The organism is Caballeronia catudaia, assembly GCF_001544755.2.
GTDB classification, from domain to species: domain Bacteria; phylum Pseudomonadota; class Gammaproteobacteria; order Burkholderiales; family Burkholderiaceae; genus Caballeronia; species Caballeronia catudaia.
Window position 1 is genome coordinate 57,672 of record NZ_FCOF02000001.1, and the last position, 226,549, is coordinate 284,220.

At 62.7% G+C, this 226,549-nt stretch carries 214 protein-coding genes, 4 tRNA genes and 2 pseudogenes (2 of these 220 only partly in view); 108 read left to right on the forward strand and 112 right to left on the reverse strand.

Going from position 1 to position 226,549, the window contains the following annotated elements:
* From atpE to AWB75_RS00330, 19 genes are all read right to left on the reverse strand, one after another.
* Positions 1-28, reverse strand: partial view of a F0F1 ATP synthase subunit C gene (gene atpE, locus AWB75_RS00240; protein ID WP_007180033.1) — the 5' end (the start) only. It extends 242 nt beyond the left edge of the window; the window shows 28 of its 270 coding nt (coding positions 1-28); the start codon lies at positions 26-28; its stop codon lies beyond the left edge, outside the window.
* Between the two features lie 87 nt (positions 29-115).
* On the reverse strand, positions 116-967 hold the full coding sequence (gene atpB / locus AWB75_RS00245; RefSeq protein WP_061122083.1) for a F0F1 ATP synthase subunit A: 852 nt from the start codon (positions 965-967) through the stop codon (positions 116-118).
* 176 nt (positions 968-1,143) lie between these two features.
* Positions 1,144-1,689, reverse strand: a complete 546-nt coding sequence (locus AWB75_RS00250; protein WP_087086429.1) for an ATP synthase subunit I — start codon at positions 1,687-1,689, stop codon at positions 1,144-1,146.
* 211 nt (positions 1,690-1,900) lie between these two features.
* Entirely contained in the window at positions 1,901-3,037 is a 1,137-nt protein-coding gene (locus AWB75_RS00255; RefSeq protein WP_061122085.1) for an SLC13 family permease, read from the reverse strand.
* Positions 3,038-3,049: 12 nt separating this feature from the next.
* Positions 3,050-3,952, reverse strand: a complete 903-nt coding sequence (locus AWB75_RS00260; RefSeq protein WP_061122086.1) for a ParB/RepB/Spo0J family partition protein — start codon at positions 3,950-3,952, stop codon at positions 3,050-3,052.
* 45 nt (positions 3,953-3,997) lie between these two features.
* Positions 3,998-4,777: a ParA family protein gene (locus AWB75_RS00265; RefSeq protein ID WP_061122087.1), complete on the reverse strand. Its 780-nt coding sequence runs from the start codon at positions 4,775-4,777 to the stop codon at positions 3,998-4,000.
* A gap of 77 nt (positions 4,778-4,854) precedes the next feature.
* Complete coding sequence (rsmG, locus tag AWB75_RS00270; protein ID WP_061122088.1) at positions 4,855-5,520, reverse strand: 16S rRNA (guanine(527)-N(7))-methyltransferase RsmG; 666 nt, start codon at positions 5,518-5,520, stop codon at positions 4,855-4,857.
* Positions 5,517-7,484, reverse strand: coding sequence for a tRNA uridine-5-carboxymethylaminomethyl(34) synthesis enzyme MnmG (gene mnmG, locus AWB75_RS00275; RefSeq protein WP_061122089.1), 1,968 nt, complete (start codon positions 7,482-7,484; stop codon positions 5,517-5,519). The genes rsmG and mnmG overlap by 4 nt, the downstream gene beginning before the upstream one ends.
* 156 nt (positions 7,485-7,640) lie before the next feature.
* Entirely contained in the window at positions 7,641-8,408 is a 768-nt protein-coding gene (locus AWB75_RS00280) for an ABC transporter ATP-binding protein (protein ID WP_061122090.1), read from the reverse strand.
* Positions 8,408-10,180, reverse strand: a complete 1,773-nt coding sequence (locus AWB75_RS00285) for a branched-chain amino acid ABC transporter ATP-binding protein/permease (RefSeq protein WP_061122091.1) — start codon at positions 10,178-10,180, stop codon at positions 8,408-8,410. Before AWB75_RS00285 ends, AWB75_RS00280 begins: the two co-directional genes overlap by 1 nt.
* A 4-nt stretch (positions 10,181-10,184) precedes the next feature.
* Positions 10,185-11,240 (reverse strand): branched-chain amino acid ABC transporter permease, encoded by a 1,056-nt coding sequence (locus AWB75_RS00290; RefSeq protein WP_061122092.1) that lies wholly within the window; start codon positions 11,238-11,240, stop codon positions 10,185-10,187.
* 100 nt (positions 11,241-11,340) lie between these two features.
* Positions 11,341-12,513, reverse strand: coding sequence for an ABC transporter substrate-binding protein (locus AWB75_RS00295; protein ID WP_061122093.1), 1,173 nt, complete (start codon positions 12,511-12,513; stop codon positions 11,341-11,343).
* A gap of 290 nt (positions 12,514-12,803) precedes the next feature.
* Positions 12,804-13,991, reverse strand: coding sequence for an ABC transporter substrate-binding protein (locus AWB75_RS00300; protein WP_061122094.1), 1,188 nt, complete (start codon positions 13,989-13,991; stop codon positions 12,804-12,806).
* Between the two features lie 544 nt (positions 13,992-14,535).
* Entirely contained in the window at positions 14,536-15,507 is a 972-nt protein-coding gene (locus AWB75_RS00305) for a branched-chain amino acid ABC transporter permease (RefSeq protein WP_061122417.1), read from the reverse strand.
* Positions 15,507-16,391, reverse strand: a complete 885-nt coding sequence (locus tag AWB75_RS00310; protein ID WP_061122095.1) for a branched-chain amino acid ABC transporter permease — start codon at positions 16,389-16,391, stop codon at positions 15,507-15,509. The genes AWB75_RS00305 and AWB75_RS00310 overlap by 1 nt, the downstream gene beginning before the upstream one ends.
* A gap of 96 nt (positions 16,392-16,487) precedes the next feature.
* The gene (locus AWB75_RS00315; protein ID WP_061122096.1) at positions 16,488-17,708 is read right to left on the reverse strand and encodes an ABC transporter substrate-binding protein; all 1,221 of its coding nucleotides are present in this window, start codon (positions 17,706-17,708) and stop codon (positions 16,488-16,490) included.
* 83 nt (positions 17,709-17,791) lie between these two features.
* Positions 17,792-18,553, reverse strand: a complete 762-nt coding sequence (locus AWB75_RS00320; protein ID WP_061122097.1) for an ABC transporter ATP-binding protein — start codon at positions 18,551-18,553, stop codon at positions 17,792-17,794.
* Positions 18,550-19,329 (reverse strand): ABC transporter ATP-binding protein, encoded by a 780-nt coding sequence (locus AWB75_RS00325; RefSeq protein WP_061122418.1) that lies wholly within the window; start codon positions 19,327-19,329, stop codon positions 18,550-18,552. The genes AWB75_RS00320 and AWB75_RS00325 overlap by 4 nt, the downstream gene beginning before the upstream one ends.
* 355 nt (positions 19,330-19,684) lie before the next feature.
* The gene (locus AWB75_RS00330) at positions 19,685-21,361 is read right to left on the reverse strand and encodes a GMC family oxidoreductase (protein WP_061122098.1); all 1,677 of its coding nucleotides are present in this window, start codon (positions 21,359-21,361) and stop codon (positions 19,685-19,687) included.
* A 459-nt stretch (positions 21,362-21,820) separates the two neighbouring features.
* Between AWB75_RS00330 and AWB75_RS00335 the strand changes: the two genes are divergently transcribed.
* Positions 21,821-22,723, forward strand: a complete 903-nt coding sequence (locus AWB75_RS00335; RefSeq protein WP_061122099.1) for a LysR family transcriptional regulator — start codon at positions 21,821-21,823, stop codon at positions 22,721-22,723.
* 105 nt (positions 22,724-22,828) lie between these two features.
* A complete protein-coding gene (locus AWB75_RS00340) occupies positions 22,829-23,359 on the forward strand; it encodes a class IV adenylate cyclase (RefSeq protein WP_061122100.1) in 531 nt (176 codons plus the stop codon).
* On the opposite strand, the gene AWB75_RS00345 is transcribed toward AWB75_RS00340, so the two are convergent.
* Entirely contained in the window at positions 23,317-23,820 is a 504-nt protein-coding gene (locus AWB75_RS00345; RefSeq protein WP_061122101.1) for an Lrp/AsnC family transcriptional regulator, read from the reverse strand. The two genes, AWB75_RS00340 and AWB75_RS00345, sit on opposite strands and share 43 nt — an antisense overlap.
* 249 nt (positions 23,821-24,069) lie before the next feature.
* Positions 24,070-24,300 carry a DUF3717 domain-containing protein gene (locus AWB75_RS00350; RefSeq protein WP_061122102.1) on the reverse strand — a complete coding sequence of 77 codons (231 nt, stop codon included), beginning with the start codon at positions 24,298-24,300 and terminating at the stop codon, positions 24,070-24,072.
* Positions 24,301-24,483: 183 nt separating this feature from the next.
* Here AWB75_RS00350 and AWB75_RS00355 point away from each other — a divergent pair, with 183 nt between their 5' ends.
* On the forward strand, positions 24,484-25,170 hold the full coding sequence (locus tag AWB75_RS00355; RefSeq protein WP_061122103.1) for a response regulator transcription factor: 687 nt from the start codon (positions 24,484-24,486) through the stop codon (positions 25,168-25,170).
* Positions 25,171-25,250: 80 nt separating this feature from the next.
* Complete coding sequence (locus AWB75_RS00360) at positions 25,251-26,702, forward strand: sensor histidine kinase (RefSeq protein ID WP_061122419.1); 1,452 nt, start codon at positions 25,251-25,253, stop codon at positions 26,700-26,702.
* 50 nt (positions 26,703-26,752) lie between these two features.
* Here the strand turns inward: AWB75_RS00360 and AWB75_RS00365 are convergent, their stop codons facing one another.
* The 8 genes from AWB75_RS00365 to AWB75_RS00400 all read right to left on the reverse strand — a co-directional run bounded on the left by AWB75_RS00365 (position 26,753) and on the right by AWB75_RS00400 (position 36,943).
* Positions 26,753-27,217 carry an SET domain-containing protein gene (locus tag AWB75_RS00365; RefSeq protein ID WP_061122104.1) on the reverse strand — a complete coding sequence of 155 codons (465 nt, stop codon included), beginning with the start codon at positions 27,215-27,217 and terminating at the stop codon, positions 26,753-26,755.
* A 181-nt stretch (positions 27,218-27,398) separates the two neighbouring features.
* Positions 27,399-28,511, reverse strand: a complete 1,113-nt coding sequence (locus AWB75_RS00370; RefSeq protein ID WP_061122105.1) for an NADH:flavin oxidoreductase/NADH oxidase — start codon at positions 28,509-28,511, stop codon at positions 27,399-27,401.
* 90 nt (positions 28,512-28,601) lie between these two features.
* A complete protein-coding gene (locus AWB75_RS00375) occupies positions 28,602-29,342 on the reverse strand; it encodes a glutamine amidotransferase (RefSeq protein ID WP_061122420.1) in 741 nt (246 codons plus the stop codon).
* Positions 29,343-29,497: 155 nt separating this feature from the next.
* On the reverse strand, positions 29,498-30,142 hold the full coding sequence (locus AWB75_RS00380) for a MarR family winged helix-turn-helix transcriptional regulator (protein WP_061122106.1): 645 nt from the start codon (positions 30,140-30,142) through the stop codon (positions 29,498-29,500).
* Between the two features lie 726 nt (positions 30,143-30,868).
* Positions 30,869-31,981, reverse strand: a complete 1,113-nt coding sequence (locus tag AWB75_RS00385; protein WP_061122107.1) for a YbdK family carboxylate-amine ligase — start codon at positions 31,979-31,981, stop codon at positions 30,869-30,871.
* 42 nt (positions 31,982-32,023) lie between these two features.
* Entirely contained in the window at positions 32,024-33,226 is a 1,203-nt protein-coding gene (locus tag AWB75_RS00390; RefSeq protein ID WP_061122108.1) for a cation:proton antiporter, read from the reverse strand.
* A gap of 813 nt (positions 33,227-34,039) precedes the next feature.
* On the reverse strand, positions 34,040-35,866 hold the full coding sequence (gene mnmC, locus AWB75_RS00395; RefSeq protein WP_061122109.1) for a bifunctional tRNA (5-methylaminomethyl-2-thiouridine)(34)-methyltransferase MnmD/FAD-dependent 5-carboxymethylaminomethyl-2-thiouridine(34) oxidoreductase MnmC: 1,827 nt from the start codon (positions 35,864-35,866) through the stop codon (positions 34,040-34,042).
* Between the two features lie 51 nt (positions 35,867-35,917).
* The gene (locus AWB75_RS00400) at positions 35,918-36,943 is read right to left on the reverse strand and encodes a VTT domain-containing protein (RefSeq protein ID WP_061122110.1); all 1,026 of its coding nucleotides are present in this window, start codon (positions 36,941-36,943) and stop codon (positions 35,918-35,920) included.
* 294 nt (positions 36,944-37,237) lie between these two features.
* On the opposite strand from AWB75_RS00400, the gene AWB75_RS00405 reads away from it, so the two are divergent.
* On the forward strand, positions 37,238-37,516 hold the full coding sequence (locus tag AWB75_RS00405) for an HU family DNA-binding protein (protein WP_008352404.1): 279 nt from the start codon (positions 37,238-37,240) through the stop codon (positions 37,514-37,516).
* Positions 37,517-37,624: 108 nt separating this feature from the next.
* Here AWB75_RS00405 and AWB75_RS00410 read toward each other — a convergent pair whose 3' ends face one another.
* Both AWB75_RS00410 and AWB75_RS00415 read right to left on the reverse strand, forming a co-directional pair.
* On the reverse strand, positions 37,625-38,896 hold the full coding sequence (locus AWB75_RS00410) for a GTP-binding protein (RefSeq protein WP_061122111.1): 1,272 nt from the start codon (positions 38,894-38,896) through the stop codon (positions 37,625-37,627).
* A gap of 139 nt (positions 38,897-39,035) precedes the next feature.
* Positions 39,036-39,497, reverse strand: coding sequence for a lytic transglycosylase domain-containing protein (locus AWB75_RS00415; RefSeq protein ID WP_061122112.1), 462 nt, complete (start codon positions 39,495-39,497; stop codon positions 39,036-39,038).
* Between the two features lie 606 nt (positions 39,498-40,103).
* Between AWB75_RS00415 and gspD the strand changes: the two genes are divergently transcribed.
* The 12 genes from gspD to AWB75_RS00475 all read left to right on the forward strand — a co-directional run bounded on the left by gspD (position 40,104) and on the right by AWB75_RS00475 (position 51,529).
* Positions 40,104-42,491: a type II secretion system secretin GspD gene (gene gspD, locus AWB75_RS00420; protein WP_061122113.1), complete on the forward strand. Its 2,388-nt coding sequence runs from the start codon at positions 40,104-40,106 to the stop codon at positions 42,489-42,491.
* Positions 42,488-43,975, forward strand: a complete 1,488-nt coding sequence (gene gspE, locus AWB75_RS00425) for a type II secretion system ATPase GspE (RefSeq protein ID WP_061122114.1) — start codon at positions 42,488-42,490, stop codon at positions 43,973-43,975. Before gspD ends, gspE begins: the two co-directional genes overlap by 4 nt.
* 4 nt (positions 43,976-43,979) lie before the next feature.
* Complete coding sequence (gene gspF / locus AWB75_RS00430) at positions 43,980-45,197, forward strand: type II secretion system inner membrane protein GspF (protein ID WP_061122115.1); 1,218 nt, start codon at positions 43,980-43,982, stop codon at positions 45,195-45,197.
* Positions 45,197-45,610, forward strand: a complete 414-nt coding sequence (locus tag AWB75_RS00435) for a hypothetical protein (RefSeq protein WP_061122116.1) — start codon at positions 45,197-45,199, stop codon at positions 45,608-45,610. Before gspF ends, AWB75_RS00435 begins: the two co-directional genes overlap by 1 nt.
* Positions 45,611-45,750: 140 nt before the next feature.
* Complete coding sequence (gspG, locus tag AWB75_RS00440) at positions 45,751-46,197, forward strand: type II secretion system major pseudopilin GspG (protein ID WP_407642109.1); 447 nt, start codon at positions 45,751-45,753, stop codon at positions 46,195-46,197.
* Positions 46,112-46,690: a GspH/FimT family pseudopilin gene (locus AWB75_RS00445; protein WP_268807793.1), complete on the forward strand. Its 579-nt coding sequence runs from the start codon at positions 46,112-46,114 to the stop codon at positions 46,688-46,690. Before gspG ends, AWB75_RS00445 begins: the two co-directional genes overlap by 86 nt.
* On the forward strand, positions 46,687-47,079 hold the full coding sequence (gene gspI, locus AWB75_RS00450) for a type II secretion system minor pseudopilin GspI (RefSeq protein WP_061122119.1): 393 nt from the start codon (positions 46,687-46,689) through the stop codon (positions 47,077-47,079). Before AWB75_RS00445 ends, gspI begins: the two co-directional genes overlap by 4 nt.
* Complete coding sequence (locus tag AWB75_RS00455) at positions 47,057-47,740, forward strand: PulJ/GspJ family protein (RefSeq protein ID WP_087086432.1); 684 nt, start codon at positions 47,057-47,059, stop codon at positions 47,738-47,740. The genes gspI and AWB75_RS00455 overlap by 23 nt, the downstream gene beginning before the upstream one ends.
* Before the next feature lie 2 nt (positions 47,741-47,742).
* Entirely contained in the window at positions 47,743-48,870 is a 1,128-nt protein-coding gene (gspK, locus tag AWB75_RS00460) for a type II secretion system minor pseudopilin GspK (protein ID WP_061122121.1), read from the forward strand.
* A gap of 36 nt (positions 48,871-48,906) precedes the next feature.
* Entirely contained in the window at positions 48,907-50,253 is a 1,347-nt protein-coding gene (gene gspL, locus AWB75_RS00465; RefSeq protein WP_061122122.1) for a type II secretion system protein GspL, read from the forward strand.
* Complete coding sequence (gene gspM, locus AWB75_RS00470) at positions 50,250-50,753, forward strand: type II secretion system protein GspM (RefSeq protein WP_061122421.1); 504 nt, start codon at positions 50,250-50,252, stop codon at positions 50,751-50,753. Before gspL ends, gspM begins: the two co-directional genes overlap by 4 nt.
* Positions 50,750-51,529 carry a type II secretion system protein N gene (locus AWB75_RS00475; protein WP_061122123.1) on the forward strand — a complete coding sequence of 260 codons (780 nt, stop codon included), beginning with the start codon at positions 50,750-50,752 and terminating at the stop codon, positions 51,527-51,529. Before gspM ends, AWB75_RS00475 begins: the two co-directional genes overlap by 4 nt.
* Here AWB75_RS00475 and AWB75_RS00480 read toward each other — a convergent pair.
* Both AWB75_RS00480 and AWB75_RS00485 read right to left on the reverse strand, forming a co-directional pair.
* Entirely contained in the window at positions 51,526-53,055 is a 1,530-nt protein-coding gene (locus AWB75_RS00480) for an efflux transporter outer membrane subunit (protein ID WP_061122124.1), read from the reverse strand. The genes AWB75_RS00475 and AWB75_RS00480 overlap by 4 nt on opposite strands.
* A 175-nt stretch (positions 53,056-53,230) precedes the next feature.
* Positions 53,231-53,503 carry a hypothetical protein gene (locus AWB75_RS00485; RefSeq protein ID WP_061122125.1) on the reverse strand — a complete coding sequence of 91 codons (273 nt, stop codon included), beginning with the start codon at positions 53,501-53,503 and terminating at the stop codon, positions 53,231-53,233.
* A gap of 209 nt (positions 53,504-53,712) precedes the next feature.
* On the opposite strand from AWB75_RS00485, the gene AWB75_RS00490 reads away from it, so the two are divergent.
* Complete coding sequence (locus AWB75_RS00490; RefSeq protein WP_061122126.1) at positions 53,713-54,210, forward strand: MarR family winged helix-turn-helix transcriptional regulator; 498 nt, start codon at positions 53,713-53,715, stop codon at positions 54,208-54,210.
* 109 nt (positions 54,211-54,319) lie between these two features.
* Positions 54,320-55,888, forward strand: coding sequence for a DHA2 family efflux MFS transporter permease subunit (locus tag AWB75_RS00495; protein ID WP_061122127.1), 1,569 nt, complete (start codon positions 54,320-54,322; stop codon positions 55,886-55,888).
* 7 nt (positions 55,889-55,895) lie between these two features.
* On the opposite strand, the gene AWB75_RS00500 is transcribed toward AWB75_RS00495, so the two are convergent.
* The 12 genes from AWB75_RS00500 to AWB75_RS00555 all read right to left on the reverse strand — a co-directional run bounded on the left by AWB75_RS00500 (position 55,896) and on the right by AWB75_RS00555 (position 68,950).
* Positions 55,896-56,432 carry a hypothetical protein gene (locus tag AWB75_RS00500; RefSeq protein ID WP_061122128.1) on the reverse strand — a complete coding sequence of 179 codons (537 nt, stop codon included), beginning with the start codon at positions 56,430-56,432 and terminating at the stop codon, positions 55,896-55,898.
* Between the two features lie 134 nt (positions 56,433-56,566).
* A complete protein-coding gene (gene gshA / locus AWB75_RS00505) occupies positions 56,567-58,186 on the reverse strand; it encodes a glutamate--cysteine ligase (protein WP_061122129.1) in 1,620 nt (539 codons plus the stop codon).
* Positions 58,187-58,403: 217 nt separating this feature from the next.
* Positions 58,404-59,486 (reverse strand): bifunctional DNA-binding transcriptional regulator/O6-methylguanine-DNA methyltransferase Ada, encoded by a 1,083-nt coding sequence (gene ada, locus AWB75_RS00510; protein WP_061122130.1) that lies wholly within the window; start codon positions 59,484-59,486, stop codon positions 58,404-58,406.
* Positions 59,487-59,835: 349 nt separating this feature from the next.
* Positions 59,836-61,176 (reverse strand): ATP-dependent protease ATPase subunit HslU, encoded by a 1,341-nt coding sequence (gene hslU, locus AWB75_RS00515; RefSeq protein WP_061122131.1) that lies wholly within the window; start codon positions 61,174-61,176, stop codon positions 59,836-59,838.
* A gap of 12 nt (positions 61,177-61,188) precedes the next feature.
* Positions 61,189-61,725, reverse strand: a complete 537-nt coding sequence (gene hslV / locus AWB75_RS00520) for an ATP-dependent protease subunit HslV (RefSeq protein ID WP_061122422.1) — start codon at positions 61,723-61,725, stop codon at positions 61,189-61,191.
* A 366-nt stretch (positions 61,726-62,091) separates the two neighbouring features.
* Positions 62,092-62,508: an RNA polymerase-binding protein DksA gene (gene dksA, locus AWB75_RS00525; protein ID WP_061122132.1), complete on the reverse strand. Its 417-nt coding sequence runs from the start codon at positions 62,506-62,508 to the stop codon at positions 62,092-62,094.
* A gap of 563 nt (positions 62,509-63,071) precedes the next feature.
* The gene (locus AWB75_RS00530) at positions 63,072-64,127 is read right to left on the reverse strand and encodes a CobW family GTP-binding protein (protein WP_061122133.1); all 1,056 of its coding nucleotides are present in this window, start codon (positions 64,125-64,127) and stop codon (positions 63,072-63,074) included.
* 108 nt (positions 64,128-64,235) lie between these two features.
* On the reverse strand, positions 64,236-65,435 hold the full coding sequence (locus AWB75_RS00535; RefSeq protein WP_061122134.1) for a class I SAM-dependent rRNA methyltransferase: 1,200 nt from the start codon (positions 65,433-65,435) through the stop codon (positions 64,236-64,238).
* A gap of 43 nt (positions 65,436-65,478) precedes the next feature.
* Positions 65,479-66,393, reverse strand: coding sequence for a tyrosine recombinase XerC (xerC, locus tag AWB75_RS00540; RefSeq protein WP_061122135.1), 915 nt, complete (start codon positions 66,391-66,393; stop codon positions 65,479-65,481).
* A 2-nt stretch (positions 66,394-66,395) separates the two neighbouring features.
* Entirely contained in the window at positions 66,396-67,115 is a 720-nt protein-coding gene (locus AWB75_RS00545; protein ID WP_061122136.1) for a DUF484 family protein, read from the reverse strand.
* A 16-nt stretch (positions 67,116-67,131) separates the two neighbouring features.
* Complete coding sequence (dapF, locus tag AWB75_RS00550) at positions 67,132-68,004, reverse strand: diaminopimelate epimerase (RefSeq protein WP_061122137.1); 873 nt, start codon at positions 68,002-68,004, stop codon at positions 67,132-67,134.
* 61 nt (positions 68,005-68,065) lie between these two features.
* Positions 68,066-68,950, reverse strand: a complete 885-nt coding sequence (locus tag AWB75_RS00555; protein WP_061122138.1) for a lipid A biosynthesis lauroyl acyltransferase — start codon at positions 68,948-68,950, stop codon at positions 68,066-68,068.
* A 243-nt stretch (positions 68,951-69,193) separates the two neighbouring features.
* Between AWB75_RS00555 and metK the strand changes: the two genes are divergently transcribed.
* Positions 69,194-70,381, forward strand: a complete 1,188-nt coding sequence (gene metK / locus AWB75_RS00560; RefSeq protein WP_061122139.1) for a methionine adenosyltransferase — start codon at positions 69,194-69,196, stop codon at positions 70,379-70,381.
* Between the two features lie 115 nt (positions 70,382-70,496).
* Here metK and AWB75_RS00565 read toward each other — a convergent pair whose 3' ends face one another.
* Positions 70,497-70,847 (reverse strand): hypothetical protein, encoded by a 351-nt coding sequence (locus AWB75_RS00565; RefSeq protein ID WP_200822911.1) that lies wholly within the window; start codon positions 70,845-70,847, stop codon positions 70,497-70,499.
* A gap of 311 nt (positions 70,848-71,158) precedes the next feature.
* Between AWB75_RS00565 and AWB75_RS00570 the strand changes: the two genes are divergently transcribed.
* Complete coding sequence (locus tag AWB75_RS00570) at positions 71,159-71,935, forward strand: phytanoyl-CoA dioxygenase family protein (protein ID WP_061122141.1); 777 nt, start codon at positions 71,159-71,161, stop codon at positions 71,933-71,935.
* Between the two features lie 4 nt (positions 71,936-71,939).
* Here the strand turns inward: AWB75_RS00570 and AWB75_RS00575 are convergent, their stop codons facing one another.
* A complete protein-coding gene (locus AWB75_RS00575) occupies positions 71,940-72,143 on the reverse strand; it encodes a DUF3185 family protein (RefSeq protein WP_061122142.1) in 204 nt (67 codons plus the stop codon).
* A gap of 58 nt (positions 72,144-72,201) precedes the next feature.
* A complete protein-coding gene (locus AWB75_RS00580) occupies positions 72,202-72,999 on the reverse strand; it encodes a mechanosensitive ion channel family protein (RefSeq protein WP_061122143.1) in 798 nt (265 codons plus the stop codon).
* A 221-nt stretch (positions 73,000-73,220) separates the two neighbouring features.
* Here AWB75_RS00580 and mgrA point away from each other — a divergent pair, with 221 nt between their 5' ends.
* The 13 genes from mgrA (at position 73,221) to AWB75_RS00645 (ending at position 87,941) form a co-directional block, all read left to right on the forward strand.
* Entirely contained in the window at positions 73,221-74,264 is a 1,044-nt protein-coding gene (mgrA, locus tag AWB75_RS00585; RefSeq protein WP_061122144.1) for an L-glyceraldehyde 3-phosphate reductase, read from the forward strand.
* A gap of 460 nt (positions 74,265-74,724) precedes the next feature.
* Positions 74,725-75,495, forward strand: coding sequence for a ferredoxin--NADP reductase (locus tag AWB75_RS00590; protein ID WP_061122145.1), 771 nt, complete (start codon positions 74,725-74,727; stop codon positions 75,493-75,495).
* Between the two features lie 344 nt (positions 75,496-75,839).
* Positions 75,840-76,715 carry a sensor histidine kinase gene (locus AWB75_RS00595; RefSeq protein ID WP_061122146.1) on the forward strand — a complete coding sequence of 292 codons (876 nt, stop codon included), beginning with the start codon at positions 75,840-75,842 and terminating at the stop codon, positions 76,713-76,715.
* A gap of 11 nt (positions 76,716-76,726) precedes the next feature.
* Positions 76,727-77,380 (forward strand): response regulator transcription factor RqpR, encoded by a 654-nt coding sequence (rqpR, locus tag AWB75_RS00600; RefSeq protein WP_061122147.1) that lies wholly within the window; start codon positions 76,727-76,729, stop codon positions 77,378-77,380.
* A 157-nt stretch (positions 77,381-77,537) separates the two neighbouring features.
* Positions 77,538-78,980, forward strand: coding sequence for an amino acid permease (locus AWB75_RS00605; protein ID WP_061122148.1), 1,443 nt, complete (start codon positions 77,538-77,540; stop codon positions 78,978-78,980).
* Between the two features lie 248 nt (positions 78,981-79,228).
* Positions 79,229-79,705: a (2Fe-2S)-binding protein gene (locus AWB75_RS00610; RefSeq protein WP_061122149.1), complete on the forward strand. Its 477-nt coding sequence runs from the start codon at positions 79,229-79,231 to the stop codon at positions 79,703-79,705.
* 55 nt (positions 79,706-79,760) lie between these two features.
* Complete coding sequence (locus AWB75_RS00615) at positions 79,761-82,142, forward strand: xanthine dehydrogenase family protein molybdopterin-binding subunit (protein WP_061122150.1); 2,382 nt, start codon at positions 79,761-79,763, stop codon at positions 82,140-82,142.
* Between the two features lie 12 nt (positions 82,143-82,154).
* Entirely contained in the window at positions 82,155-82,961 is an 807-nt protein-coding gene (locus AWB75_RS00620) for an FAD binding domain-containing protein (protein ID WP_061122151.1), read from the forward strand.
* Positions 82,961-83,854 (forward strand): AAA family ATPase, encoded by an 894-nt coding sequence (locus tag AWB75_RS00625; protein WP_061122152.1) that lies wholly within the window; start codon positions 82,961-82,963, stop codon positions 83,852-83,854. The genes AWB75_RS00620 and AWB75_RS00625 overlap by 1 nt, the downstream gene beginning before the upstream one ends.
* Positions 83,851-85,035 (forward strand): vWA domain-containing protein, encoded by a 1,185-nt coding sequence (locus AWB75_RS00630; protein WP_235011917.1) that lies wholly within the window; start codon positions 83,851-83,853, stop codon positions 85,033-85,035. Before AWB75_RS00625 ends, AWB75_RS00630 begins: the two co-directional genes overlap by 4 nt.
* The gene (locus AWB75_RS00635) at positions 85,026-85,577 is read left to right on the forward strand and encodes a CoxG family protein (protein ID WP_061122154.1); all 552 of its coding nucleotides are present in this window, start codon (positions 85,026-85,028) and stop codon (positions 85,575-85,577) included. Before AWB75_RS00630 ends, AWB75_RS00635 begins: the two co-directional genes overlap by 10 nt.
* The gene (locus AWB75_RS00640) at positions 85,550-86,569 is read left to right on the forward strand and encodes an XdhC family protein (RefSeq protein ID WP_061122155.1); all 1,020 of its coding nucleotides are present in this window, start codon (positions 85,550-85,552) and stop codon (positions 86,567-86,569) included. The genes AWB75_RS00635 and AWB75_RS00640 overlap by 28 nt, the downstream gene beginning before the upstream one ends.
* 145 nt (positions 86,570-86,714) lie before the next feature.
* Complete coding sequence (locus tag AWB75_RS00645; protein WP_235011918.1) at positions 86,715-87,941, forward strand: PepSY-associated TM helix domain-containing protein; 1,227 nt, start codon at positions 86,715-86,717, stop codon at positions 87,939-87,941.
* 9 nt (positions 87,942-87,950) lie between these two features.
* Here AWB75_RS00645 and AWB75_RS00650 read toward each other — a convergent pair whose 3' ends face one another.
* From AWB75_RS00650 to AWB75_RS00660, 3 genes are all read right to left on the reverse strand, one after another.
* Positions 87,951-88,679 (reverse strand): PepSY-associated TM helix domain-containing protein, encoded by a 729-nt coding sequence (locus tag AWB75_RS00650; RefSeq protein ID WP_061122156.1) that lies wholly within the window; start codon positions 88,677-88,679, stop codon positions 87,951-87,953.
* Between the two features lie 176 nt (positions 88,680-88,855).
* Positions 88,856-89,896, reverse strand: a complete 1,041-nt coding sequence (locus AWB75_RS00655) for a serine/threonine protein kinase (protein WP_061122157.1) — start codon at positions 89,894-89,896, stop codon at positions 88,856-88,858.
* 54 nt (positions 89,897-89,950) lie between these two features.
* Positions 89,951-90,163 (reverse strand): hypothetical protein, encoded by a 213-nt coding sequence (locus tag AWB75_RS00660; protein ID WP_014192763.1) that lies wholly within the window; start codon positions 90,161-90,163, stop codon positions 89,951-89,953.
* Between the two features lie 324 nt (positions 90,164-90,487).
* Between AWB75_RS00660 and AWB75_RS00665 the strand changes: the two genes are divergently transcribed.
* A complete protein-coding gene (locus AWB75_RS00665; RefSeq protein ID WP_061122158.1) occupies positions 90,488-91,747 on the forward strand; it encodes an MFS transporter in 1,260 nt (419 codons plus the stop codon).
* Positions 91,748-91,972: 225 nt separating this feature from the next.
* Positions 91,973-92,155, forward strand: coding sequence for a hypothetical protein (locus tag AWB75_RS00670; protein ID WP_016346751.1), 183 nt, complete (start codon positions 91,973-91,975; stop codon positions 92,153-92,155).
* A gap of 40 nt (positions 92,156-92,195) precedes the next feature.
* On the opposite strand, the pseudogene AWB75_RS00675 reads toward AWB75_RS00670, so the two are convergent.
* Positions 92,196-92,918: pseudogene (locus AWB75_RS00675) on the reverse strand (dienelactone hydrolase family protein).
* Between the two features lie 522 nt (positions 92,919-93,440).
* Here AWB75_RS00675 and AWB75_RS00680 point away from each other — a divergent pair.
* Positions 93,441-94,586: a branched-chain amino acid ABC transporter substrate-binding protein gene (locus tag AWB75_RS00680; protein ID WP_061122159.1), complete on the forward strand. Its 1,146-nt coding sequence runs from the start codon at positions 93,441-93,443 to the stop codon at positions 94,584-94,586.
* Positions 94,587-94,637: 51 nt separating this feature from the next.
* On the opposite strand, the gene AWB75_RS00685 is transcribed toward AWB75_RS00680, so the two are convergent.
* Positions 94,638-95,861, reverse strand: coding sequence for an MFS transporter (locus AWB75_RS00685; protein WP_061122160.1), 1,224 nt, complete (start codon positions 95,859-95,861; stop codon positions 94,638-94,640).
* A gap of 158 nt (positions 95,862-96,019) precedes the next feature.
* On the opposite strand from AWB75_RS00685, the gene AWB75_RS00690 reads away from it, so the two are divergent.
* The 3 genes from AWB75_RS00690 (at position 96,020) to AWB75_RS00700 (ending at position 98,706) form a co-directional block, all read left to right on the forward strand.
* Entirely contained in the window at positions 96,020-96,706 is a 687-nt protein-coding gene (locus AWB75_RS00690; protein ID WP_061122161.1) for a HugZ family pyridoxamine 5'-phosphate oxidase, read from the forward strand.
* Between the two features lie 320 nt (positions 96,707-97,026).
* Entirely contained in the window at positions 97,027-97,332 is a 306-nt protein-coding gene (locus tag AWB75_RS00695) for an H-NS histone family protein (protein WP_061122162.1), read from the forward strand.
* A gap of 186 nt (positions 97,333-97,518) precedes the next feature.
* On the forward strand, positions 97,519-98,706 hold the full coding sequence (locus AWB75_RS00700; RefSeq protein ID WP_061122163.1) for a cation diffusion facilitator family transporter: 1,188 nt from the start codon (positions 97,519-97,521) through the stop codon (positions 98,704-98,706).
* Positions 98,707-98,715: 9 nt separating this feature from the next.
* Here the strand turns inward: AWB75_RS00700 and AWB75_RS00705 are convergent, their stop codons facing one another.
* The 3 genes from AWB75_RS00705 to AWB75_RS00715 all read right to left on the reverse strand — a co-directional run bounded on the left by AWB75_RS00705 (position 98,716) and on the right by AWB75_RS00715 (position 100,558).
* Entirely contained in the window at positions 98,716-99,174 is a 459-nt protein-coding gene (locus tag AWB75_RS00705) for an Lrp/AsnC family transcriptional regulator (RefSeq protein WP_008352298.1), read from the reverse strand.
* Between the two features lie 104 nt (positions 99,175-99,278).
* The gene (locus AWB75_RS00710; RefSeq protein ID WP_061122164.1) at positions 99,279-99,917 is read right to left on the reverse strand and encodes a 3'-5' exonuclease family protein; all 639 of its coding nucleotides are present in this window, start codon (positions 99,915-99,917) and stop codon (positions 99,279-99,281) included.
* Entirely contained in the window at positions 99,914-100,558 is a 645-nt protein-coding gene (locus AWB75_RS00715; RefSeq protein WP_061122165.1) for an MBL fold metallo-hydrolase, read from the reverse strand. The genes AWB75_RS00710 and AWB75_RS00715 overlap by 4 nt, the downstream gene beginning before the upstream one ends.
* 664 nt (positions 100,559-101,222) lie before the next feature.
* On the opposite strand from AWB75_RS00715, the gene AWB75_RS00720 reads away from it, so the two are divergent.
* Complete coding sequence (locus AWB75_RS00720; RefSeq protein ID WP_061122166.1) at positions 101,223-101,828, forward strand: septal ring lytic transglycosylase RlpA family protein; 606 nt, start codon at positions 101,223-101,225, stop codon at positions 101,826-101,828.
* Between the two features lie 53 nt (positions 101,829-101,881).
* Here AWB75_RS00720 and rsmI read toward each other — a convergent pair whose 3' ends face one another.
* Entirely contained in the window at positions 101,882-102,772 is an 891-nt protein-coding gene (rsmI, locus tag AWB75_RS00725) for a 16S rRNA (cytidine(1402)-2'-O)-methyltransferase (RefSeq protein WP_061122424.1), read from the reverse strand.
* Between rsmI and AWB75_RS00730 the strand changes: the two genes are divergently transcribed.
* The 8 genes from AWB75_RS00730 (at position 102,771) to AWB75_RS00765 (ending at position 108,877) form a co-directional block, all read left to right on the forward strand.
* Positions 102,771-103,217 carry a YraN family protein gene (locus tag AWB75_RS00730; protein ID WP_061122167.1) on the forward strand — a complete coding sequence of 149 codons (447 nt, stop codon included), beginning with the start codon at positions 102,771-102,773 and terminating at the stop codon, positions 103,215-103,217. The genes rsmI and AWB75_RS00730 overlap by 2 nt on opposite strands.
* 105 nt (positions 103,218-103,322) lie before the next feature.
* The gene (locus AWB75_RS00735) at positions 103,323-103,910 is read left to right on the forward strand and encodes a phosphoheptose isomerase (RefSeq protein WP_061122168.1); all 588 of its coding nucleotides are present in this window, start codon (positions 103,323-103,325) and stop codon (positions 103,908-103,910) included.
* 24 nt (positions 103,911-103,934) lie between these two features.
* Entirely contained in the window at positions 103,935-104,732 is a 798-nt protein-coding gene (locus AWB75_RS00740) for a BON domain-containing protein (RefSeq protein ID WP_061122169.1), read from the forward strand.
* On the forward strand, positions 104,729-105,073 hold the full coding sequence (locus AWB75_RS00745; protein ID WP_061122170.1) for a c-type cytochrome: 345 nt from the start codon (positions 104,729-104,731) through the stop codon (positions 105,071-105,073). Before AWB75_RS00740 ends, AWB75_RS00745 begins: the two co-directional genes overlap by 4 nt.
* 67 nt (positions 105,074-105,140) lie before the next feature.
* Positions 105,141-105,216: transfer RNA gene (locus AWB75_RS00750), tRNA-Ala, on the forward strand.
* A gap of 502 nt (positions 105,217-105,718) precedes the next feature.
* Positions 105,719-107,545 carry a GmrSD restriction endonuclease domain-containing protein gene (locus AWB75_RS00755; RefSeq protein ID WP_159462759.1) on the forward strand — a complete coding sequence of 609 codons (1,827 nt, stop codon included), beginning with the start codon at positions 105,719-105,721 and terminating at the stop codon, positions 107,543-107,545.
* Positions 107,546-107,578: 33 nt separating this feature from the next.
* Positions 107,579-108,025 (forward strand): very short patch repair endonuclease, encoded by a 447-nt coding sequence (locus tag AWB75_RS00760; protein WP_087086438.1) that lies wholly within the window; start codon positions 107,579-107,581, stop codon positions 108,023-108,025.
* 72 nt (positions 108,026-108,097) lie between these two features.
* Positions 108,098-108,877 carry a GIY-YIG nuclease family protein gene (locus AWB75_RS00765; RefSeq protein ID WP_061122172.1) on the forward strand — a complete coding sequence of 260 codons (780 nt, stop codon included), beginning with the start codon at positions 108,098-108,100 and terminating at the stop codon, positions 108,875-108,877.
* Positions 108,878-108,997: 120 nt separating this feature from the next.
* Here the strand turns inward: AWB75_RS00765 and AWB75_RS00770 are convergent, their stop codons facing one another.
* Positions 108,998-110,188 (reverse strand): DNA cytosine methyltransferase, encoded by a 1,191-nt coding sequence (locus AWB75_RS00770; protein ID WP_061122173.1) that lies wholly within the window; start codon positions 110,186-110,188, stop codon positions 108,998-109,000.
* Positions 110,189-110,765: 577 nt separating this feature from the next.
* Positions 110,766-110,963 (reverse strand): hypothetical protein, encoded by a 198-nt coding sequence (locus tag AWB75_RS00780; protein ID WP_061122175.1) that lies wholly within the window; start codon positions 110,961-110,963, stop codon positions 110,766-110,768.
* Positions 110,964-111,160: 197 nt separating this feature from the next.
* Between AWB75_RS00780 and AWB75_RS00785 the strand changes: the two genes are divergently transcribed.
* From AWB75_RS00785 to AWB75_RS00795, 4 genes are all read left to right on the forward strand, one after another.
* Positions 111,161-111,763, forward strand: a complete 603-nt coding sequence (locus AWB75_RS00785) for a recombinase family protein (protein WP_061122176.1) — start codon at positions 111,161-111,163, stop codon at positions 111,761-111,763.
* Positions 111,764-112,323: 560 nt separating this feature from the next.
* Positions 112,324-113,286, forward strand: a complete 963-nt coding sequence (locus AWB75_RS00790) for a hypothetical protein (RefSeq protein ID WP_061122177.1) — start codon at positions 112,324-112,326, stop codon at positions 113,284-113,286.
* A gap of 752 nt (positions 113,287-114,038) precedes the next feature.
* On the forward strand, positions 114,039-114,734 hold the full coding sequence (locus tag AWB75_RS36860) for a hypothetical protein (RefSeq protein WP_143746386.1): 696 nt from the start codon (positions 114,039-114,041) through the stop codon (positions 114,732-114,734).
* Between the two features lie 46 nt (positions 114,735-114,780).
* On the forward strand, positions 114,781-115,230 hold the full coding sequence (locus AWB75_RS00795) for a hypothetical protein (RefSeq protein ID WP_061122178.1): 450 nt from the start codon (positions 114,781-114,783) through the stop codon (positions 115,228-115,230).
* A 69-nt stretch (positions 115,231-115,299) separates the two neighbouring features.
* Here AWB75_RS00795 and AWB75_RS00800 read toward each other — a convergent pair whose 3' ends face one another.
* Positions 115,300-116,283 carry an integrase gene (locus AWB75_RS00800; RefSeq protein WP_159462760.1) on the reverse strand — a complete coding sequence of 328 codons (984 nt, stop codon included), beginning with the start codon at positions 116,281-116,283 and terminating at the stop codon, positions 115,300-115,302.
* Between the two features lie 86 nt (positions 116,284-116,369).
* On the opposite strand from AWB75_RS00800, the gene AWB75_RS00805 reads away from it, so the two are divergent.
* A tRNA-Ala gene (locus tag AWB75_RS00805) sits at positions 116,370-116,445 on the forward strand.
* Between the two features lie 110 nt (positions 116,446-116,555).
* Positions 116,556-116,963, forward strand: coding sequence for a VOC family protein (locus AWB75_RS00810; RefSeq protein ID WP_061122180.1), 408 nt, complete (start codon positions 116,556-116,558; stop codon positions 116,961-116,963).
* 3 nt (positions 116,964-116,966) lie between these two features.
* Here the strand turns inward: AWB75_RS00810 and AWB75_RS00815 are convergent, their stop codons facing one another.
* Positions 116,967-117,518, reverse strand: a complete 552-nt coding sequence (locus AWB75_RS00815) for a YaeQ family protein (RefSeq protein WP_061122181.1) — start codon at positions 117,516-117,518, stop codon at positions 116,967-116,969.
* 233 nt (positions 117,519-117,751) lie between these two features.
* Positions 117,752-118,096 (reverse strand): surface attachment protein Sap1, encoded by a 345-nt coding sequence (sap1, locus tag AWB75_RS00820; RefSeq protein WP_061122182.1) that lies wholly within the window; start codon positions 118,094-118,096, stop codon positions 117,752-117,754.
* A gap of 397 nt (positions 118,097-118,493) precedes the next feature.
* Between sap1 and AWB75_RS00825 the strand changes: the two genes are divergently transcribed.
* Together AWB75_RS00825 and AWB75_RS00830 are read left to right on the forward strand one after the other, a co-directional pair.
* Positions 118,494-119,120: a LysE family translocator gene (locus AWB75_RS00825; protein ID WP_061122183.1), complete on the forward strand. Its 627-nt coding sequence runs from the start codon at positions 118,494-118,496 to the stop codon at positions 119,118-119,120.
* On the forward strand, positions 119,117-119,587 hold the full coding sequence (locus AWB75_RS00830) for an SgcJ/EcaC family oxidoreductase (RefSeq protein ID WP_061122425.1): 471 nt from the start codon (positions 119,117-119,119) through the stop codon (positions 119,585-119,587). The genes AWB75_RS00825 and AWB75_RS00830 overlap by 4 nt, the downstream gene beginning before the upstream one ends.
* Position 119,588: 1 nt before the next feature.
* On the opposite strand, the gene mnmE is transcribed toward AWB75_RS00830, so the two are convergent.
* A complete protein-coding gene (mnmE, locus tag AWB75_RS00835) occupies positions 119,589-120,977 on the reverse strand; it encodes a tRNA uridine-5-carboxymethylaminomethyl(34) synthesis GTPase MnmE (protein ID WP_061122184.1) in 1,389 nt (462 codons plus the stop codon).
* 308 nt (positions 120,978-121,285) lie between these two features.
* Between mnmE and AWB75_RS00840 the strand changes: the two genes are divergently transcribed.
* Both AWB75_RS00840 and AWB75_RS00845 read left to right on the forward strand, forming a co-directional pair.
* Positions 121,286-121,702: a transcriptional regulator gene (locus AWB75_RS00840; protein WP_061122185.1), complete on the forward strand. Its 417-nt coding sequence runs from the start codon at positions 121,286-121,288 to the stop codon at positions 121,700-121,702.
* Between the two features lie 190 nt (positions 121,703-121,892).
* On the forward strand, positions 121,893-122,315 hold the full coding sequence (locus tag AWB75_RS00845) for a hypothetical protein (RefSeq protein ID WP_143746387.1): 423 nt from the start codon (positions 121,893-121,895) through the stop codon (positions 122,313-122,315).
* Between the two features lie 81 nt (positions 122,316-122,396).
* Here the strand turns inward: AWB75_RS00845 and yidC are convergent, their stop codons facing one another.
* The 4 genes from yidC to rpmH all read right to left on the reverse strand — a co-directional run bounded on the left by yidC (position 122,397) and on the right by rpmH (position 125,122).
* A complete protein-coding gene (gene yidC, locus AWB75_RS00850) occupies positions 122,397-124,067 on the reverse strand; it encodes a membrane protein insertase YidC (protein ID WP_061122187.1) in 1,671 nt (556 codons plus the stop codon).
* Between the two features lie 8 nt (positions 124,068-124,075).
* Positions 124,076-124,381: a membrane protein insertion efficiency factor YidD gene (gene yidD, locus AWB75_RS00855; protein ID WP_061122426.1), complete on the reverse strand. Its 306-nt coding sequence runs from the start codon at positions 124,379-124,381 to the stop codon at positions 124,076-124,078.
* Between the two features lie 62 nt (positions 124,382-124,443).
* Entirely contained in the window at positions 124,444-124,920 is a 477-nt protein-coding gene (gene rnpA, locus AWB75_RS00860) for a ribonuclease P protein component (protein WP_061122188.1), read from the reverse strand.
* A gap of 67 nt (positions 124,921-124,987) precedes the next feature.
* On the reverse strand, positions 124,988-125,122 hold the full coding sequence (gene rpmH, locus AWB75_RS00865; RefSeq protein WP_004198824.1) for a 50S ribosomal protein L34: 135 nt from the start codon (positions 125,120-125,122) through the stop codon (positions 124,988-124,990).
* Positions 125,123-125,528: 406 nt separating this feature from the next.
* Between rpmH and dnaA the strand changes: the two genes are divergently transcribed.
* The 4 genes from dnaA (at position 125,529) to AWB75_RS00885 (ending at position 132,083) form a co-directional block, all read left to right on the forward strand.
* Positions 125,529-127,106 carry a chromosomal replication initiator protein DnaA gene (dnaA, locus tag AWB75_RS00870; RefSeq protein WP_061122189.1) on the forward strand — a complete coding sequence of 526 codons (1,578 nt, stop codon included), beginning with the start codon at positions 125,529-125,531 and terminating at the stop codon, positions 127,104-127,106.
* Between the two features lie 278 nt (positions 127,107-127,384).
* Complete coding sequence (gene dnaN, locus AWB75_RS00875) at positions 127,385-128,488, forward strand: DNA polymerase III subunit beta (protein ID WP_061122190.1); 1,104 nt, start codon at positions 127,385-127,387, stop codon at positions 128,486-128,488.
* A 135-nt stretch (positions 128,489-128,623) separates the two neighbouring features.
* Positions 128,624-131,107, forward strand: coding sequence for a DNA topoisomerase (ATP-hydrolyzing) subunit B (gene gyrB / locus AWB75_RS00880; RefSeq protein ID WP_061122427.1), 2,484 nt, complete (start codon positions 128,624-128,626; stop codon positions 131,105-131,107).
* Positions 131,108-131,192: 85 nt separating this feature from the next.
* A complete protein-coding gene (locus tag AWB75_RS00885) occupies positions 131,193-132,083 on the forward strand; it encodes a phosphorothioated DNA-binding restriction endonuclease (protein WP_061122191.1) in 891 nt (296 codons plus the stop codon).
* Here AWB75_RS00885 and AWB75_RS00890 read toward each other — a convergent pair.
* Positions 132,080-132,940, reverse strand: coding sequence for an AraC family transcriptional regulator (locus AWB75_RS00890; protein ID WP_061122192.1), 861 nt, complete (start codon positions 132,938-132,940; stop codon positions 132,080-132,082). The genes AWB75_RS00885 and AWB75_RS00890 overlap by 4 nt on opposite strands.
* A 144-nt stretch (positions 132,941-133,084) precedes the next feature.
* Between AWB75_RS00890 and AWB75_RS00895 the strand changes: the two genes are divergently transcribed.
* Both AWB75_RS00895 and dbpA read left to right on the forward strand, forming a co-directional pair.
* A complete protein-coding gene (locus tag AWB75_RS00895; RefSeq protein WP_061122428.1) occupies positions 133,085-133,279 on the forward strand; it encodes a hypothetical protein in 195 nt (64 codons plus the stop codon).
* Between the two features lie 4 nt (positions 133,280-133,283).
* The gene (dbpA, locus tag AWB75_RS00900; protein ID WP_061122193.1) at positions 133,284-134,666 is read left to right on the forward strand and encodes an ATP-dependent RNA helicase DbpA; all 1,383 of its coding nucleotides are present in this window, start codon (positions 133,284-133,286) and stop codon (positions 134,664-134,666) included.
* Between the two features lie 3 nt (positions 134,667-134,669).
* Here dbpA and AWB75_RS00905 read toward each other — a convergent pair whose 3' ends face one another.
* Complete coding sequence (locus AWB75_RS00905) at positions 134,670-136,052, reverse strand: MFS transporter (protein WP_061122429.1); 1,383 nt, start codon at positions 136,050-136,052, stop codon at positions 134,670-134,672.
* Positions 136,053-136,248: 196 nt separating this feature from the next.
* Here AWB75_RS00905 and AWB75_RS00910 point away from each other — a divergent pair, with 196 nt between their 5' ends.
* The 7 genes from AWB75_RS00910 to AWB75_RS36865 all read left to right on the forward strand — a co-directional run bounded on the left by AWB75_RS00910 (position 136,249) and on the right by AWB75_RS36865 (position 143,209).
* Positions 136,249-136,635, forward strand: a complete 387-nt coding sequence (locus AWB75_RS00910; protein ID WP_061122430.1) for a DUF488 domain-containing protein — start codon at positions 136,249-136,251, stop codon at positions 136,633-136,635.
* A 275-nt stretch (positions 136,636-136,910) separates the two neighbouring features.
* Positions 136,911-138,275: a tyrosine-type recombinase/integrase gene (locus AWB75_RS00915; RefSeq protein ID WP_061122194.1), complete on the forward strand. Its 1,365-nt coding sequence runs from the start codon at positions 136,911-136,913 to the stop codon at positions 138,273-138,275.
* Positions 138,276-138,629: 354 nt separating this feature from the next.
* A complete protein-coding gene (locus AWB75_RS00920; protein ID WP_087086439.1) occupies positions 138,630-138,821 on the forward strand; it encodes a hypothetical protein in 192 nt (63 codons plus the stop codon).
* Positions 138,818-139,189 carry a hypothetical protein gene (locus tag AWB75_RS00925; RefSeq protein WP_061122196.1) on the forward strand — a complete coding sequence of 124 codons (372 nt, stop codon included), beginning with the start codon at positions 138,818-138,820 and terminating at the stop codon, positions 139,187-139,189. The genes AWB75_RS00920 and AWB75_RS00925 overlap by 4 nt, the downstream gene beginning before the upstream one ends.
* A 29-nt stretch (positions 139,190-139,218) precedes the next feature.
* Positions 139,219-140,286 carry a plasmid recombination protein gene (locus tag AWB75_RS00930; RefSeq protein ID WP_159462761.1) on the forward strand — a complete coding sequence of 356 codons (1,068 nt, stop codon included), beginning with the start codon at positions 139,219-139,221 and terminating at the stop codon, positions 140,284-140,286.
* A gap of 1,196 nt (positions 140,287-141,482) precedes the next feature.
* Complete coding sequence (locus tag AWB75_RS00935; protein ID WP_143746388.1) at positions 141,483-142,409, forward strand: hypothetical protein; 927 nt, start codon at positions 141,483-141,485, stop codon at positions 142,407-142,409.
* Between the two features lie 224 nt (positions 142,410-142,633).
* Positions 142,634-143,209 (forward strand): hypothetical protein, encoded by a 576-nt coding sequence (locus AWB75_RS36865; protein ID WP_143746389.1) that lies wholly within the window; start codon positions 142,634-142,636, stop codon positions 143,207-143,209.
* A 163-nt stretch (positions 143,210-143,372) separates the two neighbouring features.
* On the opposite strand, the gene AWB75_RS00945 is transcribed toward AWB75_RS36865, so the two are convergent.
* A tRNA-Lys gene (locus AWB75_RS00945) sits at positions 143,373-143,448 on the reverse strand.
* A 150-nt stretch (positions 143,449-143,598) separates the two neighbouring features.
* Here AWB75_RS00945 and AWB75_RS00950 point away from each other — a divergent pair.
* The 3 genes and pseudogenes from AWB75_RS00950 (at position 143,599) to AWB75_RS00960 (ending at position 145,317) form a co-directional block, all read left to right on the forward strand.
* Positions 143,599-144,006 (forward strand): PaaI family thioesterase, encoded by a 408-nt coding sequence (locus AWB75_RS00950; RefSeq protein ID WP_061122200.1) that lies wholly within the window; start codon positions 143,599-143,601, stop codon positions 144,004-144,006.
* Positions 144,007-144,827, forward strand: a pseudogene (locus AWB75_RS00955) (patatin-like phospholipase family protein).
* A 13-nt stretch (positions 144,828-144,840) separates the two neighbouring features.
* The gene (locus AWB75_RS00960) at positions 144,841-145,317 is read left to right on the forward strand and encodes an OsmC family protein (protein WP_061122201.1); all 477 of its coding nucleotides are present in this window, start codon (positions 144,841-144,843) and stop codon (positions 145,315-145,317) included.
* Positions 145,318-145,332: 15 nt separating this feature from the next.
* Here the strand turns inward: AWB75_RS00960 and AWB75_RS00965 are convergent, their stop codons facing one another.
* Positions 145,333-146,349, reverse strand: a complete 1,017-nt coding sequence (locus AWB75_RS00965; protein ID WP_061122202.1) for a D-2-hydroxyacid dehydrogenase family protein — start codon at positions 146,347-146,349, stop codon at positions 145,333-145,335.
* Between the two features lie 488 nt (positions 146,350-146,837).
* On the opposite strand from AWB75_RS00965, the gene AWB75_RS00970 reads away from it, so the two are divergent.
* Positions 146,838-148,709 carry a phosphoenolpyruvate carboxykinase (GTP) gene (locus AWB75_RS00970; protein WP_061122203.1) on the forward strand — a complete coding sequence of 624 codons (1,872 nt, stop codon included), beginning with the start codon at positions 146,838-146,840 and terminating at the stop codon, positions 148,707-148,709.
* A 322-nt stretch (positions 148,710-149,031) separates the two neighbouring features.
* Positions 149,032-150,117 carry a LysR family transcriptional regulator gene (locus tag AWB75_RS00975; RefSeq protein WP_061122204.1) on the forward strand — a complete coding sequence of 362 codons (1,086 nt, stop codon included), beginning with the start codon at positions 149,032-149,034 and terminating at the stop codon, positions 150,115-150,117.
* An 83-nt stretch (positions 150,118-150,200) separates the two neighbouring features.
* Here the strand turns inward: AWB75_RS00975 and AWB75_RS00980 are convergent, their stop codons facing one another.
* The 3 genes from AWB75_RS00980 to dprA form a co-directional block, all read right to left on the reverse strand.
* Positions 150,201-152,849 (reverse strand): DNA topoisomerase III, encoded by a 2,649-nt coding sequence (locus AWB75_RS00980; RefSeq protein WP_061122205.1) that lies wholly within the window; start codon positions 152,847-152,849, stop codon positions 150,201-150,203.
* 150 nt (positions 152,850-152,999) lie between these two features.
* Positions 153,000-153,377: a thioredoxin family protein gene (locus AWB75_RS00985; protein WP_061122206.1), complete on the reverse strand. Its 378-nt coding sequence runs from the start codon at positions 153,375-153,377 to the stop codon at positions 153,000-153,002.
* A gap of 75 nt (positions 153,378-153,452) precedes the next feature.
* Positions 153,453-154,658, reverse strand: coding sequence for a DNA-processing protein DprA (gene dprA, locus AWB75_RS00990; RefSeq protein ID WP_061122207.1), 1,206 nt, complete (start codon positions 154,656-154,658; stop codon positions 153,453-153,455).
* 201 nt (positions 154,659-154,859) lie between these two features.
* Between dprA and def the strand changes: the two genes are divergently transcribed.
* From def to AWB75_RS01035, 9 genes are all read left to right on the forward strand, one after another.
* Positions 154,860-155,363 carry a peptide deformylase gene (gene def / locus AWB75_RS00995; RefSeq protein ID WP_061122208.1) on the forward strand — a complete coding sequence of 168 codons (504 nt, stop codon included), beginning with the start codon at positions 154,860-154,862 and terminating at the stop codon, positions 155,361-155,363.
* Between the two features lie 3 nt (positions 155,364-155,366).
* Positions 155,367-156,338, forward strand: a complete 972-nt coding sequence (gene fmt / locus AWB75_RS01000) for a methionyl-tRNA formyltransferase (RefSeq protein WP_061122209.1) — start codon at positions 155,367-155,369, stop codon at positions 156,336-156,338.
* Positions 156,339-156,401: 63 nt separating this feature from the next.
* Positions 156,402-157,046: a LysE family translocator gene (locus AWB75_RS01005; protein ID WP_061122210.1), complete on the forward strand. Its 645-nt coding sequence runs from the start codon at positions 156,402-156,404 to the stop codon at positions 157,044-157,046.
* 141 nt (positions 157,047-157,187) lie between these two features.
* Complete coding sequence (gene htpX / locus AWB75_RS01010) at positions 157,188-158,042, forward strand: zinc metalloprotease HtpX (RefSeq protein ID WP_061122211.1); 855 nt, start codon at positions 157,188-157,190, stop codon at positions 158,040-158,042.
* A 152-nt stretch (positions 158,043-158,194) separates the two neighbouring features.
* Complete coding sequence (gene rsmB, locus AWB75_RS01015; protein WP_061122212.1) at positions 158,195-159,613, forward strand: 16S rRNA (cytosine(967)-C(5))-methyltransferase RsmB; 1,419 nt, start codon at positions 158,195-158,197, stop codon at positions 159,611-159,613.
* Positions 159,610-160,206 carry a DUF4390 domain-containing protein gene (locus tag AWB75_RS01020; protein ID WP_061122213.1) on the forward strand — a complete coding sequence of 199 codons (597 nt, stop codon included), beginning with the start codon at positions 159,610-159,612 and terminating at the stop codon, positions 160,204-160,206. Before rsmB ends, AWB75_RS01020 begins: the two co-directional genes overlap by 4 nt.
* Positions 160,207-160,228: 22 nt before the next feature.
* Positions 160,229-162,658, forward strand: coding sequence for a sensor histidine kinase (locus tag AWB75_RS01025; protein WP_061122214.1), 2,430 nt, complete (start codon positions 160,229-160,231; stop codon positions 162,656-162,658).
* Entirely contained in the window at positions 162,659-163,369 is a 711-nt protein-coding gene (gene esaR, locus AWB75_RS01030; RefSeq protein ID WP_061122215.1) for a response regulator transcription factor EsaR, read from the forward strand.
* Between the two features lie 85 nt (positions 163,370-163,454).
* Positions 163,455-163,530, forward strand: a tRNA-Phe gene (locus tag AWB75_RS01035).
* Positions 163,531-163,674: 144 nt separating this feature from the next.
* On the opposite strand, the gene AWB75_RS01040 is transcribed toward AWB75_RS01035, so the two are convergent.
* Positions 163,675-164,940 (reverse strand): glycosyl hydrolase, encoded by a 1,266-nt coding sequence (locus AWB75_RS01040; protein WP_235011920.1) that lies wholly within the window; start codon positions 164,938-164,940, stop codon positions 163,675-163,677.
* 943 nt (positions 164,941-165,883) lie between these two features.
* Here AWB75_RS01040 and queC point away from each other — a divergent pair.
* The 5 genes from queC (at position 165,884) to AWB75_RS01065 (ending at position 169,339) form a co-directional block, all read left to right on the forward strand.
* The gene (gene queC, locus AWB75_RS01045) at positions 165,884-166,618 is read left to right on the forward strand and encodes a 7-cyano-7-deazaguanine synthase QueC (protein WP_061122216.1); all 735 of its coding nucleotides are present in this window, start codon (positions 165,884-165,886) and stop codon (positions 166,616-166,618) included.
* A gap of 23 nt (positions 166,619-166,641) precedes the next feature.
* Positions 166,642-167,274, forward strand: a complete 633-nt coding sequence (gene queE / locus AWB75_RS01050) for a 7-carboxy-7-deazaguanine synthase (RefSeq protein ID WP_061122217.1) — start codon at positions 166,642-166,644, stop codon at positions 167,272-167,274.
* A 6-nt stretch (positions 167,275-167,280) separates the two neighbouring features.
* Positions 167,281-167,727, forward strand: coding sequence for a 6-carboxytetrahydropterin synthase QueD (queD, locus tag AWB75_RS01055; RefSeq protein WP_061122218.1), 447 nt, complete (start codon positions 167,281-167,283; stop codon positions 167,725-167,727).
* A 152-nt stretch (positions 167,728-167,879) separates the two neighbouring features.
* The gene (locus AWB75_RS01060) at positions 167,880-168,662 is read left to right on the forward strand and encodes an HpcH/HpaI aldolase family protein (protein WP_061122219.1); all 783 of its coding nucleotides are present in this window, start codon (positions 167,880-167,882) and stop codon (positions 168,660-168,662) included.
* Positions 168,659-169,339: a tetratricopeptide repeat protein gene (locus AWB75_RS01065; RefSeq protein WP_061122220.1), complete on the forward strand. Its 681-nt coding sequence runs from the start codon at positions 168,659-168,661 to the stop codon at positions 169,337-169,339. The genes AWB75_RS01060 and AWB75_RS01065 overlap by 4 nt, the downstream gene beginning before the upstream one ends.
* Positions 169,340-169,398: 59 nt before the next feature.
* Here the strand turns inward: AWB75_RS01065 and rodA are convergent, their stop codons facing one another.
* The 5 genes from rodA to AWB75_RS01090 all read right to left on the reverse strand — a co-directional run bounded on the left by rodA (position 169,399) and on the right by AWB75_RS01090 (position 175,823).
* Positions 169,399-170,547 carry a rod shape-determining protein RodA gene (rodA, locus tag AWB75_RS01070; protein ID WP_061122432.1) on the reverse strand — a complete coding sequence of 383 codons (1,149 nt, stop codon included), beginning with the start codon at positions 170,545-170,547 and terminating at the stop codon, positions 169,399-169,401.
* Positions 170,548-170,571: 24 nt separating this feature from the next.
* Positions 170,572-172,845, reverse strand: coding sequence for a penicillin-binding protein 2 (gene mrdA, locus AWB75_RS01075; RefSeq protein WP_061122221.1), 2,274 nt, complete (start codon positions 172,843-172,845; stop codon positions 170,572-170,574).
* A 90-nt stretch (positions 172,846-172,935) separates the two neighbouring features.
* Positions 172,936-173,448: a rod shape-determining protein MreD gene (gene mreD / locus AWB75_RS01080; protein ID WP_061122222.1), complete on the reverse strand. Its 513-nt coding sequence runs from the start codon at positions 173,446-173,448 to the stop codon at positions 172,936-172,938.
* A complete protein-coding gene (gene mreC, locus AWB75_RS01085; RefSeq protein WP_061122223.1) occupies positions 173,445-174,581 on the reverse strand; it encodes a rod shape-determining protein MreC in 1,137 nt (378 codons plus the stop codon). The genes mreD and mreC overlap by 4 nt, the downstream gene beginning before the upstream one ends.
* A gap of 198 nt (positions 174,582-174,779) precedes the next feature.
* Positions 174,780-175,823, reverse strand: a complete 1,044-nt coding sequence (locus AWB75_RS01090) for a rod shape-determining protein (RefSeq protein WP_004189550.1) — start codon at positions 175,821-175,823, stop codon at positions 174,780-174,782.
* Positions 175,824-176,199: 376 nt separating this feature from the next.
* Between AWB75_RS01090 and gatC the strand changes: the two genes are divergently transcribed.
* The 5 genes from gatC (at position 176,200) to AWB75_RS01115 (ending at position 181,262) form a co-directional block, all read left to right on the forward strand.
* Positions 176,200-176,499 (forward strand): Asp-tRNA(Asn)/Glu-tRNA(Gln) amidotransferase subunit GatC, encoded by a 300-nt coding sequence (gene gatC / locus AWB75_RS01095; RefSeq protein ID WP_061122224.1) that lies wholly within the window; start codon positions 176,200-176,202, stop codon positions 176,497-176,499.
* Positions 176,500-176,558: 59 nt separating this feature from the next.
* Positions 176,559-178,055, forward strand: coding sequence for an Asp-tRNA(Asn)/Glu-tRNA(Gln) amidotransferase subunit GatA (gene gatA / locus AWB75_RS01100; protein ID WP_061122225.1), 1,497 nt, complete (start codon positions 176,559-176,561; stop codon positions 178,053-178,055).
* Complete coding sequence (gene gatB / locus AWB75_RS01105) at positions 178,052-179,530, forward strand: Asp-tRNA(Asn)/Glu-tRNA(Gln) amidotransferase subunit GatB (protein ID WP_061122226.1); 1,479 nt, start codon at positions 178,052-178,054, stop codon at positions 179,528-179,530. Before gatA ends, gatB begins: the two co-directional genes overlap by 4 nt.
* Positions 179,531-179,614: 84 nt before the next feature.
* A complete protein-coding gene (locus tag AWB75_RS01110) occupies positions 179,615-180,454 on the forward strand; it encodes a polyphosphate kinase 2 family protein (RefSeq protein ID WP_061122227.1) in 840 nt (279 codons plus the stop codon).
* Between the two features lie 25 nt (positions 180,455-180,479).
* Entirely contained in the window at positions 180,480-181,262 is a 783-nt protein-coding gene (locus AWB75_RS01115) for an exodeoxyribonuclease III (protein WP_061122228.1), read from the forward strand.
* A gap of 1 nt (position 181,263) precedes the next feature.
* Here AWB75_RS01115 and AWB75_RS01120 read toward each other — a convergent pair whose 3' ends face one another.
* The 4 genes from AWB75_RS01120 to metX are packed head-to-tail and all read right to left on the reverse strand — an operon-like array spanning position 181,264 to position 185,264.
* Complete coding sequence (locus tag AWB75_RS01120) at positions 181,264-182,184, reverse strand: M48 family metallopeptidase (protein WP_061122229.1); 921 nt, start codon at positions 182,182-182,184, stop codon at positions 181,264-181,266.
* Positions 182,181-183,467: an AmpG family muropeptide MFS transporter gene (locus tag AWB75_RS01125; protein ID WP_061122230.1), complete on the reverse strand. Its 1,287-nt coding sequence runs from the start codon at positions 183,465-183,467 to the stop codon at positions 182,181-182,183. Before AWB75_RS01125 ends, AWB75_RS01120 begins: the two co-directional genes overlap by 4 nt.
* A 46-nt stretch (positions 183,468-183,513) precedes the next feature.
* The gene (gene metW / locus AWB75_RS01130) at positions 183,514-184,122 is read right to left on the reverse strand and encodes a methionine biosynthesis protein MetW (protein ID WP_061122231.1); all 609 of its coding nucleotides are present in this window, start codon (positions 184,120-184,122) and stop codon (positions 183,514-183,516) included.
* Entirely contained in the window at positions 184,119-185,264 is a 1,146-nt protein-coding gene (gene metX, locus AWB75_RS01135; protein ID WP_061122232.1) for a homoserine O-succinyltransferase MetX, read from the reverse strand. The genes metW and metX overlap by 4 nt, the downstream gene beginning before the upstream one ends.
* Positions 185,265-185,561: 297 nt before the next feature.
* On the opposite strand from metX, the gene AWB75_RS01140 reads away from it, so the two are divergent.
* Positions 185,562-185,843: a type II toxin-antitoxin system Phd/YefM family antitoxin gene (locus AWB75_RS01140; protein WP_061122233.1), complete on the forward strand. Its 282-nt coding sequence runs from the start codon at positions 185,562-185,564 to the stop codon at positions 185,841-185,843.
* Positions 185,840-186,160 carry a type II toxin-antitoxin system RelE/ParE family toxin gene (locus AWB75_RS01145; RefSeq protein ID WP_061122234.1) on the forward strand — a complete coding sequence of 107 codons (321 nt, stop codon included), beginning with the start codon at positions 185,840-185,842 and terminating at the stop codon, positions 186,158-186,160. Before AWB75_RS01140 ends, AWB75_RS01145 begins: the two co-directional genes overlap by 4 nt.
* 29 nt (positions 186,161-186,189) lie before the next feature.
* On the opposite strand, the gene AWB75_RS01150 is transcribed toward AWB75_RS01145, so the two are convergent.
* Both AWB75_RS01150 and argB read right to left on the reverse strand, forming a co-directional pair.
* The gene (locus AWB75_RS01150; RefSeq protein ID WP_407642106.1) at positions 186,190-186,990 is read right to left on the reverse strand and encodes a pyrimidine 5'-nucleotidase; all 801 of its coding nucleotides are present in this window, start codon (positions 186,988-186,990) and stop codon (positions 186,190-186,192) included.
* Entirely contained in the window at positions 186,987-187,886 is a 900-nt protein-coding gene (gene argB / locus AWB75_RS01155) for an acetylglutamate kinase (protein ID WP_014190130.1), read from the reverse strand. The genes AWB75_RS01150 and argB overlap by 4 nt, the downstream gene beginning before the upstream one ends.
* A 142-nt stretch (positions 187,887-188,028) precedes the next feature.
* On the opposite strand from argB, the gene AWB75_RS01160 reads away from it, so the two are divergent.
* From AWB75_RS01160 to AWB75_RS01180, 5 genes are all read left to right on the forward strand, one after another.
* The gene (locus AWB75_RS01160; protein WP_061122433.1) at positions 188,029-188,250 is read left to right on the forward strand and encodes a cysteine-rich CWC family protein; all 222 of its coding nucleotides are present in this window, start codon (positions 188,029-188,031) and stop codon (positions 188,248-188,250) included.
* Positions 188,251-188,386: 136 nt separating this feature from the next.
* Complete coding sequence (locus AWB75_RS01165) at positions 188,387-189,688, forward strand: ATP-binding protein (RefSeq protein ID WP_061122236.1); 1,302 nt, start codon at positions 188,387-188,389, stop codon at positions 189,686-189,688.
* Between the two features lie 49 nt (positions 189,689-189,737).
* Positions 189,738-190,280: a response regulator transcription factor gene (locus AWB75_RS01170; protein ID WP_061122237.1), complete on the forward strand. Its 543-nt coding sequence runs from the start codon at positions 189,738-189,740 to the stop codon at positions 190,278-190,280.
* A 523-nt stretch (positions 190,281-190,803) separates the two neighbouring features.
* On the forward strand, positions 190,804-192,357 hold the full coding sequence (locus AWB75_RS01175) for a methyl-accepting chemotaxis protein (protein ID WP_061122238.1): 1,554 nt from the start codon (positions 190,804-190,806) through the stop codon (positions 192,355-192,357).
* 153 nt (positions 192,358-192,510) lie between these two features.
* Positions 192,511-193,812: a solute carrier family 23 protein gene (locus tag AWB75_RS01180; protein WP_061122239.1), complete on the forward strand. Its 1,302-nt coding sequence runs from the start codon at positions 192,511-192,513 to the stop codon at positions 193,810-193,812.
* A gap of 711 nt (positions 193,813-194,523) precedes the next feature.
* Here the strand turns inward: AWB75_RS01180 and AWB75_RS01185 are convergent.
* Positions 194,524-196,191 (reverse strand): Na+/H+ antiporter, encoded by a 1,668-nt coding sequence (locus AWB75_RS01185; RefSeq protein ID WP_061122240.1) that lies wholly within the window; start codon positions 196,189-196,191, stop codon positions 194,524-194,526.
* 317 nt (positions 196,192-196,508) lie between these two features.
* Between AWB75_RS01185 and AWB75_RS01190 the strand changes: the two genes are divergently transcribed.
* Complete coding sequence (locus tag AWB75_RS01190) at positions 196,509-197,825, forward strand: EAL domain-containing protein (protein WP_061122434.1); 1,317 nt, start codon at positions 196,509-196,511, stop codon at positions 197,823-197,825.
* On the opposite strand, the gene AWB75_RS01195 is transcribed toward AWB75_RS01190, so the two are convergent.
* Positions 197,826-201,395, reverse strand: a complete 3,570-nt coding sequence (locus AWB75_RS01195; RefSeq protein WP_061122241.1) for an indolepyruvate ferredoxin oxidoreductase family protein — start codon at positions 201,393-201,395, stop codon at positions 197,826-197,828.
* A gap of 235 nt (positions 201,396-201,630) precedes the next feature.
* Between AWB75_RS01195 and AWB75_RS01200 the strand changes: the two genes are divergently transcribed.
* Positions 201,631-202,281: a glutathione S-transferase family protein gene (locus AWB75_RS01200; RefSeq protein ID WP_061122242.1), complete on the forward strand. Its 651-nt coding sequence runs from the start codon at positions 201,631-201,633 to the stop codon at positions 202,279-202,281.
* On the opposite strand, the gene AWB75_RS01205 is transcribed toward AWB75_RS01200, so the two are convergent.
* From AWB75_RS01205 to AWB75_RS01245, 9 genes are all read right to left on the reverse strand, one after another.
* Positions 202,278-202,523 (reverse strand): hypothetical protein, encoded by a 246-nt coding sequence (locus tag AWB75_RS01205; protein ID WP_061122435.1) that lies wholly within the window; start codon positions 202,521-202,523, stop codon positions 202,278-202,280. The two genes, AWB75_RS01200 and AWB75_RS01205, sit on opposite strands and share 4 nt — an antisense overlap.
* Before the next feature lie 30 nt (positions 202,524-202,553).
* Positions 202,554-202,775, reverse strand: coding sequence for a hypothetical protein (locus AWB75_RS01210; protein WP_061122436.1), 222 nt, complete (start codon positions 202,773-202,775; stop codon positions 202,554-202,556).
* 67 nt (positions 202,776-202,842) lie between these two features.
* Entirely contained in the window at positions 202,843-203,754 is a 912-nt protein-coding gene (locus tag AWB75_RS01215; RefSeq protein ID WP_061122243.1) for a carbohydrate kinase family protein, read from the reverse strand.
* A gap of 5 nt (positions 203,755-203,759) precedes the next feature.
* Positions 203,760-205,013: an AGE family epimerase/isomerase gene (locus AWB75_RS01220; protein ID WP_061122244.1), complete on the reverse strand. Its 1,254-nt coding sequence runs from the start codon at positions 205,011-205,013 to the stop codon at positions 203,760-203,762.
* On the reverse strand, positions 205,010-206,029 hold the full coding sequence (locus AWB75_RS01225; protein WP_061122245.1) for a LacI family DNA-binding transcriptional regulator: 1,020 nt from the start codon (positions 206,027-206,029) through the stop codon (positions 205,010-205,012). Before AWB75_RS01225 ends, AWB75_RS01220 begins: the two co-directional genes overlap by 4 nt.
* Before the next feature lie 215 nt (positions 206,030-206,244).
* On the reverse strand, positions 206,245-206,859 hold the full coding sequence (locus AWB75_RS01230; protein ID WP_061122246.1) for a class I SAM-dependent methyltransferase: 615 nt from the start codon (positions 206,857-206,859) through the stop codon (positions 206,245-206,247).
* On the reverse strand, positions 206,856-207,659 hold the full coding sequence (locus AWB75_RS01235) for a PIG-L deacetylase family protein (RefSeq protein ID WP_061122247.1): 804 nt from the start codon (positions 207,657-207,659) through the stop codon (positions 206,856-206,858). Before AWB75_RS01235 ends, AWB75_RS01230 begins: the two co-directional genes overlap by 4 nt.
* Entirely contained in the window at positions 207,647-208,684 is a 1,038-nt protein-coding gene (locus tag AWB75_RS01240; protein ID WP_061122248.1) for an acyl-CoA dehydrogenase family protein, read from the reverse strand. The genes AWB75_RS01235 and AWB75_RS01240 overlap by 13 nt, the downstream gene beginning before the upstream one ends.
* A 319-nt stretch (positions 208,685-209,003) precedes the next feature.
* Entirely contained in the window at positions 209,004-210,023 is a 1,020-nt protein-coding gene (locus AWB75_RS01245) for a bile acid:sodium symporter family protein (RefSeq protein ID WP_061122249.1), read from the reverse strand.
* Between the two features lie 489 nt (positions 210,024-210,512).
* Between AWB75_RS01245 and AWB75_RS01250 the strand changes: the two genes are divergently transcribed.
* On the forward strand, positions 210,513-210,881 hold the full coding sequence (locus AWB75_RS01250) for a hypothetical protein (RefSeq protein ID WP_061122250.1): 369 nt from the start codon (positions 210,513-210,515) through the stop codon (positions 210,879-210,881).
* A 9-nt stretch (positions 210,882-210,890) separates the two neighbouring features.
* Here the strand turns inward: AWB75_RS01250 and AWB75_RS01255 are convergent, their stop codons facing one another.
* Complete coding sequence (locus tag AWB75_RS01255) at positions 210,891-211,091, reverse strand: hypothetical protein (RefSeq protein ID WP_061122251.1); 201 nt, start codon at positions 211,089-211,091, stop codon at positions 210,891-210,893.
* 305 nt (positions 211,092-211,396) lie between these two features.
* Between AWB75_RS01255 and AWB75_RS01260 the strand changes: the two genes are divergently transcribed.
* On the forward strand, positions 211,397-212,509 hold the full coding sequence (locus AWB75_RS01260) for a porin (protein ID WP_061122252.1): 1,113 nt from the start codon (positions 211,397-211,399) through the stop codon (positions 212,507-212,509).
* A 70-nt stretch (positions 212,510-212,579) separates the two neighbouring features.
* Here AWB75_RS01260 and AWB75_RS01265 read toward each other — a convergent pair whose 3' ends face one another.
* The gene (locus AWB75_RS01265; protein WP_061122253.1) at positions 212,580-213,545 is read right to left on the reverse strand and encodes an NAD(P)H-dependent flavin oxidoreductase; all 966 of its coding nucleotides are present in this window, start codon (positions 213,543-213,545) and stop codon (positions 212,580-212,582) included.
* 264 nt (positions 213,546-213,809) lie between these two features.
* Here AWB75_RS01265 and AWB75_RS01270 point away from each other — a divergent pair, with 264 nt between their 5' ends.
* A complete protein-coding gene (locus AWB75_RS01270; protein ID WP_061122437.1) occupies positions 213,810-214,700 on the forward strand; it encodes an alpha/beta fold hydrolase in 891 nt (296 codons plus the stop codon).
* Positions 214,701-214,890: 190 nt separating this feature from the next.
* On the opposite strand, the gene AWB75_RS01275 is transcribed toward AWB75_RS01270, so the two are convergent.
* From AWB75_RS01275 to AWB75_RS01335, 13 genes are all read right to left on the reverse strand, one after another.
* On the reverse strand, positions 214,891-215,802 hold the full coding sequence (locus AWB75_RS01275) for an MBL fold metallo-hydrolase (RefSeq protein WP_061122254.1): 912 nt from the start codon (positions 215,800-215,802) through the stop codon (positions 214,891-214,893).
* Complete coding sequence (locus tag AWB75_RS01280) at positions 215,799-216,356, reverse strand: DUF1289 domain-containing protein (RefSeq protein WP_235011921.1); 558 nt, start codon at positions 216,354-216,356, stop codon at positions 215,799-215,801. Before AWB75_RS01280 ends, AWB75_RS01275 begins: the two co-directional genes overlap by 4 nt.
* Before the next feature lie 35 nt (positions 216,357-216,391).
* Complete coding sequence (locus AWB75_RS01285) at positions 216,392-216,889, reverse strand: YbaK/EbsC family protein (protein WP_087086441.1); 498 nt, start codon at positions 216,887-216,889, stop codon at positions 216,392-216,394.
* 16 nt (positions 216,890-216,905) lie between these two features.
* A complete protein-coding gene (locus tag AWB75_RS01290; RefSeq protein ID WP_061122256.1) occupies positions 216,906-217,829 on the reverse strand; it encodes a hydroxymethylglutaryl-CoA lyase in 924 nt (307 codons plus the stop codon).
* A gap of 23 nt (positions 217,830-217,852) precedes the next feature.
* Positions 217,853-218,794 (reverse strand): 2-hydroxyacid dehydrogenase, encoded by a 942-nt coding sequence (locus AWB75_RS01295; RefSeq protein WP_061122257.1) that lies wholly within the window; start codon positions 218,792-218,794, stop codon positions 217,853-217,855.
* A 12-nt stretch (positions 218,795-218,806) separates the two neighbouring features.
* Positions 218,807-219,862, reverse strand: coding sequence for a biotin synthase BioB (gene bioB / locus AWB75_RS01300; RefSeq protein WP_061122258.1), 1,056 nt, complete (start codon positions 219,860-219,862; stop codon positions 218,807-218,809).
* Positions 219,863-219,866: 4 nt separating this feature from the next.
* Positions 219,867-220,568, reverse strand: a complete 702-nt coding sequence (bioD, locus tag AWB75_RS01305; RefSeq protein ID WP_061122259.1) for a dethiobiotin synthase — start codon at positions 220,566-220,568, stop codon at positions 219,867-219,869.
* Positions 220,565-221,758, reverse strand: coding sequence for an 8-amino-7-oxononanoate synthase (gene bioF, locus AWB75_RS01310; RefSeq protein WP_061122260.1), 1,194 nt, complete (start codon positions 221,756-221,758; stop codon positions 220,565-220,567). The genes bioD and bioF overlap by 4 nt, the downstream gene beginning before the upstream one ends.
* Positions 221,755-223,062 carry an adenosylmethionine--8-amino-7-oxononanoate transaminase gene (locus AWB75_RS01315; protein WP_061122261.1) on the reverse strand — a complete coding sequence of 436 codons (1,308 nt, stop codon included), beginning with the start codon at positions 223,060-223,062 and terminating at the stop codon, positions 221,755-221,757. Before AWB75_RS01315 ends, bioF begins: the two co-directional genes overlap by 4 nt.
* A 273-nt stretch (positions 223,063-223,335) precedes the next feature.
* Positions 223,336-224,592, reverse strand: a complete 1,257-nt coding sequence (locus tag AWB75_RS01320; RefSeq protein ID WP_061122262.1) for a dienelactone hydrolase family protein — start codon at positions 224,590-224,592, stop codon at positions 223,336-223,338.
* A gap of 327 nt (positions 224,593-224,919) precedes the next feature.
* Positions 224,920-225,339, reverse strand: a complete 420-nt coding sequence (locus tag AWB75_RS01325) for a YchJ family protein (RefSeq protein ID WP_061122263.1) — start codon at positions 225,337-225,339, stop codon at positions 224,920-224,922.
* Positions 225,336-225,944 carry a glutathione S-transferase family protein gene (locus AWB75_RS01330; RefSeq protein WP_061122439.1) on the reverse strand — a complete coding sequence of 203 codons (609 nt, stop codon included), beginning with the start codon at positions 225,942-225,944 and terminating at the stop codon, positions 225,336-225,338. Before AWB75_RS01330 ends, AWB75_RS01325 begins: the two co-directional genes overlap by 4 nt.
* Before the next feature lie 20 nt (positions 225,945-225,964).
* Positions 225,965-226,549 carry the 3' portion of an SDR family oxidoreductase gene (locus AWB75_RS01335; protein ID WP_061122264.1) on the reverse strand. 93 nt of this gene lie beyond the right edge of the window, so the window shows 585 of its 678 coding nt (coding positions 94-678); the start codon falls outside the window, past its right edge; its stop codon occupies positions 225,965-225,967.

Below are 226,549 nucleotides of genomic sequence, written 5' to 3' on the forward strand. Positions count from 1 at the left end.
CTTGGATGTTGGCGATGAAAGCTTGCATGATCACTCCTTTGATTAAAGACTTTGGAACTGGATTTATAAAAACGAAAACTTGGAACTCGAACGATTCCGGAACTGCCGCGAGGCGTTAGTGCGAGTCATGCGCCTGGCCGAGGTACACCAGCGTCAGCATCATGAAAATGAACGCCTGCAGCAGCACGATCAGAATGTGGAAGATCGCCCAAACCGTGCCCGCGATGATATGGCCGATGAAACCGAGCACCGATGTGTCCGCACCGAACGTCCACATGCTGCCCAGAAGGGCGATGAGGAGGAACAGCAGTTCGCCGGCGTACATGTTGCCGAAAAGCCGCATGCCGAGCGAAACCGTCTTGGCGACGAACTCGATGATGTTCAGCGCGAGGTTCGGAATCCACAGGAGCGGATGCGCGCCGAACGGAGCGGACAGCAGTTCATGCACGAAGCCGCCGGCGCCCTTGATCTTGAAGTTGTAGTAGATCATCAGCACGAACACGCCGAGCGCGATGCCGATGGTGCCGTTCAGGTCGGCCGTCGGCACGATGCGATGATGCGGAAGCACGTTTTCGAGACCGAGCCAGCCGATGATGCGGCCAGGAAGATCCACAGGGATGAAGTCGAGCGAGTTCATCAGGGCGACCCAGACGAACACGGTCAGTGCGAGCGGAGCGATGAAGCGGCGGCTGCCGTGGATCATCGACTTCGACTGGTCTTCGACCATCTCGACCAGCATTTCGATTGCGCACTGAAAACGGCCGGGGACGCCGGACGTCGCCTTGCGTGCGGCAAGACCGAGAATGAAAATGGTGAGGACGCCACACACGATCGACCAGAACAGCGTGTCGAGATTCCAGACGTGGATATCGAAGATCGACGTCTGCGCGTGCGTGGAAAGATTCTGCAAGTGGTGCGCAATGTACTCGGACGGATCCAGAGCGTGCGTTCCTTCGCTAGCTGCCATATCGTTAAAGCCACCCAAATTGTCAAAAATCTTTCGCCGCCTGCGCGTCCGAGCCGGCGCTTCGCGCTGCAGCTCCGGACCGCGCGGCCCGCGTGCGGAACATGATCCGCACCTGTTCATTCGTGATGCTACTTACAACCCGTGCCGCAGGCACTTACCTGGGGCGTCAAGAATTGTCACCGCAGCGCCATTGCAACCCAGTAAGTCTTCAGGGCGACGATGTACGTAACGAGCAGCGGCAGCCACAACGCGCTCTTGTACCAGTACGCGACCGCCACGAACATAGCAATCGTCGCTCCCATCTTGAGCGCCTCGCCGATCATCCAGCTCATGATCGTCTCCGCGCCGCTCTTCGCCCTCAGGCGCGCGGCGAACAAAGCGCTCGGCGCCCAGCAGATTGCGCCACCCAGGAACGCGGACAGCGCAGCATCGCCCGGCGGCTTGTAGAACAGCCACCACAAGAGCGTCGCACCCAGGGACAAAACCATTTGCGCTGCCACCACCCGATACGGCGTGACACGCGATGGACGACTCACATCGGGGCCAAACAGCTTCTCTGCCTGATCCCGCGTGAGCGGAACGATATTGTTATCTTGCGCCTCGGCGTCCCACGACTCGCTCGACGAACTGCGCGGCTGATTTCCGGAGGCCTTCGCGTTACCGGTTGCGTGAGCGTCCGGCGCTCGATTTTCCTCTCGCACCGTCTTCAAACCTTCAACCAAAAGTCCGGGGAAATCACCTTGCGCTTTCGCGGCGCTTTCGAGGTGGCGTAGCTGATAAATCCGGGCGATTGTAAGCGATTGTTGTCACGGATTCAATAGTTTAGGTGTGTCAAAAGCCAAGCAGACGAACCTTAAAAAATGATCTCGAAAGCGAGACTTTTCTTGCAATTGCAAGGAGATTCTCAACTGATGGCAGAGGCTTCGCGGGACGTCAGACGAGCGCCCAACCGATAATCATCGCCACGATCCAGAACGGGATCGACACGATGTGGAACGGGATCCACATGCCCCTTTCACCCGACAGCCGCACCGCGATGAGGTTGGCCAGCGAACCGATCGCCAGGCCGAAACCGCCGACGCTCACGCCGAACGCGAGCGCGCGCCAATCTTTGGAGAACTCCGCGAGGACGATCGCCGCCGGCACGTTGCTGATCCCTTGCGAAAGCACCGCGCCGGCCACATACGCGCGCACCGGCGTGCCGATGCCGAGATGCGCGATCGCCGAGTGGATCGACGGCAACGCGGCGGCGCTGCGCAACACGATGAACATCATCACGAAGACGAGCAGCAGCAGCCAGTCGATCTTGAACACGACTTCGCGACGCCACAGCAGGAACACGAGCGCCAGCGCCGCGAGCGCGGGGCCGGCGTGATGCGCATCGGCGAGCGCGACGAATATTGCGAATGCAAGGGCGCTCACACCACACAACACGCGATCGACGCGATGTTCTTCGACATCGCCCGAAAGGTCGAGAGGCGCGGCGCGAAACATGGCGAACGTCACGAGCCCGAGGAGCGCCATCAATGCGGCGCACAGCGGCAGCAGGGCCCATACGAAGGCGGGAAACCCGACGCCGCTCGTCTGCCATAGAAAGAGGTTCTGCGGATTGCCGAGCGGCGTCAGAACCGAACCCGCGTTCACCGCGAGCGCGATCACGATGACGAGCCGCTTGATCGGCAGCGGCGCAAGCTTGTGCAACGACAGCGCCAGCGGCACGACGGCGAAGAGCGCGACATCGTTGGTGAGCACCGTCGACAGGCCCGCTGCCAGCGCGACAAGAAGGAGCGCGAGCGTGCGCTCGCCGTGGATGTGATGCACGAGCCGATGCGCGGCCCACATCAGGAATCCTGATAATTCGATCGCCTTGGTCAGGATCAGCAATCCGGCGAGCGTAAGCACCGTTTGCCAGTCGACGAGACCCGGCAGCGACATCCACGGCCGCGGATGCGCGATCTGCAGCACGATGAGCGCGACGACGAGAATCGCGAGGACCGGCTCTTTGGAGACGGCTCGCCACAGTCGCGCAAAACGCTCGGTCCGCGCGCGATTGATGTTGTATTCGGACAAGTGATGCGCGGGTCAGGCTGCGGGCGTCGGCGTTTCGATGCTGCCGCGCAGCTTCGTAAGGATGCCTTCGAGCGCGTCGAGATTGCCAAAATCGATCATCACCTTGCCGCGCCCTCTTCCGCCGAGCTTGATCTTGACATTCGCCGCGAGCAAATCCGACAGTTCTTCTTCCAGGCGGCGCGTATCGCGGCCGCCGTCGTTCGCGACACGCGCCTTGGTCGCGGGCGCTTCCTTGGTCGTCGCGGCGACGAGCCGTTCGGTTTCACGCACCGACAAACGGCGATTCACGACATGGTTGGCGAGCTGGATCTGCGTCGCCGCATCGACGGCCAGCAGCGCGCGCGCGTGGCCCATGTCGAGATCGCCGGCGAGCAGCATCGTTTGCACGGGCGTAGCAAGGTTCAAAAGACGCAGCAGGTTCGATACGGCGCTGCGCGAGCGTCCGACCGACTCGGCCGCCTGCTCATGGGTGAAGCTGAATTCGTCGAGCAGACGCTGGATGCCCTGCGCCTCTTCCAGCGGATTCAAATCCTCGCGCTGGATATTTTCGATCAGCGCCATCGCGGCGGCGGCCTGATCTGGCACGTTTTTTACGAGCACCGGCACTTCATCAAGTCCGGCGAGGCGAGCGGCGCGGAAACGTCGCTCGCCCGCGATAATCTCGTAGTGGTCGTCGCCGACTGAGCGCACGAGGATCGGCTGCATCAGACCCTGCGCGCGGATGCTCGCGGCGAGCTCCTGAAGCGCGCCTTCGTCCATGCGAGTGCGGGGTTGGTACTTACCGGCCTGCAATTTATCGAGCGACAGCACCGAAGGCAGGCCCTCGCCGCGCACGGCTTCCGTAATATCGACGCTGCCGCCGAGCAATGCATCCAGGCCACGGCCCAGACCCTTCTTCTTCATTACAGCGCTCATTTCGGTTCCTCCGTCGGCGTTCTCTGCCGCATCGAATGGGTTGGCTTAGCTGACCTCGAGCGCGCGCACACGCTCCATCATCTCAGTGCCGAATTGGATGTAAGCCTGCGCACCGCGCGACGACTTGTCGAACACGACGCCGGGCAGCCCGTAGCTCGGCGCCTCGGCAAGGCGCACGTTGCGGGGAATAACGACGTCGAACAGCTTGCTGCCGAAGTGTTCCTTCAGTTGATCCGACACTTGTTGCTGCAAGGTGATTCGCGGGTCGAACATCACTCGCAACAGGCCGATGACCTTGAGATCGCGATTCAGATTCGCGTGGACTTGCTTGATGGTGTTCACGAGATCCGAAAGGCCTTCGAGCGCGAAGTATTCGCACTGCATCGGGATGACTACGCCATGCGCCGCGCACAACGCGTTGAGCGTCAGCAGCGAGAGTGCTGGCGGACAATCGATCAGGACGAAGTCATAGTCATCGACTACCTCGGCGACTGCGGCGCGGAGAATGCGCTCGCGATTTTCCATCTCCACGAGCTCGACCTCGGCGCCCGCGAGTTCGCGATTTGCCGGGAGCACATCGTATTCGACTGCCGATGGACGCACACGTGCCTCGCGCAGCGTGACGCCATCGACGAGCACTTCGTAGACGGTGTTCTCGCACGCCGACTTGTCGATGCCGCTGCCCATCGTCGCATTGCCCTGCGGGTCCAGGTCGATCAGCAGGACGCGTTGACCTAGCCCCGCGAGGCTCGCCGCGAGATTGACCGCTGTCGTGGTCTTTCCAACGCCGCCCTTCTGATTTGCGACGCAGAAGATTTTTGCCATCGTTTAGTGTCCTCGTTATCTCGCTGTCAGAAGATCAGCGTGCCTGGAATGCCGGATGGAAACCGTGCGGCGGACCGTCAATCTGGCGCAACGGCAATCTCGACGAGATGCCGCTCGGCGTCGAGCATCGGCACCATCAGACGCTCGATGCCAAGCACCGTCGCGCCCTCCGGCAGGCGTGCGGCTTCGGCGTTGGGCTTTACGCCCTTCATCGCCAGAATCCGTCCGTCGTTCGAAACCAGATGACGCGAAAGTGTAACGAAATCGGAGAGCTCTGCGAATGCGCGCGACACGATTACATCGAATTTTTCTGGCACCTCGATGCCCGGACGCAAATTTTCGACGCGACCGGTCACAACTGCCAGATTGCCCAGACCTAGTTGCACTTTCGCCTGCGACTGGAAAGCCGTTTTCTTATGAACGATATCGTTCAACGTGACACTCAATTCCGGCAGAGCGATGGCCAAGACGATGCCAGGCAACCCGCCTCCTGAGCCCACATCCAGCGCAGTCTTCGGCTTTCGCGCCGATACTGCCGGCACGATCGCGAGCGAATCCAGAATGTGCTGAATGACCATCTGCCGAGGATCGCGTATCGCCGTCAGGTTGTAGACGCCGTTCCACTTCCCAAGCAGCGCAACATAATCGAGCAGCTTTTGCGTCTGCGAGACCGTCAGCGCAAGCCCGAGTTCGGCGACGCCCTTATCGAGCGTCGTCGTCAGGGATTGATTGCGCTCCGTCATTGAACCGCCGTGGTGGTGTTACCTGTTGCCGAATCATCGCTGGCCGAATTGCGCCCACGGCGACCCGCGCCGCGCTTCAGATGAACCATCAGCAGCGAGATCGCGGCTGGCGTAATTCCCGAAATACGCGACGCTTGCCCAATCGTTTCAGGGCGATGTTGGATCAGCTTCTGACGTGCCTCGAAGGACAAGCCGCGAACGTCGTTATAGTCAAGGCTCTCGGGCAAGCGCGTGTTTTCCTGCGCGCCATTTCGCACGATTTCGTCCGCTTGTCGGTCGATATAGCCTTGATACTTCACGCCGATCTCTATCTGTTCCGTGATCTGTTCCAACAGCACTCGATCTTCTGCGAGCGGCGCGTCGGGACCGCACGCACCCTCACGCAACGCGCAGATTCCATCGTACGAAACGCCGGGGCGCCGCAGGAGATCTGCCAGGCTATATTCGTGGTCGATGGGCTTGCCGAGCAACGCCGTCGCCTCCTCGGCGGACAGCGTCTTGGGATTCACCCAAGTCGAGCGGAGACGCTGTGTTTCACGTGAAACAGCGTCACGCTTGCGGCTGAACGCGTCCCAACGCACGTCACCAACGATGCCCAACTCACGCCCGATCTCAGTCAGACGCATATCGGCGTTGTCTTCACGCAGCGAAAGACGATACTCGGCGCGGCTCGTAAACATCCGATACGGCTCGGACACGCCACGCGTCACCAGATCGTCGACGAGCACACCCAGATAAGCCTGATCGCGACGCGGCGACCACGCGCCCTTACCTTGAACCTGCAAACCAGCGTTGATACCCGCGAGAAGGCCCTGGGCTGCTGCTTCTTCGTAACCTGTCGTCCCGTTGATCTGACCGGCAAAGAACAGACCGTTGATCGCTTTCGTTTCAAGCGACGCCTTGAGCGCGCGTGGATCGAAGTAGTCGTACTCGATCGCATAGCCAGGACGAAGGATATGAGCGTGCTCGAGACCCTGCATCGAACGGACAAGTTCGAGCTGGACATCGAACGGGAGACTCGTCGAGATGCCGTTCGGATAGAACTCGTTCGTTGTCAGGCCTTCCGGCTCAAGGAAGATCTGATGCGCGTCCTTCGACGCAAAACGATGAATCTTGTCCTCGATCGACGGGCAATAGCGCGGCCCCACCCCCTCGATCACACCCGTGTACATGGGCGAGCGATCCAGGCCCGAACGGATGATGTCGTGCGTCTGCGCGTTCGTATGCGTGACCCAGCACGGCAACTGACGCGGATGCTGCTCTACTCGCCCGAGAAATGAGAACACCGGGATCGGATCAAGGTCGCCCGGCTGTTCTTCAAGCTTCGAGAAATCGATGGTGCGGCCATCGATCCGCGGTGGCGTGCCTGTCTTGAGCCGGCCTTGAGGAAGCTTCAGTTCCTTCAGTCGCGCAGAAAGCGACACCGCGGCCGGATCGCCCGCGCGTCCGCCGACGTAGTTATTCAGCCCGACGTGAATTTTGCCGTCCAGGAAGGTACCCGCCGTAAGGACAACAGCGCGCGCCCGAAAGCGTAGACCGACCTGCGTGACAGCGCCGACGACGCGATCGCCCTCGACCATCAAATCATCGACGGCCTGCTGGAAAAGCCACAAATTCGACTGATTCTCCAGACGATGACGGATGGCCTGCTTGTAAAGCAGCCGATCTGCCTGCGCGCGCGTCGCCCGCACGGCCGGTCCTTTCGAGGAGTTCAGAATGCGGAACTGGATACCGGATTCGTCGGTAGCGGCAGCCATCGCCCCGCCGAGCGCATCGACTTCTTTGACGAGATGGCCTTTGCCGATTCCGCCGATCGACGGATTGCAGCTCATCTGCCCCAACGTCTCGATGTTGTGGGTCAAAAGTAGCGTTTTGCAGCCCATCCGCGCCGAGGCAAGCCCGGCCTCAGTGCCCGCGTGACCGCCGCCGACGACGATCACATCAAATTCTGTGGGATAAAGCATTGGGATTTCGCGTGCGAACGACACGAACCTGAAGAGAGAATAGCTTTGAATTATAACGGTTTCTTCCCTCTCTCGAATTCGGCCGATCGGCTAATGGCGAAAAAATGGCGTGTTTCACGTGAAACACGCCATCGCTGAACGCCATCCGCGCCGAATTTAAGCGCTCTTTTTCGTTAGACCAAGATAGGTTTCGATCACCTGCGGATTGTGTTGGAGCGCGTCCGCATTGCCTTCCAGAGCAAACTCGCCCGTTTCAAGCACGTAGCCGTAATCGGAAATCTGCAAAGCGGCACGCGCATTCTGCTCGATCAGCAGCGTGGCGACGCCCGTTTGGCGAAGCGCGCTGATGATGTGAAAAATCTCCTTCACGATCAGCGGTGCCAGACCTAGACTCGGTTCATCGAGCATGAGCAACTGCGGCTTCCCCATCAGCGCACGGCCGACGGCAAGCATCTGACGCTCACCGCCAGAGAGCGTGCCGGCCGCTTGCTTCCGCCGCTCTTTCAGCCGAGGGAACAACTCGAAGACGTGATCGAGTTGATCGAGAAAATTCCGTTCTCCCGCTCTCCTTCGCCGATAGGCGCCGAGCACGAGATTGTCCTCGACCGCCATCGTCGCGAACAACTCGCGCTTCTCCGGTACGAGGCACATTCCACGTGAGACGCGACGTTCAATCGCCAGCGCGGAGACATCCTCGCCGAGATAGCGCACGAGGCCCTTTGCGTGTCCCGTCTGCGGCAACGCGCCCATGATCGCGTTCAGCAGGGTCGACTTACCGGCGCCATTCGGCCCGATCACCGAAACGATTTTCCCCGCTCCGACCGTAAGCTTCCCGTCGTGCAACGCTTCGACCTTGCCGTAGCGCACCGACAAGCCTTGAACCTGCAAGATCGGGTCTCGCACCGCGTTCGATTCGTTTGCCATCATTCCACCCCGCCCAGATATGCTTCAAGAACCGCCGGATCTTTCTGGACGTCTGTTGGCAATCCTTCCGCGATCTTCGTGCCGAATTCCATCACGACGAGCCGATCCGTGAGATTCATCACGAAATCCATGTCGTGCTCGACCAGCAAAATGCTCATACCCTCCGCACGAAGCTTCCGCAGCAAATCGGCGAGCTGCACCTTTTCCTGATAGCGCAAGCCCGCGGCCGGTTCGTCGAGCAGCAGCAACGTTGGATCGCAGCACAGCGCACGCGCGATTTCGAGAATCCGCTGCTGACCAAGCGCAAGACTGCCCGCCTCGCTGTAGATGTGTTTTTCCAGACCGACGCGAGTGATCTGCTTCGCCGCCTCCGCCATCAACCGCGCTTCCTCCGGCGCATTCAGGCGGGCGATGCTCCGCCATACACCCGTAGTGCCCCGCAAATGCGCGCCGATCGCAACGTTCTCCAGCACGGTCATGCCGGGGAGCATTTTGACGTGCTGAAACGTCCGCCCGATGCCGCGCTTCACGATTTCACGTGAAGTGAGCTTCTCGATGCGCTCACCGTGAAAGCTGATCGCGCCACTGGTTGCCTGGAGGACGCCGGTCACGAGATTGAACGTCGTCGACTTACCCGCGCCGTTCGGCCCGATCAGTCCGATAATCTCGCCCGCTTTCACCTCGAAACTGACGTCGTTCACCGCGACGAGTCCGCCGAACTGCTTCCGCGCCTTATCAACAACGAGCAAGCGCTCGCCGGTCGCAGGTTTGCTGCGCTGCGGCAAAGCCTCGCCGTGATCCGATACGTGAGCACGCGGCCCACGCGGGAAAATTCGTGCGACGAACGGCCACACACCCTGCCTTGCGTATTGCAGCAAAAGCACCATCAAGACGCCGAAAACGATAATCTCAAAATTGCCGTTTGCGCCGAGCAGCTTCGGCAACAGCGTCTGGAGATAGTCCTGCAGGACCGTGAGAATCGTTGCGCCGAGAATCGCGCCCCACACATGCGAAACCCCGCCGACCACCGCCATGAACAGGAACTCGATGCCGTGATTCAGGCCGAAAGGCGTCGGATTCACCGCTCGCTGCAAGTGCGCATATAAAAAGCCCGAAACAGCCGCCAGAACCGCCGCATAGATGAAGATGACCACGCGCATCCAGGCAGTGTTCACGCCCATCGCTTCGGCCATCGTGCCACCGCCGCGTAGCGCGCGAATGGCACGCCCCGGCCGGCTGTTAAGCAGATTTTGAACAGACACCACCGCGAGCAGCACCACGACCCAGATCAGGTAGTAAATGCTGCGGCCCGATTCAAGCTCCCAGCCGAACAGATTGAGCACTGGAATGCCATTGATGCCGTCGTACTTGCCGAGCAGTTCCATGTTGCCGAACAGGTAGAAGAGCGACAGGCCCCACGCAATCGTCCCGAGCGGCAGGAAGTGTCCGGAGAGACGCATCGTGACGAGCCCAAGCAAGAGCGCGATGAACGCGGTCAAGACGACGCCCGCTATCAGCGCAAGCCACGGTGAGACGCCGTAGCGCGTCGTCAGGAAGGCCGTCGCATAAGCGCCCACGCCCACGAACGCGGCCTGTCCGAAGCTCGTCATGCCGCCGATGCCCGTCAGCAACACGAGCCCGATCGCCACGATCGAATATAGGCCGATGTAGTTCAGCAGCGTGATCCAGTACTCGGGCACGGCGACCGGCCCCGGCAGCACGGGCAACGCGAAGACGATCAGCAGGAAGATCCAGAAAGAACGGAATTTCATCGGCTTACTCCTCGTCTTCATCGGAATGCGGGCTCGCGAGACTTCGCCACAGCAAGACCGGAATGATCAGCGTGAAGACGATCACCTCCTTATAAGCGCTCGCCCAGAAGGACGAATACGATTCGAGCAGACCGACCAGCAGCGATCCCGCCGCCGCGAGCGGATAGCTCACGAGACCACCGACGATGGCGCCCACGAATCCCTTCAGACCGATCAGAAATCCCGAGTCGTAGTAGATGGTCGTGATCGGCGCCACGAGCACGCCGCACAGCGCGCCGAGGCCGGCGGCGAGCGTGAACGCGAGACGCCCCGCCTGCGTCGTGCCGATGCCAACCAGCCGCGCGCCCAGCCGGTTCACCGACGTCGCGCGCAATGCCTTCCCGGAAATGGAGCGATCGAAATAGAAGTACAGCGCGACGATCAGCACGACCGCTGTGCCGACGACCCACAGGCTCTGCCCTGAAACCGACACGTCGCCGAGATTGAAGGTGGCGTCGGAGAACGCGGTCGTACGCGAGCCTTCCGCGCCGAACATGACGAGCCCGAGGCCGACCATCGCGAAGTGCACCGCTACCGCGACGATCAGGAGCAAGAGCGTGCTCGCCTCCGCGATCGGCTCATAGGCGAGCCGATAGACGAACGGGCCCATCGGCACGACGATCAGCAGCGTGAGCGCGATCTGCGCGATCATCGGCAAAGGCTGCGTGGAAACCGCCTGCGTAATGCCCCAAACCGCCACGGGAAACAGAAGATACTTGCCTGCAAGCACCGCGAGAAAACGGCCGATCTGATGATATCGCGTGGGATGCCGCACAATGCCAGCGACTTCGGCGACGAAGCAGCCCGCGCCCATCGCGATGAGCAGATAGCAGGTCGCCGGCAACTTCTGCGTTTGCAACGCGGCCAGCGTGAGCGCGCCGTACGCGACGAACTCGCCCTGCGGAATGAAAATGACGCGTGTCACGGAGAACACGAGCACCAGAGCGAGCGCGAGCAAGGCGTAGATCGCACCCGTGGTGATCCCGTCCTGCGCGAGGATCGCCGCAATCGATAAGTCCATACTTCCTCTTCGAAGCTTCTTGTGAAACATGGTCAAACGGCGCGCCGTTGCCGGTGCGCCGTTTGTCTTGAAAATAAGCCGATAAAACGTCTTGCGCCGTTTAGTCGTTCAAAAGCTTCCACTTCCCGTCGACGATCTGCACCATCACGCGCGCGCGAGTATCGAAGCCGTTGTGATCGTTCGGCGTCGTGTTCATGATGCCGTGCGACACCGGCAGATCCTTCAGGTTTTCCAGCGCGGCGCGCAACGCCTCGCGGAACTCCGGCGTGCCCGGCTGGCCTTTCTTGAGCGCTTCGGGAATCGCGCGCTGAAGCATCTGGCCGGCGTCCCACGCGTGCCCGCCGAAGGTCGAAAGCGAACCCGCACCGAAAGCCTTCTCGTACGCGTCCTTGTACGCCGCAGACGACTTCTTCACCGGATTGCTCTCCGGCAACTGCTCGGTCACGAGCACCGGACCCGCGGGCAGAATCTCGCCCTCGCAATCCTTGCCGCACACGCGCAGGAAGTCGTTATTCGCGACGCCGTGCGTCTGATACACCTTGCCCTTGTAGCCGCGCTCCTTCAGCGCCTTTGCCGGCAGCGCGGACGGCGTGCCCGCGCCCGCGATCAGCACCGCGTCCGGGTTCGCGCCCATCGTCTTCAGCACCTGGCCGGTCACGGACGTGTCCGTGCGGTTATAGCGTTCGTTCGTGACGATCTTCAGCTTGTGCGCGCTCGCCGCCGTGTTGAAGACGTTGTACCAGCCGTCGCCGTAGGCATCCGCGAAGCCGATGAAGCCCACCGTCTTCACGCCGTGCTTCTCCATGTAGCTCGCGATGGCGTCGGCCATCAGCGCGTCGTTCTGCGGCGTCTTGAAGACCCACGCCTTCTTCGCGTCCATCGGCGAGATGATCGCGGCCGATGCGGCCATCGAGATCATCGGCGTCTTGGCGGCGGCGACCGGATCGATCATCGCGAGTGAGTTCGGCGTGACCGTCGAGCCGACGATCGCATCGACATGATCTTCGTCGATCAGCTTGCGCGTGTTCTGCACGGCGCGGCTCGTGTCCGATCCGTCATCGAGCACGATCCATTCGACCGACTTCCCGCCAATTTCCTTCGGCAACAGCGTGACGGTATTTTTCTCGGGAATCCCGAGCGATGCCGCCGGCCCCGTCGCCGAGAGCGTCACGCCGATCTTCACTTGCGCGAACGCCGCGCCCGCGCCTGCGAACATGCTGCCTGCGACGGCGAACGCGATGCCCGTCCTGATCCATGCCTTCTTCGTTTTCATTGCTTGTCTCCAAACGCGACTTGCTTGTTTTGCCAACACGCACCCGTGCGGTGCGCTGCTGCGAGCTGTTATCGATGCGAGCCCCCGAAGCCAGATCGAAAGGCCGCCCCAATCTATGTACCGCGTTACTGCGTGCCAAGGGTGGATTTCCCTGACTGTTGCGCGGCTGCATGCGAGGGTTCGCGCCCTCTTCTTTCGCCGCCGTTCTCTCACTGCACAGCACAGAAAAAAAGGCGCGTTATCTTGCGACGCGCCTTTGTTCTCCGAATCAGTTCACATGCGTTTTGCCGTCAGTTGCCCGAGAGCTTCCACTTGCCGCCGACGATCTCCACCATCACGCGCGCGCGCTGGTCGAGTCCTGCGTGATCGTTGGGGCTCATGTTGAAAATGCCGTGCGACGCGGGCAGATTCTTCGTCTCTTCGATAGCCGTGCGCAGCGCGTCGCGGAACGCCGCCGTGCCGGGCTGGCCCTTCTTCAGCGCGACGGGAATCGCGCGTTGCAGAATGAGACCCGCGTCCCACGCGTGACCGCCGAACGTCGACACCGAGCCCGCGCCATACGCGCCATACGCGCCTTCGTACGCCTTCTTGTACGTGAGCGCGGCCTGCTTCGCGGGATTGCTGTCGGGCAACTGCTCCGCGACCAGGAGCGGTCCCGCGGGCAGGAACGTGCCTTCGCAATCCTTGCCGCACACGCGCAGGAAGTCGTTATTGGCGACGCCGTGCGTCTGATAGATCTTGCCTTTGTAGCCGCGCTCCTTGAGCGTCTTCTGCGGCAGCGCCGCCGGCGTGCCCGCGCCCGCGATCAGCACCGCGTCCGCGTTCCGCGACATCATCTTGAGCACCTGGCCCGTAACCGATGCATCGTTGCGCGCGAAGCGCTCGTTCGCGACGACCTTCAGCTTCGCCAGATCAGCGGCTTTGCCGAACTCCTTGAACCAGCTCTCGCCGTAAGCATCGGAAAAGCCGATGAACGCGACCGTCTTCACACCGTGATTCGACATGTGCTGCGCGATCGCGGTCGCCATGAGGATGTCGTTCTGCGGCGTCTTGAAGACCCATGCGCGCTTGCTATCCATCGGCTCGACGATGCTCGCGGCCGCGGCCATCGAGATCATCGGCGTGTGCGTTTCGGCGGCGATGTCGATCATCGCGAGCGAATTGGGCACGACGGTCGAGCCGACGAGCGCATCGACGTGATCCTCGCTCGTCAGCTTGCGCGCGTTTTTCACGGCCTGAGTGGAATCCGTGGCGTCGTCGAGGACGATGTACTCCACCTTCTGCCCCGCGACTTCCTTCGGCAGCAGTGCGATCGTGTTTTTTTCCGGAATGCCGAGCGACGCCGCCGGACCCGTCGCCGAGACCGTCACGCCGATTTTCACGTCCGCCCAAACCTGATTGCTGAATGCCGCCGAGAAACTGACACACATACCCGCGACGGCCATTGCGACCGCCTTACCGCGTAAAGCCAACTTCATTGATTTGCGCCCCGTAAATCGTGTTTCTGCGTAATGGACTGCTTGCGAAAATGCCCGCGATTCGCGTCTGATCCGCACCCCAAGGCGAATCGCCGACCAGCGGGTCGGGAAATGCAGTTTAGCGGACTGAAGCGCCGTGCAGCAAGCGTTTTGAAGGGTTTCCGATGCGTGTCGGCATTGCTTTGTGCGTGCCTTCGCACTGCGGCGACTCGAATCCCGACACCCTCGGGAAAACCCCGCTTAAAATGCGCCGCGGGGTTATTCGTATAATCGCGACGGGCAATAAAAAAAGCGCTGTTGGACTCATCCAACAGCGCTTTTCGGTCGGGCACTTTGTGCCTCATGTCTCCTCGTTCTCCACCTCAAAAATCTGGGTGCAACAGAACTAGGACGCATGTTAAAGACTGCAACACTGTCCGGCAACCTAGCACTTACCCTAGTGGTGCATAGAAGCACCCCAACGGGGCGTATTTCTTGCAATACAGCGCGTATCTCGCATTTGCCCGCTTCGCTCGTTTTCGTTCGGATTTCGAACCAAATCGCGTCATCCTTGCAGCGGCCGAACCCGCGCGACGATTTCCCCGACGATGCCGCGACGGAACGCCAGCACGCACGCGATGAAAATGACGCCGGTCACGATCGTCACCGATTCGCCGAGCGAGTTGAACCACGAAACGCCCGTCAGCCGCGCGATGCCGCTGCCGATATCGCCGAGCCGGTCCTCCAGCGCGACGATGATCGCCGCGCCGAGCAATGGTCCGAACATCGTGCTCATGCCGCCGACGAGCGTCATCAGCACGACGAGACCGGACATCGTCCAGTAGGCGTCGCCGAGCGTTTCGAAACCGAGCACGACCGTCTTCAGCGCACCCGCGAACCCCGCGAGACCCGCGGACAACACGAACGCGAGCAGTTTGTACCGCGACGTATCGTAGCCGAGCGATGTCGCGCGCGGCTCGTTTTCCTTGATCGCGATGAGCACCTGTCCGAACGGCGAATGCACGATGCGCACGATCAGCGCGAACGCAAGCAGCGTCACGACGAGCACGACGTAGTAGAGCGTCATGTCGCTGCCCAGATCGACGACGTTGAAGAGCTTGCCGCGCGGCACGCCTTGCAGACCGTCTTCGCCGTGCGTGAAGGGCGCCTGCAGGAACACGAAGTAGACCATCTGCGCGAGCGCGAGCGTGACCATCGCGAAATAGATGCCCTGGCGGCGAATCGCGATCAGCCCGGCGACGAGCCCGAGCAGCGTCGCCGCCGCCGTGCCCGCGATCACGCCGAGCTCCGGCGTGACGGTGAGCGTCTGGATCGCGTAGCCGGTGACATAGCCTGCGGTCGAGAGGAACATCGCGTGCCCGAACGACAGCAGCCCCGTATAGCCGATCAGCAGATTGAACGCCGCCGCGAACAGCGCGAAGCACAGCACCTTCATCATGAACACGGGATACACGCCGACGAACGGCGCCACGATCAGGCCGATCAGCAACAGGCCGTAGAGCGCTTTTCTCTGCATCATTTTTCCTTGCCGAAGAGTCCTGCCGGGCGAATCATCAACACGATCGCCATGATCACGAAGACGACCGTCGCGGACGCTTCCGGATAGAACACGCGCGTGAAGCCTTCGATCACGCCGAGCAGCAGGCCCGTCAGGATCGAGCCCATGATCGAGCCCATGCCGCCGATCACGACGACCGCGAACACGGTGATGATCATCGACTGGCCCATCAGCGGCGAAACCTGGATGACAGGCGCCGCCAGCACGCCCGCGAACGCCGCCAGCGCGACGCCGAAGCCGTAGGTGAGCGTGATCATCATTGGCACGTTGACGCCGAAAGCCTCGACGAGCTTCGGGTTCTCCGTGCCCGCGCGCAGATACGCGCCGATGCGCGTCTTCTCGATCACGAACCACGTCGCGAAGCACACGGCGAGCGACGCGACGACGACCCACGCGCGATAGTTCGGCAGGAACATGAACCCGACATTCGTCGCGCCCTGAAGCAGCGACGGCACGTCATACGGCTGCCCCGACGATCCGTAGATCGAGCGGAACACGCCTTCTATCACGAGCGTGAGGCCGAAGGTGAGCAGGAGCCCGTAGAGATGATCGAGCTTGTAGAGCCAGCGCAGCATCGAGCGCTCGACGATCACGCCGAACAGCCCGACGATGACGGGCGCCGCCACGAGCATCACCCAGTATGGAACGTTGAAGTACGAGTAGCCCATCCACGCGAGCATCGCGCCCAGCATGAAGAGCGCGCCGTGCGCGAAGTTGATGACGTTGAGCAAGCCGAAGATCACCGCGAGCCCGAGGCTCAGGATCGCGTAGAACGAGCCGTTCACCAGCCCGAGAAGCAGCTGGCTCATCATTGCGGCGAGCGGGATGCCGAATATTTCCATTGAACCTGCCGTCAGAAACGGGTTGACGCGGTTGCGACGGCAAGCGGCCTTTCCGGGCCGCCCGCCATTCGAACGCGATGAATCACTACCGAACGCTTACTTCCAGAGCTTGCAGCGCGACTCCGCCTTCGTGCCGAACGCCTGGTCGCCCGGAATCGTCGCGGTGATCTTGTAGTAGTCCCACGGCTCCTTCGATTCCGACGGCTTCTTCACTTCCATCAGGTACATGTCGTGGATCATCGCGCCGTCTTCGCGGATATAGCCCTTCGCGTAGAAGTCGTCGATCTTCGTCTTGCGAAGCTGCGCCATGACCTTGTCGTTGTCCGTGGTGCCGGCCGCCTTCACCGCGTTGAGATACGTCATCACCGCCGAGTAATCCGCGGCCTGCAGGCTCGACGGCATCTTCTTCATCTTGCCGAAGTAGCGCTGCGCCCACTTGCGCGTGTTCTCGTCCTTGTTCCAGTACCAGCTGTCCGTCGCGACGAGGCCTTGCGTCGTCTCGAGCCCGAGGCTGTGGATGTCGTTGATGAAGATGAGCAGCGCGGCGATCTTCATCGACTTGGTGATGCCGAATTCCTTCGCGGCCTTGATCGAGTTGATGGTGTCGCCGCCCGCGTTCGCGAGGCCGAGCACCTGCGCCTTCGATCCCTGCGCCTGCAACAGGAACGACGAGAAGTCGGACGCCGAAAGCGGATGGCGCACTTCGCCGAGCACCTGGCCGCCGTTCGCCTTCACGACGTCAGCCGTGTTCTTTTCGAGCGCCTTGCCGAACGCGTAATCGGCCGTCAGGAAGTACCACGTCTTGCCGCCCTGCTTCGTCACCGCGGAACCGGTGCCTTTCGCGAGCGCCATCGTGTCGTAGGCGTAGTGGACCGTGTACGGCGAGCATTGCTCGTTGGTCAGGTTATCCGCGCCCGCGCCGATGTTGATGTACGGCGTCTTCTTCTCCGCCGCGACTTGCGCGGTGGACAACGCCGTGGCCGAATTCGTGCCGCCGATGATCACGTTCACGCCGTCGCGGTCGATCCATTCACGCGCGCGCGACGCCGCGATATCGGCCTTGTTCTGGTGATCCGCGTAGACGAGCTCGATGGGCTTGCCGTTCACCTTGCCGCCGAAATCCGCGATCGCCATGCGAATCGCTTCGAGTCCACCCGGCCCGTCGATGTCGGCATAAAGGCCCGACAAGTCGGTGACGAAGCCGATCTTCACGCTGTTGCCGTCGGCGGCGCTGGCGCTCGTGCTCATCACCGCCACACTCGCCGCCGCAGCCGCAAAGCAAAGAGTAGAGAGGCGCGCGAGGGTCTTCTTTTTCATTCCAGTCTCCATGAGTTTTGATTGTTGCGGTGTTACTGGTGTTGCCCTTCCCAACCTGCCGAACCTGACATGCGGCCCGATGCTTAGACGCCGAGCAATTCATGCAGCACCGGCATCTTCGCTTCGAGTTCCCCCGCGCCGAAATGCTCGACGATGTTTCCGTGCTCCATCACGTAGAAGCGGTCCGCGAGCGGCGCCGCGAAACGAAAATTCTGTTCGACCATGACGATCGTGTAGCCGCGCGATTTCAGCATCAGGATCATGCGCGCGAGTGTCTGCACGATGACCGGCGCGAGGCCTTCCGAAATTTCATCGAGCAGAAGCAGGTTCGCGCCCGTGCGCAGAATGCGCGCCACGGCCAGCATCTGTTGCTCGCCGCCCGAAAGACGCGTGCCCTGGCTGGCGCGGCGCTCTTTCAGATTCGGGAACATCGAGTAGATCTCGTCGAGCGACATCGCGTCCTTTTGCTTGCCGATGAGCGGCGGCAGCAGCAGGTTTTCCTCGCACGACAGGCTCGAGAAAATGCCGCGTTCCTCCGGGCAATAGCCGATGCCGTAATGCGCGATCTTGTGTGTGGCCAGGCCGATGGTTTCCTGTCCGGCGACACGAATCGAGCCCGTGCGACGCCCGGTCAGACCCATGATCGCGCGCAGCGTCGTCGTGCGGCCCGCGCCGTTGCGGCCCAGCAGCGTGACCACTTCGCCGCGGCTCACCTTGAGGTCCACGCCGTGCAGGATGTGGGATTCCCCGTACCACGCCTGCAGACCCGAAATTTCCAGCGCGGGCGCATTGTTCGCCCCGCCGTTCGCGTTCAGCGAGCGGCGTTCCTCCACGATCGTACTCATGCATGCGCTCCGGTGAGCGCCGCATCGGCGCTGCCCATGTAGGCTTCCATCACGAGCGGATTCTTCGACACTTCCGCGTAGCTGCCTTCGGCCAGCACTTCGCCGCGCTGAAGCACGGTGATGGTGTCGGAGATGCCCGCGATCACGTTCATGTTGTGCTCGACCATCAGGATGGTCCGCCCCGCCGACACCTTCTTGATGAGCGCCGTCACGCGATCCACGTCTTCGTGGCCCATGCCTTGCGTGGGCTCGTCGAGGAGCATGAGCTCGGGCTCCATCGACAAGGTGGTCGCGATTTCCAGTGCGCGCTTGCGGCCATAGGAAAGTTCGACCGTTTTGGTGTCGGCGAAATCGGTGAGGCCGACTTGCGTGAGCAGGTCCATCGCGCGGTCATTGAGCGTGTCGAGCGAACGTTCGCTGCGCCAGAAATGAAACGATGTGCCCAGTTGACGCTGCAAGCCGATGCGCACGTTTTGCAGCACCGTCAGATGCGGAAACACGGCGGAAATCTGGAACGAGCGAATGATGCCGCGCCGCGCGATGTGCGCCGGACGCTCGCGCGTGATGTCCGTGCCGTTGAAAACGATCTGTCCGGCAGTGGGTTCGAGAAACTTCGTGAGCAGGTTGAAGCAGGTGGTCTTGCCTGCGCCGTTCGGTCCGATCAGCGCATGGATCGAACCGCGGCGAACGCGCAGGTTCACGCCATTCACGGCCGTGAAGCCTTTGAATTCCTTGGTGAGCCCTCGCGTTTCCAGAATGGTGTCGCCGAGAATCATGTCCCCTTCCATGCGAAGTGAAGCGCTGGGCAAACCCGGTTCGCCTGCGCTTTGATTTTTTCTTTCCGCGCGCACCCGAACGTAGTCGACATTTCCGGTACTGCTTCGCTTCGACCATCGCTGTTGCATCCGCACAAAGCGTGCACGAGATAAGCCGAGCATCGCGTGTTCCGGGGCCATTGTCGCCTCATTGATGCAGCGCAATCATTGGGATTTGCACTAACTAACGAATGGCTTGGAATCGAAACGCATGCACGCAATAAGGGCATGAAAGCGCTTATATGCGGCGCGTATAAGCAATGCATGAAACGACATCTTGCGATGTCGTCCCGATGCATGATGCGTCATGCAGATGTCACGCAAGCGCGGTCGCGATGACTTCCTGCGTTTCGACGCTGCGACGGTCTTCGCGAATCATGTCGCTCGCGCGCTCGGCGATCATCAGCGTCGGCGAGTTCGTGTTGCCCGATGTGATGGTCGGCATCACCGATGCATCGACCACGCGCAAACCCCGCACGCCGATCACGCGCAAGCGGCTGTCGACGACCGCGCCCGGATCGTTGTCCGTGCCCATGCGGCACGTGCCGACCGGATGGAAGATCGTCGTGCCGACCTTGCTCGCCGCTTCGACAAGCTCTTCCTGTGTCTGAAACCGGATGCCCGGAAGAATTTCCTCGGGAGCGTATTGCTTCAATGCGGGCGCCGAAACGATGCGCCGCGTGAGACGCAACGAGTTCGCGGCGACTTCGCGGTCGCGGTCCGTCGACAGATAATTCGGCGCGATCAGCGGCGCCGCATGCGCATCCGGCGATTCGATATGCACGCTGCCGCGCGATGTCGGCCGCAGATTGCACACGGATGCCGTGAACGCGTTGAACGCATGCAGCGGCTCGCCGAAACGTTCGAGCGACAAAGGCTGCACGTGATATTCGACATCGGGCCGTTTGATAGATGCATCGTCCGGATTCGACTTCGCGAACGCGCCGAGCTGTGAGGGCGCCATCGACATCGGGCCGCTTCGCATCACCGCGTACTGCATGCCGATGAAGAGCTTGCCCCACCAATGCGCGGACAACGTGTTGAGCGTGCGCACGCCATCGACCTTGTAGGCCATGCGCAATTGCAAGTGGTCCTGCAGATTTTCGCCGACGCCACGCAAGCTCTTCACGACATCGATACCGAGCCGCTGGAGGCGCGCGCCATTGCCGATACCCGACAGTTCGAGAATCTGCGGCGAGTTCACCGCGCCCGCGCTGAGGATGACTTCGCATCGTGCGCGCGCGATGTAGTCCACATCGCCGCCGCGATACTCCACGCCAACGCAGCGCGTGCCTTCGAACACGAGCCGTTGCGTGTGGGCGCCGGTGATCGTGGTGAGGTTGGGTCGCTTCATGGCTTCGCGCAGGAAAGCTTTCGCCGCGTTCCAGCGAATGCCGCCGCGCTGGTTCACTTCGAAATAGCCGACGCCCGTGTTGTCGCCGCGATTGAAGTCATCGGTGGCGGGAATGCCGCTTTGCTGCGCGGCATGCGCGAAGGTCTCGAGAATCTTCCACTTCAGGCGCTGCTTCTCGACGCGCCATTCACCGCCCGCGCCGTGCCATTGATTGCCGCCGCCGTGATGATCCTCGCTGCGCATGAAGACAGGCAGCACCGAATCCCACGACCAGTTCGGATCGCCGCTGATATGCGCCCAGTCATCGTAGTCTTCGCGCTGGCCGCGCATGTAGATCATGCCGTTGATGGACGAGCATCCGCCTAGCACGCGGCCGCGCGGGTAGGAGAGTTTTCGGCCGTCGAGGCCCGGTTCCGCCTGCGTCTTGTAGAGCCAGTCCGTGCGCGGATTGCCTATGCAATGCAAGTAGCCGACGGGAATGTGGATCCAGTGGTAGTCGTCCTTGCCGCCTGCTTCGAGCAGCAGCACGTTTACGTTTGGGTCCTCGGTAAGGCGATTCGCCAGGACGCAGCCGGCCGTGCCAGCGCCAACGATGATGTAGTCGAATTCGCCTTCGAGCTTGCGGGCGGTTTGGTTCATTGGTTTTTGTCTCCTTTTTTCGATGCCGTCTTTTTTGCGGCTTGCTTTCGCTTTCGTGGATGGCCTGTGGTCGTGTCGGTCTATTGGCTCTGCCCCTCCCCGGGGCGGGGGTAACTTTCTTTGCTCGGGACCAGAGTAAGCGCTAAAGCGCCAACTCTGGTCGACGCAAAGAAAGTCACCAAAGAAAGCAGCTATCCCATCCAAAGTGCCTCACACCGGCCGCGGCACAGGCGATCGACCTAATGGCCCCCAGAGTAGCGAGTACCCTCATAGGTCCGATCGGGCGTGGATCGCACACGGTCTGACTCGCCAATCGTTTAACGCAACTGGTTCGGCTCCGGTTCGTTCCGCCCCTGCGCTTCGCGCGGGCGATCGGTGTTATTTCAGAGTACTTCTGTCTTTGCCTCCGAATCCAATGAGATATGTTCAAATGCGATATAAGTCGCGCTAATATCAGGCATGGACTACACCCTTCTGCGCGCCTTTCTCACCGTCGCTCGCCAAGGCAATCTCACACGTGCCGCCGCGCAACTGCATCTCACGCAGCCAGCCGTCAGTTTGCAAATCAAGAATTTGCAGGAGATGCTCGGCGTCGTGCTGTTTTCCCGCACGTCGCACGGGCTCCTGCTCACGCGCGACGGCGAAGCGCTCCTGCCGCACGCCGAACGCGCACTCGCCGCCGCCGCCGATGTCCAACGCGCCGCTGCCGCGCTGCGTCACGAAGTAAGCGGCACGCTGCGCATCGGCACGATTCTCGATCCCGAATTTCTTCGGCTCGGCGGATTTCTGCGGCAACTCGTGGAGACGCATCCGCGCATCGAAACGTCGCTGCGGCATGGCATGTCAGGTTGGGTGCTGGAGCGCGTGAAGGCTCGTGAACTCGACGTCGGTTATTACATCGGCGATCCCGTCATCGACGGCACGCGCGACGGCGATCGTTTTCACGTGGTCAAGCTCACGCCGTTCGTGTATCGCGTGCTCGCGCCAGCCGGTTGGCACAGCCGCGTGAACAAAGGAAAGCGCAACTGGGCCGCGCTCGCCAAGCTGCCGTGGATCTGGACGCCGCCCGAGTCCGCGCACAACCGCCTCCTGTCGCGCATCTTTCGCGAGGCAGGCGCGACGCCCGTGATCGTCGCGGAAGTGGATCAGGAGCCGTCGATGCTCGATCTCGTCAAATCCGGCGTCGGTCTCTCGCTCGTGCGCGATTCGATCGCGCTCGGAGAAGCGCATGCGCACGCGCTGACGATCGTCGAAGGCGTCACCGTGCCGACGCAGTTGTCCTTCGTCGCGCTCGCGGAGCGTCGCGAGGAACCGGCGATCGCGGCAGCGCTGCGGCTGATCGACGCACAATGGGCCGTCTAAGTGAAAGTCCCGAGCAGACGCGCAGGGGCATTCCAGTGCGCTTCATCAATTGTTTGCTAGGCTGATCCCTTGCTCATTCATCCAACCGGGTCAGAGGGAGTCTTCATGGCACGCAACATCGAAATCAAGGCGCGCGCGCATCAGTTCGAACAATTGCGGGAGCGGGCGGCCGCGCTCGCCCCCGACGCGCCACTGGTGTTCCGCCAGCAGGACTTCTTCTACGACGTGCCCACCGGACGCCTCAAGCTGCGCCAGTTCGACGACGGCACGCCGTCCGAGCTGATCTTCTATCAGCGCGACGACCGCGACGGCCCGAAGGTTTCGTATTACTCGCGCAGCCCGGTCACGAATCCGGAAGCAATGCACACGCTGCTCGCGCAAGCATTGACGACGCGCGGCATCGTGTCCAAGGAGCGGCACGTGTATCTCGTCGGACGCACGCGCATTCATCTGGATCGCGTCGATGGCCTCGGCGATTTCATCGAACTGGAAGTCGTGCTCGGCCAGGACGACGACGAAGCCGGCGGCGAGCAGGAAGCGCACGCGATGTTCGCGCACCTCGGTGTTGCGCAGACGGATCTCGTGCCGCTCGCTTATGTGGATTTGCTCAATCCCGAAGCGTCATCGGAAAGGTGAGAAAGCGGTAAAGGGCCGTTGCGCTTGAATGTCGTCAGCACGATGTTCGAGCGCACGCTGTCGACGCCCGGCACGCGCATCAGTTTCTTCATCACGAAGCCCGACAGCGCGTTCAGATCCGGCGCGACGATGCGCAGAAGATAATCCGCATCGCCCACGGTCGCGTGGCATTCGAGCACTTCGGGCAGGGTTTCGATCTGCTGCTGAAACTGCTCGATGACCGAATCGCCGTGATGCTTCAGCTTCAGGCTCGTGAAGGCCGTCACGCCGAGGCCGAGCTTCTCCGGGCGCAAGACCACCCGATAGCCTTCGATCACCCCCGTCGCTTCCAGCCGCTGCAGACGCCGCCCGATCTGCGACGGCGAAAGCGGCACCTGTTCGCCCAGTTGCTGATGCGTGGCACGCCCGAAACGCTGAAGTACGTCGAGCAGGGCAAGGTCGAAATGGTCGAGTTCGAGCATGAGGCGGATACGCGCAGAAGCCGTTACGAATGCGACTTTATCGCATAGCATTGGCCGTGCTCACAAACCCCACGCGCAAAAGGGGCGTTCGGCGCACACTTGACGAATGCCTTACGACAGCCAACAACGTAACGCGCGTGTTACCAACCATGACATCATCGAAAGGAGAAATCAGCGTCGTTTCACCGAAATCGACAAATATCGCAAGCTTTATAACAGGGAAAAGAAAGCTCGTGCGTCAGCTATCTTTCAGTCGCGAATGCCTTTCTTGATACGCTCGTAAGCTTCCCAGGCGGCACGCGCCTCGTCATCCAGTTGGTCGATGGGCACGCCGGACTGACGCTGTACAATCAGCAGCGCATAGGGCCTGGACAAAGCGCTCGCCTCCTTGCAGAGGCTGAGTTCGTCGCCGACAGACGGGGAACGGGCGCGCCAGTAATTGATCGCGGCTTCGAGTTCGTTGATCGGGATGACAGCCATGTCCGGGCAGAATTACATTCGGTGTACGGCAGCTTGCGGCTTTCGGAAACGGGGCGCGCACCGCCGCATGAGATGTGAGATTTGAACCGGCTCGAGCCCGCGCCGCCCCGTCGTGCATGTCACCGCGCATATGACCGGCCGCCCCGCCCGCTAGAGCTCAACCCATTGTACTTGAGCGACTCCATGCGAATCCTTCTGATCGAAGACGACCGCCCCATCGCGCGCGGCATTCAAAGCAGCCTCGAACAATCCGGCTTCACGGTCGACATGGTGCACGACGGCATTTTCGCCGAGCAGGCGCTGGCGCAGAATCGCCACGAGCTGATCATTCTCGACCTCGGCCTGCCAGGCATCGACGGCATGACGCTGCTTTCGCGCTTCCGCCAGAGCAACCGTCATACGCCGGTGATCATCCTCACCGCGCGCGACGAACTGCACGACCGCGTGCAAGGCCTCAACAGCGGCGCCGACGACTACATGCTGAAGCCCTTCGAACCGCAGGAGCTCGAAGCGCGCATTCGCGCCGTGATGCGCCGCAGCGGGCCGCATGGCGACGTGCCGCGCCCGGAAGTCTCGCTGGGCGGCTTGCGTCTGTCGGGCGTCGATCGCCGCATCTTCAACGACGAGCGTCCGCTCGAACTGTCCCCGCGCGAATTCGCCGTGCTTGAAATGCTGCTGCTGCGCCACGGCCGCGTGGTGAGCAAGGCGCAGTTGCAGGATCATCTGACGCACTTCGGCGGCGATCTGGGCGATACGGCCATCGAAGTGTATGTGCATCGCGTGCGCAAGAAGCTCGAGAACACGCGCGTCGAGATCGTGACAGTTCGTGGCTTCGGCTATCTGCTTCAGGAGATCCGGCAAGCGGCGTAACGCTTCTGCCGTAGAACGCCTTGCGATTTCCCTCCCGCCGCGCGGGCGACCAGCGTTTCGCCCGCGAAGACTGGCTCGATCTGGCACGCTCGAAGCCCGCCGAAAGGCCCACGCGGAGCCTGCGGCGCACGCTGCTGCGGCGCCTCGCCGCGCCGCTGTCCCTGCTCGCGCTGATGAGCGGCCTGATGGCGTACTGGCTTGCGTGGCAATACACGCAGCACGTCGTCGACCGCTCGCTCGCGGATCTCGCCACCGCCATCTCCAAGCAGATCCAGCTCGCGGGCGTCGATGCGCCCGTCACCGTGCCGCCGCTCGCGCAGGCGATGTTCTCCGATCCCGTCGAGCAGCTCATCTACCGCATCAGCACGGGCGACGAGGAAATCGCAGGCGAGCCCGATCTCCCGCTCACGGGCAGCAACGTGCGGCGCATCCACTATGCGTACGTCTTCGAGACGCACTTCGAAGGCGTCTCCGTGCGCGCGGCGCAAGTGCGCGTGCCGCAGCCGACCGGCAACCCGATTGTCGTGGAAGTGGCGCAGCGCGTGGGCTCGCGGTATCGGATCGCGGTGGAATTCCTGATCGCGATCATGATGCCGCTCTTGTTGTTGCTGCTCGCCGGCTGGGTGATCGTATGGCGCGTCGTGAATCAGCAGTTGAACCCGCTCACCGATCTCGCCGACGCGCTCAATCAGCAGACGCACATCTCGCTCGAACCCGTCGATGAAACCTACGTGCCGAGCGAAATCCGCCCGCTCACGAGCGCGATGAACGCCCTGCTCGTGCGCCTGCAGACCGCGCTCGATGCGCAGCGCAAGTTCATCGCGGATGCCGCGCATCAGTTGCGCACGCCGCTCACGGCAGTCAAGCTGCACGCAGAGCAGGCGCTCAGTTCGCGCGATCCCGCGAAGGCGGTCGAAGCGGTGAAGGAACTGCGCGCATCGGCGGATCGGGCGGTGCGTCTGTCGAATCAACTGCTTTCGCTCGCGCGCGCCGAGCCGGGCGAGCAAGCCGCGCGCTTCTCCGATTTCGACCTCGCCGCGCTCGCGTTCGAAACCGGCGCGGAATGGGTGCCGCGCGCACTCGCCGCGCGCGTCGATCTCGGTTTTCAGCGGCTCGACGATCCCGACAACGAACATCCGATGATCGTACGCGGCAACGTCGTGCTCACCCGCGAAGTGCTTGCGAATCTGATCGACAACGCGCTCAAGTACATCCCGCCGTTTCGCATCGAAGGCGCGCGCATCACGTTGACGGTTTCCGATTGGCACGACAGCAACGGCCGACGCTTCGGCGAAGTCGTCGTGGAAGACAACGGCCCGGGCGTGCCGCCGGATCAGCAAGGCGATCTCTTCAAGCGCTTTTTCCGCGGCGACGGACAAAACGTGGAAGGCGGCGCGGGCCTCGGGCTCGCGATCGTGCACGACATCATGGTGCTGCACGGCGGCACCGTGCACTACGAAGATGCGCCCGAAGGCGGCGCGCGCTTCATCGTGCGCATGCCGCTCAAGGAAGCGCCAGCCGGCGCGGAATGAAAAAGAGCCACGGCGTTCGACGTCGTGGCTCTTCCCATTCACTGCGCGGCTTATTTTTTCTTCTTCTCTTTCTTCACCGCCAGCATCGTGCCGCGGCATTTCTTCGCGCCGCACCGGCACTCGTATTCTTTTTTGAGCTTCTTCGTGATGCGGCCGTCGATGACGAGCCCGTAGTCGTAATTCAGCTCTTCTTCCGGCTCGATGTCGCGCAGCGCGTGAATGAACACGCGCCCTTCGACTTCCTCGGCCTCACAGTTCGGCGCGCACGAATGATTGATGTACTTCGCGCTGTTCCCTTCGATCTTGCCGTCGATCACGCGGCCGTCGTCGAGCGCGAAGTAGAACGTGTGGTTCGGTTCGTCGGGATCGTGCGGATGGCGGCGCAGCGCTTCCTTCCATGAAATGCGCTCGCCCTTGTACTCCATCACCTGCTCGCCCGCGGCGATATGCTTAACGGCAAACACGCCCTTGCCATGCACGCCTGAGCGGCGAACGGTGACCCTGCGTGAACTCATCGAACGGATCCTTAAATGACGCTTCGCTCCCGCGCGCTCGGGATGAACTTCGGGATGAAAAAAAACGCGGTGGCCTCGACGGCGCCGCGTTGGCTCGGTTGAACGCACGCGCTCAAACCACCGGTATCCTACACTCCCGGCGCGCGTATGCTCAACCGTCCGGGCGATGTCCACACTTATTTCAGCGCTGCCCGATCGTGATCTCGCCGAAGAGATTCTTCTGTTCGCGCGGCTGCGAGCGCCAGTACTGCGGCGGCGCCGTGACCGTCGCACCCAGCTCGGCGGCGGCGTGCCACGGCCAGCGCGGATCGTAGAGCATCGCGCGCGCCATCGCGACGAAATCCGCCTGGCCGCTCGCGACGATCGCTTCCGCTTCCTTCGCCTCGGTGATCAGCCCGACCGCGACCGTATTCACGCCGGTCGCTTCCTTCACGGCCTGTGCGAACGGCACCTGATAGCCCGACGACAGCGGAATTTTCTGCAACGGCGATACGCCGCCCGAAGAAACATCGACCCAGTCGACGCCGCGCTTCTTGAGTTCTGACGCGAACGCGATCGTGTCTTCGATGCCCCATCCGCCTTCGACCCAATCGGTCGCGGACACGCGCACGCCGACCGGTTTGTCGGCTGGAAACGCGGCGCGCACGGCGTCGAAGATTTCGAGCGGATAGCGCATGCGATTCTCGCGCGAGCCGCCGTATTCGTCGGTGCGCTGGTTGGCGATCGGCGAAAGAAACTGATGCAGCAGATAACCGTGCGCGCAGTGCACTTCGATGCCGTCGATGCCGAGCCGCGCCGCACGCTTCGCCGACGCGACGAACGCTTCCTTCACGCGGATGAGTCCGGCGGCATCGAGCGCGAGCGGCGGGGTTTCTTCGGGCTTGTGAGGAATGGCCGAGGGCGCGTAGGTCATCCAGCCGCCATCGGCGACGGAAATCAGTTGGCCGCCTTCCCACGGCTTGCGGCTCGACGCCTTGCGGCCGGCGTGCGAAATCTGCATCGTCACCGCGATGTTCGAATACTGACGAATGGCGGCCAGCACCGGGCGCAGCGCGGCTTCGGTGGCGTCGTCCCAGAGACCGAGATCGCCGGGCGTGATGCGTCCGTCCGGCTCGACGGCCGTCGCCTCGATGAACAGCATGCCCGCGCCGGACAACGCGAGATGGCCCAGATGGATCATGTGCCATGCCGTCGCTTCGCCGCGCTCGGCGGAGTACTGGCACATCGGCGACACGAAAATGCGGTTCGGGATCTGGAGACTGCGTAAAGTCGTGGGAGTGAACAGCGCGCTCATGGCGAAGACTCGTCGCTAGAAGAGGAGCGATCGAGAATAGCACCGCGGTTTCTTCCCTGCAGGGACACCCGCCGTCGATGCTTCATACCATCACACGTCAGCGCGCGTCTCCATCGGCTTGCCGTTGAAGCGGTCGAGCCACTCGCCGAACATCGCGCGCGCCGCGCGTTCGAGATTCGCGCCGTGGCGGGCGGTTTCCTCGCGCAGCGCGGCGACCGTCGTGCCGCTCCTCACGATATCGCCCGGATACGTGACGAGCCAGCTCTCGAAGCGCTCCACGAGCACTTCCGGATGACATTGCAGCGCGAGCACGTGCTCGCCCCAGGTGAACGCCTGATGCGAGCACGAGTCAGTGGAGGCGAGCAGCGTGGCGTCTCTGGGCAGATCGAAGGTATCACCGTGCCAATGGAAGACGGGCACGGGCGCGCCGTCGGCTTCGAGATGCCGCAGCGCGGACGCGCGTCCCGCATCGGTCAGCGTGAGCGGCGCCCAGCCGAGCTCCATCGTGCCCGACGGATACACTCGCGCGCCGAGCGCTCGCGCGATCAGTTGCGAACCGAGACAGATGCCGATGGTCGGCAAGCCCGCCGCGATGCGCTTCTCGAGCATCGAAAGCAGCGGCGCGAGATGGGGATAGTGGGCGTCCTCGTAAGCGCCGATCGGCCCGCCCAGCACGACGAGCAGAGATGGATCGAGCGGATTGGGCGCATCGATGCGGCCGCGCCCGACGTCCAGATAGCGCACGAGATGGCCGCGGTCGCCGAGCACGTGTTCGAGACAGCCCAGATCTTCGAAATAGACGTGGCGAATCGCCAGGACTTCATGTTTCATCGGCGGCATTCCGTAAGTCGACTGCGCGTGGCTCGGAACCAGATTGGAACGAGCCGCGCCTCGTGGCGAGGCGCGACGGGCACAGTCTAACCGACTCGCCGCGGCCTCACAGCGCCAGATGACGCCAAATGCGTCTTAACCGATGAACCTGCCTGTCAGGCGATCTGCGCGAAGACCTTCCAGCTCTTCTTCTGCGTGGCGACGTCGGCTTCTTCGTATACCGAACAGTCGAGACGCAGATCGGTGTCCGCCATGTCGATCTGCAGAAGCGCGCAGTGGTGCGGCGTCTTCTTCGGATTCTTGCTCGCTTCGAAATGCGAGCAGGACAGGCACATGCGGTGCGCCGGAATCTGCTCCTGCGATTCGAGCTGACGGATGGTCTTCAGCAGCGTGCGATAAAACGCCGTCTGCTCGTCTTCGCGCAGCGTGCCGACCGCCTTCGCGAGAAAGTCCGGCCATTGCAGCGCCTTCTTCGCAGCCGTGCGACCGCGGGCGGTCAGACGCACCGCGAGCGCGCGGCCGTCGTCGATCGCGCGTCGCTTCTCGACGAGACCCTTGCCCTCGAGCGTGCTCACCGCATCGCTCGTCGTGGCGGCGGTCAGCGCCGTTTCACGCGCGATCTCGCCGAGCCGCATCGGCCCCTTGCGCTGCATCAGCAGAACGAGAATTTCACCCTGGGTAGGCGTGAGCCCCGCGCCTTCCGCCCATTCCCATGCCTGGCTGCGCATCGCCGTGCTCAGCCGCAGCAGGCCGTGGGTCACCCGCCCCGTCGCCTGCTCTCCGTAAACGCCTTCACTCATAGTCTTTCGCTTGTTGTTCCGCTTATGTGTTCTGACGGCACGTTCGCGCTACCGCCCGCGAACACCTCGTTCGAAACGCCGCTCGCAGAATACTCCGAACCCCTTGCGAACTGCACTTCGTTCTCGGTCCCCACCGTCTCAAAATTCAGGCGTGCCAAGCCAATTAGCAGTGCCTGAATGGGGGACTTTGCAACCCTCTTCGTTATGCGCCTTCTTATGGCCCTGCGCGGCGCTGTTTTCCTGCCGACTATAACGCTACATCAGCAAAGTCGCCATTCTAAGCGACATAGAACAAACGTACACCTTAATTATCCACGCAGAACTGTGGATAACCCGTGGAAAAGCGTCTTCTTTGTTTGTGGACGTATTCTTGATAACACTCTCGGGCATGTCGGGCGCCCTTGCGTTGTCCAAAGGTTGACCTTCCGGCGCACACGCGGCCCGCATGTTTGTCCTCGCGCCAGCACGTTGACTCCGCACCCTTTTTCGACGTTGTCCACAGCACGGCACAAGCCTTGTTAACTACTATTACGGATGTATACGGATTTTTCGAAGTAAACCTTAGAGTGGCCGAATCGATTCCGATCAAACGTTGCAAAGAGCGGCTTTATTCCTGTCACTCGTCTGCACGTGTTTCATACGGACCAAAGATAAACGGCCGCTTCGAAGCGAATCGAAGCGGCCTTTCGTCATCATTCGCTGATCCTTGTCAGCGTAAGTGTTCCGTTACCGGCGCCACTGCAAGCATTGCTGGCGGACGGCCTCATGCAGCGATTTTTCCTTATCGACAACGCCGCGCAGCCACGTTGCATCGTTGATGCCGCGGGCGATATCGGCGACCTCCGCGAGCGCGGCTTGCGAGCCGAGCGCTTCGGCGTGCGGGGCGAGCACGTCGAGCGTCGCGAGGATGTCTTCGCCGATAGTCCGCCGCTCGCCCGTCTGCGGATGGATGCAGGTGCCTTCCAGCCCGAAGCGGCATGCCTCGAAGCGGTTGAAGGTGTACACGAGGTAATCGTCCTCGCGCGGCGTGAGCGGCTTGTCGAGCAACAGATAGCGCGACAGCGTCTGGATGTAGCAGGCGATCGCCGCGGCTCGGTCGACGGAAAGCGGCGTGTCCATCACGCGGACCTCGATCGTGCCGAAACCCGGCTTCGGACGGATATCCCAGTAGAAGTCCTTCATGCTGTTCACGACGCCCGTGTTCACCATCTTCGAGAAGTATTCCTCGAAGCCGTCCCAGGTCAGCACGAACGGCGCGCGGCCCGACAGCGGAAACGCGAACACCGAATTCAGACGCGCCGAATGGAATCCCGTGTCGACGCCCTGAATGTACGGCGACGACGCCGAAAGCGCGATGAAATGCGGGATATAGCGCGACATCGAATGCAGCAGGAAGAGCGCGCTGTTCGGATCGGGGCAACCGATATGCACGTGCTGCCCGAATACGGTGAACTGTTTCGCAAGGTATCCGTACAGTTCGGAGATGTACTGGAAGCGCGGCGCGTCGTAGATTTGCCGGTCGCTCCATTGCTGGAACGCGTGCGTGCCGCCCCCGGCGAGGCCGACGTTGAGCTGATCGGCCGCGGAAACGAGCGTGTCGCGGATCTTGCGCAGATCGGCGACGGCCTGCTCGTGCGTCGTGCAGATGCCGGTCGACAGCTCGATCATGCTTTCGGTGATTTCGGGCGTGATATTGCCCGGAATCTTTTCGTCCTTGATGAGACGCATGAGGTCCGACGCGGCGCGGGTCAGATCGTAGTCGTGCGTATTGACGACCTGGATCTCCAGCTCGACGCCGAACGTGAACGGTTCGGAGTTGATGAAAGGTTCGAGTGCCATGACGCCTCTTGAAAGATCAATGCCTGGGCTGGGCGGGCGCGCTCATTCGCGCCGTTCGCCCACCGCCGACAGGCTACGGTACACGAGGAAAGGCGACACGATCTGCAGCACGACGATCGAGCACATCACGATCGCGCGCAGCTTGGGATCGTAGTCCGGATAGAGCACGTACATGTCGTCGACGAGCACATACGCGAGCGCCGACATCGGCGTGAGCGCGACGCCGAGCGCCGCGCCCTGTTTCCAGTTCAGGCCGCTCGGCTTCGCGAAAATCAGCACGCCGACCAGCTTGCCGATGAAGCGCGCGACGATCAGCCCGAGCGCCGCCACGCCGCCCAGCGCGATATCGCGCCAGTGGAACGATGTCAGCGTGAGCGCGAAAAGAATGACGGTAAGCAGCCATCCGGCGGAGCCGAAGTGCGACGGCCAGAGCTGCGGCCGCTCGTCGGCGTTCTTCACGATGATGCCCGCGGCGAGCAGCGCGAGAATCGTCGACAGCTTGAAGAGGTGCGCGACCGCGATCGCCAGCAGCACGAGCCCGAAGAGCGCGACGAACGAATGCTCGTCGTTCGCGGGCAGGCGCCGCACGAGCAGATTGCACGCGCGCGCGAGCAGGAACGCCAGCACGAGCGAGCCGATCAGCAGATACAGCGGCTGCAGGATTGTCGCCAGCGCGTTGCCGTAGATTTCCTGATGCAGCACGCCCGCCGCGAGCTTTTCGACGACCACCGCGTACATGCTGTTGAGCGCGGTCAGCGTCAGAAGGCGCTGCGTGACCTGGCCTTCCGCGCGCAGCTCGGTTTTCAGCTGGATGACCATCGCGGGCGATGTGGCCATCGCGATGGCCGCGATCACGACCGATGGCATTGTCGGCACGTTGAGCAGCGTCAGCGCGATCAGCACGAGGCCGAACGTGAGCGTCGATTCCGCAATGCTCGACAGCACCAGATGCGGATTGCGGCGGATCCAGCGCAAGTCGAGCCGCCCGCCGAGCTCGAAGAGCAGCAGCCCGAGCGCGACATCGAGCAGTGGCCGCGACAGGCCGCCCGCGCTGGCGTCGATCACGCCGAGACCCGCGTTGCCGGCGATCAGGCCGATCACGGCAAAGCCGGTGATGCGCGGCAGCCGCCACGCGCGCCACAGCAGCTCTCCGGCGAGTCCGGCCGTGACGAGCGCAAGCCCGGCCCAGAGAATGGCGTCGGGTTCGAGCGGCCAGGCGGGCAGAAATGAAAATGCCGAATTCATCGTGTTGGCTTCTCCTTCGTTGCTGCAAGTGCGATGCGTGCACGTTCCGTTGCTAGACTCGCACCCGCGGCGCGCGCTCGCGGACGAGGCGCATCCGCCAGGGCAGGCGAGCGTGGGTTCATTCAGGTAATACCGAAATGCGAACGAACACGGCGTCACGGTCGGGCCGTGCACGAATTAGACGACGTGTCCGGCTGGCGGCGGCGCGCCTTGCACGCCCTCAATGTCGCATCGGAGATCCAGGTTCCGTGTGACACAGGAAAGGCATGCGGCGCCCGCTCGAGTGCCGGGCCGAACACAGCAAACGACGGCGCGGCTTCGTGATCAGATTCTTGGCGCGCAGCCATCGTTCCGTTGAAGCGGTCGCCGTCTGAACGGCGCGACGCAGGAAGAAGCGCGATTGTGCCATACCTCGGAACCCCTGACAGAAAGTCCAAGCTTCTGATTCTTATGAAGTAAAAGCGACAGCCTGAAGCTCGGATCTGGATGGAAAAGCTGACCGGTTGTCATTTTCGCGACGTTCGGACTTTTTGTTTACGGCCGGACGACGGCCTCGCCGTTAGATGTTTACAGGTTTACTTTATATAAACGTAGTAGTGGTTAACAAGGGGCTGCCTCTTCTGTGGATAACAACGCTTTCGTCTTTTCATTCAATCATTTGGGGAAAGCAGAAGCGGACCGTAAACATGTTGGCGCAGCGCCGTTAACGCGGAACAACTTTTCGGAGCCGAGGCTGCGCGTCGAGTTGTCCCGTTTACGTGCACAACGCATGCACACGACTTTCGCCTGCAAACAGACGGCTTATCCACAACGTCACGGGGATAACTGCACCGCGCCGATTTCGCCGTGCCGCAAAGCCCTCAGCAAAAAGCGGGCGGGGTCGACGGCTTCGGCGAGTTCGCGCTCGATGGGCCACGGCTCGCCTTCGATCTGCGACGCGATCAGCTCCGCCGCGAGCGTCGCCCAGACGAGACCTCGTGAGCCGAACGCGAACGCGCCATAGAGACCCGGCATGCGCGGAAGGTCGAGCGGCCACGCGCCGGACAGCGCGCGCGCATCTCGGCGAGCGGCGCTTTCATCGGCGAGTTGGCCGATCATCGGCATGCGGTCGCTCGTCACGCAGCGGAATGCGACGCGGCCTGCCCGGACGCCGGCCGGCGTCTTCGCGAGCGCCGGCAACATGCCCGCGACGCGTTCGATGTTTTCGCGATGCCCGGCCTCGCGGATCGCGCGATCGGGATCGTCGATATCGTAGGTCGCGCCGATGAGCGCGCCGTCCGTGCCGAGCGGCACCGCATAACCTTCGCCGATCACGGGCATGCGCAGCGCGTCGAGCGCGCCGGGTTCGAGGACGGTGAGCTGGCCGCGCACGCTGCGCGTCGGCTCGCCGTAGAGACCGGCGAGCCGCTCGGCGTCATGCGCGTTGGCGAGCACCATCACGGGCGCCTGGGCGATCTCCGCGCCGTTTGCATCGAATGCTCGCCAGTGACGGCCATCGTGCGCGACGCGCGTCACTTCGGTGTTCATGCGCGGCGTGATCTTCGCCGAGGCCTCGGCGATTTGCGCGACGCACACCGCCGCGGGCGAAATGGCGCCGCCGCGCGGAAAGAACCAGCCGCCGCGTGCGACATCGACGCCGGCGATGCGCGATGCCTGGTCGCGCGTCATCGGCTGCACGTAGTCGGACGGATACGCGAAACGCGCGATGGCGTCGGCGAGCGCGTCGGCATCTGCGGCGGTATCGGCGATCTGGAGCAGGCCCGCGTCGCTGCGCCGCAAGTCTCGATGCGCCGATTCGAGCGCTTGCCATCGGCGTAACGCGTCGAGAAAACCCGCGCGCGTGAGGCGGGCGGCGACGCTGTCGTCGCGCCAGACGATCGGATGAAACACGCCCGCCGGATTGCCCGATGCATCGCGCGCAGGCAACGCGTGACGATCGATCAGCGTGACGCGCCAGCCGCGTCCGGCGAGCCGCGAGCTCACCGCGCAGCCCGCCAGCCCGGCACCGATGACGATGGCTTCGCGCGCGTTCGCGTCGAAAGGAAGCGGCGGCTCGTGACGGCGCACGCGCCAGCGCGGCGCGAAGCGTGCGGTCACGGGCGCATGCGCATGCGTGGCGTGCGGCGCGCACTCGAAGCCCGATGCCTGCAACGCGCGCTCCAGTTGCGGCGCTTCGTGATCGGCCGCGATCGCGCAAACCGTCGCGTCAGCGCCGGCGAAGCGTGCGAGCGATTTGCACAGCTTGCGCGGATCGCTGGTCGCGGTGAGATCGAGATGGAAGGCATCGGCGCGCAGCCAGAGTTTCGACAGCAGCGTTTCGATATCGTCGCCGATCGCGAGCGTCAGCACGACACGCCCCGCATCGAACTCCAGCCGATGGAGGCCGGCCACGCGCATCGGCCACGCGCGCGCGAGTTCGGCGGCAAGCGGCGAAGCGTCGTCGGGTGAAGGCGGGGCGTCCAGTGCGCTGAGCGGTGCAAGCGCCAGGACATGCAGTCGGTCGCAACGTTCTTCGTCGTCGCGCCAGCGTTGCCAGAGCGCGAGGAAGGCGCTGAACGTCGTGTCGACGAACGTGAAGGCGCGCCTGCGCTGCCAGCGCGCGGGAAGATCGTGCGGGGCGAAAAGCTGGGATTCGGTCATGCGATAAAAGAAGAGACTGCGCGCCCGCTCGACCGGATGCGCGAAGAAAGATCAGGCTGAAGACGAATTGGCGACGCCATGCGCCGCAGCGTTCGGGCGGTCTTCGATCATCAGCGGTTCGAGCGCGTGGCCTGCCGCGCGCCACGCTTCGAGCCCGCCGAGCAGCGGCGCGACGTCGGTGAAGCCATGTGCGGCCAGTTCCTTCGCCGCGAGCGCCGCCGACACTTCGTTCGGACAATCGCAGTAGGTCACGAGCTTGCGGTCGCGCGCGATGCCGGCAAGCTGCGATGCGGCATCGTCGTGCAGCAGCAGCGCGCCGGGAATCGCGTACGGGTCCATCGCGCGGCGTTCGCGGCGGCGCACGTCGATGACGAGCGGCGGCGGCTCACCCGCGAGCAGCGCGCGCAACGTCGCGATATCGATGCGCGCCATGCGCAGCCTGCGCAACAGCGACACGCGCTGCCACCAGCGCACGGCGAGATAGAGCGCAAGCGCGATGACGGCGATCACGATCACGCCGCGCCCGAACAGATCGAGCCAGGCGAGCGCGGTATCGACGAGATCCGCGAAGACCGCACCGAACGCAACGCCGACGCCGGACCACAAGAGCGCGCCGAGCGCGTCGTAGAAGAGAAAGCTTCCGAAGCCGATGCCGGTCGCGCCCGCGACGGGAATCGCGAGCGTCGAGAGTCCGGGGATGAACTTCGATACCGCGAGGATGCGCACGCCGAAGCGCCCGAAGAAACTCGCGCTGCGGTTGACGCAGGTATCGCGCGAAATGGAGAGCTTGCACATGAAGGCGAGCACGCGGCTGCCGTAGCGGCGCCCGAGCCAGAACCAGAGCGTGTCGCCGATGAGCGCGGCGATGCTCGCCGTCACGACGATCGCAACGAGAGGCGCAATGGCAGGCGATGGAAACAGCGTCGAAAAACCGGCCGGGACGAGGCTTGCCGAGACGGTGATCGCACCCGTCAAAGCCAATGTGGGCAAGGCTGGGAGCGGCAAGCCGAGGCACTCGAGCAGAACGTTGGCAAAAACCAACGGCAGGCCGTATTCGATGATCAGCTCGCGTAGCATGGTTCGGACCCAGGTGGTCTGCGCCAAAAAAACGGCCGGGAGCCCCGGAAATTAACGGTAAATCTTTGAAACCCTTGTCCAGATTGGGTTTGCGCTGCGCTATCATACCAAGCGCCACGTGTAGAGGCGGCGTGAAGGCGATGAAGTGAGCAGCGCCGGTGACATGGCCGAAGTCACGCCGATTCGTCGGGCAGGCCCGCCAGAAGGCCGTCCCTACTCGACTGCACGGCTTGCGCACGTATAATCGGCGCGTTCGCGCTGTTCGTGTCAACCTAAACTGATAAAGGAACCTTAATGAACAAACAGGAATTGATCGACGCCGTAGCCGCTCAGACCGGCGCCAGCAAGGCTCAAACCGGCGAAACGCTGGACACGTTGCTCGAAGTGATCAAGAAGGCCGTATCGAAAGGTGACGCAGTGCAGTTGATCGGCTTCGGCAGCTTCGGCTCGGGAAAGCGCGCAGCGCGCACCGGCCGCAATCCGAAGACCGGCGAATCCATCAAGATTCCGGCCGCAAAGACGGTCAAGTTTACGGCTGGCAAGGCATTCAAGGACGCAGTGAACAAGCGGTAAGCATCTTGCCGATTGTGCGGCTACCCGTGGTAGCCAGTTGTACATGACCCGCCTTCGGCGGGTTTTTTTTCGGCTTGCCGGAATGCTTCGCGGCAAGCCGTTCGTCCATCAATGCGGATGTTCGTCGCAATCGCAATCGGGACCGTGATCGTGGTCGTCGTGGTCGTGGTCGTGGTCATGCTCTTCCACTTCCCAAGCCGGAAACGGATCGGCGAAGCGTTGCCATGCCTCGGGGCCGAGCGCCCATTCGTCGTCGGTGAGAAGGCAGGCATCGAAGCTCTCCTGCCATGCGGCCGTATCGAGATTCAGGCCGATCAGCACCAGCTCCTGCCGACGATCGCCGATGCTGTTGTCGTCCGGATCGCCGTACCATTCGGCGACGATCTCCGCTTCGAGCTCGGGGTCGTCGGTCGGCCATTCGCTGCGATCCTGCGCCGCCCACCACACGCCCGCCGGACCGTGCCGGCACGTGCCGCCCGCTTGCGACAGCGAACCGCCGACATCGCTTCTCGTCGCGAGCCAGAAGAAGCCTTTCGCGCGCAGCACGCCCGGCCATTCCCGATGCAGCAGGTTCCACAACCGTTCGGGATGAAACGGCCGGCGCGCGCGATACACGAAGTGACCGACGCCGGATGCGTCGGGCTCGTCGCTCGTTGGTTCATCGCCGTTGAGTATCGTGAGCCAGCCCGGCGCGCTCGCGGTCGCATCGAAATCGAATCGGCCGGTGTCGAGCACATCGGTTGAACGCACGTCGCCCGATTGCGCCCGAAGCTGAATCGCGCGCGGGTTGAGGCCGTGCAGAATGCGCGCGACGCCCTCGACTTCATCTGCGCCGGCGAGATCCATCTTGTTGATGACGATGACATCGCAGAACTCGATCTGCTCGACGAGCGTCTCCACGACCGTCTTGCCGTCTTCTTCGTCATGGCTCGCCTGCGCGAGTCCGCGTTCGGCCAGCGAGTCCGACGAGGCGTAGTCGCGCGCGAAGGTCGCGGCATCGATCACGGTGACGAAGGTATCGAGATGCGCGCGGCCCGCGAGCGCCGCGTCGTCGTCGTCGCCGAACGCGAGATGTTCCGCGATCGTCATCGGATCGGCGACGCCCGACGACTCGACCACGATGGCGTCGAATCGCTGCTGCTGCGCGATCCACGTGATCGCGCTTTCGAGCGCTTCCATCGACCCGTCGGCGAGCGTCACGCGCATGCAGCCGTTGGGCAGCTCCGTCGTTTCGCGATCCGCGCCGGACGCGGTTTGGCCGTTCGTCACGGCGCCGATGCGCAGACCTTCGGCGTTGGCGAGCAGGGCATCGACGAGTGTGGTCTTACCCGCGCCGGTGAACCCCGAAAGCACGGTGATTGGCAGTGGCGTGTCGTTCATTGCAAGGATGCGTGACGGGGAAAGGGCGCGCGCGAGCGCGAGCCCACGCTCGCGGTTTGCGCGGCGCGGGCGTTCGAATTAGGGATTTTGCATCAATTGCGCCGGACGCGGCGCGCGTGCGGGGCGGAACCCGCGAAGGTTAGCGCGCGGCCTGCGTGGTTTGCGTGGCTTGCAGCAACTTCCAGCGGCGCAGGATCTCGATGATCTGAGCCGAATACTTGTCGCGCAGCGCGGGTGTTTCGGAATGGTAAGCACCGACGGCCTGCCAGGAATTGCCGTACTTGTTCATCTTCTGGCGCAGATGCCACGCGGCGACGTAGACGCTCTTGCATGGCTCCATGAGCGTGCCGCTCGAGATGCCGTACTGTGCGAGCGTGCCGAGATGAATGGAGTTGATTTGCATCAGCCCGTAGTCGGTCGAGCCGTTGGCGTTCTTGTTGATGGCGTCGGGCTTGTTGTGCGATTCGTTCCAGGCGATGGCGCGGAGGATGAGCGGATTGACCTTCTGATACTTCGCCGCTTCGTCGAAGCAGTCTGCGTGTGCGGAGGCGGCCGCCAGCAGCGGCCCGCATATCGCAAGTAGTCGCACGATTTTCTTCATCTTCTTTCTACTCCATCCGCCCTATGCGGAACGTCCATGCCGCCGTTGCGGCGCCTTGGCGCCAACGCCAACAAATCAACGTCCGCGACCGAAACTTGCTCGGGGAAAACCCACCCTTTTTGCAACGCCCGGAATGCGGAACCGACCGTATCATACCGGCTGACGATTCCGGACTTAAGTTGGCGGTCAGACATAAGTCCAATGGACGGGGCTGAAGGCCGCTTGCGCGCGAGCGGCCCTGGCCGTCAATCGGTATTGTCCTAAACGTATGAATAATAAGACTTCTGGACGGGGTACAATTCGGCTCCCGCGTGCATCGGCCTGCTCTGGAAACCGCCCAGATACGGTCTATCGGCAAGTTATTCGAAAGCTTGAGAGCGCTGGAAATTTGGATCGTACGAGCAGCGGATGAGCGGTCTGATCCGGAACGAATTGGCACAATTCCGTTACATAAAGCTGTTATCGTCACATTTTTTAAAATGATCGCGCTGGATTGGGTTGCCCGTTCCACACCGCGGTTTGCGGCGCTCTCGGCTGACGAGCGGTGCAGCCTTGGCCGGCTCTTTCAAGACCGGCCCTGACATCACATCCATGAGAAGACAATCTATGGCACTGCGTCGCAGAGCGACGGCACTGCTGGCGGCGGGACTTATCGTCGCGCAAGCCGCGCATGCGCAAGTGACGCTCAATTTCGTCAACGCGGACATCGACCAGGTCGCGAAAGCGATCGGCGCCGCCACCGGCAAAACCATCATCGTCGATCCCCGCGTCAAGGGGCAGTTGAACCTCGTCTCCGAAAATCCGGTTCCCGAGGACCAGGCGCTGAAAACGCTCCAGTCCTCGCTGCGCATGCAGGGCTTCGCGCTCGTGCAGGATCACGGCGTCCTGAAGGTCGTGCCCGAAGCCGACGCCAAGCTCCAGGGCGTGCCGACTTACGTGGGCAACGCGCCGGCCGCGCGCGGCGACCAGGTGATCACGCAAGTCTTTCAGTTGCGTAACGAATCGGCGAACAATCTGCTGCCGGTCCTGCGCCCGCTGATCTCGCCGAACAACACGATCGCCGCGTATCCGGCGAACAACACGCTCGTGGTCACGGATTACGCCGACAACGTGCGCCGCATCGCGGGCATCATCGCCGGCGTCGATACGGCGGCGGGCCGCGAGGTCGACATCGTCAATCTGAAGAACGCGAACGCCATCGACGTCGCCGAGCAGATGAACAAGCTGCTCGATCCCGGCACGGTCGGCAGCACCGACGCGACGCTCAAAGTCACCGTCACGCCCGACTCGCGCACCAACTCGCTGATGTTCCGCGCCTCGAGCAGCGCGCGCCTCGCGGCGGCGAAGGCGCTGGCGAAAAAACTCGACGCGCCCACGGGACAGCCCGGCAACATGCACGTCGTGGCGCTGCGCAACGCCGATGCGACGCGCCTCGCCAAGACGCTGCGCGGCATGCTCGGCAAGGGCAGCGGCTCGGACAACACGTCGGGTTCGTCCAATCAGAGTTCGAATTTCGGCCAGAGCGGCGGCGGCCTCAGCAATTCGTCGACGTCCACCGGTCAGTCGGGGGTGCCGCCGCTGCCGGGCGGTCTCGGCGGCGGTTCGGGCACCGGCAACAATCCGATGACGGGCGGCTCGGGCAATCGCGATTCGAGTTTCTCGTCGAACAAGGACAACGAAAGCAGCAACGATCAGGGCGGCGGCATGATCCAGGCGGATGCGGCGACGAACTCGCTCATCATCACCGCCCCAGATCCGATGTACCGCAACCTGCGCTCCGTGATCGACCAGCTCGACGCGCGCCGCGCGCAGGTGTACATCGAGGCGCTGATCGTGGAGCTCTCCGCGACGAGCGGCGCGAACCTCGGCATTCAATGGCAGGGCGCGCTGCTTTCCAACGGCGGCAACAACGCGCTGTACGGCAGCTCGAGCTTCGGCTCCGGCAATACGAACATCGTCGACCTGACCTTGCAGGGCAATGCGATCGCGCAGAATCCGTCATCGTTGACTTCGACGACCGGTCTGCTCGCGCAAGGCCTGAACATTGGCCTGCTGCACCGCTTCGGCAGCCTCTTCGGGCTCGGAGGGCTGGTGCAGGCGCTTGCGACTTCGGCGGAAGCGAACATTCTTTCCACGCCGAATCTGATTACGCTCGATAACGAAGAAGCGAAGATCGTCGTCGGCCAGAACGTGCCGGTGGTGACCGGCTCGTACGCGACGCCGACCGCGAATGCCGCCACGTCCGTCACCGCGTTCAACACCTTCGATCGCCGCGACGTCGGCGTGACGCTGCACGTGAAGCCGCAGATCACCGACGGCGGTGTGCTCAAGATGCAGATCTATCAGGAAGATTCGAGCGTCGACAACGGCACGAAGAACGACCCGGGCGGCGTGACCATCAACACGCGCTCGGTGCAGTCGACCATTCTTGCCGACGATGGCGAAATCGTCGTGCTCGGCGGCTTGATGCAGGATCAGTACAACAACAACAACAGCAAGATTCCGCTGCTCGGCGACATTCCGTTCATCGGCAGCCTGTTCAGAAGCGAAAGCAAGACGCGCACGAAGACCAATCTGATGGTGTTCCTGCGTCCGGTGATCGTGCGCGATCAGGCAACGTCGACGCAGATTGCCAACACGCGCTACGACTATCTGCGCCAGCAGCAGTACGGCTCGACGACCGACAACCGTCTCATCAAGGACCAGAATGTGCCGGTGATGCCGCCGAAGCCGCTCGGTCCGAGCGAAGGCGGTGGCGCGCCGGCCCAGAATCTGCTGGACTGGAGCAACACGACGCGCGGCCCCGGCCCGAGCACGACGCTGCCGCAGAATCCTGAGGCCGGTCCGGCGCCGCAGGGCGGCAACACCTATCCGATGCCCGCGAACGGTGCGACGAACGCCATGCCGCCCAACGGCGCGACGAACGCGATGCCCGGCAACGCCGCGACGAACAGCAACGGGTATCCGGGCAACCAGCAGGGAGTCAGGCCGTGAGTGCGGTCAACGATGCAGTCGAGAGCGCGAGCAGCGCGGCGTCGCCGCTGGCGGCCCGGCTCGTGCCCTACGGTTTCGCGCGCAGCGGGCAGATTCTGCTCGCGCACCAGCACGCGGACAGCATCGAGGTATGGATCAGCGAGCGCACGACCGATGCGGCGCTCGCCGAAGTCGCGCGCAATTTCGGCGCGCTGTCGATCGTGCGCAAGCCCGCCGACGAACTCGCCGCCGCGATCAATTCGGCCTATGCGCGCAACGACGGCAGCGCGGCGCAGGTCGTCGGCGAAGTGGAAGGCGAAGTCGATCTGTCGCGTCTGATGCAGGACATTCCGGAAGTCGAGGATTTGCTCGAATCCGAGGACGACGCGCCGATCATCCGCATGATCAACGCGCTGCTGACGCAGGCGGCGCGGGAGCAGGCATCGGATATCCACATCGAGCCGTTCGAGAACGCGTCGGTCGTGCGCTTTCGTGTCGATGGCACATTGCGGGATGTCGTGCGCCCGAAGAAGGCGCTGCACGGCGCGCTGATCTCGCGTATCAAGATCATGGCGCAGCTCGATATCGCCGAGAAACGCCTGCCGCAGGACGGACGCATCACGCTGCGCGTCGGCGGCCGTCCGGTCGATGTGCGGGTGTCCACGCTGCCGACCGGCCACGGCGAGCGCGCGGTACTGCGTCTGCTCGAAAAAGACGCGCAGCGCCTGAATCTCGAAAAGCTCGGCATGGCGCGCGACACGCTCGTCAACTTCGACAAGCTGATCGGCCGCCCGCACGGCATCGTGCTCGTGACCGGGCCGACCGGCTCCGGCAAGACGACGACCTTGTACGCATCGATGTCGCGGCTCGAGACGACGACCACCAACATCATGACGGTGGAAGATCCGATCGAATACGATCTGTCGGGTATCGGGCAGACGCAGGTGAACGAGCGCATCGGCATGACTTTCGCGCGCGCGCTGCGCTCGATTCTGCGTCAGGATCCGGACATCATCATGATTGGTGAAATCCGCGATCTCGAAACGGCGCAGATCGCGGTGCAGGCGTCGCTCACCGGCCACCTCGTGCTCGCCACGTTGCACACGAACGATGCCGCCTCCGCCGTCACGCGTCTCACCGACATGGGCGTGGAGCCGTATCTGCTGGCGTCGTCGCTGCTCGGCGTGCTCGCGCAGCGGCTCGTGCGGCAACTGTGTCCGGTGTGCAAGGAAGAACGCGTGGAAGAAGACGGTGCGAAACACTGGCATCCGGTCGGTTGCGACCGATGCGGCCAGTCGGGTTATGTCGGGCGTCGCGGCGTGTACGAACTGCTGCTGATCGACGATACGATCCGCCCGCTGATCCATCGCAACGCGGCGGACGCCGAGATTCTCGAAGCGGGCCGCAAGCAGGGCATGCGTACGCTGCGCGAGGACGGCGACCGCTGGATCGCGGCGGGCGTGAGTTCGCTGGAAGAAGTGCTGCGCGTGACAGGCGGGGATTGAACGTATGCCGGCTTTCCGTTTCGAAGCGATCGACCACGCAGGCAAGACGCAAAAAGGCGTGCTCGACGCCGACAGCGCCCGCGCCGCGCGCAGCCAGTTGCGCACGCAAGGGCTGACGCCGCTCGTCGTCGAGGCGGCGGGCACGCGCACACGCGGAGAGCGCAATCAGCGGCTTTCGCTCGGGCGGCGTCTGTCGCAGCGCGAACAGGCGATCCTCACGCGCCAGCTTGCGAGCCTTTTGATCGCGGGCCTGCCCCTCGGCGAGACGCTTTCGGTGCTGACCGAGCAGTCGGAGCGCGACTACATCCGCGAGCTGATGGCCGCGATCCGCGCTGAAGTGCTCGGCGGCCACTCGTTCGCCAACGCGCTCGCGCAGCACCCGAAAGATTTCCCTGAGATTTATCGCGCGCTCGTCGCGGCGGGCGAACACACCGGCAAGCTCGGTCTCGTGCTCTCGCGTCTGGCGGATTACATCGAGCAGCGTAACGCGCTGAAGCAGAAGATCATTCTGGCGTTCACGTATCCGGGCATCGTCACGATCATCGCGTTCGGCATCGTCACGTTCCTGTTGAGCTATGTCGTGCCGCAGGTCGTCAACGTGTTCGCGAGCACGAAACAGCAGCTGCCGTTCCTCACCGTGATGATGATGGCGCTCTCCGCCTTCGTCCGGAGTTACTGGTGGGCGGTGCTGATCGGCGTCGCGCTGTTTGCCTGGATCGTGAAGGGCATTCTCGCGCGGCCCGGCCCGCGCATGTCCTTCGACCGCTGGCTGCTTACCGCGCCGCTCGTCGGCAAGCTGGTGCGCGGCTATAACACCGTGCGCTTCGCCAGCACGCTCGCCATTCTGACCGCCGCAGGCGTGCCGATCCTGCGCGCGTTGCAGGCGGCGGGCGAAACGCTGTCGAACACGGCGATGCGCAATAACGTCGACGACGCCATCGTGCGCGTGCGCGAAGGCTCCTCGCTGTCGCGCGCGCTCGGCAACACGCGCACGTTCCCGCCGGTGCTGGTTCACCTGATCCGCTCGGGCGAAGCGACCGGCGACGTCACCACGATGCTCGACCGCGCCTCCGAAGGCGAAGCGCGCGAACTCGAACGGCGCACGATGTTCCTCACGAGCCTGCTGGAGCCGCTGCTGATTCTCGCGATGGGCGGCGTCGTGCTGGTGATCGTGCTCGCGGTGATGCTGCCGATCATCGAACTGAATAATCTGGTGCAGTGATGAACGTCCTTCAAACTCGCTTGCTGACGCTGGCCGCGCTCGCGCTTTTCTGCGTGACGATCACTTACTGGGTCGTCACGCTGACCTCGCGCGAGACCGCGCCGCTGCCCGCCGCGGCCGCCACGCGCGCGCCGTCGGTCGAGCAGGCCGCGACCATTTTCGGCGGACGGCTGGAACGGCAGGCCAATTCGGATGTGCATCTGTTCGGCATTCTCGCGCTGACGGGCGGCGCGGCGGCCATCGTGAGCTACGGCGGCGAGCCGGCCAAGGCCGTGTCGCTGGGCGGCCCGCTCACGCAAGGCGTGAAGCTCTCGGAAGTGCGCGCGCGCTCGATCATCATCGATCGCAACGGCGTGAAATCCGAGGTCTTCCTGCCGCAGAATCCTCCGGGGCCGACCGTCTGGGTGCGCTGAGCGCGACGCGATGCCTCGCTTGCGCGCGCGTTGCGCGGCGAACCGGCATCGCTAGAATGAGCGGCGGTTTTTTTCGATCACCACGGGCACGAGGCCCGGAAACGTACTTTCAATTCAAGAGGTAAGCAGTCATGCAACTGATGCAACGCCGCATCGAAATCAACAAGGCACGCCGCCAGCGCGGCTTCACGCTGATCGAAATCATGGTCGTGATCGCGATTCTCGGCATTCTCGCCGCGCTGATCGTGCCGAAGATCATGAGCCGCCCGGACGAGGCGCGCCGCGTCGCCGCGAAGCAGGACATCGGCACCATCATGCAGGCGATGAAGCTGTATCGCCTCGATAACGGCCGCTATCCGACGCAGGAGCAAGGCCTGCGCGCGCTGGTCGAAAAGCCGTCGACCGAGCCGATTCCGAACAACTGGAAAGAAGGCGGTTATCTCGAGCGCCTGCCGGCCGATCCGTGGGGCGGCCAGTATCAATATCTGAATCCGGGCGTGCATGGCGAAATCGACGTGTTCAGCTACGGCGCGGATAACAAGGCGGGCGGCGAAGGCAACGACGCCGACGTCGGCTCCTGGCAGTAAGCCTTCGGTCATAGATATCGTGAACGGGCATTCGTCGGCGCGTCGTCAGGCAGGTTTCACGCTGCTCGAAATGCTCGTCGTGCTGGTGATCGCGGGCCTGCTCGTGTCGCTCGCGTCGCTGCAACTCACGCGCAACCCGCGCACCGATCTCAACGAGGAGGCGCAGCGTCTGGCGCTGCTGTTCGAATCGGCGGGCGACGAAGCGCAGGTGCGCGCGAGACCCATCGCGTGGCAGCCGCTCGACGGCGGTTTTCGCTTCGATATCCGTACCGAGGACGGCTGGCGCCCGCTGCGTGACGACTTGCTGCGCGCGCGCCGCTGGGAAGGCGGCGTGACCGGCGTGACGATCCAGTTTCTCGATTCCGACAAATCGGTGAGCCGGCTCGTGTTCGGCACCGAGGCCATCGACACGCCGATGGAAATCACGCTGTTCTCGGCCGCGGGCCGCGCGACGATCGTCAGCAGCGGCAACGGCCGCTTCCAGGTGCGATGATGCGCGCGCGCCGTTCACATCAACGCGGTTTCACGATGATCGAAGTGCTCGTCGCGCTGGCGATCATCGGCGTGGCGCTCGCGGCGTCGATCCGCGCGGTCGGCTCGCTCGCGACAGGCGAAGCGGATCTGCATCGGCGGCTGCTCGCGGGCTGGAGCGCGGACAACGAACTCGCGCAATTGCGGCTCTCGCGACAGTTTCCGCAGATCGGCTCGCGCACGTTCGACTGCTCGCAAGGCAATCTCAAGCTCATGTGCACGCAGCGCGTGAGCCAGACGCCGAACCCGATTTTCCGGCGCGTCGAGATGCTCGTCACGACGCCGGGCCGTTCGGGTTATCTGGCGCAAATGGTCACGGTGGTGGCGAATGAAACGAACCGCTCGCTCTGACCGGAACCGGAAGCATCGAACGCAGCGCGGTTTCACGCTGCTCGAAATGCTGATCGCGATCGCGATTCTCGCGGTGATCGCGGTGCTGTCGTGGCGCGGTCTCGATTCGGTGATTCGCGCGCGCAGCACGATCGAGAATTCGATGGAAGACGAGCGCATCGTCGCGCAGTTGTTCGACCAGATGCGCATTGACGCGCGCCAGGCCGCAACCGACGACGAAGCCGGCCAGCCCGCCGTGCAGATCGGCAACGGCTCGCTGCAGATCGTGCGCGGCGTGTTCGCGTCCAACACGGCGCCGCGTTTGCAGGTGGTGCGCTATCGGCTTTCGAACGGGCGGATCGTGCGCTCCGCGTCGCCGCCGCTGCAAAACGTCGGTGAAGTGCGGCGCGCGTTGTCGTCGGGCGAACCGGCGGAGGGCTGGAGCACGATTGCGCTGATGGGCGGCGTCGCCTCGCTTGCGACGCGCGTCTACATCCCGGAACAAGGCTGGACGACGAGAATGGCCGACGTCCTCTCGCAGATCAAGCAGAACGACAACAACCTGAAGGTGCCGCAACTCGGCAATGCGCCGCTGGCGCGCGCGGTGTCGGGCATTCAGGTCGCGGTCGGCGCGGGCAATCTGCAAGTGCCGCTCACGCGCGTTTTTCTGGTCGGAGAGTGACGATGCGAACGCTCAGCCGAAAGCGGAAGGAACGCGGCGTCGCGATCATCAGCGCGCTTCTGGTCGTGTCGCTTGCGGCGATTCTCGTGTCGGGCATGTTGTGGCGGCAGCAGGTGCAGATTCGCCGCATCGAGAATCAGCGGCTGCTCGCGCAGGCGCAGTGGATTTCGCGCAGCGCGCTCGACTGGACGCGTCTCATCCTGCGCTCGGAAGCCGACACCTCGCCGACGGTCACCTATCTCGGCGGCGTGTGGGGCGTGCCGATCGCGCGGACCAAGCTGTCGGATTTTCTCGGGCAGATCGGCGAAGTGCGCGCGCAGCAGGGCGCATCGACGTATCTGTCCGGCTCGATCGAAGACGCGCAGGCGAAGTTCAACCTGCGCAATCTCGTATCGACGCCGACGCCCGGCGTGCTGACCATCAACGTCGGGCAGATTCAGGCGTTCCAGCGGCTGCTCGCGATGCTCGGCGTCAACGGCTCGCTCGCGAAGACGGTGGCGCTGCAGATGCGCGCGGGCCTCGCGCGCTCCGCGACGCGCTTCCAGATGCAGACCGGCACCGGCGGCACCACGAGCGCGACCGGCGCGGCCGGACAGCAGAGCACCGAAGCGACGATCGCGGCGCTCGCGCAGGGCGGCGCGGCGGGCGGCGGAAACTTCACGGACGATCCCGGCATGAAGGACACCGACAGCAACGCGCCCGTCGCGCCGTTGCAGATGATCAGCGTCGATTCGCTGCTCGACGTGCCGGGCTTTTCGGCGGAAGCGGTCGCAAAGCTCCGGCCGTTCGTCACCGTGCTGCCGACTTCGACCGCCGTGAACATGAACACCGCGCCCGCCGAAGTGATCGCGGCCGTGGTGGCGGGCATGAATCTGTCGCAGGCGCAGGCGTTCGTCGCGCGCCGCGAGACGGTGTTTTTTCACGACATCGGCAACGTGCAACTCGCGCTGACCGGCGCGGGCGTCAAGACGGTGTCGATGGACCCGAACGACATGGACGTCACGACGCGGTATTTCGTGATCCGCGGACGCGTCGAGCACGAACGCGCGCAACTGGAGCGCACGACGCTCGTGTATCGCGATCCGACGACGCATACGACGCGCATCGTCTACACGCGCGATAGCCTGTAGAGACGTGCCGCTGTCATTGATGAGAGGAAGTGGCCTTTGAGCACACTGATCGTTTTACTGCCGCCGCGCGATCCCGCGGTGCGCTCGGAAGAGTGGCATCTGCCGGATCTGCCTTTCCTGCTGCTCGACAAGCGCGGCGAGCCGCAACGCGCCGGCCGCGCGGCGCTCGGCCTGCTGCCGCGCGCGACCTCGACGGTGCTGATCGTCGCCGCGCGCGACACGCTGCTGCTCGCCGCTTCCGTGCCGCCGTTGAAAGGGCCGCGCCTGCGTCAGGCGCTGCCGAACGTCGTCGAAGACCAGTTGATCCAGGACCCGCAGACGTGTCACATCGCCGTCGATCCGGTCGATCTCGCGGATGGCAAGCGCGTGGTCGCGGTGATCGATCGCGGCTGGTTCCGCTTCGTGCTCGGCGCGTTTTCGGGCGCGGGGCATCGCAACGTGAAGGCCGTGCCCGCGATGCGGTGCCTGCCCGTGCCGGTGTGCGCGGCGCCCGTCGAGGAAGGCGAGGAAGAAGAAAAAGCAGTGCCGCCGACGCCGTTCATCGCGGGCCTGTTCGGTCAGGTCGTGTCGACCGCGCCCGCGCTGATGGGCGGGGTGGCTGCGCCCGCGCCTGCCGCGTCGGGCGCGCCGCGCATCGAGATCGCGATTGCGCGCGGCGAACGCGCGGCGCTCGGCGAAGGCCTCGCGCTGCCCGCCGATTCGATCGAGGCGACGCTCTCCGCGCTCGCGGGCGATCGTCCCGTGACGCTGTATTCGCTCGTCGATCTGCCCGGCGATGAGCCGCGTCTTTCCGGCTCGCGCAACGCTGCGGCCGTGCTCGCGGGCGCACAGCCGATCGCCTTCGAAGCGCTCGCGCGCAACGCGGTCGCGAGCCGCTTCGATCTGTGCCAGTTCGAATTCGCCGCGCAGCCGTGGCGCCTCGACCGCGCCACGGTGCGCCGCCTGCGCGTGCCGATCGCGCTCGTGGCGGCGTCGGTCATCGTGTCGATCATCGGCATCAACGTGCAATGGCTCCAACTCGCGCGCCAGCGAGACGCCATCGGCGCGCAGATGACCGAGCTGCTGCTCAACGCGTTTCCGAAGACGACCGTCGTGCTCGATGCGCCCGATCAGATGTCGCGCAACCTCGATCGCCTGCGCGTGGCGTCGGGCCAGTTGTCGCCGTCGGATTTCCTGTCGCTCGCGGACGGGCTCGCACGCTCGCTCGGTCCCGTGCCGGTGAACGGCGTCGCGGGGCTCGACTATCGCGACCGGCATCTGGAAGTGACCTTCAAGCCCGAAACGAAGGTCGATCCCGATCTCTCGAAGCGTCTCGCGGCCAATGGCCTGAACGGTTCGATCGATAGCAACACAGGCAAATGGACGATCAGGAGCGCCCAATGAAAGCGGAAATCGGACGTTCACTGTCGGAATTCTGGGAAGTGCGCACGCCGCGCGAGAAGACGCTTTTGATGTGGGGCGGCATCGTGCTCGGCATTACGCTCGTGTATCTCGTGCTGTGGGCGCCCGCATACGAAGGCCGCGCGCGGCTGCGCCAGACCTTGCCGGCGATGCAGCGCCAGCTCGCGACGATGAACGCGCAGGCCAACGAAGCGCGCTCGCTCGAGCCCGCCGCCGAGGGCGTGATGCCGACCGGCGGCGCGCTGCGCGACGCGCTCGCAAAGTCGCTCGCCGACAACGGCATGCAGCCGACGCAGATCCAGGTGATCGGCGCGGCGGTGCAGATCCAGTTGAAGAACGCGTCGTTCCCGAACTGGACGATGTGGCTCGACGACGCGCGCAAGCAGTTCAAGGTGCAGGTGTCGGAGGCGCGCGTCACGGCGCTCAAGCAGGACGGTCAGGTGGACCTGACCGCATCGCTGCAACCGGCCGGCACGAAATGAGTTACTGGACGCGACGCATCCGGCTCGCATTGCCGGCGATCTTCGTGATGGTGATATCGGTGGCGGGGACGCTGCTCGTGATGATGCCGGCCGCGTGGATCGTGCCGCAGTTTTCGAAGGCGACCGGCGGGCACGTGAATCTCGTCGATCCTTCAGGATCGCTCTGGCGCGGCTCGGCCACGCTGATGCTCGCCGCGGGCAGCGACGGCGCAGGCGCGACGCTCTTGCCGGGGCGCATCGAGTGGACGACGTCCTTCCTGCCGCTCTTCACCGGCCGCATCCACATGACGATGCTTCAGACGGAAGCGATGCCCGATGCCGTGATCCTCGACGCCAGCACGCGCGGCGCGACGCTCACGGGCGGACAGATCGCGGTGCCCGCGACGCTGCTGGCGGGCCTGGGCGCGCCGTTCAACACACTCGATTTCGATGGCGCCGTGCGGCTCTCGTGGACCGAGTTCCGTTTGCTCAATCGCAACGCTTACGGACAAGTGGTCGTCACGCTCGACGACATGGCTTCGCGCGTTTCGCGCGTGAAGCCGCTCGGTTCGTATCGCGTCGCGTTGCAGGCGCAGGGCGCATCCGCGACGATCAATCTGTCGACGAGCAAAGGCCCGCTGATGCTTACCGGCAATGGCTCGGTTGCAGCGGGATCGACATCTTTCCAGGGCACCGCGACCGCCGCGCCCGAGCAGCGCGAAAACCTCGCGGGCCTGTTGAACCTGCTCGGCCGTCACACCGACCCGGATACGGTCGCGCTGACCTTCATGCGCTAGCGGCTGGCAGTCTGCGCCGCGCTCGCCGGGAGCGCCGGCGCGGGCGCTTCCACGCTGCCCGTCTCGCGATCCATCTGCGCGGCGTCCCAGCCGCCGCCGAGCGCCTTCACCAGTCCCACCGACGACACCATCCGCTGCCCCGCGATGTTCGCGAGCTTCTGCTGCGCGGTGAATGCCGTGGTCTGCGCGGTCAGCACGCTGAGGAAAGCGACCGTTCCCGCCTTGTACTGATTGTTGATGATCGCGAGCGCCTGCTGCGCGGATTCGACGGCCTGCTGCTGCACGACGATTTCCTTCTCCAGAATGCGCAGCGACGCGAGATTGTCCTCGACGTCCTGAAAGGCGGTGAGCACCGTTTGCCGGTACGTCGCGACGTTCTGATCGTAGGCGGCGCGCGCGGCTTCGGTGCGTGCGGCGCGCAGGCCGCCGTCGAAGATGGTCGCGGCGATGTCCGGGCCGAGCGTCCAGAAGCGCGATGGCGCGCGCAGCAGTTGCGACAGCACCGAGCTTTGGAAGCCGCCTTGCGCGGAGAGCGTGAGCGTCGGGAAATACGCGGCCATTTCGATGCCGATCTGCTCGTTCGCCGCTGCGGCCTTGCGCTCCGCCGACGCGATGTCGGGACGGCGCTCGAGAATCGCCGATGGCATCTGCACCGGCACGGTGGGCGGCGTGGCGTCGAGCGGAATCGGCGGAAGGGAGAACGTGGACGCCGGTTCACCGACGAGCACCGCGATCGCGTGCTCGAACTGCGCGCGCGCGACGCCGTTCTCGATAGCCGACGCCTGCGCCGATTGCAGTTGCGTCTGCGCCTGAATCACGTCCGAGCGCGCGACGATGCCCTGCGCATACTGATTCTGCGTGAGCTTGAGCGATTGCTGGTACGCCGCGACCGTTTCGTCGAGCAGCTTTTGCTGTGCATCGAGCGAGCGCAACTGGAAATACGATTGCGCGAGCGTGGCCTGGGCGGACAGGCGCGCGTTGGCGAGATCGGCGGCGGCGCCTTGCTGGCCCGCCTTCTGCCCGGCGACCGTACGCGAGACGCTGCCCCACAGGTCCGGCTCCCAGCTCGCGTCGAGCGCGATGCTGAACTGGTTGTTGACCGAGCCTTGCTGACCGAGGCTGGAACTGCTCGTCGACCGGTTGCCCGCGCCCGTTCCCGAACGCGATGCCGTTGCCGATCCGCCGATCGTCGGGAAATATGCCGCGCGCGCTTCACCGACTAGCGCGCGCGCCTGCCGGTACGCGGCCGCGAACTGCGCGATGCTCTGGTTCGACTGATTCAACTGCGCTTCGAGATCGTCGAGGCGCGCGTCGTTGTAGATGGTCCACCAGGCGCCGCGGTCGATCTGATCGGCCGGCTGCGCGATCTTCCAACCATCGGGCGCTTCCTTGTAGCTGGCCGGGACCGTCGTCGTGGGGCGCTGATAGTCCGGCCCGACGGCGCAACCGGCGATGAATATCGCAAGCGCGGCGGCGCTCAGGCAGCGCATGGCGGAGGGAAGGGCGAAGGCGGGGCGATACGGCATCTGCTTGTCGGAATTCCTGTCGGCGCCGATCCGTTCGATGCGACGGAAGGCGAAGCCGAGATGGTAACGGAACGCGACGCGCGCCTGTTTCGAGGCCGCGCGTCAGGTAGACGTTAGGGTAACGGGTTCGCCGTAAGGCCGGTGTTACGCGACAGGCCGTATCGGTTACGACGCGTTACGGCGCGCCGTCCGAGCATGGCGCGGAGAGCAACGGCCGCGCGGATGTCTGCTTGGGCGCTGACGCCGAGGCCGGCTTGCGCCGATACCGGTTCTCGAACCATCCCATGCCGAGCACCGCGAATGATCCGCCCGGCAGCAGGAACACGATCACATACAACGCGAGTTTCCACGAACTCAGCTTCGGTGGGACGAAGTGACGGGAAGCGTTGGCAATCGTGCTGCTGATGGGGCCGAAGCGTCGGCGGGCGGTGCGGGCGAAGCGGGTCATGGGTGGGTCCTTCGGGTGTCGCGAACGACGCGGCAGGAGATCAGAACATGGTTGCGGGCGGCGCATCGGGGCGCGTGACTCGTTGCATGAAATAATATTGACTGAGCAACTATTTTTCAAGATACTGCTGATTGCTTTTCTGCAGTTGTTGCCTTTCCGAAACGCGACGCAGTGTCGCAACCGCGCATCATCCGTTTGACCGAAGTCGCATGAACAGCGAACCGCTTTACGATCCCGCCACGATTCAGCTCGAAACGAGCCTCGGCTACTATCTCGCCAAGGCGCGCAACGTGCTCGTCATGCGAACCGATCAGGCGCTCAAGCCGCTCGATCTGACGTCGCAGCAGATCGGCGTGCTTTTGATGCTCGCGTCGGGAAGAGCGCGCACGCCGCTGGAGTTGTCGCGTGAGATGTCCTACGACAGCGGTTCCATGACCCGTATGCTCGACAGGCTCGAAAAGAAGGGCTTCGTGAGCCGTGCGCGTAGCGACGCGGACCGCCGCATCGTCGAGCTCAGCCTGACGGAGCGCGGGCGCGATGCGGCCCGCCGTCTGCCCGCGATCGGCGCCGCGATGCTCAACGAGCAACTGGACGGCTTCAGCCGCGCCGAACTGGATATGCTGATCGCGATGCTCGCGCGCATCATCGGCAACACGCCGATGGCCGATTGCGCGCCATGCGGAGTCGGCGAAGAACCATCTGATTAATCCGTAGAACCGAGTAATTCTTTGCGTCAGTTTCGCTGCCTGAGCAGAGAATGCCCCGACAAGAAAAGCTTGCGCGTGATGCACGCTTCGAGCACCGGAGAACCGAAACATGTCCGCATCCACGACGAGCGCGCCGGCCTCACCGTCGACGCCCGCGCCCGTGCCGCTCAAGGGCGGCATCCTCGCCCTGCTGACGATGGGCCTCGCGCTCGGCACCTTCATGGAGGTGCTCGACACGTCCATCGCGAACGTCGCCGTGCCGACCATCTCCGGCAGCCTCGGCGTCGCGACGAGCGAGGGCACATGGGTGATCTCGTCGTATTCGGTCGCGTCCGCGATCGCGGTGCCACTGACCGGCTGGCTCGCGCGGCGCGTCGGCGAGGTGAAGCTGTTCACGATTTCCGTGCTGCTGTTCTCGATCGCCTCCGCGTTGTGCGGGCTCGCGCACAACTTCGAATCGCTGATCGCGTTCCGCCTGCTGCAAGGTCTCGTCTCCGGCCCGATGGTCCCGCTGTCGCAGACCATTCTCATGCGCAGCTATCCGCCGGAGAAACGCGGACTCGCGCTCGGCCTCTGGGCGATGACCGTGATCGTCGCGCCGATCTTCGGCCCGGTCATGGGCGGATATATCACCGATAACTTCACCTGGCCGTGGATCTTCTACATCAACGTGCCGATCGGCGTGTTTTCGGCGGTGATCGCGTATTTTCTGCTGCGGGGCCACGAAACGAAGACGACGAAGCAGCGCATCGACGGCGTCGGTCTTGCGCTGCTCGTGATCGGCGTCGCGAGCCTGCAGATGATGCTCGACCTCGGCAAGGACCACGACTGGTTCAGCTCGAACCTCATCGTGACGCTGGCGATCGTGTCGGCGGTATCGCTTGCGTTCATGTTCGCGTGGGAGCTGACCGAGAAGGAACCGGTGATCGACCTCTCGCTCTTCCGCGACCGCAATTTCGCGATGGGCGTGCTCATTACGTCGCTCGGCTTTCTCGCGTTCTTCGGCTCGGTCGTGGTGCTGCCGTTGTGGCTGCAAACCGTGCTCGGCTACACGCCGTGGCTCGCGGGCCTCGCCACCGCGCCGGTTGGCATCCTCGCGCTGGTGCTCTCGCCGCTCATCGGGCAGAACATGCATCGGCTGAACCTGCGCGTGGTCGCGAGCTTCGCGTTCCTCACGTTCGCGTTCGTGTCGCACTGGAACTCGACTTTCACGCTCGACACGCCGTTCCACGAGATCATCTATCCGCGTCTGTTCCAGGGCATCGGCGTCGCGTGCTTCTTCGTGCCGATGACGACGATCACGCTCTCCAGCGTCTCCGACGAGCGGCTCGCGGGCGCCGCGGGGTTGTCGAATTTTCTGCGGACCCTGTCAGGCGCGATCGGCACGGCGGTCAGCACGACCTTCTGGGAAAACGGCATGATCCGCCATCACGCGCGGCTCACCGAATCGGTCACGCCGTATTCGGCCGGGACGACGGCTTACTCGGATCTGCTTTCGGGGCTCGGTTTGTCAGGACAGGCGCTGACAGCGCAGCTTGATCGCGTCGTGTCGGCGCAGGCGTACATGATGTCGACCAACGACTTCTTCCGCATCTCCTTCTATGCGTTTCTGGTGCTGGCCGTGATGGTCTGGCTGACGCGGCCGAAGAAGGGCGCGTCAGCCTCGATGGGACATTGAAGCCGCGCTACTGCGGCGTGAGCGGCGTCGCCGATTGACCCGGCTGGCTTTCCAGATTGAGCGGCGCGGGTTGATCGAGCGGGCTGACCTGCACGCCGTCCGGCGCTGGCGCGGCTTGCGGCGTCGCCGTTTTGCGAAGACCCGGACCGTTGCGCACGAACTGCTTGAAGTCCGCGCCCGCCTGCCACGGATTCGGCTCGCAGCCGAGCGGGTTGTCGCAGTGCGCCGCGAAGCCGACGGTCGCGGTGCCTTCGTTGGTCGGCGTCTTCGTGATCTGATAAGCAAGCGCGCGCTTGCCGCTCGACGGCCCCGCCGTCTGAATGATCGAATCCGTGATGGTCTGGAGCTTGTACTCCGAGTGGTTCGTCACCCACACCTGGGCGCGCGCCCACCATGCGTCGCATTCCGCCTTGCTCATGCAGGTGAGCGGCGCGGTGGCCTGCTCCATCACCGTGCTGCTGACCTGGTCCTGCGCCGCGCAGCCAGCCAGCAGTACGAGCGACGCGGCCCCCAGCGCGGCCGCGCCGAAGAACTTCTTTTCCATTGCACCCCCGATCGTCGAAAAAACTCGGCGACATTTTGACCTGTATGGCCGGGCGATGTTGCCGTGCGTTTCCCTCTGTTGCACAACCGGAAAACCTTACCGCGCGCGATGAGGGCGGCAAGGAAAAATCTGCTTCAGGCGTTCGCGGCGTTGAGCTTGAACGTCTGATACGCGGCAACGAACGCATCGAACGTTTCGGTGTCGCTGCTTTCGACCACGGTCTGCTCGACGATGGATTTTGCCGCGAGCTCGTCCATCGCGCGTTCTTCGTCGACGGAAAGCGGACGTGCGCGGAAATTTTCCGCATGGCGTGTGCTGAGCTCGAGCGCGAACTCATCGAAAGACTGATGCTTGTCGCGCATGAGTTGCAGCACGCGGGCCGACGGCGTGAGCGACGCATCCGCGATGCGCGGACGCAGCGCCGCGAGCGTGCGCGTGTGGTCGTCGTTGCCGTTGAGCGCATCGAGCGTCTTCGCGACGGGCGCGATCGCATCGAAGAGTTCTTCGGCCCATTGCCGCATCGGCACGCTCATGCCGTCGCGTTGCAGCGCGAGACCCGGCTTGCGGCCTTCCTTCGCCACCGCGCTGAAATTGCCGTTCGCCTCGATGCTCGCGTCGCGCGGCAACAGCGGGCTGTCTTCGAGCGCGCAATACAGCAGATAGGCATCGAGAAAGCGCGCGGTTTCGAGCGAGATACCCGTCGGCTCGAACGGATCGATGTCGAGGCAGCGTACTTCGATGTACTGCACGCCGCGCTCGGCCAGCGCGTGCAGCGGACGTTCGCCCGACTGCGTGATGCGCTTCGGGCGGATCGTCGAGTAGAACTCGTTTTCGATCTGCAGGACGTTGGTGTTGATCTGCACCCATTCGCCGTCGCGCTTCGTGCCGATCGCTTCGTAGGGCGCGTATGGCTGGCTCACTGCTTTGGCGAGGACATCGACATAGGCGTCGAGATTGTCGTAGCTCGGCAGCAGATCCGCCTGCGCCGGATTGTTCGTGTAGCCGAGATCGCTCATGCGCAGGCTGGTTGCGTGCGGCAGGTAGAACGTGTCGGCATCGAACGTTTCCAGATGATGCGACTTGCCTTCGACAAAGCGCTTGTTCAGCGCCGGCGATGCGCCAAACAGATACATCAGCAGCCAGCTCGTGCGGCGGAAATTGCGGACCAGCGCGAAGTAACGTTCGGACTGGAAATCTTGCGCGGACAGCGTGCTCGTCTTGTCGAGCGCCTGCCACGCGCGCCATACCGCTTCGTTCAGCGAATAGTTGTAGTGGATGCCCGCGATGCACTGCATCGTGCGGCCATAACGCAGTGCAAGCCCGCGCCGGTACACCGTCTTCAGCGTGCCGATGTTCGATGTGCCGTAATAACCCAACGGGATCTCGTCCTCGGGCGGCAGCGAATTGGGCATCGAGTTGTTCCACAGCAACTCGTCGCCCATGTGCGCGTAGGCGAAGCGATGCAGCGTGTCGAGCGATTCGAGCGTGAGCGCTACATCCGGTTCGGCGGGCGTGATGAGTTCGACGAGCGCCTCGGAGTAATCGGTCGTGATGAGCGGATGCGTGAGCGCCGATCCGAACGCGCGCGGATGCGGCGTCATCGCGAGCGTGCCTCGCGGCGTCACGCGCAAGCTTTCTTTTTCGATGCCGCGCAAGCCTTGGCGCAACGCGTCGGCGTGCGGGCCGGACGCGAGCGCGGCAAGCCTGCGCTCGAAAGCGCCGGCCTTGGGGTGAGCGGGATTCTTGTTTGACATTGAAGCGTTCTGCGAGGAGCGCGAGCGGTGTGCGCGCGGCCGTATTTTAGGGTAGCGGGCACTTTAACATTTCGGTGTCAGGCGCGCTTGAGCCCAGAATCCGCAAGGCTTTGCCGGTTTTTCGGAAGGTCTGTACGGAGCCGGTGTGAACGGCCCGCGAGGTGTTGAAAGCGCCCGCGCGTCAGGGCGACGGCGAGCGCATCGGGCCTTGCGCGATTTACGCGACCTTGTCGGATTCGCGATGCGCGCGCTCGGTTTCGAGCAAGACTTCCTTGCGCGGCGCGCCCCAGCGATAGCCTGCGATCGCGCCGTCCTTGCCGATCACGCGATGACACGGAATCGCGAGCGCCACCGGATTCGATGCACACGCATTCGCGACCGCCCGCACCGCGCGCGGCGAGCCGAGCGCTTCGGCGATCTCCGTGTAACTGCGCGTCTGACCATAAGGGATGCGCCGCAATGCGTCCCACACGCGCCGCTGAAACGCGGTCGCGCCGATGTCGAGCGGCAAGTCGACGCGCTCGCGCGTGCCTTGCAGATACGCGCGAACCTGCGCGATGAACGGCTCCATCTTCGCGGCATCGTCAACGCGCTTCGCTTGCGCAAAATCGGCGGCGAGCTGTTCGACGAGCGCGCTGGCGTCATCGCCGAAAGCGATCTTGCACACGCCCTTGTCCGTCGCCGCGACGAGCACGGCGCCGAGCGGCGTATCCGCGGTGGCGTAGCGCACCGTCAGGCCCGCGCCCTGGCGTCTGTACTCGGACGGCGTCATGCCCAGTTCGGCGGGCACGGCCTCGTACATGCGCGACGGCGAGCCGAAACCCGCGTCGTGCGTCGCGCGCGTGACGTCGCGGCCGCGTTGCAACGCGTCGCGCAACACGCCCGCGCGCTGTGCCGCCTGATACTGCCGCGGCGAAATGCCGACGATGCGCGAGAACAGTCGCTGCAGATGAAACGGGCTCACGTGCACGGCTTCGCTCAGTTGCGCGAGCGTTATGCGTTGCTGCGGATCGGCGTCGAGCACCTTGCATGCGCGCTCGACGATCGCCAGTTCGCGCGGCAGGCTCGTCGGCTGGCAGCGCTTGCACGGACGGTATCCGGCTTGTTCCGCGGCGTCGGTCGTCGGAAAGAACTCGACGTTTTCCCGACGCGGCGCCCGCGACGCGCACGACGGCCTGCAGAACACGCCGGTCGTGCGCACGGCGAAGAAGAAGGCGCCGTCGGCACGCTGGTCGCGTTCGCAGACGGCCTGCCAGCGGGTTTCATCCGAAGCAAAAACGGGGTTCGATACGGTTCTCATGACGACCTCGATGGCTCTTGGGTACGGGACCACTGTAGAGCCGTGCAGATGAGGTTACGCGCCGATTCTTGCGGTGTCATCGGTAGGTCGAATCCGAAAACTGACGCGCAGATACCACAACTCGACGCTATAGGGGTTTTTACTAAAATTTCTATTGCGTCGCATCAAGTGCCTGTGTATAGTTGGAACTGTCTCCTCCATGTCTCCTCCTGATATGGATTCAGCCCGCCCCACAAGGCGGGCTTTTTTTCGTCTGTATTTCGTCTGTATCCAAACCTGTTCCCATTGCGACGGGCGCAAAAAAACCGGGCAGCGCGGCCCGGTTTTTCTGTCTCTGAGGCCGCAGCCGTTACAGCACGTAGCGCGAAAGGTCCTCGTCCTGCGCCACCTCGCCGAGCGCGCGGTCCACATACGCCGCGTCGATCCGCACCGGCTGGCCCGCGTGATTACCCGCCGCGAACGACACTTCCTCAAGCAGCTTCTCGATCACGGTGTACAGGCGCCGCGCGCCGATGTTCTCGGTCTTCTCGTTCACCGAAAACGCGATTTCCGCCAGACGCCGGATGCCTTCCTCCGCGAAATCGAGCTCGACGTCTTCCGTCGCGAGGAGCGCCTTGTACTGCTTGACGAGGCTCGCGTCGGTCGCATTCAGGATCGCTTCGAAATCTTCGACCGACAGCGAATCCAGCTCCACGCGAATCGGGAAGCGCCCTTGCAATTCGGGAATCAGATCGCTCGGCTTCGCGAGATGGAACGCGCCGCTCGCGATGAACAGGATGTGATCGGTCTTGATCATCCCGTACTTCGTGTTGATGGTCGTGCCTTCGACGAGCGGCAGCAGGTCGCGCTGCACGCCCGCGCGCGACACCTCTGCGCCGCCGGTCTCGCTGCGCGACGCGATCTTGTCGATCTCATCGAGGAACACGATGCCGTTCTGCTCGACGTTCTGCACCGCACGGCTCTTGACCTCTTCGTCGTTGAGCATCTTGCCGGCTTCTTCGTCGGTGAGAAGCTTGAGCGCTTCCTTGACCTTCACCTTGCGGCGCGTCTTCTTGCCGCCGCCGATGTTCGCGAACATCGAGCGAATCTGCTCGGTCATGTCTTCCATGCCCGGCGGCCCCATGATGTCCATGCCGGCTTGCGGCATTTCCACGTCGAGCTCGATTTCCTTGTCGTCGAGCGCGCCTTCGCGCAGACGCTTGCGGAAAGTCTGACGCGTCGCGTTGTCGCCTTCCGCGGCGCCTTCGGAAGAAGCGCCAAAACCGACCGGCCGCGCCGTCGGCAGCAGGATATCGAGAATGCGGTCTTCGGCGCGGTCTTCAGCCTTCGTGCGCACTTTCTTCATCTCGGATTCGCGCGTCTGCTTGACGGAAATCTCGATCAGATCGCGCACGATGCTGTCGACGTCGCGGCCCACGTAGCCGACTTCCGTGAACTTGGTCGCTTCAATCTTGATGAACGGCGCATCCGCGAGCTTCGCGAGACGCCGCGCGATCTCTGTCTTGCCGACGCCCGTCGGCCCGATCATCAGAATGTTCTTCGGCGTGATTTCCTGGCGCAGCGGCTCCGCGACCTGCTGACGGCGCCAGCGGTTGCGCAGCGCGACGGCCACGGCCTTCTTCGCGCGGCCCTGGCCGATGATGTGCTTGTCCAGTTCGGAGACGATTTCGGAGGGAGTCATGGTTGTCATCGCTTGGGTCCTTTACTCGATCGTCTCGATGACGCGATTGTGGTTCGTGTAGATGCACATGTCGCCGGCGATGGTGAGCGCCTTCTCGACGATTTCGCGCGGGGAGAGATCCGTGTTCTCGATGAGCGCCTGCGCGGCGGCTTGCGCATACGCGCCGCCCGAGCCGATCGCGGCGATGCCGTGTTCGGGATCGAGCACGTCGCCGTTGCCGGTGATGACGAGCGTCGTGTCCTTGTCGGCGGTGATCAGCATGGCCTCGAGCCGGCGCAGCATACGGTCGGTGCGCCAGTCCTTCGCCAGTTCGACGGCGGCGCGCGTCAGATTGCCCTGATGTTTCTCGAGCTTCGCTTCGAAGCGGTCGAGCAGCGAGAACGCGTCGGCCGTGCCGCCCGCGAAGCCCACCAGCACCTTGCCGCCATAGATGCGGCGCACTTTCTTCGCGCCCCCTTTCATGACGATGTTGCCGAGCGTCACCTGACCATCGCCGCCCAGCGCGACTTTGCCGTCGCGGCGCACGGAGACGATGGTCGTGCCGTGAAATTGTTCCATGTGCGTTCCTTGGATAAACAGACGAAGCGTGGCGATGAACGTCCGCCGCGCAGTCGAGAATTCGGTGGAGTGCACGGCGCGGGGTTCCGCCCGCGCCTCAGGCTTCGGGCGGACGGCGCCGCGCTCGCGCCAGCCGCGATGATGCATTTGCGGGGCGCGTCCGGTTCATTTTAGGGCGACGGAAGATTTATCAAGGCATATGGCGTCGATGCGCCGCTTCCGAAACGGAAAAAACGAGGCCAAAAAGCAAAAAGCACCCGCTTGTTGGGTGCCTTTTCCTCGATGCGACTGCGTATGCGCAACTTTTCAGCGGCGGCGTCTTCCCCGTGGCGGGCGTTCCCGCAACGACGCCTGCCGGCAGCGAGATCAGTCGCCGAAGAGTTTCTGACGCAGCTCGCGGCGTTCCTGTGCTTCGAGCGAGAGCGTGGCCGTCGGACGCGCGAGCAAACGCGGAATGCCGATGGGTTCGCCGGTTTCCTCGCACCAGCCGTAATCGCCCGATTCGATGCGCGCGAGAGACTGCTGCACCTTCTTCAGGAGCTTGCGCTCGCGGTCGCGCGTGCGCAGTTCCAGTGCGTGCTCTTCCTCGATGGTCGCGCGATCCGCCGGGTCCGGCACGATCACCGTTTCCCGCAGATTTTCGGTCGTCTGGCCGGCATTCTTCAGAATGTCCGCTTGCAACTGCTCGAGCCTGTTCTTGAAGAAGGCGAGCTGTTCCTCGTTCATGTAATCCTTCTCGCTCATCTTCAGGATTTCGGCTTCGGTCAAGAGTTTCGTTGTCATCTGCTTGCTTCTTCAATGTAAGGCGATGTCTTCGCAACGCCTGCACTTGCGTTGCCCGCATGCAGCGCATCGGTATGCCTGGATTGCGCAATACGCCGATGCGGGGCCGAACTCCTCTGGAAACCGATATTGGATGATGCTCCGGAAAGACCCACGCGTATTTGCATGGTCCGAAATCTCCGGCCCCGGTGCTTTGTCTTGATTTGCCTTCCCCCGGCAAATCGAGGCATCGTCCCGACGGGACATCCCTTTACTGACATCCGCTGGCCGGCGTTTGAATGCGCGCCCGGCGGAATTGCCCTTCTCCAGTGGGGCTGTATTGTAACTGAACCGCAATTTCCGACGAAACCCACGGAAAACCCTGTCAATTCGCGCCGGAATTTCAAAAATATAACGCCTGGACGTGCAAAAAGCGATGTCGGTTGGTGGTCACGGCTACATACCCGCATCGAAAGTCCGATCGTGAAAAACGCCGCGCGCGAGCTTTTCGCGGCGGCGTTTTCTCCAGATTGCACGACCTCATTCCGCGCGAGTCGCACATTCCAAGCGAGATGCGTGCCGGATCACTTCACGAGGCAGGCGTCGAGTCCGTCGGTGATCAGATCCTTCGGCAGCTCGATGCCGATGAACACTATCTTGCTGTTCTTCTTCTCGATGGGCATCCACTTGCCGGCGAGATCGCTGCCCATCATTTGATGCACGCCCTGGAACACGACCTTGCGATCGACGCCCTTCATGAAGAGGACGCCCTTGTAGCGCAGCAGGCGCTCGCCGTAGATCTGCAGAATGCCGCCGAGAAAGTCTTCGAGGCGGTTCGGATCGAACGGCTTGTCGCTGCGGTACACGAACGACTTGATCTTGTCGTCGTGGTGCGCGTGATGGTGGTGGTGATGGCCGTGCTCGTGATCGTGGCTGTGATCGTGGCCGCACGTCGAATGATCGTGATCATGGTCGTGCGCGTGATCGTCTTCCGCGAGGAAATCCGGATCGATTTCGAGCTTCGAGTTCAGGTTGAAGCCGCGCAGATCGAAGATTTCCTTGATGTCCGCATCGCCGAAATTCACGACCTTGATCGCCGCGCGCGGGTTCATGTGCAGCAGGCGATGCTTGAGCGATTCGAGGTCATCGGCGGAGACGAGATCCGACTTCGTGACGAACAGGCGGTCCGCGAAGCCGACCTGACGCTGCACTACTTCGTGCTGATCGAGCTGCGAATTGGCGTGTTTCGCGTCGACGAGCGTAATGATCGCGTCGAGCAGGAATTCGTCGGCGACGGTGTTATCCATGAAGAACGTCTGCGCGACCGGGCCCGGATTCGCGAGGCCGGTCGTTTCGATCACGACCCGGTCGAAAGCGAGCGTGCCCGCCTTCTTGCGATTCGCGAGGTCTTCGAGCGCGCGCGCCAGATCGCCGCGGATCGTGCAGCAGATGCAGCCGTTGCTCATCTGGATGATCTGCTCGTTCGTCTCCTGCACGAGGATTTCGTTGTCGATGTTCTCTTCGCCGAACTCGTTCTCGATCACGGCGATCTTCATGCCGTGCGGCTCGTTCAGGATGCGCTTGAGCAGCGTGGTTTTGCCGCTGCCCAGAAAGCCGGTCAGGATGGTTACGGGAATCATGTGTCGCCTTTTAAGTTCGGGAACGCGCTGAATCGAACATTGGAACATATTTGCCGGGCCGACGCTTCTTGCGTCCTTCGCCGGCGGATCGCGCCTAGATTGGGCCGCTCACGTGATTTGCAACAGCAGTCCTTTCAGGTATTCGCCTTCCGGGAACGCCGTCAGCAGCGGATGATCGACGCCCGCGCCGAGGCGCTTGAGGATGCGCGCATCGACGCGCGCGTCCGACGCCGCGCCCGCGACGATCTTCTGGAACAGCTCGGAATCGATCGCGCCCGAGCACGAATACGTGAAGAGCAGGCCGCCCGGACGCAGCAGCTTGAAGCCGCTCAAGTTGATGTCCTTGTACGCGCGCGCGGCGCGATCGACGGTTTCCTTCGACGGCGCGAACTTCGGCGGATCGAGCACGATCAGGTCGAAGCGCTGGCCTTCGTCGTAGAGACGGCGCAGCGTCTTGAAGGCATCGGCGTCGAGCCACTCGGCTTTTTGCGCGTCGAAACCATTCGCCGTCACGTTCTCGCGCGCGAGCGCGAGCGCCTCGCCGGAAGAATCCACGGACACGACGCGCGTCGCGCCGCCTTTCAGGGCGGCGAGCGAAAAACCGCCCGTATAGCAGAAGCAGTTGAGCACTTCGCGGCCCTGCGCGTTCTGCGCGACGAGCACGCGGTTGTCGCGTTGATCGACATAAAAACCTGTCTTGTGCCCGTTTCGCACATCGACGTGATAGCGCACGCCGCATTCATCGACGATCAAGGTCTCGGGCGGCGCGTCGCCGGCGAGCACGCCGGTCGTCTGCTCGAGCCCTTCCTTCTGGCGGATCGACACGTCCGAGCGCTCGTAGACGTTCGGGCAGCCGGTAGCCGCAGTCAACGCCTGCACGATGGGCTCTTTCCACGCTTCGACGCCCGTCGCCATGAACTGGCAGACGAGCTGCGCGTGCGTGCCGTCATCCGCGACGTAGTAATCGACGATCAACCCCGGCAAGCCGTCCGCTTCGCCGAAGACGAGACGCGTGGCGCCCGTGTCCTTCACCATCGCCTGCCGATGCGCGACCGCGCGCTGCACGCGCCGCTTGAAGAACGCGTGATCGATGGGCTCGGCTTCATCGAACGTCCACACGCGCGCGCGAATCTGCGAGTGCGGGCTGTACGACGCGCGCGCGAGAAACCGTCCGTCCGCCGCGCGCACGACGACGGTCGCGCCCGGCGCGGGATCGCCGTCGACGCGCGCGATGGCGTTCGCGTAAATCCACGGATGGCGGCGAACGAGCGATCTGTCCTTCGCCGGCTTGAGCGTGATGGTGTTCATTGCAATCCGGAGGCGGCGCCGATGAAACGAGGCGCTCGCGGAGTTAATCGCGCTTCTTCGCGCGCGGGTGCGCCGCATCGTAGACGCGCGCGAGATGCTGAAAATCGAGCGACGTGTAAACCTGCGTGGCCGTGATGCTCGCGTGCCCGAGCAGTTCCTGCACCGCGCGCAGATCGCCGCTCGATTGCAGGACGTGCGTGGCGAACGAATGGCGCAGCACGTGCGGATGCACGTTCGACGGAATGCCCGCCTGCAGCGCGAGCCGCTTCACGCGCTCGCGCACCACGCCGGGCGCCATGCGGTTGCCGCGCACCGAGAGAAAAAGCGCGTGTTGATCGAGCTTCACGAACTCGTCGCGTACGCCGATCCATGCGCGCAACGCGTCGATCGCCTTGCGGCCGACCGGCACCTTGCGTTCGCGGTTTCCTTTGCCGCGGACGTGAACCTCGGCGCTGTCGAGATCGAGCCAGCTCACCGACGTTTCGACATGGCGAACGTCGAGGCTCACCAGTTCCGCGAGCCGCAAGCCCGACGAGTAGAAGAGTTCGAGCATCGCCTGATCGCGCAGCGCTTCGGTCGTATCGGCGCGCGGCGCGTCCATCAGTTGTTGCGCGTGATCGACGGAAAGCGCCTTCGGCAGGGTTTTGTCGCGCTTCGGCGCGCGCACCGTCGCAACGGGATTCGCGGGCATTTCGATGCGCTCGGCGAGCCATCGATAAAACGCGCGCCACGCCGAGAGGCGATGCGCGATCGAACGCGACGACAATCCCGCCGCGTGCGCGCGCACGACCGCGCCGCGGATATCGGCGGCGGTCAGCGATTCGAGCGGACGGTTCTTCGCGAGCGCGCGCAGTTCGGAAAGTTCGTGCGTGTAGCCGCGGAGAGTATGTTCGGAGAGATGCCGCTGATGCTCAAGCATCGCGAGATAGTCGGCGATAACATCCGAGGCGGCGCTCATGCTCAGTGCGGCAGCAAGCGAGAAAGCGCCGCGCTCGCCAGCGCGCCGATCTGCATGAGGAAGTCGGTCGCCATGCCTTCGTGGAAGCGGCGCGGATCGGGCGAACCCATAACGAGCAGTCCGAAGCTCGGCGCATCCGGGCCGGCCTGCGGATCGCGCAGTGCGATCAGCGAAACGGATTCGATCTTGCGGTCGATGTCGGACGGGCCGTCGCTCGGCGCGACCGTCGCCGATGCCGAATTGGCGGCGCCGAGCCACTGCGCGGCCGCGAAGCCCGTGTCGACGCCGCAGTAGGGCGTCGCGAGGCTGCTCGTGAAGAGGCGCACTTCCTCGCCGACCTGGCGCGCGAAATCCGCCTGCCGATACGCTTCGTCGATATCCCACACGCGCAGCGCGGCATGCGGCACGTCGAAAACTTCGCACAGGCCTTTGCTGATCGTCGCGGGAAGCGCGTACGGATCGCGCTGCGAAATCACGCGCACGGTCCAGCGGTTGAACTTGGTCGAGATGCTGTCGTTTTCGTGGCCGTAGCGCAGCAGTTCGGCGAGACGGCGTTCGAGCTGCTTGTTCTTGTCGCGCAGCATTTCCATCTGGCGCTCCTGCAGCGACACGGCGGCCTTGCCGTGCGGATTCGAGAGCCGGATGGTGCCGAGCAGTTCCGCATGCTCGGCGAAGAAATCGGGGTTGTCGAGCAGGTAGTCGGCGACTTCGCGTGGATTCATGATGACGTGGTTGCGTTTAAACGATGCGATCGAGCTCGATTTCGCCTTCGAAAACGGTCGCGGCTGGCCCTGCCATGAAAAGCGCGGCGGATTCGTCGCGCGCGCCGTCCCAGGTGATCGTGAGCGTGCCGCCGTGCGTGTCGACGCGCACGGGCGAATCGAGCAGACCGCGGCGGATGCCTGCCGCCACCGCCGCGCACGCGCCCGTGCCGCACGCGAGCGTTTCGCCCGCGCCGCGCTCGTAGACGCGTAGCTTGACCGTTTGACGATCGACGATCTGCATGAAGCCCGCATTGACGCGCTTTGGAAAGCGCGCGTGACGCTCGATCAGGGGGCCTTCGGTCAGGACCGGATACGCCTCGACGTCGTCGACTGTTTGCACGGCGTGCGGATTGCCCATCGATACGGCCGAGATCCAGCGTGTCTCACCGTTCACATCGAGCGGCCAGAGCGTGTCGTTGCCTTGCCGCATACCCTGGAGTGTCCGGGCATCGAAGGGCACGAGAGGCGGATCGAACACCGGCGTGCTCATGTCGACGACGACCTCGCCGTTCGCCTGCATCGTCAGCGTGATGACGCCGTTTTGCACCTGCACGCGCACGGTCGACGCGTCCGTCAGACCGCGATCGCGCACGAACTTCACGAAGCAGCGCGCGCCGTTGCCGCAGTGCTCGACTTCGCCGCCATCGCAATTGAAGATGCGGTATTTGAAGTCGACGCCGTCGATCGTCGGCTTTTCGACGAGCAGCAACTGGTCCGCGCCCACGCCGAAATGACGGTTCGCGAGCGCGCGCACCTGGCTCGCGCTCAGATCGAGCGTTTGCGTGTAGCCGTCGAGCACGACGAAATCGTTGCCCGCGCCTTGCATCTTTGTAAATTTGAGTCTCATGGCCGCTATTGTATGTGAGCCGCAGCGCGGGGTTTCACGCCGATCGCGCGTGAATTCGGCCTCAATAAAAACCCGGCTCGCCCGGCGGCCGCGTCTTGAAGCGCTTGTGAACCCAATAATATTGCTCTGGCATGCGCGGAATCTGCTCTTCGAGGAACGCATTCATGCGGCGCGCATCGGCTTCGTCGTCGCCGGTGGGGTAGTTGTCCCACGGCTTGAAAATCTTCAGCCGATAACCCTTGTAGTCCGGCAGCACCTCGCCGATGAACGGCACGACCTGCGCCTTGCCCGCTTTCGCGAGCCGGCCAACGGCCGTCAGCGTGCAAGTGGGAATGCCGAAGAACGGCACGAAGGTGGAATTGCGCATGCCGTAATCCATGTCCGCGCCGAGCATCACGGGCTTGCGGTCGCGCAGCCAGCGCAGCACGATGCGGGCGCTGTCGGCGCGGCTCGCCATGTCGGCGCCGAAGCGGGCGCGTTGCGTCTTCGCGATTTCTTCGATCTGCGGATTCGAGAACGGCTGATACAGCGAGCCGCATTGCCGATGCAGCGAGTAATTGAGGAAGATCGAGCCCGCCTCGATGCCCACGAAATGCAGCCCGAGAAATAGCGTGGGCGGCAGATCTGGATCGGTGAGGTCGACGGCGCTGTCCAGTTCGATCAGCTTTTCCAGCTTCTTCGCCGAGCCGAACCATTGCACGCTGCGCTCCACGTAGCTGCGGATCGCGTGACGAAAGTGCTTCTGCGCGATGTCTTCGCGCTTTTCGTCGCTCCATTCGGGAAAGCACAGTTTCAGATTCGTATGAACGATGCGCTTGCGGCGGCTCGGAATCTGATAGAGCAGCCAGCCGAGAGCATCGCCGAAACGGGCGGTGATGCCATAGGGAATGAGCGCCAGGAACTTGAGAAAGCCGATGGCGAGCGCCACGCCGATGCGCCCTAGCATGAGCGGCTCCAGCGTGCGGATGAACGATGCGGGACCAAGGAAGCCAAAAGGGTCGATTCTGTGAAATTCAGGGAAGCCGGTATAATAGAACCTTCGCCGAGTTAATGGACAACTTGCGGGGCGAAGCCGGAACGCAGCACACGCTGCTTTCCGGAGAAATGATCCGCTAAAGCGTCGCCGCTTCAGACTCCAGACGAAGTCGGCTACGTGAATAACAACCGTAACCAACTTGGAGTCTGAAGCGTGAAAAACGACTACCTGTTTACCTCCGAATCTGTTTCCGAAGGCCACCCGGACAAGGTCGCCGACCAAATCTCCGACGCCATCCTCGACGCCATTTTGTCGCAGGATAAATATTCGCGCGTCGCGGCGGAAACGCTCTGCAACACCGGTCTCGTCGTCCTCGCGGGCGAAATCACGACCACCGCCAACGTCGATTACATCCAGATCGCGCGCGACACCATCAAGCGCATCGGCTACGACAACACGGATTTCGGCATCGACTATCGCGGCTGCGCGGTGCTCGTCGCTTACGACAAGCAATCGCCGGACATCGCGCAAGGCGTGAACAAGGCGCATGACGACAATCTCGATCAAGGCGCCGGTGACCAGGGCCTGATGTTCGGCTACGCGTGCGACGAAACGCCCGAACTCATGCCGCTGCCGATCCACCTGTCGCACCGCCTCGTCGAGCGTCAGGCGAACCTGCGCCGCGACGGCCGTCTGCCTTGGCTGCGCCCGGATGCGAAGTCGCAAGTCACCGTGCGTTACGTCGATGGCAAGGCGCACTCGATCGACACGGTCGTGCTGTCCACGCAGCATTCGCCGGACATCGATCTGTCGCAACTGCGCGAAGCGGTCATCGAGGAAGTCATCAAGCCGACGCTGCCGAAGGATCTCATCAAGGGCGACATCAAGTTCCTGGTGAACCCGACGGGCCGTTTCGTCATCGGCGGTCCGCAGGGCGACTGCGGTCTGACAGGCCGCAAGATCATCGTCGATACGTACGGCGGCGCGGCTCCGCACGGCGGCGGCGCGTTCTCGGGCAAGGACCCGTCGAAGGTCGACCGCTCGGCGGCCTACGCTGGCCGTTATGTTGCGAAGAACATCGTCGCGGCTGGGCTCGCGTCGCGCGCGCTGATTCAGGTTTCGTACGCCATCGGCGTGGCGCGCCCGACTTCCGTGATGGTCAACACGTTCGGCACGGGCCGCGTGTCGGATGCCGAGATCACGAAGCTCGTTCTCGAGCATTTCGATCTGCGTCCGAAGGGCATCATCCAGATGCTCGATCTGCTGCGTCCGGTCTACGAGAAGACGGCGGCGTACGGCCACTTCGGCCGCGAAGAGCCGGAATTCTCGTGGGAAGCCACCGACAAGGCGCTCGTGCTGGCCGAAGCCGCGGGCACGGAACCGGTCGCGAGCGTCGCGTAAGTACGGCGGTCATCGCATAAGAAAAAACGGCAAGCCGCGGGCTTGCCGTTTTTTTTGCGCTTTTCTTGCGGCAGCGACCACCGGCAAAACCGGCGCCCGACGAGGCGAAACGCAATCAGCGCGCGGCGAAGGCGTACCAGCCGGCACTGCTCGTCGACAGGCGGCGCGGGCGGCGGCTCGTCAGCGCGGCGGCCTTGGGCTTGGGCGCGGGCGCGCGCAACTGCATCGGACGGCGCAGCAGCGCTCGCAGCGACACGCGGCGCGAAGCCGTGCGCACGCGCAGATTGAAGAAGAAACCGCGGAACCACGACCGGATGCCGTTGACCGGATGCACGTTCTTCAATTGCTCGGTGAGCGCCTGCGTGCGGGCAGAGTGATGGCGCAGCGCGCGGATCACGCCGCGCCGGGCAGGACGCGCCGCGTGCGAAGCAACGCGGGTAAGGCCGATAGCGATTCGGTGGTTCATGTCAGCGGGAGGTCGATTGCGTGGAAGCAAATTCGACAATAGTCGTCACAAAAATAGCAATCAAGGTATTCCATGCGAAGTGATTCAGCAGGTTGAACCGAACCGTCGCGGTCAATTTACAGGACGCTCATTACCGCGGTAAGTCCGCGTTTTCCCTGCGATTTAATGTAGCGGTTGCTGAGAAATAAGCGGCAAAGCGTTGCGGTGCCGGTCTTTGCGCGGCATCGGATTTACAATTCATGTATTCGCCCCAATTCCGGATATAGCGTCGTCGGCATGGGTTATTCGAGAGCCGCTGACGAGGAACTGAAATGTCAGATCAAAACACGCTTAAATCGAAAAAAGATCAAGTGCACGAACTGCGCCAAAACGGCTACGTCATCGTAAAAGGGCTGATTCCGAAAGAGCGGCGCGACGCAATGCGCGATGTGGCGCGCCAGCAGCTCGCAGCGGCCGCCGCGCCGGTGGAGTTCGAAGCCGATCTGAAATATCCCGGCGCGCCGGATTCGAAGGACGCGCCCGGCGGCCACACGGTTCGCCGTCTGCTCGACGCGTACGCACGGCATCCGCTCTTCGCCGAGTTCGCGACATCGCCGGAAGTCCGCGGCTGGATGGAGCTGTATTTCGGCGAGACGCCGTATCTGTCGCGCGCGCATCACAACTGCATGATGACGAAGCACCCGGCGTACGGCAGCCTGACCGGTTGGCATCGCGACGTGCGCTACTGGGCATTCGAGCGCGACGATCTCGTGTCGGCGTGGCTCGCGCTCGGCGACGAAACGGTGAATAACGGCGCACTGTGGTTCGTGCCGGCATCGCACAAGCTGCCGTTCACGTCGGATCGTTTCGACGAAGCCAAATTCTTCCGCTCCGATCTGCCCGAAAACGCCGCGCTGATCCGCACGGCGGTATCGCCCGAACTGGAGGCGGGCGATGTCGTGTTCTTCCATTGCAACACGCTGCATTCCGCCGGCAAGAACCTCACCGATCAGGTGAAGTTCTCGCTCGTCTTCACGTATCGCGGCGCGAGCAACGCGGCGCTGCCGGGCACGCGTTCGGCGTCGAAGCCGGAAGTGCCGCTCGTCTGAACCTTCAGCGTTTCGATGGAATCGCGAGGCCGATCAGCCCAGCGAGCGTGGCGAAGATGCCGCCCGCGATCAGCCAGATGGTCTTGTTCGTGGGCGAGCCCGTGAAGAAACGCGCGACGTCGTTGGAGAGCGAATGAAACGACTGGCCGCCGAAGTACAGCAGCACGACGCCGCCGACAAGCAGCGCAAGTGAAATCGCTCGGGTCATAACGTGGTCTCGTCGGAAATGGGGCGTCAGATTATTCGGTCCGCGCCCGCGCGTCCAGTCACGCGGCTTTTGCCTGCTCGCGCGTGTATGGCTGAATCTTGCGCAACAGATCTGCCATCACGTACTGGTGATCGCTTCTGCTGGTCCACGCGCCGAGGTTGTACTTGACGCCGGTGTCGGTGTAATCGGTCACTGCGACCCACGGCGCCGACGGCCCCTCCTGCACGATGCGCGCATCTTCGCTCATCAGCCTGCGCAATTCTCCGAGCACGTTTTCCACGCCCAGGCCATGCTGCGCCTGAAAATTGATGACGACGCGCCGGCGGTCGTTCGCGCTGTAATTGGTGATCGCGTTTGCCCAGATGAGGCTGTTCGGCACGTACATGATGATGCCGTCGGCCTTCGTGAGACGCGTCGTGAAAAGGCCGATCTCGTTGACCGTGCCCGCCGTCGTTCCGACGCCTTCGATGTAATCGCCGACGCGAAACGGCCGCAGCAGCAGCAGCATCAGACCGGCGGCGATATTCTGCAGCGTGCCTTGCAGCGCGAGGCCGATGGCCAGACCGGCAGCGCCGAGCACGGTCAGGATGCTGGCCGCGGCGATGCCGAACTTGCCGAGCGCCGCGACGATCGCGACGACGCGGATCGCCCACAGCGCGAGACTGGCGAGCACCGGCGTGAGCGTCGCGTCGACGTTCGTGCGGCCGAGCGTGCGGCGCAGCGCGTTCGCGACGGCGTTCGAAATCCACCAGCCGACCGCGAGAATCAGTAACGCCAGCAAAATGTCGATGCCGTAGGTCACGGCGATCGCGGCAAAGGAATCGTAGGCGGGGCGCAGTCTGTCGATCGGGTCCATCGGTCAAGCTCCTTCAAGCGAAATCTGCATTGGTCCGAGTTCGGGCGCGATCGTTCCCTTGCTGGCCGATCGGCCAGTGCCGAATAGCGGGACGCTGCCGCGCGCCGTGCGCGCTCAGCCCCGATTGGCTTACCATTGACGCCCTCGGCAGGCCGGGCGGCGCCTGTCGCACGTCCGATCAGCAAGTCCGATCAATTCGCAATCCGCATAGGAAACACGTCATGGCCTACGAAGCAGCGTCCGAGCGTTACACGCAGATGCAATACCGCACGTGCGGCAGGAGCGGGTTGAAGCTGCCCGCGTTGTCACTGGGTTTGTGGCACAACTTCGGCGATACGACGCCGATCTCCACGCAACGCGATATTCTGCGCACCGCGTTCGATCTCGGCATCACGCATTTCGATCTCGCGAACAACTACGGTCCGCCGTACGGCAGCGCCGAGACGAATTTCGGCCGCATCTTCAAGGACGATTTCCGCCCGTATCGCGATGAATTGCTGATCTCGTCGAAAGCCGGCTGGGACATGTGGCCCGGTCCCTACGGCCAGGGCGGCGGCTCGCGCAAGTACGTGCTCGCGAGCCTCGACCAGAGCCTGAAGCGCATGGGACTCGATTACGTCGACATCTTCTATTCGCATCGCTTCGACGCCGACACGCCGCTCGAGGAAACCGCCGGCGCGCTCGCGACCGCCGTGCATTCAGGCAAAGCGCTCTACGTGGGCATTTCGTCGTATTCGGCGACGAAGACGCGCGAAATGGCGAAGCTGCTCGCCGAGCACAAGGTGCCGCTGCTGATTCATCAACCGTCGTACAACATGCTGAACCGATGGATCGAGAGCGAACTGCTCGACACACTCGACGATATCGGCGCGGGCAGCATCGCGTTCACGCCGCTCGCGCAAGGCCTGTTGACCAACAAATACCTGAAAGGCGTGCCGCAGGACGCGCGCGTGAACAAGCCGGGCGGCGGCTCGCTCAAGCAGGAGCACCTAAGCGACGCGAACCTCGCGCACGTGCGCAAACTCGACGAGCTCGCGCAGAAGCGCGGTCAGAGCCTCGCGCAGATGGCGCTCGCGTGGGCGTTGCGCGGCGGCCGCGTGAGTTCGGTCCTGATCGGCGCGAGCCGGGCGGAGCAGGTCGCGGAGAACGTCGCCGCGCTGAAGAATCTCGATTTCACGCAGGAGGAGCTCGCGGAAATCGACCAGCACGCGCAGGAAGGCGGCATCAACCTGTGGGAAAAGCCGTCGACGGATCAGCATATCTGACGCCCGCCGTCCTTTCGCCGGCAAGGGTATTTCGGGATGAGCGGCGCATCCGTTGCTATCATGCGAATTCGGCAGCTTCTCGGCAGCGACGTGTTCGCGCCGACTCGGCTGCCGGCCTTTGCTGGCAGCCTGTAACGCAATCCTTCAGCACGCACGTTCGCCCACGAGGCTCGCGTGCGCGCGCATGCCGCCGTATCGACGTTCGGACCGCGAAAGGACTATCGGGTTAAAATAGCCGATTGCACCAGCCGGGCTGTCTCGTTTTCTACACGAGGCTCATGCGAGGCGCGATCTTCGAATCGAACGCGCGGTCATCATCAGTCGCGATCGTCCTTTCGCGCAGTGCGGCGCTCCCGGAGCGCACTTTTCGGCGCCGGCCCGGCGTGGCGTTAGCCGTGATTCGGCCGCAAGCGTCAGAGCGTCACCGCTTTTGCACAGTTAAAGCACAGTTCAAGAAGCCATGAGCAACCTTAATTCTCAAACCGTTCTGAGCGTCCACCACTGGACCGACACGCTTTTCAGTTTCACCTGCACCCGCGACTCCGCGTTCCGCTTCGAGAACGGCCAGTTCACGATGGTGGGGCTTGAAGTCGATGGCAAGCCGCTTCTGCGCGCGTACAGCCTCGCGAGCGCGAACTACGAAGAGCATCTCGAATTTCTGAGCATCAAGGTTCCGGACGGCCCGCTGACCTCGCGCCTGCAACACCTGAAGGTGGGCGATTCCGTGCTGATCGGCAAAAAGCCGACGGGCACGCTCGTCGCCGACAATCTGCTGCCCGGCAAGACGCTGTGGCTCCTGTCGACCGGCACGGGCCTGGCTCCCTTCATGTCGATCATCAAGGACCCGGACGTCTACGACCGCTACGAGAAGATCGTGCTGACGCACACCTGCCGTTTCGTCGACGAACTCGCGTACAAGGACTTCATCACCGAGCACTTGCCGGCGCATGAGCACATCGGGGAAATCGTCTCCGAAAAGCTCGTGTACTACCCGACCGTCACGCGCGAGGAATTCGCGAACCGCGGCCGCATCACCGATCTCATCGAAACGAAGAAGCTGTTCGCTGATCTCGCCGTCGAGCCGTTCTCGATCGAGAACGATCGCGTGATGCTTTGCGGCAGCCCGCACATGCTGCGCGACACGCGCGAATTGCTCGATTCGATGGGCTTCAAGGAAGGCAGCAACAACCATCCTGGTCACTATGTCGTGGAGAAGGCGTTCGTCGGCTGATCGGTTCGACGCCACGTTCGTAAAAGCCGGAGCTTCGTGCTCCGGTTTTTTTTCGCCTTGAGCGACTTAAGGAAAGCAGGCTCCTGTTACAAATCTGGCGTTGTCGGTAGGTGTTTTTCCTACGCATTGTCTGCATCGAACTTGGCAAACGACATGAAGTAATGTCCGTTCAGCCCTTGCCGGACATGGATTTAACATATTTTTGAGATATGATTCACCCACGCTGAGACGGCGTAAACGCCACCGCGCGATCCGTCTTCGATGTTACAGAGTGTAAATTCAGTTACGCCGCTCGTGAGAACGCCGAGGACGTAGCTCCAGTTGCGCTCAAAGCGAGGAGTTGAATGAATCCGTCGGCCACCATCGCGCTCGATGAGAGCACGCATCACAGCCTGAACCGCCGCGCGTCGCCGCGCGGGGTTCCGTCATCGTCGCCGGACCATGCCGGCGCGTCGTTCGTCTCACCCTATTCCGCATTGATCGACGCCAAGCTCAAAGGCGATCGTCAGATTCAGCGCCTTACCGCGCGGGTGCAGGAACTTGCCGCGCTGCTCGCCGCGACGGAAGAGCGCGCGCGCCAGTCGCTGGCGCAGGATCTCCACGACAACACTGGCGCCGCGCTCACCGTCGCCAATCTCGCGCTCGCGCGCGCCGAACACTGGCTGCCGGCGGACGCCCCCGCCGCCATAGGCGACGCGCTGCATCAGGCGCGCGCCGCACTCGCGGACGTCTGTGAGACGAGTCATCGAATCGTCGAAGGGCTGCAAACCCCCGCATTCGACGCGAACTTCGCCGCGACGCTCGCCGACTGGATCGCGAGTTTCGGCGCCCGCACGGCGATTTCCGTCGATTTTTGCTGCCCAGACGATCCGCGCCTCGAACGACTGTCGCACGACATGTCGCTCGCTCTCTTTCGCGTCATGCAGGAAGCGCTCGGCAACGTCGCGCGCCACGCGCAGGCCGCGCGCGCGAGCGTGGCCGTGTCAGTCGACGCGCAAGCCGTGACGCTCATCGTCGAGGACGACGGCGTCGGCATCAGCGCGGCGGCGCGTCGCAAGAGCGGGCGCTTCGGCCTGGCCGGCATGCGCGCGCGCTGCGAGGCGCTCGGCGGCAACTTGCGCGTCGCCGGGGCGAAACCCGTCGGAACCGCCGTGCGCGCGCGTCTGCCGTGGACGGCGGCGCGTCCCGGCCTGTTCGCGCTCAGCGTGGTCAACGCCTGAGACCGCCCGCGATGCTCAAGGTCCTGCTCGCCGACGATCACGCCATCGTGCGACGCGGCGTCGCGCAATTGCTGCTGGAACGTGGCGTGGCGTCGGCCGTGTCGGAAGCGGAAAACGGCGTGCAGGCGATCGCGCTGGCTGCGCGCCATTCGCACGACGTCGCGATGCTCGACATCTCGTTGCCGGACGTCAACGGCATTGATCTGCTGAAGCGCATCAAGCGCGAGACGCCGCGCCTGCCTGTTTTGATGTTTTCGATGTATCGCGAGGATCAATACGCCGTGCGCGCGTTGAAGGCGGGCGCGTCGGGCTATGTCTCGAAGACGGCGGACCCGGCGGTGATGATCGGCGCGATTCAGCAAGTCGCGGCGGGCCGCAAATATGTGAGCCCCGCAATGGCCGAAGCGCTCGCGACCTACGTGTCGCTCGACAGCGACCGCATGCCGCACGAAAAGCTCTCGGACCGCGAATATCAGACCCTCTGCATGCTCGCTTCGGGAAAGCGGCTGACCGACATCGCGCTGGCTTTATCTCTTTCGGTTAAAACGGTGAGCGTTTATCGCGCGCGGTTGTTGGAGAAAATGAAGCTCGCCAACAACGCCGAGCTGACGTTCTATGTGATGAGCAACCGTCTCGTCGACATGAATCCCGCCATCGCTGGCTGACATTTATCTCACGCAAGATAAATCGGGTGGTTGGTAAAAAAACATCGCAATTCTGCGTTGCAAGTCCTGATCTTAGGCACTCTCTGAGTCTCCGATAAAATGTCGGGTTTTCCCGCATCAAGGGGCGCCCGCGCGCGCCAGAAGGAGACTCATCGCAATGTCGTTGTTCCGCAAGAAAAACATCGAGCACATGCTGGCCGGCGCGCACAGCACGTCGCTCAAGAAGACGCTCGGCGCCCTCGATCTCACGTTCCTGGGTATCGGCGCCATCATCGGCACGGGCATTTTCGTGCTGACCGGAACCGGCGCCGTGCAGGCCGGCCCGGCGCTCATGATTTCGTTCATCGTCGCGGCGATCGCGTGCTGCTTCGCCGCCCTCGCCTACGCCGAATTCTCATCGACGATTCCGGTCGCCGGCTCCATCTACACCTATTCGTACGCGACGCTCGGCGAGCTCGCCGCTTGGATCATCGGCTGGGATCTGATGCTCGAATACGGGCTTGCGACCTCCGCCGTGTCGGTCGGCTGGTCGGGCTATCTGCAATCGCTGCTGGCCGGCTTCGGCATTTCGCTGCCGACCGCGCTCACCGCCGCGCCCGGCGCGCTGCCTGGCCACGTCACCTTCTTCAATCTGCCGGCCTTTCTCGTGATGATGGCGGTCACGTCGCTGCTCTCGGTCGGCGTGAAGGAATCGACGCGCGTGAACAACATCATGGTCGCGATCAAGGTGACCGTCGTGGTGCTCGTCATCGCAGTGGGCGTGTTCCACGTCAAGCCGGCCAACTGGCACCCGTTCATGCCCAATGGCTGGTCGGGCGTGTTCGGCGCGGCGGCGGTGATGTTCTTCGCGTTCATCGGTTTCGATTCGGTTTCGTCGGCGGCGGAGGAAGTGAAGAATCCGAAGCGCGATCTGCCCATCGGCATCATTTCGTCGCTCGCGGTGTGCGCGGTGCTGTACGTGGCGGTCGCGGCGGTCGTGACGGGCATCGTGCCGTCCGCGCAATTCGCGAACAATCCGCATCCGGTGTCGTTCGCGCTGCAAGTCGCGGGGCAGAACTGGGTCGCCGGCTTCATCGATCTCGGCGCAGTGCTCGGCATGCTCACCGTGATTCTCGTGATGAGCTACGGCCAGACGCGCATCATCTATGCGATGTCGCGCGACGGCCTCCTGCCCGCGCGGCTTTCGAAGGTGCATCCGCGCTTCTCGACGCCGTTCCTCACGACATGGCTCGTCGGCATCTTCTTCGGACTGATCGGCGCGCTGGTGCCGCTCAACGTGCTCGCCGAGCTGATCAACATCGGCACGCTCGCCGCGTTCTCGATGGTCTCCATCGCGGTGCTTATCCTGCGCCGCACGCATCCCGACCTGCCGCGCGCGTTCCGCTGCCCGGGCGTGCCCGTCGTGCCGATCCTGGCGGTGGCGTCATGCCTGTTCCTGATGATCAATCTCCAGCCGATGACGTGGATCGCGTTCGCGGTGTGGCTCGTTATCGGCCTCGCGATCTACTTCATGTATTCGCGCCGCAACTCGGTGCTCGGGCGCGCACCGCTCGAAGCGCCTCGGGCCGCCGCGCAGAAGCGCGAAACCGTGACGCACTGAGCGCATTCGTCCTCGCGTAATTCACGTGAAAGCGCCGCCCGAGAGGCGGCGCTTTGCTTTTCCGGCGCGTGCCGCGCGACGCTCACGGCGCGAATTTGGGACGGGCGTTCGACGGATGGCGAGGCCTTCCGATTTGTGTTTTACTCATTGTCACAAACACATAACACCCAACCCAGCTGAACGCTCACGCGGAGTCAAGGCAGGTGCATCGGCGTGAAGCTGGTTCGTCCTCACCAGGAGACAGTGAAATGGCGCTTAGCATCAGCCTGACGGTCAATGGGAAACCTGTGACCGCCACCGTCGAACCGCATCTTCTGCTTGTCCAGTTTCTCCGCGATCAACTCAGGCTCACCGGCACGCATATCGGTTGCGACACCGCGCAGTGCGGCGCGTGCACGGTTCATCTGGACGGCCGCGCGATCAAATCGTGCAACATGCTCGCCGCGCAAGCCGATGGCATGCACGTGACGACCATCGAAGGCATGGCGAAGGACGGCCAGCTTCATCCGATGCAGGCGGCCTTCAAGGAGTGTCACGGCCTGCAATGCGGCTTCTGCACGCCGGGTATGGTGATGAGCGCGAGCGCGCTGGCCGCGCAATCGTCCGATCTCACTGAAGAAGAAGTGCGCGAGCAGCTCGACGGCAATCTGTGCCGCTGCACGGGCTATCACAACATCGTCAAGGCGGTTCTCCAGGGCGCGCAGGCCATGAAAGCCGGCGCCTGATCCCAAGCCGAACTTCTTCTCAAACCGAAGTGTCGCGCCTAAACGGGAGACCGCGATGAATGCCCCTGAGCAACAGAAATTGATCGGCGCCGGCGTCAAGCGCAAGGAAGACTATCGCTTCCTGACGGGCGCGGGCCAGTACACTGACGACGTCGTCCTGCCGCAGCAAAGCTACGGCGTATTCCTGCGTTCGCCGCACGCGCACGCGAAGATCAAACGTATCGATACCGAAGCGGCCACGAAGTCGCCCGGCGTGATCGGCATCTTCACCGGCAAGGATCTCGCGGGCGAGAACGTCGGCGGCCTGCCGTGCGGCTGGCTGATCCACAGCATCGACGGCTCGCCGATGCACGAGCCGCCGCATCCCGTCATCGCGCACGACAAGGTGCTGCACGTGGGCGATCAGGTGGCGCTGGTCGTCGCGGAATCGGTGAAGGAAGCGAAAGACGCGGTCGAACTCATCGAGGTCGATTACGACGAACTGCCCGCAACGGTCGATACCGGCACCGCGTCGGACGCCGGCCGGCCGCTCGTGCACGACAGCGTGCCGAACAATGTCTGCTTCAACTGGGGTCACGGCGACAAGGCCGCGACCGACGCCGCGTTCGCGCAGGCCGCGCACGTGACGACGCTCGATATCGTCAATCAGCGCATGGTGCCGAACGCGATCGAGCCGCGCGCGGTGAATGCGAGCTTTTCGAAGCACGACGACAGCTACACGGTCTACGTGTCGAACCAGAACCCGCACGTCGAGCGCCTGCTGATGGCGGCGTTCGTGCTGTCGCTGCCGGAATCGAAACTGCGCGTGATCGCGCCGGACGTGGGCGGCGGCTTCGGCTCGAAGATTTTTCTGTATGCGGAAGATGTCGCGCTGACGTGGGCGTCGAAGAAAGTCGGGCGGCCGATCAAGTGGACGGCCGAGCGCTCCGAGGCGTTTCTCTCCGACGCGCACGGCCGCGATCACGTCACGAAAGCGGAACTCGCGCTCGACAAGGACGGCAAGTTCATCGGCATGCGCGTGCACACGACGGCGAACATGGGCGCGTATCTGTCGACGTTCGCATCGTCGATTCCGACCGTGCTCTACGCGACGCTGCTCGCGGGCCAGTACGCGACGCCCGCGATCTACGCCGAAGTGAAAGCCGTGTTCACGAATACCGTCCCCGTGGATGCGTATCGCGGCGCGGGACGGCCGGAAGCGACATACGTCGTCGAACGTCTGGTGGAAACGGCGGCGCGCGAGATGAACATCGATCCGGTCGAGTTGAGGCGGCGCAACTTCATCCGCCAGTTTCCGTACGCGACGCCGGTCGGTCTCACCTACGACACCGGCGATTACGACACGATCCTGAACCGCGCTCTGGAGTTGGCTGACGTCGCGGGTTTCAAACAGCGACGCGAAGAATCAAAGCAAAAAGGCAAGCTGCGCGGCATCGGCTACTCGTGCTACATCGAGGCGTGCGGGCTCGCGCCGTCGAACGTGGCGGGCGCGCTGGGCGCGCGTGCGGGCCTCTTCGAAGCGGGCGAAGTGCGCGTGCATCCAACCGGCTCCGTCACCGTGTTCACCGGCTCGCACAGTCACGGGCAAGGCCACGAGACGACGTTCGCGCAAGTGGTCGCGGACCGGCTGGGCGTGTCGATCGAGAACGTCGAGATCATTCACGGCGATACCGGACGCATTCCGTTCGGCATGGGCACGTACGGCTCGCGGTCGATATCGGTGGGCGGTTCCGCGATCATGAAGGCGCTCGACAAGGTCGAAGCGAAGGCGAAGAAAATCGCCGCGCATCTGCTCGAAGCGTCGGCGGAAGATATCGAGTTCACAAACGGCGTGTTTCGCGTGAAGGGCACGGACCGCACGAAGACTTTCGTCGATGTCTCACTCGCCGCATACGTGCCGCACAACTTTCCGCTCGACCAGATGGAGCCGGGCCTCAACGAAAACGCGTTCTACGATCCGGCCAACTTCACGTATCCGTCGGGCGCGTATGTGTGCGAAGTCGAAGTCGATCAGGACACGGGCGAGACGCGCATCCAGAAGTTCACGGCGGTCGATGACTTCGGCAACGTGATCAATCCGATGATCGTCGAAGGGCAAGTGCACGGCGGCCTGGGGCAGGGCATCGGCCAGGCGATGCTCGAACGCTGCGTCTACGACGACAGCACCGGCCAGTTGCTTTCCGGCTCGTTCATGGATTACGCGATGCCGCACGCGATCGACCTGCCGAGCTTCACCGTGGAGACCGCGAAGGGCACGCCCTGCACGCACAACCCGCTCGGCGTGAAGGGCTGCGGCGAAGCGGGCGCGATCGGCTCGCCGCCCGCGGTCATCAACGCGATTCTCGACGCGCTCAGCCCCCTCGGCGTGAAGGACTTGCAGATGCCCGCGACGCCACATCGCGTCTGGACCGCGATGCACAACGCCCAGCACGCCTGAGGAGACAACGCCATGTACTCATTCGATTTTCAGAAGGCCGACGAAGCAAAAGCGGCCGTCGCGGCGTTGAGCGCGAACGGCGACGCCAAATTCCTCGCCGGCGGCCAGAGCCTCTTGCCGACGATGCGCCTGCGCCTCGCGCAGCCATCGGCGCTGATCGACGTGACGCGCATCGCGTCGATGAAGGGCATCGCGCTCGATGGCGGCAAGCTCACGATCGGCGGCGCGATGTGTCATGCGGAAGTCGCGGCGAATGCCGACGTGAAGAAAGCGCTGCCGGGCCTCGCGGACCTCGCGAGCCGCATCGGCGACCGACAGGTGCGCGAGCGCGGCACGATCGGCGGCTCGCTCGCCAACGACGATCCCGCGGCGTGCTATCCCTCCGCCGTGCTCGCGCTGAACGCGACGGTCGTCACGGACCGAAGGCGCATCGCCGCGGACGATTTTTTCATCGACATGTATCAGACCGCGCTCGAACCCGATGAGCTGATCACCGCCGTCGAGTTTCCGCTCGCCGAGCGCGCGGGCTACGAGAAGTTTCGCAATCCCGCGTCGCACTTCGCGCTGGTTGGCGTGTTCGTCGCGAAGTTCAAGGACGGCGTGCGCGTCGCGGTGACGGGCGCGGCGTCGTCGGTGTTCCGTGCGGCGGAGCTGGAGGCGGCGTTGTCGAAGGACTTTTCGGTCGCATCGGCGCGCGGCGTGACGATAAAGCCCGACGAACTGAACGAGGACATGCACGCGAGCGCCGTGTATCGCGCGCATCTGATTCCGGTGCTCGCGGGCCGCGCGATCGAGCGCGCGATGTCGTTTCCGGCGTGATGCAGGGCGAGCCCGCTTCCATCGACGAGACGCTCGCGCGCTTGCGCGAGCATCAGTACTTCGCGAACCGCGAGCTCGCGACGGCGCTCTTTCTCGCGCTGAAGATGCAGCGGCCGCTCTTTCTCGAAGGCGAGCCGGGCGTCGGCAAGACCGAGCTCGCGAAGGCGGCGGCGGGCTTGTGCGGCACGACGCTCTTGCGCCTGCAATGTTACGAAGGGCTCGATACCGCGAGCGCGCTATACGAGTGGGACTATCCGCGGCAGATCATGGCGCTGCGGCTTGCGGAAGCGTCGGGGGACACGCCGTCGAACGATTCGCTGTACCGCGGCGAGTTTCTGCTGAAGCGTCCGCTGCTCCAGGCGCTGCTGCCCGATCCCGCGAATCCCGATGCGCGCCGCGTCCTGCTGATCGACGAAATCGACCGCGCCGACGAGCCGTTCGAAGCGTTCCTGCTCGAATTGCTCTCCGACTTTCAGGTGTCGATTCCGGAGTACGGCACGGTGCGCGCGAAGACGCCGCCGCTCGTCGTGATGACATCGAACCGCACGCGCGAAGTCCACGACGCGTTGAAGCGGCGTTGTCTCTATCAGTGGATCGGCTATCCGGAACGCGATGTCGAGCTGGCGATCGTCGCTGCCCGCGCGCCGGAGGCGGGAAGTGCGTTGCAGGCGAGAGCGGTCGCGTTCGTGCATCAGTTGCGCACGCTGGATCTGTTCAAGGCGCCGGGCGTCGCGGAGACGATCGACTGGTGCCGTGCGCTGGCGGCGTTGTCGGTGTCGGAGCTCGATCCGCAATCGGTGCAGGACACGCTCGGCGTGCTGCTGAAGTATCAGGACGATCTCGCGCGCATGGACGCCGACACGCTCGCGCGATGCCTTGCCGCTGCGCCATGACGATGGAACCGTTCGCCCGCAATGTCGTGCATTTCGTTCGCTTGCTGCGCGGCGCGGGGCTCGGCATGTCGCCGGCGCATGCGGTCGATGCGCTCGACGCGCTGCGTCACGTCGATCTGAACCGCCGCGACGATGTTCGCGCGACGCTCGCCTGTCTGCTCGTGCACGCCAGCGACGAGCGCGATATCTTCGACGCGGCCTTCGATCTCTTCTGGCGCGATCCCGACTGGGAAGGCAAGCTGCGCGCGCTGCTCTTGCCGAAGGTGACGAGCGGCATGCCGCCGCCAAAGCGCAACAACCGTCTCGCCGATGCGCTCGCCGCGCACGCGGCGCAATCGCAAACGCCGGCGCCCGAATCGAAGCCGGAAGAGGCTCACGCGCGCATCACGTTCAGCGCGCAGGAACGCCTGAGCCATCGCGACTTCGACACGCTCAGCGCCGACGAATGGCGCACGCTGCGGCATCAGATTCGCGCGCATCGGCTGCCGCTCGCCACCGAGCCGACGCGCAGACTGAAGGCCGCATCGCGCGGCACGCACGCCGATCTCAAAGCGAGCGCGCGCCACGCGGTGCGCTCGGGCGGCGACTGGACCGTGTGGAAGTATCGCGCGGCGGTCGAGCGCAGACCGCCGCTCGTGCTGCTGCTCGACATTTCGGGATCGATGAGCGCGTACTCGCGCGCCGTGCTCTATTTCTGCCACGCGCTGTTGCAGTCGCGCGAACGCCTGCAGGTATTCCTGTTCGGCACGCGCCTGACCAACGCGACGCGCGCGCTGCGCGAACGCGATCCCGATGTCGCGATCGCCACGCTCGGGCAAAACGTCGCCGACTGGTCGGGCGGCACGCGCATTGGAGCTGCGCTCGCGGAGTTCAATCGACGCTGGGCGCGCCGCGTGCTCGCCGGCCGGGCGACGGTGCTGCTCGTCACCGATGGCCTGGATCACGAAGCCATCGACGTGCTCGATGCCGAAATGCAGCGGCTCAGGCGCTTCGCGCATCGGCTCGTGTGGCTCAATCCGCTGCTGCGCTTCGCCGATTTCACGCCGCGCGCGCGAGGCGTGCGCGCGATCCTGCCGCACGTCGATGCGATGCTCGCGGCGCATAACCTCGACAGCCTGTCCGCCGTCGGGCCCGAACTGGCCGCGCTGTCACGGCACACTGGAGACACGAGATGGAACTGACCGAAACTCACACCTTGCCGGTGCCGCAGGCGCGCGCGTGGGAAGCGCTCAACGACACGTCGATCCTGAAGGCCTGCATTCCCGGCTGCGACAGCATCGACGCGGACGGCGAGAACGCGTACAACGTCGCGATGACGGCGGCGGTCGGCCCAGTCAAGGCGCGCTTCAAGGGAAGAATGGAGCTCACGAACATCGACGCTCCGCATACCTATACGATCGTGTTCGAAGGGCAGGGCGGCGCGGCGGGCTTCAGCAAGGGCAGCGCGACCGTGAACCTCGAACCGGGCGACGAAGCCGACACCACGACGCTCAGCTACACCGCGAACGCGCAAGTGGGCGGCAAGCTCGCGCAGATCGGCTCGCGGCTCGTCGACGGCGCAGCGCGTAAGATTGCAGGAGAATTTTTCAAGCGGTTCAGCGCGCAGTTGCATGGCGGTGAGGCCGCGCCGGAATCGCAGGACTCGTCCGCAGAAGGGGAAAACGGCGGCGAGAAAGAAGAGAAAGGAAAGAAATCATGGACAGCGTGGATCTCGAAGTCCTGAAGAACAGCGCGCGATGGCTCGACGAAGGGCATCGCGTATTGCTCGTCACGGTGGTGAAGACGTGGGGCTCGTCGCCGAGGCCGGAGGGCGCAATGCTCGCCGTGCGTGACGACGGGCATGTGGTCGGCTCGGTGTCGGGCGGCTGCATCGAGGACGATCTTATCGATCGCGTGCGGCAGCGGGGCATCGAGCAGACACAGCCCGAAGCGGTGAAATACGGCATCAGCGCGGAAGAGGCGCATCGCTTCGGCTTGCCGTGCGGCGGCACGATTCAGCTCGTGCTGGAACCGTTGACGCTTTCCAGCGGCATCGCCGATCTGTGCGCGGCGGTCGAAAGCGGCAAGCTCGTCGCGCGCACGCTCGACATGGCGACGGGCGTCGCGCGCCTCGAACCCGCGCGCGCGACCGATGGCGTGCTCTTCGACGACGATCGGCTTCTGACGATCCACGGCCCGCGCTATCGCATGCTGGTGATCGGCGCGGGGCAGTTGTCGCGCTATCTGTGCAGTATCGCGGTCGGGCTCGACTACCAGGTGACCGTCTGCGATCCGCGCGAAGAGTACACGGAAGAGTGGAACGTGCCGGGCACGACGATCGTGCGCACCATGCCCGACGACACCGTCATGGACATGAAGCTCGACGAGCGCTGTGCCGTGATCGCGCTCACGCACGACCCGAAGCTCGACGATCTCGCATTGATGGAAGCGCTGAAGACGCCTGCGTTCTATGTCGGCGCGCTCGGTTCGCGGCGCAATAACGCGGCGCGCCGCGAACGTCTGAAGGAATTCGATCTCAACGAGGCCGAGCTTGCGCGTCTGCATGGGCCGGTGGGGATTTATATCGGCAGCAGGACGCCGCCGGAAATCGCCGTGTCGATTCTGGCGGAAGTGACGGCGGCGAAGAACGGCGTGTCGCTGCCCGAACTGTTGCAGGTGGAAGGCGCGAAGGCGGCGCGCGAAATCGCAGGCAAGGGCCAGGTATGCGGCGTTTGAGCTGCGTTTGAGCGGCGTCGAAAAATTACAAAAGCCTGACTGAACGGCGTCTGTACGCGACGGGCGACTATATAATAATCGTTCTCATTTGCGCGGCCGAGGTGGCTGACGCGAAGCCCGTTACTTCTGCTCAACTCGACATCGAATGTCCGGCAAGTTTCTGACCGGCGATGGCCGGCGCGCCGCAGCACGCGCCGATGACTCGTCCGCCGCGCCACGCGCCACGCGCGATCGCAACGAACAGCGACACATGAGCCAGCGCGCGCTGCGCGCGTGGGCGATCGTGCATCGCTGGACGAGTCTCGTCTGCACGGTTTTCATGCTGCTGCTTTGTCTGACGGGCTTGCCGCTCGTGTTCGGCCACGAGCTCGACATCCTGACAGGCGATGCGATCGAAGCGCCCGCGCTGCCCGCATCGCAGGCCGATGCGCGCGCGAGCTACGAGGACGTGCTGCGCGCCGCGTTGAAGGCGCATCCTGGCCACGTGCCGCAGTACATGATCTGGGAGCCGGACGAGCCGCTTCTGCCGATCGTCGTGACCGCGGCACGCACCGATACGCCGCCCGACGACACGCTCAGCACGACTGTCGACGCCCGCACCGCGCAGCCGCTCGGCATGCCGCCGGGCAAGGGCTCGCTCAAGTTCGTGCTGCTGAAACTGCACGTCGACATGTTCGCCGGACTCTTCGGCAAGCTCTTTCCCGGCGCGATGGGAGTCGTGTTTCTCGTGGCGATCGTGTCGGGCATCGTCGTGTATCTGCCGTTCTGGCGCAAAGTCGGGCTCGGGCGTGTGCGGCTGAAAAAGAAGCGGCGCATCGTGTGGCTGGACTGGCATAACGCGATCGGCATGCTGACGCTCGCGTGGGCGCTGCTCGTCGGCGCGACGGGTTCGATCAACACGCTTGCGGATCTCATGCTCGAGGCCTGGCGCAACGATCAGCTCGCGCAGATGGTCGCGCCTTATCGCGGCCAGCCACCGGTGACGGTCCGCGCTTCCATCGACGACGCCGTGAAGACCGCGCGAGACGTCGCGCCCGGCATGATTCCGTCGTTCGTCGCGTTTCCGGGGACGCGCTTCGCGAGCCCGCATCACTATGCCGTCTGGATGCGCGGCGACGGCATTCTCACGACGCGCATCATGCGTCCCGTCCTCGTCGATGCATCGACGGGTGCACTGACGGACTCACGCGAGTTGCCGTGGTACCTGAAAGTGCTGCTCGGCTCGCAGCCGCTGCATTTCGGGGATTTCGGCGGGATGCCGCTCAAGATCTTCTGGGCGGCGTTCGATATGCTGACGATCGTCGTGCTGGGAAGCGGGCTTTATCTGTGGCTCACGCGGCATAACCCGCGGAAGGGGCGGCGCGCCGCGTGAACGGGGAGATCAGATCAACCCGCAAACGATCGCCGCGATCAACGACGCCGCCACGATCACCACGCCGGCCGTGCGGCGCTTGTTCATTTCGGTCCACAGCAGCACGCCCGTCAGCGACAGCAGGATGATGCTGCCCGCGAAGGTATCGATGAGCAGCACCCATCCCGCGCTCAGGCCCACGCCCTTGTGCAGGTTGGTCATCATCGCAAGGAAGGTGTTTTCGGTGCGTTTCACCGAGACGAAGTTGTTGCCTTCCCAGTACTCGGCCTGCACGCTGCCGCCCGGCGATGCCACCATCACCGACCATTGCTCCGGCTGCATCGTGCTCTTGTCGCCCCAGCCGACCGGATGCGCCGGCTCGCGTCGCGTCCGGCCGAGATTGCCGTCGAGCTTGAGTTCTTTCTTCAGCCAGTTGCCCATGTCGCGCGGCGTCTTGAAGCCTTCGGCGGGCAGCGGCATCTGCAATTGCGCAACCTGCGGCTCACCGGTGGAAATGCGCAGCGGCGGCGCGCGGTGATTCAGCAGAAAGCCAGTCGTGCCGAACAGCAGGCCGAGCAGCGCGCCCCACAAGCCGATCCAGCCATGCACCTTGCGCAGCCACTTCAGAAAGGTCGAACGGCGCGAGCGGTTCTTGCGGACATATTGTTCGGCATCCTCGACCAGACGGTGCGGGCGGTAGCTTGTCGAGCCGCTCGCGACGGGCGGCGGCTGCGGATTGAGGGTGTCAGGCGCGTTCACGCGTCTCTCCGAATTCGGGCGTTGGCAGGCAAAGCCGCGCCGCGATCGGCACAACGCGGATCAGACGCGGCGATCGACGATAGGCGGGCAAATGAGAATCGTTATCATTGCATGGCCCGACAGGCTTTTCAATGCTTTGCGATTGCCTGACAGTCTGTGAAGTGTCACGAAAAATTTCAGACGGCCCAGAGCGGACCTTCCTGCATCGCGCCGACTTGCTCGCGCAGTTCGAGGATCCGGTCTTCCCAGTAACGCTGCGAGTTGAACCACGGAAAAGCCGCGGGAAAGGCGGGATCGTTCCAGCGGCGCGCGAGCCACGCCGAGTAGTGAATCAGACGCAGCGTGCGCAACGCTTCGGTCAGATGCAGCTCGCGCGGATCGAATTCGCAGAAATCTTCGTAACCGGCGAGCAGATCCGCCAGCGCGCGCGATGCGTCCGCGCGTCCGGCCGGCAGCAGCAGCCATAGATCCTGTATCGCCGGACCCATGCGGCTGTCGTCGAAATCGACGAAATGCGGGCCCGCGTCCGTCCACAACACGTTGCTCGGATGACAGTCGCCGTGCAGACGCAGATGCCGCACGTCGCCGGCGCGATCGAAGCATTGCGCGACGCCATCGAGCGCCATCGACACGACGGCTTCCCACGCTTCACGCACATCGCGCGGAACGAAGCCGTGCGTCAGCAAAAACTCGCGCGGCTCATGGCCGAACGTGGCGATGTCGAGCGTCGGCCGTTCGCGATACGGCTCGATCGCGCCCACCGCGTGAATGCGCCCGATGAAGCGCCCGAGCCATTCGAGCGTGTCGCTGCGGTCGAGATCGGGCGCGCGGCCGCCGCGCCGCTCGAAGACGGAAAAGCGGAAGCCGTCGAACTCGTGCAGCGTGACGCCTTCGAAGGCTCGCGCCGGAACCGCCGGAATCTCGCGTGCGGTAAGGCTTGCAACGAACGCGTGTTCTTCGAGAATCGCCTCGTTCGACCAGCGTTTCGGACGATAAAACTTCGCGACGACCGGCGCGCCATCTTCGACGCCCACCTGATAGACACGGTTCTCGTAGCTGTTGAGCGGCAGCAGGCGGCCATCGGTGCGTGCGCCGGCGGGCATCAATACGCGGTCGACTGCGTCGAGCACGCGCTCGGGCGTGAGGCCGGAGAAGGGCGGCGCGTCGCCGTCGTCGGGCGGGGGCGCGCCGTGGGAATCGGGATGGATCGAGTTCATCCCGGCATTGTGCCGCGCTCGGGCGCAAACGGCATCAGTGTATAGAGCGGTTTCTCAATGAACGACCGTATTCGACGGACGCACGACATCGCCCGTATCGATCAGGTCTTCGAGAAAAAACGGCTCCGTATTGAGCAGTTGGGTGACGCCGGGCTCGCCCGCATACCACGCGACCATCGCCATGTCGCCGAGAATGCGCATGACGATGCCGCGCGCGCCCTGAGGCACGGCAATATGCACGGAGCGGACAATCGAACCGATTTGCATGATGAATCCCCGTTTCAGCGCCGGCTGAGAGTAAAGCGCCGGTCAAGTATTTTCACCAAGCACAGGCTTTTCACGGCTCGTGCACCAGACTGTTCGCCGCTTCGTTGTTGCGGCAAGCGCGATACGCGCCGTATTCATGAACGATTGTGCTACCACTTTAACGCAACGCGGCGCGTCGGCGCGATGCCAATCGCGGCGTTATGTTGTCGATCGCAGACGGCTGGCCGTAAATATGAGTGATCGACGCCGGGAAGCGGCTGTCGCATCAGGCAAAACCCTTAGGAACGGCGTATCGTTGAGGGCTTTTCAGCGGAGACTTCAGACGTGAACGCATCGCCGGCGCCGCAGCGCCCGAATCCCGGCAACGCAGACTGCGCTGCCGACTCCGCGCCGTATCTCGAACGCGGGTCGCGCGCCTACTGGTGTGCGTCGCTTGCGCTCCTGTTCGCCGGTTACGCGACATTCTCGCTGCTGTATTGCGTCCAGCCGCTCCTGCCCGAGTTCACGAAAGCGTTCGGCGTCAGTCCGGCGGTGAGCGCGCTGTCGGTGTCGGTGAGCACTGCGGCGCTGGCGATCGCCATTTTCATCGCGGGATTCGTGTCCGAGAGCTGGAGCCGTCATCGGCTGATGACGCTGTCGCTGCTCGCATCGTCCGTGCTGACGGTCGTTGCCGCCGTGCTGCCCGACTGGCACGCGCTGCTCATCATCCGCGCGCTCGAAGGCTTCGCGCTTGGCGGTGTGCCCGCCGTCGCGATGGCCTATCTCGCGGAGGAAGTGCATCCCGAAGGCCTCGGCCTCGCGATGGGTCTTTACGTCGGCGGCACGGCGATCGGCGGGATGGCGGGGCGCGTCATCAGCGGCATCCTTGCGGATTTGTTCGGCTGGCGCATCGCGATCGGCGGAATCGGCGTGCTCGGTCTGCTGGCTACGCTCGCCTTTCGCTCGCTGTTGCCGCCGTCGCGACGCTTCGAGCCGCGCCGCGGCGTCGGGTTCGCGCATCATCGGCGGTCGCTTGCGGGGCACCTGCGGCACGGCGGTTTGCCGTTTCTGTTCCTGATCGGCTTCGTGCTGATGGGCAGCTTCGTCACGCTCTACAACTACGTCGGCTACCGGCTGCTCGGCGCGCCGTTCCGGCTCAATCAGACGCAGATCGGGGCGATTTTTACTGTTTATCTGACGGGCGTCGTCGCGTCGCCGTGGTCGGGCAAGATGGCCGATGCGTTCGGGCGCGGCCGTGTGCTGATCGCGAGTCTCGTCTTGATGATGCTTGGCATCGCGCTGACCGTGTCGAATTCCGTGCCGGTGATCATCGCCGGCACTGCATGTCTGACGTTCGGTTTCTTCGCGGGACATTCGGTCGCGAGCGGCTGGGTCGGACGACTCGCCGCGCACGCGAAAGGTCAGGCCGCCGCGCTTTATCTGCTCGCGTATTACCTCGGATCGAGCCTGATCGGATCGTACGGCGGACACTTCTGGACCGCGTTCGGATGGACGGGCGTCGCCGGCTTGATCGGCGGGCTGCTGCTCGTCGGACTGGCGGGCGCGGCTTATCTGAACCGGCGCGAGCGCGCTGGCGTCGCGTGAAATCGAAAGCCGGTTGAAATACGAAGAAACTCAGGGTTTTCCGCGTTCGCTTAAAATGAGCGCCTGTAAGACCTTGTTTCGCAAGGCATTCGGACGCCGCATCAGTCTTCCATCGCACGAAGTCGCGCCGACGCATCTCGCCCAGCCGCCTATACTCGAATCGTCGAGGCGGTCTCTTATCGCGCGACGATCGAAAGCCAGAAGCAGGACGATGGGAGACGCACAATGACGTACTTCACGATCGGCGACTTCATTTTGATTATCCCGATGGCGCTCGCTGGCGCCCTGTTTCTCGGGGCCATTCCCTGCGCGACACATTTCAAGAACAACGCGCTGCGCGTCTTCGGGGCGCTGCTCGGCGTGCTCGCCGCCTTTCTGCTCGTCGAAGGTTTGCCTGCGCTGATATGACAAGCGCGCCGTTCAGGCACGCTCGATCACGCAGCTTCTGTTACAGATGCTCGCCGAGGAAGCTCAGCGTGCGCCCGTGTGCGAGCGCCGATGCCTTCGCGTTGTACGACGCGCGATCGCCGCAGTTGAAGCCGTGATCGGCCTGCGAATACACATAGAGTTCTGAATCCTTGCGGCCCGCGAACTTCTGGCGCACGGCGTCCACCGCGTCTGCGGGAATGTGCGCGTCGAGTTCGCCGTAATGGAACTGCATCGGCACCTTGACCTGATCGGCCTGGTCGAGCGCATTCTGAATGCCGCCGCCCTAATAAGCCACGGCGAGATCCACCGATCCCTGCGCCGCCGCGAGATAGGCGAGCCGGCCGCCGAAGCAATAGCCGATCGCCGCGACCTTGCCCGTCACTTCGGGCAGTGCGCGCAGCGCTTTCGCCGCCGCGCCGACATCCGCGACCGCGGCATTCGCATCGGTCTTTTGCAGCAGTTCCATCGCCTTTTGGCGATCGGCGCCTTCGTAGCCGAGCTCGACTCGCGGCTGCGTGCGCCAGAAGACATCCGGCGCGAGCGCAACATAGCCGTCGGCGGCGTATTGATCGGCGACGCTGCGGATGTGGCCGTTCACGCCGAAGATCTCCTGCAGGATGATGACGGCGGGCCCGGCGCCCGTCTTAGGCAGCGCGAGATAACCCTGGAAGCTGTCGCCATCGGCGGGAATGTCGATCCAGCGGGAAGTTACGGATACGGTCACGTCGAACTCCTTGTACATGAAAGATTGGGCCGGTGGAGTGTGCCAGCTTTCCCTTTCACTCGCCCCTTAAGGTCCACGCGGCGTCAGGCACGCGCTTTGACGGGCGGCGCGATTATTAGAGCAGCAGATCTAAACACGCGCTAAAAGAGCGTTAAAAAAGCAGCTTAATGATGCGGGCGGGCAGAGATTATCGGCGCGCGTTCATCGAACTTGAATGAGGCCAAACCTTCGCGTGCCGATATCGTGGAAACCCGCATGTACAGGGCCTCTTCGCACGAACGCCACCACAAACGGCGGCGCATCACAACTGGCGGTTAATCGGTAGTGACACCAGTATCTTAAAAAACTTCCCTAAATTAATTTGACAACCCTACACTTGCGCGCAGTGCGGACGGCGGCCGTCACAAACGACCAGCCGGAAGGACTTGCCAAGTGCATGACGATGCATCCGGCGTGGTCGTCCACGGGACTGAGCGATCGTGATGAAAGACGGGGCACAGGGCGATTACGTTGTTTTTGGGACCGAAACTGGAGACTTACATGAACACCAAGCTTCACAAACTGTTGCCGATCAGCGCCGCAGCCGTGCTGTTCGCTACGTTGGCAACGTCCGCAGCAGCCGACCAAACGGTCAAGATCGGTCACGTCGCTCCGCTGACCGGCGGCATTGCTCACTTGGGCAAGGACAACGAAAACGGCGCGCGGCTCGCAGTCGAAGAGATCAACGCGAAGGGCCTCACGATCGGCGGCGAGAAGATCACGCTGGCGCTGGACCCGCAAGACGATGCCGCCGACCCGCGTACCGCTACGCAAGTCGCGCAGAAGCTCGTCGACGACAAGGTCGTTGCGGTCGTCGGCCACCTGAACTCGGGCACGTCGATCCCGGCATCGAAGATCTACAGCGATGCGGGCATCGTGCAGATTTCTCCGTCGGCAACGAACCCGGCGTACACGCAGCAAGGCTTCAAGACGACGTACCGCGTCGTCGCGACCGATGCGCAGCAAGGCCCGGCGCTCGCCAACTACGCGGCGAAGAATCTGAAGGTGAAGACGGTTGCCGTCGTCGATGACTCGACCGCTTACGGCCAGGGTCTCGCAAACGAGTTCGAGAAGACCGCAAAGTCGCTCGGCCTGAAGGTGATCTCGCACGACGCGACGAACGACAAGGCTGTCGACTTCCGCGCGATTCTGACGAAGATCAAGGGCGAAAACCCCGACGCCGTGATGTACGGCGGCATGGACGCGACCGGCGGCCCGTTCGCCAAGCAAGCCAAGCAGCTCGGCCTGCGCGCGAAGGTGCTGGCGGGCGACGGCGTCTGTACGGAAAAGCTGGCTGACCTGGCCGGCGATGCAACCGACAACATCGTGTGCTCGGAAGCGGGCATGGCGCTGGAGAAGATGGAAGGCGGCCAGGCTTTCGCGGCCAAGTTCCAGAAGCGTTTCGGCCAGCCGATCCAGATCTACGCGCCGTTCACGTATGACGCGGTGTACATCATCGTCGACGCGATGAAGCGTGCGAACTCGGTCGATCAGGCCAAGATCCTCGCCGCAATGCCGAACACGGACTACAAGGGCGTGATCGGCCAGACGAGCTTCGATTCGAAGGGCGACCTGAAGCACGGCGTGATCTCGCTGTACGACTATAAGAAGGGCAAGAAGACGCTGCTCGACGTCGTGAAGATGTAATTTCCCCGTGGTTCGAAAAAGCGCGCGGCGCCGAAAGGCCCGCGCGCTTTTTTATATCTTCAGCCGCTTGAGAATGCGCGGCCCGATGACGGTGATGATCGCGCAGCACGCCGCGACGACGCACAGGCCGATCGGCAGATTGCTGATCTGCGCGACGCCGCCGATCAGCACGGGCCCGAACAGCAGACCGAAGTAGGCGAGGCCCGCGACCTGCGCGAGCCCTTCGGCCGCGGTCACGCCTTCGACGCGCGCCGCCGCCGCGAACAGCACCGGCATCATGTTCGCGAGACCTAAGCCCATCAGCGTGAAGCCCGTCATCGTGACGATGACGTTAGGCAGCACGAGCGCTATCACCATGCCGATGAACGCGAGTCCCGCGCTGCCGAAAATCAGTTGCGGCGCGCCGAAGCGCGCGCGAACCGCGTCGCCGCCGAAGCGCCCGGCCGCCATGCCGCCCGAAAATGCGGCGTAGGCCGCGCTCGACACCGACGGCGTGGCTTCGACCACATCGCGCATATAGACGGTGGCCCAGTCGTACATCGCGCCTTCCGCGATCAACGCGACGAGCGCCAGTCCGCCGAGCGCCCATAACGCGCCCGAGCGCCAGCGGTTCGACGACGACGCCTTCGCGTGCTCGTCGTGATGCGGCACGTGCGGCAGCACCGCGGGCATCGACACGAGCAGGACCAGCAGGCTCACGCCCGACGCGAGCGCGAGATGCGCGGCGGGCGCGAGCCCGTGCGCGAGCAGCGCGCCGCCCGCGGCCGCGCCCGCCATGCCGCCGATGCTGAACATGCCGTGCAGCGACGACATGATCGGGCGGGCCAGCGCCTGTTCGACGGCGCTCGCTTCGGCGTTCATCGCGACGTCGAGCGTCGCCATGCCGAAGCCGAATATCGCGAGCACGACGAGCAGCATCCAGTAATGAGGCGTCACGAGGATCAGCGCGCCGCACAGCATCATGGTGATGCCACCCGCCATGCATGCGGTGCGCGTGCCGGCGCGCGCGATCCACGAACCGGTGGTCAGCATCGCGAAGATCGAGCCGCCCGCGACCGCGAGCAGCGCGAAGGACAGCATGCCCGGGCTCAACGCGAACTTGTCGCGCACGGTCGGCACGTGCACGCCCCACGACGCGTACATCATGCCCGCGATGAAGAACACGGCCATCGTCGCATGGCGGGCGCGGGCGCGCGTGGCATGGGGAAGGCTGCGATGCAACGCGAGCGTCGGATTGGATTCGCAGGCAGCGGAGGCGGTAGTCGAGTCGGACACGGGGGAAACCGTCGTTGGAAAGATTGCGTGAAAAACAAGGGCAGCCGTCGATGATGCCATCGGACGCGAAGGCTTTCGATTCTATCGAACGGCCAGGAGACACGCTCGCGCGCGCTGCATTAACATCGTCCGACCATTGATGACCGCGCGAGGGCTGGATGAAGATTCCGTCGCAAGCGCGGCTTCATTTGCTGCATCGCGTGGCCGAGGGGACGCTCGCCACGCATTCACGCGAGCCGCAGGGCTTTCCGTATCCGACGGCGCTGCCGTTCGCGCCGACGGCACGCCACATGCCGATGCTGCTCATCAGCCGTCTCGCCGAGCACACGCGTAACCTTCACGCCGACGCGCGGGCCGGCTTTCTCGTCGCGGATGCGGCGGATGGCGGAGTGCTGGAAGGGCAGCGTCTGACGCTGCTCGGCAGCTTTGCGCCCGTCGCGCCGGAAGATAGCGGCGAACTCGCGCGCCGCTATCTGCGTTATCACCCGGACGCGGAGCGCTATCTGCAACTCGGCGATTTCTCGTTCTGGGTGATGTCGGTGGAGCGCATGCGCTATATCGGCGGATTCGGCGCAATGGGCTGGCTCGCCGGTGATGAAGTCGATTCGCTGGAGCCGCTTTCGACGGCGGAGGAAACATCGCTTTGCGCAGAATTCGACGCTAATCCAAGGCGGCCAGCGCATCTTCGATTATTGGGGGTAGACCGATATGGCTTCGATTTGCTGCTTGCAGAGGCGCGCAATCGTTTTACATTCGATTACCCCAAACTGACGAGCGAGGAATTGCACGCTGCGCTTATGGACCTTATCGAGCGTCAAAGCGGCAGTGCAGGCGCAATGGATTAAGGCGTCGCGCGCGATTCAGCCTGAAGTTGTCATCCCGTGAAACGTTTCCGGCATATCTTATTCATTGGTTTTCATCCGATGCTAACCGCTGCCGCCACGAAGCAAGCATTGCCACTTTTTACATCCGATCAACGGTACTAACCAACTTCGCATTTTTCGGCAATTGTTACGAAGAATGGCACTAAACTTTATTCCGATAGCGATTCGCACATGCAGCGATAATACGAACTGTGTTAATCTGCGTGCCAGTCCGAGGCTATACTGATAATTGAAAGCGAGCGCACCGATTCGCAAGTCAGCACACCACTAAGGGAATTGCCATGCCTTCATACAAGGAACTCCTCGCACAGCGCGAGTCTCTCGAACGTCAGATTGAAGAAGCGAAGTCGCGCGAATACGCCGAAGTGCTTAATGAGATCAAGCAGAAAATGGCGGATTATGGCATCACGCTTCAGGAATTGGCTGGCGGCCGGGGCGTAAAAGGCGTGAAGGTAGCACGCAGCAGCCGTGCAGGCGTAGCGCCCAAATACCGTGACCCGGAAAGCGGCAGCACCTGGTCCGGCCGCGGCAAGCCGCCGAAGTGGATCGCAGGGCAAGACCGCGACAACTTCCTCATCGGCAAGTAAGTTCTGGATTGCATCGTGTAATAAAAGGCCGCGTTTCGTAATGCGGCCTTTTTCCTTTTGGCAGAGGGTTTTCCCGTCCGCCGCCCGCTTTTCAGCGCGGCGGCGCGACAACGGCGCTGAGCCTCATAACCGCTGCGACATACCGACTGGTAAAATCCAGAATCGTACGATTCGGGACAAAATTACATGCCGCTTTCGACCACGCGCGCATCGGAAAAACAGGATGTGGCGCGTCGAACCACCTGGACGAGCATTGCGCTCAATAGCGCGCTTGCCACGGCGCAACTCGTCGTAGGCTTCGTGGCGCATTCCCAGGCTTTGCTTGCGGACGGAATTCATTCGCTGGCGGACATCGTCTCCGATTTTATCGTTCTCATTGCCAACCGTCAGGCATCTGCCAAGCCCGACCTCGACCATAACTACGGACATAACCGATATGAAACGGTGGCGTCCTTATTCCTCGGCGGATTGCTGATTGCGGTCGGGGTCGGAATGTTATGGCGCGGCGGTACGCGCATCGTCAACCTTCAGGATATTCCGCCGGTAAAGGCGGGCGCGCTCGCGGTTGCGATAATCGTGCTCATCTCGAAGGAAGCGCTCTTTCGCTTTATGCTCCGCGCGGCCGAACGCATTCGCTCCGCACTGCTTATCGCAAATGCATGGCATGCACGTTCGGACGCCGCTTCCTCCCTCGTCGTCGCGTTGGGGATTATCGGCAGCCTCGCAGGATTTCGAATTCTGGATCCGATTGCGGCGATGGTTGTCGGGTTTTTGATCGGGAAAATGGGATGGACGTTCGCATGGGACGCGTTACAAGATCTTTCCGACCGCGCGCTCGATCAGACGACGGCAGACGATTTACGCGCGATCTTGTCTACGACGCCCGGCGTGCATGAAGTTCACGACTTTCGTACCCGAAAAATGGGAGATCTGGCAATCGTCGACGCGCATGTTCTCGTCGACCCTCAGATATCGGTTTCGGAGGGGCATTACATTGCGGAATCGGCGCGTGCGAACCTCCTGGCCGATTCTCGCGTCATCGATGCGCTCATTCATGTCGATCCTGAAAGCGATGCTCTGAATCCGCAGCCAGGCAATTTTCCGCAGCGTTCGACTGTGAGCGACGCCGTCTGCGCCGCATTCGCACAGCACGGGCTGCCGGTCGCGGCGCTGAATCTGCATTACCTCGGCAGTGGCTTCAGCGTCGATGTCATGTTGCCGGCATCGAGTGCGGAGGATACGGCCACCCGCCTGAACGCGATCGACTTCGACGCGCTCAGGCGGCAGATCGGCGCGCGCGAGATTCACGTCGCGCAGGCACTCGGTCTCGAGCCGTCCACGACGCCGAAACGGGCCATCGATCTGCCGCGCTGAAGGTTTTCGTCAGAGCGGCAACTGCGTGTCGAACTTGATTTCGCGAAGCACGACGCTCGTTCGCACCTGCGCGACGGCGGGAATCTTGAAAATGCGATCGTGGAGGAACGCGTCGTACGCTTTGATATCCGGCGCGACGATCTTGAGGATGTAATCGGACTCGCCGGTCGTGCTGTAGCACTCGGTGACTTCCGGGCACGTTGCTATTTCGCGCTCGAATTGCTCGACGCCGCCTTCCGTGTGCCGTGTCAGATGGATATGCGCGAGCGCGCAGACGTGAAGACCGAGCTTTTCGCGGTCGAGTAGCGCGGTATAGCGCTGAATGACGCCCGACTGCTCCATGTCCTTGATGCGCCGCCAGCACGGCGTGCTCGACAGGCCGACCTGGTCGGAGATTTCCTGAACGGAACGCCGTGCGTCCAGTTGCAGAAGACGCAGGATTTTTTGTGAGAATGTATCGAGAGTCAACTGCGCCTCCGTTCGGTCGCGATTTGACTCTAATAGTAGAGGCGTCGGAAAAGAAACGCAATGCAAAACGGCCGCACTGAGGGAGTTTCCCTAACTCGCTGCCTTCAGAGCGCGGTTTTACCTTCGGCGTCGTGGTTAGGTTCGGTCGAGGGCCGCGACAGCGCCGCCTGCGACGCCCGTAGCTCCGCGAGCATGTTGCAAAAGAGCGCGCCTTGCTCAATGGCGTCGTCGAGCGCGACATGCGTGTGCGGCAGTTCGTCGAACCAATGCTTGGGCAAACGCGGCTTGATCGCCTTTCGATAGGGCAGGCCGGTCATCGCGAAGGCGAGCGTCTTGATATCGAGCGCCGACCACGAGAACGGGCAGCGCTCGGCGAAACGCATCATGTACCAGAACATATGGGTGAAGTCGAAACCCGCAGGATAGGCGACGAACACCGGCTTTCCGGGCAAGGACTCGACCCATTCGACATAGGCTGGCAACGCGATCTCCGGTTTCTGCAAATCCTTGCGACATGCGGCCCAAGCGTCGGGCTGAGTTTTCCACCACGCGGCCTGGACCGGATGCGGCGCCGCGCCTTCGAGCGTTTCGAGATTCGCGGAGAACGTGCCGATGAGCTGTTTGTCGGCCGTGTAGGCTGCCGAGGCGAAGCTCAGCATCGAGTGCGGGCCGGGAATCGGGCCGTCGGCTTCGACGTCCGTGCTGACGTAGATTTCGGGAATCGCGGACGCGTTGGCGTTCATGCGGCGACTCCATCGCGTACGAAGGGATTGCTTTGCCGCTCTTCGCCGAATGTCGACGTCGGGCCGTGACCGGGAACGAACGTGACGTCGTCGCCGAGCGGCCAGAGCTTTTCGCGGATCGAGCGGATGAGTTCGGCGTGATTGCCACGGGGAAAATCGGTGCGGCCGATGGAACCGGCGAACAGCACGTCGCCGACGAATGCGAGCCTGTGTTCGCGGCTGAAGAACACGACGTGGCCCGGCGTGTGGCCCGGACAGAAATAGACGTCCATCGACTCATTGCCGAATCGCACGGTATCGCCGTCGACGAGCCATCGCGCCGGCGTGAATGCCTCCGCATTCGAGAATCCGAAGCGCTGAGTCTGAGCGGGCAACTGGTCGATCCAGAACGCGTCCTCGCGATGAGGTCCCTCTATTTGTATGCCGTAATGGTCCGCGAGTGCCGTCGCGCCGCCGCAGTGATCGAGATGGCCATGCGTCAGAAGAATTTTTTCGACCGTTACGCCCTGACGACCGACCTCCGCGATGATCCGGTCGACGTCGCCGCCCGGGTCCACGACGGCGGCGCGCTTGGTGGTCTCGCAGATCAGGATGGAACAGTTCTGCTGAAAGGGCGTCACGGGAACGAGAATGACTTTCATATGACTGTCGGCGGTACAAGTGGGGCTGTAAAAATGTTCATTGTACCGGTGCGTCGAAAGACGCGACGGCCGCGGCAGTCCGACCCGAATACCATAAAAAACCGGCAATTCTTACGCTCATAGCGAAAATCAATGGCGGATTGCACAGTCTGGCGAGTCGAACCACGGTTTTTTTGTATAATGGCATCACTTGTGCATGGAGCTAACCATGCCGTCAATAGGCGACTGAAGAAACGCTAGTGCGTTTTTACAATCGCCGTCAGTACGCTGTTGGAGGCCAAGAGCCTCGCAATTGCAACTCAAGCACCATCAGTAGGTGCACACGTCTTGTCCGGCCAGACGCCGCGCGTCTGTGAGATGGCCTAGCTGCCATCGCGCCGGATGGGGCCTACGCCGCCGTTCCTGCGCTCAAAGAGATTTTCCAGCGCACGAACGTGATGCCACGTTCGATGGCGGCATGTGGGGTCTGGTCAGGCTGCCGGGGACAGGTTGCGCCAGACGTGAACAATAACCGGGCGTTTGCGGCATGAGTACGCCGCATCCGAGCAGAGTTCGCCGTTCGCTTGACCGAGCGGCGAATTGCTTTGCGCGGAACAGCCTCGAGCAGCCTTGCGCGCGCCAATCTGGTGCGGCGCGGCCGCTCATTTATCGTTGAAACACGTCTATGAAAGCTCGATTTATTCGACATGTCGGGAGCCTGCTAGCAGTTGGCGTGCTGGCGGGTTGCGCCGCGCCGGGTTCGGGCGATGTCGCATCCAATCCTCAGACTACCAACTCCCTCAGCACGGGCGGTGCCCGCTCGACGGCCCCGCTCGCCTTCGATTCGCACCTGTCCTCGCTTCCCGCCGACAAGCCGAGCCAGGCGCAGTCGCTCTCGAACGCAGAGCCGATCACCTCCGGTCCGGACGCCGGCAACTTCGAACAGAAGGGCAAGGCGTCGTGGTATGGCCGCATGTTCCACGGCCGCAAGACCGCGAGCGGCGAGAAGTTCAACATGAACGCGATGACCGCGGCACACCGCACGCTGCCGCTGGCGTCGTGGGTGCGCGTGACGAACGAGTCCAACCACAAGACGGTGGTCGTGAAGATCAACGACCGCGGTCCTTATGTGCACGGACGCGTGATCGATTTGTCGTACGCTGCGGCGGCCGTACTCGGTATGCGCGGCGCCGGCACGCAGAAGGTGAAGATCGAAGGTCTCACGCAGCAGGAAGCGCGTGCAGCGCGTGCAGAGCAGGCTCAGTCGCTCGCCGACGACAGCGTGAACTGAGCCCGCGTTACCCGGCAGTTTCCGTGACGGGCCGTCTCGCGACGGCCCGTTTTCTATTCTTCTTCCGAATCGTCGCGTTTCGCGAGCTTCAGCGCGCGTTCATAAAGCGCGTTGCGCGACGCACCCGTCAAAGTGGCGGCGATGCGCGCCGCGCTCTTCACCGACAACTCCTCCAGCAGCGTCGCCAGCAGCGCATCGTGCGCGTCGTCGGCGTCCTGCTTCTCGGGAGCGCCTTCCACCACCAGAACGAACTCTCCGCGCTGACGATTTGCATCGGCTTCGAGCCACGTTGGCCCTTCGGCCAGGGTGCAGCGATGCAGGCTCTCATGTAACTTCGTCAACTCGCGTGCGATCAGCAGTTGCCGTTCGCCGCCGAACGCCTCGCCCAGCGCGCGCGTCGTCTCGACGATACGATGCGGCGCCTCGTAGAACACCAGCGCCATCGGATGATTCACGAGCGTGCGCAACTGCGCGGCGCGCTGCTTCGATTTGGACGGCAGAAAGCCGACGAACGAGAAGCCGCCGACCCACGCGCCCGCGGCGCTCAGCGCGGTGACGAGCGCGCTCGCGCCCGGCAGCGGAACGACGGGCAGGCCCGCGTCGCGCACGGCATCGACGAGACGCGCGCCGGGATCGGAGATGCCGGGCGTGCCCGCATCGGACACGCAAGCGATGCGCTCGCCGTTCTTCAAATGCCCGATCACGCGTTCGGCCGCGCTGCGTTCGTTGTGCTCGTGCACGGCGATCCACGGCTTCGAGATGCCATAGCGAGCGAGCAGCTGCGCCGTGTTGCGCGTGTCCTCGGCGGCGATGCGATCGACGAGCCCGAGCACATGCAGCGCGCGCACGGTGATGTCGGCCGCGTTGCCGATCGGCGTCGCGACGACATAGAGCGCGCCCGTCGGATAGTGCTGCCCGGCGGCGAGGTCGGAGATCTGAAGCATGAGCGCGGGCGTGGAAGGAAAGATCGTCATTTTGCCACGCGCTTGCGGCGCGCGATCGCGGCCGCTCGTCGACAACTTTTATGGAGGAGCCTTGTCCAAAACGCTCGGCGATGTTTTCGAGACGCATGCGCTCGAGTTTCTGCAGCGGCAGCGCATGCGCTTCGTCGCGCGCAACGTGACGTGTCGCGGCGGCGAGATCGATCTCGTCATGCTCGATGAACGCGGTGCGCTCGTGTTCGTCGAAGTGCGAGCAAGAAAGCGCGGGCGCTTTGCGAATGCCGCTGCGAGCGTGGATGCGAGAAAGCGCGCGCGCCTCGTGCATGCCGCGCAGCATTTTCTCGCGACATGGCGCGGTGCGTTGCCCGCTTGCCGTTTCGATGTCGTCGCGTTCGATGCGGGCCGTATCGAGTGGATGCGCGATGCGTTTCGCGCCGACGAAGCATGAGCGCGGTTCGGCGCATGATGCATGCGGTAAACTGCGCAACAACCGGCGCCTTGAGCGTTCAAGCCACATGCCGCAGCGTATGCCGCGGCCGATGATCGAGAGTCGATGTCAGTCGAACGTATTCAACAGCAATTCCGCGACAGCGCGGCGCTCAAACTCGAAGCACTCGACACGCTGGCGGTTCCGATCGCGGCGGCCGTCGATACGCTCTTCGGCGCGCTCGCGAACGGCAACAAGATTCTCGTTTGCGGCAACGGCGGCTCGGCGGCCGATGCGCAACGCTTTGCCGCGCAGCTGATCGGCCGCTTCGAGCGCGAGCGTCCGGGCTTGCCGGCGATCGCACTGACGGCCGATACGTCGATACTCACGGCCATCGGCAACGACTATGCGTTCGAGCAGATCTTCTCGAATCAGGTCCGCGCGCTCGGGCAGGCGGGCGACGTGCTGCTTGCGGTCAGCACGTCGGGAAACTCGGTCAACGTGCTCGCCGCGATTCAGGAAGCGCACGAACGCGAGATGATCGTGATCGCGCTGTCGGGCAAAGGCGGCGGCGCGATGTCCGACGTGCTTGCCGAAACCGACATCCATATCTGCGTGCCGTCCGATCGCACGGCGCGCATCCAGGAAGTCCATCTGCTGATCATTCACTGTCTTTGCGACGGCATCGATGCGATGCTGCTCGGCGACGACTGAAACTGAAAAGGGGGAACGGAGTTGATGAACAACACACGCGTCAAGGCGACGCTGGCCCAAGCCACGCTCGTGGTGAGCATGTTGTCGGGAGTCGCATTGACGTTGCAGGGCTGCGCGCTCGCGGTCGTCGGCGCGGCGGCAGGCGGCACGTTGATCGCCACGGATCGCCGCACGCTCGGCGCGCAGACCGAAGACCGCGAGATCCAGATCAAGGCGAGCTCGCGGATCAACGAGAATCTGCCCGATACGGCGCATGTCAACGTGACCGTGTTCAACCGGCGCGTGCTGCTGACGGGCGAAGTGCCCGACGAAGCGTCGAAGCAGAAGGCCGAAGCGGTCGTGCGCGACATCAGCAACGTGGGCAGCATCGTCAACGAGCTGGCGATTCAGGGCGCGAGCTCGATTTCATCGCGCGCGAACGACTCGTATCTCGAAGGCCGCGTGAAGACCGCGATGGTGGGCGAGAAGGACTTGCGCGCGAACTACTACAAGGTGGTGTGCGAGCGCGGCGTCGTCTATCTGATGGGACTCGTCACGCAGGACGAAGGCGCGCATGGCGCCGATGTCGCCGCGCGCGTGTCGGGCGTCGAACAGGTCGTGAAGGTCTTCCAGTACATCAAGCCGGAAGAAGCGCAGGCGCTGGAGGCGGCTGCCGCATCCGACGCGAGCGCGGTGTCGGCGGCGAGGGCGCCGGCGCCCGAAGCGACGGTCGGCACAGTGCCTGATTCGGGCGTGAGCTCGCGTCCGCTGGATACGCAGTCGCCCGCACCGGTGAAGAACTCGGACGTGCATCCGGGCAATCCGGCTCCGGCGGCGAAATGAACGTGCTGCGTTTGATGTTTGGCACGGCGATTGTCGCCGCGTCGTTCGGTGCATGCGCGGCAGAGCAGCCGGTGGCATCCGCAAACGCGATGGCGATCGCGCGCAGCAACGCGTGCATGGGCTGTCATGCGATCGATCGCAAGCTCGTGGGGCCGTCGTTTCAGCAGGTCGCCGAGAAGTACAAGGGACAGCCGCAGGCGAGCGCGCAGCTCGAAAAAAAAGTGAAGAACGGCGGCGCGGGCGTATGGGGTCCGATTCCGATGCCCTCGCATCCCAGAATGAATGATGCGGATATCAAGACCGTCGTCGGATGGGTTCTGGCGGGAGCGCCGCAGAAGTGAGCGGCGCGGCATATCGTCGGCAGGCTTGCCTGATGGTGATTGCGCTGTGATACAATTTCGGTTCGTTGGGGGGGTAGCTCAGCTGGGAGAGCGTCGCGTTCGCAATGCGAAGGTCGGGAGTTCGATCCTCCTCCTCTCCACCACCGAATCCTCTTTAAAACCGGTCACTTAGGCCGGTTTTTTTCTTGGAGCTCCGCTTCCGTCATCGTCCGGTCCGCACCCCGCAGGGTGACATCAGGGTGACAGGTGCCTGCCTGTCACGGCCGAGGATGTCATGAGAGTTGTCATTCGGTCAATCCTCCATCCCACACTAGCGCCTTCCAGCGGGCAACTGTTATGCATTTCACGCGGTAGTTGCAGCCGGGGACCTGCTTGCGACGGCGCACGAGCGCCCGTGAGCTTCGACCGTCCGCTGGACAAACGGGTTCGCGAACGTTCACGACTAGTATGACTCTTCCGGCGGCAGACGCTCGGAATGCAGAAGCGTCTCCAGCGATTATGGGTCGGGCCGAGGTCATAAGCGCAATAGATCTGTTCCGGTTAGCTACTCGCGGCGCAATAGACTTGGAAACCGGAGGCGGACGTCGAGACGGGCGCAGGTATAGCGCATACAATCCGATGCTCCTACTACGTCGCGGAAAAAAGATGGCTGCCAATGGTCCCAAAGTGCATCTCGATCACTTGATCAACCGGGAGAATTTGCGCTACCGGGGCAAACGCTCTGACGTCCTCCAAACGGGCGGTGGCGCGGGTCATCGGCCTGATCCGAACATCCGCTTCGACGACATCCGAAACAGTTGGTTTGATAGGCTGCACAAACCCGATTTCCAGCGAGCTACTTGCGCTTGGGAGCCGGCGGCATGTGTCGTTTTTTTGAACTCGGTGATTCGTGGACGGATCATCCCGTCAATCATCCTGTGGCGAAGCAGCGAGAATGGATTGACGTTTGTGCTTGACGGAGCGCACCGGCTATCCGTGCTTCGGGCGTGGATGATCGACGATTGGGGCGATAAGGCCGGTGATTTCTACAAGCATTACGAGAACCTAGAAGAGGTGCTTGCGGCTGCAAAGGCAACCCGAGCACTTGTCAGGGAGAAAGTCGGCCTTTTCACCGACTTCGAGGCCGCCCACGTCGAGTGGAACCGAATCGCTAAGAGCGGAGGCGCACCTCTTAAGGAAATGTCAGAGCGGGACGCCCAGATGGCGATGTTTTACTCTGACATGGTTGACTCTAGCAGGACGCTACACGCGCAATGGGAATTCGGAGACTACGAGGCGGCAGAGGAATCTTTCTTGGCGATCAACCGACAGGGCGTAAGTCTGGACGACGTCGAGCAGCTGCTCATCGAACATCGAAATGGCAGCCTGAGTCGGGTCATTATGAGCATCGCCAGTGCCGGTGCGTCCGGGGCAGCTGAGCGCTATTGGCCCCTGCCACATGACGCAAGTGGCCTAACGCAAGGCGTCCGCGAGACGCTTGTTGGACTGAGTGACCGATGCAACGCGTTGCACCGTCTGCTGTTCGTACCACCGTTTGATGCGAATATCGTTGACATCAATGTTCCTTTCCTAGTAACGCCCAGAAACTTCCGCCCCCATCAGCACCTCATCGAACTGCTGCCACTCCTGACGCGTGGGCCGATTGGCCGCGAGCGTTTTCCGCAGTTGTTAGGCGAGGATACAGGGGCAAGCGCCGAGCAAATCATTGTCAATGGGGACCAGCTGCTGGCCGCGTTGGAGAAAAAGCTCGGTCACCTGGCCGGGAAGAATTCCAATTCCCTTTCACTGTCGGTGGCGCCGCTGCTCTACTGGTACAACCGCAAAGCCGTTTTCGTTCGTGGTCTGTTTTACGGTTGGTGTCACTGGCTGCTGTCTGGCGATGACGAGCAAGTTCGAGATCGGAAACTCGCCTTGTCAGCCGTTCGTGGCGAACTGGAGGAAGTACTTATCCAGTACAAAGAGGAAATTGCAGAGATCACGCACAGAATCGGCGGCGGGTTCAAGTCCGTGTACACAGTGGCCGACCTGCTCCAAAAGCTGGTAGAGACGTTGCTGCTCGGCAGATCCACCGCTATGGCCGCCCGGGACGATAAAATAAGGCAGATCGTCGGAGTAAAGCCCGCCCCTCGCTCAAGAAAAACTGGCGCTAGCCGCGCGTTTTCCAAAGATAGCCAGAAAGAGATCAACGTCCACGCACTCCTGAATTCGACGATCAAGTGCGAGATCTGCGGCGGCGTCGTGGACCTGAAGCAAGGGCTCCAGTATGACCACAAGCACGAGTACGCAAAGGGTGGGCGCAGTGTTGCGGAAAACGGCCGACCGACGCATCCGTTCTGCAACCTCTTCCGAGACCGCATCACCGATTTGCGGAATGGCTCCGCCAGTATCCGCCTGCCAGATATTGCCAGTTCAATAACGGCCAAGCGGCTCCCCGAGCAACTGCATCTTTTCGACTCGTTTCCCGGAGAATGACGGCATGTGAGCCCCATCGAGGAAGCAAGTGTGGTGGATACCGTAGATCAGGCGACCCGCAGCCGGATAATGGCGCGGGTGCGTAGCAAGAACTCGTCGCCGGAAATGGTTGTACGTCGGCTCGTACACAGCGCCGGATACCGGTTCCGCTTGCACCGAAGAGACCTTCCGGGCACGCCCGACCTAGTGTTTCCCGGTCGGAACAAAGTCATATTTGTCCACGGCTGTTTCTGGCACCGCCATGAGGGGTGTGCGCTTGCTCGGATCCCCAAAACGCGCGTCGATTTTTGGACCGCGAAGCTAGACGCAAACAGGGAAAGAGACGAGAGAAGCATCTCCGCGCTTCGAGCGCTGGGGTGGGAGGTCCTCGTACTATGGGAGTGTGAGCTGGTCGATGGTACAAGTTTGCTTCGACGACTCGTCGCTTTCTTGGGCCCCACCACCGCCAGTGCGGCAGGCCGACGAACGCCTCGTTCCTAGTGTTTATATGGATCGTAGGGTAGCATCGCTGCTTTTGCTCTAACCAAACTCGGCAAACCGCTCGGCGTTTACATGCATTCGGCCAAATTCGAAATCGACATAATCAGCGCACTGTCCTCACAATTAGAAGCTGCTTTTGATAAATTGACTGCAGGGCAGCTTGCGCCCGCCCACACCGCCGCTCTCGAAAGCGACCAAGGCATTTACCAGCTTTATCACTCCGGTCTCTTAGTGTACGTTGGAAAGGCCGATAATTTGCGGACGCGGTTAGGCGAGCATTACTTGAAGATTAGCGGCCGGCAAGGGATCGACGTTAACGACATGGGTTTCAAGTGCCTTTATGTTCACGAGAACTGGGTTACGCTCGCCCCGGAAGCGTCAATGATTCGGCACTACAAGGCAAAAGCCTCCGGTGGATGTGAATGGAATGGCAACGGGTTCGGTCCTCATGATCCCGGACGCAATCGGGAACTGACTAATAAGGACCCGGACGGATTCGACACCCGCTATCCGATCAAGGCAGACTGGCCGTGTCATTGGATTGCGCCCGGTGAGTGGAACGTGTTGGATTTGCTGGTGGCGCTCAAGGACCCGAAGAGGCTGCCATATCTTATTCGTTACGAGACTGAACATCTCGGTCGCGACAAGTTCGCACATTTCAGCAAGGGACATCCAGATCACCGGACTGCTAGCGTGACCGTTCCGTCCGTCGATATGCCTGCAGTCGAGCTTCTTAAGTTGATAACGCGAGTTCTACCGGGTTGGCAGTCTACGGCGTTCCCTAGTCACATGATCCTGTACAAAGAGAATCGTGCTTACAAACACGGGACGCTGGTTCACTACCAACCCTAGCGAGTCTTCAATACTCTCAGGTCAATCCAAGAGTTCGGCGTGGTCGCGGTGCGCGTGGCGCGGTACTCCTATCCCGTCACGCACGTGAAGAGGTGGCTGGTTTTCTTGCTTGGACCATGATCAGTGCTGGACTGTTGTCGCCGTTGCCGCTGCTTCTTCAAGAACGTTCGCAACAGACCGAGACACGGCTTCGGCAAGACGAACAGGAACGGCATTCCCTAGTTGTCGCATCGTTTCCGACCACGAACCATGAAATCGGTACGAATCGGGGAATGTTTGAATCCGGGCTGCCTCGCGAACGGTAAAGTAGCGTACGGTTCCGTCAGGATAAGCAAGCATGTTCTCGCCGCCCGGAACTCCATGTACACCGGCCTTCAAGGTTTTTGCTGGTTCATCTAACGGACTCCCAGTGTGCCCCGGGTAGGCTCTAGCACCGCCATTGAAGACATGATTGTGGAACTTGGTGGCTTGTTTGCTTTGCGGATCCGGTAAGTCCGAGATGGAATCGCGCACAGTCTGCCAAGGCATAAGCGGTTCCAACGGAAGTCTGGCGGCAAGCTTCGAGATTCGGGACTGTAGCCTCTGAGGTGGCGCAGGACGGTGCGTCTTCGGTATGCCATGCTTGTCCCAGTAACTGCCAGTGACGTACTTTGCGATCAACAGATCATCTTCCGAATGCGTCGGATCAGGGAATGACCACTCGATACCAAGATCGCTGCGGATACCCACGATGAATACACGCTCACGCTTCTGAGGCACTCCGTAGTCGGCGGCATTCAAAAGTCGAAACAAGATCTTGTACGTTGGCTTACGCTTCGAAGACGAGTGAATTCGCTCAAGGCGCGAAAGATGCTCAGCTTGGCTTTCGTTCTTCTTGATCGGCAAATCGGGGTACGCCAGCTGCAGGGTGACGTACTCGAAGTAACTGGCGAAGCTCTCGCGAAGCAGGCCTTTCACGTTCTCGAAGATGAACGCTTTGGGCTTGACGCGTCTAACAGACTCGATGGCCACTGGGAACATGTCTCGTTCGTCCATGTAACCGCCATGCTTCCCTCCCATTGAGAAAGGCTGGCACGGTGGACCACCCGAAACTACGTCGATCTTGCCTCTGTGAACGTCGTAATTGTAGGTTCGTGCGTCACCTTCGAACAAGTCGAAGCTCTCACCGTGGTCGGAGTAATGCCCCCGGTTCTCTCGGATAGTCTGACATGCGTCGGCATCCCATTCGACAACGGCATCGTGCACGAAGCCCGCTCTGGTGATTCCCATTGCGAGCCCCCCTGCGCCGGCAAAAAGCTCAAGGTTATTCATCTAGTCTGTTTGATTGTTATCCAAGGGCAAGTCGGTTTGCCTATCTCCGCCAAAGCGTCCTTTGCGTCCTGCTCCTCTGGGCTTTTTCGGATCGATGTCCACGTGGCGCAAGACCTCGCGAAAATCGACCTCCCGCTCGGCGAGCAGGGCCATGAGCGTGACGATTACAGCGAGGTGAGCCGGCACGTCCCCTCGCGTAGCGCAGTTAGTCACTGAATTCCGGTTCATCCTTAGCAGCTCTGCGAACTCTCGGACGTTGATCCCGGCTCTGCCAAGTTGCCTTTGGAACTGTTCGTAGGTCATGCAGCATTCTAGGCGGCCGCACGTAGTTTACACATTTTTTTGTTTGCCTTGCACATAAATTTATGTGTCACTCGTCGCTTGATGTGCGAAAGGCGTCCATCCAAGGGTCCGGACTGCTATCCCAAATCTCGGGCGGTTGTCTCTCACTCGCGGGCTCGAACAACCAACAACCGGTCAAGCCTTTAACCCTATCTTTGAAGTCAGTTCCTGCAGCGATAGGGGGGTCTATTTCTGGGCAGCTTCGAAGAAAAAACCAGAGCATCAGCACTTGGAGTCACCGTCGTTCCAAGGCTTGCTTCGCTTGCTTCAATGCTGTCAGGTTGCGATGGAGAGTGAACAGCAAACGTCGTGACGAGGAAGCGTCGAGCCCATCCCTTGTCTGCCGCATAAGCCGGTCCGTCTGAACCTCAATTTCCTGCTGGCACATCTGGATGGCCTTTTCGACTGCACGGAGTTCATATTCGACGCTCATAGGTGCTTCCCGTAAGCCACGGGTCATCGGGCGATGAGCCAAGAGTACACCCCTCCGGTCCCCCTGTAAGGTAGCTCACAAGGTATACAGTGAGAGCCTAGTAAGATTGATGATAGAAACCTAGCTCACAATGTTGACTGTCTTATGAGCTACCTGTACTATTGAGCCACTGAGATTATGAGCTACAGGGAGCCAACATGAGAACCGTCTACTACGGTCGTATCAGCACCACGGAAGGTCAAACCAGCGCCACCCAATACGATGATGCGAAAAGGTGTGGAGTCGATAAACGCAACGTCCATATCGATGAAGGCATCAGCGGATACCACGTAGCTCCTTCTGATCGTCCCGAATGGAAACGGGTCATGGATAAGCTGTCAGAGGGTGGTGTGTTGCATGTTCGTTGGTTGGACCGAATCAGCCGCCGTTACGATGAACTCAGCGCCACCATGCGCCAGCTAATGGAAATGGGCGTGAAGGTCGTTTGTTCGATGAACGGGATGGAGTTTGATGGCACGGCTACTAGCCCCATCGCTAAGGCAACGAGGGATGCTGTGCTGGCCTTCATCGCTGCTCAGGGTGAAGCGGATTACATGAGCCGTAGGGAGCTTCAGAAGCTTGGTATCGAGTCAGCCAAGGCAAGAGGTCAGCAGCTTGGCGCACCACGGAAGGCTGAGGCTGTAGAGGTCCAAGCGTGGCGAGTCGATAACGGAGCCAGCATTGCAGCCACGGCAGCACACTTCGGGCTGTCAGTTGCCACGGTGAAACGGTACTGTGCAGAGGTAGCAGCCCAAGCCTAACGCAGCGCTGTGTCCGCTGATTGATCGAACTTATTAATTCTAAAAGTTTTAATGAAATAAAGCGCCGTGGGGAATCGCCCTTTTCGATAGGCAGACGCAATTCTGTAGGCCTTAAGTCGAACGTGCGGTTAAAGCGATACAGAGTTTTCAGCCCAACCGTTGATTTGCAGGTGGTAACTATATAGCTAGTTGTGTTTGGCCCCCTTTCGTCTGGCGCTGGTTAATGTTCAGAGCAGTTATTCCTCTCGCTTAAAAGCGTGCCCCGCGAACGCCACAAAAAACGTTATTGATCCCAGTCTAGGCACCGAGAGAATATCAAAAGGAGCGTGACGCTTTTTCTAGTTCGTTGCCAAATCCTCTTAAAGGCTGTCGCCCCAGCACTATCCCGATTCAGTTCGCAATATCGGTTGCACAATTTTGCACATATGAGTTTGTACAAAACAAGGTTGTGCAAGAAGGGCTAAACGTGTGCAGCCCTTAGGATTCCTAGGGTTTTTGTGCCTCGCGGAACCGATCTCGTGCAGAATTAACGCCGTTGCAAACCAGACAAGTGGCAGAACATGGAAAGGTCTATACCGAAGCGGGGCGAAAAGAGAAAAGCGTTTGACGAAGCATTGAGAGCGGGACTGGAGCAAATCGATTGGTACTGTAAGCACCACGAGTGGACGATATTCTTGGTTGCCGGGGGACGAGGCGTATGCAAGGTGTGCAACGATGTACGCAACGAAATTACAAATGCGAGGACGACGCAGCGATATCACAACGATCCAGAATACTATGAGTTTCGACGGAAACAAATCAGCGACGCCTTGGCCGCACGTTTGAGTATTCCGGGTCAGCGGGAGGAGATTAATGCGTACTTTCGGAAGCTTCACTCGAAGAAGTCTCAGATCGATCCGCAATACGTTGGACAGAAGCGGGAGTACGGTGCTGCAGTGACTTGGCGGACCAAAGGCAGAAATCTGGCCGAAGGATATTCAGAGCGTACGTTGCCCGCATGGTATTCACGCGAGAAGGAAGCGCTTCAAAAGTTGTATGAACCCCGAGCGTATGATGATCTCTATGAGCGCGATCACCTAATCGCGAGGAACCACAAAAAAGTCACGGGGCTGCACTGCTGGGCAAACGTTGTCGTAGTTTTCAAGAAATGGAACCGATGGAAAGGGAGCAAGTTCGACGTAACCAACGATAACAATCGCTGGCACCGCCCCGCTAATCGACATTCCGGAGGGGCTTTTGATCCTAATCCAACCTTGGACGAGCAAAAGTTAATACGGAAGCTTTGGACCGAGGAAGGGATAGCGATCGAAGACAGCCTCAGAATCCTCAGGGATTCTTTAGATCAACTAGCCCGTACCTACGAGGAACACGTTAGTAAGATCTTCGGTATGAAACTTCCGGTTGATCCTGCTTGGTATGAACGTTGTAACCGACCCGAGGGAATCCCTCTTGAAGCCTTCAAAGGTTTTGATGAAGAGCCGGCCGAGAAGGCTATGCATGCATTTCTGCGCATTTTAAACTAGAAAATACCAATCAGTCTGAGGAAGCTGCGGAGGACGACGAGTAGGAATCGATGACGAGGAAACCTGGGCCTCACATCGACATTCGCTATCATGTATTGCATGACTGCCACGTCTTAGTCCGAGTATTTGCTTACCTGACAGATGTTTTCACCCTTTTCTGAGAACCTCTTGGTGAAACTAGGATCGCATCTGATTCGTCTGACAACTGTTTTCGTTAATCCGAATCCATTAAGGTGTCATCGTATACGCCTGCCTTAAAGACTATCTTTGCTTGGTCAATGAAAGCTTAAACCTACAGCGCATCTCTTACTAGACCTGTGTCCTTCCATCTATCTGACGACCACTTCAGCTTATAGAGAGTCCTTATACATCTACCATCGTTTGTTTATACGGTAATAGTTTTACCCTTATAGCGATCTCTGGTCATGTATATGATTCCGTGGATGCCTAGGTCTCCAAATACGTGGAATCCACGGGAAAAGTGGGGCCAGCGGGTTCAGGCATCCACGAGGCCAACGCAACGGCCTAAGGTCTGTGAATTTCTTTACCGGTCTTACTTCTTCCGTCGGCACAGAAGCTACTTTCCTAGTCTTCGCTACTGAAGTGTCACCAGGTCTTTAATTCTATAGGCAAAATCCCGCTCAGCCTTAGTCGGTAAGGGTCCGCGCTTTTCAAAACTGGTGGAATACACCACATTTTGCCCAATATGGTCGGCTCGTAGAGAGACCGTCACAGTAGAAGTTGCGCTGAAAATGAAGAATGACGATGAAGAACTAACTGCGGTCAGAAGCGCAGTACAGGAATCTCCCTATCTGCCACAGATGTCGTGGCTCATATCAGACCAAGAGGATTTACCGAAGTACGTTGCAATCGACGGAAGCTATCGGGTAGTTCCTAAGGAACGTCTAAGGTCTGCTGGATGGAAAGTCACGAAGAAGACTCTTCCGGTAGTTCAGAAGGTTCCCGATACTTGGCTCGATACGCATACTGGGGAGATAGTCACTAAAACACAGGCACGAAAACACAAAATACGCCTTCCTGAACTGAGGTCGGTCTCCGACAAATTTATTGACACACATATCAGGATCGGCGATTGTCCCCCTAAGGAACGCCCGTTCGTGGCATACCTTCTAGCAATGCGAAACCGTCGCGGTGGATTGACCGCTGGATTAGATGCTGTCATTGATCGTTGGATCGCCTTTGCGTATCCCGGTCTATTATCAAATCACAAGGCACGCAAGAGAAAGGAACTTAAGGGCATCATCGAGAAACGACGGCTGATGGTCAACGATTTGACGATGGCCCGTGACCTGCAAATTCTGAATCCTGCAATCACGAAACAGGACATATTGGAAGAGGCGGCGCGGGTCTTTTCCGTTTTGCCTGTCCGGGGTAAAACTCATAGTGCAATCGGTATCTCTGCAACCATCACGAACGGGGGCGATTGAGCGCAGGAACGGGGCAAGTGGCAACCCTGCACTATCCGCAACGATCATGAGCCAGATGAAGAAACAGCACACTCGGCGGCGGGAGCTGATAAGCCGATATGGACGCGTCACAAATTGGCATGCAAGTCTGCGGGAGCATGCGGACAGACCTCGGGGTCGACCTCCAGCGAGAGAGAGCCGCGCGACCGTTCTGATCGAAGGGGAATTCACAGAGCCGGTTGGCGGGGTCACCCGATTCCTGATTCAAGTCTCGCCAGCTGAGAAGCCGGAACTGGGGAATGCCGAAGTACCCAACGTCGGCGTGTTCATATCGGTCAAACCCGAGTTTCAGGGTGTCGTTGATATGACGGATGGCCGTTTCCACGAGTTGTTGACCCTAGCCGCATCGAACCGCTTGGCTTGGTGCCATTTCGCATTTACGACCCCGTATCGCCGGTCTGCGTTTATCGTCAGTATTGACTTCACCACTCAGCCGCCCGACGACGAGACCCAATGAGGCACAACCCCATCAAATTTCGCCGCTGGGCCGCCAGAGGCGCTGTGACTATGGGCAAACTTCTGATCGTCAGCCGAGCTTCATCGCCAATTCGCCCGCGTCGATTGACACGTACCGCTGCAGCATGTTCGCCGTTGTGTGTCCGGATATGGCTCGAAGTTCCAGAACCGAAAGTCCCTGCTTCGCCAGCCTTGTAAGTGCATCGTGCCTCAGGTCGTGGAACGTGAAGTCGGTGATACCGGCACGGGTAACCGCCCGTTCATAGGCTTGCTTTAAGGCCTCTACGGAAACAGGAAAGACGTTTCCATCAACGCTGCGCGGTAGCGTATTCAGCATCCCGACGCACTGAGGCGACAATGGAATTCGCCTCGGTTGGCCTGTCTTCGTCACATGCAGCATTGCCGTGCGGTGCGACAAGTCCACGTCGTTCCATCGCAATGCGAGGATTTCTCCGCGCCGAGCAGCGGTTTCCAAGGCAAAGACGACGACCGGCTTGATCCATGGGTTCCGGCATTCATTGCAGGAGGAAACAAGGGCGGTCCTTTCTGATGTGGTCAGCACACGGTCACGGGGTTTTCCGGCAGGTGGCTTCCTTATCAGGCTGACGGGGTTCTTGGAAATCGGAACGCCCCACTCGCGGTTTGCCATCGTGAAAACGTGCCCAAGGAGTTGGAGTTCCCGCAATGCCGTTCCAGAGGAGACCTCGCTCACGCGGGAATCCCGCCACGACGCGATCATCTGCGGTGTGATTGTCGCAATTGCGTGCTTTGCTAGCCCGAGCTTCTTGAGCGTCTCAATTCTGTAAGCTTCGGCCCGGCTTCCCCGCTTGCCGCTACTGACTTCCTTCGCGTATCGGTCGAGGAGTTCTCCGAGGGTCGTCCGGCGGTCTCGAACGGTGGTGTCGATCCACTCTCCAGCGTCGATAAGGCGTTCCTGCAGCCGTGCCCATTTCTCCGCATCTTTCTTGAGGGTGAACGTTTTCGATTGGGTCGGGTAGCCACTGCGTTTCACGATCGCCTGCCAGCGGTCGTTGCGTTGTCGAATGGTTGCCATCACTTCTCCAAGGGTGACAGCGGGGTGACAAACCATAGTGACGAATGGGGGGCATCTGATGCTAACCCCTTGATCTAACGGCAGTTGGGGGGGTAGCTCAGCTGGGAGAGCGTCGCGTTCGCAATGCGAAGGTCGGGAGTTCGATCCTCCTCCTCTCCACCACCGAATCCGAAGGGCCTGGCTTAACCGCCGGGCCCTTTTCATTTCCTCACTCACCCGCCGCTCCCCACCATCGCGCTAAACTAACCCTCACATCGAACGCGAGGTCGACGATGCATTTCAACATCCGCGAAATAGATCACGTCGTGATTCGCTGCGCCGATCTCGACAACATGGTGCACTTCTATCGCACCGCACTGGGCTGTCCGGTCGAGAAGGAGCAGCGCGATCTCGGCCTCGTGCAGATGCGCGCCGGCCGCTCGCTGATCGACCTGCTGGCCGTTGGTGCGAAGATCGATCGACCGGAAAGCGGCGCGCCCGGCGCGGGCCGCAACATGGACCATCTGTGCATTCGCGTCGAACCGTTCGATGCCGATGCGTTGCGCGCGCATCTCGAACAGCATGGCGCGGGCATCGGCGAAGAAGCGCGGCGTTACGGCGCCGAAGGCTTCGGCCCGTCGCTTTATCTGTTCGATCCCGAGGGCAACATGATCGAACTCAAAGGACCGCCCGAAGCCTGAAACTCATGCAGCGCCGGTCTTGAGCACGTTCCAGCGAATCGCAACGGGATCGACGCGCTCGCTGCTCAGCGACGCGTCGCCGTCCTGCATCATCAACTGCAGACGCATCGTCCGTTCGGCCAGCTTGCCGAGCGCTTCGGCGACACCCTCTTCCAGCGACCAGACCGTCACGTTCTGCAAGCGCTCGACTTTGCCCCTCACGCCCTGCCACCAGATGTCCGCTGTCCTGCCGGCATAAGCGATGACGATCACGCGGTCCGAGCGGCCGCTCGCTTTCGAGATGCGCCGCTCGTCGGGCTGGCCGACTTCGATCCATGTCTCGATCTGTCCGGTGAGATCCTTTTGCCAGAGGTCGGGCTCGTCGGTATCGGACAGGCCTTTGCAGAACTCCAGGCGCTCGTCCGCGAAGAGACCGAATGCGGCGACGCGCACCATCATCCGTTCGTCGGTCTCCGATGGATGACGCGCGATGGTCAGGGAATGATCGCCATAGTAGTGGCGATCCATATCGGCAACCTGGAGGTCCGCCTTGTAGATCGTGGATTTGAGAGCCATTCAGCATCGGACGCCGGATTTTTCGGCCGGCGGAGAAGGATTGTCGATATGCACGACGACGTCGCGCGAAAGCGACATTGTGCGTCGAATCGATGCTGATTTGGAAGACGGCGAGGCGAACTCGTCCTCGCGGGCGCGCATTTCTGCCGACCACAAATTCTCGGCTAAATCAAATCACCGGCACGATTCAAATCGCGCCGGATCGCTGATTTATCGAATTCGCAGAAAACCGCTTATTGATCGATGAAACGATCGGTGGTCCACATGCCTTGCGTATCGCTATTTGAGGCGTTGACGAATTCGACGTCATGCCCAACCACGCGAATCACGCGAAAATGCGATTCGACCGGAGTCGAGATGCATTCGAAACCCTCGAAAAACTGCTGCATCTTCTGATGCTCGCCCGCTCTCGCGTGCTGGTCGGCCGAATCGAACTTGTCCTTGGACAAGCAGCCATACGAGTTGGGCCGGAAGGTGAACGTCTGCTGCGGCTGAACGACGTTGTCCTGAGCTTGCGCCGCGGACACGACTGCGAACAAACCCATCACCGCGAAAAGAGCACTGGCGCGTTTCTGCATGTATAGCCTCCAAACGAAATCGTTTTGAAATTAGCTATGTATTTAAAAGCGAATGACCGCAAGACTCATGCTAATTGAGAGCGTCGAACTTGCAAGCATATGTTGTTTGCGATCGCAACACGTCAGAATGTCGCAGGCTTCTTAAATCAGGGCAGCGAACGTCGCATGGAACGAAAAATATCGAAAAGGCGCTGGAAAGGCAGTCAAAGCTCACGCATGAATGACTATGCGTGCGGCAATTTACCTCTCGACGCCGTTTGGTGCACTGCATTAGTGGTGCATGCGTGAAGTCCCACGTATCCGTGAACGGGTGCGTAACGTCAAGCTGGCTGAACGGCCTATTGCCATGCTCGCGCGTTCATGGATAAATCGACGCATCGAACCAAGGAGTCCCAGCATGACCCTCGCTCAATGGCTGCCGTTCGCGATTGCGTCGGCGATTCTAGTCGCGATTCCCGGCCCCACTGTGTTGCTCGTCGTGTCCTACGCGCTCGGCCACGGCCGCAAATACGCATTCGCGACGACAGTCGGCGTCGCGCTCGGCGATGCCACCGCAATGACCGCATCGATGCTCGGGCTGGGCGTGCTGCTGGCGGCATCGGCCGAACTGTTCATGATGGTGAAATGGATCGGCGCGGCTTATCTCATCTATCTCGGCTTCAAACTGTGGCGCGCGCCGGTCGTCGATACGGACGCCGTGCAGCCCGCCGGCGACTTGCGAACGGGCCGGATCATGGCGCATGCCTATGCCGTCACGACGCTGAATCCGAAGAGCATCATTTTCTTCGTCGCGTTCCTGCCGCAATTCGTCGACCCACACGCGGCGAGCGTGTCGCAGATCGCGATTCTGGAAGCGACCTTCGTCGGGCTCGCGACAGCCAATGCGTTCGCGTACGCGCTGCTCGCGTCCGGCGCGCGCAAGGCAATCCGCAAACCTTCGGTGCAGCGTGCGGTCAACCGCACGGGCGGCGCGCTCCTCATGGGCGCGGGCGTCTTCGCCGCGGCATGGAAGAAGGCGGCATGAGCACGCCCGCCGATTGGACCGCCAGCGCGCGGCGCGTCTACTTCGGCCTGCTGGACGACTGGAACAGGCAGGACGCGGCCGCGATGGCGGCGCGCTTCACAGATCGCGGGAGCCTCGTTGGTTTCGATGGCAGCGTCATCGACGGGCGCACGTGCATCGAAGCGCACCTCCGGCCGATCTTCGCCGGGCATCCGACACCGCGTTTCGTGGCAAAGGTCCGCGAAGTGAGGCGCATGGCGAAGGGGCAGACGCTATTGTTGCGTGCCGTCGCGGGCATGTGGCCGCGCGGCGCGACCGCGCTCGAACCGAGTTTGAACGCAATTCAGACAATCGTGCTGTCGCTCTGCGATGGCGCGTATCGGATCGAGATGTTTCAGAACACGCCAGCGGCGTTTCACGGTCGGCCGGAGGAAGTCGAGAAGCTCAGCGCGGAGTTGCGCGAGGTCGGCAAGCCCGCGGGCGCGTAGCCTATTTTCCGATGCAGAAGCGGCTGAAGATCACGCCCAACAGATCATCGGATGTGAACTCGCCAGTGATCGCGTTGAGATTGTCTTGCGCGAGCCGCAACTCCTCCGCGAACAGATCGAGCGCCTGCGAGCGCTGATCCGCGTGTTCCGCCGCCAGTGCGAGGTGATCGCGCGATTCGCGCAACGCGATCAGATGACGTTCGCGCGCGAGATACACGCTTTCCGCACCCGCCTGCCAGCCGGCGATCTTCAGAAGCTCGTCGCGCAATAGCGAGATTCCGTCGCCGGTCTTGGCAGACAGATTCACTTCACGCGCTCGACTCGCGCCGTCGCGCACGACGGCCGGTGCGCCCGCGAGATCCGTCTTGTTCATCACCCGTACGACCGGCACGCCCGCCGGGAAGCGCGCCGCGATGGCGTGATCCTCGGGCGTCACGCCTTCGCGGGCATCGAGAAGATGCAGCACGACGTCGGCGCGCTCGATCTCACCCCACGTGCGCTCGATGCCGATGCGCTCCACTTCGTCCTGTGTATCGCGCAGCCCTGCGGTATCGATGATATGCAGCGGAATGCCTTCGACCTGAATCGTCTGCGCGACTTTGTCACGCGTCGTGCCGGCAATCGGCGTGACAATCGCGAGTTCCGCGCCCGCGAGCGCGTTGAGCAGCGACGATTTGCCTACGTTCGGCTGGCCCGCGAGCACCACGGACAAGCCTTCGCGCAAGAGCGCGCCTTGACGTGCATCGGCGAGAACCGTGTCGAGCCGCTCGCGGATGCGTGCGAGCTTGCCGCGGGCGTCCGCTGCTTCGAGGAAGTCGATTTCTTCCTCGGGAAAATCCAGCGTCGCCTCGACGAGCATGCGCAGATTGATCACATCCTCGACGAGCGCGTGAATCTCGCGCGAGAACGCGCCTTCCAGCGAGCGGCCGGCCGAGCGCGCCGCCGCTTCCGTGCTCGCTTCGATCAGATCGGCGACCGCTTCCGCCTGTGCGAGATCCAGCTTGTCATTGAGAAAAGCGCGCCGCGTGAATTCGCCAGGTTCGGCGAGGCGCAGATCGAAATCGCGGCCGGTTTCGAGGGCGCGTTGCAGAACCAGTTGCAGCACGATCGGGCCGCCATGTCCCTGTAGCTCCAGCACGTGCTCGCCCGTATAGGAATTGGGCGCGGGAAAGTAAAGGGCGATACCGCGATCGAGCGCTTCGCCATTGCCGTCCACGAACGGTACATAACTCGCATGCCGCGGCGCGAGCGCCTGCCCGCACAACGCCTGCATGGCTTTCTGCGCGGCGGCCTCGCCCGAACGGCCGAACGACAGACGCACCACACCGATGCCGCCGCGTCCCGGCGCGGTAGCGATCGCGGCGATCGGATCGGTGTCGTTGCTCAGCATGAGGGAAGTGGGAGTGGATGTTTTAAGAGTGCCGGCATTGTATCGCGGAGCCCGCATTGCACTCGCGCGCTGGTGCGAACCGGGCACATGCGTTATCTTTTTTGGGATAGACGTGCGTAGTCGGACCGAGAGTCAAATTTCATGGCAAAAGTGCGTAGAAGCCCACTAGAAGCCAAGCTAAGAGGAGAATTTGCTGCTCGAACGCAGCGAACACGCGCACTTAATCAAGATAAATAATGTCATGTTCTCGTAAAAAGTAACGTAACCGGTTGCTTTATAAGCGGCAATTGCCTTGCACAATCCAGTCCATGCCTACCCCACAAGAAAAAGCCGATTTCTCCGAGCGGCTAAAATTCTCGATGACTCGCGCACCCGAACGCATGCGCGGCGCGACCGATCTCGCACTGCATTTCAACCTGCGCTACGAAGGGGAGTCGGTTTCGCCGCAGACCGCGCACAAATGGCTCACCGCGCGCTCGATTCCGACCGTCGACAAACTGAAGACGCTCGCGGAATGGTTCAAGGTCGATCAGCACTGGCTGCATTACGGGCCGCCGCCGAGCGGTAATCCGCAAGTGACACCGAAACCGCTTACCCGCGATGAGCAGTATCCGGCGTCGGACGAGACGCTCGAATTGGCGACGAAAATCGAAGCGCTGTCGCCGCATCATCGCTATTTGCTCGAGGAGCTCGTCGAGCAGTTCTATGGAGCGATGACGCGGTGAGCAGTCGATACGCGCGTTCGGGCGACTTCTCGTGCATTTGGGATAAATCGTAGGTCGTTGGCGAAACTACGCTAACGCGCTGATTCGCCGATTTTCTTGCACTCGTTCAAGTCAGTGCGCCAAGCGCGCGCTTTGGTTTCCAAGCGCACGCTTGGCCAGCGATGAGATGCCGTCCCTGAAACTGAGCGCCATGTCTGCCTACATCAATAAAGCTCGTTTTGCTGCGCGTCTCGTGCGCGCGCTCGAGGACGCCGCACCCGACATCAAAAGGCGGCTTCGCATCGCATCGTTTGATCCGCGAAAGCCGGCTGACTTGGCGCGTGCCTGGAGCCTTTGCTTCGACGAGACGATTTCGGACACCACAGCTGAGAACTGGTTGGGCGCCCGCTATCTGCCTAACCCGGCAAACATGCGTCGGCTGGCTCAGCTAACGGGCAAGTCGGTTGAATGGCTCGTCGGGCAAAGCGCCGATCGAGAGGAGCAACATGCCTATCCGGAGGCGGCGCAAGTACCCGCTCCGTATGAGGCAGGCACCTTTGCGGACAGAGAGAGACAAAGAAAAGCCGCCGTAAAGGAACTGCTCATCCGCGCGCTGAGAGAACTGGGCGATTGAAGCAAAGAGATAGCACCGCCTGAAAACAAAACGCCCGGCAAGCCGGGCGTTTCCACATTCAGATCAAACCAGACGCAGCGCTCAAGCCGCCTTCGTCTTTCCCTTGCCCATCATGCGCGTGATGTAGTACTGCTGCGCGATCGACAGCACGTTGTTCACCACGTAATACAGCACGAGACCAGCGGGGAAGAAGAAGAACATGACCGAGAACGCGATCGGCATGAACATCATCATCTTTGCCTGAACGGGATCGGGCGGCGTCGGGTTCAGCTTGGTCTGCACGAACATCGATACGGCCATCAGCACCGGCAGGATGAAGTACGGGTCCTGCTGCGACAGATCGTGAATCCAGAGAATCCACGGCGCGCCGCGCATTTCCACCGACGATAGCAGCACCCAGTACAGCGAGATGAACACCGGAATCTGCACGACCACCGGCAGACAGCCGCCGAACGGATTGACCTTTTCGGTCTTGTACAACTCCATCAGCGCGGCATTCATCTTCTGCGGATCGCTCTTCAGGCGCTCGCGGATCTGCTGCATGCGCGGCGTGATTTCCTTCATACGCGCCATCGACTTGTAGCTCGCCGCGGACAGCGGGAAGAACACGGCCTTGATCAACACCGTGAGGAGCACGATCGCCCAGCCCCAGTTGCCCACATAGCCGTGAATCTTTTCGAGCAGCCAGAAGAGCGGCTTGGCGATGATCGTCACCATGCCGTAGTCCTTCACGAGCTCCAGACCCGGCGCGATGCCTTCGAGCATGCGCTCTTCTTCCGGACCGGCGAAGAGACGCGCATCGACATTCACGCTTTGTCCCGGTGCGATGGTCTGCGCCGGCAGCGTGACGCCCACGCGATAGAGATCGGGATCGATCTTCTGCACATAGATGTCGCGCTTCACGCCCTGCTGCGGAATCCACGCCGACGCGAAGTAATGCTGCACCATCGCGATCCAGCCGTTGTCGGAGGAAGGTTCGAACGATGCCTTGTTCTTGTCGATGTCGGAGAAATCGATCTTCTGGAAGTGCTTCTGTTCCGTATAGACCGCCGGCCCGATGAATGTATGCGAGAAGCGCGGCGTCTCGACCGGCGTGTTGTCGCGCACGAGCTCCATGTAGAGCTTCGGCGAGACCGGCGCGGCACCGACGTTTTCGATCTTCGTGTCGACGTTGATCACATAGCTGCCGCGCGTGAACGTGTAAGTCTTGACGACCTTCACGCCACCCTTCGCCGGCGATTCGAACGCGATCTTCAGCGTCTTTTCATTGCCCGTCAGCGACGTCTGGCCGGGCACCGGCGTGAAGATGTCGTTGTGGTTCGGGAAGTCGCCGCCGAGCAGGCCCGTGCGCGCGAGGTAGGTATGGTTCGCCGTGTGATCGAACAGCGTGATGTACAGGTCGGGCTGCTTGCCGTCGCCTTCCTTCATCAGCGAAAGCTTCGAAAGCGTGCCGCCGCGCGTGTCGATCTCACCCGAGTACACGTCCGTCGTGAACTTGACGAGTTGAGCCTGCGCCGTGGCGGGCGGCGTCGTCGAGCCGGGAGCGGCGGCGCCGGCCGGCGCGTTGGGTAGCTCGGAAGGCTGCGCGCCGGATGCGGCCGAACCCGGTGCGGGGTTGCTGGCGGTCTTGGCCGGCTGCGTCGCGCTCGGGAAGAACATCGACGGGCGCCCGTGGTCGCGTTGCCAGTTGTCGAACAGCAGGACAACTGACACGAAGAAGATGACCCATAGGACGGTGCGTTTGATATCCATGCGTTGTCTCAGTGTCGATCGGAAAGCGCTTCAGCGCCGTTTAGTGTTGAAAGCTTGTCTTGCCCGGAGGCTTCGGCGTCCGTGCGCGATTCGTGCGCGTTGGGAGGCGGCACGAGATCGACGCCGCCCGCCGAAAAAGGATGGCAGCGGCAGAGCCGCTTCACGGCGAGATACGTGCCATGCGCGGCGCCATGATACTGGATTGCCTCGCGCGCGTAGTCGGAACAGGAAGGATAAAAGCGGCACCGATTGCCGAGCAGGGGGCTCACAGCAAGCTTGTAGAAGCGCAACAACGCGATGAGTGCCGTTTGCATAAGCTTCGCGCCGCGCGCTGGAATCGCCATTGATGGAAGGCAAATCCGGCGCAATCCGCGCTTCATGACCCTGACGGGCCGGGTGTTTCGTCGACGGCGGGCGCATGAGGCGGCGCCGCCACGGATTCGGCCGCACGGCGCGCAGCTTCGCGCACGGCACGGTCGAGCAATGTTTCCAGTTCGCTGCTGATCAACGCCCGAAGCGGCGGCGAGCTCGCGCTCGGCATTGCCTTGCGGTCGATCTTCGCATGCAGCCGAACGAGAATGTCGAATCCGTTCAACTGCGCGCGGCGCAACCGGAACGCCTCGCGCGCAAGCCGTTTGACCAGGTTGCGCGTGACGGCGCGCGGCGCCTGCTTCTTGCCGATCACCAGCCCGAGCCGCGCTTCCTTTCCGGACGGCTTGCCGTACAGAACGAAGTGCGGCGAACGGCGCCAGGGGCGCAAACGAAAAACGGATGAGAACTCATCCGTTTTCAGCAGCCTTGCGGCCTTGGGGAACGCAGCCTGCGCCGGCAACTGAACGATGTCCTGTTTCAAGACTTCTGTGCGGCGCGTGAGCGGCTCGCTGACATATGAATCCGACCGCGAGCTGCCATCGGCAGACTTAGATTGCCAGGCGCTTGCGGCCCTTCGCGCGGCGAGCGTTGATGACCTTGCGGCCGCCAGCGGTCTTCATGCGAACGCGGAAACCGTGGGTGCGCTTGCGGCGCGTGACGGAAGGCTGGTAAGTACGTTTCATGGTGCTCTCACTTGAGTGTTGATTGACCGCGCGGGCTAGGCTCCAGTGGGGTCACTGCAAGCGCGATGTCCGGAGGTTCAGGAATTCTGTTTTCGCGGAACCCGCTATTTAAACCGTTTTCCTATAGACCGTCAATAGTTTAGCGCCTGCGAACACGGATTCAGGCACAAATCCGGCACGTCCGGCGCGTTGATTTGACCCTGTGGATAACTCGCGCGATGCCCTCGTTTGGCGTTAGAATCTCGCCTTACTCCCAAATATCCGCCCGCTGCTTCGGCCCGCCGTCCGCCCGCAAACCCTTGCGGCGTAAGCCTCCGAAGCATGCCTGCTCGGCTGTGCCGGGACTTGCCGAACGTTCGGCAAGCACGGCCCCGCAGGTGCGGAGCAACCATAACGACCGCATTCGATGAACGATTTCTGGGAACACTGTTCCGCACTGCTCGCGCGTGAACTCACGCCGCAGCAGTACGTCACGTGGATCAAGCCGCTGACCCCGGTCGACTTCGATGCCGACGCGAACACCCTGCGCATCGCCGCTCCCAACCGCTTCAAGCTCGACTGGGTGAAAAGCCAGTTCTCGGGCCGTATCGCCGATGTCGCGCGCGACTTTTTCAGCGCGCCCATCGACGTGCAATTCGTCCTCGATCCGAAAGCCACCGCGCGCAACGCGATCGGCGGTGGACCCGCCGCCGCCCCGCGCCCGAGCGCACCCGTTGCGCCGCGCGCGCCCGCGCCTTCGGCGGCCACGCCGCAGCCGCCGACCGTCGTCGCGCACGCGAACGCCACCGCGCACATCAACGCGCTCGCAGCCGAAGCGGCTCAACAGGCCGCGCAAGCCACGCAAGAAGATCAGGCCGATCTCGACCTCCCGAGCCTCGACGCCAACGAAGCCGCCGCGGGCCGGCGCACGTGGCGTCCGGGCGGCGCTCCGTCGGCGGGCGGTGAAACCGATTCCGCCTACGAGCGTTCGAAACTGAACCCGGTGCTGACCTTCGACAACTTCGTCACCGGCAAGGCGAACCAGCTCGCTCGCGCGGCCGCGATCCAGGTCGCGGACAATCCGGGCATTTCGTACAACCCGCTCTTTCTGTATGGCGGCGTGGGCCTCGGCAAGACACACTTGATTCACGCGATCGGCAATCAGCTGCTGATGGACAAGGCTGGCGCGCGCATTCGCTACATCCACGCGGAGCAGTACGTGTCCGATGTCGTGAAGGCGTATCAGCGCAAGGCATTCGACGACTTCAAGCGCTACTACCATTCGCTCGATCTGCTGCTCATCGATGATATTCAGTTCTTCTCCGGCAAGTCGCGCACGCAGGAAGAGTTCTTCTATGCGTTCGAGGCGCTCGTCGCGAACAAGGCGCAGGTCATCATCACCAGCGATACGTACCCGAAGGAAATCTCCGGCATCGACGATCGTCTGATCTCGCGCTTCGATTCCGGCCTGACGGTCGCGATCGAGCCGCCCGAGCTGGAAATGCGCGTCGCGATTCTCATGCGCAAGGCGCTTTCCGAAGGCGTGAGCCTTTCCGAAGACGTGGCGTTCTTCGTGGCGAAGCATCTGCGCTCGAACGTGCGCGAGCTCGAAGGCGCGCTGCGCAAGATCCTCGCGTACTCGAAGTTTCATGGCCGCGACATCACCATCGAGCTGACCAAGGAAGCGCTGAAGGATCTGCTGACGGTGCAGAACCGCCAGATCTCCGTCGAGAACATTCAAAAGACGGTGGCGGACTTCTACAACATCAAGGTCGCCGACATGTATTCGAAAAAAAGGCCGGCTAATATTGCGCGCCCGCGCCAGATCGCGATGTATCTGGCCAAGGAGCTGACGCAAAAGAGCCTGCCCGAGATCGGCGAGCTCTTCGGCGGACGCGATCACACGACCGTGCTGCACGCGGTGCGCAAGATCGGTGCGGAGCGCGGCAACGACGCGCAACTGAACCACGAACTGCACGTGCTCGAGCAGACGCTGAAGGGCTGATTTAAGGGCTGACAATCGAGCGGTGCGGCGTGAAGAACGCACACCTCATTTATTGCGCGCGATAGGCTGTTTTTTGACGAAAACGCCCCCATTTTCAGGGAGCGGTTCCGTTTTGAGGCACAATATAGGTTTAGCCGTCCAAGGCCTGGGCGGCTTTCGAGCGCAAAGCTTTCGCGAGTGACCGGCGGGGGGCCGGCAACGCGTGTTACGAGGTTGTCCGTCGGGCAATTCTGGTGGCGAAACCGGCAGACAGGCCGTCACATCAACGAAGGAACTCTATGCAACTGGTCAAGACCGAACGAGATAATCTTCTAAGGCCGCTGCAAACCGTGAGCGGTATCGTAGAACGCCGCCACACGTTGCCGATCCTCGCAAATCTGCTCATTACCAAGAACGGCGCCGACGTGTCGTTCCTCTCGACCGACCTCGAACTCCAGATCACGACCCGCGCCGATTTCGGCGTCGGCAGCGACCAGGTCGCCACCACGGTCGCCGCGCGCAAGCTGCTGGACATTCTCCGCGCAATGCCTTCGGGCGAAGTCGTGCTCGACCTCTCCGACAAGCGCCTCACCGTGCGTTCCGGCAAGAGCCGTTTCGCGCTGCAGACGCTCGCAGCGGACGAATTTCCCACGGTCAACCAGGCTACTGACTTCGGCGCGAGCCTTTCGGTTCCGCAGAAAACGTTCCGCCAGCTGCTCGGCATGGTGTATTTCGCCATGGCGCAGCAGGACATCCGCTATTACCTGAACGGCATGCTGCTCGTGGTGGACGGCGACCAGCTGATGGCGGTCGCGACCGACGGCCACCGTCTCGCGTTCTCGTCGATGAAAATCGAAGGTTCGTTCGCGCGTCAGGAAGTCATCATCCCGCGCAAGACGATTCTGGAGCTTCAGCGCCTGCTGGAAGATATCGACGACGAACTGAAGATCGATATCGCAGCGACGCAGGTGAAGTTCACCTTCGGTCAGGTCGAACTGGTGTCGAAGCTCGTCGAAGGCAAGTTCCCCGACTTCCAGCGCGTCATTCCGAAGTCGCACAAGAACACGTTCGAGATCGGCCGCGAGGAGCTGCAGCGCTCGCTGCAGCGCGCGGCCATTCTGACGTCCGACAAGTTCAAGGGCGTGCGCTGCCTCGTCGAGCCGGGCCAGCTCAAGATCATGTCCACGAACGCGGACCAGGAAGAGGCGCAGGAAGAACTCGAGATCGCGTATCAGGGCGATTCCGTCGATATCGGATTCAACGTCACGTATCTGCTCGACGTGCTCGCGAACCTGAAGGTCGAGACGCTCAATGTGAGTCTCGGCGACGCCAATTCCAGCGCACTCATCACGATTCCCGAGAACGAGGAATTCAAATACGTGGTGATGCCGATGCGCATTTAAGGCGCGCGAAACCGAAAACACTCCAAGGGGCGGCTCGCCCCTTTGGTGTTTTTAAGGTGTTTTGAAAAGTTCGAGCAGTAATCGAAGCGTTATCGAAGTAGTGTCGAAGCAGTGACGCAGAACCGGAAAAATTCCATGACTGAAAACACAAATTCGCAACCCGACAACAAGCCTGACAACAGCTACGGCGCCTCGTCCATCCAGATCCTCGAAGGTCTGGAGGCCGTGCGCAAGCGGCCGGGCATGTATATCGGCGACACGTCGGATGGCACCGGTCTGCATCACCTCGTTTTCGAAGTGCTGGACAACTCCATCGACGAAGCGCTCGCGGGTTATTGCGACGACATTCACGTCGTCATTCACGCGGACAATTCGATTTCCGTCACCGACAACGGCCGCGGCGTGCCGACCGGCCTGAAGCGCGACGACAAGCACGATCCGAAGCGCAGCGCCGCCGAAATCGTCATGACCGAGCTGCACGCGGGCGGCAAGTTCGACCAGAACAGCTACAAGGTGTCGGGCGGTCTGCACGGCGTGGGCGTATCGTGCGTGAACGCGCTGTCCGAATGGCTGCGCCTCACGGTGCGCCGCGACGGCAAGAAGCACTTCATGGAATTCGCGCGCGGCGTCGTGCAGAACCGTGAGATCGTCGAAGAAAACGGCGTGCAGTATTCGCCGATGCCCGTCGTCGGCGACACGGAAAACCGCGGCACCGAAGTGCACTTCCTGGCGGATGCGACGATCTTCGGCAATGTCGAATTCCATTACGACATACTCGCGAAGCGCATGCGCGAGCTTTCGTTCCTGAACAACGGCGTGCGTATCCGTTTGACGGATCAGCGCACCGGCAAGGAAGACGATTTCGCGTTCGCGGGGGGCGTGAAGGGCTTCGTCGAGTACATCAACAAGGCGAAGCAGGTGCTGCATCCGAACGTGTTCCACGCGGTCGGCGAGCGCGAGAACGTGACCGTCGAAGTGGCGATGCAGTGGAACGACAGCTTCAACGAAAGCGTGCTGTGCTTCACGAACAACATTCCGCAGCGCGACGGCGGCACGCACTTGACCGGCCTGCGCGCGGCGATGACGCGCGTCATCAACAAGTACATCGTCGATAACGAGATCGCTAAAAAGGCGAAGGTCGAGACGACCGGCGACGACATGCGCGAGGGTTTGTCGTGCGTGCTGTCGGTGAAGGTGCCGGAGCCGAAGTTCAGTTCGCAGACGAAGGACAAGCTGGTGTCGTCGGAAGTGCGCGCGCCGGTCGAGGAGGTCGTCGCGAAGGCGCTCGAAGAATATCTGCAGGAAACGCCGAGCGACGCGAAGATCATCACGGGCAAGATCGTCGATGCGGCGCGCGCGCGCGATGCCGCGCGTAAGGCGCGGGAGATGACGCGGCGCAAGGGCGTGCTCGACGGCATCGGCTTGCCGGGCAAGCTCGCGGATTGCCAGGAGAAGGACCCGGCGAAGTCGGAGATTTATATCGTCGAGGGCGATTCGGCGGGCGGTTCAGCGAAGCAAGGGCGTGATCGCAAGTTCCAGGCTATTTTGCCGTTGCGCGGCAAGGTGCTGAACGTCGAGAAGGCGCGCTTCGACAAGCTGATTTCTTCGGAGCAGATCGTCACGCTGGTGACGGCGCTCGGATGCGGCATCGGCAAGGACGACTACAACCTCGACAAGCTGCGCTATCACCGCATCATCATCATGACCGATGCGGACGTCGACGGCGCGCACATTCGCACGCTGCTGCTGACGTTCTTCTATCGGCAGATGCCGGAGATCGTCGAGCGCGGGTTTATCTATATCGCGCAGCCGCCGCTCTACAAGATCAAGGCGGGCAAGGACGAACGGTATATGAAGGATGCGCACGAGCTCAATCAGCATATGTTGAAGCTCGCGCTGCAAGGGTCGGAACTGATCCCGAGTGAGGGCGCCGATCCTATTTCCGGCGATGCTCTGGGCGAGTTGGCGCGTGCTTACTTGCTGGCGCAGGCGGTGGTTGACCGGTTGAGCCGTATTTACGACGCAGCCGCGTTGGAATCGGTGATGGATGGCGTCGTCATCGACCTTTCGTCGCAGGAAGCGGCCGAGGCTTCGGCGAAGCGGCTCGAAGAACGGTTGCGTGCCGATCCGCTGAAGCCCGAAGTTTCGGTTGAGGCGGCCTACGACCAGGTGCGTGAACTGCGGTCGCTGCATATCAAGCGTCGCCATCATGGCAACGTGAAGGTTTCCGTGCTGGACGAAGACCTTCAACTCACCGCGGATTACAAGCAGCTCGTTTCGACGGCGGATACGTTCAAGGGGTTGATCGGTGAAGGCGCGCTGATCAAACGCGGCGAGCGTTCGATGGCCGTGAACGACTTCAAGAATGCGATGAAGTGGCTGATCGCGGATGCCGAGCGGAATGTTTCGAAGCAGCGATATAAAGGCTTGGGCGAGATGAATCCCGAGCAGCTCTGGGAAACGACGATGGATCCGAATGTGCGGCGTTTGCTGCGCGTGCAGATCGAGGACGCGATCGCGGCGGATGGCATCTTTACCACGCTCATGGGCGATGATGTCGAGCCGCGCAGGGCGTTTATCGAGAGTAATGCGTTGCGGGCGGGGAATATCGACGTTTGATCTTCAGGCAAGATCAATGAAGCCGTAATCGCCGCGTATCGAACCGGCGATTACGGCGCGTCGAGAACAACGAGAAGCCGCAGTAATGGACGCCGCAACATCCGCCGAGATTCTCCATCGCTTTGAAAAGCTGAACGTCTGGCGACGCGGCGATCAGCGCGCACCTCATAAACCGTTGCTCGTGCTTCTCGCACTCGGTTTGTTCCTGCGGAATATCCGAATCGTTCCGTTCGCCGAATATGGCGACACGTTGAGCGACCTGCTGCGCGAGTTCGGCCCGCAACGTCAAACGTACTACCCCGAGCTTCCTTTCCTGCACCTTCGCAGCGACCGCGTCTGGCAAGTCGCCATTCACGGTGAACTCGTTCTTCGATTCAACCTGTCGAAAAAGCAACTACGCGAACTGAACGCGACGGGACGATTCACCGACGACGTCCAGCGTCTCTTCGACGAAGATCCGCGCACTATTGCAACGGTCGCGCGCCTGCTCCTCGACCGGAATTTTCCCGAAAGCGTCCACCGCGACATACTCGACGCAACGGGACTTTCACTCGATATATCGACGCCTGCCGCGCAAAGGCGCGATCCGTTGTTCCGCGGCGCAGTGCTGACCGCCTATGAATATCGCTGTGCGTTGTGCAATCTCGACGTGCGCATCGGCAACATGTCGGTCGGACTCGAAGCCGCGCATATCAAATGGCATCAGGCACACGGCCCGGATGTCGTCGCGAACGGCATCGCGCTGTGCTGCATGCATCACAAGCTTTTCGATCTCGGCGCATTCACACTCGGCGACGGACGCCGGGTTCTGGTGTCGGATGCAGCGTACGGGTCCACGCGGCAGTTCGAAGAAATCCTGTTGCGGCATCACGGCCATCAGTTGAATGCGCCGGTTCACGCGGAAGATCATCCGTCGGGCGATTTCATCGATTGGCATCGCGCGCAGGTGTTCAAGGGACGCGCGAGGCCGGTCTAGGCGACGGCCTTAACCGGCAGCCAAATCTCCGTCACCAGGTCCGCTGGCGCCGTCTCCCTCGGATCGCTGACATAAACCTCGAACACCGGCGCCTCACCCGTTTCGCGCCCCGACTTCGGCAGCCATTCGCCATACAGCCACTGATACGCGAAGCAAAGCTGCGCATATGGCCCGACATGCGTGAGCACCGCAAACTCCCCGCCCGCGACCTCCACGCGCGACACCGGCGCTTCGAACTTCACGTCAGCGGGAGAAAACAACTCGCAGCAAGCCATCGACCTCAAATCGGCTTCGGCGACGGCGGAAGGATCATCGAAATAAATCCCGAGCGAGCGAGCACGCGAATCGACCAGCCCGCGCACCGCGAGCCAGTGAAACAGCATCTCGAACGCCCGCCCGATATTCATATACGAGCCGCGATGCTCCATCGCCGCGACGGTGAAGCCACGCTGAGTGCGAATATCAACCTGATGCATCGCCGTATCTCCTGATCGAAGTTCATCGAAAGAATCGAATATCGCAGCGCCGCCAGCGCTACGAAACTGCCCGGGCGCCATCCGGTAACTCGCCTGAAACGCCCGCGAAAACGCCTGCACGCTGCCATATCCGGCCCGCTCGCCAATCGAATCGATGGGCGCCGCGCCATGCACGAGTTCATTCGCCGCCCGATGCAGCCGCAGTCTGCGCACGGTCGCCGCCGCCGTCTCGCCGTAAAACGCGTGATAAATCCGATGCCAGTGATACGGCGACAAACAAGCCACTTCCGCGAGGCGATTGAGATCGAGCGCGTCGTCGAGATGGTCGTGGATATACGCGATCACGCGCGCGAGCCGCGTCTCATAGGGCTTTTCAGTCATCGCCGGCTCCCAGGGATCGTCGCAAGCAAAATAGCACGACCCCCTTTAGCATTTCTTGCGGACTTCGCGACACGCGCATTGACCGCTTCGACGCGCGACACGCGTACACTTTCGCCTTTGAACGAATCTCCACGCGAATCCATCATGTTTACCTGTCGAAACCAGTCCTGCGGCGCGGAATGGCAACCTTCGGACGTCGTCATCAAGAACGAGGGCCAGGGCCTGCTATTCCGCTGTCCGATGTGCGGCGCGCGCAATTATGTCGAGCGCCATCGAGCCGACGATGGCACGGCCACGTACGAGCAGATCGTCGAAATTCCGCCGCGCGGAACACGCTGAAATCATGACCACCGACACTTCATTCAGCAGCCTGCCGCTCTCGCCCGCGATGCAGTCGAACCTGCAGCAACTCGGCTATCTGTCGATGACGCCGATCCAGGCCGCGAGCCTGCCGCCGGCGCTCGCGGGCCACGATCTCATCGCGCAGGCGAAGACCGGCAGCGGCAAGACGGCGGCGTTCACGCTGCCGCTGCTATCGAAACTCGATGCAGGCCGGTTCGCCGTGCAGGCACTCGTGCTCTGCCCGACCCGCGAACTCGCCGATCAGGTCACGCAGGAAATCCGCCGCCTCGCGCGCGCGGAAGAGAACGTGAAAGTGCTGACGCTGTGCGGCGGCACGCCGATGCGTCCGCAGATCGCGAGTCTCGAACACGGCGCGCATATCGTCGTCGGCACGCCGGGCCGCATCATGGATCACCTGCAGCGCGAAACGCTCTCGCTCGACGCCATACGCACGCTCGTTCTCGACGAAGCGGACCGCATGCTCGACATGGGTTTCTTCGATGACATCGCTTCCGTCGCGCGCCAGTGTCCGAAAGATCGTCAGACCTTGCTGTTCTCGGCGACGTATCCGGAAGGCATCGCGAAACTGAGCCAGCAATTCCTGCGCAACCCGCGCGAGATCAAGCTCACCGAACAGCACAGCAACGCCAAGATCAAGCAGCGCTTCTATCAGGTCGAAGACCATGAGCGGCTGCATGCGGTCGGCCTGTTGCTGGATCACTATCGGCCGGTGAGCACGCTTGCGTTCTGCAACACGAAGCAGCAATGCCGCGATCTGCTCGACGTGCTGCGCGCGCAAGGCTTCGAAGCGCTGACCTTGCACGGCGAGCTGGAGCAACGCGAGCGCGATCAGGTGCTCGTGCAGTTCGCCAATCGCAGTTGCTCGGTGCTCGTCGCCACCGATGTCGCCGCGCGCGGTCTCGACATCGCGCAACTGGAAGCGGTGATCAACGTCGATGTGACGCCCGATCCGGAAGTGCACGTGCATCGCATCGGCCGGACGGGGCGCGCGGGCGAGGAGGGTTGGGCGCTGTCGCTCGCGAGCATGGACGAGATGGGGCGCGTCGGCGCGATCGAAGAAGCGCAGCGCAAGGAAGTGGAATGGCATCCGCTCGACGAGCTGACATCGGCGGAACCGGGTCATCTGAAGCCGCCGATGGCGACGTTGCAAATCCTCGGCGGCCGCAAGGACAAGATCCGTCCCGGCGACGTGCTCGGCGCGCTCACCGGCGAAGCGGGCTTCGACGGCAAGCAGATCGGCAAGATCAACGTGATGGACATGGTCACGTACGTGGCCGTCGAACGAACCAGCGCCGATGACGCCGTACGCAAGCTGAGCGCGGGAAAGCTGAAGGGCCGCAAGGTGAAAGTGCGGCGCATGTGAGCGTCAGGCTTTTTGCGAAGGCTCCGCCGCAATGTTGTCCGAGGCCGCCTTCGATGGCTTGCGCGTGATGAGCCGCAAGCCGCTCGCGACGCTGCCCGCACCCGCGAATGCTGCACCGAGCGACAGCGCGAGCGCGGGCCCGTGCTTGCCGGCGACGCTGAAACACAGCGCGACGAGCGCCGCGCCCGTCGCTTGCCCGATCAGGCGCGAAGTCGCGATCGTGCCGCTCGCGCCGCCGCTGCGTTCGCGCGGCGCGCTCGACATGAACGCCTTCAGGTTCGGCGACTGAAAGAAGCCGAAGCCCGCGCCGCAAATCGCCATGCGGATGCAGATTTCCAGCGCGTGCGGCTCTGCCGGCAGCATGGCGAGCGACACCATTCCCACACACAGAATCGCGAGTCCGACGCCGCCCAGCAAACCGGGCGCGTGCCGATCGGACAGGCGTCCCGCGAGCGGCGCCATCAGCGCGACGAGCGCGGACCACGGCGTCATCAGAAATCCGGTCTCGACCTGACTGCGGCCCAGCACGCTCTCAAAGAAAAACGGCAGCGACACGAACGCGAGACCCTGCGCGGCGAACGAGCAGATGGCGGTCATCGTCGAGAGCGCGAACATCGGGCGGCGAAAGAGATCGACGGGGAGCATCGGCGCGGGATGGCCGCGTTCGCGTCGCAACAGCAGAATGCCGGCGACGAGCGCGAGGCCGAACGCGGCGAGCACGATCCGCGCGGGCGCGCGCTGGGCCGCTTCGCCGAGCGCGAAGATCAGCGACGCAAACGTGACGACGTTCAGCAATGCCGCGACGCGATCGAAGCCGTGTTCGGCGCGTTTGGTCTGCGGCAGCGACGGCCACGCGATTATCAGCGCGAACACGCCGACGGGCAGGTTGACCGCGAAGAGCCACGGCCACGTGCCGAGCGAGAGCACGATCGACGCGACCGTCGGCCCGACAGCGAACGCAATGCCGACGACGAGCGCGTTCAGCCCGACGCCGCGCCCGAGCCGATGCGGCGGAAAGATCGCGCTGATGAGCGCCGCGTTGACACTCATGATCGCGGCAGCGCCGATGCCTTGCAGCAACCGGGCGGCGACGAGCGTCGGCAGCGACCACGAGAACGCGCACACGGCGGACGCCACGAGGAACACGATGAGCCCGGCGAGATACACGCGCCGATGACCGAGAATGCCGCCGAGCGCGGCGAAGGGCAGCAGCGTCGCGACCATCGCGAGCTGATACGCGTTGATGATCCAGACGGAGGCGGCGGGCGTCGTGTGAAGATCGGCGGCGATCGCGGGCAGCGCGGTGTTGGCGATGGCGGTGTCGAGCGTCGCGAGCGAGACAGAGAGCAGGATCGCGGCCATGCCGCGGCGCTCGAGCGGGGTCATCGGCGCGTCGGGATTGCGGGCGGAGGTTTCGAGGCGTTCTTCGGTGGGCACGGCGGCGGTTCGGATGTAAGCGGAAGGAGAATAATCCGAAACGATACGGGAAGATCGCTCGGCCCGCTGAGCGTGCGCGCGGGAGCTTTCAAAGCGATGTCAGCGGGTATGCTTTGACGGGCGTATTTGGCAAAGGAGACCAATGATGACGATACGAATCGTGCGGCTCGGGTCGCCGCGTGCGGAAGGCGAGGGATTGCGCATCGGCACGGTGCGTCGGCCGCCCCGCGGGGTGCCGAAGGCTGAGTTCGCGAAGCGCGATTTTTATGACGTGTGGTATCCGGTGCTGTCGCCGACACAGGAGCTGGTGACGGAAGCGCTTCACGCCGAGAGCGACAAGGAATGGCGCGCGTTCGTGAAGAAGTTCAAGGCGGAAATGGCGGAATCGGATGCGAGCAAGACGCTGGATTTATTGGCGGCGTTGTCGCATAGCGCTAACTTTTCGGTGGGGTGTTATTGCGAGAATGAAGCGCGATGTCATCGGTCGGTGTTGCGGGAGTTGTTGTTGGTGCGGGGGGCTGATGTCATTTGACGCGGAAACGAAAAAGGGCTGCGCGTTGCGCAGCCCTTCGAATCTGGTGGTGGGGCGTGAGTGACTCGAACACTCGACCTACGGATTAAGAGTCCGTGCAAGTTGCCATTTCTCGGTGTTGACGCGAGAGTATGTAACCGATGAAATCGGCTCCAGCCAAGGCATGCCGGGACAGTTGCACGGATTTTCCGATTGACTTCCGTTGATCGTTTTTCCGATAATCCGGTTACATGGCGGTTACATAGAATTGTGTAACCCGGATTTCAGGGGCGGCGATGGCAAAGGTCAACTTCACGGCGGCGCGGGTCAACGGGCATAGCTGCCCCGCTGGCAAGTCGCAATCATTCATTTGGGATAACGGCGCGTCTGGCTTGGGGCTGCGCGCAACGGCTGCGGGAGGACTGTCTTACATTTTCCAAGGCAAGCTGTCGGGCGATACCGTGCGCGTCACGATTGGAGCGCCGAAGGATTGGAAAATTGACGACGCCCGCGACGAAGCGCGCCGCCTGCAACGACTGATTGACGCCGGCAAAGACCCGAGAGAGGAAGCCGCCGAACAGCGCGCCGCCCGAGAAGCTAGGAAAGCGGAAGCGCGCCGCCAAGATGCTACGTTTGGAGAAGCGTGGGAAGTCTATCTTGAGGCCCGAAAGGCGCGCTGGAGCGAGCGCCACTATCGGGACCATGTGCAGCACGCCGACGAAGGCGGAAAGGAAAGGCGGCGCGGCAATGGTCTCACGCAGGCCGGTCCGCTCGCCCCGTTGCGCCCCCTGAAGCTGTCTGAGCTTACTGGCGAACGTATCGCGCAATGGCTCGATTCGCAAACCGCCGAGCGTCCGACCATGGCCGCACTTTCCTACCGGTTGCTGCGCGCGTTCATCCGGTGGGCATCCGACACTCCCGCATACCGTGGCGTTATTCCGGCTGACGCCTACAAGGCACGCAGCGTGAAGGATGCCGTGCCACGAGTTGGCGCGAAGGTTGGTGATTGTCTGCAACGGGAGCAATTGCCCGTATGGTTCGCTGCCGTGCGCAAGATACAAAACCCGGTCATCTCGACTTACCTGCAAGCGCTTTTGCTAACAGGTGCGCGCCGCGAGGAGATGGCCGCGCTCACATGGGACGATGTCGATTTCCAGTGGCGCAGCCTTTCCATAGCCGACAAGGTTGAACAAGATTCGGGGCGCGCAATTCCTTTAACGCCTTATCTCGCTTCCCTGCTGTTGGAATTGAAACGGCTAAACGACACGCCGCCAAACGTCCACGAACTGGCGCGAATGGAGGCACGCGGAGAGAAATGGAAGCGCCCGCCATGGGTGTTCGCCAGTAAGGCTGCTGCTGACGGCAAGATAGCCGAGCCGCGTATCGCGCATGCAAAGGCGCTAGACGCTGCCGGACTGCCGCACGTGAGCTTGCATGGACTTCGCCGCTCGTTCGGAACGCTCTCGGAGTGGTGCGAAGTGCCGGTTGGCGTCGTGGCGCAAATCCAAGGTCATAAGCCGAGCGCCATTGCCGAAAAGCACTACCGCCGCCGCCCGCTGGATTTGCTGCGCATGTGGCATGACAAGATTGAGGCGTGGATGCTGACACAGGCCGGCATTGAACTAGAGCTGTTGCAAGTGCCCAAGCTACGCGCGGTTTGAAAGGGTGTCTTCTTGAGGCAACTGGGAGCGGCGGGGCGACGCTGGATTCGCCGCGCCACATTGACGCTTGCACCACGACAGGCCGCGACGTTGCGAGGCTTTGCTTTTAATTCTGCATTCGCCTATATTCGCTTCCGTCTGTCCAGCATGAAGCAGACGAAGCAACGCCCACGACTAGGTTAGCGGCCGGTCGCGGGCGTTTTCTTAGGTGAACCCTAATACATCAACAGTATCATCGCCATACTAAGGGAGCCACGATTCGTCGTCAACCCTCAGTAGGCGAAAGGATGAAACTTGAACAAGAGCATCGAACATCATTCGCTCGCCGACCTTCGCGCAGACGTACGCGCTGCGCTGGAGGCCCGCGGCATTCAGGCGGTATGTGCAACTAATGTGGCAGCCGTGGCGCTTGACCGGCAACCACAGACCTTGCGCAAATGGGCGTGCCTTGAGAATGGGCCAATCCGACCAATCCGCATCAATGGGCGGCTTGCTTGGCGAGTGGCGGACATCAAGCGCCTGCTCGGTGAGGAGGAAGGCCAATGAAAAAACCCGACCGCCGCCAAGCTGAATCGGGTTCTTTGGACGCCATCTATCCTATGCTCGATTATAACGGCGAACATGAACAGCTAGAACTCCTGCCGCTTCCCCCATTCGCGCCGACGTGGCCGCGCCCGGGTACTTTGCCAGCGCTGGTGCTCGACCGTCTGCTCACTGGTGAAAGGTTGACGCAACCCCTCTTCGGCACTTCCTATTGGCGATTAGCGGCGTACGTTCAAACCCTTGAGGACTTAGGATGGTCCATCAACTGCGACTGGGTGCATGAGGCTGGCTACGCCCGTCCGATAAAGCGGTATTGGCTGCCGCCACGGGTGCTAATGGCGGCGCGCACGACGCGGGAGGGCTTGCAATGATTGGAGTCCAATTCGTCGGAGTCAAAAGCTTGTCCAAGCCCGGAATGGTCCGAACGGCGGCACGGCACAATCTCCGAGAGATACAAGCCGAGCTTGGCGCGACTAGCCATATCGACTCTAATCGGACGCACCTTAATGAGGTGTTGTTTGGTCCGTATGACGCAGACGGCGTCTCCGCATTAGCCAAGAGTCTAATGAGCGCGGCTGGCATTTCTAAGCTACGCAAAGACGCGGTACGAGCTGTAGAGTTGGTGGTCGGCCTGCCGCCAGCTTCCGGCATCGATACGGAAGCGTTCTTCGCTGACGCGTTAGCCTGGGCGCGCAACTTCTTCGACGTCCCGGTGTTGTCTGCGGTCGTGCATGTCGATGAAGACGCTCCGCATATCCATGTCCTATTGCTACCGCTAGTTGCCGGGCGAATGGTCGGTAGTGCGGTCATGGGCAATCGGAGCCGCCTACAGGCCATGCACGCGGATTTTCACGCCAAAGTCGGAAGCAGGTATGGACTGGCCCGCGCTAACCCTGCGAAGAGGCTAACCGGTGACATACGGCGAAAGGCGGCACGGACCGCGCTTGAATGCATCGTTGATGCGCCACAGCGTATGCGTGAGCCGAACGTGATGCATGCATTACTCGACGTGGTTGCAGCGAAGCCGGAACAAGTCTTAGCGGCGCTTGGGCTGTCGGTTCCTGTTGGCTCGGATGAAAAGCGAACCAAGGAATGGATTCGAATTTGGACGAAACCGCAAAAGTGTGAGTCGAGAACAAAGCCTATAGGGGTCGTCTCGCCTTTCGCTATAGAAGTCGATTGCGCCAATGCTGCGGAGGTTAATTCCGTCGAGGATGGCGATGCGAACTCCTATCCTGTGTATAGAGGTTCATCCCCAACGCCGCCTGAGGCAGTGACCTACTCTCGTGAGACGGACGAGCGCGAGTCATCGCAATGGGACGAGTCACGCGGCGAGTTTCGGGAGGTGCCACGCTCCAACAATGGCGAGGCTCGCCGCGAAGTGCGACGCCTTCTGTCTGCATCTCGGGAGGAACGAGAGGACTCGTGCGAGCCGCTTGAACAGGAAGAGCCAGAAGAGGTAGCGTAAGGATGCACAAAGGCCCGTATCGCGGAAACGCTTTGCGGGCCTTCGGTTTCCACGAGTTTCCACGGTGTCGCAAACAGTTTTCGCACCAATACGCCGCGCGCCGCAATTGCCTTCGTTGGTCGCAGGGCGAGAAAGCTAATCAGGCCCGTTTTCCGAGTCCAAAAAAGGGCGCGTCTTCCCGGAGGGTAGCAGTGGTGATGCGCTACCGTGCTGGTTTCCACGCTAGTTGCCACGCCAAACAGCATTTGGCGTACCGCAATTACTCGACGTTCCGACGCGTTTCTAAACCAGAGGCAAGTAGCAAGACGGTCTCACGGTAATTTGCGGCTAAACAGCAGGCGATACACGTTATCCGAATCGCAAAAAAAACGGCCAGCGTCTTCGAGGTGTTCTCATTCTCGTTTCTGTAGGCTGTTAGCTCATGCTTTCCCTAGGCATCGCGCTAATCGAGCGACGTGCACCGGACGGTGCCGAGAATCCAATTAAGAGGCTTGGCTTGGAACGATTACTAAGACAAGGCCATCCTTGATTTTCTTGATAGTTTGCCTAGGTTTGTAATCAAGGTGCCATTGGAAAATGACCGGCTCGCAACGAATCGTTGGCGCGATGGCCTACCATGAACCTTTGGCAGCCGTACCAAATCCGTTCGCGCTTGCGGGAGGGCTATCGTGGACCTGATAAGACTGTCTCTGGTCTGTGTGCCTCTCGGTGGAATGCTCTCCCCAACAGCCGTCTTCGCAGAAGGCCCGCCGAACGATTCATTGCAGCAAACTGGAGCCTTAGCTGTACGCCCAGCCCCGGCCGTACTTCTAGCTCAAGCCGTAGCTCCACGCCCACCCCCGGCCCCAGCCCCAGTCCAAGCCCCACTTCCGAGCGGACCGGCAGCCCCGGCCCCAACCATAGACTTTGCGCCCGCCACGGCCCCGGCCCCCGCAGCAACAGTAGGCGTTTTGGCAGCACCTGTGACAGTCTGGTGTGTTGGACCGCGAACTCGTTGCCCGCTGCCCGCCGGCACTCCTAGAGGCAAAAAGTGCTGGTGCGCTGGAACAAGCGACTGAGAAAGGGAGGGCATCGCAAGGATGCTCCGAGCGGCTCTTCCTTTGCGGTCCGCGTCCGATACACGTTAAACAGTGAAAGCGTCACCTGTCCGAACCGTGCGCCCGACACAAGGGATGGCTGATTGACCGAGAAGAACGATGCCAGTTTTTAGACCGTTAATGCAGGCACTTGCGCTTTGCATTGGCCTTTGCAGCCTACCGCTCGCGCAGTGCGAGACCGCGACAAAGCCAACGAGCCTGGCGAACCTCTTCGAGATGGGACGATTAGATGAGGCCGACGCTAAGGACGTGGCGAGCACGCCGGTCACCGCGCGCCCGTTTGCGCTGGGCCAGATGGACGTCGCTATAAAGACTCTTAACGAATGCTACGGTCGGTCATTTACGAGACTGGGCCAGTCAACGGCGGATATTGACACGCTCAGGCAGGTATCCGAATTTTGTTACCGCGAGTCTATCTACGCGTACACACGTACCGAATGGGAGGTGCGGAGGGGGGCCTATGAGCAGGCACAGACGCAGAGTGATGAGATTCTCCGACTTGTTGTAGGGATGACGTGGGGCGGTATCATCTTGGCGGGTCTGCAGCTCGCTTTTGTTTTTGCGCTCTCGTGGCGTGAGCGAAAGCTGCTCACGGATGCGACGGAGCTAACTGCAGAAACGAGCAGAGAATCAAGCAAGCTGTATTTCAAGTCGTCAGTGGCTGGCCTTATGATTCTTGTAATCACCTTCGCGTTTTTCTATCTTTACATTATCGACGTCTATCCCGTCACGGACCAATCATCTCGAACAGACTCGGGTTCAAGCGAGGCCAGGGAAGGCCGCGTGTATCCCGCTGCGACTCCGGCTAACTACGAGATGGGCCGGTTAGATGAGGCCGATGCTTCGTCGGGCGTATCGGAGCCTATGGGCAAACTTGATTCCCCAAGCGCGTCAGCAGCATCTTCGTCAGGTGCACTGCTGGTCCCGTCGAAAAAGAAAAAGGCGGTGCAACAAGGATTACATCGTTCCGAGCGCTACAGGCAGGTCACCCAAAAAGGTGGCCGATGCGTGCACGCTAAAAATTAGAAATTCAACTATGCGATGCTCTCCGGGTTTCTGGTTTCCGCGTTGCTTGCCATAGAAAGAACGGTATCCGCTCCATGGCCCGATTCTCTAAATTAGAGCGAAATAGCAAAGGCGGGGTTAGCCGTCTCACAGGTATCAGCGGCTTAACAGGCAATCGACAACGTTTCTTGAGTCCCAAAAAAGCGCCCCCCGTATGCTGCGTCTCGACATAGGCGACAAGCCCTATGAACGCTTCCAAAGGCGTTTTGTGGCTATTGCGACGTATCGCCAGCGTGGGATGCTCAAGCTGTGCCTCGTCGAGAAAGCCGAGGGACGCGCTTTCAATGGCGCGGCTGGTTAAACACGCCGATGACGAAGCGGTATGTTGTCGTGGCGGAGAAAACGCGCAAGCCCCTCTTTTCGACGGTTTGGGCCGCCCAAGCGGTACTATGTTCGCCGCTGCCAAAAGCGAACGGGGGAATGAAATCGTGGACAGTAGGTACAGGCGCGGTGAACTGGTTGTTGAGGTTGGTGTAAAACTCATTATTGGTATTACTGGGACTGCTTTGGTCTTTTGGCTGGTTGAGGGAAATTTCTGGCTGAAGTTTTTTCTAAGCAGCGCGATGGCAGTGGGCGTGAATCTGTCGATTGAGACGACTGCCTTGCGCCGTGAGGTGCAAGGCTTGCGGGAAATGTTCGCAATTTCTGACAGGCAAGTGATTCACCTATCCCAACACGTTGAGCGTTTCAGCGAAAAGGAAAGCGACTGGGACGAAGTAGGGGAACTGAGAAGCAGAATAGAGGACCTTGAAGGCGCGTAGCCGACGAGCGGGATGAAGCCTTAGACACGCCGAGCTGAAACCCGCCGAGAGTGCCGCTTCCGCGGTCCTATGCCGTCTGGCGAATTCGGTTACACAGCGGTTACACGTGGCGGAAAAACGAAAAAGGGTTACAAGCAAATCGCCTGTAACCCTTTGAATTTGTTGGTGGGGCGTGAGTGACTCGAACACTCGACCTACGGATTAAGAGTCCGCTGCTCTACCAACTGAGCTAACGCCCCAACAGAAACGAGATTATAGCGGCAGTTTTTAAAGAGGCGCAATACCCCACCGAAGAAAATTCTTAACTTTCCGACGGAACCCTCGAACAAGCGTGGCAACACGGCCCGGACACCCCGGTATCATGGCGCATCCAAACCAGGCCAGCCAAAATGGACGATACCGCCATCCGCGCCTTGCTCGACAGCATCCTGGCCCCGTGGGTCAAGGAGCTACGACTCGCGCCCGAATCCGTCGCCGACAATGCGGTCACGCTGCGCCTGCCGTACTCCGACCACCTCCGTCACGCGGGCGGTGTCATCTGCGGTCAGGTGTTCATGGCCGCCGCCGATACCGCGATGGTCGTCGTCATCTCACACGTCTTAGGCGGTTTCCAGCCGATGACCACCGTCTCGCTGAACACGACCTTCATGCGCCCGGTAAAAGCCGGCGACGTCCTCGTCACCGCGCGCATCCAGCGCCACGGCCGCAATCTCGTCTTCGGCGATATCGAACTGCGCGACGCGCAAGGCGAACTCGCCGCGCACGCCACGACAACCTACGCGCTCATCATCAAGTAAATGTTCGATCAGGTCGTATTCGCCGGCGGGGGAAACCGCTGCTGGTGGCAAGCCGGATTCTGGGACGTCATCCAGCCGGAACTGAATCTCAGGCCGCGCGTCGTCGCGGGCATATCGGCGGGTGCGGCGACGGCGTGCATGCTCTACACGAACGAGTCGCGCTGGGTCATGCGCTACTACGCCGAAGCGCTGCGCGAGAACAGGAAAAACGCCTACTGGGGCAATCTGCTGCGCGGATCTTCGCGGACCGCTTTCACGATCTCGCGAAAGCGCCCGAGATCCGCATCGGTGTGTCGCATCTGCCGCGCTGGCTCGGCGCGCGTAGCGCGGTGGCGGCGGGTCTGATCGCGTACAACATCGAGAAATACGTGCGCAAGGCGCTGCATCCGACGCTCGGTCAGGCGCTCGGCTTCCATCCCGAATTCGTGAAAGCGCAGGAATGCGCGACGATCGACGATCTCGCCGATCTCATCCTCCAGTCGTCGAGCACGCCGCCGTTCACGCCGATCCTGCGACGCAACGGCCGCCCCGTCCTCGACGGCGGCATGGTCGACAACGTGCCCGTCTCCGCGCTCGATGCATCGCCCGGTCTCGTGCTCGTGATGGTCACGCGGCTCTACCCGCGTGAGCGCATGTTCGTCGTTCCGCACGGCGAGCAGAAGCGCATCTACATCCAGCCATCGCGCAAGGTGCCGATTTCGAGCTGGGACTATACGAGTCCATCGCAAATGCAACATGCTTACGATCTGGGCCGCGCGGACGGCGAGGATTTTCTCGAGCGCCTGCCGCGTCTTCTGAAAGTAGCCGAGCATTCCGCCTGACAAGGAGCAGACCGTGGCGAAGCAGCACACGTACGAACTCACAGTCGACTGGACCGGCAATATCGGTTCCGGCACCTCCGCCTACGACGCTTACTCGCGTGACCATCTCGTACGCGTTGGCGCCAAGCCGGCGATCGAAGCGTCGAGCGATCCGGCGTTTCGCGGCGATCCCGCGCGTCACAATCCGGAGGAGTTGTTCGTGGCGTCGCTGTCGTCGTGTCACATGCTCTGGTATCTGCATCTGTGCGCGACGAACAAGATCGTCGTGACGGCCTATGTCGATGAAGCCATCGGCACGATGCAGGAGGAGAAGAACGGGAGCGGACGTTTCGTCGATGTCACGCTGCGCCCGCGCGTGACGATCGGCGCTGGCGGCGATGCCGGTCTCGCGACGCGCCTTCACGAAGACGCTCACCGCTTCTGCTTCATCGCGAACTCGGTGAATTTTCCGGTGCGCTGCGAGCCGTCGATCGAGATCTCGACGCTCTAGCCCCGCGACTCGCGCTCAGCGGCGGCGCGCGTGCTGGAGCGCTTCCTTGTTGAACACGCTCGATGTGTCGCCCGCATCGAACGCGAGGATATTCCGGAACGCCGCGCCAAAATACAGCTCGTAGCTTTCGCGCTCCACGTAACCGATGTGCGGCGTGCAGATCACGTTCTCCATCCGCAGCAGGCCATAGCCTTGCAGAATCGGCTCGCTCTCGAAGACATCCACCGCGACCATGCCCGGCCGGTTGTGATGCACCGCATTCAGCAGCGCGTTCTCTTCGAGCAGTTCGGCGCGGCTCGTGTTGACGAAGAGCGCGGTCGGCTTCATGCGCATCAGATCGTCCTGCTTGACGATGCCAGTCGTCTCCTCGGTCAGGCGCAGATGCAGCGTCAGGACATCGCTTTGCTCGAAGAACGCCTCGCGGGTCTCGGCGACTGCGAAGCCGTCTTCGCGCGCCGCGCTTTGCGAATGCTCGCGTCCGTAGACGAGCACGTTCATCCCGAACGCCTTGCCGTATCCCGCGACCAGTTTGCCGATCTTCCCGTAGCCCCAGATGCCGAGCGTCTGCCCGCGCAGGACTTGCCCGAGCCCGAAGTTCGGCGGCAGCGCCGATGTCTTCAGCCCCGACTGCTGCCACGCGCCTTGCTTGAGGTTCGCGACGTACTGCGGAATGCGCCGCTGCGCCGACATGATCAGCGCCCAAGTCAGTTCGGCAGGCGCGACGGGAGAGCCCGTGCCCTCCAGCACTGCGATGCCGCGTTCCGTACACGCATCGATATCGATATGACCGCCGCCCGCGCGTCCCGTCTGGCTGATCATGCGCAGTTTCGGGCATTTGTCGAGCAGTTGAGAGCTGATGCGAGTGCGTTCGCGAATCAGCACGAGCGCGTCGACTTCCGAAAGTCTGCTGGCCAACTGTCCCAGACCACGTACCGTGTTATTGAAGACCTTCACCTCATGGTCATCGAGCAGATGGAAGCAATCGAGCTTCCGGACGGCATCCTGGTAGTCGTCGAGAATGGCGATTTTCATGGGCATGGATTGGCTTTTGTTAGGCATCGAACGTGCTGCATTTTTATCGAGGGAGAGAATGGAGCGCCTAAGTTCGGGTAAATACCGATAAATTGCGCTCTATTGTGTCTTATTGCGCTGCATCACGAGGTTCGCGCGATGCGGTGTTATGCTTGACTCCCCATTTTTCAGGAGGCTCGCGCGTCCCCGCCAAAATAGAGAAATTTCGCGCAACTAGCGGAAAACACGGAATTTCGCGAGGAGGCAGGCCACTTAGTATCTCTTTTTAACAGTTTGTTCCTTTGCCACGCAAGCCGCGAAAGGTACGGTTTGCTTGTGAAGGATTCATGCCCGTGACGCCGCATTGGCTCCCGAACCGCATTTTCGTGCGATGAAACCATTTTTCGGAGTTGCACGAAAGCGCCCGGCGGTTCGAATCGCAAACGCCTCTCGCATGCAGCGTTGTATGGGCAAATCGGTTTTCATTGCAGAAGAACGGAGACAGCTCGATGAACCAGCCCGCAGTAGTCGAAGACAACAATAAAAACGCCGTCGAGATCGAGGCGCCGGCTCATGTCCGTCACCGACGACTCATCGAATGGGTGCAGCAAGTCGCGGCCCTGACCAAGCCGGACCGCATCGAATGGTGCGACGGGTCGCAGGAAGAATACGACCGGCTCTGCCAGCAGATGGTCGATGCCGGCACCATGAAGAAGCTCGATCCCGAGAAGCGCCCGAATTCTTTCCTCGCGTGCTCGGACCCCTCGGATGTGGCGCGCGTCGAAGACCGCACCTTCATCTGCTCAGAGCGGCGCGAAGACGCCGGCCCCACAAACAACTGGGTCGATCCGCAGGAAATGCGCGTGACGCTCGACGGCCTGTTCGACGGCGCGATGCGCGGTCGCACGATGTACGTCGTGCCGTTTTCGATGGGCCCGCTCGGCTCGCCGATCGCGCACATCGGCGTGGAATTGTCGGACAGCCCGTACGTGGTGACGAACATGCGCATCATGACGCGCATGGGCCGCGCCGTGTATGACGTGCTCGGCGAGAACGGCGAGTTCGTGCCGTGTGTGCATTCGGTCGGCGCGCCGCTTAGTCGTGGCCGCAAGGACGTGCCGTGGCCGTGCAACGACACGAAATACATCGTGCATTTCCCCGAAAAGCGCGAAATCTGGAGCTTCGGCTCGGGTTACGGAGGCAACGCGCTGCTTGGGAAGAAGTGCTTCGCGCTGCGCATCGCCTCGACGATGGGCCGCGACGAAGGCTGGCTCGCCGAGCACATGCTGATTCTCGGCGTGACGTCGCCGCAAGGGCGCAAGTATCACGTCGCAGCGGCGTTCCCGTCGGCGTGCGGCAAGACGAACTTCGCGATGCTGATTCCGCCGAGCGATCTGAACGGCTGGAAGGTGACGACCATCGGCGACGACATCGCCTGGATCAAGCCGGGCCGCGACGGCCGTCTCTACGCGATCAACCCCGAAGCCGGCTATTTCGGCGTCGCGCCGGGCACGAGCGAAAAGACCAACTTCAACGCGATGGCCACGTTGAAGGAAAACGTGATCTTCACGAACGTCGCGCTGACCGATGACGGCGACGTCTGGTGGGAAGGCATGACCGACACGCCGCCCGCGCATCTCATCGACTGGCAGGGCCGCGACTGGACGCCGGAAATCGCGAAGGAAACGGGCGCGAAAGCCGCGCATCCGAACGCGCGCTTTACGGCGCCGGCGTCGCAATGTCCGTCGATCGACGCGGATTGGGAGAACCCGGCCGGCGTACCGATCGACGCCTTCATCTTCGGCGGACGCCGCTCCAACACGGTGCCGCTCGTGACCGAAGCGCGCGACTGGAAGGAAGGCGTCTACATGGCCGCGACGATGGGCTCCGAAACCACCGCCGCCGCCGCCGGCCAGCAGGGCGTCGTGCGCCGCGATCCGTTCGCGATGCTGCCGTTCTGCGGCTACAACATGGCCGACTATTTCGGCCACTGGCTGAAGGTGGGCGAGCGCCTCGAGGCGATGAACGCGAAGGCGCCGAAGTTCTTCTGCGTGAACTGGTTCCGCAAGGGCGACGACGGCAAGTTCGTGTGGCCGGGCTTCGGGGAAAACATGCGCGTGCTGAACTGGATGATCGGCCGCATCGAAGGCTCGGCGAAGGGCGAGGAGCACGCGTTCGGGATTTCGCCGCGTTACGAGGACATCGATTGGGGCGCGCTCGGCTTCACGCGCGAGCAGTTCGAGCAGGTCATCTCTGTCAACGACACCGCCTGGCGCGACGAACTCGCGCTCCACGACGAGTTGTTCGCGAAACTGAAACACGGCTTGCCGGAAGCCTTGCCGCAAGCAAAAGCGGGCATGGAGAAACGTCTCGCAGCGTGATGCTGCGCCGGATTGACGTCAAAAACTGAATCAATCCCCAAAAGAACGGGTCGGCGCAAGCCGGCCCGTTTTTTCTTGCCTACACCGTCAAAATAGACGCGGGCAGTCATTTCAAAATTTCGTCTATCAGCGAACCCCTAATCGAGTGTTGTGTGAAACGCAACAATCGGTGATCTTTCATCGCCATAACGCGGCTAACTAACAGATTTTTTTCGACTTTTTCGTGCTTACCGGCAACTTCTGCACGAAAGCGCCGGTCCTAGGATAATCCTGAATTGCTTTGCAGCAGAATTCGAGCCGTGTAGCGGCAGGAGTTGTCTTTATGGATCATTTGCAGTCGATGAGAGTGTTCGTGCGAGTCGCGGATCTCGGAAGTTTCGCCCGGGCCGCGAGCGCGATGGATATCTCCAATGCGGTGGCGACGCGCCACGTCGCGGACCTCGAAGGCCGCCTCGGCACGCGCCTGCTCAACCGCACGACGCGCAGCCTTTCGCTCACCGAGTCCGGCCAGGTCTATCTGGAACGGGCGCGGCAGATTCTCGACGAACTTGAAGATGTCGAGCAAATGGTGGTGGCGCGCAATCACGAGCCGCTCGGGTCGCTCAGGATCGTCGCGCCCGTCGTGTTCGGCCTGCATAATCTCGCGCCCGTGTTGCAGACTTATGCGCAGCGTTATCCGAAGGTCGTGCCCGATGTGACGCTGGTCGATCGTCAGGTCGATCTGGTGGAGGAAGGTTTCGATGTCGGCATCGTCATCGCCCGGCAGGTGAAGAGCGCGAGCATCGTCACGCGGCGCCTGACGACGGGTTGCATGACCGTCTGCGCAACGCCCGCATATCTGGAAAAGCACGGCACGCCGACGCGCCCGGAGCATCTGCTCGAGCATCCGTGCCTGAGCCTGCCGTCCGAGTACTGGGGCGACGAGCGCGTGTTCACCGGTCCGGAAGGCGAAGTGCGCGTGCGCCCGCAGAACGTGATCATCGCGAACAACACGGAAATGCTGCGGCAGTTCGCGCTGCTCGGCATGGGCATCGCGATTCTGCCGAGCTACCTGATCGGCAACGACACGACGCGCGGCCAGTTGGTGCGCCTGCTCGGGGACTATCAGTTGCCGCAGGTCGAGATCAACGTCGCGTATCCGAGCCGGCGTCACTTGCCGGCGAAGGTTCGCACATTCATCGATCACCTGGTCGAGCATTTCAGCCAGACGCCGAATCATCAGCTCGGCGAGCAGTGGATTCGCGATGGCCGCGGCAGGCCTGTGTCGGCGGCGCACGCCCGTTATGAGCATGCCGATGAAGACGCGACGCCCGCGCCGCGCTCACGTCCGATCGATGGCGAAATGGCGCCGAAGCTGTCGAAACCTTCGCGAACGCGAGGGCGCGTGCCAGCGGCATCGCCGTTCTGAAGGCGTCGCGCGAAAGCTGCGCAAATGAAAAACCCCCGCGAATCGCTTCGCGGGGGTTTTCTTTTTTGTCGCTGAGGAAAAGGTCAGCTCGTCTTGCGCGCCGCGGTTTTTTTGACGGCGGCCTTCTTCGCCGGCGCTTTCTTCGCCGCAGGCTTCGCGCGCGTGGTTTTCGCGGCCACGGCGACATCGCTGTCGCCGCTTTCATCGCCACCCTCGGCTGGCGCTTCCGCCGCGGCGCCGCGCTTGGCCGCAGCCGTCTTCGCTCCCGGCTTGCCTTCCTTCTTCTCGAACTCGAAGCCGATCTTGCCATCCGGCTGCTTCACGAGAAACGCCTTGAAGTTGCGTCCCGTGCGCGATGACTTGAAGTTCGTCAGCAGATCGGTGCGGCCTTCGTTGAGCAGCTTCGCCATCTGCTCGCGCGACATTTCCTGCTGAAGAATCACCTTGCCCGAGCGGAAGTCGCAAGTCTTCGGATTCGATACCGAGTTCTCGCAGACGTAGCTCATGCCGTGCTCGAACACGCGCGACTGACACTTCGGACATGCGCCGACCGGCGTCTGTTCGGAGAAATCGGGCGGTTCGCCGTCCTCGCCGCCGCTGTCCTGACCGAAATCGAATTCGAGCTTGTAATTCTTGATTTCGTCATCGAGCGAAAGTTTGAGAATCGCGGAGAACGGACGGCCCATCTTGCTACGGAAACCCGACAGCGGCCCGATGGTTTTCTCGCGCAGCAACTCCTCGACTTCCGGGATTTCGAATTGCCGCCCGCCCGGAATCTTCGAGATCGAAAAGTCGCACTTCGTGCACGCGAAGCGCCGATAGTTCTCCTTCACCTGCGAACCGCAGTTCGGGCACGGCGTTTCGAGCGTCGCGTAGTCGCCGGGAATCGTGTCCGAGTCGTATTCCTTCGCGCGCTTGACGATGGTCTGCGTCATTCGCGCGATTTCCTGCATGAACTGATCGCGATGCAGGCTGCCGCGCTCCATCTGCGACAGCTTGTGCTCCCATTGGCCGGTCAGTTCGGGCGCCGTGAGTTCTTCGACGCCGAGGCCGCGCAAAAGCGTCATCAACTGGAATGCTTTGGCGGTCGGAATCAGTTCGCGGCCTTCGCGCACCATGTACTTTTCGCCTAGCAGACCTTCGATGATCGCCGCGCGCGTGGCCGGCGTGCCGAGGCCCTTCGCGGCCATCGCGTCGCGCAGTTCTTCGTCTTCGACGAGCTTCCCCGCGCCTTCCATCGCCGAGAGCAGCGACGCTTCGTTGTAGCGCGCGGGCGGTTTGGTCACGAGGCCTTGCGCGGCGATCTTCTCGACGTCGACCTGTTCGCCCTTCTGCACGGGCACGAGATTGCCGTCCTCGCCAGCAGCTTCGCGGCCATAGACCTGCAGCCAGCCCGGCTCGACGAGCACCTTGCCTTCCGTCTTGAATTGATGCCCGGAGACTTCGGTGATGCGCGTCGTCACGAGGTATTCCGCCGCCGGGAAGAACACCGACAGGAAACGCTTCACGACGAGGTCATACAGCTTCTGCTCCGGCTCCGACAGCGACTTCGGCGCCTGCAATGTCGGGATGATGGCGAAGTGGTCGCTGATCTTCGAGTTGTCGAAGATGCGCTTGTTCGGCTTCACCCAGCCCTTGTCGAGCACCTGCTTCGCGAACGGCAGATAGTTGTTGCTCTCCTTGAGCATGGTCATCGTGTCCTTGACCGTGCTCAGGTAGTCCTCGGGCAGCGCGCGCGAATCGGTACGCGGATACGTCAGGACCTTGTGCTTTTCATACAGTGCCTGCGCGAGACCGAGCGTGTTCTTCGCCGAGAACCCGAAGCGGCCGTTGGCTTCGCGCTGCAGGCTGGTCAGATCGAAAAGCAGCGGCGACATCTGAGTGGACGGTTTCGATTCTTCCGTGACCGTGCCGGTCTTGTCGCGGCACGCCGCGACGACGGATTCGGCTGCTGCGAGACTCCACAGGCGCGAATCGCGCTGTTCCGGATCGTTTTCGACGCGCTTGAACTTCGGATCGAACCAGCGGCCTTCGTAGATGCCCTTCGCGGCGATGAACTCGGCACGCACTTCCCAATAGTCGCGGGGCACGAAACGGCGGATTTTCTCCTCACGTTCGACGACGATGGACAACGTTGGCGTCTGCACGCGGCCGACGGTCGTCAGGAAGAAACCGCCGCCCTTGCTGTTGAACGCGGTCATCGCGCGCGTGCCGTTGATGCCGACGAGCCAGTCGGCTTCGGAACGGCAGCGGGCGGCGTCGGCGAGCGGCTGCATGTCGGCGTCGCTGCGCAGATTCGCGAAGCCTTCGCGGATCGCGGCGGGCGTCATCGACTGGAGCCAGAGGCGCTGAACCGGCTGCTTCGCTTTTGCGTGCTGCGCGATCAGCCGGAAGATCAATTCGCCCTCGCGCCCCGCGTCGCAGGCGTTGATGAGGCGGTCGATGTCCTTGCGCTTCAACAGCCTCGTCAGCACCTTCAGGCGCGATTCGCTTTTCGCGATGGGATTCAGGTCGAAATGCGGCGGAATGACCGGCAGGTTCGTGAAGCTCCATTTGCCGCGCTTGACGTCGTATTCCTCGGGCGCCGCGATTTCGAGCAGATGGCCGACCGCGGACGAGAGCACGTAATCGTCGCTCTCGAAATACTCGTCATGCTTGGTGAAGCCGCCCAGCGCACGCGCGATGTCGTTCGCGACGGAGGGCTTCTCAGCGATGATCAGGGCTTTGGACATGACTCAATAAGTTGGTAACTGGCAGCGGCCCGGTTTGGGCTGCTTTAACGACCGCTTTATAGCACACGGTTTGTGCAGTGGTAGTCGAAGCGCGTATCCGGGCGCTTCGATATGGGGCTCGCGAAGCGCGTTTCGCGCGCAAAAAAACGGTCAAGCCGTGGCGAGCGCCGGACGCAATTTCGGCGCACCGACCATGCCCGGCAGCGCGGTCAGGTCGGTCAGCATCCGATCGACGATGGACGCCTGCGGCAGCACCGTGCCGAAAAATCGCGTCGTGACCGAATCCTCGATCAGGATGGTCGGAAAATTTTCCACATCGAGGTCATCGAAGCGGTCGGCGTGATTCTCGATATCGATCCACGCGAAGCAGATATCCGGATGCGCGGCCGCCAGCCTGTCGAATCCTTCGCGATATTCGCGGCACGTGCCGCACCATTCGGCGCACAGACAGGCGACGAACAGCGTGCCGGGCACGGCGATGCGCTCCGCGATGCGATCGGCATCGGTATCGAGATTCAGCGCGGACATGGCGGGTGCGGCATCCTTTATTCGAGTGGACTGCGGGGACGGCTCATTTTTCCGCGAATGTAGCACGACGCGGCTTCACGAGCGCTCCACCGCCGTGTAGCGGCCGCCTGCGAGCGCCGCCACATGGCCCGCCAGTTCGAGTTGCAGCAATGCGGCCTGGAGCGCCGCTCCGTCGAGATAAGTGCGCGCCGCGAGAATTTCAAGCGTCGCGGGCGCGTGCCCGAGCGCGTCGAGCACGCGGCCGGCGTTATCGCCGATGGCGGAATCGGCTATTCGCGCCGATGCCCACGACGCGCTGACCGGACGCGGCTTCGCGCGTTTCGCTGCCGCACGCGCGATGCTCGCCGACGAAACACCGAATTCTTCAAGCACGTCCTCCGGCGCTTCGACCAGCTTCGCGCCCTGCTTGATCAGGCGATGACAACCCTGCGAAAGCGGTGCGTGGATCGATCCGGGAAGCGCGAAAACATCGCGCCCCATTTCGTTGGCGAGCCGCGCGGTGATGAGCGAACCGGAACGCATCGCCGCTTCGACGATCAGCACGCCGCCCGACAGGCCCGCGATCAACCGGTTCCGCTGTGGAAAATTCGCCGACCGGGCGGGCGTGCCGAGCGGCCATTCGGACAGAATCGCGCCATCTCGGGCGATTTCGTGCGCGAGCGTGTGATGCGCCGCCGGATACACGAGATCCGCGCCTGTGCCGATTACCGCCACCGTGCCGGTGTCGCCTTCCAGCGCGCCGCGATGCGCGGCCGCGTCGATGCCGAGCGCCAGTCCCGACGCCACCACGAGTCCCGCATCCGACATCGCGCGGGCAAAGCGTCGTGCGTCTTCGAGACCTTGCGGCGAGGCGTGCCGGCTGCCGACGATCGCGATCGCGCGCGTCTGCAGCAAATCGAGCCGGCCTTTCGCGTAGAGCAGCGGCGGCGGGTCGGGCATGGTGAGCAGCGCCTGTGGATAGGCGGTATCGGCGAATGTAAGAATGTGATTGCCCGGTTCCGACGCCCACGCCAGAACCGCTTCAATATAGTGGTCGAACGGAACGCCTTCGATATCGGACGGCGGCGCGAGCACGGCAACGGCTGCGCGGGCGTCGGCGGTTTCGGCGAGCGACGCGAAGCTCTCCGACAGCACGTCGAGCGGCCCGCCGAACGCACCGAGCAGCAGACGCAGCGCGAGCGGCTTCAGCCCCTTCGCATGCGTGAGCCGCAGCCAGGCGCGCAGTTCATTGGCATCAGGTATCGAAGCGGCTTCCTCGGTCGGCAGGGCAACGGTCGTCATGTTAAGATTTTTGATCCGGAACAGATAAAGAAAGGTCGCTCAGGCTCGATCCACGGCCCGAAGCGACGCCGATTGGCCGCTTGCCGGCGGCGTTGAATCGACGCGATTCACCCGCATATCTTCGGCATGCCGCCCCATTACCCGCAACCTGGCCGAATGGCCGATTTACACGCGTCGCGGCGCGCGTAGACAATCCGAATCATGGCTCTGCTCAAGATACTCAACTACCCGGACAAGCGGCTGAACAAGGTGGCGAAGCCCGTCGCCATGGTCGATGACCGCATCCGCAAGCTCGTCGCCGACATGGCCGAGACGATGTACGCCGCGCCCGGCGTCGGCCTCGCCGCGACGCAGGTGGACGTGCACGAGCGCGTGATCGTGATCGACGTCTCGGATGCGCACGATCAGCTGATGGTCTTCATCAATCCGGAAATCGTCTGGTCGAGCGATCAGAAGAAGGAATGGGAAGAAGGCTGCCTGTCGGTGCCGGGCATTTATGACTTCGTCGAGCGTCCCGATAAGGTACGCGTGAAAGCGCTGAACCAGAAGGGCGAGACCTTCGAGCTCGATTGCGATGGCCTGCTCGCCGTCTGCATCCAGCACGAGATGGATCACCTGGCGGGGCACGTGTTCGTCGAATACCTCTCGGCGCTCAAGCAGACCCGCATTCGCGGCAAGATGAAGAAGCTGGAAAAGGCGCTGTAACCGATGACTCAATCGCTGCGAGTGGTCTTCGCCGGTACGCCGGAATTCGCTGCCGCCGCGCTCGCGGCCATTCACGCGGCGGGCTTTTCCGTGCCGCTCGTTTTGACGCAGCCCGACCGGCCCGCCGGCCGCGGCATGAAACTCACCGCGAGCCCGGTCAAGCGCTTCGCGATCGAGCACGGCCTGAAAGTCGCGCAGCCCACTTCGCTGCGTCGCGCGGGCAAATATCCACAGGAAGCGGCCGAGGCCATCGACCTGTTGCGCGACACGCCGCATGACGTCATGGTCGTCGCTGCTTATGGACTGATCCTGCCGCAGGAAGTGCTCGATATTCCGCCGCGCGGCGCGATCAATATTCACGCGTCGCTGCTGCCGCGCTGGCGTGGCGCGGCGCCAATCCATCGCGCGATCGAAGCGGGCGACGTCGAAACCGGCATCACGCTCATGCAGATGGACGCCGGCCTCGACACCGGCGCGATGATCCGCGAGGCGCGCACGCCGATCCTCGCCGACGACACCACTGGCACGCTGCACGACCGGCTCGCGCACATGGGCGCGGAGCTGATCGTCGCGGCGCTGCGCGATCTTGAACGCGACGGCGCGCTGCCTTCCACGCCGCAGCCGGACGAAGGCACGACTTACGCCGAAAAGATCGCGAAGCACGAGGCCGCGCTCGACTGGCGCCGTCCGGCACAGGAGCTTGCGCGTCAGGTCCGCGCGTTCGATCCGTTTCCGGGCGCGTTCGGCACGCTCGACAACGCAGCGATCAAGATCTGGGCCGCGCAGCCCGTCGATGGCTCCGGTGAGCCTGGAACGATCGCGGACGTTTCGTCGGACGGAATCGTCGTCATCTGTGGTGAAGGCGCGCTGAAGCTCACGCAGTTGCAGAAACCCGGCGGCAAGCGCCTGCCCGTGCGCGAATTCCTCGCCGGCGCGGCGATCGCAAAAGGGCAGCATTTCACGCTCGGCGAATAAGTCCGGGGCGGGGCGCGGCGCTAAAATGAGGCATCTCGAAATAGCGCCCGTCTGGAGTTTCCGATGCTCGGCATTACCGGTTTCACGTTCTTCCTCATCGCCGTTTTTCTTCTGAATGTCACGCCCGGTCCCGATACCGCCTATATCGTCGGGCGCAGCGTCGCGCAGGGGCGCGGCGCGGGCATCGTGTCGTCGCTGGGCATTTCCGCAGGTTGCATCGTTCATACGCTCGCGTGCGCGTTCGGCCTGACGGCGATCCTCGCGGCATCGTCGACGGCGTTTACAGTCATCAAAATGGCGGGCGCGGTTTATCTGATTTATCTCGGCGTGCGGCTGATCTTCACGAAGCGCGACGACACACAACCTGCCCAAGAAAAACAAAGCGAAAAGGCGATGCCGAAATCGCTGGGCCAGCTTTTCGCGCAAGGTTTCGTCACGAACGTGCTGAACCCGAAGGTCGTGCTGTTCTTCGTGTCGTTCTTTCCGCAATTCGTCGCAGCCGACAGCCAGCACAAGACGCTCGCGTTCCTCGCGCTCGGCATCGTGTTCATCGCGATGAGCACGATCTGGAACAGCTTCGTCGCGTGGATCGCAGGCAGCGTTACCGAGCGCTTCGCGGGCAAATCCGGCGTCAAGAAGTGGCTGGACCGTGGCGTTGGCACGGCGTTCGTGGGACTCGGCATCAAGCTCGCGACGACGCATCGGTGAATCGCTCAAATTGCACCGGCGTGGATTGAATTATTGACGGACGCCCATATCTAACATTTTGCTTACAATCGTGGTCCCGGTCATATCGGCCGGGGCAACCGCGCACTTCGCGCACTGCATTCAGGGAGAGGAGTTCCGGACATGTTCAACTGGGTCAAAACCGCGATGCTGATGGCTGCGATCACGGCCCTCTTTGTCGTGATCGGCGGAATGATCGGCGGCAAGAGCGGCATGATGCTCGCGCTGCTCATCGCGCTCGGCATGAATTTCTTTTCGTACTGGTTTTCCGACAAGATGGTCCTGCGCATGTACAACGCGCAGGAAGTCGACGAAACCACCGCGCCGCAGTTCTATCGCATGGTGCGCGAGCTCGCCACGCGCGCTCAATTGCCGATGCCGCGCGTCTATCTGATCAACGAAGACGCGCCGAACGCGTTCGCGACGGGCCGCAATCCGGAGCACGCGGCGGTCGCGGCGACCACGGGCATTCTGCGCGTGCTGTCCGAGCGTGAAATGCGCGGCGTGATGGCGCACGAGCTGGCGCACGTGAAGCACCGCGACATCCTGATCTCGACGGTCTCGGCGACGATGGCCGGTGCGGTTTCGGCGCTCGCGAACTTCGCGATGTTCTTCGGCGGGCGCGACGACGAAGGCCGCCCGATGAATCCGATCGCGAGCATTCTCCTGGCGATCCTCGCGCCGATCGCGGGCGCGATAATCCAGATGGCGATTTCCCGCGCGCGCGAATTCGAAGCCGATCGCGGCGGCGCGGAGATTTCGGGCGATCCGCAAGCGCTCGCGAGCGCGCTCGAAAAGATTCACGCGTACGCGTCGGGCGTGCCGTTCCCGACGGCCGAGCAGCATCCGGCGACCGCGCAGATGATGATCATGAATCCGCTTTCGGGCGGCGGCATCGCGAATCTTTTCTCGACGCACCCGGCAACGGAAGAGCGCGTCGCGCGTCTGATGGAGATGGCGCGCACGGGCCGCTTCTAACAGCTTGCAAGGTGTCGTAACGAAGGCCGTTCCGGTTTCCACCGCAACGGCCTCTTTTGCATCGCACTCCGCACGCCGGTGCGCGGATTCCCGCAAGTTACAATTCCCCGTTCGCGCGAACTGCGCGTCGCCGTTGACCGTTCCCGTTTTCCATGACCGACAAGCCTTCCCGGCGGCCCGCCGCCGCGCATTCCCGCCTGAGCGCGCTGCATCTCGCGCCCGATTCGCTCGCGTTCGCGCTCGACTGCGCGGCGCAAGCCGTTGGCGCGGTGCGCGCGGGTTCGGCGCTGCCGGCGGCGTTGCAGACGGTCGTCGGGTCTGGCAAGCACGCGACGGCGCGCGGCGCGGTGCAGGATATCGCGTATCGCGCGATGCGCCGCCTCGCGCTCGCCGATGCGCTGATGCACAAGCTCGTCAAGAAAGCGCCGCCGCCGCACGTGGGCAACGTGCTCGTCTGCGCATTCACGCTGCTGACGGACGACGAAGCGCACGCGGCCTACGCGCCGTTCACCGTCGTCGATCAGGCCGTGACTGCGATTGCCGCGCGCCGCGACTTTGCCTTCGCGAAGGGGCTCGTGAACGCCGTGCTGCGCGGTTTCCTGCGCGAGCGCGCAACGCTGATGGACGACGCGCGCAAGAACGAAGTCGTGCGCTGGAATTATCCGCAATGGTGGATCGACTCGGTCAGACGCGGCCAGCCCGGTGCCTGGGAGCGCATCCTCGAAGCGGGCAACGTGCAGGGGCCGCTCACGCTGCGCGTGAATGCGCGGCATGCGAAGGTCGATGACTATCTGGCGCGTCTGCGCGATGCGCACATCGAAGCCGAAGTGGTGGGCCTGCACGCGGTGCGCCTGAAAACGCCGATGCCCGTCGATCGTATTCCCGGTTTCGACGAAGGCGTCGTGTCAGTGCAGGACGCGGGCGCGCAACTCGCCGCGCAGTTGCTCGACGCGAAGGACGGCATGCGTGTGCTCGACGCGTGCGCGGCGCCGGGTGGAAAGACGGGGCACGTGCTCGAACTCGCGAACGTCGATCTGATCGCGCTCGAAAGCGACGCGGAGCGCTCCGGCCGCATCGCACAGAATCTGACGCGCCTGAAGCTCGATGCGCGCATCGAAGTGGGCGACGCGGGCGATCCTGCGCAATGGTTCGACGGCGTGCCGTTCGATCGCATTCTCGCGGACGTGCCGTGCTCGGCGTCGGGCATCGTGCGGCGCCATCCGGACATCCGCTGGTTGCGGCGCGCGTCGGACATCGCTGCGCTCGTCGCCGAGCAGCGCCGCATTCTGAACGCGCTGTGGCCGCTCGTCGCGAAGGGCGGCGAGCTGCTTTACGTGACATGTTCCATCTTTCCCGAGGAGGGCGAAGAGCAGGCCCGCTGGTTTGGAACCGCGCATGAAGATGCGGTACGATTGGACGCGCCGGGCCAGTTGTTGCCGACAGCGGCGCGCGCGAGCGCGGACGCGGTGCGGGGTTCACCGGACGGTACAAATTTCGCGTCTCCGAGCCGTGGCGCGGAAACCTTCGCGGACCACGACGGATTCTTCTACGCGCGCTTTCAGAAACGGTGACGATCAAACGCTTTTTTCCGCTTCGGCTCGCGGCCGTCATCTGGACTGCGCTGACGCTCTGGCTGACCGTCGCCGCAGTCGAACCGGCGTTTGCCGAGACGATCGCCGTGCAGCGCGCGTCGCTGCAGGCCGACAATGCCGGCTGGAGTCTCGACGCGCACTTCGACTTCGATCTCAACAGCAGCCTCGAAGAAGCCGTGAACCGCAGCGTGCCGCTCTATTTCACGATCGACTTCGCGCTGTCGCGGCCCCGCTGGTACTGGTTCGACGAAGAGCCGGTGAACGTGTCGCAGAGCATCCGTCTTTCCTATCAGCCGCTCACGAACGAATATCGCGTGTCGACGGGCGGCTTGCAGTTGCGTTTCGCCTCGCTCAATGAAGCGCTCGCGGTCATCAGGCACGTGACTTCGTGGCACGTCATCGACCGGAACCAGGTGCGTGGCGGCGAAACCTATACCGCATCGGTGCGCATGCAACTCGACATCGCATTGATGCCCAAGCCGTTCCAGATCGACGCGGTGAACAACCGCGACTGGAACCTCTCTTCTGACTGGAAGCGTTTTACTTTTACGGCGGCAGAACGTGCGAAATAGATTTCGACGCGGCCGCACGGACATGAAAAGTTTCGTCGTCCGGCTGCTGGTCTCGACGGTTGCGCTCACGGCGGTTCTGCTGCTCGTGATGCTCGCGCTCGCGAGCGCGAACACCGAGTTCTTCGACCGCTATTACGGCTGGCTCTACGCGGCGAACGTTGCGGTGGCGATCGTGTTCATGCTGATCGTCATCAGTTTGTTCATCATCATCGTGTCGCGAGTGCGGCAAGGGCGCTTCGGCACGCGACTGCTGGCGAAGCTCGCGTTCATCTTCGCGCTCGTCGGCGTGGTGCCGGGCGCGATCATCTATGTGGTTTCGTATCAGTTCGTGTCGCGCAGTATCGAATCGTGGTTCGACGTGAACGTCGAAACCGCACTCACGTCGGGTCTGACGCTCGGCCGCGGCATGCTCGAAACCTCGCTCGCCGATTTCAAGAACCGCGGCCGGCAAATGAGCGATCAGCTCGCGAGCGCCGATCCGTCGAGCCTCACGCTCTCGCTGTTGCGTTTGCGCGATCAATACGGCGTGCAGGACGCGGTGGTGTTCGAACGGCCGCGCGATCAGTACAACCGCGAGGATCTGACGTCGAACAACGGTCTGCAGCGTGTCGCGGGACTGCGCACGGTCGCGCAGGCATCGGGCAATTACTACGCGCTCCTGCCGGCCAACGAGCCGACCAGCACGATGCTCAAGCAGGCGCAGGATCATCCATATGGAGCGATCGAAGGCGAGATCGACGGCGATCCGAAATCGAACGGACCGAAGGGCGCGCTGCGATTACGCGTGGTCACCAAGATCCCCGATCCGACGACGACCACCGAGTTTCAGCACGTCGACCGCTTTCTGCAGATCGAGCAGCCGGTGAGTCAGGAACTCGCGCGCAACGCCGATGCCGTGCAGCGCGCGTATCGCGAGTATCAGGAGAAGCGGCTCGGGCGCACGGGCTTGCGCAAGATGTATATCGGCACGCTGACGCTCGCGCTTTTTCTCGCGACCTTCATCGCGATGATGATGGCGCTCGCGCTCGGCAATCAGCTCGCGCGCCCGTTGTTCCTGCTCGCGCAGGGCACGAAGGAAGTGGCCGAGGGCGACTACACGCCCAAACGCGAGATCAATTCGCGCGACGAACTCGGCTTTCTCACGCAGTCCTTCAATGCGATGACGCGCCAGCTCTCCGAGGCGCGTGCGGCCGTCGAGAACAATCGCATCGCGCTGGAGCATTCGAAGGCGTATCTGGAAAGTATTCTTGCGAACCTCACGGCGGGCGTGTTCGTGTTCGACCGGCAGTTCCGGCTCGCCACCGCGAATCGCGGCGCGGAGCGCATCTTCCGCCAGCCGTTCGGCACGCTGATCAATCAGCCGCTCGACCGGATCGACGTCCTTGCGGAATTCGGCACGATGGTGAAAAAGGCGTTCGCCGAGCGCGATGCCGCGTCGAGCGGCTCCGATCATCCGGTCGGCGACCGCGGGCACTGGCAACAGCAGGTCGCGGTGACGGTGCCGGGCGAGAATGATCCGCTCACGCTGCTGGTGCGCGGCACGCAATTGCTGAGCGTGACCGAGAGCGATTCCGACGATGCGGAAACGACCGGCTACGTCGTCGTGTTCGACGACATCTCCGACGTCATCTCCGCGCAGCGTTCGGTCGCCTGGGGCGAAGTCGCGCGACGTCTCGCGCACGAGATCAAGAATCCGCTCACGCCCATTCAGCTCTCGGCGGAGCGCCTGCAGATGAAGCTCGCCGACAAGCTCGCGCCGCCCGATGCCGAAGTGCTCAAGCGTGCGTCGACGACCATCGTGAATCAGGTGCAGGCGATGAAGCAGATGGTCGACGACTTCCGCGAGTACGCGCGCACGCCGCCCGCGGTGCTCGGCAATCTGCAACTGAACGATCTCGTCGCGGAAGTGCTGACGCTGTACGGCATCGAAGACGGCAAGACGCCGATCAAGATTGATCTCGCGAAGCTGCCGGTGATTCGCGGCGACGCGACGCAGATCCGTCAGGTCATCCACAACTTGCTGCAGAACGCGCAGGACGCTGTGGCGGACGTCGCGGAGCCGCGCGTTCTGCTCGAAACGAGGACAGTAGAATATGGCGAGCCCGATGCATCGGGTCATGCGCGCGTCGCGGTTCGCCTCACGGTCTCGGACAACGGCACGGGCTTTCCGGCGCGTATTCTTTCCCGCGCTTTCGAGCCTTACGTGACGACGAAAGCAAAGGGTACGGGCCTGGGACTTGCAACCGTGAAGAAGATCGTCGACGAGCATGGTGCGCGCATCGACATACGCAACCGCTCGAAGACCGCGGATGTGATCGAGGGTGCGCAGATATCGATTCTGTTTCTGCAACTCGCGGACGACACCGCAGCGCCCGGCGCGACGCCGCCGGGGGCCGGTGCCGCAGCGAATCAGGGAACGACAAAAGCAACAGTGCAGACAAGGGCAGCTTAAATGGCAACCATCCTGGTGGTAGACGATGAAATGGGGATCCGGGAACTGCTCTCCGAGATCCTGAGCGACGAAGGCCACGTTGTGGAGGTGGCGGAAAACGCGCAGGTCGCGCGCGAGTACCGTCTGGAGCAAACGCCCGATCTCGTATTGCTCGATATCTGGATGCCCGACACCGACGGCGTGACCTTGCTCAAAGAGTGGGCAGCGCAGGGCAAGCTCACGATGCCGGTGATCATGATGTCCGGCCACGCGACCATCGACACCGCTGTCGAAGCGACCAAGATCGGCGCGCTCAACTTTCTTGAAAAGCCGATCGCGCTGCAGAAGCTGCTGAAGGCCGTCGAGCAGGGGCTCGCGCACGGTACTGCCGCTGCGCCCGTGGCGGCTGTAGCGAAGCCGCCGGCAAGCGCGAGCGCATCGGGCGTGCCCGTGGCGGCGGCGCTGCCGACGGCGTCATCGTTGAACGCATCGGGCGATGCGATGGCGGGCGCGTCGCAGAATCAGGCGGGGCAGACGGCATCCATCTCGTTCGATATCCCGTTGCGCGATGCGCGCGACGCGTTCGAGCGGGCGTACTTCGAGTATCACCTCGCGCGCGAGAACGGCAGCATGACGCGCGTCGCGGAAAAGACGGGGCTCGAGCGCACGCATTTGTATCGCAAGCTCAAGCAGTTGGGCGTCGATCTTGGAAAGAACAAGAACGAGGTCTGAGCGCCGTCTTCAAACATTCTTCCGAAAGATGCGCGAAGGGGCTTGAGGGCCGCGATAGTCTCTGCTATAGTTTCACCTCTTCGTTGGCCCGGTAGCTCAGTTGGTAGAGCAGCGGATTGAAAATCCGCGTGTCGGTGGTTCGATTCCGCCCCAGGCCACCAGAATGCAAGAAGCCCGAGAGTGTCTATCGCTCTCGGGCTTTTTCTTTTTCCGCGCTCATCGTTCGAATGCGGACAAACTGCACCAAAGACAAACGGGCCGATCGCGCGGACGAACGGCCCGTTCCTGTTTCAGCGATCCGATCTTTACTTCGGGTTCGACGCCACGAAATTCCTGAACGCCGTGTACGCTGCTTTTTGCGTCTTGCCGTCGTTTTTCAAGAGGCCGTAGCTGCCTTCGCCCCCGGACGGATCATCGTACAGCTGATAAACCTGGATGGCCTGCACGTTGTACTGCGACGCCACCGATACGAACTGCGCCATCATCCTGTTGCCGATCATGTACGAAGCAATTTGCTGATCGCTACCGTGCCACGGGCGCACGCCGAACTCCGTCAGCCAGATCGGCTTGCCGAATTGCTTCAGGACGCCGAGCACGTTGTGGCAACCAGTGCCGCCGCAAGCGTTTGTGATGTCGCCTTGTTCCGAATACCAGTGCCATGCGGTGATGTCCCACGTCACGACCGGATGACCGCCCGAACCGTCTGGCTGCGTGCCTGCCGCGAGCATCTGATCGAACCCGTAGTGCAGCCAGGTTTCGCCGCCGAGAATGATCTTGCCTGACGTGTCCACCGACTTGATGCCGGCGATCAACCCGCGGATCGCGCCGCGCGCCTTCTGAAAGATGGCGTTGTTGTATTGCTGCGGATAGACGCCGTCCACGTTGCCGACCAGCGCGCCGTTACTGGAGCCGAGTTCGTTCGAAACCTCGTAGTAGGGATAGCGATACGAATGGGCCGTTTGACGGCCGAGCGTGTAACCGGCGTTGTAGGCGTCGGTTTCGCTGTTCAAGTTGTTCCCGATCAGTAGAACCGGATACACGGTTACGCCGCCGGCGGCCATCGTCTTCGCGATGCCCGCAAGCTTGTTCACCGATGCCTGGTTGTACACCTCATTGCGATAGAGCTTGACGCCCAGATTCTGCAACTGCGAAAGCTGAAGCGCTGGGCTCGAGATGTCGTATGCGCCGCCGCCGTTGTTGTGGCCGTTTGCGCCGTAGAAGATCTTCGCTGTGGTCGATGTCTTATCGGTCGATGCGGGCGCGCTGCTGCTGGGAGCGACAGTGCCACTAGCGGCGGCGGAGTCGCTGGCGGCCGCATCGGTCGTCCCGGTGCTGCTGGCCGCGGGCGCGTCGCTGGCCGCGACGGCGGTTGTCGCCGTGCTCGCACTCGCACTCGCATTGGCGTTGGCGTTGGGGGCGTCGGCACCTCCGCCGCCGCCACACGCGGCGAGCAGAACGCTGGCCGCGATCGCGCTGGCGAACAGCGTGGCCTTGCGCACGATAAACACATTGCCAGCGACCGATTTGACGGCGTGAAACTCGCGCGCGAGAGACTGGAACAGATTCATCATACTATTAGTTAGCGATACTAATGGATACGAGTGTCAGCGAATGGTTACGATTCGCTCAGTAGGTGGTTTCGGCAGTTCAGTTATTCGGACTCCGAATGGCTGAACGTCACAGCGTGTTGTTGGATCCGCATCGGCCCGGAAGAGGGTTACAGAGCCGGAAGTCGAGCGGCGGACCGAGAGGGAACGATAGACGCGTTCCGAAATAAATTACCGATTTATTTCCCTGATTAAAGCAATCTTTGCTGCAATCAATGAAAGCGCGCGTAAGGTTACTATAGTTCGGATGAAATCGTAAAAATGTATTGCGAAATTTCCCGATGCCACCGCTGAAACGATGCTTCGACGCGGCGCCGCCGGCATATTTTGCCGCTTCCGCCGACGGCAGCTAATCTTGAAGAGCGTTCAGCAATGTGGCGCAAACGCCCGCTGTTGCGTGAGGCGCGGAATCAGCAGGGGCGAAACACATGCGAAAGGACCTGCTCCCTCCGGCAAAAATGCCGTCGTATGTAAGAGTTGTTTCGGCGAAACCGCAGTCGGAACGCGGTGACATTGCAACGTGGCGCAAGCCAGCACGCATTCGCCACCCCCAACGCACGCGCGGAGAGCCTCAACCACCGCGCGCAGCTCGGCGAACAACCGTGCCACGTGTTAAAATTCGCGCCGAATTAAGGACTTGCCTCGTCCGCGGACCCGCAAGTCCTTTTCTTTTCGACGCTCCGAATCGCATGTGCGAAGCGCCGGAATGTATCGCGGCGCGCGGCATCTCCACCCGATGTCCGCTATCGGCGGCATAAAAGGCGTGCGCGTCCGGGCGGAGGTCCCCGGCCTATACTGGACTCGCGGGCATAGCCGTCCGCGCCGCCGCTCGTTGCGAAGTCCGCTCACTCCGAGTACCTGTGCTGCGTGCGACGCAATCCCATTCACGGAGTACGGAGCTTTCACGGTGACTCGGATAGACGCTAAAGACAGTGCGCTCGTGCTGTTCTCCGGCGGCCAGGACTCGGCCACATGCCTCGCCTGGGCGCTCGAACGTTACAGAACGGTCGAGACGCTCGGCTTCGATTACGGACAGCGGCATCGCGTGGAACTGGAATGCCGCGACGGCTTTCGCGCTGCGATTGCACGCGAATTTCCGCACTGGGCGGAGCGTCTGGGCGAAGATCACATGATCGATCTTTCCGTGCTCAGCGCAATCAGCGATACCGCGATGACCCGCGAGATCGAGATCCAGGCTACGGCGAGCGGCCTGCCCAACACGTTCGTGCCAGGCCGCAACCTGCTGTTCGTAACGATTGCCGCTGCAGTGGCCTATAGGCGTGGATTGAAGGTACTGGTCGGCGGCATGTGCGAGACGGATTTTTCCGGCTATCCCGATTGCCGCGACGACACCATGAAGGCGCTGCAGGTCGCGCTCAATCTCGGCATGGAAACGCGCTACGCGCTCGAAACGCCGCTCATGTGGCTCGACAAGGCCGATACATGGCGGCTCGCCGAAACGCTCGGCGGCGATGCGCTCGTCGAGCTGATCCGCGTCGAAACGCACACCTGTTATGTCGGCGAGCGCGCCGAACTGCATGATTGGGGCTTCGGCTGCAGCCAGTGCCCGGCATGCAAACTGCGCAAACGAGGCTACGAGGCGTATCGCGCGGGCGAACAGGTCGACGTCGCGCCAGTTTAATTTTTGAGGTCCACAGAGCAGTCATGACGTACGCGGTAAAGGAAATTTTCTACACATTGCAGGGCGAAGGCGCCAACGCCGGTCGTCCGGCCGTGTTTTGCCGTTTCGCGGGCTGCAACCTGTGGTCGGGTCGCGAGGAAGATCGCGCCGACGCCGTCTGCCAGTTCTGCGATACGGATTTCGTCGGCACCGACGGCGAGAACGGCGGCAAGTACAAGACGCCTGCGGAACTCGTCGCGATGATCGCGTCGTTGTGGCCGGAAGGCGCGGCGCACCGGTTCGTCGTCTGTACTGGCGGCGAGCCGATGCTGCAGATCGATCAGCCGTTCGTCGACGCGCTGCACGAAGCCGGTTTCGAAATGGCCATCGAAACGAATGGTTCGCTGCCGGTGCTCGAGAGCATCGACTGGATTTGCGTGAGCCCGAAGGCCGACGCGCCGCTCGTCGTGACGAAAGGCAACGAGCTGAAGGTCGTGGTGCCGCAGGACAACCAGCGCCTCGCCGAGTACGAAAAGCTCGATTTCGACTACTTCCTCGTCCAGCCGATGGACGGTCCGTCGCGCGACATCAATACGAAGCTCGCGATCGACTGGTGCAAGCGGCATCCGAAGTGGCGCCTGTCGATGCAGACGCACAAATACCTGAACATCCCCTGAACCGCCGTGCAGACGATTACCCGAAAACTCGAATTCGACGCGGGCCACCGCATCCCCGATCACCGCAGCCAGTGCCGCAATCTGCACGGGCATCGCTACGTGCTCGAAATCACGCTGCAAGGCGATCTCGTCGACGTGGAAGGCGCGCCCGACCGCGGCATGGTCATGGACTTCGCCGACGTCAAAGCGCTCGCGATGGATCACCTCGTCAACAAATGGGATCACGCGTTCATCGTCTATGAAGGCGATGTCAAAGTGCGTGAATTCCTGCAGACGCTTTCGGATCACAAGACCGTCGTCCTAGACCGCATCCCGACCGTCGAGAACCTGGCGGCCGTCGCGTTCAACATTCTGGCCGACGTCTATGATGCTCATTACGGCGTCAATCTGAAGCTGAAGCGCGTGCGTCTGTACGAGACGCCGAACTGCTGGGCCGACGTCGAACGCGGCTGATTTCTCCTCGAAGCGCGGCAAACGTCCGCGCTTTTGTCACGGTATGATCGTCCGATCGGTCACCCGTTTCCGGGCGGCTACACTCGGAGCGCGGACATGCCGTCATCCTTGTCTCTTCGTCATCGCATCGGCCACCAGCCAGGAACCGCGCGATGAGCACGTTCACCAATCCTCTCAAGCAGCGCTTTTCCGAAGCGGGCACGCTGTTCGGCCTGTGGCTGTCGCTCGGCAGCGCCGATGCCGCCGAAGCGCTCGCGCATGCGGGCTTCGACTGGCTGTGCATCGACATGGAGCACTCGCCGAACGATAGCGCCGACGTCGTCGCTCAATTGCGCGCGATCGCGGCCGCGCATCTGCCGAGCGAGCCGATCGTGCGCGTGCCCACCAATGAAGCCTGGCTCGTGAAGCGCGCGCTCGACGCGGGCGCGCGCACGCTGATGTTCCCGAACGTGCAATCGGCGCAAGAGGCGGCGCGCATCGTCCGGCTCACGCAATATCCGACCGAGGCCGCGCTGCACGGTCTGCGCGGCGTCGCCGGCGCCGTGCGGGCGGCGGCATACGGAATGCGTCGCGACTACATGGCGAGCGCGAACGCGCAAATCGCGACGATCGTGCAGATCGAATCGGTGGCGGCGCTCGAAGCGGTCGACGAGATCGCCGCGACGCCGGGCATCGATTGCCTGTTCATCGGGCCCGCGGATCTGGCGGCGAGCCTCGGCCATCTCGGCGACGCGAAGCATCCCGACGTGCAGGCGGCGATCGACAAGATCGTCGATGCGGCGAATCGCGCGGGCATCGCGAGTGGAATCTTCGCGCTCGATGCCGCGAGCGCGAAGCAGTACGCGCGGGCGGGCATCAAGCTCGTCGCGATCGGCGCGGATGTGATGTGGCTCTTGAAGGCGACGCGTCAGGCGTTGCAGGAGGCGAGATCATGAAAACCGCCGTTGCGTCGGTGGTCGCTGCGATGATGGCGTTCGCGCTCGCTGGCGAGGCCCACGCTGACAACGCCCCGAAGCCGACCGACATCGCCACGCAAAACGCCGTCGCTGATTACAACGCGGGCAATCTCGTCGCGGCGCGCTCGGAGTTTCGTCGCGCGGCGCAACGGGGCAGCCGGCTCGCCGAATTCAATTACGCGATGATGCTGCTGAACGGCGAAGGCGGCCCCGCCGACGTCGACGAAGGCAAGAAATGGCTGCGCCGCGCCGCCGACGCCAACATGACTCACGCGCAATACGTGTACGGCAAGATGTACGACGACGGCCAGTTCGTGGAGAAAGACCCGGCGGAGGCGCATCGCTGGTTTTTGCGCGCGGCGAATCAGGGCCATGTGCAGGCCGAGCTCGCGCTCGCGAACCAGTTTCTCGACGGACGCGGCACCGCGCGCGACAACACGCAGGCGTTTGCCTGGTACAAGAAGGCGGCGGAGGGCGGCGACATGACGGCGCAATACGTCGCGGGTTCGTTCTACGAGCGTGGCGGCGATGGCGTCGAGCGCAATCTGAATGTCGCACGCGCGTATTACGCGGCGGCAGCCGCGCAGGGCGATCCGGCGGCCAAGCTCAAATACCTGCAACTGAGCGCCGAACTGGAGCAGCAGAAGCCGCAGTGACATCGCGCTTCGGAACGAAAAAGCCGTGGATTCCACGGCTTTTTTGCTTGAAAGGGTCGCTAACTCTGCATCAACCGCTTCTGTCGCGCGACGCTCATGATGAGCCCCACCGCGATGCCGAGCGTCGTCAACGCCGTGCCGCCATAGCTCATGAAGGGCAGCGGCACGCCGACCACGGGCAGAATTCCGCTCACCATGCCGATGTTCACGAACGCGTAGGTAAAGAACGCGAGCGTGAGCGAACCGGCCAATAATCGCCCGAAGAGACTCGCGCCGTTTGCCGCGATATAAAGTCCGCGCGCGATCAGCGCCATATAGAGAAACAGCAGCACGAGCCCGCCCGCGAGCCCGAATTCCTCGGAGAACACGGCGAAGATGAAGTCCGTGTGCTTCTCGGGGATAAATTCGAGATGCGCCTGCGTGCCTTGCAGCCAGCCTTTGCCGAACGTGCCGCCGGAGCCGATGGCGATCACCGCCTGAATCGTGTGGAAGCCTTTGCCGAGCGGGTCCGATGTCGGGTCGAGCAGCGTGCAGATGCGATGCTTCTGATAGTCGTGCATCATCGGCCAGACGACGTCCGGCTGGCAGATCTTGTCCTGAAAGATGGCGATACCGGCTACCGCGATAACAGCCGCGATCAGCACCGGCAAGATCAGCTTGAAACTCAATCCGGCGAAATAGATGACGAACATGCCCGCGGCGAACACGAGCACCGCCGTGCCCAAGTCCGGCTGCTTCGCGATCAGGCCGACGGGCAGCAACAAAATCACGAAGCCCACGATGTAGTCCCACCAGCGGATATTGCTTTCGCGCTTCTGGTAGTACCACGCGAGCATCAGCGGCATCGCGATCTTCATCAGCTCGGAGGGCTGAATCACCACGCCGACATTGAGCCAGCGTTTTGCGCCCTTGCGCGTGAGCCCGAACGCCGCGACCGCAATCAGCAACGCGACGCCGACCGTATAGAGCGGCACCGCGAAGCGCATCAGCATTTGCGGCGGGACATTGGCGAGCGCCCACATCAGGCCGAAGGTGAGCATGATGTTGCGCAGCTGGTCCTCGACGCGCCCAGGCATCTCCAGACTCGCGCTGTACAGCGTCACAATGCCGACGCCGAGCAGCAGAAAGACGATGAGCGCGAGCGGTTTGTCGAAGCCCGCGAACATGCGCTTGGCGCGGTCGATGAGCTCGCGCTTGTCGAATTGCATGTGCAGTTGCATGGCGGTTTTCCTTTACTCGTCGATGCCGCCGGACGGCGCGAGAACGCGCACGCCGTCGCTTTCGTTGCCTCGGACCATCGTGGGCGTCGGCTCGGCGGGGCGCTTTTTCGGCGCCGGTGCGCGGCCGGGCGTGGAGGCGGGAAGCGCAGCCGAGGGCGTCGAGGCGGCGCGAGGCTTCGAACCCTTCGGCGCGGACGCCGGAATCGCCGGAGCCGAAGCGGCCTTCGCGACTTCGGGATTCGACGCGGCCTGAGGCGAAAACGCCGGCGACGAATTCGCGACCGACGCGGGCAGCGCGACGGCGGCGGGCGGCTGCGCGCCGCCGATCACGGGCAGGCCGGAGTCTTCCGTCGCCGACGCGGCCGCGGCCACCGCGGCGGCTTGCGCGCCCGGCTTCATGCGGTCGATCAGATAATAGTCGAGCACCTTGCGCGCGATCGGGCCTGCGGATTCCGCGCCCCAGCCGCCGTTTTCGACGATCAGCGCGAGCGCTATCTTCGGCTGCTCGGCAGGGGCGAACGCGATGAACAGCGCGTGATCGCGCAGATGCTCGGCCGTGCCGCCGTGGCCCCGATAGTTCGAGCCTTGCAGCGAATAGACCTGCGCCGTGCCGGTCTTGCCCGCCGCGACATACTGCGCGCCGGCGAAAACCTTGGCCGCGGTGCCGTTCGTCACGACGCCTTCCATCGCGCGCTTGATGAAATCGATGTCCTTCTGCGCTACCGGAATCTTGCTGCTCGGATCGCGCACGGTGACGCGGATGTCTTTCGTGATCGGATTCTCGATGTCGCGCACGAGGTGCGGCTTCATTACGAGGCCGTTGTTCGCGAGCGTCGCGGTCGCGTGCGCGAGTTGCAGGATCGTGAACGAGTTATAGCCCTGGCCGATGCCGAGGCTGATCGTTTCGCCCTCGTACCAGCGCTGCTGCTCGGGCTTGCGGTACGCTTTGCGCTTCCATTCCGTCGACGGAAGAATGCCGCGCGCCTCGCCCGCGATATCGATGCCGGTAATCTGGCCGAAACCCCACGGCTTCATGAAGCCGGCCATCGCGTTCACGCCGAGATCGTGCGCGAGCATGTAAAAGTACGTGTCGTTCGACACGACGATCGCGCGATTCATGTCGACCCAGCCCTGACCGGAACGCACGTCGTTGCGGAACGTGTGGCCGCCGAACGTATACGAACCCGGATCCTGAAAGCCCCAGCCCGGCGTGCGCTTGTGAAGCGCGAGCGCGGCGAGCGCCATGAACGGCTTGTACGTGGAACCCGGCGGATAAGTGCCATGCAGCGGCCGGTTCAGAAGCGGGTGATCCGGCGAATTGTTGAGCGCGTCCCAGTTTTGCTGATCGATGCCGTCGACGAAGGAATTCGGATCGAAGCTCGGCGCCGACACGAACGCGAGCACGTCGCCGGTGGACGGTTCGATGGCGACGAGCGCGCCGCGCTTGCCCGCGAACGCCTGCTCGGCGACCTGCTGCAAGCCGATATCGAGCGACAGCACGAGATTGTTGCCGGGCGTGGCCTGCGTGCGCGACATCGTGCGCACGGGCCGTCCGCCCGCCGTCACTTCCACTTCCTCAAAACCGGTCAGCCCGTGCAGTTCGGTCTCGTAGCTCTGCTCGACGCCGATCTTGCCGACGTAATCCGTGCCCTTGTAGTTGTTGGCGTCGAGACGCGGATCATAGTGATCGGAGCTTTCGTCGTTGGCGTCGCTGGCATCGTCGATCCGTTCCTGATCGCGCTGCGAAATGCGCCCGATGTAACCGATCACGTGCGCGGCCGTCGTGCCGAGCGGATATTGGCGGAACAGGCGCGCGCGCACTTCCACGCCGGGAAAGCGAAAACGCTGCGCGGTGAACTTCGCGACTTCCTCGTCGGTGAGGCGCGTACGGATCGGCAGGCTTTCGAAATTCTTGGAGTCTTCGAGCAGCTTCTTGAAACGGCGACGGTCGCGTGCGTCGATCGGAATGACTTGCGAGAGTTCGTCGATGGTCTCGTCGAGCGTGCCGTTGATCTTCGAACGCGTGATTTCGAGCGTGTACGCCGAATAGTTCTTCGCGAGCACGACGCCGTTACGGTCGGTGATGATGCCGCGATTCGGCACGATCGGCGCAACGGAAATGCGGTTCTCGTTCGCCTGCAACGAGTATTTGCTGAAATGCCAGACTTGCAGATAAAGGAAACGCAGCCCGATCAGCCCGAAGCAGACGAACACGAACAGTCCCGCCGCCGCGACGCGCAGGCGGAACTTCGACAACTGTTGCTCGGTGTTCTTTATTTCGGTCATGCAGCTTTCGCGGTTTATCGCGATGTTTCGCGATTCAAGTGTAGTTCGCGCGCGCGTGTTTCTCCGCCGATGGACCGCGCGCTGTCATGCTCAGATTGGGCGCGTGTCGTCCGGATCGGCGGCGCGGCGCTGCGGCATGAGCAACAGGAAGCTCGCGACCGGCCAGAGCAGCGCTTCGACGAATCCGTTGGTCAGATAGCTCCAGCCGGGGAACGCGGCGCCCGTCATCAGGCGAATGATGAACGGCACGAGATGCGCGCCCACGAGCAGCGGCGCGACGACGAACGTCTGCACGGGCAGCGTCATCCACAGCACGCGGCGGTGGATCGTGATCGCGCCGTACGAAAGAAGCGTGTAAGCCAGCGCATGCTCGCCGAGCAGATTCGCGTTATGCACGTCCATCAGGATGCCGAGCATGAACGCGATGCCCATGCCGACCTTGCGCGGCTGATGCACGTTCCAGAACAGCAGCACGAGCGCGACGAAATCCGGCACGCCGATGAGCCGTCCCCAGGGCATCAGATTCAGCAGAAACGCTGCCGCGAGGCTGAACGTGATGAAGTACGGATTGACCGGCTGCAGGATGTATTGCGGACGATTCATCGCGCGGCTCCCGAGGATGCGGGTTTCGGCGCTTGCGCCTTCTTCGATGCTTTCGCCGCCGCGCCCGATGCCGCTTTGGGCGCCGCAGTCTTCGGCGCGGACTTTTCAGCAGGTGCGGGCACCGCCACGGCTGCGGGCGCCGACCCCGGCGCCGGCGCGGAAGCACCCGCTACCGCCGATGCGCCGCTCGCGCCCGCCGTGGCTGCCGCTGCCTTTGGCGCGGCTTTCTTCTTGCCCTTGTTTTCCTTCGCTTCCTTGGCGGCCGCGGCCGCTTCGACTTCGATGGGATTCGGCGGGACGTTCAGGTTGTAATGCAGCACGAGCAACTGACGCGTGCCGCGCACTGCGGCGATCGGCACGCAGACGACGCGTGCGAACGCCGTGTCCGCCTGCTTGTCGACACGCAGGACTTTCGCGACCGGCAGTCCCGGCGGATAGATACCGTCGAGGCCGCTCGTCACGAGTTCGTCGCCGGCCTGGACGTCGGCGCTGATCGGCACGAAGCGCAGATCGAGCGTATCGCCCTTCGGCGTGCCGTAGATCACGCTGCGCAATCCGGTGCGCGCGATCTGCACGGGCACGGCCTGATCCTTGTCGGTGAGCAGCGTGACTTCCGATTGCAGCGGGAACACGCGCGTGACCTGGCCGATGACACCGTCTTCGGTGACGACCGGCGCGCCGTCCTGGATGTTCTGCTGCGAACCCTTGCCGATCACCACTTTCTGCGTGAACGGATCACGCGTGTCGTACTGGATTTCGGCGGGCGTTTCGTCGGTGCTCGCGCGCGACTGCAGATTCAGCAGCGCACGCAGATGCGCGTTCTCGATGGCGAGTTGCGCCGCATCGCCGGCCTTCACGGACAGTTCGAGATTTTTGTCGGCGAGCTTTGCGTTTTCGCTGCGCAAAGTCGCGCTCGTCACGGCGAGGTCCGCCGCGCCCATGAAGATGTCGCGCGGCACCAGCGCCGCGCGCTGCAGCGGATAGAGGCCCGCGCCGAGCATGCCACGCACGATTTCGAGCGTGCTGAAGCGGGCGTCCGAAATGAGCAGCGCGATGGCGAGCACCACGAAGAAAATCAGGCGCGCGAGCGCGGAAGGGCCTTGCTTGAAAAGTGGCGGCGGACTGTATTCCATGGTCGGCGCCGAGGGCGTGAACGGATGGACGATGCTGCAGGTTCTTTCGCCGGCGGCGAAACCTGCCCTACGCTGTTCCGACAACGGCCCGGACAGATGCCGGGCCGTGCGCGCGTCGCGTCACGCGGATGTTTTTGCTGGTCGCGTCGAAGACCAATACGCCCAAAGGACGAAGAGCGAAAGTCTTCGGCAAGGAGATCACTCGTACGAGAAGATGCTGCCGAGCTTGTCCATGCGCTCGAGCGCCATGCCCGAGCCACGCACCACGCAGGTCAGCGGATCTTCGGCGACGAGCACCGGCAGGCCGGTTTCTTCCGCGAGCAGGCGGTCGAGGTCGCGCAGGAGCGCGCCGCCGCCCGTCAGCATCATGCCGCGCTCGGCGATGTCCGCGCCGAGTTCCGGCGGCGTCTGTTCCAGCGCGATCTTCACCGACGACACGATCTGGTTCAGCGGGTCCGTCAGCGCTTCGAGAATTTCGTTGCTCGAAATGGTGAAGCTGCGCGGAATGCCTTCGGACAGGTTGCGGCCCTTGACTTCCATTTCCTTGACTTCGGAGCCGGGGAACGCCGAACCGATTTCCTTCTTGATGGCTTCAGCGGTCTGCTCGCCGATTAGCATGCCGTAGTTGCGGCGGATGTAGTTGACGATGGCCTCGTCGAACTTGTCGCCGCCCACGCGCACGGAGCCCTTGTACACGATGCCGCCGAGCGAGATGACGCCGACTTCCGTGGTGCCTCCGCCGATGTCGACGACCATCGAGCCCGTTGCTTCCGACACTGGCAGGCCCGCGCCGATTGCGGCGGCCATGGGTTCTTCGATCAGATAGACCTGCGAAGCGCCCGCACCGTGCGCCGCTTCCTTGATCGCGCGGCGCTCGACCTGCGTGGAACCGCACGGCACGCAAATGATGATGCGCGGCGACGGCGAGAACATGCGGGATTCGTGAGCGGTCTTGATGAACTGCTTGATCATCTGCTCGGTGACGGTGAAGTCGGCGATCACGCCGTCCTTCATCGGGCGGATGGCCTCGATGTTGCCCGGCACCTTGCCGAGCATCTGCTTGGCTTCCTTGCCTACCGCCTGAATGGTCTTCTTGCCGTTGGGGCCGCCTTCCTGGCGAATCGAAACGACCGAGGGTTCGTCCAGAACGATGCCCTTGCCGCGCATGTAGATCAGCGTGTTGGCGGTGCCAAGGTCAATCGCCAGGTCGTTGGAGAAATAGCTGCGCAAAAAACCGAACATTCAAAAATCCTGTGTCGCTGGGTGGCCGTTCGTCGCAAGCAGCGCCGGGGACGGCAGCGGAAAAAATAACGGTTTGCCGGAGCGGCGAAGGCTCGCCGCGAGATGCAAATCCGGGAAGAAATCTACCGCAGAACGGAACGCCTTACGCAAACGTTTCTCACAATTCAATGATTCGCGGAGAAAGCCGCTGGCCGGGCGTTCGAGGGGTGAGTCGAACGTGTAATGATACCTTATAATTTGCGGGCATCTATAGGAAAAGGATGGCACTTCTTGCCATCGCCAAACCTGTTTCCGAGGGCTCCTTTCAAGATCGTAACTGGCTGTCGCAGCGAAAGTTTTCGAATCTGGGGCTGTCCACGCTTTCTCCGGTGATTCCATGTCTTTGACCCTGACCGACGTAAAACGCATCGCGCACCTCGCGCGGCTCGAATTGCCCGAGCATGAAGCCGAACCCACGCTCGCGCGGCTCAACGATTTTTTCGGTCTCGTCGAGCAGATGCAGGCCGTCGACACGACCGGCATCGAGCCGCTCGCGCACCCGATCGACGCGATCGAGGAAGTCGCGCTGCGTCTGCGGGACGACGCTGTCTCAGAGCGCGTCGAGCGCGAAGAGTTCCAGCGCTCGGCGCCTGCCGTGCAGGACGGGCTGTATCTCGTGCCGAAAGTGATCGAGTAACCGTCGAATATTCAGCAGAAGCGCGTGGCACGCGGTGCCGCGCTCATCAGGGAACTGCAATGCATCAAAAAAGCTTGACCGAACTGCGCGCCGCGCTCGACTCGAAGGAAGTCTCCGCCGTCGAGCTGGCGCAGTCGTATCTGCAACGCATCGAGGCTGCGAAGGCGCTGAACGCGTTCATCGGCGTCGATCGCGACATCACGCTCGAACAGGCGAAAGCCGCCGATGCGCTCATCGCTCAAGGGCGTGCGGGCGCGCTGACCGGCCTGCCGATCGCGCACAAGGACGTGTTCGTCACGCGCGGTTTTGCGTCGACGGCCGGCTCGCACATGCTCGAAAACTACGCGAGCCCGTTCGATGCCACCGTCGTCGATCGTCTGAAGGCGGCCGGCATGGTCACGCTCGGCAAGACCAATATGGACGAGTTCGCAATGGGCTCGTCCAACGAGAATTCCTACTTCGGCGCGGTGAAGAATCCGTGGGACCTGAAGGCCGTGCCGGGCGGCTCGTCGGGCGGTTCGGCCGCCGCCGTCGCCGCGCGCCTCGCGCCCGCCGCGACGGGCACCGACACCGGCGGCTCGATTCGCCAGCCCGCGTCGTTCACCGGCATCACCGGGATCAAGCCGACTTACGGGCGCGTTTCGCGTTATGGAATGATCGCGTTCGCATCGTCGCTGGATCAGGCCGGTCCGATGGCGCAGACCGCCGCCGACTGCGCGCTCCTGCTCAACGCGATGGGCGGCTTCGACGAACGCGATTCCACGAGCCTGCCACGCGACAACGAAGACTACACGCGCTACATCGGCAAGAACTGGAGCGACGACGCATCAAAGCCGCTCGCCGGTTTGCGCATCGGCATGCCGAAAGAGTACTTCGGCGCCGGACTCGCGGATGACGTGCGCGCCGCCATCGACGCCGCGCTGAAGCAATACGAAGCGCTGGGCGCTACGCTCGTCGAAGTGTCGCTGCCGAAGACCGAGCTTTCGATTCCGGTGTACTACATCATCGCGCCGGCGGAGGCATCGTCGAATCTGTCGCGCTTCGATGGCGTGCGCTACGGGCACCGCGCGGCGCAGTACAAAGACCTGCTCGACATGTACAAGAAGTCGCGCGCGGAAGGCTTCGGGCCGGAAGTGAAGCGGCGGATTCTGGTCGGCACCTACGTGCTGTCGCACGGCTACTACGACGCGTACTACCTGCAGGCGCAGAAGATTCGCCGCATCATCGCGCGCGATTTCCAGGAAGCGTTCAGGCAGTGCGACGTCATCATGGGACCGGTCGCGCCGTCGGTCGCATGGAATCTCGGTGAAAAGACCGACGATCCCGTGCAAATGTATCTCGCCGATATCTACACGCTGTCCGTGAGCCTCGCCGGTTTGCCCGGCATGAGCGTGCCGTGCGGCTTCGGCGCCGGTGTGAACGCGAATCGCCCGGTCGGTCTGCAGATCGTCGGCAACTATTTCAACGAAGCCCGGATGCTCCAGGTCGCCGACGCGTTCCAGCGCGCGACCGACTGGCACCGCAAGGCGCCAACTGCCTCGATGTCGGGAGAATGAACATGCAGTGGGAAGTCGTCATCGGACTGGAAACGCACGCGCAGCTTTCCACCGTCTCCAAGATTTTCTCGGGTGCGCCCACGCAGTTCGGCGCGAGCCCGAACTCGCAGGCGAGCCCCGTCGATCTGGCGTTGCCCGGCGTGCTGCCCGTGATGAACCGCGGCGCCGTCGAGCGCGCGATCCGCTTCGGTCTCGCGATCGACGCGCATATCGCGCCGCGCAGCATCTTCGCGCGCAAGAACTACTTTTATCCGGATCTTCCGAAGGGCTATCAGATCAGCCAGTACGAGATTCCGGTCGTGCAGGGCGGCACGATCACGATTCAGGTGCCAGCCAATGAAAAGGCCGGCAAGGAAGCCTATTCGAAGACCATCAATCTGACGCGCGCGCACCTCGAAGAAGATGCGGGCAAGTCGCTGCACGAAGACTTCGCGGGCATGACGGGCATCGACCTGAACCGCGCGGGCACGCCGCTGCTCGAGATCGTCACCGAGCCGGAAATGCGCAGCGCGGCGGAAGCGGTCGCGTATGCGAAGGCGCTGCATGGTCTCGTCGTGTGGCTCGGCATTTGCGACGGCAACATGCAGGAAGGCTCGTTCCGCTGCGACGCGAACGTGTCGGTGCGTCCGGTCGGACAGAAGGAATTCGGCACGCGCGCGGAGATCAAGAACCTGAACTCGTTCCGCTTTCTCGAAGAAGCGATTCAGTACGAAGTGCGCCGTCAGATCGAGCTGATTGAAGACGGCGGCACGGTGGTTCAGGAAACGCGTCTCTACGATCCGGACAAGCGCGAAACGCGCTCGATGCGCAGCAAGGAAGACGCACACGATTATCGCTATTTTCCGGACCCGGACCTGATGCCGCTCGTGATCGAATCGTCGTGGGTCGAGCGCGTGAAGGGCGGCATGCCCGAACTGCCCGCTGACATGCAGAAGCGTTTCGTCGATACCTACGGTTTGACGGAATACGACGCGGGCGTGCTGACATCGTCGAAGGCGATGGCGTCGTACTTCGAAGCGCTCGTGCAGAAAGCGGGCGCGCCCCAGGCGAAGATCGCCGCAAACTGGATGATGGGCGACGTCTCCGCGCAACTGAACCGCGAATCGCTGGATATCAGTGAATCGCCGGTGTCGGCTGCGCAACTGGCGCTGATCCTGCAGCGCATCGCCGACGGCACCATCTCCAACAAGATCGCGAAGGACATCTTCCAGACGATCTGGGAAGAGAAAGCGACGGACGACGCAGCGGCGGACCGCATCATCGACGCGAAGGGTTTGAAGCAGATTTCGGACACTGGCGCGCTCGAAGCGATCATCGACGAGGTGCTCGCGGCGAACCAGAAATCGGTCGATGAATTCCGCGCGGGCAAGGAGAAGGCGTTCAATGCGCTGATCGGCCAGGCGATGAAGGCGACGAAAGGCAAGGCGAATCCGCAGCAGGTCAACGAGCTGCTGAAGAAGAAGTTATCCTCCTGATTGCTTGAAATCTTTCAGAACGGGCTGCTGCCGGTTGAGCTCGGCGGCAGCCCGTTTTTCATTGGCGAACCAAGAACAAGAGACATGGCAAAGAAATCCGATCTCGATGACTTCCGCGTGCCTTTCTTCGATGCCGGGAAGAAGGTGAAGCCCTTCGATCTCACGTCGGTCGATCCCGCCGCGAAGCCGTTCTCCAGCGGCACGAAAGACGGCGATCGCGCGCAGCTCGCGGCCATCGGCGTGCAGCTCGACGAGCTTCAGGAAAAGCTGCACGCGCAACGTCGTCAGCGCGTGTTGCTGGTCCTGCAAGGCATGGACACGAGCGGCAAGGACGGCACCGTGCGCGCGGTGTTCCAGAACGTCGATCCGCTCGGCCTGCGCATCGTGCCGTTTCGCGCGCCGTCCGAGCGCGAGGCCGCGCACGACTTTCTCTGGCGCGTGCACGCGCAGGCGCCGATGGCCGGGGAACTCGCGATCTTCAACCGCAGCCATTACGAGGACGTGCTCGTGCCGCGCGTGCTTGGGACGATCGACAAGGACGAATGCGAGCGCCGTTATCGGCACATTCGCGAGTTCGAATCGCTGCTCGCGGACACCGGCACGACCATCGTTAAATGCTTTCTGCATATTTCGAAGGACACTCAACGCGAGCGTTTGCAGGCGCGCATCGACGATCCGACGAAGCACTGGAAATTCGATGTCTCCGATCTCGAGGCGCGCAAGCAGTGGGACGACTATCAGTCGGCATACGCGGATGCGCTCGCCGCAACGTCGACGGACTACGCGCCGTGGTTCGTCATCCCGGCCGATTCGAAGACGCATCGCAACGTGATGGTCGCCGAACTGCTGCTGCGCACGATGCAGGGCATGAATCTCGAATATCCGCCGGCCAAGGAAGCGCTGAAAGGCGTGAAGGTCGAGTAACCGCAATCAAAACAAAAGGAAGCGTATGTTTCGCGTGATTACCGCCAATCTGAACGGCATTCGATCGGCCGCCAAGAAAGGCTTTTTCGACTGGTTCGGCGACCAGAAATCCGACGTCGTGTGCGTGCAGGAAATCAAGTGCTCGCAGGACGATCTGACGCCCGAGTTTCTCGCGCCGCACGGTTTTCAGGGCTATTTCCAGCACGCGGTGAAGAAGGGCTACAGCGGCGCGGGTCTTTACACGCGTCACGAGCCGGATGACGTGATCATCGGCTTCGGCTCGGAAGAGTTCGATCCTGAAGGGCGTTATGTGGAAGCGCGTTTCGGCAAGCTCTCGGTGGTGTCGGTGTACGTGCCGTCGGGGTCCAGCGGCGACGAGCGCCAGCAGGCCAAATATCGTTTCATGGACGAGTTCATGCCGCATCTCGCTGAGCTTTCCAAAGAGCGCGAAGTCATTCTGTGCGGCGACGTGAACATCGTGCACAAGGAAATCGATATCAAGAACTGGAAGAGCAATCAAAAGAATTCGGGCTGCCTTCCGGAAGAGCGCGAGTGGCTCACGAAGCTTTTCGACGACGTCGGTTATGTCGATGTATTCCGCACGCTCGATCAGCGCCCCGAGCAGTACACGTGGTGGAGCAATCGCGGTCAGGCGTATGCGAAGAACGTCGGGTGGCGTATCGATTATCAGATCGCGACGCAGGAAGTCGCCGCGACCGCGAAGAAGACGTCGATTTTTCGCGACATCAAGTTCAGCGATCATGCGCCGCTGACGATTGATTACGACTGGAAGGTGGGGAAGAAGTGACCTACCGCCCCGGCTTCTTGAACCGCCCCATGCCCGCATAATTCGGCAGCGCATCGATGCTCTTGCCTAGCGCCTTCGCATACAGCGGCATCATGTCCGACATGCGCTTGAGCAAGTCCTGCCTGCGATCCGGCCCGTACGGATGCAGCCAGATGAAGCCATCATCGGCGCGGCGCGTGGCCGTGTCGATCTTGTTCCACAGCGTGACGGCCGCGCGCGGATCGTAGCCCGCGCGCGAGGCGATCTCGCTGCCGATCACGTCGGCTTCGGTTTCGTCGGCGGGGGAATAGCGCATCGAAAGCAGCTCGTCGCCGATATCGGGCTGCTGCGACGCGTAGTTCGAAAAGCCAAAAAGCTGCGGCATGCCGCCCGACGAAAGCTGCGCCGCCTGCTGCCGGCCGAGCCGTTCGCGCGCGTGCTCGCGTAACGCGTGCGCGATCTCGTGGCCGATCATCATGCCGATTTCGTTGTCGTTCAGGCGCAGCTTGTCGATGAGCCCGCTATACACGACGATCTTCCCACCCGGCAGGCACACCATGCGCGCGGCGGGCGACTTGATGACGTTGATCTCCCACTTCCAGTTTTTCGCGCGATCGTTCCACTTGAGCGCGAACGGAATCTCGTGATTCGCGATGTCGCGCACGCGCTTGACTAGCGGGTTGCTGTCGGGAAGAAGTGTCTTGTTCCGCTCGGCGTCGTGGATGACCTGCGCGTATTCGTCGGCGGACTGCGCTTCGAGCGTCGCGGGCGCGATCAGATTGCGAAAGAGCGCCGTATTGCCGAAGCGGATCTGGTTGTTCGATGCGGAGTCGGAGTACGGCGGCGGCGCCTTCTGTTCGTCCTGAGCCTGTGCGGACAAAGGCGCGAGCGACGCCCATGTCACGGCGCAAACCAAGGCGCGAAGCTTGAAAGAAGCCGTCATCGTTGAGTTCTCCAGGGCGCGATTTTCGGCAACAGTAACATGCCCGGAAAGGACAGCGCGACGCAGATCAGGAAGTACGGAAACCATCCCGTTTCAGCGACGATATAGCCGCTGCCTGCCGCCGCGAGCGTGCGCGGCACGGCGGCGAGGCTCGTGAAGAGCGCGAATTGCGTCGCGGTGTAGCGCGGGTCGGTCGTGCTGGCGATGTACGCGGTGAAGGTGGCGAGCGTGAGGCCCGTCGCGAAGGTTTCGAAGCCGTACAGGACGGCGAGCGCCACCGGCGACGGCCCGATCTTCGCGAGCCACGCAAAGCCGAGCGTCGCGACGATCTGCAGAAAGCCGAAGATCCACAGCCCGCGCGCGATGCCGATCTTCACCAGCGCGATGCCGCCGAGCAATCCGCCCGCGATGCTCGCCCAGAACGCGACGGCCTTCGCGATCACGCCGATCTGCGCGAGCGAGAAGCCGACTTTTAGAAAGAACGTTGTCGCGAGCGCGGTCGCCATCGTGTCGCCGAGCTTATAGAAGAAGATGAACGCGAGCACGAGGAGCGCCGCGCGCCAGCCGTCGCGCGTGACGAATTCGTGAAACGGCTCGACGATCGCCTCGCGCAAATTCTTCGGCGGCGCGCCATGAATCTGCGGTTCCTTCACGACGAGCGTCATGACGATGCCCGGAATCATGAACGCGGCCGTGATGATGAACACCGTCTTCCACGGCAGGAACGTCGCGAGAATCAGCGACAGCGATCCGGGCACGAGACCCGCGACCTTGTACGCATTGACGTGCACCGCATTGCCGAGCCCTTGCTCGGTATCGGCGAGCAGTTCGCGCCGATACGCATCGATGACGATATCCTGACTCGCGCCGAAGAACGCGACGAGCGCGGCGATCGCGGCGACGGTCCAAAGGCTCTGCTCGGGCGAGAAGAACCCGAACGAGCCGATGGCGATCATCACGAGCACTTGTGTCGCGAACATCCAGCCGCGCCGCCTGCCGGGACGCCAGCCCGGAAAACGCGGAATGTAGCGGTCCATCAGCGGCGACCAGACGAACTTCCACGTGTACGGCAGGCCGATCAGCGCGAACAGGCCGATGTCCTTGACGTTGATGTGCGCGGTCGTGAGCCACGCCTGCAACAGGCTGTAGAGCGTGAAGAGCGGCAATCCGGACGTGAAGCCGAGAAAGACGCAAATGAGGATGCGCTTGTTGAGAAATGCGCGCCAGCCAGGGTGATCTTCGTGAGCAGTTAAAGCGGGCGCCTCGTGTGGCGTATCGGGCATGTCGTGTAAACCGGCGGTTGTCGATGCGTGACGACGCCGGTCATGATTACCGGCGCTTCACGCGATAGACCGCAAGACTACCACGCCAGTTCGCGCCCCAACGGACCGGCTGCCCGTCGTGCAGCACCACGCGATCCAGAATCTCGATGCCGACTTCCGGCGCAAGCGCCTCGAAATCCTTGATCGTCAGCACGCGCACGTTCGGCGTGTTGTGCCACTGATACGGCAGCGATTTCGACACCGGCATGCGCCCTTGAATCACCGAAAGCCGATGCTGCCAGTAACCGAAGTTCGGAAACGACACGATGCACTGCCGTCCGACGCGCACGGTCTCGCGCAGGATCGCGGCGGTCTGGTGAATCGTCTGCAGCGTCTGCGAGAGGACCGCGAAGTCGAAGCTGTCGTCTTCGAAAAGACGCAGGCCGTCTTCGAGATTCTGCTGGATCACGTTCACGCCTTTCTGCGCGCACGCGAGCACGCCGGCGTCGTTGATCTCGATGCCGTAGCCCCTCACTTCGAGTTCCTCGCCGAGCAGCGAGAGCAGCGAGCCGTCGGCGCAACCGAGATCGAGCACGGTCGAGCGCGGCTCGACCCAGCGGGCGATCGCGCGAAAGTCCGAGCGCAGCGCGAGCGAATCGAGTGTGTTCTGGTTCATGCGCCGACCTCCGTGGCGATGCGGTCGTAGTAAGCGCGCATCAGGTTGTGATAGCGCGCGTCGTCGAGCAGGAAGGCGTCGTGGCCGTGTGGCGCGTCGATTTCGGCGTAGCTCACCGTGCGCTTGTTGTCGAGCAGCGCCTTCACGATTTCGCGCGAGCGCGCGGGCGCGAAACGCCAGTCCGTCGTGAAGCTCGTGACGAGGTATTTCGCCGATGTATTGGCGAGCGCTTTCGTGAGATCGCCGTCGAAGGCTTTCGCGGGATCGAAATAATCGAGCGCGCGCGTGATGAGCAGATAAGTGTTGGCGTCGAAGTATTCGGCGAACTTGTCGGCCTGATAGCGCAGATACGATTCCACTTCGAACTCGACGTCGAAGTTGAAGTTGTACGCATCGAGCGCGCCTTCGGCACGGCGCAGCGCGCGGCCGAACTTCGAGGCCATGTCGTCGTCCGACAGATACGTGATGTGGCCGATCATGCGCGCCACCCGCAAACCGCGGCGCGGCTTGACGCCGTGCGCGTAATAATCGCCGCCGTGGAAATCGGGATCGGAGAGGATCGCGGAGCGCGCCGTTTCGTTGAACGCGATGTTCTGTGCGGAGAGCTTGGGCGTCGACGCCACCACGATGCAATGCGCGACCCGCTCCGGATACATCATGCTCCACGCGAGCGCCTGCATGCCGCCGAGACTGCCGCCCATCACCGCCGCGAAGCGCTCGATGCCGAAGCGGTCCGCTAGACGCGCCTGCGCGTTCACCCAGTCTTCGACCGTCACCACGGGAAAGCTCGCGCCATACGGCTTGCCGGTCGATGCATCGATGCTCATCGGCCCCGTCGAACCGAAACACGAGCCGAGATTGTTGACGCCGATGACGAAGAAGCGGTTCGTGTCGAGCGGCTTGCCGGGACCGACCATGTTGTCCCACCAGCCGACGTCCTTCGGGTTATCGGCGTAAATGCCCGCGACGTGATGCGAAGCATTGAGCGCATGGCACACGAGCACCGCATTCGAGCGCGCGGCGTTGAGCTCGCCATAGGTTTCGACGACGAGCTCGTAGTCGCTGAGGGACGACCCGTTCTGCATCGCGAGCGGCTCGGTGAAGCGCAGTGTTTGGGGCGTGACGATGCCGATCGATTCCATTCATTCCGCCTTTGACCAGGCGGCTAAACGGGTGTCGGCTGAGCGCGGGAGGAGAGCGGGGTGGCGCGGCTGACGACCTCTTTAGCCGCATTTATAGTGAGCCTCGCGCAATGAGCACTGAGGTTCGCGCGCCCGCAATCGAGTCAGCAAATCGGCGCGTTGTTGAGTAACAGGAAATTCTCGTTAGCGGTGAAGTATAGCGGAAATCGTCATAAAGCCGCCATTTGCGGCGGCCTTGGGTGCAATCCGGTTTAGCGCCTATATTGACTAATCGTCTCGTCTTGCCAGGGAATGGGGATGAAACCGAGCCGCGTCAGACCGCTGAGTCATCTGAAGAGCCGCGCGGCCGAGATGATCCGCAACATCGTCGAGAGCCGCGAGCCGATGCTCATCACGCAGAACGGCGAAGGCCGCGTGGTCGTGCAGGACGTGCAGTCGTACGAGGATCTGCATCAGACGCTCGCGCTCCTGAAGATTCTGGCGATGGGACAGAAGACCATCGAAGCCGGGCAGTGCACGAGCGCCGGCGACCTGTTCGCCGAGATCGAGCGCCTGGACCGCGAAGAAGGCGTCAAGTGAAGACCGTCTTTCTCGATCCCGTCCGGCAGGATTTGAAGGACTTCCGGCGTTACGTCATCAACAAGTTCGGTGGCACGGCCTGGGCCGCGACGCGCAACAAGATCGCGGACAGCATCGCGCAGATCGAAGCCGCGCCGCGCGACGGCACGACGCCGCCCGAGCTCGTCGACTTTCGCATGTCGGGCTACTACGAAGTCCTGAGCGGCACGAACCGCATCATCTACAAGGTCGATGGCGACATCATCTACGTGCATCTCGTCGTCGATGCGCGCTCGGATCTCGAAGACCTGCTCGCGCGCCGGCTGTTTCGGATGTAGAAGCAATCGGCGCGGTTGGCGCCATCGTGTCAGAGCGCGCCGCCGCGCATGCCGAGCGTCAGCGCGCGCAGCGACCGCACGGTGCGATCCACGTAATGCGGCCGCCCCGCGCCCGGCTTGCGCGCCGACATCCCGCCGCCCGACGTGCGCCCGACCGGCAGGTGACCGACGATCCACACCGTGCGAATCCCGAGCCGCCGATAGCGCTTCAGATGGCCGTGCGTATCTTCGACGAGAATCACGTCTTCCAGACGCACGTGCGCGCGGCGCATCGCGTGACGCAGCATCGGCGCGTCGGGCTTGGCGCGCCATCGGTCGCCGTGCCGCATGTCCTCGATCGCGATCACGCGCTCGAACAGCTTCGCGATACCCAGTTCCGCGAGCACGGAGCGCGCGTAGATCGTCGGGGCGTTGGTCAGCACGATCTTGCGGCCGGGCAGCGCGCGCAACATGCGGCCGAGGCCGCGCTCCGCGCGCACCATCGACGGAAGATCGGCGAAAGTGTGGACTTCGCGCAGAAAGTCCGCGGCGTCGATACCGTGATGCTTCACGAGCCCGAGCAGCGCCGCGCCGTAGCGCAACGTATAGCCGACGCGCAGCCGGTTCGCCTCGTCGATGTCGACGTTCAGACGGCTCATGATGTACTGCGTCATCCCGCGGTTGATCGCCGGAAAAATCGCGTGCGACGCGTGATGCAGCGTGTTGTCGAGATCGAAAAGCCAGACGGGGCCGCGTGTCTTGACGCGGCGTTGGCGGGACGGGCGATGCGCGGTCATATGTGAAAACGCCCGCGCAGGGGCGGGCGTTCGAGAAGCGGGGGATGAGCTCAATGCGAGCGGATCATGGTGCCGAACGGCTGCTCGGTAAGAATTTCGAGCAGCACCGAATGCTCGATGCGCCCGTCGATGATGTGCACCGAGCGCACGCCGCTCTTCGCCGCATCCAGCGCCGAGGAGATCTTCGGCAGCATGCCGCCGGAGATGGTGCCGTCGGCGAAGAGGGCGTCGATTTCGCGCGCGGACAAGTCAGTCAGCAGATTGCCTTCCTTGTCCATCACGCCGGGGATATTCGTCATCATGACGAGCTTCTCCGCGTTCAGCACGACGGCGAGCTTGCCCGCGACGAGGTCCGCGTTGATGTTGTACGAGAGACCGTCTTCGCCGAAACCGATCGGCGAGATGACCGGAATGAACGCGTCGTCCTGCAGCGCCTTGACCACGGCCGGATTGATCGCCTCGACTTCGCCGACCTGACCGATATCGATGAACTGGCCCGGATTATCGCGATCCGGCATGAGCAGCTTGCGTGCGTGGATGAGGCCGCCGTCCTTGCCCGTCAGGCCGACCGCGTGACCGCCGAAATGATTGATGAGCGTGACGATGTCCTGCTGCACCTCGCCGCCGAGCACCCACTCGACGACTTCCATCGTTTCTTCGTCGGTGACGCGCATGCCCTGGATGAAGGTGCCCTGCTTGCCGATCTTTTTCAGCGCCTGGTCGATCTGCGGGCCGCCGCCGTGCACGATCACCGGGTTGATGCCGACGAGCTTCAGCAAGATGACGTCGCGCGCGAAGCCCTGCTTCAGCCGCTCTTCGGTCATGGCGTTGCCGCCGTATTTGATCACGACCGTCTTGCCGTGATACTGACGGATGTAGGGCAGCGCCTCGGCCAGAATTTCAGCCTTCAGGGTAGGCGCGATTTGCGTGAGGTCGGGGAGCTCGGACATGGCGGCAAATGGGGCGAGGGCGTTTAAACACGCCGAATTGTACAGGACTGCCGCAGCGCAGCAGGTCGAAATACTGTGCTTCGCTTCTGGTCCCGGCGCGGTGGCCGGCATGCGATCATCGTTCGATCGGACCGGTGACAAAATGATGAACGTACTCAGCGAAAACAGCGATCGCGATGCGCCCGGCGCTCAGGTCTGCGAACGCTGCGGCGCGGTGTTTCGCTGCGGCATGCTCGCGGGCGATGCGGCGTGCTGGTGCGCGACGCTGCCCGCGCTTCCCGCCGATGCGTTGCGTCCCGGCATCGGCTGTCTGTGTCCGGCGTGTCTCGCGGCGCAGGTCGAGCGCGCCGCTGCCGCGGATTAGCAGGCCGCGTGCCGCCGTGCCTTTTTGCGGGGCGAGGTGCGACAAATCGCGCCAGATGCCGCAGCAAGCCTGATGCAAGCGGGATAATGTCGCATGAAGCGCGAACGCGCTACGGCACCTTCGGGCACTCGACTCAATGCATCGCATAACCAATACCGGACGGGTCAATCTCGGTCATCTCTTCTGGCTTCGCTCGCTCGCGATCATCGGCCAGTTGACGACCATCGCCGTCGTGCAGATCTTTTTCGGCGCAAAACTCCCGCTGCCCGCGATGCTGCTCGTGATCGCGCTGGAGATGATCTTCAACGGCCTCACGTGGCTGCGCGTCGCGCGGGCGCGGCCGGAGACCAATTCAGAGCTGTTCGGCCAGATGCTGGTCGACCTCGGCGCGCTCTCGGCGCTCCTGTTTCTGTCGGGCGGCGCGACCAATCCGTTCGTCACGCTGTATTTGCCGTCGCTCGCGATCGCCGCCGCCGTGCTGCCGTGGACGATGATGGCCTGCCTCGCGCTCTTCGCCGTCGCCTGTTACGCGCTGCTTTCGTATAACTACGTGCCGCTCAATATCGAGAATCCCGCGAATCTCTTCGATTATTTTCGCACCGGCCTGTGGGTCAACTTCATGGTGAGCGTCGGGCTGATCGGCTGGTTCGTCGCGCGCATGTCGCGGGCGCTGCGCGTGCGTGACGCCGCGCTCGCCGACGCCCAGCAGCGCCATCTGCGCGACGAGCGTGCGGTCGCGCTCGGCGTGCAGGCGGCGACCGTCGCGCATGAAATGGGCACGCCGCTTTCGACCATCGCGATGCTGTCCGAGGAATTGCGCGATTCCGCCGCGCACGACCGCAATCTCGCGCCCTACGCAGCGGATTTCGAACTGCTCGAGCAGCAGATGGCGCTCTGCACGTCCGCGCTCGCGCGCCTGCGCAGCCGCGCGACGGGGCCTTCGAGCCGGCAGCCGCTCGGCGAATGGATGTCGAGTTTCATCGATCAATGGCGTCTGCGGCATCCGCAAGTGAAGTTCGCGAAGCTCGGCGAGACGCCTGCGGATGCGTCCATCGACGATCCCGTGGCCGTCGGCCAAATTTTGACGATTCTGCTCGATAACGCCGCGCGCGCGAGCAGCGAATCGGTGACATTGCAGGCGTCCGTGGAAGACATCGACGACATGGATTACGTGCGCTTCGACGTGTGCGACCGCGGCCCGGGCATTCCGGCCGCGCTGCGCGCCTCGCTCGGCGCGGGTCCGGTCGACAGCACGCAAGGCGGGCATGGCGTCGGGCTCTATCTGGCGTTCGCGGCGGCGGCGCGGTTGTCCGGATCGATCGAACTGATGGACGGCAAGCCGCGCGGCACCTGCGCGGTGTTGCGTCTGCCGAGCCGCGGCGCGGCGGCTGTCGCGGCGGCGGATGCGGCTGGAACTGAACGAAGCGGTGCGGCCTGAACTCGAAGCAAGGCGCGCCCGAAGGCACGATAGGCACTACGGAGAAAAAATGAGCGATACCAACTTTCTGATCATCGACGACGACGAAGTCTTTGCCGGCATGCTGGCGCGCGGTCTGACACGCCGCGGCTACACCCCGCACCAGGCGCACGACGGCGACGAAGCGCTGAAGCTCGCGAACCAGCACAAGTTCGGCCAGATCACGGTCGATCTTCACCTCGGCAACGATTCCGGCCTGCGGCTCGTCGCGCCGCTGCGCGACCTTCAGCCCGATGCGCGCATTCTCGTTCTGACCGGCTACGCGAGCATCGCCACCGCCGTGCAGGCGGTGAAGGACGGCGCGGACAACTATCTCGCCAAGCCGGCGAACGTCGAAACGATTCTCGCCGCGCTGCACGAGCAGGCCAGCGAGCAGACGGCCGAGGAAGCGATCGAGAATCCGACGCTGCTGTCCGTCGCGCGGCTCGAATGGGAGCATATCCAGCGTGCGCTCGCCGAGAACAACGGCAATATTTCGGCGACGGCGCGCGCGCTCAACATGCATCGGCGCACGCTGCAGCGCAAGCTGGCGAAGAAGCCGGTGCGGCAGTAATCCGGCTTCGCGCGAGTGCACAGGCGCTCGCGTTTATTCGTCAATACGGGGAAGGGCGGCGAGCGGCAGGCTTGCCGGATGCGGATCGGCGCGAAAAGCGATCGCCCAAAAAAGAACCGCCCAAGCCGGGTGCCAAGGGCGGTAATCGGAGAGTTGCAACGACTACATGCGTACACATGGAACACGCACACAGACAGCATACGTTGCAACGCTGCGCGCCCATATAAGAAAACTCCCAATTAAGAATTTGCTTACTTTGTCTGCTATTTGGCAGCAATCGGGGGAATTCTTTCACCATTCCTTTCACGGCTCTTTCCCGGGCTCGTCAGCGCTCATTCGCACGGCGTTATCTCCTGCATAGGTCGCTCAAGAAAATCGAAACGCAGGCCGTAAAGCCACTTTGTGCGCGAACCTGAGTTCGCGTCGCGCTGGCCGCGGGCGTCGTCTGCGGGGCGCTGGCTTTTGGCGTGGAACCGGGACGAGGCGAGACCGTGTCCGCGCGGTTCGACGAGAGGAGATTTCGATGAAATGGTTTGATCGGCTGTCCGTGCGCAGCAAACTGCTGCTGTCGTTCGCGGTGGTGATTCTGTTCACCGCGTGCGTGGGCGCTACCGCCGTGATTTCGCTCGCGAAGATGAATGGGCTGATCGAGGAAATCGGCGACCGCCACATGGACGGTCTCTACTGGGTCGAGGAAGTCAACAAGCACAAGCTCAACACGGATCTCGCCGCCGCGAATCTCACCTTCGCCGATGACGCCGGCAAGGAAAAGCTGAAGGCAGGCATGGCCGGCTCGCTCGACAGCATGCACCGCGCGTTCGAACGCATGCGTCCGACGATGCGCTCCGCCGACGGCATCGAGGCCTACGATGCGGCGAGCAAGTCGGTCGCGGCGTGGGAAGACATCGTGCTGATGCAGATGGGCAAAAAGCCGATGCCGATCGACGTCGATCAGATGGGCATCGTCTCGCGCGCGATCGCCGCGAGCGAGACGGCGCGCGATTCGCTCGAACGCCTCGCCGACTTCAAGCGCAAGCGCGCGACCGAAGCGCGCAACGATGCGGCATCGGAATACGAAACGATGCGCGTCGTCATGCTCGCATTCGTCTTTTGCGCGATGCTGGCGGGCGCGCTGCTCGCTGTGCTGATCGGCCGGCGGCTTTCGGCGCAACTCGGCGGCGAACCGGCGTACGCAGCGGATATCGCCGACCGCATCGCGCGCGGCGATCTGGCGACGCGCGTCGCCACGCGCCCTGGCGACGACACCAGCATGCTCGCGAGCCTCGGCAACATGAGCACGAAGCTCGCGGATATCGTGGGCGGGATTCGTCATTCGAGCGATTCGATCCTGTTCGCATCGCGCGAAATCGCGCAGGGCAACACGGATCTGTCGCAGCGCACGGAAGAGCAGGCGGCGTCGCTGGAGGAAACCGCGTCGAGCATGGAGCAGCTCACTCAGACCGTGCGCCAGAACGCGAGCAATGCCGACGAAGCGAGCGGCCTCGCGCGCGGCGCGTCCGATGTGTCGGCGCGCGGCAGCGAGCTCGTCGGCGAAGTGGTGGATAACATGCGCGAGCTGGCATCGGGCAGCAAGCGCATGACGGACATCATCGCCGTGATCGAGGGCATCGCGTTCCAGACCAATATTCTTGCGCTGAACGCCGCCGTGGAAGCGGCGCGCGCCGGCGAGGAAGGCCGCGGCTTCGCCGTGGTCGCGGGCGAAGTGCGTTCCCTCGCGCAGCGGAGCGCGACGTCGGCGAAGGAGATCAAGGAACTGATCGAAGCATCGACGGCGCGCGTGGACAGCGGCGCGGCGCTCGCCGAGCGCGCGGGTTCGACGATGGCCGAAGTCACGCACGCCGTGCAGCGCGTGACGGACATCATGGCGCAGATTTCGTCGGCGTCGCACGAGCAGAGCGCGGGCATCGAACAGGTGAATCGCGCGGTCGCGCAGATGGATCAGGTGACGCAGCAGAACGCGGCGCTCGTCGAGCAGGCCGCTGCCGCCGCGGGCGCGATGGCCGATCAGGCCGAGAATCTGAAAAGCGCGGTCGCCGTGTTCGAACTGGCGCGCTGAAGCGGGCGTGACACGGCGCGGGCGGCGGCGAGCCAAACGGTCGTAATATCGGCTCGCTTGCCACCCGACAGCACGCTCCGTACACTCGCGCCAGTTTTTTCATCCCGCGCGCCGCTTCGACGGCGCTTCACCGCCGCGAAGGAGGCCCGCCCCATGTCCGATTCCTATTTCCCGCGCTGGCCGGTCCAGCCGGACGCCGGCGAGGGCCGTGTCGTCGCGCCTGACGAGCGCCTCGCCTGGCCGCAGATGATCGCGATGGGCATACAGCACGTCGTCGCGATGTTCGGCTCGACCGTGCTCGCGCCGCTCCTGATGGGCTTCGATCCCAATCTGTGCATTTTCATGTCGGGCATCGGCACGTTGCTGTTCTTCGTGCTGGTCGGCGGGCGCGTGCCGAGCTACCTCGGCTCGAGCTTCGCGTTCATCGGACTCGTGATCGCGGTGACGGGCTACGGCGGCCACGGCCCCAACATGAACATCGCGGTGGCGCTTGGCGGGATCATCGCGTGCGGCGTGGCTTACGCCATCATCGGCGTGATCGTCGCGGCGGTCGGCACGACGTGGATCGAAGCGCTGATGCCGCCGGTCGTCACGGGCGCGATCGTTTGCGTGATCGGGCTGAATCTCGCGCCGATCGCCGTGAAGGGCGTGATGGGCAGCAGCTTCGAATCGTGGATGGCGCTCGCTACCGTGCTGTGCGTGGGCGGCGTCGCGGTGTTTGCGCGCGGCATGGCGCAGCGCCTGCTGATTCTGATCGGACTTGCGATTGCTTACGCGATCTATGCGGTGTTGACCAATGGCATGGGGATGGGCAAGCCGATCGACTTTTCGATCGTCGCGCACGCCGCGTGGTTCGGCATGCCGCACTTCACCGCGCCCGTGTTCGAAGCCCCGGCGATGACACTGATCGCGCCCGTCGCGATCATTCTCGTCGCGGAGAATCTCGGGCATATCAAGGCGGTTGGCGCGATGACCGGCAAGAGCCTCGACAAGTACATCGGGCGTGCGTTCATCGGCGATGGGCTCGCGACGATTGCTTCCGGCTTCGCGGGCGGCACGGGGGTGACGACGTATGCCGAGAATATCGGCGTGATGGCCGTCACCAAGATTTATTCGACGCTCGTGTTCGTGATTGCTGCGTTGTTCGCGATCGTGTTGGGGTTTTCGCCGAAGTTCGGCGCGGTGATTCAGACGATTCCTGGGCCTGTTTTGGGCGGGGTTTCGATTGTCGTGTTTGGGTTGATCGCCGTTACTGGGGCGCGGATTTGGGTCGTCAATAAGGTGGACTTTTCGGATAACCGGAATCTGATTGTTGCTGCTGTGACGCTCGTGCTCGGGACTGGCGATTTCACCCTCAAGCTCGGTGGGTTCGCGCTCGGCGGGATCGGGACGGCTACGTTTGGGGCGATTATTTTTTATGCGCTTTTGCGGCGGCGGGGGGCTGGGGTGGTTTGAGGGTTTTTTTGCTTCGCCGGATGTTTTTCGGCGTCGCTGGATCCCGGATTCGTGTTGGTTTATTAGCGTTGCCCCTATGCGGGGCGGCACCTACTTTCTTTGCTCGGGACCAGAGTAAGCGCTAAAGCGCCAACTCTGGTCGACGCAAAGAAAGTAGGCAAAGAAAGCAGCTCTCCCCAGCCTAAGCACTTCACGCCGGCCGCGGCACAGGCGATCGACCTAATGGCCCCCAGAGTAGCAAGTGTTCTCGTAGGTCCAGTCGGGCGTGGACCGCGCACGGTCTGACACATCGCGCCGCACTACTGACTGGTTCAGCACTAAATAGCTCCGGCCCGCTTCGCGGCCGACCGGTCAATCGGGTTTGCGTGCGCGTGCGTATTTGCTAAGTTCACCGTTGGTTTCCCTTGCATACTCGGCGGCAGCGCGTAGCGCTGTGCCGGAGCTATTTCGTGCTGAACCAGCAGGCTTTACGTTCTCGGGCGGCAGACCGTGCGCGGTCCAAGCTCGGAGAGTTTTGTGAGGGCACTCGCTACTGCCGGACCACTTATCGATCGCCTGTGCCGCGGCCGGTGTGAAGTGCTTAGGCTGGGAAAAGCTGCTTTCTTTGGTGACTTTCTTTGCAGCAGCAAAGAAAGTTACCCCGCCCCGGGGAGGGGCAGTGCTAATAGACCAACACGAAACCGGGATCCGGCGACTCAACCGCGCAAGCCCCTACCCCCCCGCCCCCCGCTTGCGATTAACAATCGCAGTCTCCGATAAATCAACCTCCCGCATCAGCTTATTCAAAGTCTCATCATTGATAGCCTGCGAATACCGCAACTTCAGCAACTCCGCCCGCTCCGCCCGCAACGCCGCCATCTTGAGCCGCGTCTCCATCATCTCGCTCTTCTTGGCGGCCACACGCGGCGCCTCCTCCTCACCCAACTGCTCCAGCCGGCGCCGATACAAGTTCATCACCCGCGCCGTCGAATCGGCGCACCGTGCCGAAGCGGCTTCGTCCATCTGCTCGATCAACTCGTCGTGCGTATCGTCGATCGCGCGAATCGCCGCCTGCGCCGCGCGGCGCCGCGCCATGCGTTCCTCCGCCGCGTGCGGATTTTTCTCGCGCTCGATGCCGAGCATCATCAGCGGCAAACCCACCACCGCGATCAAAAGCGACGCCAGAATCACCGCCGACGCGATGAATATCGCCAGATCTCGGCCGGCGAGCGGCGCGCCATTGTCGAGCGTCACCGGCAGCGACAGCACGCCCGCGAGCGTCACCGCGCCGCGCACGCCGCCGATCGTCGTCAGCGCGAGCGTGCGAAAGCCGGGCGCGGCGCTGTCGAGGCCCTGCTTCGCCGTCCTGTGAGCCGCGACCCAGCGCAGCGAATACACCCAGACGAAACGCAGCGCGTACAGCGCGATCACAGTCGCGAACACATAGCCGATCAACAAGCCGACTTGCGCATCGCTGTCGTGATGCGCCTCGATCAGCGCCTGTCCGAGAATGTGCGGAAACTGCAGCCCGAGCAGAATGAACACCATGCCGTTGAAGACGAATTCGATCATCGTCCACGTGCTCGTCATGCGCACGCGCACCGTGCTCGGAATGCTGTCGCGCAGGCTCTGGATGTTCATCATCATGCCCGCCGACACCGCCGCCAGAATGCCCGAGCAGCCGAGATGCTCGGCCACGACGTACGACGCGAACGGAATCAGGATCGTCAGGACCACGCCGGCGGCGGGGTCGTCGTCTTCGGAGAACTTCAGGAGACGCGCCGGAATCTCGGTGACCGCCCAACTGATCGCCGCGCCGATCACGAGCCCGCCCGCCGCGATGATGAAAAAGCTGATCGTCGCATCGCGCAGCGAGAACACGCCCGTCAGCGCGGCCGCGATCGCGAACTTCAGCGCGACGAGGCCCGATGCGTCGTTCATCAGCGCTTCGCCTTCCAGGATGTGCATGAGGCCCGCCGGAATGCGCTTGCGCCCCGCGATGCCCGTCAGCGCGACGGCGTCGGTCGGCGAGAGCACGGCGGCGAGCGCGAACGCGACGGGCAACGGCATCGACGGAATCATCGCGTGAAGAAAGTAGCCGAGCACGCCGACGGTGATGAACACGAGCCCGAGCGCGAGCATCAGGATCGCGCGGCGCTGCATGTAGAGCTCGCGCTTCGGAATGCGCCAGCCGTCCGCGAACAGCAGCGGCGGAATGAACAGCAGCATGAACAGCTCGGGATCGAATGTGACATGCAGCCCGAGTCCCGGCCACGCGAGGCACGCGCCGATCGCGATCTGGATGAGCGGCAGCGGCAGCTTCACCGGAAGCAGGGAAAGCCCGAATCCGGAGAGCGCCACCGCGAGCAAAAGGATGAGGACGGTAAAAACGATTTCCATATGTGCGATGCAGCCGTTACCCGTTGAGCGCGGCGTCTTACGTTGATTCGATGAGCCGAAAGTTTAGCCCGTGCTTGTCACGCAGGCAGCGAAGAGGGTTGGACGATCACGCACCGCGACGGTGCGCATGCACGTGAGAACGCCTGTTGGCGGTGCATCGCGCAAAGCGAATCACGTCGACGCGCGGCGCGCCGTGCGCATGGAGCTTGCTTTATCGCAAGCCACGGGACATCGAGACTCCCGACGAGATCACCGAGGGCGGTTCTTATGACGAAGGCATGCAAGGCGTGGGCGATCGATCAGGCGAGGAGATCGGCATGGTGATCGCAAACCCCGAAAAAACGACCGTTTGCGCGCGCAGCTTCGAACTGGGCGTGACATCGGGATTCGACCGCTATTCGGTCGAGCACGGAGACTGGACGCTGTCGAGCGTCTTTCAGCCGGTATTCAGCCTGTCGCACATGCGCGCGGTCGGCTACGAAGGTCTGCTGCGCGCGCACGATGCGCTCGATCGTCCGGTGTCGCCGCTCGATGTGTTCGGGCAGGCGTCGCGCGTCGGCGAAGCGCTGCAGATCGACCGGCTCGCGCAGGCGCTGCATCTGGAAAACTTCAAGATGCTCGGCGCGCAAACCGAATGGCTCTTTCTCAACGTGCATCCGGGCGCGCTGACCGAGCCGTATCACGCGGCGGCGCTGCTCGCGAATCTGCGGCGGCTCGATATCGAGCCACGCCGCGTCGTGCTCGAAGTGCTGGAGCAAAGCGCGGAAGATATCGAGCGGCTCGCGCTCGCGGTGCAGCAGTTCCGCGAGCACGGTTTTCTCATTGCGCTCGACGACTTCGGCGCGGGGCACACGAACATCGAGCGCATCTGGCAGCTCGATCCCGATATCGTCAAGCTCGACCGCGTGATGCTTTCGCATGCCGGCCACAACGTGCATGCGCCGCTGTCGGCGCGCACGCTCAAGCAGCGGCGCAACATGGAGGCGGTGCTGTCAGGCATCGTGTCGCTGCTGCACGAAGCGGGCAAGCTCGTGCTGATCGAAGGCGTCGAGACGGAGCATGAAGCGCAACTCGCCCTCGCCAGCGGCGCGGATTTCGTGCAGGGATTTTTCTTTGCGCGGCCGCATCCGGGTCTGGCCGACGGCATGCACGCGCGCGACATCATCGGCGAACTGACCGATCGATATCGCATGCAGACCGAAGTGCGCGAGCGGCGCGTCGCGACGCGCCTTCAGCCGTACATCCGCGCGTTCGAGCGCGCAGCGGAACGGCTCGCGGCAGGCGAGCCGCTCGACGAAGTGTGCTGGAATTTCCTCGCGCTCGATCACGCCGCGCGCTGCTTCCTGCTCGATCAGAACGGCAGGCAGGCGGGCCGCAACGTCGTGCTGCGCGCGGACCGCGCTGCGCATGAAGCGCGCTTTCTGCCGCTCATCGACGCGCAGGGCGCGAACTGGCTGCGCCGACCGTACTTCCGCGCGGCGCTCGGCGATCCTGAGCGCGTGCATGTGACGAAGCCGTATCTGTCGATCAACGAGGCGATGCCGTGCGTCACGCTGTCCGTGGAGACGCGCTCGCAAGGCAAGCGCTGCGTGTTGTGCGGCGACATCGACTGGCTGCCCGACGATATCGACTGATCACTTCGCTACGACCACCGGAATGCCCTTCAGCGACGACGCGCCTTTCATCGTGCCGATGGCGGCGCGCACCGCATCGCCCGTCGCCGCTTCGATGCCGATGCGCGCGGCGATGTCGCGTTCGCTGCGCTTGACCATCGCGACGTTCGCGAGCTTTACGTGCCCGTAGCCGCGCACCTTCTCGAACAGCGCGGCGAGCGCCTTTACTTCGTTCGCGTTATCGGCGCTCATCTGCGATAAAGCGCGCGTCATCGTGATCTCGAAGTCGTCGGCGAGCTGGCGCTCCATGCGGCGCTCGAGCGTCTTGCCGAACGGATCGAGCACGGTGCCGCGCAGCGCGCGAAACTTCGCGAGTCCGCCGAACACGGGCCACATCCACTGGCCGAACGTCTTCTTCTTCGGCACGCCGCCGTGCGACAAAACCGGCGGGGCGAGATTGAACTTCACCGTGTAATCGGCGCCTGCCTCGCCTTCGAACTGCGCGGCGAGCGACGCGCGAAACGCCGGGTTCGCGTGCAGGCGCGCGACTTCGTATTCGTCCTTCACGGCGAGCAGCTTGTAGAACGAGATCGCGATGGCGCGCTTCACGTCTTCGTTCGCCGAGGCTTTTGCGAGCAACGCACGATAACGGCCGACGACCTTCGCGCCGCCATACGCGAGCAAACGCTCTTCGCGATCGCCGATGAGTTCGGGCAGCGTCATCTCGCTCATCGGGATGTGCTGCGCCTGCACGCGCGCCGTCAGCGATTCGAGCGCGGTCATGTCGTGCGCCGCGAGCCGGCCGATCGAAAACGCGAGCTTGTTCGCCGCGACCGCGACGTTGTTCAGCTCGATCGCGCGCATCAGCGCCGCCAGCGACAGCGGCACGAGACCGAGCTGCCACGCGAAGCCGAGCATCAGAATGTTCGCGCCGATGGTGTCGCCGAGGAAACGCTGCGCGATCGCCTGCGCGTCGCAACTGCGCATCGCGTCGTGCGCGCCGGGGCCGGCGGCATGACGCATCTTGGCGAGCAGGGCATCGGCATGAAGATTGGCTTCGGGGTTCTGCACGAAGGTCGCGTTCGGAATCGCGTGCGTATTCACGACGATCTTCGTGCGGTCGTGCCGCACCGTCTGCAACGCTTCCGGACTCGCGCCGACGACCATGTCGCACGCGAGCAGCAGATCGGCCTGCTGCGTGTCGATGCGCACCTGATTCAGCAGCGCGTCCGTCGCCGCGAAGCGCACGAACGACAGCACGGAGCCGCCTTTCTGCGCGAAGCCCATGAAGTCGAGCACCGACGCGCTCTTGCCTTCCAGATGCGCCGCCATGCTGATCAACGCGCCGACCGTCACGACGCCAGTGCCGCCGACACCCGTTACGAGAATGTCGTAGGGCGCGTTGTCGAGCGCGCCTTGCGGCAGCGGCATCGCATCGACGCGGCGCGCGAGCTCGGCGGGATCGAACGCGTGGCCTTCGGCCTTCTTCAGCTTCGCGCCTTCGAGCGTGACGAAGCTCGGACAGAAGCCGTTCACGCACGAATAATCCTTGTTGCACGACGACTGATCGATGCGGCGCTTGCGCCCGAGCTCCGTTTCCACCGGCTCGACGGACAGGCAATTCGACTGCACGCCGCAATCGCCGCAGCCTTCGCACACGGCTTCGTTGATGAAGAGACGCTTGTCCGGATCGGGAAACTCGTTCTTTTTCCGGCGACGGCGCTTTTCCGCCGCGCACGTCTGGTCGTAGATCAGAACGGTGACGCCCGGCGTATCGCGCAGGCGGCGCTGCACGGCATCGAGTTCGCCGCGATGATGAAACGTCGTGCCGCGCGGAAACTGATCTTCGTGGCCGATGTACTTCTCCGGCTCGTCGCTGACGACGACCAGGAACGCGATGCCTTCCGCTTCCACCTGCCGCGCGATCTGCGGCACGGAAATGCTGCCGTCGACAGGCTGGCCGCCGGTCATCGCGACGGCGTCGTTATAAAGAATCTTGTACGTGATGTTCGCCTTCGCGGCCACGGCCTGACGAATCGCGAGAATGCCCGAATGGAAGTACGTGCCGTCGCCGAGATTCTGGAAGACGTGTTTGGTCTTGGTGAACATCGAGTGCGACGCCCAGTCCACGCCTTCGCCGCCCATCTGAATGAGGCCGGTCGTGTCGCGCTCCATCCACGACGCCATGAAGTGACAGCCGATGCCCGCCTGCGCGACCGAACCTTCCGGCACTTTCGTCGATGTGTTGTGCGGGCAGCCCGAGCAGAAATAGGGCGTGCGCTTCACGGCATCGGCGACGTTCGACAGGATTTGCGGCGCGACGAGATCGACGACCTTGTCGCGGCGATCGAGCGCCGGCTTGTGACGCGCGAGCCATTGCGCGAACACCGGCAGCACGCGCGACGGCCGCAGTTCGCCGAGCGCGGAAAGCAGCGGCGCGCCATCGACGGCGTTCTTGCCGACGACCACCGGCCGCGCACCGTCGACGCGGTTGTACAGATGATCCTTGATCTGCTGCTCGATGACCGGCCCTTTCTCCTCGATTACGAGCACTTCGCTCAGACCATCGACGAAGGTTTCCAGCCGCGTCGTTTCGAGCGGATACGACAGCCCGACCTTGTAGATACGCACGCCGGCGGCATCGAGATCATCGACGGTGAGTTCGAGGCGGCGCAGCGCTTCCATCAGATCGAGATGCGCCTTGCCACACGTCACGATGCCCACGTTCGCGCGCGGGCTCGGCGCGATCCATTTGTCGATGCTGTTCACGCGCGCAAAGTGGCGCACGGCGTCGATCTTCGCGGCGAGGCGCGCTTCGATCGTCAGGCTCGGCAGATCGGGCCAGCGGTTGTGCAGGCCGCCCTGCGGCGGCGTGAAATCTTGCGGTGCTTTCCAGTCGAGCTTCAAGGCGTCGAGATCGACGGTCGAGCCGGATTCGACCGTCTCCGAAATCGCCTTGAAGCCGATCCACGCGCCTGAGAAGCGCGACAGCGCCCAGCCGTAAAGCCCGAATTCCAGCATGTCCGCGACGTTCGACGGGTTCACCACCGGCATGTGCCAGGAGATCATCGTCTGGTCGCTCTGATGCGGCATCGACGACGACACGCAGCCGTGGTCATCGCCCGCGACGACGAGCACCCCGCCGTGCGGCGACGAGCCGTACGCATTGCCGTGCTTGAGCGCATCGCCCGCGCGGTCGACGCCCGGTCCTTTGCCGTACCACATCGCAAACACGCCATCGACGGTGCGTTCCGCGTCCGATTCGACGCGCTGCGTGCCGAGCACGGCCGTTCCGCCGAGTTCCTCGTTGATCGCGGGCAAAAAGCGCACATCGTGTGACGCGAGCAGTTTCTTCGCCTTCCACAACTGCTGATCGACCATGCCGAGCGGCGAGCCGCGATAGCCGCTGATGAAACCCGCGGTGTTCAGGCTGGCGGCGCGGTCGAGTTCGCGCTGCATCAGCACGAGGCGGACGAGCGCCTGCGTACCGGTCAGGAAGATGCGGCCTTTGGTGGCGGAGAGGTTGTCGCCGAGCTGATAGTCGGACAAAGCGGGAGGCGAAAAGATATCGGCGGGGACGCGCGCGTTCATGGGTTCTCCAGTCTTTCTAGGTATGCGAGGCAATGCGACATTCTTTGTCGACAAATGCGGAATGTTTTTGCGCACTTGCTTCGATCCCGCGCGTATCGAGGAGCAGTCGGCCTATTTTCGAGATGGACGAGAGGAATTCTCTCGAACCGCCGCGGCTACGCGTAAACCCGGATCGGGCTTCGGCTCGTGGAGGGACTAATCTGAACGCCTGGAAAGCCGACAAAAAGCGACGCCGATGAAGCTCTTCTACTGGCCAAAGACGCGCGCCTTCCGCGCGCTGTGGATGCTCGAGGAAATGCGCGTGCCGTATCAGCTCGAGTTCGTGAATATCCGTGCGGGCGCGCAAAACGATGCGAATTTCTGCCGCGTCAATCCGATGTCGAAGCTGCCCGCGCTGGAAGACGGCAGCGTGCGCGTCGCGGAATCGGGCGCGGTGCTGCTCTATCTTGCCGATCGCTATCCGGAGACCGCGCTCGGGGCGCCGCTGGACGATCCGTCGCGCGGGCGCTTTTTGCAATGGATGTTTTTTACGGGCTCGTGTCTGGAACCCGCGATGGCCGAGCGCATGACCGGCGCGCAAGGCAACACCGTGAGCTTCGGCTGGGGTGATCTCGGGCGCGTCGAGCACGCGATCGAAAGCGCGCTGGAAGAAGGCCCGTGGCTGCTCGGCGAACAGTTCACCGCCGCCGATATTCTCGCCGCGAGCACGCTGCAGATCGCGTTCAAGGCGAAGCTGATCGAGCCGCAGGGCGTGCTTTTCGATTACGTCGAGCGCTCGCTCGCGCGCGAAGGCTATGAGAGTGCGTCAGCGATCGATCGCCGCGAGGCGGAGCGGCTCGCGCTGAATGCGCATATCGGTCTCGCGCATCCGCCGAACGAAAATTAGGGAAACGCGCGCGGCTTTGGAATGCCCGCGCCGGCTTCGATGTCCGACACCGCGCGCCGATGCGCCAGTTCGACGGCTTCGGCGCGGTCGGCGAGCCCGTCATCGCCGCCGACGGTCGTCCACGGCTGCACCGCCTTGTCGTGATGACGGATCTCGTATTCCGCGTCCCAGCGCGAGCCCTGGAGCTCGACCGGCCTGACGTGGATGGCGTAGACGCCATAAAGGAAGATCTGCTCCGGCATGATGACCTCCGATGCAGCCATGCAGCGTGGCTAGAGTTCAATTTCCCCGAGGATGCGGTGCGCGAGCGCGCGCGCTTCGTTGAGCGCTTCGTCCTCGTTTCCGGATGCGGCTTCCACTTGGTAGAGCGTCGCATCGGCATCCTCGCCGTCGTCGCGCGCGAGCGAGACGAGACCCTGGAACCTGCCTCCGTCGATGGCGCGCACGCCGATCGTCGCCTTATAGATGCCTTTCGTATAGGTGGTGTCTTCCACGATGGATTCGCCTCCGGGCAAGGATGAAATCCATGCTAGCACGCAGATATTTAACGCGTGCGACAGCTTATTGCAGCAGTTCTTCGACCTCTTCCAGCGAAGGCGAATGCGCGCCCGAATGACGGCACGCCGCCGCGCCCGCCGCGAGCGCGAACTTCAGATGATCGGGCCAGCCGCCGTGGCGCGCCATCAGGCTGTAGAGCAGTCCGCCGATGGACGCATCGCCCGCGCCGACCGTATCCGCTACTTCGACGCTCGGCGGGCGCGCGCTGAATTGCTCGTCGCCCGCGTACAGCGTGGCTTCGGCCGAGCCGCGCGTGACGAGCACGGTGGCTTGCGGGTTCATCGAACGGATTTTTGCGAGCGCGTCCGCTTCGGGCATGCCCTTGAAGAGCATGTGCAGATCTTCGTCGGACACTTTGATGAGGTCGGCGAGACCCGCCATGTTGCGCAGGATCGGCTCGTAGCCGTGCTCCATCAGATTGCGATAGTTCGGGTCGAAGCTGATCTTCACGCCGTGCTCGCGCAGTTCGGCGGCAAGTTTCGCCAGCGTGGCGCCGAGCGGCTGGCGCACGAGGCTGATGCAGCCGAAGTGCGCCCACTTCACGCGCTCCATCCAGCCTTGCGGCAGCCGCGACGGATCGAACGCCAGGTCCGCGCCGTTTTCGCCCATGAAGTAGTACGTCGGCGGCTGCGTTTTGTGGACGATCGCGAGCAGCGGCGGACGCTCCACGCGCTGCATGAAGCGCATGTCGAGGCCCGATGCGGCGCTCGCTTCCCACAAGTCGTCGGAGAAATTGTCCGTGCCGAGCGAGCCGGCGCAGGCCGTCGGCAGGCCGAGCCGCGCGACCGCGCGCGCGACGTTCCAGCCCGCGCCGCCCGGACGCGACAGCCAGCTCGACACGTCCGTGCGGATCATGTCGGTGAGAATGTCGCCTGCCGACACGAATTGCGGGAAGTTGGGTTGCTCGCTTGCCATCGTTGTCACCGTGAGGTTTGGGGCGCAGAAAGCGCGTTCAGCACTTCGTAGCACGCGCCCATCGTGTGATAGTCGGTCTTGCCGGCGGGGCTCTTCTCGTCGCCGTACTTGCGGTTGTCGCACGTGAGTATGCGAAACCACGCGCCGTATTCGTGATCGACGAAGTGCGCCCAGCTATAGCGCCACAGCTCGTCGTAGCAGTCCCAGAAACGCTCGCGGCCCGTGCGCGCGCCGAGCAGCGCCGCCGCCGCGAAGCTTTCCGCCTGCACCCAAAAATATTTGTCGTGATCGCAGATCGTGTCGTCGGGACCGAAGCCGTAGTAGAGGCCGCCGTGGCGGCCGTCCCACGCGCGGCCGAATCCGGCATCGAATAGTTCGACGGCGCGGGAGCTGAGCCACGGCAGCGCGCGGTGCCGCTCCAGAATCAGCAGCAGCTTGGCCCATTCGGTGTGATGCCCCGGCTGATAGCCCCACGGACGGAAGATGTTCGAGCTGTCCGATTCGTTGTAGTGCCAATCCACCGTCCAGTCGCGGTGAAAGTGCTCCCACACGAGCCCGTTCGACAGCTTCGCCTGACGCAGCGTGATATTTCCGGCGATCTTTTCCGCGCGGTCCAGATAGATGACGTGGCCGGTCGCCTCGTACGCGGCGAGCAGCGCCTCGGTCGCATGCATGTTCGCGTTCTGCCCGCGATAGTCGGAAAGTTGCCAGTCGGCGGTTGCTTCGTCGGCGTAGAGACCGGCGTCGGCATCCCAGAAGCGCTTCTCCATGATCGCGAAAGTCTCGTCGATCATCGGCAACGCTGCGTCGATGCCCGCCATCGCCGCGTGCGCGCACGCCAGCAGCACGAATGCCATGCCATAGCAGTGGCGCGTGCCGTCGAGCGTGCGCTTTTGGCCGTCGCGCCACTCGAGTTCCCAGTCGTAGCCTTCGTTCGCGGCGTCCCAGTGCGCGTCGCGAAGAAATTTGAAAGCGTGGCGCGCCTCGTCCTGATAGGCGGCGTCGCCGAAATGGCGGTACGCCATCGCGTAATTGAAGACGAAGCGCGTGCTGCTGACGAGATGGCGCGTCGTGCGGTCGTAGACGCTGCCGTCGTCCTTGAAGAAATGAAAGAAGCCGCCGGACGGGTCGCGCGCGTTGGGCGCGTAGAAGGCGAGCGTGTCGCGCACGTGCGAGAGCAGGAAGTCGCGGCTGCGGAAATCGGTCGCGCGTTCCACTGACACTTCTTCCGCGATGGCAGGTAAGGCGGTCATGTTCATGGCGTGCTGATGTCCTGTCTCGTGCCCGAGCTCGCGCGAGGTACGAAAGTGACGGCGACGAGCGTATCGGCCTGGCTCGGCGGGCTCGATTGATCTTCCAACAGCAACTCGACGCCGCGGCGCCCGAGCGCTTCCTTGTCGACGGTGACGGTCGAGAGCGGCGGCGTGCTTTGCGCGGCGGCCGGAATGTCGTCGAAACCGACGAACGCGATATCGTCCGGCACGCGCAACCCGTGTGCGAGACAGACGCGCATCGCGGCGAGGGCCGCTGCATCGTTATAGGCGAAAACGGCGTCGGGCAGCGGACCGGATTGCGCGCGGGCGTCGGCGATCAGGCGTTCCATCGCGTCGGCGGCGGCGAGATCGGCGGGCAGGCCCGGCTGCGTCATGATTTCGAGCGTCGGATCGAAGAGCAGGCCGGCGTCGAAAAATGCCTTGCGATAGCCGAGCGCGCGCTGCGCGATGCTGTGATGCGCGAGCGATCCGCCGATGAACGCGATGCGTCGCCGCCCTTGCACGAACAGATGCTGCATCGCAAGCGACGCGCCTTTCACGTTGTCGATGTTGACCGAGCGGAAGCCCGGCGCGCGCAGATCGATCAGCACGGTGGGCCGCGCGAGCGAATGCAGGTGCGCGAGCAGTTCGGGCTCGACGAAACCCGCGACCGCGATGGCGTCGGGCGCGTGCAGCCGCATTTGCTGCGCGAGATCGTGCGTCGGTCCGGCGGTGAGCACCGATGGCACGAGCCGCCGTTCGCGGCACGCTTCCTCGAAACCGTGCAGCACGTGCGAGAAAAACGGGCTGACGGCGAAATTGTTGTGCTGCCGATGCAGCAGAAAGGTCACGCGACGAATACGCGTGCGCAATTGCCCGGAGTCATAGCCGAGCTGCTGCGCGACTTCGACGACACGCACGCGCGTCGCTTCGGACAAGCCCGGTTGATTCTTGAGCGCGCGCGACACCGTCCCGATCGAGACGCTTGCCGCACGCGCGACATCGCGAATGGTGGTGGCCATCGTGGTGTTCTCTGTCTCCGCCCGTTTTTCGGCTGTTTTGGTAGTCGGTCGAGCGGGAGGCGATGTTTATCGCGTCCGCTCGATTCGCTTGTCGAGGGCGATTGTATAGTAAAAAATCGCAAAAACACCCTCGCGAGAGATTGGAGAAAACCAGTAGACCCTTGTTGTATATACGTTTCCTTGCGGTTTGTTTGTTTAGTAAAAATCAGGAAACGCTACGCCGATGTTTCCCGGTCGTGGATCGAACGCGTGTCGGGGGTCCAGACATCGAGAATCAGATCGTCGTCCCAGTAGTGACACAGCACCGGCATGCTCATGCGGCCGCGCAGCTTTGCATGAACGTCGTCGCCATTCTGGCTCCAGCCTTCGATCGGCCTGCGCCAGTGACAGGCGACGACCGCGCCGTTGCGCGACAAGGTCTGATGAATATGCTCGACGATGTGCCAAAGCTGCGGTTCGTCAAGGTAATAACCGATTTCGCTGATCAAGACGAGGTCGAACTTGCCGCTCGGCCACTCATCGGGCAAAAGCATTTGCTGGACCTTCACGTTCGGACATTGCGCGACGCGTTGCCGCGTGAGGGCGACGGCGTCCTCGGAAATGTCCGTGGCGATGAGTTCGTCGCAGCGCGCCGCGAGCAGCGCGGTTAGCTCACCATTCCCGCATCCTGGTTCGAACGCGCGCGCATAGTGCTCTTGCGGAAGCGACGCAAGCGTGAGCGCCCGCTTGCGCCGCTCATACCAGCGATGCCGGATTTTCCAGGGATCGTCGTTTTCACGATAAAGGTCATTGAAGTACTGCTTAGTATTGTTATCGGTGTTGTAGTTCATATGAGTACGACTTCGAAAGGCCGCGTCAGCCGCGCCAGCACATGCTCAGGCAGTACTGGCGCCTGGCCGGTTGCGGTGTCAGGTTCGAGTTGGCTTCGGAAAGCCTGCACGGCCCGAAGCTTCCGGGCGTGCGTCGCGCCGTCGAGAACGATACGGCGGGCACGGCTCCATGGCACGCGCGTATCGTCCGGCGACGCCCAGTGCCACGTCCAGAGCGGCACCTCCACGCAAGGCAGTTCGAGCGCTTCTGCCGCGGCATGAACGGCGCGCCCGGCTGCCTCGTGGTCGGGGTGCCCATCATAGCGCCATGTAGTGAAAACGATATCGCCTGGTTGAAGATGTTTGGATAGCAATCCTGACAAGCCGGCATCGATACGGCCGGGCTCGCCGTCCTGAAGTCCGAGCCTCACCACCTGGACGTGACGCAGACGCAGCCGTTGCAGCGCAGCCCTCGTTTCCAGCGGACGCACGCGTGCAAGGCGTTCAGGCGGCCATTCGGGCGAATTCGGGTGACTCGCGGTGCCGTCGGTCACGGCGACGATGAGTATGTTCCGGCTGATTTCCGAGAGACGCGCCAGCAGGCCGCCGGTGCCGAGGATTTCGTCGTCGGGGTGTGGCGCAACTACGACAGCCCGGCCGCCGAATGGCACGAGTTCCGCGGGGTCGACTTCAGGCAGCGCGCCAAGACGTCCCCACCCCTGCCAGGCGGCTTCGGGCGTGCCGTCGCCGGAAATGGCGCGGGCGGCGGCGGTGTCGATGGCTGTCTGGTCGGCCGGCGCTCGCGTGCTCACATCTGCCATGAAATCTGTTCCTCCTCGATGACGCGCTCGGCGAGCGACGCTTCGTCGCGCTCGGCGTGGCTTTGTCGAATGAATACCGGCAGGTCGGCCATCAGTTGCGCGAAATGGGCGTCCCGACACAGCGGACCTGCGCCGAGCGCACGGCCGGCGTGCTCGACGACGAATGCCGCTGCATGCTCCGCTGCGAGCCGTGCGCGCATAGCGGGCGCAATCGCGTCGGCGGCGGGCTGATGGTCGATGAACGCCGCCGTTTCGCGCAGCAGCGCAGCCGTGGCGCACAGCGTGGTATCGATGGCGCCGAGATGCGCAAGTTTGTGCGGGCCAGCCCGAAGCTTCGCGTCGCGCGCGACGAACGCGGCGATGCCGGCGGCCGCGCCGAACCAGCACGCGGCGATTCCCGCGCCCCCGTGCCAGAAGCCTGGGCGCTCGAGATAGGCGCGCGGCGAGCCGATGAGTCGCGCGCTCGCGCGCTCGAAGCGAACGTCGACGCTCGCGCTCGCGCGCATGCCGACCGCTTGCCAGCCGGTGCTGGTGGTCTGCACGCCTGCCTCTTTCAGGTCGACGGCTGCAAGCACTGGTTCATCACGCTCGTTCCACGCCGTCACGAGCGCATGCGTGACCGATGCCGCGCCGGAACACCAGGACTTCGTGCCTTGCAGCAGCACCGTCTGCGCTCCCGGGTCGCCCAGCGCCAAAAGACGCGCGTTCGGTGGCTCGGCTGCCCACACGGCCCACGCGCTGCGGTCCTTCGGGCGCTCGTCGCCGAGTTCGGCAAGGATCGCGAGTGCATCCGTATGACCTTCGTACAGCTTGACCAGAGACAGGTCGAACGCTGCTACGACGCCAAGGGCGCGCCAGCGCTCCGCCGTGCGGCCCTGGCCGGGCAAGGGCAGACGGTCGAGGCCGGCATCGATCAGCGCCCGCAATGCGCGTCCTGTGTCTTCAGCGTTGCCGCGTCGAAACGGTAGCTCGCCGAGAAAGGCGCGCAGCGCGGAAGCCGGTGCTTGGTCTTCGACGTAATTCATCTTTCGTTCCGCGCTCGCTGAGTGACGGGTTGTGTCCGCATGATGTGTCCTGTGTGCGCTTCTGCGTGGTTCTGGACGAGAGTGTGGCAAGGGACATGCCCGAGCGCCATTCAGCCGAAAGGTGTAGGCCGAAACGCGGGACGCCAGGCAAGGAGTGGTGTTGAATCAATGCGTCGGATCAGGCGCTTTGGCTTATGCCATCTGGCTGAGTCGACGCCGGCGCGGAGCCGGGCTCAAATGACACGAAGGCCGCATGTCGCGGCCATCGGAGGAGGAAAAGATGATGGAGGAGGGAACGTCGCCTCCGCGAGGGCTTGTATCAGCGGCGGGCGGGAGCGCCGACACGCTTGCCGTCGCGCGCCGGTTCGGGCGCGGTCTTGCGCGCGCCCCAGCGTTGTGCGAGCACGGCGCACACCATGAGCTGGATCTGATGAAACAACATGAGCGGCAACACGACCGCGCCGACCGCATGCGAAGCGAAGATCACTTTCGCCATCGGAATGCCGGAGGCGAGGCTTTTCTTCGAGCCGCAGAAAATGATCGTGATCTGATCCGCTCGCGAAAAACCGAGGCGCTTCGCCGTGAACGCCGTGATGAAGAGCGCGGCCGCCAGCAGCAGAATGTTGACCGCGAGCAGACCGGCGAGCGTCGACAGCGAGATCGAATGCCAGATGCCTTCGTTCACGGCCTCGCTGAACGCCACATACACGACGAGCAGAATCGAGCCCTGATCCACGAACTTGAGCATCGCGCGATGCTTGTCGATCCACTTGCCGATGGCCGGCCGCAGCAGTTGCCCGGCGATGAACGGCACGAGCAATTGCAGCGTGATGTTGCCGACCGTGTGCCAGGGCGAGCCGGTCGTCGCGCCGTGATTGCTCACGACGAGGCCGACGAGCGCCGGCGTGATGAAAATCCCGAGCAGGCTGGACGCGGACGCGCTGCACACGGCAGCCGGCACGTTGCCCTTCGCCATCGAGGTGAAGGCAATCGACGACTGCACCGTCGAAGGCAGCGTGCAAAGGAACAGGATGCCGGTGTAGAGCGCGGGCGTGACGAGTGGCGTGAGCACCGGCTTGAGCGCGAGGCCGAGCAGCGGGAACAGCGCAAAGGTGCTGAGCAGCACGACGAGATGCAGGCGCCAGTGGGTCGCGCCGGCGACAATCGCTTCGCGCGAGAGCTTTGCGCCGTGCAGAAAGAACAGGAGGCCGATGGCGATATCGGTGATCCAGTTGAAGGCCACCGCCACGCCGCCACGGGAGGGCAGGAAGCTCGCAACGATGACCGTGCCGACGAGCGCCAGCGTGAAATTGTCGGGGAGAAATTTGGGCCGTGCCATTCAGAGAATCTCGTGCCTGGACGTGCCGTGCGAAATGGGCGGCATTTTCGGCGTCAAGTCAGTAAAAACCATGATTTTCGCTCGTACCCGATTAAATTGGCAAATTCATTTGCCGGCTCGATTGATTACCCTTCTGCATGAGCGCCGGTTTTCCGCCACGAAAGCGGCTTCGGGACAGCAACATTCGGGCCTTTGGCAACCACTTGTCCAGCCGAAAATTTCGTCACATGATTGGGCGTCCGAAACGCCTGCGCGAAGCGAAAAACTCTGACGTAACATGGTGTTACAACCATCGAGCAGGCATAACACTTTTTGGCTCGACTGCCGACTCGACGCCCAATAAATTGTTGAATACACCGGTCGGCGGGTTTTTGCATCGTCTCGATGCCATAGCCCGGGTGCTCCGACTACGGCCGGTTGTCCTCTTGGCGCGCAGCCCGCTTTCGACGCCACGGACGAGAATATCGGTCGGACGCAGGCAGTTTGGACATGGCGCTTACTGGCTTTCGCAAGACTACCCGGCTTTTCGTATCTGCCGCGCTCGGCGCGCTGACGGTAGCGGGTTCGCTCGCGCTCGCGGGGCCGCGCGCCGAATGGCTGTCCCCGGCGGTGTTCGACGATTCCGTGAGCAGCCGGCAATCGCTGCATTACACGCCGGTCGCCGCGAAAGACGGTCTGACGCCCGTCAGCGCCGAGGTGCGCCCCGGCCCCCGTGCCGATCAAGCCGTTCCCCTGCGCGGTTCGGGATCTATCCGCGCCGACATCACGCGCTACAACGAAGAGCGCAGTCTTCCGCGACCGCCTGGGCGTCCGGCGGACGATGGCCGCACGCCGGCCAACGCAAGCTACCGCAACTGACCGCTCCGCTTACCCGGCATCCACCGGCATCATCGGCGCTTCGTGCATGATTCGGGCGAAGCGCAAAAGTGTTGGCGCGTCTAGTTCCGCTGTCACATTGACGTAATCGCGCCACAGTTGCGCATCGAATTTCTCTCCGACGTTCCCCTCTTTTTTCCGCGCAAGGACAATGCGCCGTGCGCGGAAAAATGTCGTTTTCCGATATTTCATAAGGCTTTCGGCATCTCAAAAAGGCGCGCCGATATTGGCTTCGCAGGGCGTTGATTCCGATGAGGATCAGCGCGCGCCTGCGACTCGATGCGTCTTGCCGCTCTTGCCACCCGTCAGCATTATCCGAACCGCTATACCCGTAATAACCAAAAACATTTTTGACCGGAAAAATGGTCCGTAAAGATGGTGCCGCTCCACATGCGATGCCTCTTTCGCCCATTCGTCCGTCAGGCCCGGTCAGACGAGGCGAGTGCAACGCCCCTCGCCCGCCAAGCTTTCAATTTTCGACAAAGACAGGAGAGTTCATGAAGTCAACCGTCAACCGTGCGCCGAAGACTACGGTGAAAGCAACGGTCAAGGCCACCGCAGTCGCCGCAACGATGCTCGGCTTATTCGCCGCGGGGGCGGCGCACGCACAGTCGAGCGTTTCGCTGTACGGGCAGGTCGACGAATGGGTCGGCGCCACCAAGTTTCCGGGCAGCGAGCGCGCATGGAACGTGAGCGGCGGCGGCATGTCGACGTCGTACTGGGGCATGAAGGGCGCCGAGGATCTCGGCGGCGGTTACAAGGCGATCTTCACGTTGGAAAGCTTCTTCCGCGCGCAGAACGGCCAGTACGGACGCTTCCAGGGCGACACCTTCTTCGCACGTAACTCGTACGTCGGCATTCAAGGGCCGATCGGCACGTTCACGGCGGGCCGCCTCACGACGCAACTTTTCGTCTCGACGATTCTCTTCAACCCGTTCGTCGACTCCTACGTCTTCTCGCCGATGGTCTATCACGTGTTCCTCGGCGCGGGCACGTTCCCGACGTATCGGACGGATCAGGGCGTGATCGGCGATTCCGGCTGGAACAATTCCGTGCAGTACACGTCGCCGGACTTCAACGGTCTGTCGGGCAGCGTGATGTACACCTTCGGCAACCAGGCAGGCGATGGCCGCTCGAAGAAGTACAGCGCGCAGTTCCTGTACTTCCACGGCCCGTTCGCGGCGACCGGCGTCTATCAGTACGTGAACTTCAACAACACGCCGGGCGATCTGACTTCCGTCGACGGCTTTGCGACGCCCGGCTACAAGAGTCAGAGCGTCGGGCAACTGGGCGCATCCTACGATCTGAAGTACGTCAAGTTTTTTGCGCAGTACATGTACACGAAGAACGACTACGAGGGCCCCGGCACCTTCCACGTGAACACGGGGCAGGGCGGCGTGACGATTCCGGTCGGACCAGGCACGGTGATGGCGTCGTACGCGTACTCGCGCAGCAACGGCGGCCTCGATCAGACGCACAAGAGCTGGGCGCTCGGCTACGACTATCCGCTGTCGAAGCGCACCGACGTCTACGCCGCGTACCTGAACGACAAGTACACGAGCCTGTCGTCGGGTGATACCTTCGGCGTCGGCATTCGCGCGAAGTTCTAAGCGAGCGAAGCCGCACCAAACGCAAACACCGCGCCTCGAGCGCGGTGTTTGCGTTTCTGCATGGGAAAAATCAGCCGATCGCGAGGCGCTTCTTCGCGCCGTCGTACTCGCGCTTCAGCCGCTGAACCAGCTCGGCGACGCTCGGCACGTCCTGCATCAGGCCGACGCCTTGGCCCGCGCCCCAGATGTCCTTCCACGCCTTCGCCTTGCTGCTCGTGCCATCGCCGAAGTTCATCGCGGTCTTGTCGGATTCGGGCAATGCGTCCGGATCGAGCCCGGATCTGACGATGCTCTCGCGGATGTAATTGCCGTGCACGCCGGTGAAAAGATTCGTGTAGATGATGTCCGCGGCGTTCGCGTTGACGATCGCGCGCTTGTACTCGTCCGGCGCATGCGCTTCCTTCGTCGCGATGAAGCGCGTGCCCATGTACGCGAGGTCCGCGCCCATGGCCTGCGCGGCGAGAATGGAGCCGCCGTTGGCGATCGCGCCCGACAGCACGATCGGACCGTCGAAGATGCGCCGCACTTCGCCAACGAGCGCGAACGGCGACGTCGTGCCCGCATGGCCGCCCGCGCCCGCGGCGACGAGAACGAGGCCGTCGACGCCCGCGTCGAGCGCCTTTTGCGCATGACGCAGATTGATGACGTCGTGCAGCACGATGCCGCCATACGAATGCACCGCGTCGATCATCTCTTTGACGGGCGCGCGCAGGCTCGTGATGAAGATCGGCACCTTGTGTTCGACGCATACACGCACGTCCTGTTCGAGCCGCGCGTTGGATTGATGAACGATCTGATTGACCGCGATCGGTCCGATGACCGCGTCGGGGTGCGCCGCCTTGTGCGCGGCGAGCTCGCTCTGAATCTGCGTGAGCCATTCGTCGAGTTGTTCGGCGGGGCGCGCGTTCAGCGCCGGAAACGAGCCGACGATGCCCGCCTTGCACTGCGCGAGCACGAGCTCGGGATAACTGACGATGAACATCGGCGAGCCGACGACCGGCAACGCGAGGTGCTGCAAGATGGCGGGCAGGGCCATGGCACAAGTCTCCTGAATGTGTCAGAGCAGCGTCGAGGCCACTCCACGAGCGTCGGTCGCGACTGGCACGCACCATCATTGTCCTGAAAGCGCGTGCGCGTGGCCAGCGAACGACCGTTCGATTATAGCCGAAGCAATTTCACGCGCGACAACGCGAGAATTCCGAGGATGTCTTCGGTTTCGATGGTTGCACGCATGGCGGCGCACCGGCGATCGCGCGTGCGCGCCTACAATCATCGGCAACGCCACGAACAAGAAAACATCATGTCTTTCGGAGACTACGAGCCGTTTCGCGTCGATGCCGCGGGCGTCGACATCGTCGGCATGAAAGGCGGGGACGGGCCGCCGCTTCTGCTCATGCATGGCCATCCGCAAACCCACGAAATCTGGCACAAATGCGCCGGCGAGCTCGCGAAGCACTTCACCGTGATCGCGACGGACTTGCGCGGCTACGGCGCATCGGGGAAGCCTGCGAGCGACGCGCATCACACGCCGTACTCCAAGCGCGCGATGGCTGCGGATCAGGTCGCGGTGATGCGTCATTTCGGCTTCGAGCGCTTTCTCGTGTGCGCGCACGATCGCGGCGCGCGTGTCGCGCATCGCATGGCGATGGACTTTCCCAACGCAGTCGATCGTCTGATGCTGCTCGATATCGCGCCGACGCTCGCAATGTACGAAGCCACCGACCGCGAATTCGCGACGGCGTACTTCCACTGGTTCTTCCTGATTCAGCCGACGCCGCTGCCCGAGCTTCTGATCGGCGGCAATCCGGCTGCGTACATCGATCGTGTGATGGGGAATCGTCACGCGGGCCTCGCGCCGTTCGCGCCGCATGCGCTGCAGGCATACCGCGACGCGCTGGCATCGCCCGGCGCGATCTTCGCGATGTGCGAGGACTACCGCGCGTCGGCGAGCATCGACCTGGAGCACGATCGCGCCGATCTCGAACGCGGGCTGAAGGTCGCGTCTCCGCTGCGCGTGCTCTGGGGACGGGAAGGCGTGATCGAGCGATGCTTCGATGCGCTCGAACAATGGCGGCGCGTCGCACGCGACGTGAGCGGCCGCGCGCTGCCGTGCGGTCACTATATTCCCGAGGAACAGCCCGAGATGCTGCTCGCGGAAATGCTCGCTTTCTTCGCCGCCGATGCGCCCTGAAACCCGCGCCGGCATTGGTTCTTACGCGAGTTCAGGTGAGCGTTGGAAATTTGTAGGGAAAGCACCGATGCACGTGAAATACTGTCGCGCTACGATATCCAGGACGTTGATCACGTCCCTATGATTCTGCCGCTTGCCGTAGCTGACAAGCGGCTTTCTTTTTGATTTTCCTTTTACCGGCATGTTTGCGCTATGCCGCCGACACGACGTCGCCGCTCAGCTTCACCGAGCCGCCGCGCGCCAGTTCCCCGACGATGTCTTCGATGAGCGTTCTGCGCTCGTGAGACGCCGCGAGCGTATCGGCGGCGGCGCGCATCGCGCGGGCGTGTTCCGTCATCGAAAGGATCGCGTCCAGCGTCATCGTGCGGACTTCCATCAGCTTGAAGACGATCAGCACCTTGAGCGCGTTCTTCGCGTTGCGCGCGGGATCGGCCCGCAGATAGTCGAGGCGCGAAGCCGCCGTATCGAGCGCGCGCGCGACATCCGTGAACGGCGCGCCGTGGCCGGGAATCACGATATCCACGTCGAGCCGCGCGATCAGATCGAGCACCGCGCGCTCTTCCGCGAAGCCGCTTTCGCCTTCGAGTTCGGGGAAGATCACGCCGAAGCCGTTTTCCCACAACGCGTCGGCGCTGATGAGCACGCGCGTTTCCGGGCAATGCAGCATGAGCGAATGCGGATCGTGGCCCGGCGCGCCGAGCACGTTCCAGTCGAAGCCGCCCAGCGCGAGCGTCATGCCGTTTTCGATCGTGCCCGTGAACGTGAAGCGATCGCAGCGCTGCCCGGTCGCACGGAACGTGAGCGCGTCTTCGTCCCATGCGCGCACGGCGTGCGCCTCGCTCGCGGGAATGAGCGTGTCGCTCGCGTAAGTCTGCTGAAGCAGCGCGTTGCCGCCGCAGTGATCCGAATGCAAATGCGTATTGACGATGAGATCGAGCTTGCGCGCGCCGAGCGTCTGCCGGACGAGCGCGAGCGTCTGCGGCGCATGCGACGCGTAGCCCGTATCGACGATCGCCGTGCCTTCGGCGCTTTCGAACAGCACGTTGTTCGACGAGAGCCAGCCGCGCTCGAAAACCTTGATGGAGTCGGGCAAGGTCTTCACGCGCGTGTTTCCAATGGCATGACGACGATAGTCGCCGTCGCCTTCATCACCGTTTCGCCGAGCTGATTGCGCGCGCCGCCTTCGAGCTTCACGAGATCGCCGCCGAGGCTCGGCTTCCATTTCGCTTCGGTCACGCGCCAGTGCATCGTGAGCACGTCGTTCGCCTTCACCGCGCGCGTCAGCCGGATGCCGAATTCGAGGCCGAGCGGCTGCGCGTCGCGCGAAAAATGCGCGGCGAGCATCGCCATCAGATGCGCGGTCGGCTGCGTGCCCGATGCGATGAGCGAACCGAAGCGGCTCGCGCGCGCGTAGGCGTCGTCGTGATGCAGCGGGTTCGTGTCGTTGACGAGCGTCGCGAAGTGTTTGATCGAATCGGGCGGCAGTTCGAGCGTCGCGTCGAACGATTCGCCGATCGTCACGACACGCGCGCCCTGTCCGCGGCTTTCGACGCGTGCGAGCACCGTGCGCCTGGCGTCATCGTCGTAAGCGGCCCACGCGGCGATTTCGTCGATGGTGCGAAAGCAGCCGTCGCAGAAGCCGGTTTCCGGATTCATGCGACAGACATCGACGCACGGCGACGCCACGCCGGTCATGACTCCGCAGTCTCGCGCAACGCGACATCGACGACTGGCGCGCCCGTTAGTTCGATCAGCTCCTGCGGCGAGAGATTGAACACCGCATGCGGATGCCCGGCCGCGGCCCACAGGCTTTCGAGCGCGAGCAAATCTTCGTCGATGAGCGTGACCGGCGTGACCGCGTGACCGATCGGACACACGCCGCCGATCGCGTAGCCGGTTTTCTCGCGCACGAACTTCGCATCCGCGCGCGCCAATGCGCCGACGCGCGCCGCGACCTTCGCTTCGTCGACGCGATTCGCCCCGCTCGCGATCACGAGGACGGGCGCGTCGTCTTCCTTGCGGCGAAAGAGGATCGACTTCGCGATCTGCGCGACGGCGCAGCCGAGCCCGGCCGCCGCTTCCGCCGAAGTCTTGCCGGTTTCGGGCAGCATCACGACATCGTGCGGATGCCCGCGTTCCTTCAGTAACAGCGCGACGCGGCGCGCGGATTCGGGTAATGAATCGATCATCGTGGTCCTTTGGTGTTCACGCGCAGGCCGCAACGCCATCGCGCTTTTTCGTGAAGATCGCCTTGCCCGCACGCGACGAACTGGGCTTGTCGATCGCGCGCGAAATGAAGTCGCCGATCTCGACGAGCTGATCGAGATCGACGCCCGTCTCGATGCCGAGTCCGTTCATCAGATAGACGACGTCTTCCGTCGCGACATTGCCGGTCGCGCCCTTCGCATACGGACAGCCGCCGAGACCCGCGACCGACGCGTGGTAAATCTCGATGCCTTCGAGCAGCGCCGCGTAGATGTTGCCGATGGCCTGGCCGTACGTGTCGTGGAAATGCCCGGAGAGACGCTCGCGCGGAAACACCGACTGCGCCGCCGCCATCACTTCGCGCGTGCGTTTCGGCGTGCCGGTGCCGATCGTATCGGCGATGTCGATTTCATCGCAGCCGAGCGCCTTCATGCGTTCGACGACATCCACGACCGATTCAATGCTCACTTCGCCCTGATACGGGCAGCCGAGCGCGCAGGAAATGCTGCCGCGCAGCCGCATGCCCGCATCCTTCGCGGCTTTCGCGACCGGCTCGAAGCGCGCGATGCTCTCCGCAATGCTGCAATTGATGTTCTTCTGCGAGAACGCCTCGCTCGCCGCGCCAAAGATCACGATTTCATCGGCTTTCGATTCGAGCGCGCCTTCGAAGCCCCGCATGTTCGGCGTCAGAACCGAGTAGATCGTGCCCGGACGGCGCTGGATGCCGGCCATCACGGCGGCGGCGTCGGACATTTGCGGCACCCATTTCGGCGACACGAACGACGTCGATTCCACATTGACGATGCCCGCGCTCGCGAGCCGGTTCACGAGTTCGATCTTGGTTTCGGTGGGGACGAACTGCTTTTCGTTTTGCAGGCCGTCGCGCGGCCCGACTTCGACGATTTTCACTTTTGACGGAATCATGTCTCTCTCCTTTCGATGTGTTCTCAATACCCGCGCCTGAAATCGACAATGCCGCTGATCGGCTCGCCGCGCGCGAGCGCCCGGATCTTGCCGGCGATCTGCACGATGCTTTCCTCGCGCAGCGTTTCCGCGGAAATATGCGGCGTGATCGTCACGCGCGGATGCGTCCAGAACGCGTGATCCAGCGGCAGCGGTTCGGTGTGAAAGACATCGAGCGTCGCGGCGGCGAGCTGGCTGCTATCGAGCGCGGCGAGCAGGTCGTCATCGACGAGATGCGGGCCGCGCGCCACATTCACCAGATACGCGCCGCGCGCGAGCTTGCCGAACGTGCGCGCGTTCAGGATGCCTTCGGTGTCCGGCGTGTGCGGCAGCAGATTGATGAGCACCTTCACGCCGTCGAGAAAGGCGTCGAAGTTTTCCGGTCCCGCGTGAACCTGAACGCCTTCGATCGTCTTCGGCGTGCGGCTGTAACCCCGCACGGGAACGCCGAGCGCGCGCAAGCCTTTCGCGACTTCGCCGCCCAGCACGCCGAGCCCGAGCACGCCCACCGTGAACGATTCGCGCGCGTGCTGTGGCAGCTTTTCCCAGCGGCCTTCGCGTTTCAGCGCTTCGTATTCATCGAAGCGGCGCATGTAGCGCAGCACGCAATACGTCGCGTATTCGACCATCTGCTGCGCCATGCCGGTGTCTTCCAGACGCACGAGCTTCGCGTTCTGCGGCAGCGTGCCGGGCTCTTTGCGCTCGACGTCGAGAATCGCATCGACGCCCGCGCCGAGATTGAACACCGCCTGAAGATCGGGGCGATTCGCAAAAAGCTCGCGCGGCGCGCGCCAGACGATCGCGTAATCCGCGCTCGCGGTGTCGCCCGGCTCCCACACGCGCAAATCCGCGTCCGGCAGTTCGCGGCGCAAGCCGCCGAGCCAGGCGTCGAGATCGGCGTTCTGTTCGTAGAAGATGATTTTCATGGCCGCTTCGGCTTAGTTCGCGTGCGAGTGTGGGTGCGCATGTCCGCAGGCACGCTCCGCCGTCTCCACGCCGACATTCTGCGCGGCCTGCGCGCGCATGCCCAGCCGCTCGATCAGCTTGCGGTCGGCTTCGGCTTGAGGGTTGCTCGTCGTCAGAAGCTGATCGCCGTAGAAGATCGAATTCGCGCCTGCGGCGAAGCACAGCGCCTGCAGCGCTTCGTCCATCTGCTCGCGCCCGGCCGAGAGACGCACCATCGCCTTGGGCATCGTGATGCGCGCGACCGCGATCGTCCTTACGAACTCGAACGGGTCGAGCGCTTCGGTGCCGGTGAGCGGCGTGCCCGAAACCTGCACGAGATTGTTGATCGGCACCGATTCCGGATACGGCTCCATGTTCGCGAGCTGCGAGATCAGCCCCGCGCGCTCGCGCCGTGACTCGCCCATGCCGACGATCCCGCCGCAGCAGACGTTGATGCCCGCATCGCGCACGCGCTCCAGCGTATCGAGACGGTCCTGATACGTGCGCGTCGAGATGATCTGGCCGTAGAACTCCGGCGACGTGTCGAGATTGTGGTTGTAGTAATCGAGGCCCGCATCGCTCAAGGCCTGCGCCTGATGCGTCTCCAGCATGCCGAGCGTCACGCAGGTTTCGAGGCCCATCGCCTTGACGCCGCGAATCATGTCCTTGATCGGCTCGAGATGGCGATCCTTCGGATTGCGCCACGCCGCGCCCATGCAAAAACGCGTCGCGCCGTTGGCCTTCGCGACTTCCGCGGCCTTCAGGACTTCATCGACGTCCATCAGCTTTTCGGCCTTCAGGCCCGTGTCGTGATGAACCGACTGCGGGCAATACGCGCAATCTTCTTCGCAGCCGCCGGTTTTGATCGACAACAGCGTGGACAACTGCACCGCGTTCGGATCGAAATGTTCGCGATGCACGGTCTGCGCGCGATACAGCAGATCGTTGAACGGCAACGCGTACAGCGCGACGACATCGGCGACGCGCCAGCGCTGCATCGGTTGCGGCGTGGCCGTGGAAGGGGTCTCGGCGGCGATTTGTTGCGTCATGGTTTCAATCCTTTCGATGAAGCGGGTCTGTCAGAAGGCCGATGTCCAGCGTTTCGGCGGCGCGCTTTGCGTCGTTCGGCGCGAGATGCGGAATCACGCCGAGGAGCGGCGCGTCGATGCGTTGTTTCAGTGAAGCGATGTTTTCGTCGGGATACAGCATGTCCGGATCGACGCGATTCGCGACCCAGCCCGCGAGTTTCAGTCCGCGCGACGCGATTGCTTCGGTGGTCAAAAGCGCATGGCTGATGCAGCCGAGCCGCATGCCGACTACGAGCACGACCGGCAGATTCAGCGCGAGCGCGAGATCGGCGGTGTCGTGCGTGTCGGTGAGCGGCACGCGAAAGCCGCCAACGCCTTCCACGACCACGATATCCGCTTGCGTGACTGCAAAGCGATGCGCTTCGACGATCCTGGAAATATCCAGCGCGATGCCTTCGCGTCGTGCCGCGATATGCGGCGCGATCGGCTCGCGCATCATGAACGGCGTGCGGATGTCGTTCGGCAGCGCGACGTTCGCGGCGGCGTCGAGCTGATCGGCGTCTTCGTTGTGCAGCACGCCGTCGCGCAGGACCGCGCCCGAGGCGATCGGCTTCATCGCGGCGGCGCGCAGGCCCGCGCGCGCGAAGCCGTGCAGCAGCGCGCAGGAGACGAACGTCTTGCCGATTTCCGTATCGGTGCCGGCGACGAAGAAAGACAAAGCGGTCATAGCGTATTCAAAGCGTGATCGAGGCGCGCCAGATCGTCGTCGCTGTGCGCGGCGGACAGCGAAATGCGCAGGCGCGATGTGTTTTGCGGAACGGTCGGCGGACGAATCGCGGGCACCCAGAGGCCGTGCTTGTCGAGCGCGGCGGCGATGGCCAGCGTTTCATCGTTGCCGCCGATCACGAGCGGCTGCACGGCCGTATGCGAATCGACGGGCATCCAGCGCGTGCGCTTCAACATCGCGCGCGTGGTCTCGATGAGGGACGCGAGATGCGCGCGCCGCTGATCGCCTTCATCGCCCGCGATGATTTCGATGCTCTTCGAAACCGCATGCGCGACCGCTGGCGGCGACGCCGTCGTGAAGATATACGGACGCGCGCGCTGCACGAGCCACTCGACGACGGTTTCATCCGCCGCGACGAACGCGCCCGACACGCCCGCCGCCTTGCCGAGCGTGCCGACATAGACGAGATGCGGCGAGCGCAATTGCAGCGCCGCGAGCGCGCCGCGTCCTTGCGGGCCGAGCACGCCGAAGCCGTGCGCGTCGTCGACGACGAGCCACGCGCCGTACTTTTCCGCGAGTTCGGTGAGACGTTCGAGCGGCGCGATATCGCCGTCCATGCTGAACACCGTGTCGGTGACGATGAGTTTCGTCGAGGCATCGTCGCGCGACGCATCGAGCATTGCGTCGAGCGCCTGCATGTCGGCGTGCGGATAAATCTGCGTCTGCGCACGCGACAGGCGCACGCCATCGATCAGCGACGCGTGATTCAGCGCGTCGGAGAACACGAGCGTGCCGCGTCCGGCGAGCGCGGTCACGATCGCGAGATTCGCCATGTAACCGGTGCTGAAGTAGAGCGCGCGCGGGTTGTCGACGAAGCCGCCCGAGAACGCGGCGAGGTCGTCTTCGAGCTGCGCGTGCGCGCGCGAATGGCCGCCGAGCAGATGCGAGCCGCCGCTGCCCGCGCCGTAGCGCGCCGCGCCTTCGGCCAACGCCGCGCGGATCGCATCGTGCGCCGCGAGGCCGAGGTAATCGTTGCTCGCGAAGCCGACGATCTCGCGGCCATCGACCGTCATATGCGCGGAGCACGCGCTGTCGATGGTTTTGCGGCGGCGTCGCAGGCCGCGCGCGTCGATATCGGCGAGCCCTTGTTTCAGCGTGTCGTACAGCGCTTGCGATGTGTTCGTGCTCATGCGGTCTCCGCAAACGTGGCGTCGAGCGTGTCGCGCGTGCGTTGCACGAGGAGCACGAGTTCGTCGTCGGTGAGGACGTATGGCGGCATCGCGTAGACCGTCGTGCCGATCGGGCGCATCAGCAGTTCGCGCTGCAATGCGTTGGCGAAGAAACGGCGCGAGAACGTTTTGTCGTCGATATCGACGTCGAACGCGAAGATCGTGCCGCGATTGCGCAGGTTGCGTACGCGTTCGTGGTTGCCGAACCGTGCTTCGAACGCTTCGCGCAGCAGCGCCGACTTACGGCGATTCTCCGCAAGCACGTTCGCGCTGTCGAACAGATCGAGCGTCGCCAGCGCGGCGCGGCACGCGAGCGGATTGCCCGTGTACGAATGCGAATGCAGGAAACCGCGCGTGAGGTCGTCGTCGTAGAAAGCGGCGTAGATTTCGTCGCGCGTGAGAACGATCGAAAGCGGCAGGTAACCGCCGCTGATGCCTTTCGACAGGCAGATGAAATCCGGCCAGATATTCGCCTGCTCGCACGCGAAAAAAGTGCCGGTGCGCCCGCAGCCGACCGCGATTTCATCGGCGATCAGATGCACGCCGAACTCGTCGCACAGCGCGCGCAAACGCGTGAGATACGACGCGTCGTACATCGCCATGCCCGCCGCGCATTGCACGAGCGGCTCGACGATGACCGCCGCGAGTTGCGGCGCGCGTTGCCCGAACAGCGCGCGCATCGCGGCGATGGCTTCATCGACACCGGCCGCGGCCGGCGATGCGACCACATGCGCATGACGAATCAGCGGATCGTAAGCGTCCTTGAAAATGGCGACATCGGTGACGCCGAGCGCGCCGATCGTCTCGCCGTGGTAACTGTTCGCGAGGCACGCGAATTCGCGCTTTTGGCTCTGTCCGCGATTGCGCCAGAAGTGAAAGCTCATCTTCAGCGCGATCTCCACCGCCGACGCGCCATCCGACGCGAAAAACGCATGACCGAGCGTGCGCTGCGTGAGCGCCGACAAACGCTCGGCCAGTTCGACAGCGGGCGCGTGTGTGCAGCCCGCGAGCATCGCGTGTTCGAGCGTGTCGAGTTGATCTTTCAGCGCGCGGTTGATGTCGTCGTTCGCGTGGCCGAAGAGGTTCACCCACCACGAACTGATCGCATCGAGATAGCGCTTGCCTTCGTGGTCGTAGAGCCACGCGTCCTTGCCGCGCGCGATCGGCACGAGCGGCACGCGCTCGTGATGTTTCATCTGGGTGCACGGATGCCACACGGCTGCAAGCGAGCGGGCGACCCAGTCCTGATTGGCTTCTGTGTTCAAAAACGGCTCCCAGGCCCGCGCGCGGTACGGGCCTAATACGTCGGGCAGGCCTCGAAGCGCCTGCGTTGCTGGGAAAACTGCGTGCGTCAATTATCCCTAAAACATGGGCAACCTTCCGTAATCGGAAGGTTTTTTGGGCATGCGTGGGTGCGTGATGGAAATGCGAAAACGCGCTATCCGACGTAACTTCGCTGATTTCGATGCGTTGTCGCGCGAAAGATGCAAAAACGCCGGCGCGGGGCCGGCGTTCGGGGGAAACGGGAAAGGGCGCTTTCAGCGCGAGGCGGTCCGCGTCTCGGCCGCCTGATCGTTCCAGACGACGCGATTGTTCACCGCGTAGAGCCTGCACGGGTCGGCGCTCTGCTTCTGGCAGTTCGCGATGGCGACGGACATCGGATCGTCGCCGCCTTCGGCCCACGACCACGCGCCGGAATCCGATACGGCGAACGCGCGGCTCGAATACTGCGAGAGGAAGTTGCGATAGCCCGCGCGGCCGTTTTCATCGAGGTACGGCACGGACTGCACGGCGTCGAGGTCCGCAAAGGCGGTCGCCTTCGGCATGTGCGGCTCGGAGACCTGATACTGCACGGACGTCGGCATGCCGATCTGCGCGAGAAACGCCTTCACGCGCGGCCACCAGATCTGCACGCCGTCGCGATCGCCGACGAGCCGATGCGCGTCGTTCTTGTAGGTGCCGAAATCGACCAGGTTGGCGCGCGCGCCGTGCGACGTGAACGCGGTGTGCATCTGCGCCGACAAATCGCCTTGCCAGACCGAATCGTTGTCGCCGTAAAGCCACAGCGACGGCAGGCGCACATGCTCGCCGTAAGCGCCGAACGCGTTGACGAGATTTTTCTGCCAGCCCGCGCATTCGTCCTGACGCAGGCCGCCCGAGAAGTTGATGAGGCCGCGCACGCCGGGCGCCGCGACGGCATCGCGCGCGCCGTAGGCGATCGCCGTCAGGCCGCCGTGCGACGTGCCCGCGACCACGATATGCGTAGGGTCCACATACGACTGCGCGCTCATGTACGCGACGGTCGCGGCGACGTCCTGCGCCTGCGCGAAGCCGTTCGCCTCGACGTTGCAACCGTTGCCGGCGTATTCGCCGCCCGAGCCCGCGAAGCCGCGGCGATTCGGCACGACCACCACGTAGCCGTGACGCACGAATTCACGCGCGAGCGCGACCGGACGATTGCGCGGCTGCGCGTGCGAATCGCCGGGAAGCTTGCCGTGATTGAAGACGATCATCGGGAACGGGCCCGCGCCGTCGGGTTTGAACACGGTGGTTTCGAGCGCGATATCGCCTTCGGGAATCTGGACGACGGATTCGTTCAGACCATTGGTGACGGCGGGCAGGCCGGCGTCGAGCGAATCGGGAATGTGCGAGAGCGTCGTGCTGAACGCGGGCGCCTGGAGACCTTCGGACTGACGCACGCCGCCGATCGGTTCGGCGCGCACAGCGGATGTGACGAACGACGTCGCGAGCGAGCACACCATGCTGCATCCGACTAACCAGGTTCTGATCGCCATCCGTTGAACTCCGACTGCGCTTCCAATCAATGCGTTGATACGGCGTGGCCCCAAGGCATCTTTGAAGTCAAACCTATCGCGCTGCTCTTGAAGAGCAGTGTCGGCTGCGGGTTCCGGGAGTCATGCCTGAAAAAGACATGACAATTGACTTCAAAACGGGGCTTCGCTGCGAGTGTCCGGGCACGGGAATGACTGCGCCCTGACGTGTACACAGATTAACCGTTCAAAATTGCACTGCACAATAAGAGAAACCCCGTAACTGTTTAATCTGAAAGAAAATTTTTAGGAAATTAATACCGTCGCGCCCTCATATTCTTAAAAGGACATTTAGCTTTCTTCTACCTGACCGTCGACGTATATCCAGCGTCCTTCGCTATTGCGCGCGAAGCGGCTCGCTTCGTGCAGCCGATGCGCGCGCCCGCCGACTTTGTAGCGCGCGACGAATTCGACTTCCTCGTGATCCTTGTCTATCGGCGTGTGGCGTTTTATCTGAAGCCCGAGCCAGCGCGTGCCGGCGTCGGAAGCGTCGAGATCGGGCGGGCAGGTCGATTCGGCCCACGTCGCGCGCAGATATGCCGTGTCGCCGAGCACGTAGGCGGTGTAGCGCGAGCGCATCAGTTCCATCGCGTTCGCGGGCAATTCGCCGCGTTCGATAAAACGCCCGCAGCAATCGTCGAAGCGCGGCGCGCGTGCGTTCGGGCGCTGGTCGGGCGCAGCGCCGCCGCAGGGACAATCCACCGGCTTCATTGATCCACGCCCGGCATCTCGACGTGACGCGGCTGACTGCGCACGCGATCGAGCCACGCGCGGATCGCCGGATAGCGCGACAGATCGAGGTTCGCTTCATCGGCGACGTGGGTGTACGCGTAGAGCGCGATATCGGCGATGCTGTAGCGCTCGCCGACGAAATACGTGCGCGTCGCGAGATGCTGCTCCATCACGTCGAGCGCGCGGTACGAGCCGGCGAGTTTTTCGGGCAGTCGCGCATCGTCGGGCTTCTTCAGGAATTGCAGGATGAACCGCGCCACCGCGACGAACGGCTCGTGGCTGTACTGCTCGAAGAACATCCACTGCAGCACTTGCGCGCGTTCGAGGCGGTCGGCCGGGATGAGCGGCGAGCCGTCGGCGAGATAGCTGATGATCGCGCCGGATTCGGAGAGCGCGGTTTCATCGTCGATGACGAGAACCGGCACCTTGCCGTTCGGATTGAGCTTCCTGAAGGCGTCGGTGCGCGTCGCGCCGTTCATCATGTCGACTTCACGCCACACGTAAGGCAGGCCGAGCTGTTCGAGGACGAGGCGAACCTTGTAGCAGTTGCCCGATGCGGACACGCCATGTACCTGATAAGTCACGTTTGCTCCGGTTTGCGGTTTCACCATTCGAGCTTCGTGCCGTCGTACTGGACGAAGCTGCCGTTGAATTGCTCGCGCATCGCGCCTGCCTCGGCGATGACCGCGCGCATGCCCGATACGCTGTGCGCCACATCGATCGCCGCCGACGGCCCGCCCATCTCCGTGCGCACCCAGCCAGGATGCAGCGCGATGCACGCCGAATGACGCGATTCGATCGACGCCGACTTGAGCGCCGAATTGAGCGCCGCCTTGCTCGCGCGATACAGCCAGCCGGTCGTGCCGCTCGCCTGCGCGATGCTGCCCATCTTGCTCGACACGACCGCGAGCACGCCGCTGGCGGCATCGGTGAGCGGCAGGAGCACGGGGAGCAACTGCATCGGGCCGCGCACGTTGGTGTGCATCACCTGATCGAAATCCTCCGCGCTGATGGTTTCGACGCCTTCCGTGCGCGGACCGTACACGCCCGACACGACGATCGCGACATCGAGTTTTTCCTCGTCGAGCTGCCACGCGAGCGCGGCGATCTGCTCGGGCTGCGTGACATCGAGGGGGAAGGTTTGCGCGCCCATCGCGTCGAGCGCGGAGAGCGAAGTTTTGTCGCGGGC

Excerpts from the sequence above, each read along its gene's own strand:
- dbpA (WP_061122193.1), top strand. The coding sequence starts at position 133,284 with ATGACCACCGACACTTCATTCAGCAGCCTGCCGCTCTCGCCCGCGATG.
- AWB75_RS00480 (WP_061122124.1), bottom strand. The coding sequence starts at position 53,055 with ATGCCGTATCGCCCCGCCTTCGCCCTTCCCTCCGCCATGCGCTGCCTG.
- AWB75_RS00500 (WP_061122128.1), bottom strand. The coding sequence starts at position 56,432 with ATGGAAAAGAAGTTCTTCGGCGCGGCCGCGCTGGGGGCCGCGTCGCTC.
- bioF (WP_061122260.1), bottom strand. The coding sequence starts at position 221,758 with ATGAGCACGAACACATCGCAAGCGCTGTACGACACGCTGAAACAAGGG.
- AWB75_RS01110 (WP_061122227.1), top strand. The coding sequence starts at position 179,615 with ATGGCAAAGAAATCCGATCTCGATGACTTCCGCGTGCCTTTCTTCGAT.
- AWB75_RS01285 (WP_087086441.1), bottom strand. The coding sequence starts at position 216,889 with ATGATCGATTCATTACCCGAATCCGCGCGCCGCGTCGCGCTGTTACTG.
- AWB75_RS01215 (WP_061122243.1), bottom strand. The coding sequence starts at position 203,754 with ATGGCAAGCGAGCAACCCAACTTCCCGCAATTCGTGTCGGCAGGCGAC.
- gyrB (WP_061122427.1), top strand. The coding sequence starts at position 128,624 with ATGACTGAAAACACAAATTCGCAACCCGACAACAAGCCTGACAACAGC.
- AWB75_RS00590 (WP_061122145.1), top strand. The coding sequence starts at position 74,725 with ATGAGCAACCTTAATTCTCAAACCGTTCTGAGCGTCCACCACTGGACC.
- bioD (WP_061122259.1), bottom strand. The coding sequence starts at position 220,568 with ATGACCGCTTTGTCTTTCTTCGTCGCCGGCACCGATACGGAAATCGGC.
- AWB75_RS00890 (WP_061122192.1), bottom strand. The coding sequence starts at position 132,940 with ATGACTGAAAAGCCCTATGAGACGCGGCTCGCGCGCGTGATCGCGTAT.
- AWB75_RS00580 (WP_061122143.1), bottom strand. The coding sequence starts at position 72,999 with ATGGACCCGATCGACAGACTGCGCCCCGCCTACGATTCCTTTGCCGCG.
- AWB75_RS00285 (WP_061122091.1), bottom strand. The coding sequence starts at position 10,180 with ATGAAATTCCGTTCTTTCTGGATCTTCCTGCTGATCGTCTTCGCGTTG.
- AWB75_RS00325 (WP_061122418.1), bottom strand. The coding sequence starts at position 19,329 with ATGATTCTCGGCGACACCATTCTGGAAACGCGAGGGCTCACCAAGGAA.
- AWB75_RS00350 (WP_061122102.1), bottom strand. The coding sequence starts at position 24,300 with ATGGCTGTCATCCCGATCAACGAACTCGAAGCCGCGATCAATTACTGG.
- AWB75_RS00825 (WP_061122183.1), top strand. The coding sequence starts at position 118,494 with ATGACCCTCGCTCAATGGCTGCCGTTCGCGATTGCGTCGGCGATTCTA.
- AWB75_RS01250 (WP_061122250.1), top strand. The coding sequence starts at position 210,513 with ATGGCGCTTACTGGCTTTCGCAAGACTACCCGGCTTTTCGTATCTGCC.
- AWB75_RS36860 (WP_143746386.1), top strand. The coding sequence starts at position 114,039 with ATGAAGAATGACGATGAAGAACTAACTGCGGTCAGAAGCGCAGTACAG.
- AWB75_RS00905 (WP_061122429.1), bottom strand. The coding sequence starts at position 136,052 with ATGACCCCGCTCGAGCGCCGCGGCATGGCCGCGATCCTGCTCTCTGTC.
- AWB75_RS01270 (WP_061122437.1), top strand. The coding sequence starts at position 213,810 with ATGTCTTTCGGAGACTACGAGCCGTTTCGCGTCGATGCCGCGGGCGTC.
- AWB75_RS00555 (WP_061122138.1), bottom strand. The coding sequence starts at position 68,950 with ATGCTAGGGCGCATCGGCGTGGCGCTCGCCATCGGCTTTCTCAAGTTC.
- AWB75_RS00745 (WP_061122170.1), top strand. The coding sequence starts at position 104,729 with ATGAACGTGCTGCGTTTGATGTTTGGCACGGCGATTGTCGCCGCGTCG.
- mnmC (WP_061122109.1), bottom strand. The coding sequence starts at position 35,866 with ATGACCGAATCCCAGCTTTTCGCCCCGCACGATCTTCCCGCGCGCTGG.
- AWB75_RS00970 (WP_061122203.1), top strand. The coding sequence starts at position 146,838 with ATGAACCAGCCCGCAGTAGTCGAAGACAACAATAAAAACGCCGTCGAG.
- AWB75_RS01195 (WP_061122241.1), bottom strand. The coding sequence starts at position 201,395 with ATGAACGCGCGCGTCCCCGCCGATATCTTTTCGCCTCCCGCTTTGTCC.
- AWB75_RS00620 (WP_061122151.1), top strand. The coding sequence starts at position 82,155 with ATGTACTCATTCGATTTTCAGAAGGCCGACGAAGCAAAAGCGGCCGTC.
- AWB75_RS00785 (WP_061122176.1), top strand. The coding sequence starts at position 111,161 with ATGAGAACCGTCTACTACGGTCGTATCAGCACCACGGAAGGTCAAACC.
- AWB75_RS00355 (WP_061122103.1), top strand. The coding sequence starts at position 24,484 with ATGCGAATCCTTCTGATCGAAGACGACCGCCCCATCGCGCGCGGCATT.
- AWB75_RS00305 (WP_061122417.1), bottom strand. The coding sequence starts at position 15,507 with ATGCAGAGAAAAGCGCTCTACGGCCTGTTGCTGATCGGCCTGATCGTG.
- mnmG (WP_061122089.1), bottom strand. The coding sequence starts at position 7,484 with ATGCTTTATCCCACAGAATTTGATGTGATCGTCGTCGGCGGCGGTCAC.
- AWB75_RS00385 (WP_061122107.1), bottom strand. The coding sequence starts at position 31,981 with ATGGCACTCGAACCTTTCATCAACTCCGAACCGTTCACGTTCGGCGTC.
- AWB75_RS00720 (WP_061122166.1), top strand. The coding sequence starts at position 101,223 with ATGAAAGCTCGATTTATTCGACATGTCGGGAGCCTGCTAGCAGTTGGC.
- AWB75_RS00405 (WP_008352404.1), top strand. The coding sequence starts at position 37,238 with ATGAACAAACAGGAATTGATCGACGCCGTAGCCGCTCAGACCGGCGCC.
- AWB75_RS00435 (WP_061122116.1), top strand. The coding sequence starts at position 45,197 with ATGAACGTCCTTCAAACTCGCTTGCTGACGCTGGCCGCGCTCGCGCTT.
- AWB75_RS00615 (WP_061122150.1), top strand. The coding sequence starts at position 79,761 with ATGAATGCCCCTGAGCAACAGAAATTGATCGGCGCCGGCGTCAAGCGC.
- rsmI (WP_061122424.1), bottom strand. The coding sequence starts at position 102,772 with ATGCTTCAGATCTCCGACCTCGCCGCCGGGCAGCACTATCCGACGGGC.
- AWB75_RS01025 (WP_061122214.1), top strand. The coding sequence starts at position 160,229 with ATGAAAAGTTTCGTCGTCCGGCTGCTGGTCTCGACGGTTGCGCTCACG.
- AWB75_RS00780 (WP_061122175.1), bottom strand. The coding sequence starts at position 110,963 with ATGAGCGTCGAATATGAACTCCGTGCAGTCGAAAAGGCCATCCAGATG.
- AWB75_RS00980 (WP_061122205.1), bottom strand. The coding sequence starts at position 152,849 with ATGTCCAAAGCCCTGATCATCGCTGAGAAGCCCTCCGTCGCGAACGAC.
- AWB75_RS00810 (WP_061122180.1), top strand. The coding sequence starts at position 116,556 with ATGCATTTCAACATCCGCGAAATAGATCACGTCGTGATTCGCTGCGCC.
- AWB75_RS00575 (WP_061122142.1), bottom strand. The coding sequence starts at position 72,143 with ATGACCCGAGCGATTTCACTTGCGCTGCTTGTCGGCGGCGTCGTGCTG.
- AWB75_RS00715 (WP_061122165.1), bottom strand. The coding sequence starts at position 100,558 with ATGAAAGTCATTCTCGTTCCCGTGACGCCCTTTCAGCAGAACTGTTCC.
- AWB75_RS01180 (WP_061122239.1), top strand. The coding sequence starts at position 192,511 with ATGTCCGATTCCTATTTCCCGCGCTGGCCGGTCCAGCCGGACGCCGGC.
- AWB75_RS01170 (WP_061122237.1), top strand. The coding sequence starts at position 189,738 with ATGAGCGATACCAACTTTCTGATCATCGACGACGACGAAGTCTTTGCC.
- AWB75_RS00770 (WP_061122173.1), bottom strand. The coding sequence starts at position 110,188 with ATGAATAACCTTGAGCTTTTTGCCGGCGCAGGGGGGCTCGCAATGGGA.
- metX (WP_061122232.1), bottom strand. The coding sequence starts at position 185,264 with ATGGAATCGATCGGCATCGTCACGCCCCAAACACTGCGCTTCACCGAG.
- AWB75_RS00565 (WP_200822911.1), bottom strand. The coding sequence starts at position 70,847 with ATGAACCACCGAATCGCTATCGGCCTTACCCGCGTTGCTTCGCACGCG.
- gatC (WP_061122224.1), top strand. The coding sequence starts at position 176,200 with ATGTCTTTGACCCTGACCGACGTAAAACGCATCGCGCACCTCGCGCGG.
- AWB75_RS00655 (WP_061122157.1), bottom strand. The coding sequence starts at position 89,896 with ATGAACTCGATCCATCCCGATTCCCACGGCGCGCCCCCGCCCGACGAC.
- AWB75_RS01125 (WP_061122230.1), bottom strand. The coding sequence starts at position 183,467 with ATGCCCGATACGCCACACGAGGCGCCCGCTTTAACTGCTCACGAAGAT.
- AWB75_RS00380 (WP_061122106.1), bottom strand. The coding sequence starts at position 30,142 with ATGAGTGAAGGCGTTTACGGAGAGCAGGCGACGGGGCGGGTGACCCAC.
- AWB75_RS00700 (WP_061122163.1), top strand. The coding sequence starts at position 97,519 with ATGCCGCTTTCGACCACGCGCGCATCGGAAAAACAGGATGTGGCGCGT.
- AWB75_RS01280 (WP_235011921.1), bottom strand. The coding sequence starts at position 216,356 with ATGAATCCGGAAACCGGCTTCTGCGACGGCTGCTTTCGCACCATCGAC.
- AWB75_RS00390 (WP_061122108.1), bottom strand. The coding sequence starts at position 33,226 with ATGAATTCGGCATTTTCATTTCTGCCCGCCTGGCCGCTCGAACCCGAC.
- AWB75_RS00545 (WP_061122136.1), bottom strand. The coding sequence starts at position 67,115 with ATGAATCCACGCGAAGTCGCCGACTACCTGCTCGACAACCCCGATTTC.
- AWB75_RS00290 (WP_061122092.1), bottom strand. The coding sequence starts at position 11,240 with ATGGACTTATCGATTGCGGCGATCCTCGCGCAGGACGGGATCACCACG.
- AWB75_RS00950 (WP_061122200.1), top strand. The coding sequence starts at position 143,599 with ATGGACGATACCGCCATCCGCGCCTTGCTCGACAGCATCCTGGCCCCG.
- AWB75_RS01120 (WP_061122229.1), bottom strand. The coding sequence starts at position 182,184 with ATGACGGCTTCTTTCAAGCTTCGCGCCTTGGTTTGCGCCGTGACATGG.
- rodA (WP_061122432.1), bottom strand. The coding sequence starts at position 170,547 with ATGCAATTCGACAAGCGCGAGCTCATCGACCGCGCCAAGCGCATGTTC.
- AWB75_RS01235 (WP_061122247.1), bottom strand. The coding sequence starts at position 207,659 with ATGGCAGATGTGAGCACGCGAGCGCCGGCCGACCAGACAGCCATCGAC.
- AWB75_RS00335 (WP_061122099.1), top strand. The coding sequence starts at position 21,821 with ATGGACTACACCCTTCTGCGCGCCTTTCTCACCGTCGCTCGCCAAGGC.
- AWB75_RS00300 (WP_061122094.1), bottom strand. The coding sequence starts at position 13,991 with ATGAAGTTGGCTTTACGCGGTAAGGCGGTCGCAATGGCCGTCGCGGGT.
- AWB75_RS01090 (WP_004189550.1), bottom strand. The coding sequence starts at position 175,823 with ATGTTCGGTTTTTTGCGCAGCTATTTCTCCAACGACCTGGCGATTGAC.
- AWB75_RS00965 (WP_061122202.1), bottom strand. The coding sequence starts at position 146,349 with ATGAAAATCGCCATTCTCGACGACTACCAGGATGCCGTCCGGAAGCTC.
- fmt (WP_061122209.1), top strand. The coding sequence starts at position 155,367 with ATGACTCAATCGCTGCGAGTGGTCTTCGCCGGTACGCCGGAATTCGCT.
- ada (WP_061122130.1), bottom strand. The coding sequence starts at position 59,486 with ATGAGAACCGTATCGAACCCCGTTTTTGCTTCGGATGAAACCCGCTGG.
- mnmE (WP_061122184.1), bottom strand. The coding sequence starts at position 120,977 with ATGCTGAGCAACGACACCGATCCGATCGCCGCGATCGCTACCGCGCCG.
- AWB75_RS01260 (WP_061122252.1), top strand. The coding sequence starts at position 211,397 with ATGAAGTCAACCGTCAACCGTGCGCCGAAGACTACGGTGAAAGCAACG.
- rsmB (WP_061122212.1), top strand. The coding sequence starts at position 158,195 with ATGACCGACAAGCCTTCCCGGCGGCCCGCCGCCGCGCATTCCCGCCTG.
- AWB75_RS00260 (WP_061122086.1), bottom strand. The coding sequence starts at position 3,952 with ATGAGCGCTGTAATGAAGAAGAAGGGTCTGGGCCGTGGCCTGGATGCA.
- AWB75_RS01265 (WP_061122253.1), bottom strand. The coding sequence starts at position 213,545 with ATGGCCCTGCCCGCCATCTTGCAGCACCTCGCGTTGCCGGTCGTCGGC.
- AWB75_RS00340 (WP_061122100.1), top strand. The coding sequence starts at position 22,829 with ATGGCACGCAACATCGAAATCAAGGCGCGCGCGCATCAGTTCGAACAA.
- AWB75_RS00800 (WP_159462760.1), bottom strand. The coding sequence starts at position 116,283 with ATGGCAACCATTCGACAACGCAACGACCGCTGGCAGGCGATCGTGAAA.
- AWB75_RS00365 (WP_061122104.1), bottom strand. The coding sequence starts at position 27,217 with ATGAGTTCACGCAGGGTCACCGTTCGCCGCTCAGGCGTGCATGGCAAG.
- AWB75_RS00915 (WP_061122194.1), top strand. The coding sequence starts at position 136,911 with ATGGCAAAGGTCAACTTCACGGCGGCGCGGGTCAACGGGCATAGCTGC.
- AWB75_RS01290 (WP_061122256.1), bottom strand. The coding sequence starts at position 217,829 with ATGATTCCGTCAAAAGTGAAAATCGTCGAAGTCGGGCCGCGCGACGGC.
- argB (WP_014190130.1), bottom strand. The coding sequence starts at position 187,886 with ATGTCCGAGCTCCCCGACCTCACGCAAATCGCGCCTACCCTGAAGGCT.
- yidD (WP_061122426.1), bottom strand. The coding sequence starts at position 124,381 with ATGCAAACGGCACTCATCGCGTTGTTGCGCTTCTACAAGCTTGCTGTG.
- AWB75_RS01325 (WP_061122263.1), bottom strand. The coding sequence starts at position 225,339 with ATGAAGCCGGTGGATTGTCCCTGCGGCGGCGCTGCGCCCGACCAGCGC.
- mreD (WP_061122222.1), bottom strand. The coding sequence starts at position 173,448 with ATGAATCGTCCGCAATACATCCTGCAGCCGGTCAATCCGTACTTCATC.
- def (WP_061122208.1), top strand. The coding sequence starts at position 154,860 with ATGGCTCTGCTCAAGATACTCAACTACCCGGACAAGCGGCTGAACAAG.
- AWB75_RS36865 (WP_143746389.1), top strand. The coding sequence starts at position 142,634 with ATGAACGCTTCCAAAGGCGTTTTGTGGCTATTGCGACGTATCGCCAGC.
- yidC (WP_061122187.1), bottom strand. The coding sequence starts at position 124,067 with ATGGATATCAAACGCACCGTCCTATGGGTCATCTTCTTCGTGTCAGTT.
- AWB75_RS00375 (WP_061122420.1), bottom strand. The coding sequence starts at position 29,342 with ATGAAACATGAAGTCCTGGCGATTCGCCACGTCTATTTCGAAGATCTG.
- AWB75_RS01160 (WP_061122433.1), top strand. The coding sequence starts at position 188,029 with ATGATGAACGTACTCAGCGAAAACAGCGATCGCGATGCGCCCGGCGCT.
- mgrA (WP_061122144.1), top strand. The coding sequence starts at position 73,221 with ATGGCCTACGAAGCAGCGTCCGAGCGTTACACGCAGATGCAATACCGC.
- hslU (WP_061122131.1), bottom strand. The coding sequence starts at position 61,176 with ATGACAACCATGACTCCCTCCGAAATCGTCTCCGAACTGGACAAGCAC.
- AWB75_RS00605 (WP_061122148.1), top strand. The coding sequence starts at position 77,538 with ATGTCGTTGTTCCGCAAGAAAAACATCGAGCACATGCTGGCCGGCGCG.
- AWB75_RS01115 (WP_061122228.1), top strand. The coding sequence starts at position 180,480 with ATGTTTCGCGTGATTACCGCCAATCTGAACGGCATTCGATCGGCCGCC.
- AWB75_RS00415 (WP_061122112.1), bottom strand. The coding sequence starts at position 39,497 with ATGAAGAAAATCGTGCGACTACTTGCGATATGCGGGCCGCTGCTGGCG.
- gspD (WP_061122113.1), top strand. The coding sequence starts at position 40,104 with ATGGCACTGCGTCGCAGAGCGACGGCACTGCTGGCGGCGGGACTTATC.
- gspF (WP_061122115.1), top strand. The coding sequence starts at position 43,980 with ATGCCGGCTTTCCGTTTCGAAGCGATCGACCACGCAGGCAAGACGCAA.
- AWB75_RS00630 (WP_235011917.1), top strand. The coding sequence starts at position 83,851 with ATGACGATGGAACCGTTCGCCCGCAATGTCGTGCATTTCGTTCGCTTG.
- AWB75_RS01230 (WP_061122246.1), bottom strand. The coding sequence starts at position 206,859 with ATGAACTACAACACCGATAACAATACTAAGCAGTACTTCAATGACCTT.
- AWB75_RS01255 (WP_061122251.1), bottom strand. The coding sequence starts at position 211,091 with ATGAAATATCGGAAAACGACATTTTTCCGCGCACGGCGCATTGTCCTT.
- AWB75_RS00695 (WP_061122162.1), top strand. The coding sequence starts at position 97,027 with ATGCCTTCATACAAGGAACTCCTCGCACAGCGCGAGTCTCTCGAACGT.
- AWB75_RS00265 (WP_061122087.1), bottom strand. The coding sequence starts at position 4,777 with ATGGCAAAAATCTTCTGCGTCGCAAATCAGAAGGGCGGCGTTGGAAAG.
- gspI (WP_061122119.1), top strand. The coding sequence starts at position 46,687 with ATGATGCGCGCGCGCCGTTCACATCAACGCGGTTTCACGATGATCGAA.
- AWB75_RS00935 (WP_143746388.1), top strand. The coding sequence starts at position 141,483 with ATGCCAGTTTTTAGACCGTTAATGCAGGCACTTGCGCTTTGCATTGGC.
- AWB75_RS01200 (WP_061122242.1), top strand. The coding sequence starts at position 201,631 with ATGAAGCTCTTCTACTGGCCAAAGACGCGCGCCTTCCGCGCGCTGTGG.
- htpX (WP_061122211.1), top strand. The coding sequence starts at position 157,188 with ATGTTCAACTGGGTCAAAACCGCGATGCTGATGGCTGCGATCACGGCC.
- AWB75_RS00475 (WP_061122123.1), top strand. The coding sequence starts at position 50,750 with ATGAGTTACTGGACGCGACGCATCCGGCTCGCATTGCCGGCGATCTTC.
- AWB75_RS01040 (WP_235011920.1), bottom strand. The coding sequence starts at position 164,940 with ATGATGAATCTGTTCCAGTCTCTCGCGCGCGAGTTTCACGCCGTCAAA.
- AWB75_RS00625 (WP_061122152.1), top strand. The coding sequence starts at position 82,961 with ATGCAGGGCGAGCCCGCTTCCATCGACGAGACGCTCGCGCGCTTGCGC.
- AWB75_RS00280 (WP_061122090.1), bottom strand. The coding sequence starts at position 8,408 with ATGGCAAACGAATCGAACGCGGTGCGAGACCCGATCTTGCAGGTTCAA.
- AWB75_RS01220 (WP_061122244.1), bottom strand. The coding sequence starts at position 205,013 with ATGAACATGACCGCCTTACCTGCCATCGCGGAAGAAGTGTCAGTGGAA.
- AWB75_RS01190 (WP_061122434.1), top strand. The coding sequence starts at position 196,509 with ATGGTGATCGCAAACCCCGAAAAAACGACCGTTTGCGCGCGCAGCTTC.
- gatA (WP_061122225.1), top strand. The coding sequence starts at position 176,559 with ATGCATCAAAAAAGCTTGACCGAACTGCGCGCCGCGCTCGACTCGAAG.
- dprA (WP_061122207.1), bottom strand. The coding sequence starts at position 154,658 with ATGACGACCGTTGCCCTGCCGACCGAGGAAGCCGCTTCGATACCTGAT.
- AWB75_RS01185 (WP_061122240.1), bottom strand. The coding sequence starts at position 196,191 with ATGGAAATCGTTTTTACCGTCCTCATCCTTTTGCTCGCGGTGGCGCTC.
- AWB75_RS00610 (WP_061122149.1), top strand. The coding sequence starts at position 79,229 with ATGGCGCTTAGCATCAGCCTGACGGTCAATGGGAAACCTGTGACCGCC.
- gspK (WP_061122121.1), top strand. The coding sequence starts at position 47,743 with ATGCGAACGCTCAGCCGAAAGCGGAAGGAACGCGGCGTCGCGATCATC.
- AWB75_RS00640 (WP_061122155.1), top strand. The coding sequence starts at position 85,550 with ATGGACAGCGTGGATCTCGAAGTCCTGAAGAACAGCGCGCGATGGCTC.
- AWB75_RS01245 (WP_061122249.1), bottom strand. The coding sequence starts at position 210,023 with ATGGCACGGCCCAAATTTCTCCCCGACAATTTCACGCTGGCGCTCGTC.
- AWB75_RS00985 (WP_061122206.1), bottom strand. The coding sequence starts at position 153,377 with ATGTCCGCGCTGAATCTCGATACCGATGCCGATCGCATCGCGGAGCGC.
- AWB75_RS00445 (WP_268807793.1), top strand. The coding sequence starts at position 46,112 with ATGGCGAAATCGACGTGTTCAGCTACGGCGCGGATAACAAGGCGGGCG.
- AWB75_RS00645 (WP_235011918.1), top strand. The coding sequence starts at position 86,715 with ATGTCCGGCAAGTTTCTGACCGGCGATGGCCGGCGCGCCGCAGCACGC.
- queE (WP_061122217.1), top strand. The coding sequence starts at position 166,642 with ATGACGTACGCGGTAAAGGAAATTTTCTACACATTGCAGGGCGAAGGC.
- AWB75_RS00815 (WP_061122181.1), bottom strand. The coding sequence starts at position 117,518 with ATGGCTCTCAAATCCACGATCTACAAGGCGGACCTCCAGGTTGCCGAT.
- AWB75_RS00885 (WP_061122191.1), top strand. The coding sequence starts at position 131,193 with ATGGACGCCGCAACATCCGCCGAGATTCTCCATCGCTTTGAAAAGCTG.
- xerC (WP_061122135.1), bottom strand. The coding sequence starts at position 66,393 with ATGAGCGCCGCCTCGGATGTTATCGCCGACTATCTCGCGATGCTTGAG.
- AWB75_RS00490 (WP_061122126.1), top strand. The coding sequence starts at position 53,713 with ATGAACAGCGAACCGCTTTACGATCCCGCCACGATTCAGCTCGAAACG.
- AWB75_RS00730 (WP_061122167.1), top strand. The coding sequence starts at position 102,771 with ATGAGCGCGGGCGTGGAAGGAAAGATCGTCATTTTGCCACGCGCTTGC.
- AWB75_RS01175 (WP_061122238.1), top strand. The coding sequence starts at position 190,804 with ATGAAATGGTTTGATCGGCTGTCCGTGCGCAGCAAACTGCTGCTGTCG.
- AWB75_RS00410 (WP_061122111.1), bottom strand. The coding sequence starts at position 38,896 with ATGAACGACACGCCACTGCCAATCACCGTGCTTTCGGGGTTCACCGGC.
- gshA (WP_061122129.1), bottom strand. The coding sequence starts at position 58,186 with ATGTCAAACAAGAATCCCGCTCACCCCAAGGCCGGCGCTTTCGAGCGC.
- esaR (WP_061122215.1), top strand. The coding sequence starts at position 162,659 with ATGGCAACCATCCTGGTGGTAGACGATGAAATGGGGATCCGGGAACTG.
- AWB75_RS00485 (WP_061122125.1), bottom strand. The coding sequence starts at position 53,503 with ATGACCCGCTTCGCCCGCACCGCCCGCCGACGCTTCGGCCCCATCAGC.
- AWB75_RS01205 (WP_061122435.1), bottom strand. The coding sequence starts at position 202,523 with ATGCCGGAGCAGATCTTCCTTTATGGCGTCTACGCCATCCACGTCAGG.
- rqpR (WP_061122147.1), top strand. The coding sequence starts at position 76,727 with ATGCTCAAGGTCCTGCTCGCCGACGATCACGCCATCGTGCGACGCGGC.
- AWB75_RS00595 (WP_061122146.1), top strand. The coding sequence starts at position 75,840 with ATGAATCCGTCGGCCACCATCGCGCTCGATGAGAGCACGCATCACAGC.
- dapF (WP_061122137.1), bottom strand. The coding sequence starts at position 68,004 with ATGAGACTCAAATTTACAAAGATGCAAGGCGCGGGCAACGATTTCGTC.
- AWB75_RS00840 (WP_061122185.1), top strand. The coding sequence starts at position 121,286 with ATGCCTACCCCACAAGAAAAAGCCGATTTCTCCGAGCGGCTAAAATTC.
- AWB75_RS00400 (WP_061122110.1), bottom strand. The coding sequence starts at position 36,943 with ATGCTACGCGAGCTGATCATCGAATACGGCCTGCCGTTGGTTTTTGCC.
- AWB75_RS01225 (WP_061122245.1), bottom strand. The coding sequence starts at position 206,029 with ATGGCCACCACCATTCGCGATGTCGCGCGTGCGGCAAGCGTCTCGATC.
- atpB (WP_061122083.1), bottom strand. The coding sequence starts at position 967 with ATGGCAGCTAGCGAAGGAACGCACGCTCTGGATCCGTCCGAGTACATT.
- AWB75_RS00845 (WP_143746387.1), top strand. The coding sequence starts at position 121,893 with ATGTCTGCCTACATCAATAAAGCTCGTTTTGCTGCGCGTCTCGTGCGC.
- AWB75_RS01295 (WP_061122257.1), bottom strand. The coding sequence starts at position 218,794 with ATGAAAATCATCTTCTACGAACAGAACGCCGATCTCGACGCCTGGCTC.
- dksA (WP_061122132.1), bottom strand. The coding sequence starts at position 62,508 with ATGACAACGAAACTCTTGACCGAAGCCGAAATCCTGAAGATGAGCGAG.
- AWB75_RS00755 (WP_159462759.1), top strand. The coding sequence starts at position 105,719 with ATGGCTGCCAATGGTCCCAAAGTGCATCTCGATCACTTGATCAACCGG.
- AWB75_RS00310 (WP_061122095.1), bottom strand. The coding sequence starts at position 16,391 with ATGGAAATATTCGGCATCCCGCTCGCCGCAATGATGAGCCAGCTGCTT.
- AWB75_RS00535 (WP_061122134.1), bottom strand. The coding sequence starts at position 65,435 with ATGAACACCATCACGCTCAAGCCGGCGAAGGACAGATCGCTCGTTCGC.
- AWB75_RS01005 (WP_061122210.1), top strand. The coding sequence starts at position 156,402 with ATGCTCGGCATTACCGGTTTCACGTTCTTCCTCATCGCCGTTTTTCTT.
- AWB75_RS00830 (WP_061122425.1), top strand. The coding sequence starts at position 119,117 with ATGAGCACGCCCGCCGATTGGACCGCCAGCGCGCGGCGCGTCTACTTC.
- AWB75_RS00735 (WP_061122168.1), top strand. The coding sequence starts at position 103,323 with ATGTCAGTCGAACGTATTCAACAGCAATTCCGCGACAGCGCGGCGCTC.
- rpmH (WP_004198824.1), bottom strand. The coding sequence starts at position 125,122 with ATGAAACGTACTTACCAGCCTTCCGTCACGCGCCGCAAGCGCACCCAC.
- AWB75_RS00330 (WP_061122098.1), bottom strand. The coding sequence starts at position 21,361 with ATGAACCAAACCGCCCGCAAGCTCGAAGGCGAATTCGACTACATCATC.
- AWB75_RS00795 (WP_061122178.1), top strand. The coding sequence starts at position 114,781 with ATGAGCCAGATGAAGAAACAGCACACTCGGCGGCGGGAGCTGATAAGC.
- bioB (WP_061122258.1), bottom strand. The coding sequence starts at position 219,862 with ATGACGCAACAAATCGCCGCCGAGACCCCTTCCACGGCCACGCCGCAA.
- dnaN (WP_061122190.1), top strand. The coding sequence starts at position 127,385 with ATGCAACTGGTCAAGACCGAACGAGATAATCTTCTAAGGCCGCTGCAA.
- AWB75_RS00790 (WP_061122177.1), top strand. The coding sequence starts at position 112,324 with ATGGAAAGGTCTATACCGAAGCGGGGCGAAAAGAGAAAAGCGTTTGAC.
- gspM (WP_061122421.1), top strand. The coding sequence starts at position 50,250 with ATGAAAGCGGAAATCGGACGTTCACTGTCGGAATTCTGGGAAGTGCGC.
- AWB75_RS01240 (WP_061122248.1), bottom strand. The coding sequence starts at position 208,684 with ATGAATTACGTCGAAGACCAAGCACCGGCTTCCGCGCTGCGCGCCTTT.
- AWB75_RS00975 (WP_061122204.1), top strand. The coding sequence starts at position 149,032 with ATGGATCATTTGCAGTCGATGAGAGTGTTCGTGCGAGTCGCGGATCTC.
- gspG (WP_407642109.1), top strand. The coding sequence starts at position 45,751 with ATGCAACGCCGCATCGAAATCAACAAGGCACGCCGCCAGCGCGGCTTC.
- rsmG (WP_061122088.1), bottom strand. The coding sequence starts at position 5,520 with ATGACGGAGCGCAATCAATCCCTGACGACGACGCTCGATAAGGGCGTC.
- metW (WP_061122231.1), bottom strand. The coding sequence starts at position 184,122 with ATGAACCAGAACACACTCGATTCGCTCGCGCTGCGCTCGGACTTTCGC.
- AWB75_RS00710 (WP_061122164.1), bottom strand. The coding sequence starts at position 99,917 with ATGAACGCCAACGCGTCCGCGATTCCCGAAATCTACGTCAGCACGGAC.
- AWB75_RS01065 (WP_061122220.1), top strand. The coding sequence starts at position 168,659 with ATGAAAACCGCCGTTGCGTCGGTGGTCGCTGCGATGATGGCGTTCGCG.
- AWB75_RS00765 (WP_061122172.1), top strand. The coding sequence starts at position 108,098 with ATGCATTCGGCCAAATTCGAAATCGACATAATCAGCGCACTGTCCTCA.
- AWB75_RS00495 (WP_061122127.1), top strand. The coding sequence starts at position 54,320 with ATGTCCGCATCCACGACGAGCGCGCCGGCCTCACCGTCGACGCCCGCG.
- AWB75_RS01165 (WP_061122236.1), top strand. The coding sequence starts at position 188,387 with ATGCATCGCATAACCAATACCGGACGGGTCAATCTCGGTCATCTCTTC.
- AWB75_RS00910 (WP_061122430.1), top strand. The coding sequence starts at position 136,249 with ATGACGATACGAATCGTGCGGCTCGGGTCGCCGCGTGCGGAAGGCGAG.
- gatB (WP_061122226.1), top strand. The coding sequence starts at position 178,052 with ATGAACATGCAGTGGGAAGTCGTCATCGGACTGGAAACGCACGCGCAG.
- AWB75_RS00690 (WP_061122161.1), top strand. The coding sequence starts at position 96,020 with ATGAAGATTCCGTCGCAAGCGCGGCTTCATTTGCTGCATCGCGTGGCC.
- AWB75_RS00345 (WP_061122101.1), bottom strand. The coding sequence starts at position 23,820 with ATGCTCGAACTCGACCATTTCGACCTTGCCCTGCTCGACGTACTTCAG.
- dnaA (WP_061122189.1), top strand. The coding sequence starts at position 125,529 with ATGAACGATTTCTGGGAACACTGTTCCGCACTGCTCGCGCGTGAACTC.
- AWB75_RS00670 (WP_016346751.1), top strand. The coding sequence starts at position 91,973 with ATGACGTACTTCACGATCGGCGACTTCATTTTGATTATCCCGATGGCG.
- AWB75_RS00455 (WP_087086432.1), top strand. The coding sequence starts at position 47,057 with ATGAAACGAACCGCTCGCTCTGACCGGAACCGGAAGCATCGAACGCAG.
- AWB75_RS00925 (WP_061122196.1), top strand. The coding sequence starts at position 138,818 with ATGAAAAAACCCGACCGCCGCCAAGCTGAATCGGGTTCTTTGGACGCC.
- AWB75_RS00315 (WP_061122096.1), bottom strand. The coding sequence starts at position 17,708 with ATGAAAAAGAAGACCCTCGCGCGCCTCTCTACTCTTTGCTTTGCGGCT.
- AWB75_RS00895 (WP_061122428.1), top strand. The coding sequence starts at position 133,085 with ATGTTTACCTGTCGAAACCAGTCCTGCGGCGCGGAATGGCAACCTTCG.
- AWB75_RS00660 (WP_014192763.1), bottom strand. The coding sequence starts at position 90,163 with ATGCAAATCGGTTCGATTGTCCGCTCCGTGCATATTGCCGTGCCTCAG.
- AWB75_RS01060 (WP_061122219.1), top strand. The coding sequence starts at position 167,880 with ATGAGCACGTTCACCAATCCTCTCAAGCAGCGCTTTTCCGAAGCGGGC.
- AWB75_RS00570 (WP_061122141.1), top strand. The coding sequence starts at position 71,159 with ATGTCAGATCAAAACACGCTTAAATCGAAAAAAGATCAAGTGCACGAA.
- mreC (WP_061122223.1), bottom strand. The coding sequence starts at position 174,581 with ATGGAATACAGTCCGCCGCCACTTTTCAAGCAAGGCCCTTCCGCGCTC.
- hslV (WP_061122422.1), bottom strand. The coding sequence starts at position 61,725 with ATGGAACAATTTCACGGCACGACCATCGTCTCCGTGCGCCGCGACGGC.
- AWB75_RS00320 (WP_061122097.1), bottom strand. The coding sequence starts at position 18,553 with ATGAGTACGATCGTGGAGGAACGCCGCTCGCTGAACGCGAACGGCGGG.
- AWB75_RS00635 (WP_061122154.1), top strand. The coding sequence starts at position 85,026 with ATGGAACTGACCGAAACTCACACCTTGCCGGTGCCGCAGGCGCGCGCG.
- AWB75_RS01140 (WP_061122233.1), top strand. The coding sequence starts at position 185,562 with ATGAAACCGAGCCGCGTCAGACCGCTGAGTCATCTGAAGAGCCGCGCG.
- mrdA (WP_061122221.1), bottom strand. The coding sequence starts at position 172,845 with ATGACCGAAATAAAGAACACCGAGCAACAGTTGTCGAAGTTCCGCCTG.
- sap1 (WP_061122182.1), bottom strand. The coding sequence starts at position 118,096 with ATGCAGAAACGCGCCAGTGCTCTTTTCGCGGTGATGGGTTTGTTCGCA.
- AWB75_RS00295 (WP_061122093.1), bottom strand. The coding sequence starts at position 12,513 with ATGAAAACGAAGAAGGCATGGATCAGGACGGGCATCGCGTTCGCCGTC.
- AWB75_RS00370 (WP_061122105.1), bottom strand. The coding sequence starts at position 28,511 with ATGAGCGCGCTGTTCACTCCCACGACTTTACGCAGTCTCCAGATCCCG.
- AWB75_RS01320 (WP_061122262.1), bottom strand. The coding sequence starts at position 224,592 with ATGGCGATCAGAACCTGGTTAGTCGGATGCAGCATGGTGTGCTCGCTC.
- AWB75_RS00680 (WP_061122159.1), top strand. The coding sequence starts at position 93,441 with ATGAACACCAAGCTTCACAAACTGTTGCCGATCAGCGCCGCAGCCGTG.
- AWB75_RS00740 (WP_061122169.1), top strand. The coding sequence starts at position 103,935 with ATGAACAACACACGCGTCAAGGCGACGCTGGCCCAAGCCACGCTCGTG.
- AWB75_RS00530 (WP_061122133.1), bottom strand. The coding sequence starts at position 64,127 with ATGATTCCCGTAACCATCCTGACCGGCTTTCTGGGCAGCGGCAAAACC.